172 protein-coding genes, 6 pseudogenes and 1 riboswitch (1 of these 179 cut by a window edge) are annotated in these 230,686 nt (G+C 71.0%); of the genes and pseudogenes, 91 read left to right on the top strand and 87 right to left on the bottom strand.

The genetic code is table 11. The annotated features are described in order from the left end of the window. Window positions 1-252 precede the first annotated feature (252 nt). The 14 genes from RCR19_RS06540 (at window position 253) to RCR19_RS06475 (ending at window position 16,404) form a co-directional block, all read left to right on the top strand. On the top strand, window positions 253-2,364 hold the full coding sequence (locus RCR19_RS06540; protein ID WP_331264237.1) for a glycoside hydrolase family 27 protein: 2,112 nt from the start codon (window positions 253-255) through the stop codon (window positions 2,362-2,364). A 365-nt stretch (window positions 2,365-2,729) separates the two neighbouring features. Then, on the top strand, window positions 2,730-4,022 hold the full coding sequence (locus RCR19_RS06535) for an ABC transporter substrate-binding protein (RefSeq protein ID WP_115976720.1): 1,293 nt from the start codon (window positions 2,730-2,732) through the stop codon (window positions 4,020-4,022). Between the two features lie 2 nt (window positions 4,023-4,024). Continuing rightward, on the top strand, window positions 4,025-4,921 hold the full coding sequence (locus RCR19_RS06530) for a sugar ABC transporter permease (protein WP_331264236.1): 897 nt from the start codon (window positions 4,025-4,027) through the stop codon (window positions 4,919-4,921). Continuing rightward, on the top strand, window positions 4,921-5,835 hold the full coding sequence (locus tag RCR19_RS06525; RefSeq protein WP_331264235.1) for a carbohydrate ABC transporter permease: 915 nt from the start codon (window positions 4,921-4,923) through the stop codon (window positions 5,833-5,835). The genes RCR19_RS06530 and RCR19_RS06525 overlap by 1 nt, the downstream gene beginning before the upstream one ends. Then, window positions 5,832-7,943 carry an alpha-galactosidase gene (locus tag RCR19_RS06520; RefSeq protein WP_331264234.1) on the top strand — a complete coding sequence of 704 codons (2,112 nt, stop codon included), beginning with the start codon at window positions 5,832-5,834 and terminating at the stop codon, window positions 7,941-7,943. Before RCR19_RS06525 ends, RCR19_RS06520 begins: the two co-directional genes overlap by 4 nt. Window positions 7,944-7,999: 56 nt before the next feature. Continuing rightward, entirely contained in the window at window positions 8,000-8,758 is a 759-nt protein-coding gene (locus RCR19_RS06515; RefSeq protein ID WP_331264233.1) for an SDR family oxidoreductase, read from the top strand. Between the two features lie 49 nt (window positions 8,759-8,807). Then, on the top strand, window positions 8,808-9,569 hold the full coding sequence (locus RCR19_RS06510) for an FCD domain-containing protein (RefSeq protein ID WP_331264232.1): 762 nt from the start codon (window positions 8,808-8,810) through the stop codon (window positions 9,567-9,569). Beyond that, window positions 9,566-10,711 (top strand): galactonate dehydratase, encoded by a 1,146-nt coding sequence (gene dgoD / locus RCR19_RS06505; protein ID WP_331264231.1) that lies wholly within the window; start codon window positions 9,566-9,568, stop codon window positions 10,709-10,711. Before RCR19_RS06510 ends, dgoD begins: the two co-directional genes overlap by 4 nt. Next, on the top strand, window positions 10,705-11,502 hold the full coding sequence (locus RCR19_RS06500; protein WP_331264230.1) for a hypothetical protein: 798 nt from the start codon (window positions 10,705-10,707) through the stop codon (window positions 11,500-11,502). Before dgoD ends, RCR19_RS06500 begins: the two co-directional genes overlap by 7 nt. A gap of 26 nt (window positions 11,503-11,528) precedes the next feature. After that, a complete protein-coding gene (locus tag RCR19_RS06495) occupies window positions 11,529-12,164 on the top strand; it encodes a bifunctional 4-hydroxy-2-oxoglutarate aldolase/2-dehydro-3-deoxy-phosphogluconate aldolase (protein WP_331264229.1) in 636 nt (211 codons plus the stop codon). Continuing rightward, window positions 12,161-13,066, top strand: coding sequence for an SMP-30/gluconolactonase/LRE family protein (locus RCR19_RS06490; RefSeq protein ID WP_331264228.1), 906 nt, complete (start codon window positions 12,161-12,163; stop codon window positions 13,064-13,066). Before RCR19_RS06495 ends, RCR19_RS06490 begins: the two co-directional genes overlap by 4 nt. 10 nt (window positions 13,067-13,076) lie before the next feature. Then, window positions 13,077-14,054: a sugar kinase gene (locus RCR19_RS06485; protein WP_331264227.1), complete on the top strand. Its 978-nt coding sequence runs from the start codon at window positions 13,077-13,079 to the stop codon at window positions 14,052-14,054. A 305-nt stretch (window positions 14,055-14,359) separates the two neighbouring features. Then, entirely contained in the window at window positions 14,360-15,715 is a 1,356-nt protein-coding gene (locus tag RCR19_RS06480; RefSeq protein ID WP_331264226.1) for an FAD-dependent oxidoreductase, read from the top strand. A gap of 344 nt (window positions 15,716-16,059) precedes the next feature. Further along, window positions 16,060-16,404 (top strand): hypothetical protein, encoded by a 345-nt coding sequence (locus RCR19_RS06475; protein WP_331264225.1) that lies wholly within the window; start codon window positions 16,060-16,062, stop codon window positions 16,402-16,404. Between the two features lie 90 nt (window positions 16,405-16,494). On the opposite strand, the gene RCR19_RS06470 is transcribed toward RCR19_RS06475, so the two are convergent. The 5 genes and pseudogenes from RCR19_RS06470 to RCR19_RS06450 all read right to left on the bottom strand — a co-directional run bounded on the left by RCR19_RS06470 (window position 16,495) and on the right by RCR19_RS06450 (window position 23,086). Next, complete coding sequence (locus RCR19_RS06470; RefSeq protein WP_331264224.1) at window positions 16,495-18,954, bottom strand: SpoIIE family protein phosphatase; 2,460 nt, start codon at window positions 18,952-18,954, stop codon at window positions 16,495-16,497. Window positions 18,955-19,451: 497 nt separating this feature from the next. Continuing rightward, entirely contained in the window at window positions 19,452-20,036 is a 585-nt protein-coding gene (locus RCR19_RS06465) for a hypothetical protein (protein WP_331264223.1), read from the bottom strand. A gap of 185 nt (window positions 20,037-20,221) precedes the next feature. Further along, on the bottom strand, window positions 20,222-20,455 hold the full coding sequence (locus RCR19_RS06460; RefSeq protein ID WP_331264222.1) for a hypothetical protein: 234 nt from the start codon (window positions 20,453-20,455) through the stop codon (window positions 20,222-20,224). Between the two features lie 312 nt (window positions 20,456-20,767). Further along, window positions 20,768-21,649 (bottom strand): annotated as a pseudogene (locus RCR19_RS06455) (sigma-70 family RNA polymerase sigma factor). A 567-nt stretch (window positions 21,650-22,216) separates the two neighbouring features. Next, on the bottom strand, window positions 22,217-23,086 hold the full coding sequence (locus tag RCR19_RS06450; RefSeq protein ID WP_331264221.1) for a sigma factor-like helix-turn-helix DNA-binding protein: 870 nt from the start codon (window positions 23,084-23,086) through the stop codon (window positions 22,217-22,219). A 475-nt stretch (window positions 23,087-23,561) separates the two neighbouring features. Here RCR19_RS06450 and RCR19_RS06445 point away from each other — a divergent pair, with 475 nt between their 5' ends. From RCR19_RS06445 to RCR19_RS06430, 4 genes are all read left to right on the top strand, one after another. Then, complete coding sequence (locus tag RCR19_RS06445) at window positions 23,562-23,852, top strand: WhiB family transcriptional regulator (RefSeq protein ID WP_331264220.1); 291 nt, start codon at window positions 23,562-23,564, stop codon at window positions 23,850-23,852. 249 nt (window positions 23,853-24,101) lie between these two features. Then, entirely contained in the window at window positions 24,102-25,727 is a 1,626-nt protein-coding gene (locus RCR19_RS06440; protein WP_331264219.1) for a cytochrome bc complex cytochrome b subunit, read from the top strand. Window positions 25,728-25,893: 166 nt separating this feature from the next. Continuing rightward, window positions 25,894-26,841 (top strand): alpha/beta hydrolase, encoded by a 948-nt coding sequence (locus RCR19_RS06435; protein ID WP_331264218.1) that lies wholly within the window; start codon window positions 25,894-25,896, stop codon window positions 26,839-26,841. 187 nt (window positions 26,842-27,028) lie between these two features. Continuing rightward, entirely contained in the window at window positions 27,029-27,871 is an 843-nt protein-coding gene (locus tag RCR19_RS06430; protein ID WP_331264217.1) for an alpha/beta hydrolase, read from the top strand. Between the two features lie 684 nt (window positions 27,872-28,555). On the opposite strand, the gene RCR19_RS06425 is transcribed toward RCR19_RS06430, so the two are convergent. The 5 genes from RCR19_RS06425 to aceE form a co-directional block, all read right to left on the bottom strand. Beyond that, window positions 28,556-29,152 carry a YceI family protein gene (locus tag RCR19_RS06425; protein ID WP_331264216.1) on the bottom strand — a complete coding sequence of 199 codons (597 nt, stop codon included), beginning with the start codon at window positions 29,150-29,152 and terminating at the stop codon, window positions 28,556-28,558. Window positions 29,153-29,492: 340 nt separating this feature from the next. Continuing rightward, the gene (locus tag RCR19_RS06420) at window positions 29,493-31,193 is read right to left on the bottom strand and encodes an FAD-dependent oxidoreductase (RefSeq protein WP_331269360.1); all 1,701 of its coding nucleotides are present in this window, start codon (window positions 31,191-31,193) and stop codon (window positions 29,493-29,495) included. Between the two features lie 387 nt (window positions 31,194-31,580). Then, window positions 31,581-32,003, bottom strand: a complete 423-nt coding sequence (locus tag RCR19_RS06410; RefSeq protein WP_331264215.1) for an OsmC family protein — start codon at window positions 32,001-32,003, stop codon at window positions 31,581-31,583. Window positions 32,004-32,369: 366 nt separating this feature from the next. After that, window positions 32,370-33,266 (bottom strand): RNA polymerase sigma-70 factor, encoded by an 897-nt coding sequence (locus RCR19_RS06405; RefSeq protein WP_331264214.1) that lies wholly within the window; start codon window positions 33,264-33,266, stop codon window positions 32,370-32,372. Window positions 33,267-33,619: 353 nt separating this feature from the next. Beyond that, entirely contained in the window at window positions 33,620-36,307 is a 2,688-nt protein-coding gene (aceE, locus tag RCR19_RS06400) for a pyruvate dehydrogenase (acetyl-transferring), homodimeric type (protein WP_331264213.1), read from the bottom strand. Window positions 36,308-36,736: 429 nt separating this feature from the next. Here aceE and RCR19_RS06395 point away from each other — a divergent pair, with 429 nt between their 5' ends. Then, window positions 36,737-37,180: a cupin domain-containing protein gene (locus RCR19_RS06395; RefSeq protein ID WP_331264212.1), complete on the top strand. Its 444-nt coding sequence runs from the start codon at window positions 36,737-36,739 to the stop codon at window positions 37,178-37,180. 114 nt (window positions 37,181-37,294) lie between these two features. On the opposite strand, the gene RCR19_RS06390 is transcribed toward RCR19_RS06395, so the two are convergent. After that, window positions 37,295-37,786 (bottom strand): cupin domain-containing protein, encoded by a 492-nt coding sequence (locus RCR19_RS06390; RefSeq protein WP_331264211.1) that lies wholly within the window; start codon window positions 37,784-37,786, stop codon window positions 37,295-37,297. Window positions 37,787-37,978: 192 nt separating this feature from the next. Then, window positions 37,979-38,824 (bottom strand): alpha/beta hydrolase, encoded by an 846-nt coding sequence (locus RCR19_RS06385; RefSeq protein ID WP_331264210.1) that lies wholly within the window; start codon window positions 38,822-38,824, stop codon window positions 37,979-37,981. A 626-nt stretch (window positions 38,825-39,450) separates the two neighbouring features. Then, window positions 39,451-39,593, top strand: a riboswitch (cobalamin riboswitch). Window positions 39,594-39,628: 35 nt separating this feature from the next. On the opposite strand from RCR19_RS06385, the gene RCR19_RS06380 reads away from it, so the two are divergent. Both RCR19_RS06380 and RCR19_RS06375 read left to right on the top strand, forming a co-directional pair. Further along, window positions 39,629-39,850, top strand: coding sequence for a CbtB-domain containing protein (locus RCR19_RS06380; protein ID WP_331264209.1), 222 nt, complete (start codon window positions 39,629-39,631; stop codon window positions 39,848-39,850). 21 nt (window positions 39,851-39,871) lie between these two features. Beyond that, window positions 39,872-40,624 (top strand): CbtA family protein, encoded by a 753-nt coding sequence (locus RCR19_RS06375; RefSeq protein WP_331264208.1) that lies wholly within the window; start codon window positions 39,872-39,874, stop codon window positions 40,622-40,624. A gap of 223 nt (window positions 40,625-40,847) precedes the next feature. Here the strand turns inward: RCR19_RS06375 and RCR19_RS06370 are convergent, their stop codons facing one another. From RCR19_RS06370 to RCR19_RS06340, 7 genes are all read right to left on the bottom strand, one after another. Then, window positions 40,848-41,429 carry a histidine phosphatase family protein gene (locus RCR19_RS06370; RefSeq protein WP_331264207.1) on the bottom strand — a complete coding sequence of 194 codons (582 nt, stop codon included), beginning with the start codon at window positions 41,427-41,429 and terminating at the stop codon, window positions 40,848-40,850. 192 nt (window positions 41,430-41,621) lie between these two features. After that, window positions 41,622-42,023 carry a PPOX class F420-dependent oxidoreductase gene (locus tag RCR19_RS06365; protein WP_331264206.1) on the bottom strand — a complete coding sequence of 134 codons (402 nt, stop codon included), beginning with the start codon at window positions 42,021-42,023 and terminating at the stop codon, window positions 41,622-41,624. Window positions 42,024-42,157: 134 nt separating this feature from the next. After that, the gene (locus RCR19_RS06360) at window positions 42,158-42,967 is read right to left on the bottom strand and encodes a serine/threonine protein kinase (RefSeq protein ID WP_331264205.1); all 810 of its coding nucleotides are present in this window, start codon (window positions 42,965-42,967) and stop codon (window positions 42,158-42,160) included. 115 nt (window positions 42,968-43,082) lie between these two features. Further along, window positions 43,083-43,940, bottom strand: a complete 858-nt coding sequence (locus RCR19_RS06355) for an alpha/beta hydrolase (RefSeq protein WP_331264204.1) — start codon at window positions 43,938-43,940, stop codon at window positions 43,083-43,085. A gap of 242 nt (window positions 43,941-44,182) precedes the next feature. Continuing rightward, the gene (locus RCR19_RS06350; RefSeq protein ID WP_331264203.1) at window positions 44,183-44,848 is read right to left on the bottom strand and encodes a response regulator transcription factor; all 666 of its coding nucleotides are present in this window, start codon (window positions 44,846-44,848) and stop codon (window positions 44,183-44,185) included. After that, complete coding sequence (locus RCR19_RS06345) at window positions 44,845-46,083, bottom strand: histidine kinase (RefSeq protein ID WP_331264202.1); 1,239 nt, start codon at window positions 46,081-46,083, stop codon at window positions 44,845-44,847. The genes RCR19_RS06350 and RCR19_RS06345 overlap by 4 nt, the downstream gene beginning before the upstream one ends. Window positions 46,084-46,137: 54 nt before the next feature. Continuing rightward, window positions 46,138-48,243 carry an MMPL family transporter gene (locus tag RCR19_RS06340; protein ID WP_331264201.1) on the bottom strand — a complete coding sequence of 702 codons (2,106 nt, stop codon included), beginning with the start codon at window positions 48,241-48,243 and terminating at the stop codon, window positions 46,138-46,140. A 322-nt stretch (window positions 48,244-48,565) separates the two neighbouring features. Here RCR19_RS06340 and RCR19_RS06335 point away from each other — a divergent pair, with 322 nt between their 5' ends. After that, complete coding sequence (locus tag RCR19_RS06335) at window positions 48,566-49,786, top strand: cytochrome P450 (protein ID WP_331264200.1); 1,221 nt, start codon at window positions 48,566-48,568, stop codon at window positions 49,784-49,786. A 69-nt stretch (window positions 49,787-49,855) separates the two neighbouring features. Here RCR19_RS06335 and RCR19_RS06330 read toward each other — a convergent pair whose 3' ends face one another. Further along, complete coding sequence (locus tag RCR19_RS06330; protein ID WP_331264199.1) at window positions 49,856-51,058, bottom strand: cytochrome P450; 1,203 nt, start codon at window positions 51,056-51,058, stop codon at window positions 49,856-49,858. 413 nt (window positions 51,059-51,471) lie between these two features. Between RCR19_RS06330 and RCR19_RS06325 the strand changes: the two genes are divergently transcribed. The 7 genes from RCR19_RS06325 to RCR19_RS06295 all read left to right on the top strand — a co-directional run bounded on the left by RCR19_RS06325 (window position 51,472) and on the right by RCR19_RS06295 (window position 56,374). Then, on the top strand, window positions 51,472-51,810 hold the full coding sequence (locus RCR19_RS06325; protein WP_331264198.1) for a hypothetical protein: 339 nt from the start codon (window positions 51,472-51,474) through the stop codon (window positions 51,808-51,810). Between the two features lie 158 nt (window positions 51,811-51,968). Next, the gene (locus RCR19_RS06320) at window positions 51,969-52,658 is read left to right on the top strand and encodes a hemerythrin domain-containing protein (RefSeq protein WP_331264197.1); all 690 of its coding nucleotides are present in this window, start codon (window positions 51,969-51,971) and stop codon (window positions 52,656-52,658) included. After that, window positions 52,658-53,290, top strand: a complete 633-nt coding sequence (locus RCR19_RS06315) for a TetR/AcrR family transcriptional regulator (RefSeq protein ID WP_331264196.1) — start codon at window positions 52,658-52,660, stop codon at window positions 53,288-53,290. The genes RCR19_RS06320 and RCR19_RS06315 overlap by 1 nt, the downstream gene beginning before the upstream one ends. A gap of 34 nt (window positions 53,291-53,324) precedes the next feature. After that, window positions 53,325-53,837, top strand: a complete 513-nt coding sequence (locus RCR19_RS06310; protein WP_331264195.1) for an SRPBCC family protein — start codon at window positions 53,325-53,327, stop codon at window positions 53,835-53,837. Window positions 53,838-54,142: 305 nt separating this feature from the next. After that, window positions 54,143-54,370, top strand: coding sequence for a hypothetical protein (locus RCR19_RS06305; protein WP_331264194.1), 228 nt, complete (start codon window positions 54,143-54,145; stop codon window positions 54,368-54,370). Between the two features lie 396 nt (window positions 54,371-54,766). Next, complete coding sequence (locus RCR19_RS06300) at window positions 54,767-55,636, top strand: alpha/beta fold hydrolase (protein WP_331264193.1); 870 nt, start codon at window positions 54,767-54,769, stop codon at window positions 55,634-55,636. A gap of 27 nt (window positions 55,637-55,663) precedes the next feature. Beyond that, window positions 55,664-56,374 carry an alpha/beta hydrolase gene (locus tag RCR19_RS06295; RefSeq protein WP_331264192.1) on the top strand — a complete coding sequence of 237 codons (711 nt, stop codon included), beginning with the start codon at window positions 55,664-55,666 and terminating at the stop codon, window positions 56,372-56,374. A gap of 78 nt (window positions 56,375-56,452) precedes the next feature. Here the strand turns inward: RCR19_RS06295 and RCR19_RS06290 are convergent, their stop codons facing one another. The 8 genes from RCR19_RS06290 to RCR19_RS06255 form a co-directional block, all read right to left on the bottom strand. After that, window positions 56,453-57,829 carry a phosphomannomutase/phosphoglucomutase gene (locus RCR19_RS06290; protein ID WP_331264191.1) on the bottom strand — a complete coding sequence of 459 codons (1,377 nt, stop codon included), beginning with the start codon at window positions 57,827-57,829 and terminating at the stop codon, window positions 56,453-56,455. Then, window positions 57,826-59,532: a glycoside hydrolase family 13 protein gene (locus RCR19_RS06285; RefSeq protein WP_331264190.1), complete on the bottom strand. Its 1,707-nt coding sequence runs from the start codon at window positions 59,530-59,532 to the stop codon at window positions 57,826-57,828. The genes RCR19_RS06290 and RCR19_RS06285 overlap by 4 nt, the downstream gene beginning before the upstream one ends. Next, window positions 59,529-60,749, bottom strand: coding sequence for a Gfo/Idh/MocA family oxidoreductase (locus RCR19_RS06280; RefSeq protein WP_331264189.1), 1,221 nt, complete (start codon window positions 60,747-60,749; stop codon window positions 59,529-59,531). The genes RCR19_RS06285 and RCR19_RS06280 overlap by 4 nt, the downstream gene beginning before the upstream one ends. Next, window positions 60,746-61,819 carry a glycosidase gene (locus RCR19_RS06275; protein ID WP_331264188.1) on the bottom strand — a complete coding sequence of 358 codons (1,074 nt, stop codon included), beginning with the start codon at window positions 61,817-61,819 and terminating at the stop codon, window positions 60,746-60,748. Before RCR19_RS06275 ends, RCR19_RS06280 begins: the two co-directional genes overlap by 4 nt. 6 nt (window positions 61,820-61,825) lie before the next feature. Beyond that, on the bottom strand, window positions 61,826-62,719 hold the full coding sequence (locus RCR19_RS06270) for a carbohydrate ABC transporter permease (RefSeq protein ID WP_220291179.1): 894 nt from the start codon (window positions 62,717-62,719) through the stop codon (window positions 61,826-61,828). Between the two features lies 1 nt (window position 62,720). Next, window positions 62,721-63,677, bottom strand: coding sequence for a sugar ABC transporter permease (locus RCR19_RS06265; RefSeq protein WP_331264187.1), 957 nt, complete (start codon window positions 63,675-63,677; stop codon window positions 62,721-62,723). Window positions 63,678-63,686: 9 nt separating this feature from the next. Then, on the bottom strand, window positions 63,687-64,958 hold the full coding sequence (locus RCR19_RS06260) for an extracellular solute-binding protein (protein ID WP_331264186.1): 1,272 nt from the start codon (window positions 64,956-64,958) through the stop codon (window positions 63,687-63,689). A 112-nt stretch (window positions 64,959-65,070) separates the two neighbouring features. Continuing rightward, the gene (locus tag RCR19_RS06255) at window positions 65,071-66,099 is read right to left on the bottom strand and encodes a LacI family DNA-binding transcriptional regulator (protein WP_331264185.1); all 1,029 of its coding nucleotides are present in this window, start codon (window positions 66,097-66,099) and stop codon (window positions 65,071-65,073) included. A gap of 721 nt (window positions 66,100-66,820) precedes the next feature. Here RCR19_RS06255 and RCR19_RS06250 point away from each other — a divergent pair. From RCR19_RS06250 to RCR19_RS06235, 4 genes are all read left to right on the top strand, one after another. Beyond that, a complete protein-coding gene (locus RCR19_RS06250) occupies window positions 66,821-68,122 on the top strand; it encodes an epoxide hydrolase (protein WP_331264184.1) in 1,302 nt (433 codons plus the stop codon). Window positions 68,123-68,269: 147 nt separating this feature from the next. Then, complete coding sequence (locus tag RCR19_RS06245) at window positions 68,270-68,947, top strand: hypothetical protein (RefSeq protein WP_331264183.1); 678 nt, start codon at window positions 68,270-68,272, stop codon at window positions 68,945-68,947. Next, window positions 68,944-70,167, top strand: coding sequence for a nucleotidyl transferase AbiEii/AbiGii toxin family protein (locus RCR19_RS06240; protein ID WP_331264182.1), 1,224 nt, complete (start codon window positions 68,944-68,946; stop codon window positions 70,165-70,167). Before RCR19_RS06245 ends, RCR19_RS06240 begins: the two co-directional genes overlap by 4 nt. Continuing rightward, window positions 70,160-71,455: a nucleotidyl transferase AbiEii/AbiGii toxin family protein gene (locus RCR19_RS06235; protein ID WP_331264181.1), complete on the top strand. Its 1,296-nt coding sequence runs from the start codon at window positions 70,160-70,162 to the stop codon at window positions 71,453-71,455. The genes RCR19_RS06240 and RCR19_RS06235 overlap by 8 nt, the downstream gene beginning before the upstream one ends. Before the next feature lie 71 nt (window positions 71,456-71,526). Here the strand turns inward: RCR19_RS06235 and RCR19_RS06230 are convergent. Then, window positions 71,527-71,673 (bottom strand): annotated as a pseudogene (locus tag RCR19_RS06230) (phospholipase domain-containing protein); the annotation flags it as partial. Between the two features lie 421 nt (window positions 71,674-72,094). Between RCR19_RS06230 and RCR19_RS06225 the strand changes: the two are divergent. The 6 genes from RCR19_RS06225 (at window position 72,095) to RCR19_RS06200 (ending at window position 79,733) form a co-directional block, all read left to right on the top strand. Next, on the top strand, window positions 72,095-72,634 hold the full coding sequence (locus RCR19_RS06225) for an HPP family protein (RefSeq protein ID WP_331264180.1): 540 nt from the start codon (window positions 72,095-72,097) through the stop codon (window positions 72,632-72,634). A 488-nt stretch (window positions 72,635-73,122) separates the two neighbouring features. Then, window positions 73,123-74,886 carry a hypothetical protein gene (locus RCR19_RS06220; RefSeq protein ID WP_331264179.1) on the top strand — a complete coding sequence of 588 codons (1,764 nt, stop codon included), beginning with the start codon at window positions 73,123-73,125 and terminating at the stop codon, window positions 74,884-74,886. A 30-nt stretch (window positions 74,887-74,916) separates the two neighbouring features. Further along, entirely contained in the window at window positions 74,917-76,887 is a 1,971-nt protein-coding gene (locus tag RCR19_RS06215) for a phospholipase C, phosphocholine-specific (protein ID WP_331264178.1), read from the top strand. Between the two features lie 114 nt (window positions 76,888-77,001). Further along, window positions 77,002-77,784 (top strand): GntR family transcriptional regulator, encoded by a 783-nt coding sequence (locus RCR19_RS06210; protein ID WP_331264177.1) that lies wholly within the window; start codon window positions 77,002-77,004, stop codon window positions 77,782-77,784. After that, window positions 77,781-78,287, top strand: a complete 507-nt coding sequence (locus RCR19_RS06205) for a hypothetical protein (RefSeq protein WP_331264176.1) — start codon at window positions 77,781-77,783, stop codon at window positions 78,285-78,287. Before RCR19_RS06210 ends, RCR19_RS06205 begins: the two co-directional genes overlap by 4 nt. An 84-nt stretch (window positions 78,288-78,371) precedes the next feature. Next, window positions 78,372-79,733, top strand: coding sequence for a Fic family protein (locus tag RCR19_RS06200; RefSeq protein WP_331264175.1), 1,362 nt, complete (start codon window positions 78,372-78,374; stop codon window positions 79,731-79,733). Window positions 79,734-79,746: 13 nt separating this feature from the next. Here RCR19_RS06200 and RCR19_RS06195 read toward each other — a convergent pair whose 3' ends face one another. Beyond that, on the bottom strand, window positions 79,747-81,372 hold the full coding sequence (locus RCR19_RS06195) for a TauD/TfdA family dioxygenase (protein WP_331264174.1): 1,626 nt from the start codon (window positions 81,370-81,372) through the stop codon (window positions 79,747-79,749). 232 nt (window positions 81,373-81,604) lie between these two features. On the opposite strand from RCR19_RS06195, the pseudogene RCR19_RS06190 reads away from it, so the two are divergent. Then, a pseudogene (locus tag RCR19_RS06190) lies at window positions 81,605-81,805 on the top strand (peptidase M20); the annotation flags it as partial. Window positions 81,806-81,947: 142 nt separating this feature from the next. Here RCR19_RS06190 and RCR19_RS06185 read toward each other — a convergent pair. Then, window positions 81,948-82,874 (bottom strand): LysR family transcriptional regulator, encoded by a 927-nt coding sequence (locus RCR19_RS06185; protein ID WP_331269359.1) that lies wholly within the window; start codon window positions 82,872-82,874, stop codon window positions 81,948-81,950. 127 nt (window positions 82,875-83,001) lie between these two features. Further along, window positions 83,002-85,292: pseudogene (locus RCR19_RS06180) on the bottom strand (FdhF/YdeP family oxidoreductase). A gap of 725 nt (window positions 85,293-86,017) precedes the next feature. Here RCR19_RS06180 and RCR19_RS06175 point away from each other — a divergent pair. Continuing rightward, entirely contained in the window at window positions 86,018-87,802 is a 1,785-nt protein-coding gene (locus RCR19_RS06175) for an FUSC family protein (protein WP_331264173.1), read from the top strand. Window positions 87,803-87,861: 59 nt separating this feature from the next. Here RCR19_RS06175 and RCR19_RS06170 read toward each other — a convergent pair whose 3' ends face one another. Continuing rightward, window positions 87,862-90,174 carry an FdhF/YdeP family oxidoreductase gene (locus tag RCR19_RS06170; protein WP_331264172.1) on the bottom strand — a complete coding sequence of 771 codons (2,313 nt, stop codon included), beginning with the start codon at window positions 90,172-90,174 and terminating at the stop codon, window positions 87,862-87,864. A gap of 170 nt (window positions 90,175-90,344) precedes the next feature. Then, window positions 90,345-90,971 carry a DUF1345 domain-containing protein gene (locus tag RCR19_RS06165; RefSeq protein WP_331264171.1) on the bottom strand — a complete coding sequence of 209 codons (627 nt, stop codon included), beginning with the start codon at window positions 90,969-90,971 and terminating at the stop codon, window positions 90,345-90,347. Between the two features lie 579 nt (window positions 90,972-91,550). Between RCR19_RS06165 and RCR19_RS06160 the strand changes: the two genes are divergently transcribed. Beyond that, window positions 91,551-94,892: a lectin gene (locus tag RCR19_RS06160; protein ID WP_331264170.1), complete on the top strand. Its 3,342-nt coding sequence runs from the start codon at window positions 91,551-91,553 to the stop codon at window positions 94,890-94,892. Between the two features lie 146 nt (window positions 94,893-95,038). Here the strand turns inward: RCR19_RS06160 and RCR19_RS06155 are convergent, their stop codons facing one another. From RCR19_RS06155 to eccD, 11 genes are all read right to left on the bottom strand, one after another. Beyond that, window positions 95,039-96,253: an RICIN domain-containing protein gene (locus RCR19_RS06155; RefSeq protein WP_331264169.1), complete on the bottom strand. Its 1,215-nt coding sequence runs from the start codon at window positions 96,251-96,253 to the stop codon at window positions 95,039-95,041. Between the two features lie 88 nt (window positions 96,254-96,341). After that, the gene (locus RCR19_RS06150) at window positions 96,342-97,046 is read right to left on the bottom strand and encodes a type VII secretion system-associated protein (RefSeq protein ID WP_331264168.1); all 705 of its coding nucleotides are present in this window, start codon (window positions 97,044-97,046) and stop codon (window positions 96,342-96,344) included. Between the two features lie 173 nt (window positions 97,047-97,219). Next, the gene (locus RCR19_RS06145; protein ID WP_331264167.1) at window positions 97,220-113,527 is read right to left on the bottom strand and encodes a hypothetical protein; all 16,308 of its coding nucleotides are present in this window, start codon (window positions 113,525-113,527) and stop codon (window positions 97,220-97,222) included. Between the two features lie 6 nt (window positions 113,528-113,533). Further along, window positions 113,534-113,887, bottom strand: coding sequence for a hypothetical protein (locus RCR19_RS06140; protein WP_059128591.1), 354 nt, complete (start codon window positions 113,885-113,887; stop codon window positions 113,534-113,536). Next, entirely contained in the window at window positions 113,880-114,392 is a 513-nt protein-coding gene (locus tag RCR19_RS06135) for a YbaB/EbfC family nucleoid-associated protein (RefSeq protein ID WP_331264166.1), read from the bottom strand. Before RCR19_RS06135 ends, RCR19_RS06140 begins: the two co-directional genes overlap by 8 nt. After that, window positions 114,389-116,989 carry an AAWKG family protein gene (locus RCR19_RS06130; RefSeq protein ID WP_331264165.1) on the bottom strand — a complete coding sequence of 867 codons (2,601 nt, stop codon included), beginning with the start codon at window positions 116,987-116,989 and terminating at the stop codon, window positions 114,389-114,391. The genes RCR19_RS06135 and RCR19_RS06130 overlap by 4 nt, the downstream gene beginning before the upstream one ends. A 63-nt stretch (window positions 116,990-117,052) precedes the next feature. Further along, a complete protein-coding gene (locus tag RCR19_RS06125) occupies window positions 117,053-117,505 on the bottom strand; it encodes a type VII secretion system-associated protein (RefSeq protein ID WP_331264164.1) in 453 nt (150 codons plus the stop codon). Window positions 117,506-117,602: 97 nt separating this feature from the next. Continuing rightward, window positions 117,603-117,926, bottom strand: a complete 324-nt coding sequence (locus RCR19_RS06120) for a WXG100 family type VII secretion target (protein ID WP_059128587.1) — start codon at window positions 117,924-117,926, stop codon at window positions 117,603-117,605. 49 nt (window positions 117,927-117,975) lie between these two features. Further along, complete coding sequence (locus tag RCR19_RS06115; protein ID WP_059128586.1) at window positions 117,976-118,317, bottom strand: hypothetical protein; 342 nt, start codon at window positions 118,315-118,317, stop codon at window positions 117,976-117,978. Window positions 118,318-118,432: 115 nt separating this feature from the next. After that, entirely contained in the window at window positions 118,433-120,013 is a 1,581-nt protein-coding gene (gene eccB / locus RCR19_RS06110; protein ID WP_331264163.1) for a type VII secretion protein EccB, read from the bottom strand. 30 nt (window positions 120,014-120,043) lie between these two features. Next, entirely contained in the window at window positions 120,044-121,444 is a 1,401-nt protein-coding gene (gene eccD / locus RCR19_RS06105) for a type VII secretion integral membrane protein EccD (RefSeq protein WP_331264162.1), read from the bottom strand. A gap of 225 nt (window positions 121,445-121,669) precedes the next feature. On the opposite strand from eccD, the gene eccCa reads away from it, so the two are divergent. After that, window positions 121,670-125,590, top strand: coding sequence for a type VII secretion protein EccCa (eccCa, locus tag RCR19_RS06100; protein WP_331269358.1), 3,921 nt, complete (start codon window positions 121,670-121,672; stop codon window positions 125,588-125,590). A gap of 304 nt (window positions 125,591-125,894) precedes the next feature. On the opposite strand, the gene RCR19_RS06095 is transcribed toward eccCa, so the two are convergent. Then, the gene (locus tag RCR19_RS06095; RefSeq protein ID WP_331264161.1) at window positions 125,895-127,085 is read right to left on the bottom strand and encodes a S8 family serine peptidase; all 1,191 of its coding nucleotides are present in this window, start codon (window positions 127,083-127,085) and stop codon (window positions 125,895-125,897) included. A gap of 202 nt (window positions 127,086-127,287) precedes the next feature. Here RCR19_RS06095 and RCR19_RS06090 point away from each other — a divergent pair, with 202 nt between their 5' ends. Both RCR19_RS06090 and RCR19_RS06085 read left to right on the top strand, forming a co-directional pair. After that, window positions 127,288-128,085: an SAM-dependent methyltransferase gene (locus RCR19_RS06090; protein WP_331264160.1), complete on the top strand. Its 798-nt coding sequence runs from the start codon at window positions 127,288-127,290 to the stop codon at window positions 128,083-128,085. A gap of 111 nt (window positions 128,086-128,196) precedes the next feature. Then, complete coding sequence (locus RCR19_RS06085) at window positions 128,197-128,745, top strand: YciI family protein (protein WP_331264159.1); 549 nt, start codon at window positions 128,197-128,199, stop codon at window positions 128,743-128,745. 70 nt (window positions 128,746-128,815) lie between these two features. On the opposite strand, the gene RCR19_RS06080 is transcribed toward RCR19_RS06085, so the two are convergent. Beyond that, on the bottom strand, window positions 128,816-132,136 hold the full coding sequence (locus RCR19_RS06080) for a right-handed parallel beta-helix repeat-containing protein (protein ID WP_331264158.1): 3,321 nt from the start codon (window positions 132,134-132,136) through the stop codon (window positions 128,816-128,818). A gap of 313 nt (window positions 132,137-132,449) precedes the next feature. Here RCR19_RS06080 and RCR19_RS06075 point away from each other — a divergent pair, with 313 nt between their 5' ends. The 8 genes from RCR19_RS06075 to RCR19_RS06040 all read left to right on the top strand — a co-directional run bounded on the left by RCR19_RS06075 (window position 132,450) and on the right by RCR19_RS06040 (window position 142,810). Further along, window positions 132,450-133,715, top strand: coding sequence for a serine hydrolase domain-containing protein (locus tag RCR19_RS06075; protein WP_331264157.1), 1,266 nt, complete (start codon window positions 132,450-132,452; stop codon window positions 133,713-133,715). A gap of 422 nt (window positions 133,716-134,137) precedes the next feature. After that, complete coding sequence (gene fusA, locus RCR19_RS06070; protein WP_331264156.1) at window positions 134,138-136,231, top strand: elongation factor G; 2,094 nt, start codon at window positions 134,138-134,140, stop codon at window positions 136,229-136,231. 222 nt (window positions 136,232-136,453) lie between these two features. After that, window positions 136,454-136,960, top strand: a complete 507-nt coding sequence (locus tag RCR19_RS06065) for an SH3 domain-containing protein (protein WP_059128578.1) — start codon at window positions 136,454-136,456, stop codon at window positions 136,958-136,960. Window positions 136,961-137,185: 225 nt separating this feature from the next. Beyond that, the gene (locus RCR19_RS06060) at window positions 137,186-137,992 is read left to right on the top strand and encodes a DUF2690 domain-containing protein (protein ID WP_331264155.1); all 807 of its coding nucleotides are present in this window, start codon (window positions 137,186-137,188) and stop codon (window positions 137,990-137,992) included. A gap of 196 nt (window positions 137,993-138,188) precedes the next feature. After that, entirely contained in the window at window positions 138,189-138,848 is a 660-nt protein-coding gene (locus tag RCR19_RS06055; protein WP_331264154.1) for a hypothetical protein, read from the top strand. Between the two features lie 284 nt (window positions 138,849-139,132). Continuing rightward, window positions 139,133-140,884: a phosphatidylglycerol lysyltransferase domain-containing protein gene (locus RCR19_RS06050; RefSeq protein ID WP_331269357.1), complete on the top strand. Its 1,752-nt coding sequence runs from the start codon at window positions 139,133-139,135 to the stop codon at window positions 140,882-140,884. 127 nt (window positions 140,885-141,011) lie between these two features. Further along, window positions 141,012-142,028 carry a permease gene (locus tag RCR19_RS06045; RefSeq protein ID WP_331264153.1) on the top strand — a complete coding sequence of 339 codons (1,017 nt, stop codon included), beginning with the start codon at window positions 141,012-141,014 and terminating at the stop codon, window positions 142,026-142,028. Next, window positions 142,025-142,810 (top strand): TIGR03943 family protein, encoded by a 786-nt coding sequence (locus RCR19_RS06040; protein WP_331264152.1) that lies wholly within the window; start codon window positions 142,025-142,027, stop codon window positions 142,808-142,810. The genes RCR19_RS06045 and RCR19_RS06040 overlap by 4 nt, the downstream gene beginning before the upstream one ends. Before the next feature lie 45 nt (window positions 142,811-142,855). On the opposite strand, the gene RCR19_RS06035 is transcribed toward RCR19_RS06040, so the two are convergent. Next, complete coding sequence (locus RCR19_RS06035) at window positions 142,856-143,434, bottom strand: helix-turn-helix domain-containing protein (protein ID WP_331264151.1); 579 nt, start codon at window positions 143,432-143,434, stop codon at window positions 142,856-142,858. A gap of 309 nt (window positions 143,435-143,743) precedes the next feature. On the opposite strand from RCR19_RS06035, the gene RCR19_RS06030 reads away from it, so the two are divergent. Beyond that, window positions 143,744-145,195: an MFS transporter gene (locus RCR19_RS06030; protein ID WP_331264150.1), complete on the top strand. Its 1,452-nt coding sequence runs from the start codon at window positions 143,744-143,746 to the stop codon at window positions 145,193-145,195. A gap of 341 nt (window positions 145,196-145,536) precedes the next feature. Here the strand turns inward: RCR19_RS06030 and RCR19_RS06025 are convergent, their stop codons facing one another. The 4 genes from RCR19_RS06025 to RCR19_RS06010 all read right to left on the bottom strand — a co-directional run bounded on the left by RCR19_RS06025 (window position 145,537) and on the right by RCR19_RS06010 (window position 148,683). Further along, window positions 145,537-146,286 carry an MBL fold metallo-hydrolase gene (locus RCR19_RS06025; RefSeq protein ID WP_331264149.1) on the bottom strand — a complete coding sequence of 250 codons (750 nt, stop codon included), beginning with the start codon at window positions 146,284-146,286 and terminating at the stop codon, window positions 145,537-145,539. Between the two features lie 141 nt (window positions 146,287-146,427). Then, a complete protein-coding gene (ligD, locus tag RCR19_RS06020) occupies window positions 146,428-147,468 on the bottom strand; it encodes a non-homologous end-joining DNA ligase (RefSeq protein WP_331264148.1) in 1,041 nt (346 codons plus the stop codon). Continuing rightward, complete coding sequence (locus tag RCR19_RS06015) at window positions 147,465-148,079, bottom strand: DNA polymerase ligase N-terminal domain-containing protein (protein ID WP_331264147.1); 615 nt, start codon at window positions 148,077-148,079, stop codon at window positions 147,465-147,467. Before RCR19_RS06015 ends, ligD begins: the two co-directional genes overlap by 4 nt. Window positions 148,080-148,197: 118 nt before the next feature. After that, a complete protein-coding gene (locus tag RCR19_RS06010; protein WP_331264146.1) occupies window positions 148,198-148,683 on the bottom strand; it encodes a MarR family transcriptional regulator in 486 nt (161 codons plus the stop codon). Window positions 148,684-148,801: 118 nt separating this feature from the next. Here RCR19_RS06010 and RCR19_RS06005 point away from each other — a divergent pair, with 118 nt between their 5' ends. Both RCR19_RS06005 and RCR19_RS06000 read left to right on the top strand, forming a co-directional pair. After that, window positions 148,802-149,362: an NAD(P)H-dependent oxidoreductase gene (locus RCR19_RS06005; protein ID WP_331264145.1), complete on the top strand. Its 561-nt coding sequence runs from the start codon at window positions 148,802-148,804 to the stop codon at window positions 149,360-149,362. A 296-nt stretch (window positions 149,363-149,658) separates the two neighbouring features. Next, on the top strand, window positions 149,659-150,114 hold the full coding sequence (locus tag RCR19_RS06000) for an RpiB/LacA/LacB family sugar-phosphate isomerase (RefSeq protein ID WP_331264144.1): 456 nt from the start codon (window positions 149,659-149,661) through the stop codon (window positions 150,112-150,114). 79 nt (window positions 150,115-150,193) lie between these two features. On the opposite strand, the gene RCR19_RS05995 is transcribed toward RCR19_RS06000, so the two are convergent. Further along, complete coding sequence (locus RCR19_RS05995) at window positions 150,194-150,976, bottom strand: CDP-alcohol phosphatidyltransferase family protein (protein ID WP_331264143.1); 783 nt, start codon at window positions 150,974-150,976, stop codon at window positions 150,194-150,196. Window positions 150,977-151,083: 107 nt separating this feature from the next. Here RCR19_RS05995 and RCR19_RS05990 point away from each other — a divergent pair, with 107 nt between their 5' ends. The 5 genes and pseudogenes from RCR19_RS05990 to RCR19_RS05970 all read left to right on the top strand — a co-directional run. Further along, on the top strand, window positions 151,084-152,064 hold the full coding sequence (locus RCR19_RS05990; protein WP_331264142.1) for an NAD(P)-binding protein: 981 nt from the start codon (window positions 151,084-151,086) through the stop codon (window positions 152,062-152,064). 163 nt (window positions 152,065-152,227) lie between these two features. Continuing rightward, on the top strand, window positions 152,228-152,626 hold the full coding sequence (locus RCR19_RS05985) for a 6-carboxytetrahydropterin synthase (protein ID WP_331264141.1): 399 nt from the start codon (window positions 152,228-152,230) through the stop codon (window positions 152,624-152,626). Beyond that, a complete protein-coding gene (locus RCR19_RS05980; RefSeq protein ID WP_331264140.1) occupies window positions 152,623-153,837 on the top strand; it encodes a glycosyltransferase family 4 protein in 1,215 nt (404 codons plus the stop codon). The genes RCR19_RS05985 and RCR19_RS05980 overlap by 4 nt, the downstream gene beginning before the upstream one ends. A gap of 2 nt (window positions 153,838-153,839) precedes the next feature. Continuing rightward, complete coding sequence (locus RCR19_RS05975; RefSeq protein ID WP_331264139.1) at window positions 153,840-154,769, top strand: class I SAM-dependent methyltransferase; 930 nt, start codon at window positions 153,840-153,842, stop codon at window positions 154,767-154,769. After that, window positions 154,766-155,791 (top strand): annotated as a pseudogene (locus tag RCR19_RS05970) (lysylphosphatidylglycerol synthase transmembrane domain-containing protein); the annotation flags it as partial. The gene RCR19_RS05975 and the pseudogene RCR19_RS05970, both read left to right, overlap by 4 nt. 362 nt (window positions 155,792-156,153) lie before the next feature. Here RCR19_RS05970 and RCR19_RS05965 read toward each other — a convergent pair. After that, complete coding sequence (locus tag RCR19_RS05965; RefSeq protein ID WP_331264138.1) at window positions 156,154-156,957, bottom strand: creatininase family protein; 804 nt, start codon at window positions 156,955-156,957, stop codon at window positions 156,154-156,156. Window positions 156,958-157,068: 111 nt separating this feature from the next. Here RCR19_RS05965 and ribA point away from each other — a divergent pair, with 111 nt between their 5' ends. Further along, a complete protein-coding gene (ribA, locus tag RCR19_RS05960) occupies window positions 157,069-157,755 on the top strand; it encodes a GTP cyclohydrolase II (protein WP_331264137.1) in 687 nt (228 codons plus the stop codon). 101 nt (window positions 157,756-157,856) lie between these two features. On the opposite strand, the gene RCR19_RS05955 is transcribed toward ribA, so the two are convergent. The 3 genes from RCR19_RS05955 to RCR19_RS05945 form a co-directional block, all read right to left on the bottom strand. Beyond that, window positions 157,857-159,083, bottom strand: coding sequence for a serine hydrolase domain-containing protein (locus RCR19_RS05955; RefSeq protein ID WP_331264136.1), 1,227 nt, complete (start codon window positions 159,081-159,083; stop codon window positions 157,857-157,859). Window positions 159,084-159,147: 64 nt separating this feature from the next. Then, window positions 159,148-160,521: an MFS transporter gene (locus RCR19_RS05950; protein WP_331264135.1), complete on the bottom strand. Its 1,374-nt coding sequence runs from the start codon at window positions 160,519-160,521 to the stop codon at window positions 159,148-159,150. Continuing rightward, entirely contained in the window at window positions 160,518-161,096 is a 579-nt protein-coding gene (locus RCR19_RS05945) for a TetR/AcrR family transcriptional regulator (RefSeq protein WP_331264134.1), read from the bottom strand. The genes RCR19_RS05950 and RCR19_RS05945 overlap by 4 nt, the downstream gene beginning before the upstream one ends. A gap of 76 nt (window positions 161,097-161,172) precedes the next feature. On the opposite strand from RCR19_RS05945, the gene RCR19_RS05940 reads away from it, so the two are divergent. After that, window positions 161,173-161,622, top strand: coding sequence for a PPOX class F420-dependent oxidoreductase (locus RCR19_RS05940; protein WP_331264133.1), 450 nt, complete (start codon window positions 161,173-161,175; stop codon window positions 161,620-161,622). Here RCR19_RS05940 and RCR19_RS05935 read toward each other — a convergent pair. Next, window positions 161,619-162,491: an NAD(P)-dependent oxidoreductase gene (locus tag RCR19_RS05935; RefSeq protein ID WP_331264132.1), complete on the bottom strand. Its 873-nt coding sequence runs from the start codon at window positions 162,489-162,491 to the stop codon at window positions 161,619-161,621. The two genes, RCR19_RS05940 and RCR19_RS05935, sit on opposite strands and share 4 nt — an antisense overlap. Before the next feature lie 111 nt (window positions 162,492-162,602). On the opposite strand from RCR19_RS05935, the gene RCR19_RS05930 reads away from it, so the two are divergent. From RCR19_RS05930 to RCR19_RS05920, 3 genes are all read left to right on the top strand, one after another. Then, window positions 162,603-163,208 carry a TetR/AcrR family transcriptional regulator gene (locus RCR19_RS05930; protein WP_331264131.1) on the top strand — a complete coding sequence of 202 codons (606 nt, stop codon included), beginning with the start codon at window positions 162,603-162,605 and terminating at the stop codon, window positions 163,206-163,208. Window positions 163,209-163,323: 115 nt separating this feature from the next. Beyond that, window positions 163,324-163,734 (top strand): VOC family protein, encoded by a 411-nt coding sequence (locus RCR19_RS05925; protein WP_331264130.1) that lies wholly within the window; start codon window positions 163,324-163,326, stop codon window positions 163,732-163,734. Between the two features lie 50 nt (window positions 163,735-163,784). Next, window positions 163,785-164,135 (top strand): VOC family protein, encoded by a 351-nt coding sequence (locus RCR19_RS05920; RefSeq protein ID WP_331264129.1) that lies wholly within the window; start codon window positions 163,785-163,787, stop codon window positions 164,133-164,135. A 64-nt stretch (window positions 164,136-164,199) separates the two neighbouring features. Here the strand turns inward: RCR19_RS05920 and RCR19_RS05915 are convergent, their stop codons facing one another. After that, entirely contained in the window at window positions 164,200-165,645 is a 1,446-nt protein-coding gene (locus RCR19_RS05915) for a glycosyltransferase family 4 protein (RefSeq protein ID WP_331264128.1), read from the bottom strand. A gap of 368 nt (window positions 165,646-166,013) precedes the next feature. Between RCR19_RS05915 and RCR19_RS05910 the strand changes: the two genes are divergently transcribed. Then, complete coding sequence (locus RCR19_RS05910) at window positions 166,014-166,667, top strand: methyltransferase domain-containing protein (protein ID WP_331264127.1); 654 nt, start codon at window positions 166,014-166,016, stop codon at window positions 166,665-166,667. Window positions 166,668-166,678: 11 nt separating this feature from the next. Here RCR19_RS05910 and RCR19_RS05905 read toward each other — a convergent pair whose 3' ends face one another. The 8 genes from RCR19_RS05905 to tkt form a co-directional block, all read right to left on the bottom strand. Then, on the bottom strand, window positions 166,679-167,344 hold the full coding sequence (locus RCR19_RS05905) for a TetR/AcrR family transcriptional regulator (RefSeq protein WP_331264126.1): 666 nt from the start codon (window positions 167,342-167,344) through the stop codon (window positions 166,679-166,681). A 207-nt stretch (window positions 167,345-167,551) separates the two neighbouring features. Next, window positions 167,552-168,178 (bottom strand): histidine phosphatase family protein, encoded by a 627-nt coding sequence (locus tag RCR19_RS05900; protein ID WP_331264125.1) that lies wholly within the window; start codon window positions 168,176-168,178, stop codon window positions 167,552-167,554. A gap of 9 nt (window positions 168,179-168,187) precedes the next feature. Beyond that, entirely contained in the window at window positions 168,188-169,066 is an 879-nt protein-coding gene (gene gnd / locus RCR19_RS05895; protein WP_331264124.1) for a phosphogluconate dehydrogenase (NAD(+)-dependent, decarboxylating), read from the bottom strand. 6 nt (window positions 169,067-169,072) lie between these two features. Next, the gene (gene pgi / locus RCR19_RS05890) at window positions 169,073-170,719 is read right to left on the bottom strand and encodes a glucose-6-phosphate isomerase (RefSeq protein ID WP_331264123.1); all 1,647 of its coding nucleotides are present in this window, start codon (window positions 170,717-170,719) and stop codon (window positions 169,073-169,075) included. Beyond that, window positions 170,712-171,650: a glucose-6-phosphate dehydrogenase assembly protein OpcA gene (opcA, locus tag RCR19_RS05885; protein ID WP_059131854.1), complete on the bottom strand. Its 939-nt coding sequence runs from the start codon at window positions 171,648-171,650 to the stop codon at window positions 170,712-170,714. The genes pgi and opcA overlap by 8 nt, the downstream gene beginning before the upstream one ends. Then, complete coding sequence (zwf, locus tag RCR19_RS05880; protein WP_331264122.1) at window positions 171,647-173,299, bottom strand: glucose-6-phosphate dehydrogenase; 1,653 nt, start codon at window positions 173,297-173,299, stop codon at window positions 171,647-171,649. Before zwf ends, opcA begins: the two co-directional genes overlap by 4 nt. After that, window positions 173,296-174,441, bottom strand: a complete 1,146-nt coding sequence (gene tal / locus RCR19_RS05875) for a transaldolase (RefSeq protein ID WP_331264121.1) — start codon at window positions 174,439-174,441, stop codon at window positions 173,296-173,298. The genes zwf and tal overlap by 4 nt, the downstream gene beginning before the upstream one ends. Window positions 174,442-174,460: 19 nt before the next feature. Next, a complete protein-coding gene (tkt, locus tag RCR19_RS05870) occupies window positions 174,461-176,536 on the bottom strand; it encodes a transketolase (RefSeq protein ID WP_331264120.1) in 2,076 nt (691 codons plus the stop codon). 146 nt (window positions 176,537-176,682) lie between these two features. Here tkt and RCR19_RS05865 point away from each other — a divergent pair, with 146 nt between their 5' ends. Then, on the top strand, window positions 176,683-177,570 hold the full coding sequence (locus RCR19_RS05865; protein ID WP_331264119.1) for an AraC family transcriptional regulator: 888 nt from the start codon (window positions 176,683-176,685) through the stop codon (window positions 177,568-177,570). 77 nt (window positions 177,571-177,647) lie between these two features. Here the strand turns inward: RCR19_RS05865 and RCR19_RS05860 are convergent, their stop codons facing one another. Genes RCR19_RS05860 through RCR19_RS05835 form a run of 6 tightly spaced genes read right to left on the bottom strand, consistent with a single transcriptional unit; the run spans window position 177,648 to window position 186,708 of the window. Continuing rightward, on the bottom strand, window positions 177,648-179,498 hold the full coding sequence (locus tag RCR19_RS05860) for a LamG-like jellyroll fold domain-containing protein (protein WP_331264118.1): 1,851 nt from the start codon (window positions 179,496-179,498) through the stop codon (window positions 177,648-177,650). Window positions 179,499-179,558: 60 nt separating this feature from the next. Further along, the gene (locus tag RCR19_RS05855; protein WP_331264117.1) at window positions 179,559-182,483 is read right to left on the bottom strand and encodes a glycoside hydrolase family 2 TIM barrel-domain containing protein; all 2,925 of its coding nucleotides are present in this window, start codon (window positions 182,481-182,483) and stop codon (window positions 179,559-179,561) included. Further along, the gene (locus RCR19_RS05850; protein WP_331264116.1) at window positions 182,483-183,346 is read right to left on the bottom strand and encodes a carbohydrate ABC transporter permease; all 864 of its coding nucleotides are present in this window, start codon (window positions 183,344-183,346) and stop codon (window positions 182,483-182,485) included. The genes RCR19_RS05855 and RCR19_RS05850 overlap by 1 nt, the downstream gene beginning before the upstream one ends. A gap of 14 nt (window positions 183,347-183,360) precedes the next feature. Next, window positions 183,361-184,323, bottom strand: coding sequence for a sugar ABC transporter permease (locus RCR19_RS05845; RefSeq protein ID WP_331264115.1), 963 nt, complete (start codon window positions 184,321-184,323; stop codon window positions 183,361-183,363). Continuing rightward, window positions 184,323-185,609, bottom strand: coding sequence for an extracellular solute-binding protein (locus RCR19_RS05840; RefSeq protein ID WP_331264114.1), 1,287 nt, complete (start codon window positions 185,607-185,609; stop codon window positions 184,323-184,325). The genes RCR19_RS05845 and RCR19_RS05840 overlap by 1 nt, the downstream gene beginning before the upstream one ends. 49 nt (window positions 185,610-185,658) lie before the next feature. Then, window positions 185,659-186,708, bottom strand: a complete 1,050-nt coding sequence (locus RCR19_RS05835; protein WP_331264113.1) for a carbohydrate kinase family protein — start codon at window positions 186,706-186,708, stop codon at window positions 185,659-185,661. Between the two features lie 128 nt (window positions 186,709-186,836). Between RCR19_RS05835 and RCR19_RS05830 the strand changes: the two genes are divergently transcribed. From RCR19_RS05830 to RCR19_RS05815, 4 genes are read left to right on the top strand one after another with little or no spacing between them, the layout of a single operon-like run. Then, on the top strand, window positions 186,837-187,601 hold the full coding sequence (locus RCR19_RS05830; RefSeq protein ID WP_331264112.1) for a DeoR/GlpR family DNA-binding transcription regulator: 765 nt from the start codon (window positions 186,837-186,839) through the stop codon (window positions 187,599-187,601). Continuing rightward, window positions 187,598-188,938, top strand: a complete 1,341-nt coding sequence (locus RCR19_RS05825) for a 6-phospho-beta-glucosidase (RefSeq protein WP_331264111.1) — start codon at window positions 187,598-187,600, stop codon at window positions 188,936-188,938. The genes RCR19_RS05830 and RCR19_RS05825 overlap by 4 nt, the downstream gene beginning before the upstream one ends. Window positions 188,939-188,974: 36 nt before the next feature. Further along, the gene (locus RCR19_RS05820; protein ID WP_331264110.1) at window positions 188,975-192,028 is read left to right on the top strand and encodes a glycoside hydrolase family 38 C-terminal domain-containing protein; all 3,054 of its coding nucleotides are present in this window, start codon (window positions 188,975-188,977) and stop codon (window positions 192,026-192,028) included. A gap of 3 nt (window positions 192,029-192,031) precedes the next feature. Next, entirely contained in the window at window positions 192,032-193,282 is a 1,251-nt protein-coding gene (locus tag RCR19_RS05815) for an alpha-L-fucosidase (RefSeq protein WP_331264109.1), read from the top strand. A 55-nt stretch (window positions 193,283-193,337) separates the two neighbouring features. Here the strand turns inward: RCR19_RS05815 and RCR19_RS05810 are convergent, their stop codons facing one another. Together RCR19_RS05810 and RCR19_RS05805 are read right to left on the bottom strand one after the other, a co-directional pair. Beyond that, window positions 193,338-195,023 carry a carbohydrate binding domain-containing protein gene (locus RCR19_RS05810; protein ID WP_331264108.1) on the bottom strand — a complete coding sequence of 562 codons (1,686 nt, stop codon included), beginning with the start codon at window positions 195,021-195,023 and terminating at the stop codon, window positions 193,338-193,340. A gap of 208 nt (window positions 195,024-195,231) precedes the next feature. Further along, window positions 195,232-196,359: an ATP-grasp domain-containing protein gene (locus RCR19_RS05805; protein WP_331264107.1), complete on the bottom strand. Its 1,128-nt coding sequence runs from the start codon at window positions 196,357-196,359 to the stop codon at window positions 195,232-195,234. Between the two features lie 332 nt (window positions 196,360-196,691). Here RCR19_RS05805 and RCR19_RS05800 point away from each other — a divergent pair, with 332 nt between their 5' ends. Both RCR19_RS05800 and RCR19_RS05795 read left to right on the top strand, forming a co-directional pair. Continuing rightward, window positions 196,692-197,600, top strand: a complete 909-nt coding sequence (locus RCR19_RS05800; protein ID WP_331264106.1) for a metallophosphoesterase — start codon at window positions 196,692-196,694, stop codon at window positions 197,598-197,600. Further along, window positions 197,545-198,228 carry a 4'-phosphopantetheinyl transferase superfamily protein gene (locus tag RCR19_RS05795; protein ID WP_331264105.1) on the top strand — a complete coding sequence of 228 codons (684 nt, stop codon included), beginning with the start codon at window positions 197,545-197,547 and terminating at the stop codon, window positions 198,226-198,228. Before RCR19_RS05800 ends, RCR19_RS05795 begins: the two co-directional genes overlap by 56 nt. Window position 198,229: 1 nt before the next feature. Here RCR19_RS05795 and RCR19_RS05790 read toward each other — a convergent pair whose 3' ends face one another. From RCR19_RS05790 to RCR19_RS05770, 5 genes are all read right to left on the bottom strand, one after another. Beyond that, window positions 198,230-198,454 carry a hypothetical protein gene (locus tag RCR19_RS05790; protein WP_331264104.1) on the bottom strand — a complete coding sequence of 75 codons (225 nt, stop codon included), beginning with the start codon at window positions 198,452-198,454 and terminating at the stop codon, window positions 198,230-198,232. A gap of 308 nt (window positions 198,455-198,762) precedes the next feature. After that, window positions 198,763-200,250: an FAD-dependent monooxygenase gene (locus RCR19_RS05785; protein WP_331264103.1), complete on the bottom strand. Its 1,488-nt coding sequence runs from the start codon at window positions 200,248-200,250 to the stop codon at window positions 198,763-198,765. Further along, window positions 200,234-201,442 (bottom strand): MAB_1171c family putative transporter, encoded by a 1,209-nt coding sequence (locus tag RCR19_RS05780; protein ID WP_331264102.1) that lies wholly within the window; start codon window positions 201,440-201,442, stop codon window positions 200,234-200,236. The genes RCR19_RS05785 and RCR19_RS05780 overlap by 17 nt, the downstream gene beginning before the upstream one ends. A 20-nt stretch (window positions 201,443-201,462) precedes the next feature. Continuing rightward, window positions 201,463-201,993, bottom strand: a complete 531-nt coding sequence (locus RCR19_RS05775) for a hypothetical protein (protein ID WP_059131833.1) — start codon at window positions 201,991-201,993, stop codon at window positions 201,463-201,465. A 32-nt stretch (window positions 201,994-202,025) separates the two neighbouring features. After that, complete coding sequence (locus tag RCR19_RS05770) at window positions 202,026-202,682, bottom strand: helix-turn-helix transcriptional regulator (protein ID WP_059131832.1); 657 nt, start codon at window positions 202,680-202,682, stop codon at window positions 202,026-202,028. A gap of 221 nt (window positions 202,683-202,903) precedes the next feature. Between RCR19_RS05770 and RCR19_RS05765 the strand changes: the two genes are divergently transcribed. Then, entirely contained in the window at window positions 202,904-203,572 is a 669-nt protein-coding gene (locus RCR19_RS05765) for a hypothetical protein (RefSeq protein WP_331264101.1), read from the top strand. 125 nt (window positions 203,573-203,697) lie between these two features. Here the strand turns inward: RCR19_RS05765 and RCR19_RS05760 are convergent, their stop codons facing one another. Then, on the bottom strand, window positions 203,698-204,453 hold the full coding sequence (locus RCR19_RS05760; RefSeq protein ID WP_331264100.1) for a cache domain-containing protein: 756 nt from the start codon (window positions 204,451-204,453) through the stop codon (window positions 203,698-203,700). 38 nt (window positions 204,454-204,491) lie between these two features. After that, complete coding sequence (locus RCR19_RS05755) at window positions 204,492-205,238, bottom strand: GntR family transcriptional regulator (RefSeq protein WP_331264099.1); 747 nt, start codon at window positions 205,236-205,238, stop codon at window positions 204,492-204,494. A 104-nt stretch (window positions 205,239-205,342) separates the two neighbouring features. Between RCR19_RS05755 and RCR19_RS05750 the strand changes: the two genes are divergently transcribed. Genes RCR19_RS05750 through RCR19_RS05735 form a run of 4 tightly spaced genes read left to right on the top strand, consistent with a single transcriptional unit; the run spans window position 205,343 to window position 209,353 of the window. Then, entirely contained in the window at window positions 205,343-206,380 is a 1,038-nt protein-coding gene (locus tag RCR19_RS05750; protein WP_331264098.1) for an ABC transporter ATP-binding protein, read from the top strand. Between the two features lie 30 nt (window positions 206,381-206,410). Then, window positions 206,411-207,622 (top strand): ABC transporter substrate-binding protein, encoded by a 1,212-nt coding sequence (locus tag RCR19_RS05745; RefSeq protein ID WP_331264097.1) that lies wholly within the window; start codon window positions 206,411-206,413, stop codon window positions 207,620-207,622. Between the two features lie 9 nt (window positions 207,623-207,631). Beyond that, window positions 207,632-208,522 carry an ABC transporter permease gene (locus RCR19_RS05740; RefSeq protein ID WP_059131828.1) on the top strand — a complete coding sequence of 297 codons (891 nt, stop codon included), beginning with the start codon at window positions 207,632-207,634 and terminating at the stop codon, window positions 208,520-208,522. A 15-nt stretch (window positions 208,523-208,537) separates the two neighbouring features. After that, entirely contained in the window at window positions 208,538-209,353 is an 816-nt protein-coding gene (locus RCR19_RS05735; protein ID WP_331264096.1) for an ABC transporter permease, read from the top strand. A gap of 58 nt (window positions 209,354-209,411) precedes the next feature. Here RCR19_RS05735 and RCR19_RS05730 read toward each other — a convergent pair whose 3' ends face one another. Together RCR19_RS05730 and RCR19_RS05725 are read right to left on the bottom strand one after the other, a co-directional pair. Continuing rightward, window positions 209,412-210,992 carry an IS1182 family transposase gene (locus RCR19_RS05730; RefSeq protein WP_331269356.1) on the bottom strand — a complete coding sequence of 527 codons (1,581 nt, stop codon included), beginning with the start codon at window positions 210,990-210,992 and terminating at the stop codon, window positions 209,412-209,414. Window positions 210,993-211,164: 172 nt separating this feature from the next. Next, window positions 211,165-212,442, bottom strand: coding sequence for an IS701 family transposase (locus tag RCR19_RS05725; protein WP_331264095.1), 1,278 nt, complete (start codon window positions 212,440-212,442; stop codon window positions 211,165-211,167). A 366-nt stretch (window positions 212,443-212,808) separates the two neighbouring features. On the opposite strand from RCR19_RS05725, the gene RCR19_RS05720 reads away from it, so the two are divergent. The 8 genes from RCR19_RS05720 to RCR19_RS05685 all read left to right on the top strand — a co-directional run bounded on the left by RCR19_RS05720 (window position 212,809) and on the right by RCR19_RS05685 (window position 223,064). Next, a complete protein-coding gene (locus RCR19_RS05720) occupies window positions 212,809-213,807 on the top strand; it encodes a LacI family DNA-binding transcriptional regulator (protein WP_331264094.1) in 999 nt (332 codons plus the stop codon). A gap of 110 nt (window positions 213,808-213,917) precedes the next feature. Next, entirely contained in the window at window positions 213,918-215,264 is a 1,347-nt protein-coding gene (locus RCR19_RS05715) for an extracellular solute-binding protein (RefSeq protein WP_331264093.1), read from the top strand. Window positions 215,265-215,269: 5 nt separating this feature from the next. Beyond that, entirely contained in the window at window positions 215,270-216,226 is a 957-nt protein-coding gene (locus RCR19_RS05710) for a sugar ABC transporter permease (protein ID WP_331264092.1), read from the top strand. After that, window positions 216,223-217,098 carry a carbohydrate ABC transporter permease gene (locus RCR19_RS05705; protein WP_331264091.1) on the top strand — a complete coding sequence of 292 codons (876 nt, stop codon included), beginning with the start codon at window positions 216,223-216,225 and terminating at the stop codon, window positions 217,096-217,098. The genes RCR19_RS05710 and RCR19_RS05705 overlap by 4 nt, the downstream gene beginning before the upstream one ends. A gap of 36 nt (window positions 217,099-217,134) precedes the next feature. Further along, on the top strand, window positions 217,135-218,742 hold the full coding sequence (locus RCR19_RS05700; protein WP_331264090.1) for a glycoside hydrolase family 13 protein: 1,608 nt from the start codon (window positions 217,135-217,137) through the stop codon (window positions 218,740-218,742). 59 nt (window positions 218,743-218,801) lie between these two features. Continuing rightward, window positions 218,802-220,979, top strand: coding sequence for a discoidin domain-containing protein (locus RCR19_RS05695; RefSeq protein ID WP_331264089.1), 2,178 nt, complete (start codon window positions 218,802-218,804; stop codon window positions 220,977-220,979). A gap of 200 nt (window positions 220,980-221,179) precedes the next feature. Beyond that, window positions 221,180-222,340: a HoxN/HupN/NixA family nickel/cobalt transporter gene (locus RCR19_RS05690; RefSeq protein ID WP_331264088.1), complete on the top strand. Its 1,161-nt coding sequence runs from the start codon at window positions 221,180-221,182 to the stop codon at window positions 222,338-222,340. Window positions 222,341-222,422: 82 nt separating this feature from the next. Next, window positions 222,423-223,064 (top strand): superoxide dismutase, encoded by a 642-nt coding sequence (locus tag RCR19_RS05685; RefSeq protein WP_331264087.1) that lies wholly within the window; start codon window positions 222,423-222,425, stop codon window positions 223,062-223,064. Window positions 223,065-223,101: 37 nt separating this feature from the next. On the opposite strand, the pseudogene RCR19_RS05680 reads toward RCR19_RS05685, so the two are convergent. Then, a pseudogene (locus RCR19_RS05680) lies at window positions 223,102-223,585 on the bottom strand (SidA/IucD/PvdA family monooxygenase); the annotation flags it as partial. 420 nt (window positions 223,586-224,005) lie between these two features. Here RCR19_RS05680 and RCR19_RS05675 point away from each other — a divergent pair. From RCR19_RS05675 to RCR19_RS05665, 3 genes are all read left to right on the top strand, one after another. After that, window positions 224,006-224,665 (top strand): hypothetical protein, encoded by a 660-nt coding sequence (locus RCR19_RS05675; protein ID WP_331264086.1) that lies wholly within the window; start codon window positions 224,006-224,008, stop codon window positions 224,663-224,665. Window positions 224,666-225,496: 831 nt separating this feature from the next. Next, complete coding sequence (locus tag RCR19_RS05670; RefSeq protein ID WP_331264085.1) at window positions 225,497-227,548, top strand: phospholipase C, phosphocholine-specific; 2,052 nt, start codon at window positions 225,497-225,499, stop codon at window positions 227,546-227,548. A gap of 85 nt (window positions 227,549-227,633) precedes the next feature. Next, a complete protein-coding gene (locus RCR19_RS05665; RefSeq protein WP_220291029.1) occupies window positions 227,634-228,461 on the top strand; it encodes a phospholipid scramblase-related protein in 828 nt (275 codons plus the stop codon). Between the two features lie 67 nt (window positions 228,462-228,528). On the opposite strand, the gene RCR19_RS05660 is transcribed toward RCR19_RS05665, so the two are convergent. Then, entirely contained in the window at window positions 228,529-229,521 is a 993-nt protein-coding gene (locus RCR19_RS05660) for a DMT family transporter (RefSeq protein ID WP_331264084.1), read from the bottom strand. After that, window positions 229,518-230,345: a phosphatase PAP2 family protein gene (locus tag RCR19_RS05655; RefSeq protein WP_331264083.1), complete on the bottom strand. Its 828-nt coding sequence runs from the start codon at window positions 230,343-230,345 to the stop codon at window positions 229,518-229,520. The genes RCR19_RS05660 and RCR19_RS05655 overlap by 4 nt, the downstream gene beginning before the upstream one ends. Before the next feature lie 203 nt (window positions 230,346-230,548). Between RCR19_RS05655 and RCR19_RS05650 the strand changes: the two genes are divergently transcribed. Beyond that, a protein-coding gene (locus RCR19_RS05650) for a TetR/AcrR family transcriptional regulator (protein WP_059131812.1) crosses the window boundary here: on the top strand, window positions 230,549-230,686 show its 5' portion. The gene runs 477 nt beyond the window's last position; only the first 138 of its 615 coding nucleotides appear in the window; it begins with the start codon at window positions 230,549-230,551; the stop codon falls past the right edge of the window.

Raw genomic sequence — 230,686 nt, 5'->3', positions numbered from 1 at the left:
AGGCAGGTCGTACGGCGGCTTCGGCGTGCCCACGCCCGGGTCAGGGCATCGCCGTGGCCTGGGGAACCCTCGGCGACGAAGGGGGTACGTCACTTTGAGATCCCGTTTTTAAGTTAATTAGCAATTAATATTGACAGGCTTGAGGGCTCTGGGCACAGTTTCCGCCGTGGCACCGGCGCCCGGGATGAACGGAGCGGGGTGTCTCGCACCCCCAACTCTCGGGAGACTTCAGTGGCTTCGCATCGTGCAGGCATGGCGCGCGTGCGGCGGACCGCGGCGGTGCTCGGCGCAGCGGTACTGGTCGGGTCGGCCGTTCCCGCGGCGCACGCCGCGGACGACCAGGGCGCGCCGCAGTTCTACGACAGCGGCCTGGCCCCCACGCCGTACATGGGATGGAACACCTACTACGGGCTCGGCGCCCCGACCGAGGACCAGGTCAAGAAGGTCGCCGACTACCTCGTCAGCAGCGGGCTGCGCGACAGTGGCTACAACATCGTGTGGCTGGACGGCGGTTGGCAGGCCGACCAGCCTCGCGATCCGCAGACGGGCCGGCTCGTGGCCAACCCCACGCGCTTCCCCTCCGGCATACCCGCGCTGGTGGACTACCTCCACAAGCGCGGCCTGAAGGCCGGCATCTACACCGACGCGGGTGAGTACGACGGCGGCAAGTGGTGCGGCCTTGGCAGCCGCGGCCACTACGACGAGGACGCCCGCCAGTTCGCCGGGTGGAAGGTCGACGCCATCAAGGTCGACTTCCTCTGCGGCATCGGCGCGGGGCTCGACCCGGGCCCGGCCTTCAAGCAGTTCAGCGATGCCGTCGCCAAGACCGGCCGCAAGATGCTGCTCAACCTGTGCAACCCGCTCACCGACGACTGGGGCATGCCGCACACCCCCGAGCAGGACGCGCACAACGCCTTCGTCTACGGGCCCACCACCGCCGACTCCTGGCGGACAGGCACCGACCTCGCCTGGGGCAGCCCCACCGCGGGGGAGTGGCCGAACATCCTGCGCAGCATGGACGCCAACGCCTGGCACCCCGAAGCCCAGGGTCCCGGGCACTGGAACGACCCGGACTACCTCATCCCGATGCGCAAGCTCGCCGAGGGCGGCTACGAGCTGACGGAGGAGGAGTCCATCACGCAGTTCGTGATGTGGGCCGAGATGGCCTCGCCGCTGGTCATCGGCAGTGACCCGCGCACGCTGCCGGAGTCCATGCTCGACACACTGCGCAACCCCGAGATCCTCGCCGTCGACCAGGACCCGCTGGGCATCCAGGGTGCCCGTGTGGCCACCGACTCCGTCGGCGACGTCTACAGCAAGGTGCTCCAGGGCGCGGGCAAGCGGGCGGTCGTCCTGCTCAACCGGTCCGACCAGGCGCAGGACCGCACCGTGAACTTCGCCGACGCGGGTCTGACGGGCAAGGTCTCCGTCCGTGACCTGCGGGCCCGCATCTCGCGCGGCACGTTCTCCGGCTCGTACACGGTGCACGTCCCCGCGCACGGCACCGCCTTCCTCAAGCTGACCGGCACCGACGAGGCCCCCGGTGCGCAGCTGCCCGGCCGCTCCTCGGCGAGTCCGGCGCTGGTGCGCGAGGGTGACACCCTGACCGCCTTCACCCGTGGCACGGACGGGTCGCTGCGGGCGCAGACCGCGCGCGGCGGTGACTGGTCCAAGTCCCGTACCACCGGACTGGGCGGCCCTACGCACGGCCGCTTCCTCGGCCAGCCCGCCGCGTACGCCTCGTCGGGCGGACGGATCGACGTCTTCGTGCGCGGCACCGACGACGCCGCCTACCGGCGCGTGTTCACGAACGGGCACTGGGGTCGCTGGCAGAGCCTGGGCGGCAGGTTGACGGACGCGCCGACCGCCGCGTTCGCCGGTCCTGACGACTGGACGCTCTTCGCCCGTGGCGCGGACGGCAAGCTGTGGTCGCGCGGCCCGGCCTCCGGCTGGACCTCGCAGGGCGCCCCGCAGGACAAGGCGTTCTACGGCCGTCCGTCGGGCGTCGTGGACGACGCCGGCCGGCTGCACGTGGCCGTCCGCACCTCGGACGACTCCGTATGGACGCGGACCCGCGACGCCGCCGGCACCTGGTCGGACTGGACGGCTCTCGGCGGCACGATCAGCGGCAGCCCGACGCTCGTGGTCTCCGGGGACACGGTGCACCTGTACGCCCGTGCCGGTGACTACACGCTCTGGCAGCGCGGCTGGACGGCGTCCGGCGACTGGGCCGGCTGGAGCAAGGTCGACCAGTTCGTCAGCGGTGCCTTCGACGGCGCGCTCGGTGCCGTGGCCGGGCCGGACGGCGGCGTGCTGGCCGCCTTCCGCGGAGTGGACGGGCGCGTCCACCAGACCGGGCTCTGAGCTCGGCGCCCAACCGCTCCACCCTGTTCCACCCGCGTCAACCCGTTCCACCCTGTTCCACCGGCGTCGACCTGCTCCACCCCGTTCCACCGGCGTCGACCCGCATCCCGCAAGACCGCATGACTGCACCACCGCAAGACCGCATGACCGCACCACCGCAAAACCGCTCGACCCGGCATCGCCCGGCAGTGACAGGTGTGCCTCGGGGTCTTCTCCGGCCCCGGAGGCACACCTCTCCAGAAAATAAATTAGTAATTAATCTTGACGGCCCCCTGACCACTGCGCCAGGCTGTGCCTGCCGCGCCCGGAGCCGGGCCGTCAGGGGGCCTCAAGCTCCGTTCCGTGGGCACCAAGGGAGTGCACAGATGACCGCCTTCAACGCCACCCGCCGCAGATTCCTCATAGGAACGGGCGCAGTCGGCGCCGGCGCGCTGCTCAGCAGCTGCGTCACCCAGAGCCCGTCCGCCTCCGGAGGAAAGTCCGGCGGTCCCGTGACCCTGCAGTCCAACCTCTCCTCGCCGCAGGCCAAGACCGCGATGGAGCAGATCGTCGCCGCCTTCGGCAAGCGCGGCGACACCAAGGCGCAGCTCAACACCGTCGCGTCGGAGACTTTCCGCACGCAGCTGCCGACCTACCTCACGTCGGCCAACCCGCCGGACGCCTACACCTGGTACCCCGGTTCCGTCGCCGAGTCGTACGCGAAGAAGGACCTGCTCCTCGAGCTCGACGACATCTGGACGAAGCCCGAGCTCGCCGGCTACTCCGACGCGCTCAAGAAGCTGTGCACCTCGGCCTCCAGCGGCAAGAAGGTCTTCGTGCCCACCAGCTACTACTGGTGGGGCATGTTCTACCGCAAGTCCAACTTCGCGAAGTGGGGCGTGCAGGAGCCCAAGACCTGGGACGAGTTCCTCGACCTGTGCGACAAGCTCAAGAGCAAGGGCGTCGCCCCGATCGGCCTCGGCGCGGGCGGCGACACCCCGTGGGTCGCCTCCGCATGGTTCGACTACCTCAACATTCGCGTCAACGGTGCCACGTACCACCGCGAACTCCTCGCCGGGAAGCACCGGTTCGACGACCCCGAGGTCCGCAAGGTCTTCGACAAGTGGGACGAGGCCCGCCCCTACTTCGACCCCAACGGCACGGCGATCCCCTTCCAGGACGCCACCACCGCCCTCCTCCAGGGTCGTACGGGCATGATGCTCATCGGTACCTTCTTCGCGGACGCCGCGCCCAAGGACGCACTGGGCGACCTGGACTTCTTCCAGTTCCCCATCATCGACCCCAAGGTGCCGGTCGCCGAGGAGGCGCCCACCGACGGCTACTTCGCCAGCGCCCGCACCAAGCGCGCCGACGGCGTCAAGGAGTTGCTGCGCTACCTGGCCACCGCCGAGTCGCAGGAGCTGTACATCAAGAGCTCCTCGGGCACCGTGCTGCCCACCCACCCCGACGCCAAGGACGCCGGCACCCCGCTGGTCGCCAAGGGCCGCAAGCTCGTCGAGAGCGCCGCGGAGATCACCCAGTTCTTCAACCGCGACTCCAGCGACGCGCTCCAGCCGACCGCCGACACGGCGCTGGTGCACTACCTGGCCAAGCCCAAGGAGATCGGCTCGATCCTCACCACGTGGCAGCGCAGCGCACAGAAGATCTGGAGCCAGTGACAATGGCGCTGATCGGCTCCACGCGACGGTCCAGGGCCACGCGGGTGCCCCCCGTGGTCCTGGCCTTCGTTCTCATCCCGCTGCTCGCCGAGGCGTTCTGGGTCTTCTGGCCGGCGCTCCAGGGCTTCTACCTCTCCCTGACGTCCTGGGACGGCCTGGCCGCCCCGAAGTTCGTCGGCCTCGGCAACTACAGCGAGATGGTGCACGACGCGGTCTTCCGCACCGCCGCGATCAACACGGTGCTGTGGCTGCTGCTCTTCGGCGGACTCTCCGCCGCACTCGGGCTCGGTGCCGCGATGCTGCTCCAGAAGGAGCGGCGCGGCATCGGGTTCTACCGGGCGGCGTTGTTCCTGCCGGTGGTCTTCTCACTGGTCGCGACCGCGCTGGTGTGGCAGGCCATGTACCAGCCGGACGGCCTGATCAACAACGTGCTGGAGGCCGTGGGTCTCGGCGGCTGGAAGCACGCCTGGCTCGCCGACCAGGACACCGCCTTCTACGCGGTGATCGTGCCGGCGCTGTGGCGCCAGGTCGGCTATGTGATGGTGCTGTACCTGGCCGGCCTCAAGGGCATCGACCCCGCCCTCTACGAGGCGGCCAAGGTCGACGGCGCCTCCCGTTGGCAGCAGTTCCGATTCGTCACACTGCCGCAGCTGCGCAGCGTCAACGCGGTCGTCCTGTCGGTGATCGTCATCGACTCGCTGCGCTCGTTCGACGTGGTGTGGGCGCTCACCCGCGGCGGCCCCTACCACTCCTCCGAACTGCTGAGCACCTACATGTACTCCACCGCGTTCCAGTCCCTGCGGCTGGGATACGGCTCCGCACTCGCCGTCGTCATCTTCGTGCTGGCGTTCGGCGTCATCGTGAGCTACCTCGTGCGCGCCTTCCGGGAGGCCGACTGATGACCGCCACCCACGCCACCGCGCACAGCGAGGACACCGAGAGCAAGGCCGGCCCCGCCGAGGTCGTGGCACCCCGCCGCTCCTGGCTGCACAGCCGCAAGCTGCGCACCACCGGCTTCCACCTCACCGCGAGCCTGCTGTCCGCACTGTGGCTGCTGCCGATCGTCCTCGTGCTCATCACCAGCACCCGGACGTTCGACGACATCGCCGCGCACGGAGTGGGCAGCTGGCCGCACTCGTTCACCTTCGACAGCTTCCGCCAGGCGTGGGTGGACGGCGGCCAGCAGCGCGCTCTCATCAACAGCATGCTGGTCACCATCCCCACCGTGGCACTGTCGCTCGGCCTCGCCTCCATGGCGGCCTTCGCGCTCAGCCGCTACGACATGCCCTTCAGGCGTGTCCTGCTGCTGCTCATGCTGGGCGGCAACCTGCTGCCCCCGCAGATCCTGCTGATCCCGGTTTCCAAGCTGAGCGAAGTGCTCGGCATCTACGACCAGTTGTACGCCCTGATCGGGGTGCAGGTCGGCTTCGGTGTCGGCTTCTACGTCTTCGTCCTGCACGGCTTCATGCGGTCGATCCCCGGTGAGATCCAGCAGGCCGCGGTCATCGACGGCGCGGGCCCGTGGCAGATCTACTGGCGGATCATCCTCCCGCTGGCCCGCCCGGCGCTGGCCGCGCTGACCGCCCTGTCGTTCACCTGGATCTTCAACGACCTGCTGTGGGCCATCACGGTGCTGCGCACCGACACCCAGATGCCCATCACCGCCTCGCTGATCGGACTGCAGGGCCAGTACGTGTCCATGTGGAACGTCATCGCGGCCGGTTCGGTGATCGCCGCCGCCCCGACGGTGGCCGTCTTCCTCCGCTTCCAGCGCCACTTCGTGGCCGGACTGAACCTCGGAGCCGTGAAGTGACCGCGCACGACCGGTGGCTGCTGCGCACCGACACCACCACCTACGCCGTCGCCCTCGGGGGCGACGGACGCTGGGCCGAACTCGCCGCCTGGGGGCCGCACGGCGCCGAGGACGGACCGTCGCCCATGGAGTGGTCGCGCCGCACCCACTTCATCACCCCCGCCGACGCCGCGCCGGCCGAGTACATCCCGTACGGGCTGCGGCCGTTCACCGGTGCCGACCTGGTCGCCGCCCGCCCCGGCGGCGACCGCGGCAGCTGGTGGCGGTTCACCGGTGCCACGCAGGACGGCGACCGTGCGCTGCGCCTGGAGTTCGCCGACGACCTCCTCGGGCTGCACACCACCCTGTGCTACGAAACGGTGGCCGGTACCGACGTCGTCCTGCGCTGGACGGAGCTCACCTGCACCGGTGACGACGAGGTGCGCCTGGAACGCTTCGACTCCGCCGCGGTCAACGTGCCCGTCCAGGGCGGTGCACGGCTGACGTATCTGGCGGGCCAGTGGTCGCAGGAGTTCCAGCTCAAGGACGTGGAACTGGAGCGCGGCCGGTTCGAGATGGAGAGCACCCAGGGTTCGGCGGGTCACGCCTACCACCCCTGGCTCGCGATCCAGGACGCCGCCGCCCCGGCCGAGGGAGCCACCCCCACCTACGGCATCGCGCTGGAGTGGTCCGGCAACTGGCGGATCACCGCCGATGCCGAGCCCGGCGGCGCGGTGCGCGTGCGGGCCGGCCGCGTGCCCCACGAAGGGGCCGTCCTGCTGGCCCCCGGCGCCACGCTTGTCACGCCCCGTCTGGCCTGCGCCTTCAGCCCGGACGGTCTCGACGGCCTGGCCCGCGTCTGGCACCGCTACGAGCGGCACCTGACCGGCGAGCGCATCGACCGGCCGCGCAAGGTCCTCTACAACTCCTGGGAGGCCACCGGCTTCGACGTCGACGCCGAAGACCAGCTGGAGCTCGCCAAGGTCGCCGCCGAGCTCGGCGCCGAACTCTTCGTCGTCGACGACGGCTGGTTCACCGGGCGCCCCGACGACACCGGCGGCCTCGGCGACTGGGACCCGGACCCGGCCGAATTCCCCGGCGGATTCGACCGGTTCATCGAGGACGTCCGCGCTCTCGGCATGGACTTCGGGCTGTGGGTCGAACCCGAGGGCATCAGCCCCCGCTCGAAGCTCTACGCCGAACACCCCGAGTGGGTCTACCGGATCGACGGCCGCCCGGCCACGCTCGTGCGCAACCAGCTCCTGCTCGACCTCGGCCGTGAGGACGTCCAGGACTTCGTCATCGCCACCCTCGACCGGTTGCTCGGCTCGCACGCCATCGGCTACCTCAAGTGGGACATGAACCGGCCGCCCACCGAACGCGGCCGCCCGGGCCACCCGGCGGGCCCCGACGCGGAGCGGCAGGACCTCGACGCCGCGCACGTCGCCGGCTACCTCCGCGTCCTGGACCATCTGCGCACGGCCCACCCGCACGTCACGGTCGAGGGCTGCGCCGGCGGCGGCGCGCGCGTCGAGCACGCCACCATCGCCCGCACCGACGTGGTGTGGCCCAGCGACAACACCGCGCCCATGGACCGGCTGCGCACCCAGTACGGCTACCTCCACGCGCACGCCCCGCACACCATGAGTTCCTGGGTCACCGACGCCCCCGGCGTCTTCGACCCCCGGCCGCGCTCGCTGGCCTTCCGCTTCGTCAACTCCATGGCGGGCGTACTGGGAATCGGCGCCGACATCCGCCACTGGACACCGGAGCAGCGCGCCGAGGCCGCGCGGTGGATCGCCCGCTACAAGGAGATCCGGGACGTGGTCCACCACGGCGATGTCCGTCTGCTGGGCAGCCCCGCCGACCCGACGTGCGGTGTCCAGTTCGAGGAAACGGGCGGCGACCGTGTGGTGGTGACGGCATGGAACACCGGCCCGCTGGACGGTGCGCCCCTCCTGCCTGGACGGCCCGCCCGGCTGCGGTTGCGGGACCTCGCCCCGGACGCCGTCTACACCGACACCGTGACCGGCACCCGTTACAGCGGCGCGTATCTGATCCATACGGGGCTGCCGTTCGCGTGGACCGCCCAGCACGACGCGGAGTTGACCGTTCTGGCCCGTCAGTGACGACAGCGGAAGAATCTGCACCCCACCGGCCTCTCGAACAGGAGAAGATCCACCCCATGAATCCAGCCGCCCGCTTCACCAACCGCGTCGCCGTGGTCACGGGCGCCGCGTCGGGCATCGGCGCGGCCTCCGCGGCACGCCTCGCCGCTGAGGGCGCGGCCGTCGTCCTCGTCGACATCGCCGCCGAGCGCGGCGAGGAGACCGCCGAGCGGCTGCGCAAGGACGGGGCCCGCGCCCTCTTCGTCGCCGCCGACGTGGCGAGCGAGGACGACTGGCAGCGGGTGATCACCACCGCGCACGGCTTCGGGCCCGTGGGCGTCCTGGTCAGCAACGCGTACACGGTGGTCGTCGCACCGGCCCACGAGACCAGCCTGGCCTCCTGGGAGCGGCAGCTCTCGGTCAACCTCACCGGTGCCTTCCTCGGCGTCAGGGCCGCACTGCCGGATCTGCGCGAGCACGGCGGGGCCGTGGTGCTCGTCTCCTCCGTGCACGCCCACCGGGGCATCCCCGGCCACCCGGCGTACGCGGCCAGCAAGGGCGCACTGCTGTCGCTGTGCGGTCAACTCGCCGTCGAGTACGGCCCGGACGTCCGCGTCAACGCGGTGCTGCCGGGACCGATCCTGACCGCCGCCTGGGACCGTGTCCCGGAGGCCGACCGCGAATCGAGCGTCGCCGAGACCGCGGCCCGCCGCTTCGGCACCCCCGAGGAGGTCGCCGCCGCCGTCGCCTTCCTCGCCGCCGAAGAAGCCTCGTACATCACCGGATCGAGCCTGCTCGTGGACGGCGGCTGGAGCGTCACCAAGGCCTCGGCCTGACGGGACCGGACGCACCGGCCACCGACCGAACAGCAAGAAAGGCAAACACATGACGCCATACGCGCGCCGCGGAGTGCACGGCCAGACCGTGGAGACCCTCGCTCGCCGGGTGCTCAGCGGCGAGATCCCCGAGGGAGCGACGCTCGACATGGCGGCTCTGCAGAGCGAGCTGGACGTCAGCCTGACGGCCCTGCGCGAATCGCTCAAGGTGCTCGCGGCCAAGGGCATGGTCGACGCCCGGCAGAAGCGCGGCACCTTCGTCCGGCCCCGCTCGGACTGGAACCTGCTCGACGCCGACGTGCTGCGCTGGCAGTTCTCCGAGAGCAGCGGCACCGGCGCCGACCTGGCGCTGCTGCGCAACCTCGGCGAGGTCCGCGGCATCATCGAACCCGCCGCCGTGCGGCTCGCCGCCGCCCGCCGCACCGACGAGGACCTGGAGGCCCTGGCGGCGGCACTGACCGCCATGGGCGAGGTGAGCGGCGCCAACCACGCCGTCGAGGCCGACCTCGCCTTCCACCGGGCGCTCCTCGCGGCCACCCACAACGAACTGCTGGAACGCATGGAGATGGTCATCGAGTCGGGCCTCGCCCAGCGCGACCAGCTCGTGCACAGCGCCCCGCACAGCGAGGACCCGGTCCCCAGCCACCGCGCCGTCCTCGACGCCGTGCGCGACCGGGACCCGGACGCCGCGGAACGCGCCATGCGCGCCCTGCTCGACCAGGCGACGCGCGATCTCGACAAGGTCAGCGGCCCGAACGCGCCCGAGGGCGCGGACGGTTCACCCGAGCAGAAGGACGGCCAGGCACAGTGAAGATCGCGCGCGTCGAGACCTTTCTCATCCCGCCCCGCTGGCTGTTCTGCCGCATCGAGACGGACGACGGCGTCGTCGGCTGGGGCGAGCCGGTGGTGGAGGGCAGGGCCGAGGTGGTCCGGTCGGCCGTCGAGGTGCTGTCGGAGTACCTGGTGGGCCAGGACCCCTTGCGTATCCAGGACCACTGGCAGGTGCTGAGCAAGGGCGGCTTCTACCGGGGCGGCCCGGTCCTGTCCAGCGCCGTCGCCGGCATCGACCAGGCACTGTGGGACATCGCGGGCCGCGCCCTCGGGGTGCCGGTGCACACCCTGCTCGGCGGGCCGGTCCGCGACACGGTACGGGTGTACGCCTGGGTCGGCGGCGACGAGCCCCAGCGGCTCAAGGAGGAGGTCACCGCCCAGGTCGAAGCCGGGTTCACCGCCGTCAAGATGAACGCCGCCGGGCGCACCCCGCCGATCGGCAGCCCAGCCGACACGGCCGCCGTCGTCGAGCGGGTGGCGGCCGCCCGGGAGGCCCTCGGCCCGCACCGGGACGTCGCCGTCGACTTCCACGGTCGCTTCGCCGCCGCCAACGCGCGCCGGGTGCTGCACGAGATAGCCCCGCTGCACCCGCTGTTCGTGGAGGAGCCCGTCCTGCCCGACCAGGCGCATCTGCTGCCCGGCCTGGTCTCCGCCTCGCCCGTGCCGCTCGCCACCGGTGAACGGCTCTACGGGCGTGCCGACTTCCTGCCCGCACTGACCGCGGGCGTCGCGGTCGCCCAGCCGGACCTGTCGCACGCCGGCGGCATATCGGAGGTCACCCGGATCGCCTCGCTGGCGGAGACCTTCGGGGCCCATCTGGCGCCGCACTGCCCGCTCGGCCCCATCGCGCTCGCCGCCAGCCTCCAGGTCGCCTTCGCCACACCCAACTTCCTGATCCAGGAGCAGAGCCGGGGCATCCACTACAACAAGGACGCCGATCTGCTGTCCTACCTGGTCGACACCGAGCCCTTCCGCTTCGTCGACGGCCAGGCGCACCGCACCGCACTGCCCGGACTCGGCGTCACCGTCGACGAGGACGCGGTGCGGGCCGCCGACCGGTCCGGCCACGCCTGGCGCAACCCCGTCTGGCGCCACGCCGACGGCTCCTTCGCCGAATGGTGAGCGGCACGCCGCTGCCCGTCCGCGTCCTCACCGACGCGGACCACGGCGGGCGTTGGACATCGCTCACCGCCGGCGGCCGTGAGTGGCTGTGGCACCGCGACGAGCCCCGTCGCGGTGCGGTCCGGCCCGGCGACCCCTTCGCCGACGCCGGGGGGCTGGAGGAGTGCGTGCCCACCGTGCGCGGACTGCCCGACCACGGCGACGCCTGGTCGCGGCCCTGGCGCAGGGCGGGTCAGGAGGACGTCGTGGAGTGCCCCGACTTCCGCCTGACCCGGCGCATCCGCGAGCGGGAGAACGCGGTCGTCGCCGACTACACACTCGCCGCAGAGCCCGGGTACCGGTTCGTGTGGGCCGCCCACGCCCTGCTCGCCCTCTCCGAGGCCGCTCGGATCGGCGCTGTGGGACCGGCGGTGACCCGGCTCTACCCGGACGAGGGCGACCGCTGGACCGCCGGGGTCTGGCCCGCCGTCGACGGCGTACCCCTCGACCGGCTCGGCCCCGACGACGGGAGCGCCGTGGGAGCGGTCGTGCTCACCCCCCGGGTGGCCGTGCACGACGGCGCCGATACGCTGCATCTGTCCGTCGAGGCCGACGGCCAGCCGGTCGCCGTCGCCCTCTGGCGCAACCTCGGCGGCTTCCCCCAGGACGCGCCCTACCGTTCGATCGGCGTCGAGCCGATGCTCGGCCGCGTCTTCGACCGTGCCGCGGCCGACGACGGGGACACCGCCGTCGTACCGCCGGCCGGTGAGGTCGCCTGGCGGCTCACCGTCACCGCGACCCGCCGACCCTGAACCCCCGTCACCAGAAGGGATGCCGGATGAACCTGCTCGCCGCGCTGCGCGCGCACCGGCTGCTCGCCATCGTCCGCGGCAGTGATCCGGACGCCGCGCTGAACACCGTGCTCACCCTCGCCGAGGAGGGCGTCACCCTCGTCGAGGTCTCCCTCTCCGGGCGCGACGCGCTCGACGTCATCGCGCGGGCCCGTGCCGCGCTCGGCCCCGACGCGACGCTCGGCGCGGGAACCGTGCTCAGCTCCGACGACGCCCGCGCCGCCCACAAGGCGGGCGCCGCGTTCCTCGTCACGCCGGCGGTCAGCGACGGCATCGCCACCGGGCGGGAACTCGGACTGCCCGTGCTCGCCGGTGTGATGACCCCCACCGACATCCTCCAGGCACAGCGGCTCGGTGCGGACGCCTTCAAGCTGTTCCCGGCGGGCAGCGCCGGGGGCCCCGGCTATCTCAAGGACCTGCGCGGCCCCTTCCCGGACCTGCCGTTCGTGCCCGTCGGGGGAGTGGACGCGATCGCGGCCGCCGACTACCTGCGTGAGGGAGCCACGGCCGTCGGCGTCGGATCGCCCCTGGTCGGCGACGCCGCCGCGGGCGGCGACCTCACCGCCCTGCGCGAGCGCGCCCGCGCGTTCCTGGACGTCGTACGCTCGGAGGTCCGCCCGTGACGACCCCCGTGGTCCTCGGGACCGACCGCCTGGAACTGGGCGAGGGCATCCGCTGGACGGACGGCCGCACCGTGCTGACCGACATCCTCAGCGGCCGGCTGCTCGCCCTGCCCGACGAGCCCGACGCACCCCTGGTCCCGATCACTCGAGTGCCCTGCCCCCTGGGCGCCGTGGCACCGGTGGAGGGGCGCCCCGGCCACTGGGTCGCGGCTGCGGGCACCGGCATCTGCCGTATCGACCCCGAGGGCCGCGTCGACTGGATCGCGCGCCCCGAGGACGACGCATCCGTGGCGATGCGCATGAACGACGGAGTCGCCGACCCGCACGGGCGTTTCTGGGCCGGCAGCATGGCGTACGAGGGCACCGCGGACGCGGGCTCCCTCTACCGCCTGGACCGCGACGGCAGCGTCACCCGTGTCCTGCGGGACGTCACGATCCCCAACGGCCCGGCCTTCAGCACCGACGGCACCCTCATGTACCTCGCCGACAGCGCCCGCGGCGTCATCCGCCGCTACCCGGTCGATCCGGTGAGCGGCGACCCGGGCGCTCCCGAAACCTTCGTCACCGTCGAGTCCGGCAGCCCCGACGGCATGACCACCGACGTCGAGGGCGGCCTGTGGACCGCCGTCTGGGGTACCGGGCAGGTCCACCGCTACCGCCCCGACGGCACCCTCGACCGCATCGTCGAACTGCCCGCGGGTCAGCCCGCGGGGGTATGCCTGGGCGGCCCCGACGGCCGTACGCTGCTGGTCACCAGTGCGCTCATCGGCCTGACCGATCCCGGACCCCTCGACGGCGCGGTGTTCGCGGTCCGGGTGGACGTCCCCGGCGTCCCGGCCGCCCCCTACCGCCCGGCGGTCCCCGCCGCCGCGCAGCCGACGGACCGCGCCGACACACACTAGGAAACCCATCATGAGCACCCACCGGCCACTGCGTCAGGGCCCCGTGGTCTGTGTCGGCGAGACCATGGCCGCCCTCGCCCCCGACCCGCTCGGGCCGTTGGACGGCGCCGACCTGCTCCGCGTCGACGTCGCGGGCGCCGAGTCGAACGTCGCCCTCTACCTCGCCGACCACGGCATCCCCGCCCGCTGGGTCTCCGCGGTCGGCGACGACCCCTTCGGCCGCCGCGTCCGTGCCCGGATCGCCGCGGGCGGCGTCGACGTGAGCGGCGTACGCGTCGACCCCGAACGACCCACCGGACTGCTGCTCAAGGACCCGGGCGCGCAGGGCACCCGGGTTCACTACCACCGCGCCGGATCGGCCGCTTCGGCCCTCACCCCCGATGTGCTCGACGACCCGGCGTTCGCGGACGCGGCGCTCGTGCACCTCAGCGGGATCACCCCCGCCCTGTCGTCCGGCTGCCGGGCCCTGGTCGAACGGGCGCTGCGTCCCGACCGCCCCTGGCCGGTCAGCTTCGACGTCAACCACCGCCCCGCCCTGTGGCACGGCCGCTCCGCAGCGGACGTGCTGCGTCCGCTCGCGGACCTCGCCGACATCGTGCTGGTGGGCCTCGACGAGGCCCAGGCTCTGTGGGGCGAGGGGATCGCCGACGCCGAGGACGTGCGCGACCTCCTGTCCGGCCCGCGCGTCCTCGTCGTGAAGGACGGGGACCGTGCCGCCACCGCCTTCGTCGGGGACGCCGTCCACAGCGTGCCCGCCCTGAAGGTGCGCGTCGCCGAACCGGTGGGCGCGGGCGACGCGTTCGCGGCCGGATTCCTCAGCGGACTGCTGCGGCGGCTGCCCGTGGACGGCGCGCTGCGTCTCGGTCATCTGACCGCGGCCTCGGCCCTGGGAGTGGCCGCCGACCACGGACCGCTGCCGGACCCGGCCCTCCTGTCGGCGCTCCTGGACGCCGACGAGGAGACCTGGCGGGCCGCCGTGATCGACTGACCCCGTTCGCAGGGGCCGGCGTTCGCACATGCCGGTTCGCCGCCGGGAACACCCCGCCGACGTCGCACCACACGGCGTTCCCCGGCCGACGAACGGCTCGTCTGCGCCCGGCGCGGGTGCAGTTCGCCCGCGCCGGGCGAGATCGTATCGGCCACCCGGACGTGCGGCCGCACCTCGGGAAGGCCGACGCCCGAGCGGGCGCCGCACCTGCGCAGCGACCCGGTGAGGTTTTTCACCGTCTCCGCGTGTCACACCACCCCGAGCCGCCCTGTCTAAAGGGTGTCGAACAACGAACAGAGGACAGCATGCGTGAGATTCTGATCGTCGGTGGCGGCTACGCGGGCTTCTACACCGCATGGCGCCTCGAGAAGAAGCTGCGTGCGGGTGAGGCGCGGGTCACTGTCGTCGACCCGCGCCCCTACATGACCTACCAGCCGTTCCTGCCCGAGGTGACCGCGGGCTCGGTCGAGGCACGCCATGCCGCCGTGTCATTGCGGCGGCACCTGCGCAGGACCCGGCTGATCGCGGGGAGTGTGACCGAGATCCGCAACGCGGACCGGACCGCCACCGTCCGCCCCGTCAACGGCCCCGACCAGCAACTGCGTTACGACACCCTGGTGGTCACCGCCGGCGCCGTGACCCGTACTTTCCCCATCCCCGGGCTGTCGCAGCAGGCGATCGGGCTGAAGCACGTGGAAGAGGCGGTGGCCATCCGCGACCGGCTGATGACCGCGTTCGACCAGGCCGCGACGCTGCCGCCCGGTGCGGAACGCCGGCGGCTGCTCACCGTCACCTTCGTGGGCGGTGGGTTCTCCGGTGTCGAGGGCTTCGGTGAGCTGCTGTCGCTGGCGACCGCGATGCTCAAGTCCTATCCGGAACTGGGCATGGACGACCTCTCCTTCCATCTGGTCGAGGCCCGGGGCCGCATCCTGCCCGAGGTGGGCGACGAGCCCGGTGCCTGGGTGGTGCGTTCCCTGGAGAGCCGTGGCGCCCATGTGCACCTGAAGACGCAACTGGTCTCCGCCGAGGACGGGCACGTCGTGCTCTCCGACGGAACGGAGTTCGACTCGGAACTGATCGTCTGGACCGCCGGCAACGCCTCGAACCCCGTTGTCCAGAACCACACGGACCTGCCGGTCGACGAGCGCGGTCTGCTCGTGGTCCGGGCCGATCTCCGAGTGGGCACCGTCAGTGATCCCGTACCTCAGGTGTGGGCGGCCGGGGACGACGCGGCCGTTCCCGACCTGGCGTCGAGCGTGCCCGGGGCGCACACGGTGCCGAATGCGCAGCACGCCGTGCGGCAGGGCAAGCGACTCGCCAAGAACATCGTGGCCGACCTGCGCGGGGGCAGGGTGCGGGACTACCGCCACAGCAGTCTGGGAGTGGTGGCGACGCTGGGTCTGGGACGGGGCATCTTCCAGTACAAGGGCCTGGTCATCAAGGGACTTCCCGCCTGGCTGATGCACCGGGGCTACCACGTCCTGGCCGTTCCCTCGTGGGAGCGCAAGGCCCGCGTCCTCGCCGTCTGGCTCACCGCGGCCGCGTTCGGCCGGGATCTCGTCTCGCTCGCCTCGGTGCAGCACCCGCGCGACGCGTTCGTCGCCAGGGGAATTCCGCAGCGCACCGGCGAGAACCGCGAGAGCGATCCCACCGCCGCCTGAGCACGCCGGGTATCCGGTCGCCTCGGAGCCGAGCGGTACCGCCTGTGTGCGGTGCCGGCATGAGCGTGCGCGGTTCGCCCCCGTGGTGAGCGGCGGCGAGCGGTCGGACCATGCCTGTGCCCGCCCGGTGGGGTCTGTGGAGTCACCCCGGGCGGGCCGAGGCGCACCGCTGTTGCCGCCCGGCGCGCCCTGGCGCCGTCCCGACCGCCCGGGACACGGCTGTCGACGGTGGGGTGCGGACGCCACCGACCTCGGACCCCGTGTCCTTCGCGCATCCCTGATCTTCCGCCTGCCCCGCTCCGGTACCACCGGGCAGGGGCTCCCCGTCCCCACTGGAGCACACCATGGACGCGAGTGAGGAGGCCGCACGCGGCCTGAGCGACATCGAGAACTTCCTGTACAGGGAGGCCCATCTGCAGGCGGCACAGCGGCGCGTGGCGGAATTCACCGCGCGGATGCCCGATCTGACCCGGGAGCAGACGGGCGACATCGAGCGGTGGTACGTCGAGGAGCAGACCTATGTGGCGCACATGGTGACCCGGCACATCGCCGACAGCATCACCGCGGCGGAAGCGCGCTACCGCACCCGCCTGATGCGCCGGCGCAGGGGAACGCTGGCCGCGACGACGCTGCTGACCGCGGTCATGATGGGCCTGTGCGTCGCAGTCGTCCTGGGCATGAGCGTCTGACCGGCTCCCGGGAGCCCGGCCGGCCGTGGACCGGTCTTCGGACCGGGGTGTGTGCCCGTGCGTACCGCCGGGTGCCTCCGCCCCGCGGGCTCATGCGTGCGATGGCGCCAGGTCCGCTTCGGCCCAGACGACCTTGCCGTCCGACACGGAACGGGTGCCCCATCTGCGGGACAGCTGGGCGATCAGGAAGAGTCCTCGGCCGTTCTCGTCGGTGGCCTGTGCGTGCCGCATGCGCGGGGCGGAGACATTGGTGTCGAACACCTCGCAGGTCAGGACCTGGTGCTGGATCAGACGCAGTCCGATCGGGCCCGTGCTGTGGCGCAGGGCGTTGGTGACCAGTTCGCTCACGATCAGGGTCGTGGGGTCCTCGAGGTTTTCCAGACCCCACTCGGTGAGCTGGTGGGCCGCCATGTGGCGGGCGCTGCGGACGGCGGTCTGGTCGCTCGGGAGCGTCCAGGAGGCGACCCGGTCCGGGTCGAGCGAGCGGGTCCGCACCAGGAGCAGCGTGATGTCGTCGGACGGTGCCTGACCCGGGCAGGTCTCCGTCGCGCGGGTGCAGAGTTCTTCCAGGGAGTGGCTCGGCCGTGTCAGCGCGGTGGCCAGCCGGTGCATCCCCATCTCGATGTCGTGGTCGCGCGACTCGATCAGGCCGTCGGTGTACAGAGCGAGCAGACTTCCCTCGGGGAGTTCCATCTCCACGGCTTCGTAGGGGATTCCCAGCCCGATGCCGAGCGGGGTTCCGCTGGGAAGGTCGGGGAAGACGACCCGGCCCTGCGGATCGACGATCGCCGGCGGCGGATGCCCGGCCCGCGCCATGCTGCACGTCCGGGTGACCGGGTCGTAGACGGCGTACAGACAGGTGGCGCCCTCGACCGTGAAGGTCTGGTCCGGGTCGTCGGCGTCCTCCTCGGCCAGCCGCTGGACCGTGTCGTCGAGGTGGGCGAGCAACTCGTCGGGGGGCAGTTCCATGTCGGCGAGCGTCTGCACCGCGGTCCGGAGCCGGCCCATGGTCGCGGCGGCGTTGATGCCGTGTCCGACCACGTCGCCGACGACGAGGGCGACCCGGGCGCCGGACAGCGGGATCACATCGAACCAGTCGCCGCCGACGCCGCTGTCGATGTCGGCGGGCAGATAGCGCGAGGCCGCCTCCACCGCCGTGCCGCCCCGCAACCGATGCGGCAGGAGGTTGCGTTGGAGCGCGAGCGCCGCGGTGTGTTCGCGTGTGAACTGGCGGGCGTTGTCCAACGACAGCGCGGCGCGGCCGACGAGTTCCTCGGCCAGGTGCAGATCGACCTCCTGGAAGGGCACCGGGTCCTTGGCACGGATGAACAACGCCATGCCCAGCAGGGCGCGCCGAGCCCGGATGGGCACGATCATCAGCGAGTGCATGCCGTGGTCCTGGATCATCTGGGCCCGGACCGGGTCCTCGTCGATCCAGGTGCCCGGAGCGGTGTTCAGTATCGGCTCCAGATGGGACTGCCCGGTGCGCACGACGTCGGCGAAGGGCGAGCCGGGCGGAACGGGGACGGGCTCCCCGCGCACCCATGGCGATTCGGGCACCCCGTGGTGGATCGAGGCGAGACCCGCGCGCCGGAAGGCGGGAAGGCGGCCGTCGACGGGGCCGCTGCGGGCCGGGGGCCCCTCGCCGAACGGGATCGACTGCTCGAGGTCGACGACGACGTAGTCGGCGAGCAGCGGCACGGCGAGTTCGGCCAGTTCCTGGCTGATCTGCATGACGTCGAGGGAGGCGCCGAGCCGCGTACTGGCCTCGGTCAGGACGGCGAGACGCTCCCGCGCCTGCCGGCTCTCGGTGACATCGATGCTGATGGTGCACACTCCCAGTGCCTCGCCGTGGGCTCCCTGGAGACAGAAGCACGAGGCGGCCATGGAGTGCTCCCGGCGTGGACTCGACGCCAGCCACATCCGGTACTCGTGGAGCCTGGTGGTGCCGCTCTCCAGTACCTGGCGCATCGCCGTCTCGAGTGCCTCCGCCTTGAAACCGGGCAGCGCCTCGGGGAATCGACGACCGAGCCGCCGTTCGGCGCAGATGCCGTCATGGCTCTCCATCGTGTCGTTCACCCAGACGCACCGCAGACGTGCGTCACGGACGACGATGCCGATCGGTGCCCGGGTGAGCTGCGACTCCCGCATCCTGCTCCCGGCTTCCGAGGAGTCCGGAGCGAACGTGCCGACGTCGGTCACGGACACGAGCCACTGGATCGTCCGGTCCCGCCCCCGCAGCATCGAGACCCGCAGGACGACGTTCAGCAGGTGGCCGTCCCGGTGGTGAACCGTGGTCGTGCCCGACCAGCCGTCGTGCGCGGCACACTGCTCGAGGAACGACGATGCCGTCGGCGCCTTCTCGGAGCACGGCAGCAGGAGCGCCGCGGACCGGCCCACCGCCTCGCAGGCGGAGTAGCCGAGCAGCCGCTCGGCGGCCTCCGTCCAGGCGACCACCGTCCCCGTCCTGTCGCACATGGCGACCGCCGACTCGGACGGCACGCGTGTGTTCTGCCGATTACTGATGGTTACCTGCTCGGTGTCGATCATCAAACTGCTGCCCTCAGGTATGTGGCGGAGCGGCGATATCGGCAATTCGTGCCCGATCTCCGTGCTCGGTGACGGAGTCGGATGGGGCACATATACGACCCGATTTGCGCCTATTGGCTCCCTGACCGAGCGGCGCCCGGGTCTGTGACAGACGTCGTCCGCCGCGCTCGATGCGGAGGCGTTCGGTCCATGCCGCCGGGGGCGCGGTCGGCGACCGGAGAAGGCGAGCTGCGGCTCCGGGCCGCCGGACTGATCCGGTTCACGGGCAGACGGAAGCCGGTCCTGCGGAGCATCCGCGGCTTCGGCGCCCGGGCGGACTCAGGAGGACCGAGCCGGACCAAGGTGCTGACGGTGATCGGTCACCGGTGACAAGGTTCTGTGGGGCGGACAGGCGATTGCCCGGCAGGACGGTCGGCAGCCGCCGACTCGTCCGGTGGTAGGGGGCACGCCGCTCCTGGACCCGGTTCCGCACGGTCCGGGAGTTCGGCGCCTGCGCCCTAGGGACGCTTGGCGCGGTAGAGTCCCCGTCCCGCCCGCTGGATGCGGGAGGTACCGACAAGGCGATCGAGGGTGCTGCGGACGGCGTTGATGCTTCCGCTGTCGGTGTCGCGGCCCAGCGCCGCGGCCACGTCACGGGCGCGCACGTCGGAGTCGCCGACGGTGGCGAAGTACTCCATGATCTGCTCGGTGAGCATGCCGTACTTCTTCTGCGCGTCCGTCTCGGCGCCGACGGAAACGGTGTGGTCCTCGTCCTTGCCGCTCTCGGTCCGCTGCGCCCGGGGGGCTGAAGTACCGCCGGCTACCCCCGACTTGGGAGAGGTCGCGCCCTTCTGCGGGACGGCGGGGATCGAAGCCGACCGGGCAACGGCGGCACCGCCGCCGGTGGAGGTCTTCGCGGCGGCTGGGTCGACCATCACGGCCTGCAGGGCGCCAAGAGCCCGCTGCACCGAGCCGAGATGCGCGACGACCGCGGCCAGTTCCCTTTCCAGCGCCTGCTTCTGGATCTGCAGGCGGGCCAGATCCTCCTGCAGGCTCTCGGCGGTGATCTCGATGTCGTGTGCCGCGCGGGTTACGGAGACCATGTGTTCCTCTCATCCTCAGCCCTTCCTGCCGCGCCTCGGCTCGCCTGCTGCGCCGCCCGGCCTGGACGCGGGAACGGGTCCACTCGACATCATATGCAGTGCGGCACTCGGATCGGAGAGGGATGAAGGGCCCACGGTTTCACAAAATACTCACCCGGCCCGGGATGCTGGGTGTGGTTCGGTATTCATCCGAACGTTGTCACACCCATGATTGCCACTGTTCTGCTGGCCTCGGAAGAGGCCGATGACGTGGAACGCGGCTGTCGCAGCGCATCGGAGATCGTCGCGATGCGTGCGTCGACGGTGTCGATCGCCTCCGGCAGCATGCGCAGGCGCCCTTCGAGCAGCGCGGCCTCGGCCGCCAGGGAGACACCGGTGGCAGCGGGATCGGAGTGCCCGTCGGGGAGATGCGGCGTCATACGGTCTTCCGGCCTGCGGACGGTGCCAAGCGACGGCTCGGCCCTGAAGCCCGCGCCACCGGGGAGGCGGAGGCCGTCGACACATGGACGCATCGGCGATCCCTGGCTCTTGAGCTCATACGTACCCCCTTCCTCACCGCGAGGGTTCGTGCGGGCGGCCGCACGAGTCGCGGTCCGCATCGACCGGACAGCCGGGGGAGCTGTGACAGACGACGTGGGAGTGACGTGGATGTCCTGCCGCCCGTCCGTCACGTCCGCGATCGCCTGCGGCCGAGGGGCGCCGGAGCGGTGCACCGGCTCTGCCCGCCGCGGTCACCCACCGTCCGCCACGGGGTCGGGCGCGGTGGTGAAGCGGGAGCGCGAATCGAGGAACGCGGCGATCTTCCGGGGGTTCCACACCCACATGACCTTGTGGACAACCTCCTTCGAGGCGGTCATCGTAAGGATGGTGTTCGGCACACCGTCGCGGTGGAGCAGCACCCCCGAGCGGCCGTTGACCTCGATCGCCACCGGCTCGGCACCGCGCCAGAAACTCCGAGTGGCCGTGGACAGGCCGGCCACACGTGCCCGGCCGCCGCGAACCGGTTTGCGTGCGGTACCCCGGATTCAGTTCCCCTCGGGCAGACTGACGGCGTCCGGGGCGAGAAGGGCTTCCAGGGCGGCGACGTCCCCCGACTGCGCCGCTGAGACGAAGGCGTCCAGGAGGCGTCGGTGCTCGGCCGTGTCCACGCTCTCCCGCTGTTCGGCCGTCAGATGCTTGCGGGCCCGACTCACTATCTTCCGCACGTTGACCACGCTGAGCTGAAGGATGGCGGCGATCTCGGGATAGGTGTAGTCGAACGCCTCGCGGAGTATGTACGCGGCGCGTTCGGTCGGGGTCAGCCTCTCCAGCACGAGCAGCAGAGCCAGTTCCAGCGCCTCCGCCCGCTGGGCGCCCACCTCCGGGTCCGAACTCGTGTCGATGGGCTCGGGCAGCCACGGCCCGATGTAGGTCTCCCGGCGCACACGTGCGGACTGCGCGACGTTGATGGCCAAGCGGGTCGTGGTGCTCGAAAGGAAGGCCACCGGGCTCACCACCGCCGACCGGTCCGTCCGCTGCCAGCGAAGCCAGACTTCCTGCACCACGTCCTCGGCCTCCACCACGCTGCCGAGCACCCGGTAGGCGATTCCGAACAGGCGCGGCCGGTGCTGCACGAAGACGGAGACGGCCTTCGAGAGGGTGCAGGAGCCGGGGGCCGGCTCCGGACGGGTGAGGCCACTCTCCCCGTTCTCTCTGTCGCAACCGTCGCAACCGCCGGAAGTCGGGATCACGCCGGGACCGCGTTCAGGCGGGCGGCAACGACATGCGTGCCTCGGACATTCGTGCCAGGGCCGATGTGCCGACGGGCGAAGGGTGTTGCCCGGCGCGTCACCGCGGCGCGTGGGCAGTGGGCACTGCGAGTCACGGCTGCTCCCATAGCAATGTGTTCCGGTGACCGGGAACCGTCCCGGCGGGGTGTAGGCGCCGGGGCGGAAGGCATCTCCGGCTGCTGTCGGTGGAGGCAGCCGTTGTGCGTGCACACCGTGTCTACGCAGATCACAGCTTGACCGTTTGATCGAGCATGTTTCTGAGCAAAGCTGCCCTCATACGAGTAGTAATGGGTGCAAATCCGCAACCGGAGCCGTGGAAACGTTCCCAACAGTGTCATTAGAACATTGGCATTTTCTCGGCCGGTGAGTGGGTGCGCCGGACGAGAGCCGGTCCCCTCCGTGACGACACCTTTACGTACGGTTCCAGGAGTGCAGCTTGTCGGGGTTGAGGACGATCCAGACCTGTGCGACCAGGTGATCGGCGATGTCGAAGGTGATGACGGCGGCGACCTGGTGGTCGTAGCGGGCGACGAGGCCGGTGCGGCCGTTGACGGAGTGGGTCGACAAGGTCGTGCGCGAGCGTCGCGCCAGGAGGGTCAGCAGGCTGTCGGCGACCTGCCGGCCGCCCCTGACCGGCCTGCTCGAGGCCCGGACCTTGCCCCCACCGTCGAAGGAGGCCGTGGCGTCCGGGGACAGCAGTGCCGCGAGCAGTTCGGCGTCCCGGCTCATACAGGCCTGGCGGATGGCGCGGACGAGGATGTCGTGCTCCTTGGGCGTCGTGGGCCGTGCACGCTGTATCCGGAGGTAGCGCCGCGCCCGGTCGGCGAGTTCGGCGCACTCCGACTCCGTGCGCCCCACGATGTCGGCGACCGTGTCGGGACTCATCCCGAAGACGTCGTTGAGCACGAACGCCGCTCGCGCGGTCGGCGGCAGGGAGTCCAGCGCGTCCAGTACGACCGAACCGACCTCCTCCGGCGGGGCCGGAGGAGGGTCGGTCGCCCGGGGCCCGTCAGGAGGGCACCCGGGGAATGCCCCGTCGTCCGCCCACTCGGGCAGGACGAGCCGGTTCAGACAGATCCCCCCGGCGGTCTTCGCGAGCCAGGACCTGGGGGCGGTGATCCCCTTGCGTGCCGCGTCCGACAGCAGGTACCAGCGACGATAGGTCTCGTCGACGACGCTCTCCGCCTCGCTGGGGCTCCCCAGCATCCAGTAGGCGACATCCAGCAGATGCCGACGCTCCTCGAGCAGCTCCGCGATCGGCGCGATGTCAGCGTGGTCCATACGGCATCCCCCTTGCAGGCTTCACTCGACGCAGTCGGACGTGTCCACCCCGTCGACGGTCGGCAAGGCATCAGTGACACGGGCGTTGCGGTGCTGCGCCGCCCGTGCACGCCCAGGTGTCCTGGACGGGGTCGCAGCCGCGGACGGCCGAGTCCCCCGCACGACACCACCTCCCGAATTCATTCCGCTCGAACTGTTAGACCGGGTACGCGCGGCGCTTGTGACATGGGTCTTTGCAGCACGATCACAGGTAATGCGGGCACCGGCCCTGTTGTTCGGCCGCCGGCCCCGCGGTGCCGTCGCGGAGCGCACAGGACTTCACGGCGTGCTCGCTGCAACTCCACCGCGTGTCACACATGTGACGGTCGCCCGGTCTCCTATGGCGGCCCCAGGCACCGTTTCGCAGAGATGAGTCAACCCATGATCAAGATCGGAACCCGTCGCCCGACGACGCTCCCGGAAGGTTCCCGTTCCGGTGGCCGCTGAACGAGGTGACTACGCCGCGTACTGGCGCGAACGCGCGGCCTGCCTGCGTGAGGACCCCGATCTGTTCTTCCCCGTGGGAAACGGCGGCCTGACGCCTGCCCGCATCGACGAGGCCAAGGCCGTGTGCGGTCGCTGCCCTGTTGTGGAGCAGTGCCTCGAACTGGCCCTGAAGTCGGGGCAGGCGGACGGCGTCTGGGGCGGGACCACGGAGAGCGAACGCCGCTCGATGAGCCGGCGTGCCGCACGCCCGGGCAGCGACGCGGTCACCCCAGCGGCATGAAGGACCACACGACGCCACCGTGCCGGCGGGACGAGACGGTGCCCGCACCCGCAGTTCCGAGGAGGAGCCGTGGCCGAGACCGGCCCGGCAGACATCACCGGGGGCACGAGCGCTCCGGAAGTCGCCCTCGGGTCCGAAAACGATGACGGCCGATTCAATGAAGGAGATCCGTGCCGAGGAATTTCCGCGCTGAAAATCGACGGGATCGAACGCATTCTTTCTGGACGATCTATGAATGGTGGCCGGATCATGGGTGACACGAGTCGGGGAAGTGAAGGCGAAGTGCGCCGGGGTGACAGGGGCGAAAGGGTTGCCGAATGGGCGGACAGCCGCCTCGGGGTGTACGGCGCGGTCAGAGCGAGGGCGCGCAGAGCCTTCCCCGACCACTGGTCGTTCCTGCTGGGGGAGATCTGTCTCTACAGCTTCGTCGTCATCGTCGTCACGGGCGTGTATCTGACCCTCTATTTCCATCCCTCGATGAATCAGGTGCAGTACCACGGAAGTTATGTGCCGCTGCAGGGTCAGATGGTCTCGGAGGCGTTCGATTCGACCATGCACATATCCTTCGACGTCCGCGGCGGACTGCTGATCCGGCAGGCTCATCACTGGGCGGCGCTGGTATTCGTCGCCGCACTGCTGACCCACATGATGCGGGTGTTCTTCACCGGTGCCTTCCGCAAGCCCCGTGAACTCAACTGGGTCCTCGGATTCCTGCTGCTCGTCCTCGCGATGTTCGGCGGACTGACGGGATACGACCTTCCGGACGACCTTCTCTCCGGGACCGGACTCGCCGTCGTGAACGGAACGATCCTGTCCGTCCCGATCGTCGGGACCTACCTCTCGATGTACCTCTTCGGGGGCGAGTTCCCGGGGAACGATCTGGTGGCGCGATTCAACACGATCCACGTACTGCTCATCCCGGCCCTCATGGTCGGCCTGCTCGCCGCCCATCTGATCCTGGCCCTCCGCCACAGGCACACGCAGTATCCGGGTCCGGGACGCACCGAGAGGAATGTCGTCGGCCTGCCGCTCAAGGTGTACGCCGTGAAGTCCGCGGGTTACTTCTTCCTGGTCACGGGCTGCATCCTCGTGATGGCCGCGGTCGCGCAGATCAACCCCGTCTGGCTGTACGGCCCCTACCGGGCCGACCAGGTCTCGGCGGGCTCCCAGCCGGACTGGTACATGGGTGTGGCGGACGGACTGCTGCGGGTCATGCCCGGCTGGGAAGTCGCCTTCCGGGGGCACACCCTGGCACTGGACAACCTGATGCCGCTGCTGGTGGGCGTCGGTCTCTTCCTCGCCCTTGGTCTGTACCCGTTCCTCGAGGCCTGGGTGACCGACGACGACCGCGACCACCACATCCTCGACCGGCCCCGCAACCGTCCGGTGCGAACAGCGCTCGGTGTCGCCTGGATCAGTTTCTACCTGGTGGCCCTGATCGGTGCGGCGAACGACATCATCGCCACACACTTCGAGGTCTCGGTCGAATCGGTGACGTGGGCGGTCCGCATCGGCCCCTTCGTCGTGCCCGGCACGGCCTTCGCGATCACGAAACGCGTGGCGCTCGGCCTCCAGCGCGAGGACCGCGACCAGGTGCTGCACGGTCGTGAGACGGGCATCATCAAGCGCTTGCCGGACGGTGAGTTCATCGAGGTGCACGCACCGCTCGGCCCGGAACGGCTGCACGTCCTCACACAGCACGAGCAGTACCGCCCGATCGGGCCCGGCCCTTCGGACGGCGCGGGCGGTCCGAGGTCCGGACGCGGCGTCGCCCGACGCCTGCGTGCCAGGCTCAGCCGGGACTTCTACGGCGGGGACGCGCAGATCGCCAAGCCCACCGAGGCGGAGTACAAGGAGATCACCGGCGGGCATTGACGCGGCTCCGAGAGCACTGCGGCGCCGCGCCGTGCTCTCGGCACGGCCGCCGTGTGATGGGGACATGGTGTCTCCTGCGCCGCTTCCCATGGTTGTCACACCTTCCAGCGATGCACGGTCATAAGGGTGAAAGCACACAAAAGGCATACCGAATCGAGGAGTTGAGTTGGCCAAGCCCGTGCTCGAGCCTGCGGCGCAGGAACTCGCGGACGCGACGGCCAACCCGCCCCACCTGTACGAGCTCGGTCCGGAGGGGGCTCGCAAGGTCCTGGACGACCTGCAGGCGGCACCGGTGGAGAAGCCGGAGGCGGAGGAGAAGTGGATCACGGTGTCCGCCGCGGTGGGCGATGTGCCGGTACGCATCGTCAAGCCCGTGGGCGGCAAGGACATGCTGCCGGTCGTCCTCTACATGCACGGCGGGGGCTGGGTGATCGGCAACTCCGGCACGCATGACCGTCCGGTGCGGGAGCTGGCCGTCGGGGTGAACGCCGCCGTCGTGTTCGTCGAGTACGACCGTTCACCGGAGGCCAAGTACCCCGTCGCCATCGAGCAGGCATACGCGACTGCGCGATGGATCACCACCAACGGCGGCGAGGAAGGCCTGGACGCCTCCCGCCTGGCCGTCGCCGGCGACTCCGTCGGGGGCAACATGACCGCGGCACTGACCCACATGGCCAAGCAGCGCGGTGATGTGACCTTCCTTCACCAGTCGTTGTACTACCCCGTCACCGACGCCGCCCAGGACACCGCGAGCTACCGGGAGTTCGCGGACGGCCCCTACCTCACGGCCAAGGCCATGGCCTGGTTCTGGGACTGCTACACCACCGACCCCGGCCAACGGGCGGAGATCACCGCCTCGCCGCTGCGGGCGACCCCGGAGGACCTGGCGGGGCTGCCGCCCGCGCTTGTCATCGTCGACGACAACGACGTGCTGCGGGACGAGGGTGAGGCGTATGCCCGCAAGCTCATCCGCGCCGGCGTTCCCACCACGAGCGTCCGTGTCAACGGCACCCTGCACGACTTCATGATGCTCAACCCCCTCAGGTCCACGAAGGCGGCGACCGGGGTCGAGCAGGCCGTCCGCGCCCTGCGCACCGCTCTGGCCGACGACTGAGGCCCCACGCGTCTCGGTCCCGGCACGTGAACCACCCGCTGCCGAAGCCGTCCCACCCTTCGGCGGCGGGTGGTTGCGCCCCGCCGACTTCGCCCGTCTCCGCAAGACGTGCCAGAGCGTCCTGTCGTACTCGCCGTCTCCCGCCTGTGCGGACACGGCCGACACCCCTGTCCCGAGAGGACTCCTGATGAATCTTCGTTCGCTCTGCGGACGTCTCCGCGGGCCGCTGTCGATCATGGCCACCACAACGGTCGCCGCGGCGCTCCTGGCCGCGTCGATCGGTCCGGCGAGCGCCGGCAGGCCCTCGGCGCCGCCGCAGCGCAAGCCGACGGTGGTACTCGTCCACGGTGCGTTCGCCGACTCCACCAGTTGGAACGGTGTCGTCGAGAAGCTGCGGCGCGAGGGATATCCGGTGGTGGCCGCGGCCAACCCGCTGCGCGGGCTCAGCAGCGACGCCGCCTACCTCAAGCACCTCCTGGCGAGCATCGACGGCCCGGTCGTACTCGCCGGGCATTCCTACGGCGGACCGGTCATCACCGATGCCGCCCACGGCGCCGGCAACGTCAAGGCGCTCGTCTACGTGGCCGCGTTCATTCCCGACAAGGGGGAGAGTACGCCGTCCCTCTCGGAGAAGTTCCCGGGCAGCACCCCGGGCAGCGCTCTGCGTCCGGTTCCCGTCGCCCTGCCCGACGGGTCCGAGGAAACCGACTACTACATCGACCAGGCCGGGTTCCACCGCCAGTTCGCCGCGGACGTCCCGAGGAACACCGCCGACCTCATGGCGGTCACCCAGCGTCCGGTGACGGCGTCCGCGCTGGCGGAGGGCGCCTCCGAGCCCGCCCGGCAGACCGTTCCGTCCTGGGCGTTGGTGGCCACCGAGGATCTCGACATCCCCGTGCGGACGCAGATCTTCATGGCCGAACGGGCCGGGTCGCACATCACGGAAGTACGGGCCTCCCACGCCGTGAGCGTCTCCCACCCCGACGCCGTCGCCGACATCATCGAGAAGGCGGCGCGGACGGTCGGCTGACCGGCGGATGCGCAGGGCGGGGCGGCAGGGTGCCGCCCCGCCCGACCGGGAGGGAAGACGGCTGCGCACCGAACGGAGGGCCGGCCGACCGTACACCTGCGCCGGTCAAGGCCGGGAGGGCGGCACAGCGGAGGTCAGGCTGCGGCGGCCGATCGCATCACACACGATCCGCTGGACCTCGACGCGGTCGGCCACGGCCCGGAATCCGCCACGAGCCACCCGTTGGGGATCACCGAGGGCACGCCGGACTGCCAGCTGCACCGCCTGATGCGTGCCGACGGCCTCAGCGACGACGTAGTAGAGCCACAAGGGCCGGCCGTCGGCGTGGAACTGCAACCCCACCAACCACGTGTCGCGCCCCGTGACACGGGGGCCACGAAGCACACGCGCACTGTCCGAGGGATCACGTTCGGTGCCGACGGACGAGCCGGCCTCCGGAGCCGTCCCGGCGGCCCTTACGGCGACAGCGGATGAGCCCTGCACGAAATGCCTGTCTTCCTGGAGCAACATGGTGCTTCATCTCCATTCCGCCTCGGGCCATCACGTCGGTGACGCGGCCGGCCGTCCAGATGCGTTGGGCTGGAGCGGTTCCTCCTTATGCACACTTGACTGAATGGCACCCCGTTCTGTGACATGGCACACCCTCGACGGCAGGACACGGACGCCACGGGGGCGGCTCGCGGTTCAGGCGGATTCCGCCCGGCGCACCTGTACGGCGCAGACTGCGAGGGTCAGCCGCACTTCGTCGCCGGTCGGCGAACCGCCGGTCGCCGGGGCCGGGCCCGCGCCGAGTCCCCGGTCGGAACCGTGCACGACGGTCGTGCCCACGAAGCCGACGCGGTCCTCGCCGTGGACGTCCCGGCTCGCCCGGCCGCGCTCGATGTCGATGTGGACGGGCAGTTCCAGGCCCTTGATCTGGAGGCGTCCCGCCACGCGGTACCGCTCGTCGCCCGCGTCACGGATCCCGGTGGAACGGAAAGTCATGAGCGGGAACGTCGCCGAGTCGAGACAGTCCGGGCCGGTGCTGTGCGTGTCCTGTTCCGGTGAGCCCGTGTCGAGGCTGCCGGTCTGGACACTGAGGTGGATCTCCGACCGGGTGGGACGGGACCCGTCCAGCTTCAGGATCCCCTCGAAGGCGGTGAACCTCCCGTGCACGCAAGCGATTGCGGCGTGCCGGACGGAGAACCCGATCGTGCTGCGGACCGGGTCGATGATGTAGATGCCGGTCGGACCTTCAGCACGGCCGGTGGGGAGAACAGTGACTTCCCTGCGACGGAACATGATGAGCGGGTTCTTTCGTGGGCGCTGTCGGATGTGCCACGCATGGCGTCACGCGGCGTGGGCGCGGCCGGAGCGAGGAATGCCGCCAAGTGCCGCCAGCTGTGCGTGCCGACGCCGCGAGATGTGAGGCGGGAACGGCAACGGCCCGCCGGGCTCGGAAGGCCGAGCGGTGTTCGCCCGACGGAGGTGCCCCGAGGCGGGCGTGACGGGGTGGCCCCTGCCGAGGGCAGGGGCCACCGGGCTTCCTGCTGCCGTCGTACGGTCCGGAAGGGTGTCGCTGATCAAAACGGCTGTACCGCCGGTCGAGAGGTGTCCCGTGGGACCGGAAGTGCCTACCGGGCTATTCCGCGAGCTTTCCGTCCGTCGAGACCTCTTCCATAAGGGTGGTGATCTCTTCCGGGATGGGGGGAATGCTTTCGCGGGTGACGCCGGTCGTGGGGGACCACACGAGATTGACCTGCAGAGCGGGGTCCATGTCGGGGTGGTCGCTGCGGTTGTGGCAGCCGCGGGTCTCGCGACGCTCGAGGGCCGCCTCCAGGGTGGCCCGAGCCGCCAGGGCGGCGGACTTGAGGTCGAAGGCGTGGGCGAGGTCCTGGTAGCCGGCGATGTCCGGGTGGACACCGACGTCCTCCATCCTCTTCTCGATCGTGGCGAGCTCGTCCAGCCCGGTGCGCAGACCCTGTTCGTCGCGTACGACACCGGCGTGCTCGGTCATGGTGTTGCGTATCGCGCGCTGCAGGGCGCGGACGTTCTCCCGCCCGTCGGCGGCGAGGAGGTCGTCGATCTCCGCGCGGGCCTCCGCCACCGCCGTGGCCGACCGCGGCTGGGCGGTCAGGGACTGCGAGTAGGCGGCGGCCGCCCGGCCGGTGAGGCGGCCGAAGACAAGCAGTTCGATGAGGCTGTTGCCGCCGAGCCGGTTGGCGCCGTGCAGGCCGCTCGAGGCCTCACCGATGGCGTAGAGGCCGCGTACGTTGGTGCTGTGGTCCTCGGGGCGCACCCAGACGCCGCCCATGGAGTAGTGCGCGGTGGGGGCGATCTCGATCGGATCGCGGGTGATGTCCAGCATCTGCAGGTCCAGCAGGGTCTGGTAGACCCGGGGGAGCCGGTTCATGATCGTCTGCCGGGGCAGGTGGGAGACGTCGAGCCATACGCCGCCCTTGTCGGTGCCGCGGCCCTCCTTGATCTCGGTGTAGGAGGCCAGGGCCACGCGGTCGCGGGTGGACAGTTCCATGCGGGCGGGGTCGTAGCGCGTCATGAAGCGTTCCCCGAGGGCGTTGCGCAGAATGCCGCCCTCGCCGCGGGCGGCCTCGCTCACCAGGGTGCCGGCCGCGTTCTCCGGCTCGATGATCCCGGACGGGTGGAACTGGACGAGTTCGGGGTCGCGCAGGCGGGCGCCGGCCTCCACGGCCAGACGGAAGGAGTCGCCGGTGTTCTCGTCGCGGCGCGAGGAGGTGCGTCGCCAGATCCGGGTGTGGCCGCCCGCGGCGAGAACGACCGCGTCGGCATGGATCAGGTATCGGGTTCCGTGGGTGAGATCGAAGCCGTACGCACCGAACACGGCTCCGTCGTGCACCAGAAGCCGGGTGATGTAGACACCGTCGAGTACGGGGATGTCCAGCTGCTGCGCGCGCCCGATGAGGGTGCGCTGGATCTCCAGGCCCGTGTAGTCGCCGGCGAAGGCGGTGCGCCGGAACTTGTGCGCGCCGAAGAAGCGCTGGGAGATCCGGCCGTCGGGCTCCCTGGCGAAGTTCATGCCGTAGCGTTCCAGGTCGTCGATGCCCCGCGCGGCGCCCTGTGTGACGATCTGCACGGTGCGGGGGTCGGCCAGCAGGTAGCTCTCCTTCAGGGTGTCGGCCGCGTGCTGCTGCCAGCTGTCCTCGGGGTCCATGGTGGCCAGCGCCGCGTTGATCCCCCCTGCCGCCAGGGCCGTGTGGGCGTCGTCCTTGGGGCGCTTGCCGACGGCGAGGACGTCGACACCGGCCTCGGCCAGCTCGATCGCCGCGCGCAACCCGGCACCCCCGGTGCCGATCACCAGCACCATGGTGGAAAGACGTCGTTCGGTGATTGCCACGGTCCGCTCCGATCGTTGTGGTTGTCACTGACTAGGACAAAGCTGTCCCGGCATCTGTGACACCTTGTGTCGGCGACAGGCCCGTGACGTGCTGCCGCGGCTCTCGGGCGGGGGGCGGGAAACGGTGCGTGTCCCCTTCGCTTCCGTCCGTGCCGGGTCCTCCCGGCTGGACACGCTCCAGGGGAGAGGCCAGGAGTGTCACAACATGACCTACGTCCTCGCACAGCCTGTGTCGACGTCCAGGACAGAACCTGCCTCGTCGAATGCCCGGTGGACCGCATCCACGAGGGCAACCGGACGCTTTGCGGCAGCCCCTCCGTGACGCACCGCACATCTCAACGGGCGGTGCGGGCAGGCTCATTGCGGCTGTGGCCGGCTGCGGACGGTCCCCGGCCTCGCCGCGACCGTGGGCACGGTGACGACTCGGGCCTCACGGGTCAGCAGACGTTGCACAGGACAGCGAGCCGCCACGGCCAGCAGCTGCTGGATCTGGAGGGCGTCCAGTTCGCCGGTCAGACGGATGTGCCTGACGATCTGCCCCTGTGGATCGAACTGTGCCGTCACATCAACACGGTCGAGCAGCCAGCCGTGCCGGTCGGCGGCCGCGCGGACGGCCGTGGAGGTGCACGATCCCAGCGCGGCGAGGAGCAGTTCCACGGGCGTGGGATCCGTGTCCTCGCCGGCCGGGTCGTGCGCGCCCGCGGTCAGCGTATGAGAACCGATCTCGATGGAGCCGGCGAGCGGCCGGCCTTCACTCACTGACACGAGGCGTGCGTTCATCGATCTTCCTCTCGGGCGGCCACACCACTGTGCGGCTCGTGATCAACTGGGGCGGTGAGGTGTGACGGGATGCGTGGTGCTCGTCCCGTCTCCGCTAAGACAGCGAGGATCTTCCGGATGTGACAGGGAAGCTGTCACACGGCGAAGCGCTGACCGGTCGTACGGAGCCATGCGCGACGGACCCCGGATCATCCGCATCCGGCCCGAGGACATCGAGTGTCGCCGCCGTGCACCGCGGGTGATCCCCGCCCGCCCTGCGGGGCCCGTACCAGAGTGCCGCTCGACCCGCCCGTGACGCTGTGTACAGGGTCGGAGCAGACGGTGACGATGCGCCGCGCAGGGGCGACGGCGGTGGGAAGGGGCGCCTCAGCCCTTCAGCGAGGCGACATAGGGAGCGAGCTTCGACGGACTCAGCACCCACATGAGGCGTTCGATGCCTCGTTCCGAGGCGTCGAGGGACAGCAGGGCCACCGCCTCGCCGTCGTCCATGACCAGGGCGGCCGGCCGGCCGTTGGCCTCGACCCAGCGAATCTCCCGCTGAGGCCAGAAACGCGGGGCGAAGGCGACGAGGTACTTGGACACGTGCGGACGCCCGACGACCGGAATCCTGCTCGCGCCGCGCATCCCTCCACCGTCGGAGTAGCTGATCACATCCGCGGTGAGCAGCTGCTCGAGGGCCGACAGATCACCCGTCTGCGCAGCGCTGAGGAACACCTCCAGCAGCCGCCGGTGTGCGGTGGAGCTGACGGGCTCCTTGCGTTCCGCCGACAGATGCTTCCGGGCGCGGCTCACCAACTGGCGCGTGTTGGCCTCGCTCGTCTCCAGCATGTCCGCGATCTGCTTGTACGGGTAGTTGAAGGCTTCCCTGAGCACGTAGGCGGCGCGCTCCACGGGGTTCAGCTTCTCCAGCAGGTGGAGAACCGCGAGGTCGAGTGCCTCGGCCCGTTCGGCGCCCAACTGCGGATCCATGCTGGTGTCGACCGGCTCCGGAAGCCACGGCCCGACGTACGATTCGCGCCGCGTCCTTGCGGACTGGGCGGAGTTGAGCGCCAGACGCGTGGTGATCGTGGACAGGAAGGCCGCCGGCTCGTGGACGTCGGAGCGGTCCGCTTTCTGCCACCGCACCCACGCCTCCTGGACGATGTCCTCGGCTTCCACCACACTGCCGAGCACGCGGTACGCGATACCGAAGAGCCGGGGACGCGCTGCCATGAAATCCTTCGTCGCCTGTTCGAGGGTGCCTGCATCATCACCGGCGCGCATACGTCTCCTCCAGCTGTGCAGCACCATGTTACAAGCCGTCACAGCGGCACGCGCGGCGTCCCCACGGGTGCCCCCGCCAGGGCCGTAGCGGCAGGAGGAGGCGGCGGACAGCCCACTGTCTCCGCACGACAGTGTGGTCCGCTTCAACGATCGACCGCCCTCCCCGGCGAGGCCGGGCGGCCGGCGTCGACGGTACCGGCGACGCCCGGGTACGACCGTCGGTCTTCGGTGCGGACAGAACCGCGGGCCGCGCCGAATGCGGTGCGGCCCGCGGGTTAAGCGGTGCCGTCAGGGCTGGTCGGTTGAGCAGATCGCCGGCGGACTCCGCCGCCTCCGGCAGGTCGGCACGGTGTTCACCCCCGCCAGCCGTAGCGCTCGCGTGCCTCGACCACCGTCCGCGGGTCGACGGCGCCGGCCCGGGCCGACCGGTCCAGCGCCGCGACGACGATCGACTCGGCGTCCACGCGGAAATAGCGGCGCACGGCATCGCGGGTGTCGGAGAGGCCGAAACCGTCCGTTCCCAGTGACGAGTAGTCCTGCTCGACCCACTGGCTGATCTGATCGGGTACCTGCCGCATCCAGTCGCTGACCGCCAGTACGGGCCCTGGCGCGCCGGACAGCGCCGCCGTCACATACGGGGTGCGCTCCTCACCGCGCAGCCGTGCCCGGTCGGCCTCCAGCGCGTCCCGGCGCAGTTCGGTCCAGGAGGTCACGGACCAGACGTCCGCCCGGACTCCCCACTGGGACCCGAGCAACTCCTGGGCCTTGAGCGCCCAGTGGATGGCCGTGCCCGAGGCGAGCAACTGGATCCGAGGCCCCGGGCCCTGGCGCTCGGCCTCCTTGAACCGGTAGATGCCCCGCAGGACGCCCTCCTCGATCGAGGGCCCGGTGGGCATGGCCGGCTGCCGCTTGGGCTCGTTGTAGACCGTCAGGTAGTAGAAGATGTCCTCGGGCCGATCGCCGTACATCCGGCGCAGCCCCTCCTTGACGATCACCGCGATCTCGTAGGCGAAGGCCGGGTCGTAGCTCACGGCGGCGGGGTTCGTGGACGCCAGCAGGTGCGAGTGTCCGTCGGCGTGCTGGAGTCCCTCGCCGGTCATCGTGGTGCGGCCGGCCGTGGCCCCGATCGCGAACCCGCGGCCCATCTGGTCGGCCAGGGCCCAGAACTGATCCCCCGTCCGCTGGAACCCGAACATGGCGTAGAAGATGTAGAACGGGATCATGGGTTCGCCGTGTGTGGCGTACGACGTCGCCGCGGCCGTGAACTCGGCCAGTGACCCGGCTTCGGTGATGCCTTCGTCGATGAGCTGGCCGTCCTCGGCCTCTCTGTAGTGCAGCAGCTGATCGGCGTCGACAGGCTCGTAGGTCTGGCCTCCGGGGGAGTAGATCCCGGCCGTCGGGAACAGGGACTCCATACCGAAGGTACGTGCTTCGTCGGGGACGATGGGCACCCAGCGCCGCCCCGTTCCCTCGACGCGCATCAGGTCCTTGACCAGCCGGACGAGCGCCATGGTGGTGGCCACCTCCTGCTTGCCGAAGCCCTTGTGCAGGGCCTCGAAGGGGCCGGACGGCGGTTGCTGGAGCGGTTTGGCCACCACCTTGCGTATCGGGGCCGGACCACCCAGGGCGGAGCGGCGGTCGCGGAGGTACTGCACCTCCTCCGAGTTCTCACCGGGGTGCCAGAACGGCACGAGATCACCGGCGAGCGCACTGTCCGGGATGGGCAGGTCCAGTGTGTCGCGCATCCGGCGGAACTGGGCCGTCGTCAGCTTCTTCATCTGGTGGTTGGCGTTGCGGGACTCGAAGTCCGAACCCAGCGTGTGCCCCTTCACCGTCTGGGCGAGGACGACGGTCGGCGCACCCTTGTGCTCGACGGCGGCCCGGTAGGCGGCGTAGACCTTGAGCGGTTCGTGACCGCCGCGGGAGTTCTCGAACAGATCGGTGAGCTGGGCGTCGCTCAGCCCCGCGGCGATCCCGGACAGGGCGTCGCCGGTGAAGAAGTGCTTCCGTATGTAGGCGGCGTCCCGTGCCGCGTAGGTCTGGAGCTGGGCGTCGGGCACCTCACCGAGACGGCGGACGAGCGATCCGTCGGTGTCCTGCCGCAGTACTCCGTCCCACGCCTCGCCCCACAGAGTCTTCACCACATGCCAGCCCGCACCCCGGAACCGGGCCTCGAGCTCCTGCACGATCTTGGAGTTCGACCGGACGGGACCGTCCAGCCGCTGGAGGTTGCAGTTGACGACGAAGGTGAGGTTGTCGAGGCCCTCGCGTGCCGCGAGTTGGAGCGCGGCCGTCGACTCGGGCTCGTCCGCCTCGCCGTCACCGAGGAAGGCCCACACATGCGAACCGGAGGTGTCCTTGATGCCCCTGCTGTGCAGGTAGCGGTTGAACCGGGCCTGGTAGACGGCGGCGAGCGGGCCCAGCCCCATGGACACGGTGGGGAACTCCCACAGCCACGGCAGGCGGCGCGGATGCGGGTACGACGGCAGACCGTGACCGCCGGCCTCGCGCCGGAAGCCGTCCAACCGGTCCTCGTGCAGCCGTCCCTCCAGGAACACCCGCGCATAGATGCCGGGCGAGGCGTGGCCCTGCAGGAACAGCTGATCCCCTGAACCGTCCTGGTCCTTGCCGCGGAAGAAGTGGTTGAACCCGATCTCGTAGAGCCAGGCCGCCGACGCGTAGGTCGAGATGTGACCGCCCAGACCCAGCCGGGAGCCGCGGGTGACCATGGCGGCCGCGTTCCACCGGTTCAGCGCGGTGATACGGGACTCCATCCCGATGTCGCCGGGAAAGACCGGCTGGGACGAGGCGGGGATGGTGTTGATGTAGTCGGAGGACAGAAGCCCGGGCAGCGTCACCCCGGATGCGGCGGCGTACTCGTGCACACGCCGCAGCAGATACACGGCGCGCTCGTGCCCCGCATGCCTCATGACGGCGTCGAGTGAGGCCCGCCATTCCTCCGTCTCCTCGGCATCACGGTCGGGCAGCTGGTCGAGTTCACTCGTCGCGGAGGAATCTGTGGGCCGAGCCGGAACACTCATTGCTGTCTTCCTGTCGAAGTGTGGAGGGGCGGACGGTGGGCACGGCCGTCCCCGCGGTCGGCACGAAGGACGGCGGATGCGGGAGGCCGCCCCGCATCCGCGCGCCGCGGTGCCCGCGCGGACCGCTGAGCCGGCGCTCGTCGGCTCCGGCGCCTGCGCCCGGGTCTTGGTGAGGGCGGATCCGGCCGCGCGCACTGAATAGGACAGACCGCACGTCCTTGTTGTGACACCGAGCGCGGTCGCCCCACGCCCCGGCCGGGACGCAGGAGGCCGTGACCGCCGGACGTAGACACGACGGGGAAGGTCCGATCGGTCTCGAACGTACGGACGGCGTCACCGCCGAGCGGGGGATCTTGGCGGCTCGGCCTCACCGCCTGCCCGTGAACGGACATGCATAGGTGCAGGGAAACAACATGGAGGTGCAACACGGTGTCAAGCAACGACTCGACGGGTGCGGCGGGCGCCAGGCCGCGATCCGAAGTGTGGAAGACGGCGGTGACGACGCTGCAGGACGTGAAGCCGCCCTTCATCCCCGAGAACGCCTCGGGCATGACCATCCTGGTCGAATGGCCTCCTGGTGACCCGGGCACCCCCGCGCACCGCCACTCGGGGCCGGCCTTCGGATACGTGCTCGAAGGCGAGATGCGCTTCGAGCTGGAAGGTGAGCCGGAACGTGTGGTCGGGACCGGTGAGACCTTCTGGGAACCGGGCGGCGACGTCATCCACTACCAGGACGGCAATGCCCGAACGGACGCGCGATGCCGGTTCGTCGTGACCATGCTGTGTGCGCCGGGCCAGCCGATGCTGACGGTGGTCGACGAGGAGGAACTGGCACAGCGCGCCCATCTGCGGGCGCCCCGGTCCGCACACTGATCTGCGCTGCTCCGCCCGGGCAGGCGGCCCGCGACCGACACGGCCCGGCTCGGTGGCAGGGCACACCCGCGCCCTGCCACGGAGCCGGGGGACATCGGCGTGTCGACCCGCCGGTCACTCGACGAAGTACGAGTCGTGCTCGGCGAAGAACCTGGCGCGCTCCTCGTCCGTGGCATGAGCCATCTCCGCGAGCCCTTCGAAGTACTTCTCACGCGGCGCCCCCGGCGTGAAGAGGAGAAGCATGTCCGCAGGGGCGTCGGAGTCGTTTCGGAAAGCATGCAGCCCGCCCTGCGGTACATGCAGGAAGTCGCCCTGCAGCGCGTCGACCCACTCGGCGCCGTTGAACAGCCGCACGGTGCCGTCGAGGATGAAAAAGGACTCCGAGATCGTCCGGTGGAAGTGGGTCTTGGGGCCACCCGACCTCGCACTCATCTCGACCCGATACAGTCCGAACTCACCTCGCGTGGTGGTCGTGGTCGCGAGGTAGTGAATGGCGTCCTTGCCGGCGGTTCCGACATTCGGCGGAGTACTCACCGGTCGGAAATTCGCGTTGATCTCGCCGTCATCTCCCGTGTACCACACCCGCTCGGGGTACGACATGCACATCATCCCTTCCCTGTCTCGGTGCGCCGCGACGCGCTGACGGGACCGGCGCGGACCACTGCCGCGGCCGCCGTGGGCAGGCCACCCCAGGGCCTGCCCACGACGTGTCCCCACAAGGGAGACCGGACGGCCCGCACATGTGTGACACGTCGACGACCACGAACCCGGCCACGGCGGGTCGCTGCGGGTGCCGGTTCAGGAGGGAGACCGCAGGAACGCGACCACCGCCGTCGCGAACTCCTCCGGCTGCTCGATGTGCCCCAGGTGCCCGGTTTCGTCCAGGACAACGAGCTCCGCTCCGGGGACCGCCTCGTGGATCATCCGCGCCCAGCGCCGGCCGCAGATGAAGTCCGCCTCTCCGACCAGGACCAGGGTGCGCGCCGCGATACCGGGCAACTCCTCCCGGACGTCGAAGGGCGGGCCCTCCCCCGCCGAGGGCGCGGCGTACATGCGCAGCGTCCCGCGGGCCGGGGCGAACTCCTTCTCACGTCCCCAGTAGTCGAAGAAGTACGTGGGAGTGATGGTGCGCAGCACCGCTGTCGCGCCTTCGTCGGACAGCAGGTCCAGCCGCGCGGTGAGCCCGGCGACATAGGTGGCCACCTCGGGATGCCCGGCCGCGTGACGCCGGGCGAACCGCTCCATGTCGGCGACCGCGGCCGACCAGAACTCTTCGCCCGTCACCGGGGAGGTGTCGTAGAGAATCAAGGAGGCGACCCGCGCCGGATGGTCGAGCGCATACCGCTGGGCGACGAACCCGCCGTGCGAGTGGCCGAGCAGGGCGACCTCGGGCAGCGCGAGGTGCTCGATCACCGCGTGCAGGAATTGGGTGTACGTGGCCAGGTTGTACGCACGCGGGTCGGGCAGCCGACCGGACGCGCCGGTGCCGACGGGCTCGATGTGGACCATGGTCAGGTGCCGCTCGAGCAGGGGCATGCGCAGATAGTCCCAACCGATGCCGGGCCCGCCGGAATGGGCGACGCACACGGGCCCCGTGCCGGCGACGTGGTAGCGCTGCTCGATGAGGGAGGACCCGTACCGCACCGCCACCGTGTGCGTGCCGGGACTCAGCGGCGATCCGGGGTCCGCCGCGGGGGAGGGAAGAGGATCAGGCTCAGACGAAAGGTTCACAGTCACCAGATAGTGTGCCAATGATCGTCCATACTCAAGACATTGTGAATTCTGTCATCGCATCGATGCGGACCGCCACAGGAAGCGGTCATGCTGCTGCCACCTCGTCCAAATGGTCTGCGCTGTACGGTAGTTGTCGTGTCTGTATCGGACGCCGCGACGCAGTGCATCGCTCGTGCATGACACTGTTTGCGCTGCCCATGCGGGCTCGGAACAGTGGATGGTCAAACGTTTGCTATGCTGCTCACAGCGTTCCGGGGGCCGATGGACACTCCCCCGTGACCGGTGCCCGGAACGCACCACCTGCGATGTGAGCCGGCAGGTGCAGCGCCCGGGCGCCACACGATCCCCCGATGGGTGGCGCCCGGGACCACGCCGTCCGGCCGCGGCCCAGGAGCCCGCCCACCGCGAGAGACCGTCGGCCCACGTGCGCGGGTGGGCCGTCGGGGAAGTTCCGTCACGGCTGCCCCGGGCGCCACGGAATCGTCCGCCGCGCGTGGAGAGGAAGATCACGCCAGGTGGATGCGGTCTTGGCCATGCCCGTGTCACGCGGTACGGTCTGTCCGATATCGACGACGGTACGACGGAAGCCGGTGGGAATCCGGCACGGTCGCGCCACTGTATTCCGGGAGCCCCTGGGCGCCCGGTGAGTCAGACCCGTGGCCGTCGTCCTGTGCACCACCGAGATGGGACGCGAACTCCCAGAGGAGGCCTGCCATGGCGCAGTCCGTCGCCCAGCCGACAGCCACCAACCCCGTCGTTCCCGCCACGCTGCCGCTGAAGGCGATAGCTCCCTGGGCGGTGTTCTTCGGCATCCTGATGCTGATCCTGCTCTACTTCGTCGGCGCCGAGCAGGGCGCCACCTCCGTGTTCAACGGCACGGACGTCCACGAGTGGGTGCACGACGCCCGCCACCTGCTCGGCTTCCCCTGCCACTGACGCGAGGGACGTCGCACCCCCATGAACTCCGCAACCGTAAGAAACCTTCTCGTGCGGGGCATGCTCGCCGGCCTGGCCGCCGGTGTGCTCGCCCTCGTCGTCGCCTATTTCCTCGGTGAGCCGAACGTGGACAGTGCGATCGGCTTCGAGGACGCCCACTCCCATGAGCACGAGATGGAAGTCGTCTCCCGCTCCCTGCAGTCCACCGCCGGTCTCGCCACCGGTGTCCTGGTCTACGGGGTGGCCTTCGGCGGCATCGCGGCGCTCGCCTTCTGCTTCGCGCTGGGCCGTGTCGGCCGCTTCAGCCCCCGGGCGACCGCCCTGCTGCTGTCCGGTTGTGCGCTGCTCGCCGTGTACGTCGTTCCGTTCCTGAAGTACCCGGCGAACCCGCCGTCGGTCGGCGACCCCGACACCATCGGCAAGCGGACCACCCTGTACTTCCTGATGATGGTGCTCAGCGTGCTCCTCGCGGTCGGCGCCACCATCCTCGGCAAGCGGCTCTCACCCTCGCTGGGCACGTGGTACGCCACCGTCGTGGCGGTGGCCGCGTTCGCCGTCGCGATCGGCCTGGCGTACGCCTTCCTGCCGGTCATCAACGAGGTGCCCAGGGACTTCCCGGCCACGCTGCTGTGGCGGTTCCGGCTCTCCGCACTGGCCATGCAGATCGTCCTCTGGGGCGGATTCGGCCTGGTCTTCGGCGAGTTGGCCCAGCGGTTGCTGAACCCGAAGCCCGCGGCGGCCACGTCGGGGCGGGCGGTTCCGGCCGCTCACTGACACCGCCGGAAAACACGACAGGGCCCTGCGGAGTGGAACCTTCCCGGGGCCTTTTCGTGTTGCCCGGACACCGGCGCGCATCGCCTCACCTTCGGCGGCCACGAGGCGGTCCGCCTCGCCCCGGAGGGGCGGCCGACCGCGGCCTCGCCCAAATGCAGTGGGTGTTGCCTTTCGGGAGGCGCCTCGTTGTCGAGGTGCTCCCGGTGACGCCCGCGTCAATCGCCTAGTCCGCGTGCGGCCCCGCCGGTGGACGGCCCAGCCGCAGGTTCCAGCGTCCGGCCCGGCCACTGAGTTCGGTCACCGTCAGCGGGGGGACGTCGAGGCGCCAGAACGCCGTCGGCGGCAGGTCCAGTGCCCGTACGACGGCCGCGCGTACGACCTCCGGCTCGACCACGGCGAGCGTACGGCCGTCCGTCTCCGGGGCGGTGGCCAGCCAACGGCCGATCCGTCCGCACAAGTCCTGCACCGACTCCCCCCCGTGGGGCGCGGAGGCGGGGTCGGTGAGCCAGCGGCCCACCGCCTCCGACTCCTCGGCCGCCAGTTCGTCGAGGGTGCGGCCTCGCCAGCGACCCGCATCGAGACCGCCCAACTCCGGTGTCACCACGCCGTCCAGGCCCAGCGCAGCAGCCGTCTCCCGGCAGCGCACGCCGGGCGAGACGAGCACACGGACCGCCGGGGGCAGCGAGCCCGCCGCCGAGCGGGCCTGTTCCGCCCCGCCGTCGTCGATCGAGCAGCCGTCGTCGAAGCGGGCCTGCCGCAACGATGCGCTCACGGCGGGGGAGATGAAGAACAATCGGCTGGTCACACTCGCTCCTGCTGCTGTGATCGGGTGCGGGACTCTACCGGGTACGGCCCGTACACGGACCGGAGAAGGTCGCTCCCGGGGCCGGCCGAAGGGGGACCGGCCGGTGCGAGGCAGGGGACCGTTCCGCCGGACGGACGGCCCACACATCACCCGGTCTACCGCGCACCGCACGCGTTGCCGGTGACGGCACGGTCAGCCGCGAGGGCTGCTGATCCGCTCGGGCCGGATCACATAGATCACCCGGACCTGGTCGCGGCCGCCGAACCAGGGGTAGGGCCCGCCGAGGTACTTCTGCGCCAGCGACTCGATGTGTTCGGATGCCCCGTCGGTCGTCACACGCACCACACGGCCGCGGATCTGGATGTAGGAGGCCGGCTCGGCGGGGTCCGCGACAGCGATGGCGACCCGCGGATCGCGCGCGATGTTCCGGGTCTTCTGATGCGTCTCGACACTGTTGATCAGGACGTGTTCGCCATCGGTGTCGACCCATGTCTGAGTGAGCTGGGGCGAGCCGTCGGGCATGGTCGTGGCGATGTAGCAGGTGATGGGGCGGCGCAGCAGCGCCACCACGTCCTCGCCGAGGGCTGCGGGCACGGGGTCCTCCGGAGTCGGTTCAGTACATGCAGGGGCCACGCTAACGACGGCGGGAGACGCGGCCCTCCCCGGGCCCGGCATCGTGGGTGCCCGCACCGAGGCAGCGACTCCCGCCCCCGGCTCGGGCCCAGGGCTCAGACCACCGACCGCCAGGCGTCGGCGAGGGCGCGGACGGACGGGAACCGGTCCCGGGGAACGCGTGCGGTGGCCGTCCTGACCACCTCCAACTGCTCAGGCGTCCCACGCCAGTGCTCTTCGTCGTCCCCGGCGTCCAGCAGGAGGCGCAGCGCCCGGCCCAGGCTGAACACGGTGGTACGGAGGTCGATCCGCGCTCCGCGCACGGACTCCTCCGGCGCCATGTAGCGTGTCGACCCCGGCAGCCGGTCCGCGTCCAGGACGAACGGCCCCTGCCGGTACTCGTCCAGGTCGCACAGCACCATGCGATGCTCGTCGAAGTCGTACAGCATGCAGCCGTCGTAGAAGTCGACCGCGACGAATCCGGCCGCCTCCACGGCGAGATGGGCGTCGAGGACGGCGTCGAGAGCGGCATGAACACGGGGGAGCGGAAGCGCTCTGAAGCGCGCCATCGGACGTCCGGGAGCCGCGCGACCCCCGTGGCGCGAGCGGGTCGGATGGTAGAGGACTTCCCCGGCCGTCCACGGGTGGACGAGCGCCGCGCCGTTGTCGGTGGTGAAGGAGTGCACCAGCGGGACGACGGCCGGGTGCGAGACGCTGTGGTGCAGCGCCACCGCACGCCGCAGGGACGAAAGACCCTCGGGGGTCGTGGCGGTCTTCACGAACCAACGCCGCCCGTCGGCCAGTAGCCCGTACGACACGCAGCCCGAGTCCTGTTCGTCGAACGTCCGGAACACGGTGCCCAACCGGTCGAGGAGGGCGGCGGGTTCCGCCGCGTGCGTGACGTTGTGAAAGGGATGCGTCGTCATCTCGTGCATCATGTCGGTCAGGTGCCCCGAGCAGGAGGCCGCGGCACCCGCACGCGTATCGCCTCCACCGGCCGCACCTCCTCGGACAGCGGCGCACGATGGCACACGGCCGGCCTCACTTCACGGCGCTGAGGGCCGATTCGATGACCTTGGCGACCGGCTCCGGGTCGGAGATGAGAGTGAGGTGCGAGCCGCCCTGGAACGTGGTGACCTTCGAGCCGGCCCGCCGGGCCATCCTCATCTCCGATTCGGGTGTGATGATCCGGTCCCCGCTGCTGATGAAGTACCAGGAGGGGATGGTCTTCCATGCCGCGTACTTGGAGGGGATGCTGAACGCCGCGCTCGAGGCGGCTCGTTGCGAGGCCCAGAGATCCGTGGCCTGCTGCACCGGCAGGCTGTTGGCGAAGCTCTTGAGGAAGACGTCCCTCTTGAGATAGAGATCGGCGGCTCCGGCCGGGGCGTCGGCGTAGGGCACCGAGTCGAACAGCTTGCTCGCCGGTGCGTTGAGGGCGGATGTGGAACCGCTCAGCGACCCGGTGGTCTCCCCGACGGCGGGAGCGGCGGCGTCGACGTAGACGAGCGCCTTCACATTCCCGCTCTGGGCCGCGGCGTTGGTGATCACCGAGCCGCCGTAGGAATGGCCCACCAGGACGACGGGGCCGGGAATGCTCCGCAGAAAGCCGGCGACCGTGCGCGCGTCACTGGTCAGACCCAGCAGCGGGTTGGCGATGGAGCGGACGGCGTATCCCTTGGCCCGGAGAATCCGGACCTCGCCGCTCCAGCTCGATGTGTCCGCCCAGGCGCCGTGCACCAGCACCACGGTGGGCTTGCTGCTCTTCGCCGCCGGCGCAGCGGTGAGCTGCGCGGCGGCCCCGGTGCCGCCGCCGATCGTCAGGGCGGTGCCGGTGAGAGCGGCCGTGGATGCGCACACTGCGATGCGGCGCAGGCGTCGTCGTGATCCGAAGGCATGCATGGGCAGCGCCTCTCCTCAGGTCTTCTGCTCCACCTCGGCGCACTCGCGCGAGCACGCGCCGGGATCGGCAGGCGTCGTAGCGCATTCCGCGGCCGGGATTCGCATCGGCCCCTGCCGCGACACTAAGTGCGCGACGGCGCGGAAGGCTCTCTGTGATGGGCCGGGCGGGTGACGTCCCGGGCATGACGCGCAGGCGCCCTGGATCACGTCCGCGCCGGTCACGCCCTGCGAAGCAGGCCGACTCACCTACCGGCCCCCGGCGTCACCAGCCCCGATTCGTACGCCACGATGACCAGCTGCGCCCGGTCCCGCGCCCTCAGCTTCCCCATGATCCGGCTGACATGGGTCTTGGCCGTCAGCGGGCTCAGACCCAGGGACTCGGCGATCTCGGTGTTGTTCAGGCCGCGTGCGACCAGAGTGAGCACCTCGCGTTCACGGTCGGACAGGCATTCGGGTCCACCCGTGGTGGGTGCGACGGGACTGCGGCGGAAGCGGGCGATCAGCCGGGCCGTCGGCCCCGGCGACAGCAGTGCCTCACCGGCCACCACGGTGCGGACGGCGTCGAGGAGTTCGGCGGGCCTGGTGTCCTTCACCAGGAAGCCGGAGGCACCGGCGCGCAGCGCCTCCACGATGTTCTCGTCGGTGTCGTAGGTGGTGAGGACGAGCACCTTCACCCCGGCCAGATCCTCGTCGGCGGCGATCAGCCGGGTCGCCTCGATGCCGTCCAGGTCGGGCATGCGGATGTCCATCACGACCACGTCGGCGCGTGCCTCGCGGGCCAGCTGCACCGCCTGCCTGCCCGTGCCCGCCTGTCCGACGACCTCCATGTCGCGGGCCGACTCGACCAGCATGGCGAACGCCGCGCGGACCAGGGTCTGATCGTCAGCGAGCAGCACGCGGATGCTCATCCGGCCCCTTCCCCGGTGGTGGCGGTGATCATGAGAGGCAGGACGGCGGCCACCTCGAAACCACCCTGCGTCCGTGGCCCGGCGTCGATGGTGCCGCCCACGCTGCGGGCTCGCTCCCGCATGCCGACGAGCCCGTAGCCGGGGACTCCACCGGGGCTGGGGCCGGTGCCGTCGTCGGTCACGGACAGGTGCAGGGCGCCGTCCTTCTCGTGGAGGTCGACACGTACGACAGGTTCCGGTCCGGCGTGCCGAACCACATTGGTCAGCGCCTCCTGCACGATGCGGTACGCGGCGGCACCCACCGCGGGCGGGACCTCGCGGATCCGGACGGTCTGCCGGACGCGGGCGCCGGCGAGCCGAGCCGCGCCCACGAGGTCGGTGACGCCGTCGACGCCGGGCAGCGGCCCGCGCGCCTCGCCCTCCGCGCCCTGCTCACGCAGCACATCGAGGGTGGTGCGCAGTTCACCGCGCGCCGTGCGGCAGGTCCCGGCGATGTCCTCCAGTGCCCGGGCGATCGCCGCGCGGTCGAGTCGCTCGGGATCGGCGGCCAGCACATGGACGGCCACGGAGGTCTGCACCCCGATCAGGGTGATGCTGTGCGCCAGCAGGTCGTGCAGATCACGCGCGATCCGCACCCGCTCCTCGGCGACACGCCGGCGCGCCTCCTCCTCACGGGTGCGTTCGGCGCGCTCCGCGCGTTCGACGATCGAGGCGACGTACTGGCGGTAGTAGCGGACGTCGACGCCGAAGAAGAGCACCGCGATCACCCAGCCGGAGACGCGCAGGAGCCCGAGCGCCTGATGGGCGTTCACGGTGAGCATCACGCTCACCACGATCCCGAGGACGGCGGTGCCCGTCAGGATCGTGCGCAGGGGACGGCCGGTGACGGCGACCGTGTACAGGGCGACGAACGAGGCGGGGAGCGGCGCCCCGTGGTTGTTGTCCAGCGCGTGGTACGGCGCGACCAGCGCCACCACCGCCGCCAGCACCAGCAGTGGACGGCGCCGCCGCCACACGATCGGCACGTGCGCGGCGAGCAGCAGCGTCCAGCCGAGCGCGTCGGGGTGGCGGGCCTGGTCGGTGAGCAGGCCGAGGCACACGGCCGAGAGGGCGAGTGCCACGGCGAGCAGCGCGTCGTTGCGCACGCCGTGCGGTGCGGTCCTCGGGTCCCGGTTGAGCGCGGCGATGATGCGCTCGCCCCGGCGGGGCCGTACCGATGTCGTGTTTGCCTGCACGGGCTCATCCTCCGCCACGGGGGTGCCCCTCCGGGAGGGAGGGGCACCGGTCGGTCAGTGCGAGGAGGCGGTCACGGGTTGCGGCTCCTTCGGCGGAGCCGGCCGCTCGGGCTCGCGCGAGAGCCGGCCAGGCCACCACACCCTCCGCCGCAGCAGCATGCTCGCCGTCGTCACCAGGAAGGTACGGACAAGGAACGTGTCGAGGAGTACGCCGACCGCGATCACGAAGCCCAGTTCGACCAGGCCCACCAGCGGCAGCGTGGTGAGGACGGCGAACGTCGCCGCCAGGACGACGCCCGCGGAGGCGATGACCCCTCCGGTCGTGCGCAGGGCCGTGAGCGCCGCCGTCTGCGGCGCGGCCCCCGCCAGGGACTCCTCGCGCATGCGGTGCATCAGGAAGATGCCGTAGTCGACGCCGAGGGCGACCAGGAAGACGAAGGAGAGCAGACCCAGCCCCGGATCCGTCCCCTCGAAGCCCAGCAGGGGGTGGAAGACCAGCCCGCCGATGCCGAGCGCCGCGCCCCACACCGCGACCACCGCGACGAGCAGCATCAGCGGTGCCACGAGGCTGCGCAACAGCCCCACGAGGATGACGAACACGGCGGCGAGGACGAGCGGTACGACGACCCGGCGGTCCCGGGCCTGGCTGTCGGCGAGGTCGAGCTGCTGCGCGCTGGGGCCGCCGACATAGGCGCCGTAGGACCGGTCGAGGCCGGCGCGCAGCGCCTCGATCGTGCGGGTCTCACCGGGTGTCTCGGGGGCGGCGTCGGCGTGGACGGAGATCTCGGTCCAGCCACCGCCGCTGCGACCCGCCGCGGCGTCGGCGATCCCGTCCGTCGAACGGACCTTGTCCAGCACGGCCGAGGCGCGGTCGGCCGGGGCGACGACGGTGATCGGCTGACTGCTGCGCTGGGGGTAGGCACGGGCCAGTGTCTCCATGGCGGAGATCGACTCGGGCTTCTCGGTGAAGGAGTCCGCCTGCCTGAGGCTTCCGGGCAGATTGAGAGCGCCCAGGGCGAGGGCGCCGAGCAGCACGGCGCCGCCGACCAGCACGACGAGGGGGCGGCGTGCCGTCAGGGAGCCCACAGCGGTGAACAACGAACGGCGGGACTGCGGTTCGCTGCCGAAGGCGGGGATCAGGGGCCAGAAGACACGGCGCCCGAGCAGGACGAGCAGCGCGGGCAGCAACGTGGTCATCGCGACGAGTGCCGACAGGACACCCACCATGGCGACGGGCCCCATGCCGCTGCTGCTGTTGAGGTCGGCGGCGAGCAGACACAGCAGCCCCGCCGCCACGGTGCCGGAGGAGGCGAGGATCGCCGGGCCGCAGCCGCGGAGCGCCGCACGCATGGCGTCGTACGGCCGCTCGTGGCGGCGCAGTTCCTCGCGGTAGCGGGAGATGAGCAGCAGCGCGTAGTCGGTACCCGCACCCAGCACGAGGACGGTCATCACCCCGCCGCTCTGACCGCTGATGGTGATGTCGAAAGCCTCGTGGAGGCCGTACGCGCCGGCCATCGCCATGCCCGCGGCGGCCCCGGCGACGCCCAGCGGCACCAGCCACAGGAACGGGCTGCGGTAGATGAGGATCAGCAGCACGGTGACAACACCGAGCGTCGCGTACAGCAGGGTGCCGTCGAGCGAACCGAACACCTTGCTCATGTCGGTGGTGAGGGCCCCGGGCCCGCCGACCTCGACGCTGAGTCCGTCGGTGTCGCGCGCGACCTCGCGGACGCCGTCCACGAAGGCGTTGCGCGCGTCCTCGTCCTGGCCGGGCCGAGTGCTGGACACCGCGTACATCACGGTGCCGCCGTCCTGGGACCCGATCGGCTTCGGCCGGCCCGTCAGTTCGTATGTCGTCCCGATCTCGGACACCTGGTCGGCGGCCCGTTGCCGGTCGGCCGCGGTGAGCCCGCCGTCGCGGTGGTAGACGAGGACGAGATCGGTCGACTCGCCGCCCGGCAACGCGTTCTGGACACGGGCCACCCGGGTCGAGTCCGCGCCGGCGGGCAGATAGTCGACGGCCCCGTTCTGCTGCGCTCCGGAGAACTTCCCCGCGAACGGCCCGGCCAGCAGGAAGAGGACCACCCACAGCCCGAGCACCACCCATGGCACGGCTCGTGGCCGTCGTCCGCCCCGCTTCGTGATCGCTGCCGCCCCCATGTCTCGGGCTCCCTCCGCCGTGGTTTCCGGGTGTGTTCCCAGACTTCCGGTGGCCGGACGGCAAGTCGTCGCGCCTGAGGCCGAGTCGAGGGGTACTGCGTGGGGCGGTGTGCGGCCGCCGCTACTCCCCGGGGAGTACCGCGACGCGAGCACCGCCCCGGCCGGTGGGCACCGTGTTCGCCGGCTCCTTCGGTGCCGGCCTCGCCCGACCGCCCGGCGCCCTGTTTGGCCGGATCGGCCGCTGCTTCGAGGCACCTCGGGGGGATACGTTTGCACCCGCAGACCGGATCGGCGTTTCGCCCACCAGAAGGACGGACTGCACGTGGCAGATGCGAAGGACTTATGGGGTGCCGGTGATCTGGTGGACCTCGCCGGTCTCGGCCATGACTTCACCCGCGATCCGTACCCGGTCTACGCGGCGCTGCGCGCCAAGGGGCCGGTGCATCGGGTGCGGATACCCGAGGGCGCGGACGCATGGCTCGTGGTGGGGCACGAGGCGGGGCGCGCCGCGCTGGCGGATCCGACCCTGTCAAAGGAATGGTCCCAAGCCTCCCCGGACCTCGGTGTGTCGAACATCGCCGCCGGCCGGCACATGCTGAACTCCGATCCGCCGCACCACACCCGACTGCGCAAACTGGTCGCCAAGGAGTTCACCCCTGCCCGGGTGCGGGCCCTCGAGCCACGGGTGCAGAGCATCACCGACGGGCTTCTGGACGCCGCGCTCGCGCGCCCCGGCGGGCGGGCCGATCTGGTCGAAGCGCTGTCGTTCCCGCTGCCCATAGCCGTCATCTGCGAGCTCATCGGCGTTCCGTCACTGGATCGAGAGGCGTTCCGCCGCTGGTCCAACACCGCCCTGACGTCCCGGGACGCGGATGAACGAATGGCCATGGCGGCCGCGGCGAGCGAGTACCTCGCCGGCTTGATCGCCCGCAAACAGCAGGACCCGCAGGGCGACCTGCTCAGCGCGCTGATCCGGGTCACGGACGAGGACGGCGACCGACTGTCGGCCGGTGAACTGCTGGGCACCGTCTGGCTGCTCCTGGTCGCCGGGCACGAGACGACCGTCAATCTCGTCTCCAACGGTGTCCTGGCCCTGCTGACCCACACCGGGCAACTCGCGGCCCTGCGCGCCGAGCCCGCACTGCTCGAGAACGCGGTCGAGGAGATGCTGCGCTACGACGGGCCGGTGGAGACCCCGACCTACCGTTTCACCACCACCGCGGTCGAGATCGGCGGCACGGTGATACCGGGCGGCGGGGAACTGGTGCTTGTGGCTCTGGCCGACGCCGACCGTGATCCGGCGCGCTTCCCCGGCGGCGAGCGCTTCGACATACGGCGTGACGCGCGAGGACACCTGGCCTTCGGACACGGCCTCCACTACTGCCTGGGTGCGCCACTGGCACGACTGGAGGGGCGGATCGCGATCGGCACCCTGCTGCGGCGCTGTCCCGGCCTCGCGCTCGACGCCGATCCCGCCACCATCACCTGGCGGGGCGGCATGCTCATCAGGGGACCGGAGCGGCTGCCGGTCCGGTTGCGCTGACCCGGGGCGCGGGGGCGTGGCTCGAGGCGTCCCGTGGGCCCGCTCAGTTCGGCGCAGTGCGGCGGTGATTCAGTCCGTGAGCCCCTCGATCGCTACGGGAAGGTGGCGGGGGCCGCGCAGCACGGCGTTGGCGCGGTACGGCGGGGGGTCCTCGAGCAGCCGGGACATCTTGACCCGGCGGAACAGTTCGGGCACCGCCAGATACAGTTCGATGCGGGCGAGAGGGGCGCCGAAGCAGTAGTGGATGCCGGTGTAGAAGCCCAGATGCTCGTTGTCCTCTCGGTCGGGAACGAACCGGTCGGGGTCCCTGAAGCGTTGGGGGTCGCGATTGGCCGCGGCGAGCATGAGCCAGACCGGCGAGCCCTTGGGGATCGTCGTGTCGGCGACGTCGATGTCCGCCAGGGCGGTGGTCCACGGGACGAACTGGACGGGGGGCTCGTACCGCAGCACTTCCTCGATGAGCGGGACGGCCAGGTCCGGGTCCTTCCGGAACCGGTCGAGGACGTCGGGGCGGCGCAGCAGGGTGAGGGTCGTGTTGGTGATCGCGTTGACGGTGGTCTCGTGGCCGGCGACCAGCAGCAGTACCGCGGTGGCCTCCAGGTCTTCCGGTGTCATGTCGGGGGCGAGCGCGCTGAGTATCCCGGGGCCGGGGTGGCGGCGTTTGGTCTCGATCAGGTCGGACAGATAGGCGCCGAGGTCCTGGCGCGCCTGCTGCCCCTTTTTCCGCCCCTCCTCGCCGGCCTGCGGATCCAGTGACGATGCCAGGGCATCGGCCCAGCCGTGGAAGCGCGGTTCGTCCTCACGCGGCACGCCGAGGACCTTGCAGATGGCGGTGACGGGAAGGGGGTAGGCGAAGTCGTCGACGATGTCGACCTGGTCCTTGCCCTCGAAGGAGTCGAGCAGTTGGGTGACGACCTCGGCCAGTTCTCCGCGCAGGTCGTCGAGGAATCTGGGGCTGTGCGGGGGGCCGAAGGGCCGGTTGATGGTGTTGCGCAGCCGGTCGTGGAGCGGCGGGTCGGTGAAGATGAAGCTCGGCGGCAGGCCCGTCTCCTCCGCTTCCGCGGTGCGGGCGAGGCCCGGCGGACGGTTGCGGGTGTCGTTGCTCAGCCGCGGGTCGTTGGCGAGGCTCCGCACCTCGTGGTAGGTGCTGACCAGGTAGGTGCCGTCGTCCTCCCGCCTGACCGGTGTCTTGCGCAGTTCCGCGTAGAGCGGGTACGGATCGGCTCGATTGGCGTAGTCGGTGATCTGCGCGGAGATGGTGCCGGACGTCATGGCGTCTCCTCTGGGCTCCGGCGGCACAGGGCCGGCGATCAGGGCATGACGGAACGAACGCGACACGCCGTCCGCTCGGGCTGGGATCGGTCAGGCCTCACCAGGAGCCCGCTGCCCGCGTACACCGCGGTGGCCGCGGGCTCCGGGCCCGCGGCGCCCGGTCCATATGATCAACCGGCATGCCTCCTCTTCAGCATCGCCCCCTCCGGAACGGGTCCGCAAGGCGAGCCCGGGACGGTCCCCTCCACCACACGCCTGCTCGATGAAGACAGTCGTCCTCCGTGTGCCCAGCGGGTCGCCTGCCATGGCGGCCGGACCGTACCCGGGACATTCGGGATCTCCCGGCGTCCGCCCGGATCTGGTCGACTGATCGCCGACGGGAACCCTCGGCGAAGCAAAGGACCGGCGACTCCGTGAACACACCTGACTTCATCGACTGCTGTCGCACTCCCGAACTGGGCGTCGTGCGCACCTTGTACGAGTCGCACCACGACATGGAGTCGCTGCAGCGGTGCGCCTCCTGCGGAACGTACTGGTTCCACCGCTTCCACGAGCGCATCGACTGGACGAGCGGCGACGACGACCTGACGTCCTGGTTCACCGCGCTGACCGACGAAGAGGGGGCGAGGCTACGGATCATGACGGAGGGCCGGAACGAGGATCTGTCCTTCCTGACCACACGCCCGAGCTGGATGGACGACAACGACGGTGTCCGTCGCGTCGACGGTGCGCCCGACCATCCGTGGTCCTGAACCGTGGACCGGCCGGCGCCCTTCCCGGTCTGCCTCGGGGCCCGCCGCGCGGCTCCTGGGTGGATCGACGGTGTCCACCCAGATTTCAACGGAACGGGCTTGTAGAGAAAGCAGGGTCGTTCTAGTCTCGATCTCGAGGCAACCAGGGGGAGGGCGAGATGGGAACGGATTCGAGCCGTGCGGACACGCGGATGATGGGGATCGTGCACCGTGCGCTGTGCCGCGACCTGGACCGTGCCCGTACGGTGCTGACCGCCGAGCCGTATCCGGAGCACCCGCGGGCGCGCGCACTGGGCGAGCACGTCGTGTGGCTGATGGAGGTTCTGCATGCGCACCACACCGGCGAGGACGAGGGCCTGTGGCCGCTGGTCCGTGAGCGTGACCCGGCGGCGGTGCCGCTCCTGGACTCGCTGGACGCCGACCACCGCCGGATCGAGCCGGCGGCCGAGGCGCTGACGGTCGCCGCCCGGCGGTACGCGGGATCGGCCACCGGCGAGTCGCGGGTCGAACTCCTCGCGGCACTCGACGCGTTGACGATCGTGCTCGTACCGCACCTGGAGCGCGAGGTGGAGCAGGGCATGCCGGTCGTGGCGGCGAACCTCTCCCGGGCCGACTGGCACGCCTGGGACCAGAAGTACAACGTGAAGCCCAAGTCCTTCGGGCAGTTGGGGATGGAGGGGCACTGGCTGCTCGACGGCCTGGACCCCGAGGGGCACCGGATCGTGGTCCACCTCGTGCCGCCGCTGCCGCGGTTCGTCCTGCTGCACGGCTTCGCCCGGGCCTACCGCCGCCGGGTGGCTGCCTGGTGGCGACCGCAGGTCCCGGCACAGAGCGCCGTGGAGCGCTGATGGCGGCGGAGCAGGCGCCCCGGGCGCGACGTCAGTACCGCTCACCGCGTCGCGAACAGCAGGCCGGGGAGACACGGGCCGCGGTGCTCGCCGCGGCCGTGCGGCTGTTCGCGGAGCGCGGCTGGGCGGCGACCGGGATGCGGGACGTCGCCCGCGAGGCGGGTGTCTCGGTCGAGACGGTGTACACGGGATTCCGGTCGAAGAGCGATCTGCTGATGGCGGCCCTGGACGTCGCCGTGGTCGGCGACGCGGAGCCGGAGGCGCTGGCGGAGCGGCCCGAGTTCGCCCTGCTCGGCTCCGGGACCCGACAGGAGCGGATCGCGGCGGCCGCCCGGCTGGTCACCGCCATCCACGAGCGGACCGCGGGTGTGCATCTCGCACTCCGTGAGGCGGCCGCCTCGAACGGCGATCTGGCCCAGAGGCTGCGTGAGAACCAGCAGCGCAGGCGGATCAGCATCGAGCAGGGCATGACCCGGGTGGCGGGGCGCGAGGTGACCCGTGAGGAGCGCGACGGGGCGTGGGCGGTCCTCGGCGTGGAGGTCTACCACCTGCTCACCGGCATCTCGGGCTGGACACCGCAGCAGTACGAGGAGTGGGCGGCCGGAGTCATCGACCGGCTGCTCGGCACATGACACCGATGGACGCGGGCTCGAGGGGGAGTACAGGGTGGGCGGTATCGAAGTGAGCCGGAGCGTGGCCCGGACATGCCGGACGGAGGTGATCGTCGACGCGTCGGTCGAGGCCGTCTGGCGTGTCGTCGAGGACGTCACCCGGACCAGTGAGTGGAGTCATGAATGCCACCGGGTCGTCTGGCTGCGCGGGGCGACCGCGGCGGCGCCCGGAGTGCGGTTCCGCGGGTACAACCGGGCCGGCCGGCTGCGGTGGAGCCGGTCCTGCGAGATCATCGCGCTCGAGACCCCGCACCTGATCACGTGGCGCACCGTCCCGACCCCGCTGTTCCCCGACAGCACGGACTGGACCATCGCTCTGGAGCCCGTCGGCACCGGGACACGGGTGGTGCAGACCTACCGGACGAGAAGCACACCGCGCTGGTTCCGTTGGGTCGTGGGGCGGCTCGTCAGCACCCATGTCGACCGCAGCGGCGCGCTCACCGAGGACCTGCGGCGGCTCGGGGCGATCGCCGCCCGGGACCCGCAGGGCGCTGTGACGCGACACTGAATGCGCGTGTCGTGCTGACCGGGGGGCAGCACGACACGGAGTCGAGGGCGGCTCGGCCACGATGCGGGAGCATCGTGGCCGAGCCGCCCATGTCGGCGTCGACGTGACCTTTTCCGGCGGCCGATGGACGGTTCAATGGCCGCCCGGCACGGCCGGGGCGCCGTTGCCGGTGGCGTCGGACCCGCCACACCGGTTCGGCGCTCTGCGCCCACTGCCGCAGGTGCGCCGACCCGGCCGAGTGGGCGCGCAGTCCCGAAGAGGACCGGCCGCGCGGGAGCCGGGATCGCACGGCCGCCCTGCCGCCCGTGCCGACCGCAGCGGCGCGAGCCGTCGCCGAACTGTATGAACGCAGCGGCGAGTTCGTCCGCGCACGGGAACGTCACGAGGTCGCCGAGCACTTCGAGGACCGCAAGAACCTCGTCACCCGTCTCGACGTCGAGATCCTGCTCGTGACGACCACCCGCACCATTGAGGAAGGGCGCGGAAAGCGCCAACTGCCCTCGGACTTGGGGAACCAGCAGCCCGCCCGGTGACCGTTCGCGAGTCGTCGCGGGTACGGCGTCGCCGGCGAGTCCGGCAGCGACCGGGCCCGGGTCCTCTCACCCCAATGGTGCCTTGGGACCCACGGCCCGGTCGCCGATATTCGGGCACGGGGCGAGGGTTTGCCGCCCCCTGGTGATCCGCCGGCGAACGAAGGCACCGCATGGGTCCTGGTTTCGGTCCTCCCCCGAAGAGGGCGGTGGCCCGGGACGGATCGATCCGCTGTGGACCCGGCAGGAATCCGTGTCGCCCGCGAGTGCGGCGATGGGCCCGCCTCGTGGAACCGCGGGCCTGCGGCGCCGATGTTCTCCTAACCATCTAAGTGGGGTTGACAGGTTAAGGCCCGTCCGCTTGAATCTAACCATCAAAAGCGACTCAAGGGGTTACTCATGGCGACTGTTCACCACCGGTACGCGACCGTGCGGGGCCGGCAGATCTTCTACCGGGAGGCAGGGCCGCACGATGCGCCCGCCGTCGTTCTGCTGCACGGCTTCCCGACCAGCTCGTTCATGTTCCGCAACCTCATCCCGATCCTGGGCGAGCGGTACCACGTGATCGCGCCGGACCACCTCGGCTTCGGCCTGTCAGACGCGCCGAGCGCCGATGAATTCGACTACACCTTCGACGCTCTGACCGACCTGACCAAGGGGCTGCTCGACCACCTCGGCATCCGCCGCTACGCCATGTACGTCCAGGACTACGGCGCGCCCATCGGCTGGCGTCTGGCGATGAACGACCCGGATGCGGTCACGGCCGTCGTCACCCAGAACGGCAACGGCTACGACGAGGGGTTCGTCGAGGGGTTCTGGAAGACGGTCCGCGACTACCAGCGCGAGCAGACCCCGCAGACGGAGGCGGCGATCCGCAGCGCGCTCACCCTCGACGTCACCAGGTGGCAGTACCTGACGGGCGTCGCCGACGAGAGTGTCGTCAGCCCCGACACATGGCACCACGACTATCAGTTGCTCTCACGACCCGGCAACGACGAGATCCAGCTCAAGCTGTTCCGCGACTACGCCACGAACCCGCCGCTGTATCCGGACCTCCACGCCTATCTGCGGGAGCACCGGCCCCCGCTGCTCGCGGTATGGGGGAGGAACGACCCCATCTTCGGCCCCGCGGGAGCCGAGGCATTCGCCCAGGACGTGCCGGACGCCGAGATCCACCTCCTGGAGGGAGGCCACTTCCTCCTGGAGAGCGCACTCGACGAGGCGGCCGCGCTCATCACCGACTTCCTGGTCCGGAACCTCAAGGCCTGAAAACAAGCAAAGACGGAAAGGACGGACATGAACGGCGATTCGCCCACTGCGCGCAGAACCCCCGTCGTGCTGGTCCACGGCGCGTGGGCCGACGGGTCGAGCTGGGGACCGGTGATCCGGCGGCTGCGGGACGAAGGCGTGGACGCCTGCGCCGCTCCGCTGCCGCTGACGTCCCTCGGCGACGACATCGCCGCGCTCGAGCGGTTCGTGCGCAGAGCCGACGGACCGGCCCTCGTGGTAGGGCACGCCTACGCGGGAGCCGTGATCGGCTCGCTGCCGGCCGACCTGGTGAGGGGACTGGTCTACGTCGCCGCACTGGCTCCCGACGAGGGCGAGACCGTGGCCGACGTGTTCTACCGCGGGACGCCCCACCCGAAAGCCCCGCACCTCGCTCCGGACTCCGACGGGTTCGTCTGGCTTCCGGACGACGCGTTCGCCGAGGCGTTCGCGCAGAACGCCTCCCGCGAGGAGCAGTATGTGCTGAGTTCCGTGCAGAGGCCCATCGCCGCCGCGGCCATCGGCACCGCCGTGGGAAGGCCCGCGTGGAAGGACCGTCCGGCCTGGTACTTCCTCGCGGAGGAGGACCGCATGATCACGGCGGAGACCCAGCGCTACATGGCGGAACGAATGAACGCGACGGTCAGGCATGCGCCCACCGACCACATGCCGCTGGTCACCGCGCCTGACCTGGTGACCGGCCTGATCGTCGAGGCGCTCAAGGGGACACGCCCCGCCTGAGAGCCGGCGACGAGGGCGTGAGCCCGCCGCCGTACCGGCTCCCCCCTCCTCGACAGGGCCGTAGGGCCCCGGTCACGCTCAGGCCCGCACGATCGCCAGCACCTCGTCCCGCAGCCGGGCCATAGTGTCCGCGTCGCGGGCCTCCACATTGAGCCGCAGCAGGGGCTCGGTGTTGGAGGGCCGCAGGTTGAACCACCAGTCGGCGGTACTGATCGTCAGGCCGTCGAGTTCGTCGGCCCTCGCTCCGTCCCGGTCGGCGAAGGCCTCGCGGACCGCGGCGACGGTGTGCTGCTGATCGTCGACCACGCTGTTGATCTCGCCGGACGCCGCATAACGCTGGTACTGGGCGACCAGCGAGGACAGCGGGCCGTGCGCCGTGCCGAGGGCGGCGACGACGTGCAGGGCCGCCAGCATGCCCGTGTCGGCGGACCAGAAGTCGCGGAAGTAGTAGTGCGCGGAGTGCTCGCCGCCGAACAACGCTCCGGTGCGGGCCATTTCGGCCTTGATGAAGGAGTGCCCGACACGGGTGCGCACCGGAGTGCCCCCGTGTTCGCGCACCACCTCGGGCACCGCCCGTGAGGTGATCAGATTGTGGATGACGGTGCTTCCCGGGTGGTCGGTCAGCAGCCGGGCCGCGATCAGGGCGGTCACGGTGGACGGCGGGACGGCCTCGCCGCGTTCGTCCACGACAAAACAGCGGTCGGCGTCACCGTCGAAGGCCAGGCCCATGTCGGCCCCGGTCTCGCGCACCCGGTGCCGGAGGTCGACGATGTTCTTCGGGTCCAGTGGGTTGGCCTCGTGGTGGGGGAAGGTGCCGTCCAGTTCGAAGTACATCGGGACGACCTCCACCGGCAGGTCGCGGAAGACGGCGGGGGTGGTGAGGCCCGCCATTCCGTTGCCCGCGTCCACCACGATCTTCAACGGGCGGACGGCGGACAGGTCCACCAGTCCCAGGAGATGGGCTGCGTAGTCGCCGAGCATGTCCCGGGAGGTGATGGAGCCGTGCGCGCGCCCGCTCCCGGGCAGCCCTCCGTCGGCCGACCAACGCTCCACAAGGGCGCGGATCTCCCGCAGACCGGTGTCCTGGCCGACCGGTGCCGCGCCCGCCCGGCACAGCTTGATGCCGTTGTAGCGGGCAGGATTGTGGCTCGCGGTGAACATCGCACCGGGGCGCTGCAGTGCGCCGCTGGCGAAGTACAGCCCGTCGGTCGAGCAGAGGCCGATCCCGGTCACGTCGGCGCCGCGCCCGGCCGCGCCCTCGGCGAAGGCGCGTGCCAGGCCGGGGGAACTGGGGCGCATGTCGTGCCCGGTGACGATCGCCTCCGCGCCGGTCGTCTCGACGAAGGCCGCCCCGAACAGCCGGGCGAGGTCCTCGTCGAGCTGATCGGGAACGGTTCCGCGGATGTCGTAGGCCTTCACCAGGCCCGAGAGGTCGACGCCGGTTGTGTCACTCACTGGTCGTGCTCCTTGTGCTTCAGCCATACGGCCGTGTCCTGTGGGATGCGGCGGCCTTCGAGCGGTGCGCTGGAGAGCAGCACCTCGGCGCGGTCGTCCAGCCTCAGCGGCTGTGCGCCGAAGTTCACCACGCAACGCAGCCCCGCGCCGCGCTCGAAGGCGAACCACGCGCCGCTGTCGGGGCCCTCCGGCTTCAGTGCCGCGCCCGAGGCCGGGTGGTCGCGCCGCAGCCGCAGCGCCCTGCGGTACAGCGCCAGCATGGAACCGCGGTCGTTCTCCTGCGCCGCAGCGGTCAGTTCCGCCCAGTCCTCGGGCTGGGGGAACCAGCAGTCCCCGGGAGCGGCGGTGCTGAAGCCGTACGGCGGGACCCCGCCCTCCCAGGGCAAGGGCACCCGGGCCCCGTCCCGGCCGCGTTCCCGGTGGCCGGAGCGCTCCCACAGAGGGTCACGCAGCCGGTCGTCGGGGAGTTCGGCCTGCGGCAGCCCGAGTTCCTCCCCCTGGTAGACGTACGCCGCGCCGGGCAGTGCGAGCATCAGCAGCGCCGCGGCACGCGCCCGGCGCTCGCCGACCGGGCCGCCGCCGTAGCGCGAGACCGGACGGACCGCGTCATGGCTGGAGAGCACCCAGGTGACCGGCGCCCCCACCGCCTGCATGGCGGCGGCGGACCGCTCGATCACGTCGCGCATCGCCGTACCGTCCCACGGGCACTCCAGGAAGGCGAAGTTGAAGGTCTGCTGCATCTCGCCGGGGCTGACGTAGCGAGCCAGCCGGTCGGGTTCGAAGATGCCGGCCTCCGCCACCATCACGCGTTCGCCGGGCGGTACGGCGCCGGCGGGCGCGGGGTGGGTGTCGAGCAGTGTGCGCCACGTCCTGAAGAGCGGGTGCAGCTCCTCCTGGTCGTAGTAGGGCATCAGATGGTTGCGATGGATGTCCTGGTGCTGGCCGGGACCCGCGTCGGGCAGGCCCTGCGCCTTGAACAGGGTGTGGGCGACATCGACCCGGAAGCCGTCCACGCCGCGGTCCAGCCAGTGCCTCAGGATCCGTTCGAAGTCCGCGAGGACCTCGCCGTCACGCCAGTTCAGGTCCGGCTGCTCGGGCGCGTGCAGATGCAGGTACCACTCGCCGGGAGACCCGCCGGGTTCGCGGATCCTGGTCCAGGCGGGACCACCGAACGCGGACTGCCAGTCGTTCGGGGGTAGTTGACCGTCCGCGCCGAGACCGGGCCGGAAGACGTATCGCTCCCTGGCGCGCGAGCCCGTCCCGGCGGCGACCGCCTCGCGGAACCAGGGGTGCCGGTCGGAGGTGTGGTTGGGAACCAGGTCGACCAGCACCTTGATGCCCAGCTCATGAGCCCGCTCCACCAGGGCGTCGAAGTCCGCCGGTGTTCCGAGGTCGGGCGCCACCCCGGTGTGGTCCGCGATGTCGTAGCCGCCGTCCGCGAGCGGCGACGGATAGAACGGGGTGACCCACACGGCGTCGACCCCGAGTCGGCGCAGATGCCCGAGTCGCGCCGCGGCACCGGCCAGGTCCCCGATGCCGTCCCCGTCGCTGTCGGCGAAGGATCTCGGATAGATCTGATAGCAGACGGCATCGCGCCACCACGGGGCGGCACGGTCCGGCCCACCCGACCCGCCGACGGCGGGCCGGGTGAGGTCCCGGCCCGCAACGGGACCGACCGCACCGGAGGTCGGGACCGTGGTCATGCCGATGCCCCCACGAAGGTGCCGGAGGGCACGGTCACCGGCAGGGTGCGACCGCTCTCCGCCGACCGGGTCGCGGCCTCGGCCACGGCGACCGCCGTGAGACCGGCGCGGGCGTCGGCCACCGGAGTGCCGCCGTGCGCCGCGCAGTGCAGCAGGTCGGTCATGGCCGCCCGCACGCTCTCGGCGTAGACGTGCGGTTTGCGCTCCTCGCCGCCCAGGTCGATCACGACGTCGACCCGATGCGGGACGACGCGCCGCACGCCCCGGCCGAGGGCCGGGCGGTCCGAGCCGGCGTCACGCTGCACGGACACTGTGATCCGCTCGCCTCCGTGCGGACGCAGCCCGGGGACCGCGAGCAACTCGTCGGCCCGCTCCGGCAGTTGCGCCCAGCGGGCGGCGCCCGCCTCATCGGTCCAGGCAGTGACCGTCGCGAAGGTGGGGATCCAGCCGGTGACCCGGGCCTCGGCGAAGCCGTAGTCCAGACGCATCAACTGCCGCTCGGCGCGATGGGCGTGGGTGAAGGAGTGGGTGTGGGTCGCCACGCTCCCGCCGGGATGGCTCGCGGTGGCCACCACGATGTCCACCGGACCGCCGTCCCGCCGCACCTCGGTGCCGTGGACCGCAACCGGGTCGCTGCCCATCAGGGCGGCCGCGGCGTCGAAGAAGTGCACACCGTGCTCGATGTGGATGCCACCACTGTGCGCCGGGTCCCAGAACCAATGGTCCGGGCCGAGATCCTCGTCGGAGGCGTCGTTCTCGAACAGGAACCGGCGCAACGGGTCCAGCAACCCCTCCTCGCCCAGCCGTTGGAGCAGCCGCAGGATCGGGTTGTAGCGCAGCACATGGTCGACCGCGAACACACCGGGTGCACGGCTCGCCTCCTCGGCGACACGTGCGGCGGCCTCGAGGGTGACGGCGACCGGCTTCTCGCAGAACACATGCCTGCCCGCGCGCAGAGCGGTCACGGCACCGTCCGCGTGGGCGGCCGGCGGGGTGGCGAGGACCACCACGTCGACCTCCGGGATCCCCACCACCTCCTCGACGGACGCGGCGACGTGCGCGCCGTGGCGCTCCGCCAGCACGCGGGCGCGCTCCCCGTCGGGGTCGGCACAGGCAACGACCCGCAGACCGGGGATGTCGCGCACCGCGTCCAGCACATACGCGCCGAAGCCGCCGCAGCCGACCAGCGCAAGACCCACGTCGGGGACGACGGTCATTCGGCCCGGTCCAGGCGGGCCACGCCGATGTGCGCGTCGGCCATGCCGTAGAAGACGTACCGCACGCCGTCGATCTCCTCGATGGCGGTCGGGAAGACCACGTTCGGCACAGTGCCGGAACGCTCCTCCTCGGTCTCGGGGGCCATCAGCGGCTCGGTGGTACGCGAGAGCACCCGGGCCGGGTCGGCGGGGTCGAGGATCATCGCACCGGCCGCGTAGTGGACCGTCTGCACCTGGGCGAACGGATCCTCGATGGTGCCGGAGACACCGTGGTGGATGAGCAGCCAGCCCTCCTCGACACGGATCGGAGCCGGGCCGGCACCGATCTTGAGCTCCTCCCAGGGGTGCTCGGACAGCGCGACCAGGCGGTGGTGGCGCGGCCGGGTCAGTGCCCGGATGTCCTGCTTGACCTCGGCGACGGGGACGTAGGAGATCCAGATGCCGGGGCGCTCGTCGGTCACACCGGCGGGCAGGTGCACACCCTCACCGGGGCGGAACCAGCCGAGGTCCCACATCGGGCGGTGCAGCATCGCGAAGTACATCTCACCGTCCGGGCCCGGCACGGGCTCGGGGAAGTGCACGACGTCCTTGTTCGGGAAGAGGTTGAGGTCGGTGTCCAGGTCGGGCTGGTACTCGAACTGGATGGGGCCCAGACGCTCCCAGTGCACCAGGTCCTCGGAGACGGCGAGCGCCGGCTTGGGGCCGAGCGGGCCGTACGCCACGTACGACATCACATGCCGTCCGAGGTCCTCGATCCAGGTGGTGCGGGGGTCCTCCACACCGGCGTTGTTCTTGCCGCGCTCCCAGCCCTCGTCCGGGGCGAGGACCACACCGCGGCGCTCCACCCCGGTGGGCACACCGTCCTCGACGGTCACCTCCGCGAGGCCGACCCGGGACACGTTGCCTTCCGAGACCAGCCGCGGCAGCAGGTGGAGCCTGCCGTCGGGGGTGCGGCCGGAGGCGGGGTTGAGCACACCCTCCACCTCGTCGGAGTGGCCGGGCAGTGGGGACATCACGACGCCGACCCGGGTGAGGCGGTAGGGGATGGGGGTGGTGGTGCTGTGGGACACGGGTGTTCAGCCCTTCGTTGCTGAGTCGATGTCGGTGGAGGTGAAGCGGCGCTGGAAGACGATGTAGAGCGCCACCGCGGGGGCCGCGAGCACGCACGCCCCGGCGAGGATGGCGCCGAACGGATTGGCGGCGGCCGAGGCGACGGTGCTGATGTAGTTGGCCAGGGAGACGGCCAGCGGCTGCATGTCCTGCCGCTTGGTGACGAGGAACGGCCAGAGGAATTCGTTCCAGGGCCCGGTGAAGCTGAGCAGCACCACCGAGAGCAGGGCCGGCTTGCACAGCGGCAGCGCGATGCGGAACAGGATCTGCAGTTCGCCGGCCCCGTCCATGCGCGCCGCCTCGAACATCGCGGGCGGCAGCTGCAGGAAGAACTGCCGGAAGATGAAGACGGCGGTGGTGTTGATCGCGAAGGGCAGGATCATGCCCAGATACGAGTCGGCAAGGCCGTAGTCGCGAACGATCAGCACATACAGGGGGATCATCAGCAGCTGGAAGGGGATGACCTGCACCAGCAGCACCAGGGCGAAGGTGGTGCCCCGGCCCCGGAACTGCAGCCGCGCGAGCGCGTATCCGGCGAGTAGTCCGAAGACCGTGGTGCAGACGATCACACCGCCGGTGAAGATCCCGGAGTTCACCAGCGAACGCCCCAGCGAGATGGCCGAGTTGATCGCGGCGTAGTTGTGCAGGCTCAGGTTCCCCGGATCGGGGAACGCTCCGCTCGGGCTCGAGTCGGGCTCCTTCTGCAAGGAGCCGATGACCATGTAGTAGAAGGGGAAGAGGAAGGCGAACGCCCCGACGAGCAGTGCCAGCTTCGACCACAGCGACCTGGACGCGGATCCCGTGGCGCGCGCCGTGCGCCGGTGCTTCCTCGTGTCCGAGGGTGTGACGTCTGCGGCCATCTCAGTCCCTCTCCAGGAATCGGCGGTAGACGAGCGAAATGGCCGTGATCAGTACGACGAGGATCACACCGATGGCGGCGGCCTCATCGGGGTGCCCCTGCTGGAGACCCCGCTGGTACATGAGCAGCACGGGTGAGGTCGTCGCTCCGTCCGGTCCGCCACCGCTGGTGAGCAGATAGGGCTCGGTGAACAGGTTGGCTCCGGTGATTGTGGCGAGGACCAGGACCAGCAGCGTGGCGGGACGCACGGCGGGCACCGTGATCGACCGGAACGTCCGGAACCGGCCCGCGCCGTCCAGGGCCGCCGACTCGTACAACTCGTTCGGTACGTTCTGCAGCGCCGAGAGATACAGCACCACGAAGAAGCCCAGCTGCTTCCAGGCGACGAAGACCGCCACGACCGGCATCGCCAGATGGGAGTTCACCAGCCACGAGGGGTCCGGAGCCAGTGGGCCGAGAGCCTGGTTGACCAGGCCGTTGGAGTTGAACAGGAAGATCCACACACCTACGACCGCCACACTGGCCGTGATGTAGGGGATGTAGTAGGCCGTCCGGAAGAAGGAACGGAACGGCAGCTTCTTGTTCAGTGCACTGGCGAGGACCAGTGAACCCACCACCGTCAGCGGCACGTTGATGACGAGGAAGACGGCGATGTTGAGGAAGGAGCGCCAGACGGCGGGGTCGGTCAGGACCGTGGTGTAGTTCTCCAGCCCGACGAAGGGCCGGTCGACCGACACGCCCGGGGCCGCGAAGAAGTAGTCGTGGAAGGACATCCACACGGCGAAGCCGAGCGGATAGACGAAGATCGCGGCCAGGTACAGCACGTACGGGGAGACGAACAGCATCCCGATGGGCTGGTGCCCGCCGAGCCGCAGTCGCCACGATCGGCCCGTGGTCGTCCTCCCGCGCCCGGGCGCGGTGCGCCCGGGGCCGTGGGTGTCATGAGTGGTGGAGGTCATGGCAGCGCGTCACTGGTTCTCTGCCAGCTTGTCGACCTTGCCCGCGGCATCCTTGAAGGTGCTCGTGAGGTCGCCCTTGCCGAAGATGACGGACTTGGTGTACGCGTCGCGGAAGGTCTGCCAGATCTCGACCGAGTTCGGCACGTTCGGCGCCTCGATGGTCTGCTCCGCCTGCTGCGCGAAGGCCTCGTAGTCCTTGTGGGACGCGAAGTACGACGGGTAGGCCGACGCCAGCGCCTGGCGCATCGGCATCTGGCCGGTCGCCTCCAGGAGCTTGCCGTCCTGCTCCTTGCCGGTGGCGAACTTCATGACGTCCCAGGCGGTCGCCCGGTTCTTGCACGAGGAGTACATGCCGATGGACTTCTCGTCGCTGAAGGTCCCCTTGCCGGCCGCGCCGTCGGCGGTCGGCACCGGCACGGCACCCCACTTGACCTTGTCGCCGTAGACGGAGACCGCCCAGGGACCGACGGTGGCCATCGCAGCCTTGCTCTCGGCGAAGGCGTCGCCGTTGAAGGTCTCCTTGGGGGCGAGGCCCTCGGAGTACATGGTCTTCCACATCTCGGCCGACTTGATGCCCTCGGGCGAGGCGAACTGTGCCTTGCCGCCCTCGACGAGCTGCTTGCCGGTCCCTGCCGCGAACAGCGGGTAGAAGTCGAACCAGGACTGGTAGAACTCCGAGGTCGGCGCGGGCCAGATGGCGGCCTTGGCGACCCCGCTGTGCACGAGCTTGCGCGAGGTGTCCAGGAAGTCCTGGTAGGACGTCAGCTTGGGGTGCTCCGGGTCCAGTCCGGCCTTCTTGAAGAGCTCCTTGTTGTAGAAGATCATCACCGGGTTGCTCTTCCACGGCAGCTGGTAGAACTTGCCGTCCGGCGAGGCGTACTGCGCGAGCCGGTCGCCGACACGGGACTGCAGGTACTGCTTGCCGTCGGGGAAGTCGTCCAGCGCGACCAGGCCACCCTGCTTCTGGAAGCCGGGCACCGCCGCCGGAGCGGTGTTGAGCACCAGGCACGGCGCGTTACCGGCGGTGATCGCCGCGCCGATGACCTCCTCGGAGCTCTTGCCGGCGGGGATCTCCTGCGCGCTCACCTTCTCCTTGGGGTGGGCGGCGTTCCAGGCCGCCACCATGCTCTTGCCCCACGCGACTTCCTGCGCGTTGTTGGAGTACCAGATGGTGATGGGGCCACGGGAGTCGTTCGCCGCGGCACCGGAGTCCGATCCGCCGCCGCACGCGGTCAGGGCGAGCGCCGCTGCCGGCAGCAGGGCGAGGAGGGCCTTCTTCATTGGAGGTTCCGTTTCTCACTGGGGGTGGTCAGCCGGCGGGTACGACGTCGCTGAGCGTCGCCGGCCGCCTTCCGGGAGGGGGGAGGGGTCTGGGGGCCGCCGTCACGGGCGGTCATCGGCTTCCACGGACGGGAACGGGGCCGGTCGAGCCGCGTATGACCAGCGTGGCCGGGTCCAACTCGACGTCGGCCGTGGTCCCGTGCTCGATCATTTCGACCAGTGCCTGGGCCGCGGCCCGGCCCCAAAGGACCGGGTTGGCACGGCAGGTCGTCAGCGTCGGACTGGTCCAGGAGGCCAGCGGCACGTCGTCGAAGCCCACCACCGAGAGGTCGTGGGGCAGTCGCAGGCCGGCGTCCTGGGCGACCGCCATACCGGCGGTGGCCGACAGGTCGTTCCCGTAGACGATCGCGGTCGGGGGAGTGGGGAGGTCCAGCAGTGCCCGGGTCGCGCGCGCCCCGCCCTCGGCCGTGAACCCTCCGGGCAGAGACGTCCCGCGGGGCAGGCCCGCTTCGGCGAGTGCGTCCGCCCATGCCTGGCGGCGGCGCCGTGCGTGCACGAACTCCTCGGGACCGGCCACGTAGGCGATGTCGCGATGGCCCAGCTCCACGAGGTGGCGTACGGCGTCGCGGACCACCGGACGGTCGTCGAGGTTCACCGTCGGCAGGTCCTTGTCCGACTCGATGCCGCCGACCGCGATCGCGGGCAGGCCGAGTTCCGCCACCAGGTCGGGCCGCGGATCGTCGAGGCGCAGGTCGGTAAGGAAGACTCCGTCGACCCTTCGGTCGGCGGCGAGTCTGCGGTAGGTCTCCATTTCGGCGCCGGGGCGGCTCATCTGCAGCATCAGCCCGTCACCCGTCTCGGAGATCACCGACTCGATACCGGCCATGAACGCCGGGTAGAACGGGTCGGTGCCGATGAGCTCCGGCTCGCGGGCCAGGACCAGACCGACGGCACGTGCACGGCCCGTGGACAGTGCTCTCGCGCTGCGACTCGGGGTCCATCCCAGCTTCTCGGCCGCGGACCGGACCCGTTCCTGGGTGGCGAGTGCCACACCGGGACGGTTGTTGAGGACGAAGGAGACGGTCGCTCGCGACACCCCGGCCAGCTCGGCGACATCCGCGATCGTGGGACGACGGGCCATGGGTGACCTCCGGTTTCTGCCAGCTGGGCAAGCGACGACATATGGCCGGTTCGTATCGCCGCAAGGGCATCCGGGACCACGCCTGGACGGCGCCGCCTACAGAGCAGGGCAGGACATGCCCCTGGCCACTCCACCGTTGCAGGCGAGTGCGACCGGGACTTGAACCGGTTTAAAAGGCGGTCATAGCTTCGGCTCCACCCCCCGTTAAGTCAAGAGCCCATATTTATAAACCAACTTGGTCACTATTTGTCAGGTAATGCCCTTTATGGACGATCTATGCCACGATCCATCCCGGAGTCTCGCCCCGTGCGTCGATGACTCGAAGAGGCGACGGTGATTGCCGGCATCCGGAGGTGGCCGAAATGGTGCGGTGGTGTGTCGGCCTGGTGTCTCGATGTGTGCGCGGACGTCCGGGGTGGGCTTCCGCTCCCGAGGGGCGTGTCGGACGGGACCGGCTCGGTGCCCGCGCGCGCGGCTTCCGGATTCGCGGCTGCGTTCGAGTTGCGGGTTAACGGAAGGCTACATATCGTAACGTGCAGTAACGGTGATCCCGATGTGGGCGTCGGCAGCTCAGTGCCGGCGGTCCCGGCTCGGATCCGGGTGACGGCCCCCCGGGCCGGAGGAGTTTCTCTGCCGGATTTCTGCTGTCGCCGATGAGGAATGCGAGCTCGTCGAGGGCTCCTTCTCGAAAAGATCTTGGAACATCTCGAGGAGATCTGCCATGTCCGAGACATCCCAGCGGCGCTCTCGCCGAGAGTTCATTTCCCTCTCGGCCGCCGCGATGACCGTGGCAACCACCGGGGCCTTCGGCCCGGCCTCCGCAACACCGGCAGCGACAAGCGGAAGCGCTCGAGAAAGCGCACGCATCCGACCCTTCCGTATCCATGTCGAGGAGCGTGAGCTGGCCGAACTCCGCCGGCGCATCGCCGCGACACGCTGGCCCGACCGCGAGACCGTCCACGATCGGTCCCAGGGTGTGCAGTTGGCGACGATGCAAGAACTGGCTCACTACTGGGGAACGGCCTACAACTGGCGCACGATCGAGGCGAAGCTGAATTCCCTGCCGCAGTTCATGACCAGGATCGACGGGCTGGACATTCACTTCCTCCACATCCGCTCCCGCCACGCGAACGCTCTGCCGATGATCCTGACCCACGGCTGGCCGGGCTCGATCCTCGAATTCCTGAAGGTGATCGACCCGCTCACCAACCCCACGGCCCACGGCGGACGCGCGCAGGACGCCTTCCATCTCGTCATACCCTCCATGCCGGGCTACGGCTTCTCGGAAAGGCCGACGACCACGGGATGGAACCCCGCACGCATCGCGCGCGCCTGGGCCGTACTGATGGAGCGACTGGGATACAAGCACTTTGTCTCCCAGGGCGGCGACTGGGGCGCGGTGGTCTCGGACAAGATGGCGGTCCAGAAACCCCCGGGACTGCTCGGCATCCACGTCAACTTCCCCGCGACCGTCCCCCCGGACATCGCCCAGAAACTCGAATGCGGCTACCCGGCTCCGGCCGGCCTGTCCGCCGACGAGAAAGCGGCGTACGACAAGCTTGCCGACTTCTACAAAACGGGCTCGGGCTATTCGGCCATGATGGTCACCCGCCCACAGACCGTCGGCTACGGACTGACGGACTCGCCGGCCGGACTGGCCGCCTGGATATACGACAAGTTCGCAGCGTGGACCGACAGCGGCGGCCATCCGGACCGGGTGCTCACCAAGGACGAGATGCTCGACGACATCACGCTCTACTGGGTCACGAACACCGCGGTGTCCTCCGCCCGCCTCTACTGGGAGAACAACGCCAACAACTTCGACGCCGTGTCGGTGTCCGTCCCGGCCGCGGTCTCGGTGTTCCCGGGCGAGATCTACCAGGCGCCGCGGAGTTGGACCGAGCGCAGCTATCACAAGCTGATCTACTTCAACAAGGCACCCAGAGGCGGCCACTTCGCGGCCTGGGAAGTCCCGGAGATCTTCTCCGACGAACTGCGGGCGGCGTTCAGGTCACTGCGCTGACACGCGTTTCCCGGTGGGTGCCGACCCGCGGCGTCGAAGCTGATGCCGCGGGTCCCGCGCATCGCGGCACACGATCACCCGCACCCCCGGCACGCTGCGGCGGCCTGCGTCCGGCGTTGTCCGAGGGGAGCGGTACGGTCGGCGCTCGTGAACGAACAGCGGGGCGGCGACGGCGCGGTGAGACAGTTCGCGGGGGAGTTCGAGACCCATCTGACGGTCCGGGCGCAGAACCGTGGGGAAGGGGACGACCCGATACGTCTCTGGGCGGAACACCACGGAATCAAGTACACGCGCATCGTTCTCGACCGGGGACGAACACCGGACCAGCCCATGCTGACCTGTCCGGGGCGCGGGCATCTGGCCGGGCAGCTGGCGACGGCACGGCAATGGTCGCAACGGCTGCAGGACGACGGGTTCCGAGTCGTACGGCTGAAGATCGAGGCCGCGCCGTGGAACGCCGACGTCCCGGAGACGGATGACGAGGCCGCGGACCTCCCCGGCCACTGCTACTTCGAGCACCACGCCAAACTGGTCCTGTCCAGCGAGTCCCAGGTGGCCGCGGTGCGGGCGCTGGCAGCGCCGCACTCGGCACACGTCTCCCGCAACGCCCGCCGGACGTCGGCCCACGGCAGGCACGAGCGCTTCGTCACCCAGCGGTGCCGGGGCGTCGGCCGGGAGGAGGCGGGCCGACGCCTCGACGTACTCCTCCGTGTGCTGACGGCGGCCGGGTACGAGGCGGTGGAGGTGGAGAAGGAGTTCGTCGTGTACGACGACAACCCCGCCGTGGACGCCGGCTGGATCAAGGGCGAGCCGAGGCTCGTATGACGGCACCGGAACCACCCGGCGCACCCGTCCCTCCGCCGGGCGGTGAGGGCGACCTCCCGTCGGCTGTGGAACCGGGCCGGCGCGGTGTCGACGCGCACGATGCCGTGGAGCGCGAGCCGGGGTCCGCCGAGGTCCGGGGACGCAACGGCATCGACCGCCGAGCGGCCCATCGTGCGGCCCTGGACCATGTACTCGCCCTTGTCGCCGACGCTCCCTGGAGCGGAACCCTCGTGCTGCGGGGAAGCATGGTCGTGCAGGCGTGGCTGGGGGACGCGGCGCGTGAACCGGCTGACCTCGACTGGGTCGTCCTGGAGAACGCCGTCGGGATCGATCCACTGGACCCGTATCCGTACATCGACGGCGCCGACACGGTGCAGCAGTGGCCTGAGGCCGCGGACGGCGCGGCACGCTACGAGATGTGGACCTACGAGGAGTTCGACACAGGGGGGCAGCGGCCGGCGCTGCCTCCGGAGGGTCTGCACTGGCTGCACGAGCAGGAGGCCGCCGATGCCGGCCCTCCCTACCTGGACCTGCTCGACCGCGTGGAGCGGTGTCCCGAGGCGGCCCCGGGGTTGCTCCTCGCCGCGAACAGGGCGCGAGTGGACGGAACCTGGACGTACACGGAATACGACACGCCAGGGGTGCGACTGATCGTCCCATGGCACACCGAAGGCCTGCCGCCCGGCGAAGTGCGGCTCGACTTCGCCCGGGACGAGGTGCTTCCCGAGTCCCCGGTATGGACACTGGTACCGCGCGGTGACGGGGGCAGGCCCACGGCGGTGCGAACGGCGAGCCGCGAACTGTCGCTCGCCTGGAAGGTGCTGTGGCTGTACTCCGACAGCCGTGACGGCCGTACGGCACGGGGCAAGGACCTGTACGACGCGGTGCTCCTCGCGGAGGCGGAGGGAGCGTGGCTCTCACCGCGTCTGCTCCGCAGGGTCTTCGGTCGCGCCTGGGACACGGAAGCCGACGGTTTCGACCCGGCCACGGTGGCCCGTTGGAAGGTGGACTGGGCCGAGTTCCAGGAAGGGCACCCGTGGGTGACGGGATCTGGGGAGGACTGGCTCCACCGACTGGGCCGAGCGTTGGGAACGATATTCACGGAGCAGCGGCCCGCGCCCACCACCGGACGCACCGGTGGCACTGCTCAGGTACGCGGTGCGCAACGGCGATGCCGCGATCGAAGACGGTCGCGCGGGAGGGGTGTGTGTGATGACTGACTCCTGGGAGGGGTTCGTACGGCGGGGTCGCGCGATGCCTAGAGTCCCGCCGGACGACGAGGACCGGGCGCGCTTCGACCTGCCTACGACGCTGCGTCCCGTCAAGGACGAGCGCGCCGTGCAGCGGCCGGTCTTCGACCCTGCGCTCAAGCAGTACTCCAACGCCTACCGGGCCTCGGACCCCCGGTTCACGGACCCTGACGTCGAACAGGCCTGGCATACGGCTCGCCTCGCCGCGATCGAGTTGGTGCTCTCGGCGATCTCCAGCTCCCCGTGGGCGGCCTCGCTCGTGCTGCGTGGCAGCGTGCTGCTCCGTGCCTGGTTCGGGGATGCCGCACGAGAACCGGGCGACCTCGACTTCGTCGTCGCACCCGCGTCGTGGCGGATCGAGGAGGAGCGGACCGATGCCATGCTCGAGGGTGTGGCCCGGGCCGCCGAGAGGGCGGCGCAGCACGGTGACGGAGCGGTACGGATCGACGCGGCGGAAGCGGTCAGCGACGACATCTGGACGTACGACCGGGTCCCCGGACGGCGCCTGGTGCTGCCGTGGAGCTGCGACGGGTTGCCCGGCGGCGTCGTACAACTCGACTTCGTCTTCAACGAGCATCTCCCCGTCGACCCCGAACCGGCCCTGCTCCCCTCGGCGTCGGGTGACCCGCAAGCGGTGCTGAGCGCCGCCACGGCCGAGTTGTCACTGGCCTGGAAACTCATGTGGCTGGTGAGCGACATGCATCCGCAGGGCAAGGACCTCTATGACGCCGTTCTGCTGGCCGAACACACGTCGTTGCGTTACGAACTGCTGCGGGACGTCTTCCTGGACGCGGAGCCGTCCGACGGGTGCCACCCGGTGGGGCGGCGTGAGATCGCCGGGCTCAAGGCCTATGTCGAGTGGGAACATTTCATCGCCGAATACCCCGATGTCACCGAGAGTGCGGCCGACTTCATCGACCGCCTGGTCGCCGCGCTCGCACCGACGTTCCAAAGCGTCGAGGCGGTGGGGCTCGGGGAAGACGAGTACGCCCGCCACGTGTGGTGGTTGGAGCCCCGCATCCGGGAGTACCGGGAACTGCTGAAGCGGACGAGCATGCGCGCCGTGCAGGAGAAGATGCACGCGGCCCGTCTCCCGTTGCTCACGGCCGTCGTCGTCACGCGGGAACTCCTCGGTTCCGATCGCCACAGCGTGCAGGACGCACGTTCCGTCGTGTTCGACGACCCCTCCTGGCACCGGTTGGTCGAGTCGCATCGGGGCGGCGGCGGTTGGCTCGACGGACAACTCGATCGGCTGTAGAAGGCGGTGACTGTGCGTCCCGCGGCGCGGCGCCTCGGTCCGCACCCCTCGTCGGGGTGCGGACCGCCGGCTCAGCCGGTGACGCTCGGGGCACCCGTCTCGAGGTGGCCGACGAAGCGGCGGGAGAAGGTGGTGTCGGAACTGACCGTGACCGTGAAGTCGTACCAACCGCCCTTGTAGGCGACGGCGTTGAAGTAGTCGTCCACGAAGTTCCCGGCGGTCGCCTGGTAGCACACCGCAGCCAACGTCCCGCAGCTTCTCGTCGAGGCTCAGCCGCTCGCCGGCGGCTTTCAGAGGTGGCGGCCTGCGGTGTCCGCCGAGGGCAGCGGCACGCGTCGGCCGCCGACGCCTGGCAGTGCCGGACGGCCTCATGGTCCCCATTCGATAAAGGCGCTCAATCGGGCGATAAGCGGGCGGTCTTGGACAGGCGTCGGCTCGCGAGGTCACGATGCTGGGCGTGATCCCCGACTTCACGGGCGACGAGCCGCCGTGGCCGGAAGCGGGGACCGTTCCGAGGAGTTCCCGTGCCGATGCCGAACGCCCAGGTCCAGTCCTCGCCCGGCGGTCCGGAGAGGCCGCACTGCTCCGAGGCCGTCGCCTCCACGTCCGGGCCGGAACGTCGTATACAGGGCATATGACGTGCCCCGGACGCAGGAAGCCGTGGACGCCCCGCCCCGCCCGACGAAGCGCTCTCCGGTCAGCCGGTGGATCCCCGTCGCATCGCGACTGCCTCCGCGCACCGTCGCCGCCGCCCTCACCACATCGGCCGGATTGGCCGTGCTGGTGGCCCTGGGGGCGCTCATGCACCAGACGGTGCTCGTGCCGCCGCTCGCGGCCACGATGGCGATCGTGACCGCGACCCCCGAATCGCCACTCGCGCAGCCCCGACACATCATCGGCGGCCACATGCTGTCGTGCCTCGTCTGCTTCGCCGTGCTCACCCTTGGATGGCACGGCCCTTGGGCCGCCGTGGTGGCCTGCGGTGTCGCCTGCGGACTTGTGCTGCTCCTCGGAGCGGCCCATCCGCCGGCCATGGCGACCGCAGTCATGATCATGCTCACCGAACCACGCGCCACCCGCTTCGTACCCCTGCTGGCCGCCGGAGCCGCGCTGCTCGTCGCGGTGCAGATGGTCTCCGCCCGTCTGCGGCGTGAGGTCTATCCCGTTTTCTGGTGGTGAGCCGGCGCGGTCGTGAACGCGTCGAGCGGGTGACGAGCACGCAATTCGCGTGCCGCTCGACCGGCGTGGCGGTGGCGGCGCTCCGCGGCCTGCCCGGTCAGGACGACGTGGCCGGTTCCGATGGCCGTGCTCGACGCATCCGCGGGTGTGCCGCTGTGCACAGCGTCGCGCGGGTCCTTCCGGGGTGCGTGGCGGGGTGTGCTCGCCCGAGTGCGCGGCCGGGGAGAAGTCGCCCATGTTGTGCCCCGAGGGTGCTTCAGGGTGAGTTGCCACCGGACATCGCTGTTCAGATGGGGTGCCAGGGGTGAGCAGGGGCTGTTCGCCCGGACACAGGATCTTCAGATTTCCGTCTGTTTCCCGGTCGGCGGCAACCCGTCGTTCACGGGCCCGTCGCCGTGGGACGGCTTGCTGGGAGCGAAGTTATATAGACAACTTTGCTCGCCCGGGTGCCGCCGAGACGGTACCCGGGGCGGAGAGGACCCAACACCATGCCACCCCTCTCACAGGTCGCCGCGTCCGGGAGCAGCATCACGATCGGCTCCACGACGCCCCCGCAACGCGGCGACAAGTTGACCTTCACATGGTCGACGGACGCCCCCGACCCGAAGAACTGGATCGGCGTCTACGACGGTGACCGGCTGCCCGGCAGCGGCGGCGGTTCCCTTGTCTGGACGTACGTCTCCGGCACTTCGGGGCAGACGACCCTCGACACCTCAGGACTGAGCGGCGGCCCCTACACCGCCTATCTGCTGGCCAAGGACGGTTACGGCGTCCTCGCCAAGACCGAGCCGTTCACCTTCGAAGGCGCCCCCACGGGCGACTCGCTCGAGCTGAAGACCACCGCCCCGTTCGAGGGCGACAAGCTCTCCTTCCACTGGACGACCGACGCACCCGACGCGAAGAACTGGGTCGGCGTCTACGACGGCAGCCGGGTGCCCGGGAACGGCGCCTCCCTCGCCTGGGAGTACACCCCCGGCGCCTCCGGCGACATCACGATCGACACCTCGGGGCTGAGCGGCGGGCCGTACACCGCCTACCTGCTGGCCAAGGACGGCTACGGCATTCTGGCCCGCACCACCCCGTTCAGCTTCGCGGTCCGTCCCGTGATCCCGCGTCCGCACGCGGTGGTGGACGCCCTCACCACCGACCCGCAGACCGCGGGCGCGTCCTTCTCCGTGCGGCTGGGCGGCCTGTGGATCAGGCCCGAGGGCAATGCCGCCGGCAGCGCGACCTTCAAACGTGTCGCGGGCGATCCGTGGTTGTCGGTGGCAGCGGACGGCACGGTCAGCGGCAAGGCCCCGGGCTTCGCGCCGCGGACCCCCGGCCGGCTGGTGGCCGCCGTCACCGACAGCGCCGTGGGCAGCGACACCGTCACCGTCCAGGTGCCGGTACGCGCCTCCCGGGACCGGCTCCGGCTCAAGGTCGCCACGCTGAACCTCTGGGACGCGGGCACCCATGTCGACGGCTTCCTGGAGAAGCAGCTCAGGCTCGTGCTCACCCAGGGACTGGACGCCGTCGCGGTCCAGGAATGCGGTGCCGACGGTGCCACGAAGCTCGCCGGCGCGCTCGGTTGGCAGGTCCACCAGGCCGGTGGCCTCGGCATCGTCAGCCGCTACCCGCTCTTTGGCCTCGTCGCGCCCACCGCGGGGCTCCCGGCCGCCGCCGCGACGCTGCACCTGCCCGGCGACACCACGGTGCGCCTGTGGACCGCCCAGCTGGACGAGGCCGACTACGGCCCGTACGCGCTGCTGGCGGGCCGGACGGGCGCGCAGGTGGAGGCCGCGGAGCGGGGGACTACGCGCTATCGGCAGACGCAGGCCCTGGTGGCCGCGATGCGGGCGGACATCGCCTCCCGCAACCCCGTCGTACTGGCAGCCGGTCTCGCCTCGCCGTCGCACCACGACTGGACGAACCGTACGGCTTCCGCGCACGGAGGCGTCGGGCGCGTCCGCTGGCCCGTCACCGAGGCTCTGGAACAGGCCGGTCTCGTCGACGCGTTCCGCGACGCCCGGTCCAACCCGGTGAAGGCGCCGGGCATCACCTGGTCCCCCGTCAGACCGCAGCGCGAGGACGGCGGCAAGGAACCCCAGGACCGGATCGACCAGATCCAGTACGCGGGGCGGCTGAAGGTGCTGGAGGCGCACAGCCTGTTCACCGGCTGGCCCCGGCCGGTGCCGGACACCTCCGCCAACGGCTGGCCCTCGGACCACGCGGCCGCCGTCGCCACCTTCTCCCTGTCCGCCCGCGGCTGACCCCCGAACGACCTGAAGGACCTTGCACCCATGACCGAGATCAGCCGCCGCACCTTCATAGGCACCACCGCAGCCGGAGCCGCCGTCGCGGCCGGACTCCCCGGCACGGCGGAGGCCGCGGGTCGCGACCCCCGGCACGGCAGCATCACCGACGTCAAGCACGTCGTCATCCTGATGCAGGAGAACCGCAGCTTCGACCACTACTTCGGCACCCTCAGCGGTGTACGCGGGTTCGGCGACCGCCAGGCGACCGCGCTCGCAGGCGGCGACACGGTGTTCCGCCAGCCCGACCGCGGACGCAAGGAGGGCTACCTGCTGCCCTTCCGCATGGACACCACGAAGTACAACGCGCAGAACGCGGGCGGCCTCCCGCACGACTGGGACAGCGGCCACAGCGCCGTCAACGGCGGCGCCATGGACAAGTGGGTCTCCGCCAAGGGCGAGCGCACGATGGGGTACTTCACCCGCGAGGACATCCCCTACCAGTACGCCCTGGCCGACTCCTTCACCCTCTGCGACGGCTACTTCTGCTCGCTGAACGGCCCCACCGACCCCAACCGCCTCTACCTGTGGACCGGCACCGCCGGCCCCGGCGTCGACGGCACCACCGGCCCCTGGACCGACAACACGCCGGTCACCGGCAACCCGGTCGCGGACTGGACGACCTACGCCGAACGCCTGGAGCAGGCCGGAATCAGCTGGCGCGTCTACCACAACCCCGATGGCTCGGACGACCGCAACGGCGACTACGACGACAACGCGCTGTCGTACTTCAAGCAGTTCCACGAGTTCCCCAAGGACGACCCGCGCTACGTCAACGCCATGACGAAGTTCGACCTCACGGCGTTCGACAAGCACTGCAAGGACGGCACCCTGCCGACTGTCTCCTGGCTGGTGGCGCCCTACCTGTTCTGCGAACACCCCGCGGCCAGCCCCGACTACGGCGCCCACTGGGTCAACACCGCGCTGCAGTCGCTGTTCTCCAACCCCGACGTGTGGAAGCACACCGTCTTCCTCCTCATGTACGACGAGAACGACGGCTACTTCGACCACGTCATCCCGCCGTTCCCCGAGCCGGGCACCAAGGACGAGTTCGCGAACGGCAAGGCCATCGGCCTGGGCAGCCGGGTGCCGCTGTGGGTCGTGTCGCCGTGGTCCCGCGGCGGCTGGGTCAACTCCCAGGTCTTCGACCACACGTCGGTGCTGCGGTTCCTCGAGCAGGTGACCGGCGTGAAGGAGCCCAACATCTCCGACTGGCGGCGCACCGTCTGCGGTGACCTGACCAGCTGCTTCGACTTCACCAAGCCCGACTACAGCATCCCGGTGCTCCCGGACACGGTCGCGCTCATGGCGAAGGCGGACGCCGGCAACTCCCTGCCGGGCGTGAAGCTCCCCACGGAGCAGTCCATGCCGGGGCAGGAGGAGGGTGCGCGCCCGCACCGCCCGCTGCCCTACCTGCCCTGGGCGGACCTGAAGGCCGACCGCGCCACGGGCAAGGTCACCTGCACGCTCACCAACGACGGCAGCGTCGGCTACCACTTCACCGTGCTGCCGAACGTCGCCCTGCCCTTCACCGGTACGCCGTTCACGGTCCCGGCGCGTTCGTCGCGCACCTACGTCTGGGACGCGGCGGCCACCGACGGCCGCTACGACTTCTCCGTGTACGGCGCCGACGGGTTCGTCCGCCGGTTCTCCGGCACCCTCGTCCGCGAAGGCCAGGACGATGTCGCGGTGCCGACGGTCACGGCGGCCCTTCGGCGCTCCGGGCGGCCGGCGGACGCGGCGGTGGAGTTCGACCTCCGCAACGACGGCGGTTCCGACGTGGCCTTCACGCTCACGCCGAACGACTTCGTCGGCAAGGAGCAGACCGTCTGGGTGAAGGCGGGCGACCACACCCGGGTGACGTGGCGTACCGACGAGGGACGCTACGACGTCACCGTGACGGCGGGCACGGGGACCCGCTTCCTTCAGCGGTACGCGGGAACCGTCCACTCCCTGTGAGGCGCGCCGGCGGGGGTTCGGGGCGGGCCGCGGCCCGCCCCGAACCCCCGCCGGGTAGGGTCGGGAGCCGGCCGCACGGACGGCCCGCACGACACGAGCAGTCCAGGAGAGACGGTGGGGCAGGAGCAGGGCACACCGGACAGCGACCTTCGTTACCGCAAGGTCGCCGCCGAACTCCGCGAGGCCATCATCGCGGGTGAGTACGCCATCGGCGCGAAGCTTCCCCCGGAGGGGACGCTCGCCGAGCGCTACGGCGTCTCCCGGGGCACGATCCGGCACGCGCTGGCCGTGCTGCGTTCGGACGGACTGGTCACCTCCCGGCGCGGCACACGGCGCACGGTGCTCGGCGGGCCCCGGGCGCAGAGCTTCTCGGAACTGCTGAGCTTCACCAACTGGGCGCGCTCCACCGGCCAGACGCCGGGCGGACGGGTGGACCGTGTGGTGCGCCGACCCGCCGAGCCCGTCGAGGCCGACCAACTGGGCCTGGAGGAAGGGGCGGAGGTGTATCTGGTGCTGCGGCTGCGGACGCTGTCCGGAGAGCCGGTCATGGTCGAGCGGTCGCTCTATCCGGCCCGGGTCGGCGCATTGGTGGCCGAACTGCCGCCGGACACCGTCTCGCACACGGAGGCCCTGGTCGCGCACGGCGTGCTCTTCACCGACGCCGACCACACGATCGACCTCGCGTGGGCCGACGCCGACGACGCCCGGCTGCTGGACTGCCCGCCGGGTCAGGTCCTGCTGCGCGAGCGCCGCCGCACCACGGATCCGGAGGGAGTCCCGGTGGAGTGGTCCGAGGACCGCTATCTGCCCGGCACCATCTCCTTCACGGTCCACAACTCCGTCGCCACGTCCACCTTGGGCCGGCGCCACAGGCCGGGTACGGGGACGGCCCGATGACCGCGGATCTCGAAGCCGTCCTGGCCGCCTTGGCCGCTCGCCTCGGTGCCGACGCCGGTGACCCCTCCGACGAGCACGACCGATGGGCCGTGTACCGCGAGGCCCTGGACGACCCCGCGCATCTGCCGGATCTGTTCGACGTCGTGGCCCTCGAGCCCCTCGACAGCATCTCCCTCGGCATCGTCCTGCACCTACTCGGCAGTCTCCCGCCCTCCGAGCGTCCGTCCTGGATCGACCGGCTGGGTACCGACCGCAGTCGGGCCTACGCCACACGCCGCGCGCGGGAAGTCGCCGTGCTCCAGGGCGACTCGGTGACCGCGCTGCTCGACGACCCGTCCGTCCAGGACTCCTGGTCGGACTGGCTCCAGTTGGGCCTCGCGGACTCCTCGGACGAACCCGCGGTGCTCCACCGCCTCGCCACCGAGGGACGCACGAAGCGCGTCCGCCGGCTTGCGTCCGAACGGATCCGCACGATCGAACGCCACGGTCCCGGCGCGTCCTGAGGACGGTTCGGTGGGTCCTTGTCGGCCGCGTCCCGGCGTAAATCCGGTTGAACTGCGGTGGGGTGGGCGTGGCAGGCTGCCGCGGTGGAGTTCGAGGTGCACCCCTGGCGGCTGAGCTGGGCCGAGGTCGACCCTGCGCGTCACCCCTTCGACAGCGCGTCGGCGGCGCAGGTGGTGCGCTCGCTCGGTCCCGGCCGGCGGGTGCCGCGCCGCCCCGACCTTCCCGTCGTCGATCCCGCGATGAGTGCCTGGAGTCGGCAGTCGGGCCGGGTGTGGGCCGACGCCATGTCCTGCGCCCTCGCACGGCATTACGGCCGATGGGTCATGGGGTGGTGCTGGGCGCACGACGAAGGGCACTTCGACGGTGGGCCGGTCGGCAGCTGGTGCTGCCCGCTGCACTCGATCACCACCTCGGAGGAGACGCTGGTCCGCGTCGTCGCGGGGCTGTGCGAATGGCGCTCGTGGCTCGAGGATCTCGCGGGGTGGTTCGAGGCGTATCCGCTGGACCTGAAGGCGGTCGAGGACCAGCGGATCCTGTGGGAGCGCGCCGCCCGGAACCTGATCCTGCAGGTCGTCGACCGCACGGGTTGCGGCAGCGGCTGGCAGGGGCACTGCCGTCAGGTGCTCACCTGGTTCCTCAGCCGCTGGGACGTCGCACCCGACGTCGCACGGGAACTGGTCGACGAGGCGATCGGCGGACGGTTCGAGAGCTGGACCGCGCCCGACATCGTACTGGTCGACGACGTGGCCGAGCAGTTGGCGCTGTCCGTGCAGCCGGACGACACCGCGCCCGCGCCCGGGCCGCCGGAGGACCACTTGGAACGCTGGCTCGCGGTGCGCGAGGCCGTGCCGTGGCAGGAGTGCCCGGACGGTGGCGGCGACGGACCGGTGACCCCGTCGCGGGACGGCGCGGCGGAGGACATCCGTGCCTTCGACGGCGCCCTGGACGCCGCCCGTGCGGACGGCCTGCTGGCCGCACTCGACCTCATGCGGGCCGACGCGGCGCGCGGCGCGCCCCTCGACGTCGAGCTGCTCCGGGGCTGGCAGCGGCACGTACTGGGCACGGCGCAGCCGCCCGGGTTCCGCGTCTCACCCGCCTTCGCCAAGGGCGGCCGGGAACGCTACGGCATCGGGCCGGACAGCCGCGATCGGCTCGATGCCTGTCTGGCCGAGAGTGCGGCGGAGGGCGGGCGGCCCCTCCCGCTGACCGCCCGCGCCGCACGTGCCTACCTCGACGTCTGCTTCTTCCATCCCTTCGACGACGGCAACGCCCGGTCCGCCTTCCTCGCCTTCCTGTTCGTCCTCGCCCGCGAGGGCGTCGCGCTGAACGGCGTCGGCCTGGTGCGCCGCATCCGCTTCCGGGCGGACGAACCGAAGGACGCGCTCACCCTCGCCCGGTACGCCGCCTGCCACCTCACCGAGACCCGCGGCCTCGCCTCCCGCTAGGGTCTGTCCGGCCCTAGCCGCGCGCCAGCGCCGCAAGCAGCGGAAGGAAGTGTTCGAACGGGGGTGTGTCGGCGTTCGGGTCCTTCGCCTCCTCGTCCCAGCGGCGGACGGCGACCGCGTCGGCGGCGCCGGGCAGCGCGGCGAACTCGGCCGCCTGCTCGGGAGTCATCACACCGCCCTGGACCTTCAGCGTGTACTTCGACGCCTCGGACAGCTGGTCGTAGTAGTCCGGCTCCACCGCGCACAGATAGCGCTTGGCGGCGACGTGCAGCCGCACCGGCTCGGTGACCTCGGGTCCGAACCAGCGGCCCAGCAGGTCGGCGCCGGTGTGGCTGTGCCGGTTGTCGGTGCCGGCCATCAGCTCCAGACCGGTGACGACCTCGCCGTCGACATGTCCGAGGTCGTGCAGCAGGGCGGCGGCCACCAGGTGCGGCGGGGCACCGGCGGCCTCCGCCCTGGCCCCCGCCTGCAGCATGTGCTGGGCCATGGTGACGGGCTCGCCCAGGTACTCCGCCGTTCCCGCCCCGGCGAACATCTCGACCAGTGGCTCGAGGGTGTCCGCGCGGCGCAGTACCGCCAGCGTGCCGGCCAGCCCGTCCAGGTCGGCGTAGCAGCCCTGGAGGTGGCGGGCCCCGTCCTGGGCGAACGCCGTGCGGGCGTGCAGCAGCCGGGTGTTGTCGAAGACCAGGCAGTCGCCCGGGGTGAGGCGCAGGTCGAGCTGGAGCTCCGGGCGGAGCAGCAGTTCGGCGAAGGTGCGGTAGGCCGCGTAGAAGTGCTCCAGCTCTTCGGCGGGCAGCCTCAGGGTGCTGATCGAACGGTTGTTGAACCGCACCTCGCGCACCCGGCCCAGCGAGTCGGTGCCGATCAGCGGGCGGTCTGCGCGCAGTTCCGTCCCCGCGTCGCGGAAGACGAAGGGGGCGGGCGTGCGGGTGAGCACCTCGAACGCCTCGGGGTCCTCGCGGCGCAGCATCGCGGCCGCAGCGAAGCCGTCGACGAGACCGGAGTCGCCGCCGTCCGCGTCGTTGACCAGGCAGTGCAGCAGCTGAAGCGTCGGCACCGGGTCGCGGTACGGGTTGTCGGTGTGCGGGGTGATGGCGACCGAGGTGAAGGCGAGGTTGTTCGGGTCGGGTTCGACGCGCACGTCGAAGAGCTTCCCGTAGTTGGTCTCGCGGACGTAGCCGAAGGTCTCCGCGACCTCGAGCACCTGCTCCTCGCGCTGCGGCACCGCGCGCAGCAGCATGAAGCCCAGCCGGAGCACGGACTCCAGCATCCGCGCCCGCACGCCGGGCTTGTCGAGGTAGTCCGCCCAGTCGGCCGCGGGCAGCCGTCCCGCGATGTCGCGGGCCGTCCACAGTTCCTTGCCGTGCTCGGTGCGCAGATCACCGTGGTCGGTGCGGCCGGGGCGGTTGGCGGCCAGCCAGGCCACCGGGTACACGGAGCGGTGCCCGTCGGGCTCCCAGACGACCTCGACGGTACCCGCGGCGGCGCCCGCCGAGCCCACCCGCAGCCCGGTGGGCAGGGCGGTGATTTGGAACAGCTTCTGTCCGGAGCGGGGATCGCGGCACTCGGCACAGGGGCAGTTGTCGCGGAGCCACATCGCCGGCAGATCGCCGATCGGGAAGGTGGGCAGGGCGGACACGTTCACTCCTCGGAAAAAGTTGTATAGCCAACTTCTGCGACGGTCACAGGCTCACACGTCGGGAAGGTGACCGGAAAGTGGCGATGCGGCGAACCCCGCTCTCGCGGGGGCGTGCGGGAGCCGGCGCCGACGGCCGGACACGGACATTGAAGGCGCCGTCGCCCGGCCCCTAGCATCCGGAGATGCCGAGCCTTCCGCAGTGGACAGCACACAGCGACGGGAGCAACCCCCCATGACCACAGCAGGGTTCACCGCCGAGGATGCCCCCGCGCTGGCGCAGGTCGACGAGGCCGCCGTCGTCCGGACGCTGCTTGAACTGATCGCGATCCCGAGCGTGACCGGGACCGCGGCCGAGGCCGAGATCCAGCACGACCTGGCCGGGCGGCTGGGACGACTCGGACTCGACGTGGATCTGTGGTCCATGGATCTCCCGGGCTGCGCGCCCACGCCGGCGCGCCGGCGCCCCGGCGCCGTCGGTCATGGCGGCAGGCCGGGGGCATACGCCCGTACCGACGCCCGCCCCATACGCGGTTGACGCGGTCCCCGCGGGAACGTGTCCCTGCGCGAGTCGGCCGCTACCGGGCTCCGGAGTCCCCGGGAAGGCGCTCCAGCGCGGCGGCGACGTCGGTGTGGCGGGCGATGTCCGCGAGGGCACGGGCCATGACCGATCCCGGCTCCCGGGTGGTGACCACCAGACCGACCGGCACGGAACGGGCCGGCTCGACCATCGGCACCGCGCGCATCCCCTGCGGGACGCCGAAGACATGCAGCCATGTGTGCGGCACGATGCTCGCCCACAGGCCCGTCCTGACATGGGCGAACAGGGTGGCCACGGAATCGGTCTCCAGCCGGGGCGAGGGCCGCAGCCCGGCCTCCGCGAACACCCCGTCCAGGACCTTGCGCCCCTGCATGGCCTCGGTCAGCAGGCACAGCGGGAGCCTCGAGGCGTCCGCCCAGGTGGCCGTCGAACGGGCGCCGCCGTCGGCGGCGGTGGTCAGCAGCACATACCGCTCCTCGTACATCGGCACCGCCTGGAAATGCTCCGAGAGGCCGTTGTGCAGATATGTGATGCCGGCGTCGATCTCGAAGTTCTGCAACTGCCGGAGAATCTCATCCGACTGCAGGTCCGCTATCACCTCCACGCTCACCAGTGGGTGTGCCGCGCAGAACGGGCCGGTCAGCAGTGAGACGGCGCCGGACGCGGTGGGCACCGAGCCGATCCGCATCCGGCCGCTCAGCCCGGTGCGCAGGGCGCCGACCTCGTTCTTGAGGGCGTCACGGTCCGCGAGGATCCGCTGCGCCCACACCACGATGCGTTCGCCCTCGGGTGTGAGGCCCTCGTACTTCCGGCCGCGGCGGACCAGCGGCACGTCCAGTTCTTCCTCCAGCTTTCTGACGGCCTCGGAGAGAGCGGGCTGGGAGACGAAACAGGCCTGCGCGGCGCGGGCGAAGTGACGCTCGCGCGAGAGGGCGACCAGGTACTCGAGTTGGCGGAACAGCACCTCATGGATGTACCCGACGGCAGGACCGAACGCCAAACACGGCCCGCGTCCCGTCGTGCCGCGCTTCGTCGGCCACGGCCGACGAAGCGCGGCGAGCACGGGACGCGGGCCGTGTTTGGCGTCCCTGTCAGGCGGGTGTGCGTGCCGCTTCCAGACGGACCACCACACCCTTGGACGTGGGGCAGTTGCTGATGTCGGCGACGCTGTCCAGCGGGACCAGCACGTTGGTCTCGGGGTAGTAGGACGCGGCTGAACCGGGGCTGGTGGGGTACCCGACGACCCGGAAGTTCTCCGCCCGGCGTTCCGTCCCGTCGTGCCAGACGCTCACCAGGTCCACCTCGTCGCGGTCGGCGATGCCGAGGGCCTCGAGGTCGCCGGGGTTGACGAGCACGACCCGGCGGGCGTTGTGTATGCCGCGGTACCGGTCGTTCGGGGCGTACGGCACGGTGTTCCACTGGTCGTGCGAGCGCAGGGTCTGCAGCAGCAGATGTCCCTCGGGGACGTGCGGCATGGTGAACTCGTTGCAGGTGAAGACCGCCTTGCCGCCGGAGTGCGGAAGACGCGCTCGTTCACCGGGTTGGGCAGCTTGAAGCCACCGGGCCGCGCCACCCGGCTGTTGAAGTCCTCGAAGCCCGGTACGACACGGGAGATCCGGTCGCGGATCGTGCCGTAGTCCGCCTCGAAGTCCTCCCAGGGGATGGAGGGTTCGTCCCCCAGCGTGCGGCGCGCCAGCCGGCTGACGATCGCCACCTCGCTCAGCAGGTGCGGTGAGGCCGGTGGCAGCTTCCCCCGGGAGGCGTGCACCTCGCTCATCGAGTCCTCGACGGTGATGAACTGCTCACCCGTGGCCTGGACGTCCCGGTCGCTGCGGCCCAGCGTGGGGAGGATCAGGGCGGTGTCGCCGCAGACCGTGTGCGAGCGGTTGAGCTTGGTGGAGACATGCGCGGTCAGCCGGCACCCGCGCATCGCCGCCTCGGTGACCGCACTGTCGGGAGTGGCCCGTACGAAGTTCCCCGCGACGCCGACGAAGACCTTGGCGCTGCCGTCGCGCATGGCACGGATGCCGTTCACCGAGTCGAGGCCGTGCCGGGTGGGCGGGGTGAAGCCGAACTCGCGCTCCAGGGCGTCCAGGAACCCCTGCGGCATCCGCTCCCACACCCCCATGGTGCGGTCCCCCTGGACGTTGCTGTGGCCGCGCACCGGGCACACTCCGGCGCCGGGCCTGCCGATATTGCCCCGCAGCATCAGGAAGTTGACGATCTCACGGATGGTGGGAACCCCGTGCTTGTGCTGGGTCAGCCCCATCGCCCAGCACACGATGATCTTCTTGCTCCGCAGGACGCTCGCGTGCACACGCTCGATCTCCTCGCGGGACAGCCCGGTCGCCGTCAGCACATCGTCCCAGGAGGTCTTCTCGGCCTGTGCGGCGAAGTCCTCGAAGCCGGTGGTGCTTCTCCTGATGAAGGAGTGGTCGAGCACGGTGCCCGGCGCGGCCTCCTCGGCGTCCAGCAAAAGCCGGTTGAGGGCCTGGAACAGGGCGAGGTCGCCGCCGGCGCGGATGTGCAGGAACTGGTCGGCGATGGGCGTGCCGCGGCCGATCACGCCGCGTACCCGCTGCGGGTGCTTGAAGCGCATCAACCCGGCCTCGGGCAGCGTGTTCACCGCCACCACCCGGCCGCCGTTGCGTTTGGTCTCCTCCAGCGCCGACAGCATCCGCGGGTGGTTGGTTCCCGGGTTCTGTCCCACGACGAAGACCAGGTCGGCGTCGTGGATGTCGTCCAGCGAGACACTGCCCTTGCCGATGCCCAGCGTCTCCTGCAGCGCGGACCCGCTCGACTCGTGGCACATGTTGGAGCAGTCCGGCAGATTGTTGGTCCCGAACGCGCGGGCGAAGAGCTGGAGGAGGAAGGCGGCCTCGTTGTTCAGCCGGCCGGATACGTAGAACAGGGCCTCGTCGGGGGAGTCCAGTCCGCTCAGCTCCCCGGCGAGCAGACCGATCGCCTCGTCCCAGCCGATCGGCTCGTAGTGGGTCGCGCCGGGTCGCTTCACCATCGGCTCGGTCAGCCGGCCCTGCTGGTTGAGCCAGTAGTCGGACATGCCGCCCAGCTCGGCGATCGAGTGCTCGCGGAAGAAGTCGCGGGTCACGCGCCGTGAGGTGGCCTCGTCGTTGATGTGCTTGGCGCCGTTCTCGCAGTACTCGTTCATATGGCGCTTGCCCGGTGCGGGCTCGGGCCAGGCGCAGCCGGGGCAGTCGATGCCCTTGGCCTGATTGACGTTCAGCAGCGTCAGCGCGGTGCGCCGCACGGACGTCTGGCCGAGGGAGTACTCCAGGGCGTGCGTCACCGCGGGCAGACCCGTCGCCCAGGTCTTGGGCGAGGTGACCGACAGATCGTCGCTGGGGTCCTCGATGCTGCTCATGATCCGGGCTGCCTCTTTCCACGCTGGGCCACCGGCCGGGCCGTGCGCATCCGGCGCGTGTGCGTGCGCGTCCGAGGCCACCACCGCGCCGCGGCGGCCGTTCTCCCCTTTTCGCCGAACCGGGAAAACGCGCCGGACGTACGGGCCATGGACGTGCGTATTCACGTGCGCCGTCTGCGCATATCCGACTCCCACTGCGAGAGCAGCTTCCGCCGGTACCCGGCCGGAAGTCAAAGAGGGCTCTTCGATGATCCGATCGGCGCCGCTTATCACGGTGGCGGTCTTCTCATCGGGACGGCGACGGAACGGAACGGGGCCGGGTGGCGGGGGAATGCGCGGCGCGTGCCTGTTCGGGAGCGGCCGGACGGATTTAGCCGGGCGGTCCTGCGGCCGCCGACGAACGGGCCGGCGGGACGAGCGCACCTCCTGACAGGAGCCGCCGATCGCACGACAGGTAATTCCTTTTCGGCCGGCATGGTAAATTCCTGGACGGTGGTCGAGGGGCGAACAATTCCGTCCGGGTGGTTCGGGAAAATGGCGCCGATTCCCTGTTCCGGCATTTTTCGGAAGCCCGGCCATGGATATCGACGACATTGGCAGGCGCGATCCGCGCCGTACGCCCCACGCCCGAACTGATCCGAGCCGCCGCCCAGCACCAACGGCCGCCTGCGTGGCCGGCGGACGATGAACAGTCCACCATCGAAAGCAAGTGATATACCCCGATCATGCCCCGTTTGCAGCTTTCACACCTCCTTGTGACCGGGAGCGCTCGGCGGCGTGCGGCGGCCGACCTGGCGCGCGTACTGACCCCGCGCGGCGCGCTCTTCCTGCACAAAGTGGACGGGGCGTTCACCTGCGCAGTGCACGCCGCACTCGCCATGGCACTGCCGGCGATGCCGTTGGTGCTGACCGGGCGGGCCGAGCAAGCCGTCTACGCCATGCTCGGCGCCTTCACCACCACGTTCGGGCACAACCTGCCCTACCCGCGGCGCGCCAGGGTCCTCGCACTGGCCGGGGTGGCCATGACCGTGTGCGTGGGCGGTGGCTCGCTGCTCGCCGCGTGGGCCCATCCCCGGGAAGGGGGAGGCGGCGCCGTCGTGGTGGTCGCGGCCACGGCCGTGGTCGCCGGTGCGGCGAAGTTCGCCTGTGACGCCGTGCGACAGAGCGGGCTCGGCGCGGTGCTGCTGCTCTTCTCGTTCGCCGTGGCGGCCAACGCGTCGCCCGTCTTCGACGATGTCCTCCCGCAGACCGCGCTGGCCGCGGTGGGAGCCGCCGTGGCGTGGGCGCTGGCCATGTCGGGCCGGCTCGTACAGCCGGACCGGCCGCAACGCCTCGCCGTGGCCGCGGCCCTGCGGCAGCTCGCCGGGCTGCTGGAGTCCGGTGGTGTGCGGCACGGGGGCGGACCGGCCCGGAACCGGGCCACCGCCGCCGTACTCCAGGCATATGTGTCCCTCGGACTTCTGCCGCCCACCGGCGCCGGGCAAGGTGCCCGCGGCGGTGTGTGCGCGCGCCTGACCGACCTCTCCTGGTCGTTGCTGATCGGCTCCGTGCGCCGGTCGCCCGACGACCACGCCGACCTGGCGCGGCACCTGCGCCGACAGGTCCGGCTTCTGACGGACCGGCACCGCCGGGTCCCCCCACTCCTGCCGGAGCTGCCGGTGCCCGTCGCGGCCGCCCGGACCGGAGCCGCCGAGGACGCGACGGGCACCGCACCGGAACCGATCGACCCCGCCGCCGGCCGTGCCGCCGAGACACGTGCCGCCGAACTGCTGGTGGGGCGGCGCCAGGGACGGCCGAGCCATGTCTCGGTCCTGGTGGTACCCGCACTGCGGATCGTCCTCGGGACCGGGCTGGCGGGCGGACTGGCCGTGGCCCTGCACCTCGGGCACGGCTACTGGGCGGCGATCTCCGCCGCGGCGGTGCTGCACTCCATCAACGTCCGCACCGCGGCGCAACGCGCCGTTCAGCGCACGGTGGGCACGGTGGCCGGGCTGGTCGTCGCCCTGGCCGTACTGGCCCTGCGGCCGGACGCGGCAACGCTCGTCCTCGTGATCGTCCTTCTGGAGTTCCTGCTGGAGTACGTCGTGTCCCGCAACTACGGTCTCGGCGTCGTCTTCCTCACGCCGCTGGCACTGCTCCTGACCGAACTGGCGGTACCCTCGGCTCCCGGGACCCTCATCCTGGACAGGGCGGTCGGCAGCATTCTGGGGATCGCCATCGGGCTGCTCTGCGGACTCCTGGTGGTCCACGACCGCGCCGCGGTCCGGGCCGAGCATGCGCTGACCGCCTGCACGGAGGCGGCCGAGCATGCGGAGCAGGCGCTGGACGAGCGCTCGGCGCAGGCGTTCCCGTTCGTACAGACGCATCTGGCCGTGGCCGTCGTGGAACTGCGCGAGGCCGACGACGCCGCGGCGGGGGAGCTGTGGTCGGCGGAGATCGATCCCGCCGAACTCGCCGCCGCGGAGCAGCGTGCCTATCTGCTGCTCGAACGGCTCGCCCGGGGGCGGTGACGCCGCGGTGCGCCCCGGCCGCCCCCGCGCCCGGCTCGATTCTTCGGCCGCCTCCTCGCTCAGGTGGCGGGGGTGATGGTGACCTTGACGTGCTTCATGATCGGTTGGTCGCTCTGGGTGCTGTGGTCGGCGAGCGCGCACAGCACGTTCATCTCGGGCATGTACCCGGCCGCGCAACCCCGGGGGATGTCGTAGGGGATGGCGAGGTAGCCGCTCAGGGAACGGGTGCTGCCGTCCCTGGCCGTGCTGGTGATGTCGACGGGACCGAGATCGGCGATTCCCCGTTCGCGCATGTCGCCCCGGTTCATGAAGACGAGCGTGCGGAGGTTCTTGATGCCGCGGTAGCGGTCGTTGTCGGAGTAGATGGTGGTGTTCCACTGGTCGTGGGACCGCATGGTGCCGAGCGCCAGGGTGCCGGGGGCGGGGACGACGTCGCGCAGACGGGCCGCGGAGAACTCGGCGGCGCCCGAAGCGGTGAGGAAGACCAGCTCACGAGCGGGCTGCTTGATGCGGAAGCCGAGGGGCAGGCGCACACGGCGGTTGAAGTCCTCGAAGCCGTCCAGGACTTGGGCCATGGTGTCGCGGATCCGGTCGTAGTCCTCGACGTACCACTCCCACGGAGTGGAACTGGCGGGCAGGGCGGCCCGGGCCATGCCCGCGACGATCGCCGGCTCGGACAGCAGATGCGGCGAGGCGGGGCGCTTCATACCGATGGACAGGTGCACCATGCTCATCGAGTCCTCGACGGACGTGCTCTGGATGCCCTTGCGCTGATGGTCCTTCTCCGTGCGGGCGAGGCACGGCAGGATGAGTGCCTGACGTCCGTGCACGAGATGACTGCGGTTCAGCTTGGTGCTCACCTGCACGGTCAGGTCGCAGTTGCGCAGCGCCGCCCAGGTGACCGGGGTGTCGGGCGCGGCCATGGCGAAGTTGCCGCCCATACCCACGAACACCTTCACATCGCCGCGTAGCATCGCCTGGATGGTGCCGACGGTGTCCAGGCCGTGCTCACGCGGCGGATCGATCCGGCAGACCTCGGCCAGCCGGTCCAGGAACTCCGCAGTGGGCCGGTGGTCGATGCCGCAGGTCCGGTTGCCCTGGACGTTGCTGTGCCCGCGCACGGGGGAGGGACCCGCCCCCTCCCGCCCCAGGTTGCCGCGCAGCAGAAGCAGATTGACGATCTCCCGGACGGTGTCGACACCGTGCTCGTGCTGGGTGAGGCCCAGACACCAGCTGAAGATGCTGCGATCGGCGTCGTTGTAGATGCGTGCCGCCTTCAGGATGTCGGCGCGGCTGATCCCGGACTGGCGCTCGAGCTCCGCCCAGGGCGTCTCCTCGCACAGCGCCCGGTACTCGTCGAAGCCGGAGGTGTGGCGGTCGACGAACTCCTGGTCCAGGGCCTTGGGGTCCGTCTTGGACTCCTCCAGGACCGCCTTGGCCATGCCGCGCAGAAGCGCCATGTCACCGCCGATGCGCGGCTGGAGATTCAGCGTGCTGGTCCGGGTCGTTTTGAAGAGTGCCATGTCCAGGAAGTCGTGGGGGACGATGGTGCGGGTGGCGGCAGCCTCGACCAGTGGATTGATGTGCACGATCTGGGCGCCGCGATGGTAGGCCTCGGCGAGGGCGGTGAGCATCCGGGGCGCGTTGGAGGCGGCGTTGACCCCCAGGATGAACAGGGCGTCGGCGTTCTCCCAGTCCTTGAGGTCGACGGTCCCCTTGCCGGTACCCAGGGATGCCTGCAGTGCGCGGCCACTGGCCTCGTGACACATGTTGGAGCAGTCGGGCAGGTTGTTCGTGCCCAGCTCGCGGGCCATCAACTGGTAAAGGAACGTGGCCTCGTTGCCGAGCCGGCCCGAGGTGTAGAAGGAGGCCCGGCCGGGGTCGTCCAGCCCGCGCAGGGCACTGCCGATCAGCTCGAAGGCGTCCTTCCACCGGGTCGGGACATAGTGGTCCGTCTCCGGGTCGTACATCATCGGCTCGGTCAGCCGGCCCTGGTCCTCCAGCGCGTAGTCGCTCCACCGGGACAACTCGGTCACCGAGTGCGCGGCGAAGAACTCGCGCCCGACACGCTTGGGTGTCATCTCCCAGGTGACGTGCTTGATCCCGTTCTCGCAGATGTCCAGCTTCAGGCCTTTGGTGTCGTCCGGCCATGCGCATCCGGGGCAGTCGAAACCCGTGTTCTCGTGGTTCATCCGCATGATCGCCCGCGGCCCGTCCAGCAGCGCGTGCTCGCGCACGAGGACACGGCTCACGCTCTTGGCCGCGCCCCAGCCCGCCGCCGGATGGTGGTACGGGTGGAACTCCGGGCCTTCCGTGGGGACCGGCCCCACTGAGGGCTCCGGCTCTTCCCACTCGTCCTTGTCGGTGCTCAAGGCTCTCCACCCTTTCGGCCATTCGGTTATACGAGGGCAACCGGGGCCTTTCGGCAGGCTATGCCGGATGATCAGGGCCCGCCACTCGATCGGGGAGCGCCGGGTGACGGAGGGTGAGCGGCAGCGATCGGCCGGCCGGGACGGGGTGTCGACGGCGTGCGGCGTCCGCGTCAGTGGGTGACGATTCCTGCGACGAGGTTGATGGCCGTGGCGAGAATGCTGGTGCCGAAGACGTAGGACAGGAGGCAGTGGCGCAGCACCATCGCACGGATGGCCGAGCTCGACACACCGGTGTCCGAGACCTGATAGGTCATGCCGAGGTTGTAGCTGAAGTAGAGAAAGTCCCGGTACGCCGGCGGCCGCTCGGAGTTGAAGTCGATCCCGCCCGCCGACTCCGGATAGTAGAGATACGCGTAGCGGGTGGCGTACATCAGGTGCAGTGCCGCCCAGGCCATGAACACACCGCCGAGCGCCGTCGCGGCATGGGCGGGGTCCGAGCTGCCGAGGAGCAGCACCACGATGCCGACCAGCCCGCACACGGCGGCCGCGACCACGGCGAGCTCCTCGGCGACGGGCCGCAGGTCCTCGCGCCGGGCATGGCCGCGAGTCGCTGCGGCATCCATCGGCCACAGGACGAGCCAGCCCGCCACCACGAAGAACGCCTCCGTCACGGCGATGCCCGTCAGGACACCCAGCGGGGCGTCGGTCGGCACACCGACGGCGGCACCGGCCACCACTCCGACGACCACGGCGCCGGTGAGCCGGGGAATGGCCGAGACCGGCAAGCACGTGCTCATACGTCCCGACCGTAGCGGCTTTGCCGCCCTCGGCACCCGGACGCCGAAGCAGTCGGCGTAGCGGACGGCGCGCAGAGGGTGATCCCGGCCCGAAGACGCCGGACGCCCACGCACGGTGACGCGCCGGGCGGGGCACCGGTACGCCATCGGTGAGTTGCCCGTCCGGCGTCCTGGCGATCGTGACCCCGAGTTGGTCGGGTGTGAACGCCCTTCGTCCGAGTGCGCCGGTACGGAGCGTTGCCGGGCGCCGGCCCGGACTTTCGCGCCACCCCTCTGTGAGCCCGGCGGACCGGGTGCGGCGGAGGGCGTGGGGCACCCGTAGCGGCTGACGGTCCGTCATCTCGCTTTACGTCCGGCAGTGCACCCCAGGTGGCACGAGTGGCTGAATCGGTTTGCCTTAACCGGGCGTTGACTTGGTTGACACAGGGTCACCCGAGGCGTTGGATCGGTGTCCGCATGCGCTGGCAACGTTGTCAGGGTGGTCCGTCCGCCTGGTCTGACAACGATGTCAAGCATGTGGTGCGGAAACGCACCTGCACGTCATCCGTGAGGTCACAACCCCCGCCGTGGAGGCACGTGATGGCAAAGCCCAGGTCCCCGCGACCGCTCAGATTCCGCAGCCGCATCCGCAGACGTCTCGCCGCCGTGTCCGTACTGGCCATGGCCGTCCTGCCGCTCCAGGCGCTCGGCGCCGTGTCCGCCTCGGCCGCTCCCGCCTTCGTGGGGGATCCGGCGTCGTTGGTCAACCCGCTCATCGGTACGTCGGGCGAGGTCGACACCTTCCCCGGGCCCGACATGCCCTTCGGCATGATGCAGTGGGGGCCGGACACCACTCCGCACCGCGCGCTGGGCGGAGGTTACGAGTACAACGACTCCAAGATCTCCGGCTTCAGCCTCACCCATATGTCCGGGCCCGGCTGTTCGGCGGGTGGCGACGTGCCCTTGCTGCCCCTCACCGGCTCCCTCTCGGGCGACCTGGGTGGCACGAGCGTGGGATTCAGCCACGACAACGAGCACGCCGCCCTCGGCTACTACGGCGTGAAGGACGACAACGGCGTCTCCACGGAGCTGACCACCACCACCCGCGCCGGTCTGGGCCGGTTCACCTTCCCCGGTGGCGACGACTCGCACCTGCTGCTCAAGCTGAGTGGCGGAGCCACGCAGATCGACGGCACCCGTGCCCAGGTGGTGAACGACCACGAGATCATCGGTGCGGTCCAGAGCGGCCACTTCTGCGGTGCCGCCAACACCTACACGATCCATTTCGACATCAAGTTCGACCACCCCTTCACCGGCAGCGGGACCTGGACCGGCTCGACGGTCAACCCCGACGCCAAGGCGCTGCGACTGGGGCGCCCCGAGCAGACGCTGAGCAAGCGTTCGTCGGACGAGCTGGCAGAGCGGCACTTCACCGTGCCGGCCGCCCCCTCCCCGAGCGTGCACGGCGGTGCGGGCAAGCAGGGCGGTACGCAGTCCAGCCCGCCGGTCACCGGCGCCAACGGCATGTACCTCACCTTCGACACCACCGGCGCGCGGACCGTGACGGCCGCCGTCGGCATCTCGTACACCTCCGACGCCAACGCCCGTGCCAACCTCACCAAGGAGGTCAAGGGCTGGGACTTCGACGGGATGCGCGCCGCCAACCACGCCGCGTGGAACGCGGTGTTCGACCGGGTGCGGATCGCGGGCGGTACCCGTGACCAGCAGACGCAGTTCTACACCGCGCTCTACCACGCGCTGCTCCACCCGAACGTCTTCTCCGACGACAACGGCCAGTACATGGGGATGGACGACCAGGTCCACACGGTGGCCAAGGGGCAGCAGGCGCAGTACGCCAACTACTCCGGCTGGGACACCTACCGGTCGCAGACCCAGCTGATGGCGATGGTCGAGCCGAAGGTCACGGGTGACGTCGTCACCTCGATGCTCAACGGCTACGACCAGACCGGGCTGCTGCCGAAGTGGGCGCAGAACAACGGCGAGAGCTATGTGATGGTCGGCGACCCGGCGGACGGCATCATCGCGGGCGCCCGCGCCTTCGGGGCGCAGAACTTCGACGTGTCGCACGCCCTGGACGCGATGGTCCACGAGGCGACCAAGCCCAACAACGACCGGCCGGGCCAGTCCCTGCGGGACACCAAGGGCTATCTGCCGATCGACGGCGCCGACTGGGGCTGCTGCAACTTCTACGGCCCGGTCTCGACGCAACTGGAGTACGACAGCGCGGACTACGCCATCGCGGCACTCGCCAAGTCGCTGGGCAGGAACGACGTCTACACCACGTTCGCGAGCCGTGCGCAGGACTGGCAGAACGTCTTCAACCCGCAGACCGGCTACCTCCAGGCGAAGAAGGCCGACGGGGAGTGGGCGACCGGCTTCGCGCCGGGCACGTCCAACGGCTTCGTCGAGGGCACCTCGGCGCAGTACACGCCGATGGTTCCGTTCAACCTCAAGGCGCTCATCGCGGCCCGCGGCGGCGCGCAGGCGTGGAGTTCCTACCTCGACAGCCTGCTGGGCGACATCGCTGACCCGTCGGCGACCGACGCCAATCTGAGCAATGAGCCGAGTCTGGAGATCCCCTGGGAGTACGACTACGTCGGACAGCCCTGGAAGACCCAGCAGGCGGTGCGCGAGGCACAGCAGAAGCTGTACTTCAACGCGCCCGTCGGCTCGTTCGGCAACGACGACCTGGGGGCGATGAGCTCCTGGTACGTCTGGTCGGAGCTGGGCATGTACCCGCAGACGCCGGGCACGGACGTGCTCGCGTTGGGCAGCCCGGTCTTCACCCGGGCCCAGGTGACGCTGCCGAGCGGGCGCACGTTGAACATCGACGCGCCGCAGGCCGCGTCCGACGCGCCGTACGTGCAGTCGCTGACGGTGAACGGAAAGGCGTGGAACAAGGCCTGGACGACCTTCGGCGCACTGAAGAACGGCGGCACTCTCGACTACACGCTGGGCACGCAGGCCAACACCGGATGGGCCGCGGCCGACGGCTCGGCACCGCCGTCGGACTCCACCGGCCAGCGGGACGTGCTCGCCTCGGCCGGTCCCTCCGGCGTCGGCCTGGTCCTGTCGCCCGACGGCACCGGCACGGGGACGCTCGACGTCTCGAACATCGGCAGCCGTGCCCAGACGGTGCACTGGACCGCCCAGGCGCCCTCGGGCGTGAGCCTTCCGGCCTCGTCGGGCTCGTTCGACGTCGGCGCCGACGGCACCGCTCAGCAGCAGATCAAGGTGACCGCGGGCGGCACCGAGGGGGTCTACCCGGTGCTCTTCTCGCTCACCGACGGCACCGGAACGAGCCTTGGCACGGTGGCGCTGCGCGTGGTGGTGGCCCGACCGGGCGAACTGTGGCCGTACTACACGACGCAGGGGGTCTATCCGGACGGCACCCGTTTCACCGGCGGCTTCGACGGCGGTGGATGGGCGTACTCGAAGGACGCGCTGGCGGCCGCGGGTGTCGACGGCGGTGGGCAGAGCACCGCGGACGGGATCACGTACACCTGGCCCGCCTTCGGCAGCGGCAAGGACGACGAGATCGAGCTCGCCGGCCAGAGCATTCCGCTCGCCGGGCCTAGCGGAGCCTCCTGGCTCGGCCTGCTCGGTGCGGCCACCAACGCCCCGTCGACCGGCTCCTCGAGCCGGGTGACCGTGACCTACGAGGACGGCACCACGTCGACCGGGACCGCGGTCTTCTCCGACTGGACGCTCAACGCGGGAGGCAGCAAGCCGGTTTCCCAGGACACCACGGTGGTCTCCATGCCGTACCGCGTCACCGGTTCCGGAGGCCAGGACTCGGTGACGACGTACGTCTTCGCCACCAGGATCCCGGTCGACCCGGCCAAGAAGATCGCCTCGGTCGGACTCGCGGCGGCGGACGACGGCACGAACCACGTCTTCGCCGTCGGCTTCGGCGGCTGACGCGCCGTAGGGCGCCGCACGCCGTTCGACCGACAGTGTGAGGGGGTTCCGCCCCGGTCCTCAGGACCGGGGCGGAACCTTCGGCTTTTCGAGGCGCGGCGGCCGGACCCCGGCCCGGGCGTTGCAAGCCCGGCGACCGGTGACCGTCAGCCGCTGCTCCACTTCTGGTTGTCCTGGCCGTTGCAGGACCACAGCTGGAGTCGGGTGCCGTTGCCCGTGCCCTCGTCCTTCACGTCCACGCACTTGTCGGCCTGGGGGTTCACCAGGTCGTGGGCGGAATTGAGGCGGAACTGCTGAGCGGGGTTGCCGCTGCAGTTCGCGAGCTGGATCACCGCGCCGTTGGCGCTGGAACCCCAGGCCACGTCCATGCACTTGCCCATGGCGCGCACCGTTCCGTCCGACATGAACTGCCATTTCATACGGGCGGTTCCACCGCAGTCCCAGATGTCCAGGGGCGTGCCGTCGTTGCCCCGGCCGCCGGACACGTCGATACAGCGGCCGGAGGCGTGGCTCCAGATCGAGACACCGGCGACGGCGGGGGAACCTCCCGAGGAGCCGGAGGAACCCGAGGACCCGGTGGACGTCTTCTGGCCGGTCGACGTCGTGCCCTTGGTCGTGGACTTCTTGCCGCCGGACGAGGACGACGAGGCATGGTGTTCCGACGTTCCGGACGAGGGCTTCGTACCGGCGGCCGAGTCGCCCGCACCACCGGAACCGCCGCTCGTACCGGATCCCTTGATGTGCTTTCCGGGCTTCGCGGCGGGAGATCCGCTGAGCGAGCCGCCGGGAGAGGGGGACGCCGAGTCGAATGCGCCGGGAACGCCGCCACCCGGTTGTTCGCCTCCGAGGACGGTGCCGGGCGCGGCACCGGTCCGGGCGGTCCGGTCCTTGCCGCCGTCGCCGCCGGTCGTCACCAGGAACGGAACGGACACCAGCAGTGTGCCGACGATGGCGGCCGCCGCCAGCAGGCTCTTGTGGGGCCGCCCGGGCGCGACGGCGGTCGCCGTCTCGGCGGCCGTGGCGCCGGACGCCTCCTCCTCCGTGGCCTCGGCGGTGGCGGTGGCCTGCTCCTCCTCGGACCTGGTCTCCTCGGCCTCGGCGGTGCCGGCAGCGGTTTCCTTGCTGCCGGGCTCCGGCTCGCCGCCCTCGTCGGACCCGGCCGGTGCCGACTCCGGCGTCTGCGCCGTCTTTTGCGCCGATTCCGCCTCCGCCGCCCGGGCCTCCGCCTCCGCCGCCCGGGCCTCCGGCTCCGGCTCGGTCCGGGCCTCGGCGGTCGCGGTGGCCGCGGCGGTCTGCTGGGGTTCCTCGGTCTCGGCCTGCGTCGGCTCGTTCGGGGAACTGGGGCGCTGGGAGGCCGTCATGGCGTCCTTCCGGTGAAGACGGTGGTGTGGGAGGTGGTGGGCGGTACGACGTGACCCACGGGCGGGTGCGGCGGGTCGAGCGTGCTGATCATCGCGCAGCCGGCTGCGGCGTCGGCCCCGGGATCCCCGAAGCGGCTTGCGGGGCGCCCGATGCGAGCGCCGCGAGGAGCGTCTCCGTCTCGATCACCATGCTGACGGCGCCGGTCGGATTGAGGTACAGCCGATGCCCGCGCGGCAACCGGCCGACGAGATCGGCGACCCGCAGGGTCTCGGAGGCGAGCAGACCGGCCGCCCGCAGATGTCCGGGGGAGGTGAAGACCGGGATCACCGCGTCGCCGTCCGGAGTGCGCGCGGCGAGCGGTTCGCCTGCGGGCCCGAGCAGCACCGAGACCTCCGCGGCCGCCAGCAGCCGGGGGACCTCGTCGACCGGGCCGTATCCGGTGGAGGCCCGCTGCACCGCCTCGTCCACATCGTCGGTCGGCTCCGGCCAGCCGAGCGCCGTGGGCGAGGGACGGTAGTCCTCGTTGGCGCGCCACTCCTCGATCTCGCCGTTCATCCCGGAGCGCCACTCCCCGATCAAGGCCCAGCCGGGCGGGGGGTCCTCGCCGCGCCAGGCGGGATCGACCATGCCGAGCCAGTGATCGGGCGCGAGCAGGGCCGCCTCCCGTACCTCAGCGGGTATCTCGGGCGACGGCGAGGCCGTGACCGGTGGCTCCGGTGTTCGGCCGTCCGCCGCTCGCCCGGATGCCGCGTCGTCCGGGGACGAGGGCCGCGGCGCTGGGCTGTCGCTCACTGCGTTGACTCCTTCATGGTCGGGCGGGACGGGGCCGGACCAGGGCCGGAGCCGGTCGCCGGTCGCACCGGCCGTGCGGTGTCCCCCTCCGAAATGGTGCTCCTGATACATAAGTTGTGGAGGTGAACACCATATGGCCAGTGGTGTCACCCAGGAACCGGGCCACTGAAGCCTCACCCGGGCCCCTCTCCGGCCTGCCGCGGCTCAGGCTCCCGGCCGAGCAGATAGCGCACGATCCGGTCGAGGTCCTCCTGGTCGAAGCCCTTGAACTTGTTCCGGAGGTCATCGGGCTTCCCGATACGGTTCGGGGCGCCGTACACCCACGGCGGCCGCTTCAGATCGGGCTTGCCGTTGCGCTCGCCGGACGCCGGGCGGAGGCCGACCAGGTACTTGCCCGAGCGGGTCGGCGGTGCCTGCACGAGAAGCCGCTCATAGCCGGGGGCAAGACCGCCCGCCTCGGTGAGCAGGGAGTTCTGCGCGGCGTGCCACTTCTGCATCCGTTCGCCGCCTTCGCTGCCGGGTTCCTCCATGTACCGGACTGTGTGGCCGGCCAGGGCCAGGGCCTCCAGATTGCCGCTGCGGAAGCCGAGATGGCGGGTGGAGCGACTGCTGCGGCGCAGGTACTCGTACAGCCGCATCTGACCGATGCGGGTGTGTCCGCCCCACGCGGCCCGCTCGCTCGCCTCGCCCTTGGCCCAGAACGCGGTGAGGTCGTGCACGTCGAGCCCGTGCGCACGGAACTCCGTCTCCATCGCGGGGTACTTCGTCGCGTGCGCCGGGTCGGCGTAGGCGTCGCCGGCGATGATGACGAGCGGACCCCCCTCGGCCGTGCGCGACTCCTCCCGCAGCCGGGTCAGGATCTGCCGGACACCCGAGTAGCCGGTGTCGTGCTCGACGTGGACATCGCCCTTCTTGCCGCTGAACCGCGACCACAGGATGACGGTGTCCCGCTCCGGGGACGGTTCGATGTGCCGCTCGGCCAGCCACTCCCGGGCCGCGGCGCGGTCCTCGGCCGGGAAGCCCTCGTCGTCCAGCCGCCATGCGGCGCGCACCTTGCGCCGGACCTCCACGGTGAAGTGCCTGCCGATCCAGGTCGTCCCGGAGCCCACCGGGATCACGAGGTTCTTCCTCTCACCGCCGGTGAGCCTGCGGCCGATGACGTCGGCGGCCTTGGTTTCGGCCGCCTTCGCCGGCTTTTCGCCCTCGGCGAGCCGCACCAGGTGTACCCGCTCCTCGGGAATGCCGCCGGTCAGGTAGAAGTCGTGGATGTCCGGGCCCTTGTCCTGTTGCGCCCGGTCGGCGATACCGGTGATCACCGCGACATGGAGGTTCTCGTCCGCGATGAGTGCGGCCGCGATGCCGAACTGGTCGCCGGTGGCGTATCCGGGCTGCCAGAGCAGCCGCTTCGGCTCCGTGCCGGTGTCCTCCAGCCGCTTGCCCAGAGCCGCCGCCAACTCGGGGTCCAGTTCCGGTCTGCGCAACACCAGGCGGGCCCGGTCCAGTTCGCCGAGCCCGGCCTCCCGGAGCGGGATGGCGTGGGCGAGCTGGAAGGCGACCCGTGCGGCGCCGTCGTGCCCGAGATCCGCCACGTCCTCGTGGGTGACCTCGGTGCCCAGGAGAGCGGGGGCGCTCAGCCGTTCCCTGAAGGCGTCGGTGAGGTCCGCCTCCGTGATGTCGCCGTTCTCGGTGAGGGGGCTGCTGCTCGGCTCCTCGTGCACGTCTGCGTCGCGCGGAGTCCCGTCGACCACCGGCGCCACCGTGGTTCTCGGGAGGGCCGCCAGATACTCCGTACCGCGCCGGTACAGCGTCACCGTGCGGTCCGGCTGCGCCTGGGGCGGGACATGGGTCTCGGCGCGGCCGTCCTCGGAGACGACGGTGATACGGACCCGGTGGGCGACGGCCGCCACCTCGACCGCGGTGCGGGAGGTCGCGTCGTCCCAGCGGCGAGCTGTGTGGAGCTGAGTGCGGATCAGCGCACGTTCTTGACGTGGTGTCAGTTCCAGGTCGTCGGGCAGCCTCCCGCCGGAGCGCCGGAACTCCTCGGTCCGCGCCGCGTCGAGGGCGACCCCGGCGCGCTCCAACTCGTCGTGGGTGAAGGGCGCATCACGATCCAGTACGGCCGACGGCGGCAGCGGGGAGCCGCCGACCAGGGCGACCGGGTCGCTCTCGCGCTTCGGGCGGACGGCAGCCGTGAGCGCGGACCAGAAGCCGTTGCCGTCCCCCGACGGTTCCATGAGGTCGTGGACGGTGCCGTCCGGAGCCGTCAGTGTGGCCCCGTCGCGGCCGGTGCCGTGCTGCCAGGCGCCGGTCTCCGCGGTGGTCCAGGGCGCCTTGGCGTGGGCGGGGCGCCGCGGCCCGTCGTCGACCATCGCTCTTTGCCGGTCCCGGGGCAGGGCCGCGGGCAGTGCGGGCTCCCGCGCCGGTTCGCCGTCGGGGACCGCGTACCGATAGTGACGGTCCTTCAGGTGAAGGACGACACGCGGGAGTTTCTCGTCCTTCCCGGCCCCGGGTGGAGTGAAGTCAAGGAAGCCGCCGTCTGCCCGGATCACCGTCACCCGGACCCCGAAGGACCGGGCCGCCAGGGCCGGAAGCAGGTCGGCGGCGCCGTGGTCCCAGCCGGCGTCGTCCGCGCTGTCGCCGCCGCGGCGCACCTGGGCCGCGGCGAGTGCACCGCGCTGTGCCTCGGGCAGTTCCGCGTGCAGGGGCATGTGGCCGGTGTCGTCGAACTCCTGCTGTTCGGGTCCCACCGGTACGAACGCGACCTCGGCGGCGGCCAGTTCGGCCGTGCTGAAGGTGTCCCGGGTGTCCGGGGAGACGAAGGCGAGCAGGTCCGCGTTGCCCGGGTCGTCGAGGCCTGCGGCCAGCCGGGCGCGGAGTCCGGTCACGAGATGCTGCCGGTCCGCCGCCGCTGCAAGGTCACCGAGCAGATCCGGGTCGGCCTGGTGGAGTCCCTCCGCCAGTGCATGGTGGAAGGCGTCACCGTCGGCGGGCACATCGTGCAGCGTGTACGTGGCACCGGTCGGTGAGGTCAGCGTCGCCGGGGCGTCACCGGTGCCCTTGGTCTCGGTGTAACGCTCCTGTGCCGGGGCGGACTTCGCGGGCGACTTGTCCAGCACCACGGCCGGCGGTTCGGTCAGACCGGCCCGCCGTTCCGGCTCGCCGGGACCGTGGGGCTCGGCGGGCAGCCGGTGCCAGCGGGTGAGCCGGTCCGTGGCGGCCCGGACCCGGTGGAAGTCCTCGGCCGCCGACTCCGCCTTGCCGAGCTCGGTGTTCATGGCCTGGTGCGTGGCGCGCAGTTCGCGTCGGATCGCCTTCAGTGCGGCGGCCGTCTCGTGTACCTCCCGCCGCTCCGCCTCGGCGGGGCGTGGCCCGGAGCCCCGCTCCTCCCCGCGGACACGGTCCGCCTCGAGCGCCGCGGCGAGCCGGAGCTTGGCGGCGGTCAGCTCACGCCTTCCGGCGCCGAGACGCTCGCGCAGTTCCGACATCGCCCTGCGGTGCTGCCAGTACTTCTTGTCCGCGCCCACCCATGTGTCGCTCGCCCGGGTGACCTTGGACCAGGCGTCCGCGACCTGGGGCGGGAAGGTCTCGTCCGAGACGAGGCCCAGCTCACGGGCGACGTCCTCGCGGACCCAGGCGATCACCTGGGTCTCGGCCTCCACCGCCTGGGGGCGGGGCTTGACGTAACCGAAGGGGCCCAGGTGCTCTCCGAGCCAGGCGCCGGGCCGGCTGTCCTTGAAGCTGCGCTCCACGTCCGCGACACCGAGCCAACTCGTCGGTATCGCGAACAGGAAGGCGCGGCCGGTCTTCGGTTTGAGCGTGATCTGCGCACCCTCGGCGCTGCCAAGCCTGGCGGCGTCGGCCTCGGCGGCCGTGGCGTCGGAACCCGCGACGGCCGGGACCGCCGTGCCCGCCACACCGGTGGCCAGCAGCGGTCCGCCGCCCAGCGCGGGATCGTGCGCGCCGCTTCGGGCCACGGAACTGTCGCTTCCGGTGGTGTCCCGTTCGGCGCTCTCCATCGTGGCGTCCGGGGCCACCGCCAGCAGCCGGGCCCCGGCGAGGTCCGGCCGCGAGTAGAGCCGGTACTCGCCCTGGGCGCCCCCGACGAAGCTGTCCTCGGTCAGCCCCGCCACCTGGAATCCGTCGTCGGTGGTGGTGTCGGCGAAGAAGGCTGCCAGGGAGGCGTTGCTCGTGCCGTCGTGCAGCGCCAGCGCCGATGCGGTGCCCGGCCTGGTCAGCGGGGTGCGGCGGGCCCTGCCGACGGCCTGCTCCAGATCGGCGCCGGACAGCTTGCGCCGCTTGCCGGCTCCGGGGCCGGCCGAGGCGCCGTACGCCCTGGCGATGGCGAGGTCCCCGGCGGCCTGCAGACCGGTCAGGCCCACGATCCGGCGAACGTCGAACCCGATCGGCGGCTTCCGGAACGGGCGGCTGGTGCCGTCCGGATGAGGGGTCGCCCGCCACGCCTCGACGGCCTTCCCCAAGCCCTGCGAGGTGGTGCCGCCCAGTGCCGAGACGGTGACCGTCTTCGGCGGTGCGGCCGGCTCCGGCTCCGGTGGCGCCAGGGGATCCGGTGCCGCTCCGTCCGCCGGTGCGGCGGCCGGGACGCTGAGGCTCAACGGCAGCTGCTCGCGCATCCTGCCGACCGCGCCCTCGGCATGGACGGTACGGCCGCCGCCCAGATCCAGGGTGAGCCGCAGGGTGTAGCGGGTGAGATATTCGGCGTAGGGCTCGTTGGCGTAGAAGATCGAGGACCGCCAGCGGGTCGTGGAGCGTGCGGTCGTGGTCTGCTGGGTGCTCGACCCCAGCTCGCCGTAGGTCGGTCCGGCGGCCCGGGCGACGGGGTCGCCGGTGCGCACCGCCTCGCCGACGCTCATGCCCACGGCCTTGGTGCCGCTGCTGCTCACGGCGTCCTCGGTGGTCTCGGTGGCGTGCCGGCCGTCCTTGAGGACCGCACTGTGGCCGAGGCCGTCGAACTCCGGCTCCGCCGCGACCAGTTCCACCTTGAGGGCGGCGGTGCGCCCGCCGACGCGGATGCTGCGCCACCCGGGCCCGCCGATGCGGGTGCGTGCCGCGGCGCCGGTGGAGGTCAGCTGTTCCCGCAGGGCGCGTACGGCCCGCGGGGTGACGAGGGAGTGCACGCGGTCGCGGCTGGCGTCGTCGACGCCCAGTTCGCGCAGCTTGCCGTCGAAGTCGGCGAGCACCGCGGTGGTGTCCAGGGAGTTCACCGGGTACGAGCCGAAGGGGTGGTCGCGCAGCCACTTGGGCTGGCTCCAGGCCTGCGCGGCGTACCGGGGGACCTCTCCCAGCCGGTCCCTGAGCAGACCCAGCCGGTGGGCGGCCTTCTCCGACAGATGGCCGAGCCAGTCCCCGGAGAAGGTCAGCCGGCGTCCCGCCCAGTGGGCCCGCGTCCAGGTGGCCAGGGAGTGCAGCGGGGACAGCAGCCCGTCGGCCCGCACCGAGCCGGCGACGTCGTGCTCGGTGTCGCCTGCCACGAGGACCTTGTGGCTCTCGTCGACGGGGTTGATGTCGGCGGTGACGGTGCGGTTCACGCTGTGCGTCACCGCGCGCAGCCGTCCCCGGCGGCCGACGAGCCCGTAGGAACCGGCGATCGAGGGCCCGGTGGGATGGGTGTGGAGGAAAGCGGCGCTGCCGACGACCGTGAAGCTCTGGGTGGTGGTGACGGCGCCGGAGGCCTGGAGGTCGCTGCCGAGCGTCTGCTCCGTCTCTATCCTGGCCGGCTTGGAGACGACCCGCGGACGGACCACACGCATACGGTGCACGAGTGTGCCGAGCCGATTGAGGTAGGGCCCCTTCCCGAACAGACCGGTGATCCGCGAACCGGCCGGCCCCGAGGCCTGGTCGAAGTCGGCCGTCAGATACTGCGCCTGGAACGGCCGCAGCATGGCGTCATGGGCGGGGGCGCCGGTCTCCCCGAAGTGCCAGGAACCGCCCGAGGCGTCACGCATGACGTCCTCCGCGGCCCTGGTGAGTTCGCCGTGGGCGCCCACGCTGAGCGGATAGTGCGGCAGGTCCCCGAACGGGTTCGGGCCGTGCTCCCGGCCGGCGCCCCGCACGTCTCCCGTCGCGAGGGCCTTGGCCCGGGCCGGGTCCATCTGCTCGACCTCGACCGGCGCCGGGGTTTCGGCTCCCGCGTGCGGATCGGTGGCGGGGGTGTGCTCGGCGGGCACGGCGAGGAGCACCCGGCCGGTCACCGCGTTGCCCGCGGTGCCGCCGACGAGTGGGCTCTCCTGCTCACGCCGTACGAAATGGTGTGTGCCGAGGACGCCGAGGGAGGCGACGCCGCGCCACAGGTTGCGGAAGCGCCAGTAGCCGCCGCTGACCGCGGACAACTCCAGCCGATAGCTGTGCAGATGGGACGGCGAGGCGCCGATGCTCAGCGATTCGTACGAGACGGTGGCGCCGTAGCCGGTCCTGCGGCCCGTCTGCCGGCCCCAGCGCGGACCCGCCTGGAGCGTGCCGGTGTTGGGGGGCAGGCCGATGACGTCCTTGGCGGAGTCCCGCATCGACACGGAGACGTCCACCCCGGCCTCGTAACCGCGCACGACGTTCTGCTGTCCGTCCAGGCGCTCGGTGCCCGGGGCACTGCCGCGCACGATGAGGTCGTTCTGGGTTCCCTCGTAGCGCCGGTCCGTCAGCCGGCCGTCGATCCAGATCCAGCGGTAGGACCGGGTGAAGCGGCCGGGTACGACCAGCCCGATCCGCAGGCCGGTGGTGACGAGCGTCTCGAGATGGCCCGCCATGCTGTGGTGGGACAGCGTGTTGATGACGTTCAGGGTGTTCTGGAGCGCCATCCGGTAGTGCTCGGCGTCACGCCAGCGGGGATCGGACGGATCGCCGAACTCCTCCAGCGGCGCGACCATTCCGGGGTACGCGCGGGCCGCCGCCCGGACGACCTGATCGGTGAAGGAGTCCAGCAGGGTGCGCTCGGGTCCCTCGGCCCCGTCCCTGCGGGTCAGGGCACCGTCGTCGTGGGTGAACGCCTCGGGGCGGCTCATCCCGAGGACCGCCGGGTCCTCCTTGGTCAGATAGACCGGGGCGTGCGGCGCGTTGTGGTGGCGCTTGCGCAGGGTGGTGCCGTCGTCCCAGCCCGCATGACGGCGCGCCTCGGTGCGCGTCATCCGGTCGAGGCTCCAGGTGGTGAACGGCGTGGGCTCCGGGTCCCCGGTCATGCGGACATAGACCGTCTTGCGGACCAGATACAGGTCGGTGGGGACCTTCTTGGCCTGACCGACGATCTTGCGGCTGCCGGTGCCGCCGAAGACTCCGGTGTGCGTCGTGGTGCGCGCGTACCGTCCGGCGAGCCCTGCCATGGCCCGCAACCCGGCACGCATGCCGAAGAAGTCGGCGAAGGTGGCGCTCGGACCGACGGCCGCGTTGATCTCCTGGCTGTACGACTTGCCCAGCGAGCGTTCGTTCCTGACCGCCCGCTGGATGGTGTTGCGCATCTCCGCGGCGGCTGACTCGGTGAGCAGCCGCGCCTCGCCGGGCACCACCCGCTCGACCACGAAGGCGCCCACGGGGGAGCGTTGCGGGTCGTCGCCGACCAACTGGCGTGTGGTCACCTTGTCCCGGGCGAGGCGGTCGGCCATCCGGTGGAAGTTCTCCGTCGTGAAGAACCCCGCGATCTCGTCGTAGGCGGCGGTGCCCGGTTCGGCACCCGCCCGCCTCAGCGCCCAGTCGCGCATCTTCTTGACCGGTCCGTAGCCCTCGGTGTGCACCAGGCGGTAGTCGGACCACGGTCCGAGTGTCATGGTGCGGGGCACGCGCCCCGCCCGGGACGGTGAGGTCTCCCCGTCCGACAGCCGGACGGACAGTCCGTTGCGCACGCCGAAGGTGAAGTGGCTCTCGCCGGTGAAGAACGCCCGCGGCAGCCCGCTGCGCGCGACGCCGGAGCGCGGGCCGACCACCTGCACCTCGTACTGGACGTCGTCCAGGTGCAGATGGGACCCGTCGCCCGTCCGCGTCTCGACCTGGCTGAGGGTCTGCTCCTGCATGCCGTAGTCGTACGAGCGGTGGTAACCCAGGGCGCCACCGACGCGGCCGTAGGCGGCGAGCGCCCCGCCCGTGGGCGGTCCGATGGCGAAACTCGGGGCGATCCGCACCGAAGTGCTCAGGTTCTTGCCCGCGCCGGTGGTGACCTGACTGCGCTGGACCCCGTCGAACTTGAACGGAGCGCCGTGACCGTCCGTGAACCGTTCCCAGTTGCCGTGCGGCCGGGTGGTGACCCGCAGCACCCGCACCCGGCCCCGGGCGTCCCGGAACGGCGGGGACTCGTAGCCGTCGCCGTGGAAGGCCCAGGGGGTCTCCCGCAGTGCCCGCTCCAGATCGGCCAGGGCCTCGCCCGCGCCGGGATCGGCCGACTCGTCGAGTCCGGTCCGCGCGCCGATCTCGCGTGCGACCTGGTCGGTGCCGCGCAGGGTGACCCGGGCCTGTCCGTAACTGCCCGCGGCCGTGCCGTCCTCGCCGTCGCCCGTCAGATGGGCAGGGAGCCGGCTGCCGTCGCCGAAGACCACCGGGCGGCCGTCCCGGGGCGGCGGCAGCAGCGAGCGGTCGAGCCGGGGCGGACGGTGGGTGTCGAGCTCGGTGTCGATACGGAAGAAGGCGGGCTTGGGCTTGTCCGGCTTGCTCTCGCCCGGCTCGGGCCGCTGCGGTCCGGTTCCGTCCGGCTTCGCCCCGGGCCGGTTCTGCGCCGGTGAGGACGTAGGGGGCTGCCCCGCCGTGCCGTCCTTGGTGCCGGTCGCGAAGTGCACCTTCTTCTTCGGCGGTGACGAGGACGGCCCGCCGGGAGCCGCGGCGGGCGCGACGGCCGAGTAGTGGTCCCGGCCGTTGTAGTGGACGTACACCGGTCCGGTGGCGCCCTCGGCCAGGTGGTGGTCCTGGCGTCCGTCCTGGACCACGACCACGTCGAGCCCGATGCTCCGCGCGACCGCGGGCAGCGCGCGGTCGAAGAACGGCGTCGCCCACAGCCGTACGTCACGGATCGCCCGCTCCACCAGGCCGGCGGTCGTGGTGCCGGTGATCTCGGCGAGGTCCGGGGCCGTCCGCGCCCAGCGCGGATAAGCGGTCTGCAGCAGGCGCCGCCAATGGTCCTGCGGCGTCTCGTCGCCGGCGCGCAGACCGGCCAGGAGCCGTGTGCGCAGAAGGTCGGCGTGGTGCTGGTCGGCGAGCCGGTGCCGGTCCTGCCGGGGCGCGCCGTCCACCCAGGCCTGCTGTTCAGGGGTGAGGGCGGGCAGCGGTACTCCGCCCAGTACGTGCCGCAGCGTGACGGTGTCCAGGTCGCCCACGAGGACGTCCAGCGGATCCATCCGCATGGGCTCCTCGTCCCGCAGTTCGGAGTCGGCGAACCAGTCCGCCGCATGGTCGCGCAGCCGGCGCACGGTCATGTTCCGTACCTCGGAGGCCGGTTGCTGCCGGGCGGCACTCGCCAGCACCGAGGTGAAGAAGCAGTCGCCGTCGCCCGCCACGTTCAGCACGTCGAGCCGGGGCCGGCCGCCGGCCGCGGGGAGCTGCCGGGCCACCGTGCGGACCGCGGTCGCCTCGGGTGATCCCTTCGCGCCACCGTCGGGCAGGGCGTCCGTGGCCGGTGTGCTCTCGCCCGGTGGACCTGGCGGGGACGGGGAGGCGCCGGGGACGGAGGACAGGGACAGCCGGTGCAGTGGCGCGGCGGGGTCGGTGTCGTGGGCCCTGCCCGCCTCGGTCAGCACGATCCTGTACTGCTCCGCGTCCGGTGCCGCGGTGTCGGGCAGACCGAGCAGGTCGCGGGTGATCCGGCGCAGCAGGCCGGGTGTCATCCTGCCGTCGGTGTGTCCGGCGGCGGCGCCGTCCGCGCCCGGGTTCCAGCGAAGCGTGTCCAGCGCCGCGAGGTCGCGCAGCAGCGCACGGTGCTCGGCGGAGCCCTCGATGCCGGTGCCGAGGGTGCCGCGCAGCGTCCGGATCAGCTGGAGGGTGCGGTTGCGGGCCCAGGGGTCCGCGGCCTCCGGGCCGTCGTGCAGTCCCGCGTGCCGCGCCAGGTCGTCCAGGGCGTCACCCGACGGCTCGGGGGTGAAGGCCGTCCAGGCGCCCGGCGCGCCGTCCGGGTCCAGATAGAGGATCGGCCGTATCTGCCCCTTGCTGTCCACGGCCGTACCGGCCTCGGTGGTGGGGGCGTGGACCACGCGGCCGGTCAGATTGGCCACGTGCTGGGCGACGGACAGCCCGCCGTGCTCCGGCGGCCGGCCGGTGGAGCACGAGTACAGCACGATCGGCCGGTCCTTGGGTCCGAGGTCCCCGCGTTCCAGATACCGGGCCAGTTCCCGGCCCGTGACCTGCACGGTGGTCCCGTCCGCAAGGGCGAGGGTGACCCGGGTCGGCGTGCCGTGTCCGGCGAAGAAGGTGGCCCCGCCCTCCCGCCACGGCAGGGCGTGCGGCGAACCCACGAGGACGGCACGGTCGCTGCGATGGTCGGAGTAGGTGCCGCCCGCGAACACGGTGGGCATGCGCTGTTCGCGCCGGGCCCAGTCCCCCGGTGTGTAGGAGGCCTGGCCCACCCGCCGTCCGTCGCTCCCCGTGAGCGTGATCCGGCGCAGCGAGGAGTCGGCCACGGTGCGGTCGTCGAGGGTGCGGACGGAGGACGTACGGACGGCGGGGACGGGGGCCGGGGAGTGCGCGGGGGTGACGGGACGGGTCACCAGACGGGCGGGCGGAACGGAACGGCCGCCGGTGCCCCTGCCCTCGGTGAGCACGCCGGACGTGGGGTGCGCGCTGCTCCCCGCCGTTCCCGTGGAGGCCGCCGGGCCCTGGCCCGCCAGGGCCGACGTGGCACGGTCAAGGCCGCTGATCCAGTCGTCGAACGGCTTGTTGACGAAGACTTCCAGCATCTGCGACGTCAGCCTCTGCCGCTCCGCCATGGCCTGCCTCGCGGCCGTCGACATGTGCTGCTGGGCGGCCGCGGCCATCATGCCGGCGTAGTTCCCCACGAGCTCCCGGTGGAGGTTTCGCCGCCCCTCGACGAGGCCCGTCGCGAGTCGCTCCAGGGCCGCGAGGTCGGTGACCTGCTCCAGTTGCCTGATCTCGTCGGATATATGGCTCTGGACGCGGCTGACGACCTGTTGCATCGCCGTCGCCTCCGTACCGGAGGGCCTTGTGCGCGCGAGGTCGTCACGGCGTACGTTCAGGAGCGAACCCGGGTCGTCCCGCTCCGCCCGGGCCTTGGCCAGATGAAGCCCGGCGACCGTCCGGGGGTGCGGTGCCGCGCCCTCGTCCCGCAGCAGCTCCGTCCAGTTCTTCGCCGGGTTGTGGATGAACTCGTTCACCAACTGCTGAGCGAGATCACGCACCTTGACGGCGGCCTCGCGCTGCTCCCTGGAGGCATTCCCGCCGATGACGCTCGCCTGGCCGATCAGGCTCTCGAGCTGATCGCGCAGCGAGGCGCGCTGTGCCTTGAACTGGTCCGCGAGGTCACGCAGGGACTCGAAGTCCCTGACACGCCCGAGCGCCGCCACCTCGCGGTCGACATGCGCGTCCACGGCGTCGAACAGGTTGGCCAGCAGCTGCGGGTCGCCGCCCACCGGGCCCACGTCGAGGATCTTCCTGCGCAGCTGCTGCAGTGGCCAGTTGTGCTGCTCGCGTTCGCTGCGCACCATCGCCTGGTAGAACCGCACGGTGTGCTCGAGCTCCCGGCCGGGGCCGAGGACCAGCGGACGTCTGCGGAACTGCCCGAAGGAGATGGAGTCCTTCGCCGTGGCACTGGTGTGGTTCTCCTGGCTGAGGACCTCCCAGCCGTTCGGACCGTGCCACAGCATGTTCGCGACCTCGAAGAGCCGGTCGCCGCCCTCCGCGTGGTCGCCGCCGTAGTACTCGTCGTGGCCGAACCAGTCGGTCGGCCGTATGTCGCGCCGGAAGCCGACGGTGTGGTGGAAGTTCGACTCCGGCGACTGGTAGTGCCATACGGTGAAGCGGTCGGGTGCCGCATGGCCCGACACCGCGAACGCACAGCCGTTCATGGCCGGCGTCACCACCAGCCCGGGACCGGAGCCGTCGCGTGGATCGCGGGGTACAGAGGTGTGCCCGACGCTGCGCTCGGGGTCGGATGTGCCTCCCGTGAGATAGGGAGCGAAGGCGGCCTCCACATAGCCGTGTTCCGCACGGAGCGGAGGCAGCGCGTCCGCGGGCAGACCGAAGGGCCTGACGTCCGCGTAGTGGTGCGCGTACCACTCGACCGCCGGTGCCAGCACATACACGGGCCGCCCGCCGGGGTCCGTGCGCTTGTCCTCGACCAGTACGAACCGGTGCTGGTCCAGGGCCGGGTCGGCCAGGGCCCTGACGAACGCACGACGGGCGTTCGGGTCGAGCGCAGGGGCGTGCAGCGCCAGACCCTCGTCGAGGTCCATGGACAGGACGTTCGCCCCCAGGAAGTCCGCCGGGGCCGCCGTCAGCGACTGCTCGGCGGTGAGGTCCCCGCCGGTCGCGGCAGGCCGGGAGGCGAGGGAGGGAGCCGAGTGGTCGGACGTGTCCTGATGCGCGGTGCTGCCGCCGCCGCTCTCGACGAGGACGCCCGTGGTGGGCTCGGAGGAGTCGGGCGGATCGGTGCGGCCTCCCGTGGTGGGCTCGGAGGAGCCCAGCAGATCGGTGAAGTCGCCGAAGTCCTCGTCGGAGTCGTCGGAGGAGCCGAGCAGATCGGTGAAGTCGCCGAAGTCCTCGTCGGAATCCTCGGAATCGTCGGGAAGGCGGGAATCTCCGGGGCCGTCCGAGGCCGCCGACACGGTGGACACGGGGGACGGCCCCTGTGTCCGCGTCGGACCGGTGCCGACGGTGACGTTGGCCGGGGCGGGCGGGATGACCGACTCCGTACGGACCGGGCTCGGCGGCGCGCTCTGCTGCTCCGGGGCAGGTGCCGGAGCGTGGGCGGAGACCGTCGGCAAGGGGTCCGGCCGGCCGGAGGCGGCGTCGGTCTGCGCCCCGGAGAAGGCGATCCTCAGCGCCTGGAGCACCTGATCGTTGCGCGGGTCCCGGGCCTGCGCCGCCAGATTCCGGAAGTAGGTGTGGAGCGGGGCGCCTTCGGTCACGGAGTCCCTGATCGCGTCCGCCACGGCCCGCGTCTGCTCCGGCGTCGGACCCACCGAGAGCGTGCGGGTGGCGTCCCGCACGGTCCTCTCGTGACCGGCGTGCAACTCGTCCACCACGTCCCGCAGTTGCTTGTGCTGGTCCGTGGTGAGGACGAGTTCGGCCGGATCCCGCATCTGCCGTTTGACCTTCGCGAGATCGTGCGAGTCGAAGTCCACCATCCGCTGGACGGTGTCGCCGTTCCCGAGGATGCCGGTGATCCGCTCCTTCGGCAGGGCGTCGGTCAGCCGCAGCATCTCGTCCTGGGTCAGCAGCCGTCCCCCGTCCTGGGAGGGGAGCGCGCCCAGCACCGAGCGTGCGGTATGAGTCCTCTCGAGGTCGTCCCAGCCCGGGGCGCTCTCCAAGCGGGCACCCCACTCGCTCTTGCGCACGATCGCCTCGGTGACGTCCTGGAGCCGGTCGGCGGCCTCGGGATCGTGACGGTCGTACGGCGTGTGATGGGTCAGCACGGAGAAGAACGGGCGCCCGAGAAGCTGTGCCAGGTTGCTGGTGTTGGCACCCTCCAGGACGGCGGGCAGGGTGCCGAGCCGGTACACCTGCCGGAACACGTCCTGCGGCAGCTTGCCGCCGTTGACGATCAGGACCTGGCCCGGACCGAGGGCGGCGATACGGTCCGCCAGGTCTTCGGTGTCGAGGTCGGCGTGATCCAGCCAGTCGGCGGTGTGGCGCGGAGCGAACGGCACGGTGGCGTCGCCGAAGGTGATCACCACCGTAGGCCTGCCGAGGCCGGCCGCATGCGCTCCGGACGCCAGCGTGTTCACGGCGGAGGCACGGCCGGAGGCGGCCACGTTGTGCAGGCCGTAGACGGGCATCAGATCGGCCCGGCTCTTCAGGACCGCGTCCACCACGGCCCGCAGACCCTCACCGCGCGCGCCGCCGACCTGGTCGGTGATCAGGCTGTCCAGCTCGGGCCCGGTCGGCTTCGGCACATGGAAGCGGTACAGGGCGCCGCCGGGGATCGGCGGGGTGCCGGTTCCGTCGTCCTCCAGGTCATGGACCGTGACCTGTCCCCCCGCACCCGGGCGGCTGTAGAGCAGCCGGTGCGACTGGCCCCAGGCGTACGGTTTGAGGACGATCGCGCGGTCCGCGCCGACGAAGTCGAGGAACTCCTTGGCGGTTTTCGGGTCCGGGTCGAGACGGTCGCTCGCGGCCACCAGGACCAGGGAGTCCTTGAGGTTCGCGGCCTGGACTCCGGACCCCGACGTGCCCGACCCGAACGTGCCCGTCCGCCAGTCGATCCGCTGGTTCATGGCGTCCGGCACCAGCAACTGGAGCCGGTCCTGGACGCTTTCCGGGGCTACGACCGTGATGCGCCCGTCGTAGCCCAGCTCGTGCAGCGAGTCCATCAGCATGGTGGCCGCAGCCTGGTGGCCGAAGTTCGCGGCGTCGTCCACCACCACCGTCACCCCGGGCAGCGAGGCCAGCTGCTCGTGCACGGCCCTGCGCAGGTCCAGTTCCGCCGGCGAGGGCATCTCTCCGCCGCGGTGGGCCGCGATCTCGTCGAGCAGCTGCTGTTGGGACGCGTGCGAAGTGTCGGGCGTGGTGATCAGCCGCCGCCAGGCGTCGTGTTCGGCGGGGGTGGTGTTGCCGGCGGCCGGTGCTGCCGACGGGTGCACGGTCGGCGCGGGCGGAGCCGTCAAGGACGGGGGCGGGCCCACGGTGGACGCCGGAGTGACCGGGGGCGCCGGGTCGACCGCGGGCGCCGGGGTGACCGTCGTGTCCCCCCGGTCGTCCGCTGCCTCGGTGGTGTCCGGGGGGGTGGAGGCCCCGTCGGAGGACGTCGTACGCGGTCCGTGCGAAGCGGACGAGGGGTGCGGGGACGCCGAGCCCGTGCTGCCGGGTGCGTGGTCGACGGCCGGCCGGTCGACGTGCGTCGTGGGGCTGTGCGGGGCGGTGGTGTCGCCGCTCTCGGTGAGGACGCCGGTGGTGGGGCTCTCGTCGCCGCCGTGATGGGTCCCTTCGGTGCCGTCGCCCTGGTCGGAACTGGCCTGCTGGTGCTCGTCGGTCCGCTCGTCCCCGTGTGTGTCGCCGCGGTCCACCTGGCTGGTACGACCGCCCGAGCCGGGAGTGTTCCCCGTGCCGACCGTGCCGGTGTGCACGGGCGGCGGTGTGAAAGCGGAGTCCTCGGCGGAGCCGGAGCGGGTCCCGGAAAGCGAGCTCGTACGGGTGCCGGAGCCGGATCCCGGGAGCGGGGCACCACCCGTGGACAGGGGCACCGAGGACCCGGGGCCGTTCCCGGACGTGCCCGGGGTCCCTCCTGCATGGTCTTCGGAACCACCACGGGTACCGTCGGCTCCGCCGTCCGACGCGTCGTTCGACGTGGGCGTGTTCGGGCCGAAGGTGTTCCTGATCCAGTTCCCGGAGCCCGCGGCTCCCGCGCTGAGCGTGTTCTCGACCTTGCCGCTGATGCCCGCGCCGAGGAAGGTGTCCCAACTGGTCGACCAGTTCCCCGTGAACAGGCCGCTGCCGAGGAACTCGGCGGCGGCCTCCGAACCCCCCTCCACGACGAAGTCGCGACCGTCCCGGCCGAGGTCCCGCGCCACCTTGTCCGGCGAGAAGTGGGAGTTCTTGCCGCCGAGGTCACGGACGTCGTTCTTGCCGACCTTCGAGACCACGTCGTTGGCGAAGTCCTTGTCGAAGCCCTTCCCGAAGGGGTTGTTCTTGAAGAACTTGCTGATGACATTCCCGACGTTCGAGAACGCGCCGTGGAAGATCGAGGCGAAGGCGCCGAAGGCGCCGTCCTGCGCGATCTGGGCCCAGTCGAAGCCCTTGGGACGGCGCCCCTCCGGTCCTGCGACCATCATGGCGAGCCGGACCGCGAAGGTCATGAACGCCTCTTCGAACGCCTCGCTCAGGGTGGGCATCAGATGCGTCCGCTTGAGCAGCGTGTCCATGACAGTGAGGATCACCACGCGGCTGCGGGCCCTGGCGACGGCCGCGTCACCGGCGGAGGAGCCGCCGCTGAAGATGGACATCACCAGGATGATGGCGAGTTCGATGAGCAGCCGGATCAGCTCGGCGATGATCTGCCACTTCGACTCGGTGATGTTCATCGACGTCTGGACGCGCCCCTGCGCGATCTCGTCCAGTTGGTCGGCGAACTCCTTGAGGTAGTTCGTTCCGCCGTCGTTGACGAACAGGTTCATCGCCCGCACGTAGTCGTTCCCGACCCGGGGCGGCAGCGCCCTGCCCGTGCCGACGACGGACTGCTTGATGATGTCGGACAGTTCCAGGACACGCTTGCCGAGCCGCTTGTACGGCAGATGGCTGGCGTAGGCCTGGTCCTCGTTCGCCTGGAGCAGGCGTTCGCCGATCAGGACGAACAGCAGGTTGTTGAGCTGGGGCGAAGCCTCGATCGCCATGGAGGCTCAGTGCCTTCCACCCGTGGTGTTCCCCCGGCCGGACGACTCGTGGATGGCGTCGAGGTTCCCGCCCTGGGTGGTGAGGATGTTCTTCAGGTTGGCCGTCGTGCCGTCGGCGACGGAGACGACGGCATCGGCCAGTGCCTGCCCGGTGTCGCTCGTGCTCTCGCGCTCCTTGTGCTCCTGCGGGACGACCTCCTTGGCGAAGCTGTCACTGGTGCCCGGCCAGTCCCGGGTCAGGTTCACCTCGTTCACGAAGTCCCTCATCATCTCCCGGGCGATGGAGCTGATCTGGTCGATCTGCCGTACCCCGCCCTGGATGCGGGCAGGGTCGGCGAAGTAGGAGTTCTCGTCAGCCATGGTTCGCCTCGTCCTCCGCGTCCTCGTCGATCTCGTCCCGCAGCCGGCGGTCGCCGCCGCGGCCCGTGGCGGTCTCCGGCTCCTCCAGCACCCCGGGCCCGAAGATCCGCGCCCAGTCGACGTCGACCCCCGTGAGCTCCGGCACCGTGGTGCTGGGTTGGGTGAAGGGCTTGAACGTCTCCATCACACGGCGGGACATCTGCGTACGGGCCTGCCCGGCGGACTCCAGCACGCTGGCGGCGAGTTCGGCCGCGGCCATGGTGCGGTACTTGCCGTCCAGGAACCTCAGTCCGGTCAGCTCGCCCTGCGGGCCGACGGTGACCTCCACCGCACGGTCCCGGGACCGCACGGTGACCGTCGCATTCCGCAGTTCCTCCTCCGCGCGCGCCACGCCGGCCTGCACGGTCTCCAACTCGGCCATCGCCTCGGCCAGGCGCTGCTGCACCGACAGGGGCTCGGCCGGCTCCCTGCGGCCGGCGCCCCCCGCGTCCCGCGTCCCCGTCATCGGCCGATCACCGCCGGGGCGCCGCCCTCGTCGGTGCCCCAGACGTCCTCGTCCTCGGGCACCCAGCTGGACCGCTCGCGGTCACCGCTCTCGGTGGACTGGGCCCCCTGACCCGCCGGGGAACCGCCGCCGCCCATCGGGTAGTACGGCGAACTGGTGGTCGGGGTCGAGCCGCGGGTCAGGACCATCTCCCGCTCCTCCTCTTCCCCGCCCGACGCCGCCCGGGAGAGGGTCGGGCGGCGCAGCGAGGCGCCACCGGTCTCGTCCAGCACCTTGCGGACACGCTCGTTGTTCGACTGGTTGCCGGCGCCGCCCATCCCGCCGAGACCACCCGGGTTGAGCGGGGTGCCGCCGGTGGGCGGGGCGGCGGCGCCGCCCGCGTTGAGGGCCGATCCGCCCGGTGCGCCGAGGGCGCCGCCGGTGAAGGGGGTGCTGTCGTAGTCCTCGAAGGCCAGGTCGTCACCGTGGAGACCGTCGAGGCCCGAGTTCAGGGACCCCGAGTTCAAGGACCCCGAGTCGAGGGACCCGGAGTGCAGGGACGCGGAGTCGAGGGATCCCGGGTTCAGGCCGCCGGAGTGCAGGGACGACGGAGCGTTGAGACCGTCGAGCCCGTTGAGGCCGCCCGTGGAGTGCAAGTCCGTGAGATGGGAGAGGTCGTCGGCGCCCGAGCCGAGGCCCGCGTTGAGGTCGGTCGTGGTCACCGAGCCGTCGGGATGGGTGGTGGTCGCCGCGCCGGTGGCCGGGTCGACCGTGGTGCTCGTCCCGTCCGGGAACTTCGTGGTGAGCGTGCCGTCGGCGTTCAGCGTCGTCGTCGAGCCGTCCGGGTTGGTGAAACTGTCGCCGGCGTTGAGCCGGGAGGTGGTGACCTTGCCGCCGGGAGACGTGGTGGTCATCGTGCCGGTCGCCGGGTTGAACGTGGTGCTGCTGCCGTCCGGATAGTCCGTGGTCAGCGTGCCGTCGGCATTGAGTCGCGTGGTGGCGCCGCCCGGGTTGGTGAGGGGGTTCCCACCGTCGTTGAGGCCGAGGTGGTTGAGCGGGTTGTTCAGCAGGGGGTTCGGGCCCCCGGGATCGCCGTTGAGGGGCAGCCCCGAGCCGGGCGGCCCGTTGAGGTTGGAGCTCAGACTGTGGAGGTTGTTCCCGAGGTCACCCAGGCTGTTGTTGAGCCCGTTGGTGAAGTTGCCCAGGCCGTTGTTCAGCCCGTCGCCTATGTTCCCGAGCCCGTTGTTGAGGTTGTTGCCGAGGTTGTTGAGGTTGTCTCCGAGGTTGTTGAGACCCTCGTTGAGGTTCTGCTGGTTGTTGTTCAGGATGTCGTTGAGGTTCTGCTGATTCTGGTTGAGCTGGTCCTGGTTGAGCTGGTTCTGCTCCTGCTGGTAGGACTCCGACAGGGACGTGGTGTCCTTGGTCTTCAGCGGGTCCTCGAACTCGGTCCCCGCGTCGATCCAGTTGCCGTTGAGCGTCGACAGGGACTGAGTGGCGACCGGCACCAACTGCTGGTTGACATAGTTGTTCCAGCGCGTGACCGCGGCCTCGCCGAGCTTCTTCCAGGACTGGATGTCGTTGAGGTTGCCGTAGACCGGGTGGTTCTCCAGGAACCCCGCCCGCGTCGAGTAGCTGGTGACCGTCGTCTCGCCGCCGTAGGAGGTGGTCTCGTCGATGTAGGGCACGTTGTTGGTCAGCACCCACGAGGACAGGTCGTCCAGGAGTTCCAGCACCGACCGGTGCGGATCGTGCTCCCGGGAGTTCGCCCATGTGGTCCAGGCGTTCTGCAGGTTGGTGATCTCCGTGACCAGCTGCTGCTGGGCCATCGCCAGGGTGTCGCCGAACTTCGACTTGGGGGAGACGCCGTTCACCGTGGTGTGGGCGGAGTGGTAGTCGGCACCGCCGAGCTGTTCCACATAACTGTCGTAGTTCTTGCGCAGCTGATGGACCAGGTGCCAGAAGACGCCCGCCGCCTGGCCCTTCCACGACGCCTGCTCGCTGCCGAGCGAGGTCTCCCACTGCTCGAGTATCTTCGCGTGGTCGATGAAGAACTTGGCCGCACGGTCGAAGGCGAGAGCGGTCCGCTCGAACGAGTTCAGATCCACCGCCTCGGCGTCCGCCACCGGCAGCCCGGAGTACGCGAACCCGCGGGTCGTGTGGTCCGCGAGCAGCTTGTCGAGCGCGGCCTTGGCGCCACTGACGTACTGCGACATGGGCCCCGAGTCCCACTGGTCGCCGTAGTGGCCGGTGAACGCGCCGCCCGAGGTCATCTCACCTGCGTCAAGCAGCCGCGCCCTGCTGTTGGAGTCGACCGGCACGCCGATCAGGACGATCCTCGCCCGGTGCATCTCGACGCCGCTGTGGGCCCCGTCCCCGCCCGCGGTGTAGAAGACGAGGTCGTAGTCCTCGCCGTCGTGCTTCATCCAGCCGCTGATGGCCGAGTAGTCCTCGGCGGTCACCGCCCTGACGCCCATGGACTGGATGTCCATGCGGAAGAGCGGGATGCCCTCCTTGCTCTTGAGCTTGTCGAACAGCGTCTTCCGGCTGGGCATGGGGAAGCCGGTGTAGAGGGTGACGGCCTTGCCCCAGTAGTCGTCGGCGTCGTTGGTGGCTGGCATCGCTCGAGGCTCCGCGGAGGTGGGGGGACGGTGGGCGGGCGCCGCCCGGCAGAGGCCGGGTGGCTAGTTTGTGTTGCTCTGCGAACCACCCGTGTCGCTCAGGTCGCTGTCGACGTCGGAGAAGATGTCGAGCAGTTTCTCCCCGTCGATCGACGTCAGGCTGCTGCCCTGGGTCTTCAGCAGCGTCCTGATGGTTTCCCGTACGTCGGAGTCGATGTCCTTGAAGAGGGTCCGCTGCGCCGCGAAGATGTCGTCGACGGACTGGGCCTCGTCCTTCACCTTGGAGATCAGGCTGGCGCCGTGCACGTCGTCGGTGCCGGCCATGAGCCCGATGGCCAGGAAGGGGTTCTCCTGGAGGGTGTCGGGCGTGTTGCGACCGTCCAGGAGGCTCTTGAGCGCCTGTGCGCCCGCGGGATCGTCCTTGCGGATCTGCTCCAGCGCGGTGATGAAATCGGCCACGTCCCCGTCGAGGAACGCCTGGAGTCCCCGGGAATCCAGATGTGTCAGGTCCGCCATGGCATCCTCCTGCTCTGCGTGCTGCTGATGTGCCGGGTCCGCCGTCGCGACGCTGCGGCCGGACGGCGAACGGCGGGGTGTCGGAACGTGGGGTGGCTCAGCGGCCGATCTGGACCTCGGACCACATCTGCGACAGCGAGTTCTCGCTGTACTTGTAGTTGCCGGAGATGTCCGTCAGGAGGCTCGCGTGCGAGTTCAGCAGCTGCTCCATGTTCTTGACCGCCTGGTCCCAGGCCGCCTGCTTCTGCGTGTAGACCTCGGCGTCCGAGCCGTACCAGGTCTTCTTCAGCTCGCTCAGTTCCGCCTCGAGCGAGGACAGCGTGGTCGCGATGGCCCTGGTCTGCTGGACCATGTCGTCGGCCGCGTTCTCCATGTGGCGGTAGTCGACGTAGATGTAGCCGTCGGTCAGGTTGTCGGACATGGGGGGTCTCGTCTCGGTCGTCGGTGCAGGGACGTGGTTCGGGGCCGGGTCAGGACCCGGTCAGCTGGTGGAAGACCGCGTCGGAGGAGTTGTACGCCTGGTTGATCGCGTCGTTGGAGGAGCCCTGCGTCTTGCCGTGCTCCACCAGGCTCGTGTTGAGCTTGTCGACCATGTCTTCCAGGTTCCGCAGGATGACGTTGACCTGTTCGTCCCACTGCTGCAGGAGCTGTCCGTACTGGCCGCCGTCGCTGCCCTGGTAACCGCTGGACAGGGTGGCGCGGGTGCCGTCCACGTCCTGCCGCGACTTCATGATTCCGGAGAAGGCCGACTCCAGAGCCTGGATGCCGTTCCGGGTGGCCTGTTCGCTTGACTGCTGGCCATCGCCTGCCATGGTTCGCCTTTCCGTCGAACGAATGATCTGCTTCTGGTGAGATTAGAGTTGCTTCAGGTAGTGGAGCAACGCGCCGCGAAAATGTGTTCCTTGCGCATGTCGTTGTTCAACTTCCTTAACGTCCCGGCAATGTGGCGGTCAGAGAACCCCCGGCCGTAGTGCCGAGTCCACCGAGCGCCGCGCCGAGGCGACCGCCCGGCGTCTCGCCGGGGCGATCACCGCCCGGCGCGCAGCCCGGCGGTGTGGTCACCGCGCCGGTCCCGCCGACGGCCGCCTGCTGACTGAGGTCCGGGCCCGAGGGCAGCATCGACAGCAGGGGCGAGGGCAGCGCCTCCACATCACCCTGCGCGTACCCGAGGGACTGCAGCGCCGCCGCCGTCGGCACGCGGTACTTCACCCCGTTGTCCGCGACCAGGTACGTCGTGTCGCCGACCGTCGCGCCGTTCCCGCCGAGCGCCCGTACCAGCACACCGTGGCCCGGACGTACGACGGTGGCGTCCACCCGCACACAGGCCGCCGTCACCTGCTGGGAGTCCGCCTGGACGACCGGGGCGAGCGAGCCCGCGGGCACCAGCACCGTGGTGACCCGGGTACCGCCGTCACCGGGCTGCACCCTGGCACAGGCCGACGAGCCCTCCGGCACGTCGACCGCGCGCGGCGGGGAGTCCGGGAGGCCCGCCGAGGCAGGGGAGCGCCCCTCGCTGCCCGGCGCGGCGTGCTCCTTGAGCGCCGCCGCACCGATGACGGCGGACGTGGGCGCCGCCCCGCCGTAGGCCTCCTTGCGGGTGGCCGGGTCACCGAGCACGAGCGCGGCACCGGTGTCGGTCAGCGGCACCAGGCCCTCGCTGCGCAGCAGGTAGTACTGGGAGTCGGAGCCGGGCACCCGCACCTGGAACACCTGGCCCACCTTGCTCTCCCGGCCGCCCAGCGACGGCCCCGAGGAGCCGCGGCCGGGCACCGCGGGCGCTGCCAGGTCGGGTCCGGAGACCAGGGCGTCGAGGAAGGCCGCGGACACCGGGCGCGGGGTCACCGATCCGTAGCCGAGGGACACGGCGGCGCCCGACGTCTTGTCGAGCCGCAGCCGGCTGCCCCGCCACACCAGGTACGTCGCCCTGTCGGGCCCCGTCACCACGATGCCCCGGTCCGCGCCCACCCCGGTGCCGTCCGTGGGGGCGCCGGCGACCAGCGTGGTCAGCGCGGCCGTGCCCGTGCCCGCCGTGCTGTCCACGGTGGCGACGACCGAACAGACCTGCCAGGGGCCGCCGTCCAGGTCACCTGCCTCCGGTACGGAGTCCGGGGCACCCGGGATGCCGACGGGTGCGCCGACCGGGGTGTCGCGCAGCGAGGCGGTGCGCACATCGGTCGTCTTGAGGTCGGAGCCGCCGATCAGCAGTGCCGAGGCATAGTTGCGGACCGGCCTGAGGCGGCCGTCCACGTACAGGAACCGGCCCCCGGTCTCCTTGTTGACGATGAGACTGTTCGACGTGCGCCAGGAGTCGTTGCCCCCGGGGTTGATCAGCCCGTAGACCACGGCGGCCGCCGAGATCACCACGGCGATGACGGTGCCGATGACAACGCCGCGTGTGGTGCGCCCGAGTGGGCTCTCCGGGGCGTCCGGGTCGGCCAGCAACATGCCGGAGGTCAGCCGGCTCATGACGAAGGCGTGCGCCTGCACCTGGTCGCGCTTGGACTGCATGGTGCCTCTCGATCCCCTCTGGTCCGCCGGTCAGCCGTTGATCGCGCGCAGGGCGCCGAAGACGCCGAGCACCCACAGCGTCAGCGGCAACAGGCCGATCGCCAGCAGGGAATGGAACAGTTCGGCGGCGCGGCCCCAGTACGGTGCCATGCGCCGGCCAGGGATCGTCCAGGACGCGATCGCCAGTACGGCGGCGAGGGCGAGCAGCCCCGCGACGAGGGTGGGCCGCTCGGCGGCGTCCAGTGTGGCGGCGGTCTGAACGGCCAGCAGGAACACGCCCCAGGCGCCCGGTACCACCAGCGTGAGCCGCTGCCCGGCGTTGACCATGCCCCGCCCGTGCAGCAGCAGAAGCAGCGACAGGGCGAGCGCGGTGAGCGCCTCGGGCAGGCTGGGCCGCCGGGCGAGCGCGACCAGGCAGCCCGCGCAGACGACACCGGTCGCCCCGTACAGCGCGGTCATCCAGCCGCTCGCCAGTTCCGTGCGGGTGGCGACGTCCGAGCCGCGGTAGGGCTCGATGCCCTCCTGGAGCTGCTGGGGGCTCGTCGGCAGCGCGGGCATCCGCATGCCCGACAGCCGGAAGGACAGGGCCGGCACAAAACCGCCGAAGAGCACGACGACCGCCGCGACCGCCGCCGCGGCCGCGTCGACGGACAGATCCAGCACGCTCATCAGGACGCCCGCGACCGCGGCGGCGACCGCCACCACGGCACCGGCGAGGAAGAACGGGGTGTACACCGCCACCGCCGCCAGGGCGAGCACCGCGCCACCGGCTCCCGCGGCGCCCGCGGCCAGCAGCCGGGCGCCGAGCACATGGTGGGCGTCGGGGCCCGCTATCTCGCCGCCCGGCAGCAGCCAGCCGGCCAGCGCCAGGCTGGGTGCGGCCAGGAACCCGAGCGTCGCCCCGCCCGCCGCGTCGCCCACCGCGCGCCCGGCGGAGGCGGCACCGGCGAGCAGCAGCAGACCGGCCACACCAGCCGTGACGGCCCGGGCCGCGGCCGGGCCGGCGGGCCAGGCCAGGACCCCCAGGCCGGTCAGTACGGTGACGACGACCAGGGCGCGCAGCAGACGGCGGCTCGACTCGGTGCTCCAGCCGTGCAACGTGTCCCTGGTGACACCGGCGATGCCGTCGACCAGATCGTCCAGACGCACCTCGGGCAGTGCCTCGGTGTGCGGGCGCAGATGGAGGACCTCGCCGTCCTTGAGGTCCAGGGTCTCCAGTGTGCCCTCCTCGTCCAGCGGGCGGCCGCCGGGGCGTTGCAGCACCCAGCCGCCGTGGTCGAGGCCGCTCTCCTCCAGTTCCTCGCCCGCGTACTGCAGCAGGATCGGAAGGAGATCGGCGACGGGGACGTCGGCGGGCACCGCGAGGTCGAGCACTTTGGCGGGGGCACGGACGGTGAGGCGGCACAGACCGGCCACCGAGCTGTCAGTCATGAAAGGGGGCCACGCTTCCCGGGAGGCATCCGAGACGACTTGGACGTACGTGTGTTGCCCATGCAGACTACTGGGGCCGCCGTGGTGGCTGTGAACTGCCCGGGGGTCATCCGCTGGTCGCCTGCCCGATCGGGCACACCGTCCGCACGCGGCATCGCCGTTTAAGGAGCCGGTTCGTTGAGCGTTGTCCTGTTCCGCCGTCCCGCCCGCCGCCGCGGGCCTCAGATGCCGCAGGGAGAGCTGAACCTCCAGGAGCCACCCACGCTTCCGGAGACGGTGCCGGACAACGCGGCCGTGTGGACCTATCTGCCCATGGCGATGATGTCCGTCTCCATGATGCTGATCTTCGTCAGGCCCGGCGCCTCGGCCAGCGTCTTCACCTACATGGCGCTCGGCATGATGGTGCTGGCCGCGGGGGCCATGATGGTCGGGCAGGTGATGCGCAAGGGGAGCGACCGCAAACAGCGGCTGCGTGGCGAACGGCGTGACTATTTGCGCTACTTGTCCCAGACCCGCCGCAAAGTTCATCGGGCCGTGATCGAACAGCAACACGCGCTGGCCTGGCGCCACCCCGCACCGACGGCCCTGCGCTCGATGGTGCGCACCACCCGGCTGTGGGAGCGCCGACCCAAGGACGACGACTTCGCCGAGGTCCGTATCGCCGTGGGCGACCAGCAGTTGGGGATGCGGCTGACCCCCTTGTCCACCAAGCCGGTGGAGGACCTCGACCCGCTCTCGGCGCATGCGCTGCGTCGGTTCGTACGGGCCTACAGCACCGTCCCGGACCAGCCGATCGCGCTCTACCTGCGGTCCTGGGCCCGGGTGCTGCTGCGCGGCGACGATAAGGCCGTACGGTCCGCGGTGCGCGCCGCGCTGTGCCAACTGGCGCTCTTCCACCCGCCGGAGGAACTGTGGATCGCGCTGTGTGTCGCGGACGAGCGGCGGGCGGAGTGGGAGTGGGTCAAGTGGCTGCCGCACAATCTGCATCCGCAGGAGCAGGACGGTGCAGGACCCGCCCGTATGGTGGCGTCGGCCTTCAACGACCTGGAGGACCTGCTCGGTGCGGAGTTCACCGAACGTCCCGTCTTCGACCCCGACGCGCTGCCGGGCCGTGACGAGCCGTTCACCGTGATCGTGGTGGACGGTGTCACCGTGCCCGCGGGGCATCGACTGGACGGACCCGGATTCCGCAACACCGTCGTCGTCGACCTCTCGGGCGCCCTGCGCTGGCGTCCGGGCCGCACCACGCTGCGGCTCGACGTACGGTCCGACTCGCTGCGCCTCGTGCGCACCGACAGCAGCCGCAAGGAGCAGACCACGACGCTGGGCCGGCCCGACGGGGTCGGACCCAAGGGTGCCGAGGCACTGGCCAGGATGCTGGCGCCGTACCGGATGAGCCTGACCGCCGAGACCGCGGAGCCGCTGGCCACGGACGTGGAACTGACCACCCTGCTGGGCATCCCCGACCTGCACCGCCACGATCCGGAGACGCTGTGGCGGCGCAGCACCGGCGCGGCCCGGCTGCGTGTGCCGGTCGCCGTCGGTGCCGACGGCGCGCCCGTCGAACTGGACATCAAGGAGTCCGCGCAGGGCGGTATGGGCCCTCACGGCATGCTGATCGGGGCGACCGGCTCCGGCAAGAGCGAGCTGCTGCGCACCCTGGTGCTCGGCCTCGCCCTCACCAACTCCTCCGAGACCCTCAACTTCGTCCTGGTCGACTTCAAGGGCGGCGCGACCTTCCTCGGCCTGGACGAACTCCCGCACACCTCGGCGGTGATCACCAACCTGGCGGACGAGGTCGCCCTCGTGGAGCGCATGCAGGACGCCCTGCACGGTGAGCTGATACGTCGTCAGGAGCTGCTGCGGGCGGCGGGCAACTACACCTCGGCGCTGGAGTACGAGAAGGCGCGGGCGGCCGGGGCCGCGCTCGACCCGCTGCCGAGCCTGTTCGTGGTCGTCGACGAGTTCAGCGAACTGCTCGCCGCGCACCGCGAGTTCATGGACCTGTTCGTCATGATCGGCCGTCTCGGACGGTCCCTCGGAGTGCATCTGCTGCTGGCCTCGCAGCGCCTGGACGAGGGGCGCATGCACCAGCTGGAGAGCCATCTGTCGTACCGCATCGGCCTGCGCACCTTCTCGGCGATGGAGAGCCGTGGTGTGCTCGGTGTGCCGGACGCCTACCAGCTGCCCTCGCAGCCCGGCTCGGGCTTCCTGAAGAGTGGTGTCGAGGCGCTCACCCGGTTCCGGGCCGCCTATGTCTCCGGGGCCTATCGCCGCAGGCGGGGCGCCGCAGCCCAGGCGCGGGTGGCCAGTCAGGTGGTGCCGTGGACGGCCGGCTGGGTCGTTCCGCGCACCCCCGCCCAACTGCCCGATCCGGAACCCTCGGCGGACGAGGCCGACGAGAGCGGCCCCTCGCTGCTGTCGGTCGCCCTGGACCGGCTGCGTGCCTCCGGACCTCCGGCCCATGAGGTGTGGCTGCCGCCGCTGGACCTGCCGCCCACCCTGGGCGCGCTGCTGCCCGGCCTCACCCCGGACGCCGAACGCGGACTGACCTCGCAGCGGTGGCCGGGAACCGGGCGGCTGCGGGTACCGGTCGGCCTGGTGGACATGCCGTTCGAGCAGCGACGCGACCCGCTCGTCGTGGACCTCGCGGGCAGCGGCGGCCACATCGGCGTCGCGGGTGGCTCGCAGAGCGGCAAGTCGACCGTGCTGCGTACGCTGATCGCCGCGCTCGCGCTCACCCACACCCCGCTCGAGGTGCAGTTCTACTGCCTCGACTTCGGCGGCGGAACGCTCTCCGCGCTCGCCGGACTGCCGCATGTCGGCGGGGTCGCGGCCCGGTTGGACAGCGAACGGATCACCCGTACGGTGGCCGAGGTCACCGCGGTGCTCAACCACCGCGAGCAGTTCTTCCTCGACCACAACATCGACTCGATGGCGACCTACCGCAGGCGCCGGGCGGCCGGCGAGTTCCCCGACGAACCGCACGGTGACGTCTTCCTCGTGGTGGACGGCTGGTCCACGGTCCGCCAGGACTTCGACACCCTCGTCCCCACCCTCAACCAGATCGCCGCGCGCGGCCTGAACTACGGCATCCACCTGGTCGTCGCCGCAGCCCGCTGGATGGAGCTGTCCGCCCAGGTGCGCGACCAGATCGCCACCCGGCTCGAACTGCGGCTCGGCGACACGATGGACTCGGTGGTCGACGTACGCAAGGCCGCCACCGTGCCGCGCACACCGGGCCGCGGTCTGACGACCGACACCAAGCTGCACTTCCTGTCCGCCCTGCCGCGCATCGACGGCAAGGACAGCGCCGAGGACCTCACCGACGGGGTGGCCCAGCTCGTGGAGAGCGTGGCCAAGGCGTGGCAAGGGCCCGCCGCCCCGCCGGTGCGGATGCTGCCGCACCGGCTCCCGGTCGCCGAACTGCCGACGCCGGAGGTGGTGGAGGGGCTGCGGATCCCGCTCGGCCTCGACGAGGAGACGCTGTCCCCGGTGTGGCACGACTTCAGCCGTACTCCGCACCTTATGGCCATCGGTGACACCGAGAGCGGCAAGACCAACCTGCTGCGGGTGGTCGCCGAATCCATCACGACCCGCTACACCCCGGCCGAGGCCCGCATTCTGGTCGTTGACTACCGGCGCGAGCTGGTCGAGGCGGTGCCGGAGGAGTACCGCCTCGGCCACGCCGTCTCGGTCGACGGTCTGCGCGAGCTGGTGGGCGGTTCGGCGCGGGCCATCAAGACGCGGCTGCCCGGTCCCGACATCACCCCGGCCCGGATGCGGCAGGCGGACTGGTGGACGGGCCCGCGGCTGTTCGTCCTCGTCGACGACTACGACATGGTCGGCGGCAGCAACGCCTTCGACCATCCCTTCGCGCCGCTCTTCGACCATCTGGCCCTGGGCCACGAGGTGGGGCTCCATCTGGTGGTCGTCCGCTCGGCCACGGGCGCGGGCCGTGGCCTGAACGACCAGCTGCTGCGCCGGCTCGACGAGGTCAACACCCCCGGGCTGCTGATGTCCTGCCCGCCGTCGGAGGGCTATGTCTTCGGCACCATCAAGCCGCGCAACCTGCCGCCGGGTCGAGCGCAGCACATCACCCGCCGCAAGCCGACCCTGATCCAGACGGCCCTTGTGGGGGAGTGACCCCGAGGGCCCCGAACGGCCACGGCCGTCGGGGCCCTCCACCGCGGACGCCGGCCGTCCGCCGTACGGGGCGGCCTGCCGCGGGACGTTTCCACGGTGGGCCGGGCTGCTCAGGCGGTGGTTCGCCGGTGGTTGTGCCGGGGCGGCGGGCTGTCGCGGGTCGGATGCCGGTCGGGGTTCGGCGGCGGGAATGGCCGCCGCGGCCCGTGCGACCCGTAGGAACCAGTCCTGCGCGAGCCGCCGTGAGCGGAAGTTTCGCCGGGCCGCCCACGGTTGTGGGCGTGCCGCGCGGTCCGGGGTGGGGTCAGCGGCGGGCCGGGCGCCAGTTGCGGGCCCGGCCGCGCGGAATGACGACCGAGGCCCAGACGACCAGCAGGACGACTCCCGCTCCCGCCGCCGCGAGCACGACCGCACGGTGGGTCGCGCGTTCACCGGCCGCGTCGGAGTGGAGACGGACCGCCGGGGCCGGATGGGCCCGTGCGGCCCCGGCGGCCGGCTCCCGCACGGAGGTGAGGGCCGCGTAGGGGTCGAGGCGCGGCACGTCCGCCGGATAGGCCGTGGCCGTCAACTGCCGGGCGACCTGTGCCGCCGTGAGGTCGGGATGGGCGGCACGGACGATCGCCGCAGTACCGGCGACGTAGGCCGCGGCGAGCGACGCACCGGAGCCGATGAAGTGTCCCGTCCCCTTGGGGCCGGGGCCCACGACTCCGTCGCCCGGCGCGGCGAGGTCGGCGGAGCGAGGGGTGTAGGCGCCGTCGGGGCGCTTGCCGGCGACGTCGACGTCGAGCACGGACAGCACGCCCTGCTGGGCGGCCGGCCAGTAGTCCTGGGGCGGCGGTGCGGAGGAGGAGGCGGCGGTCGTGGGCGCGTCGGGCACCGCGGCGGCCACGATCAGGGCGTCCCGGTGGGCGGCATGACGCACGGCCGAGGTCAGGGCGTCGGAGCCCTGCACGAGGGCGGGGGACACCTCGACGATCCGGGCCCCGGCGTCCACCGCGGCACGGATGCCCGCCGCCACACCGGCGGCGGTGGCGACACCGTGCTCGTCCGTGCCCCGGACGCCGAGGACGCGTGCCCCCTGGGCCACCCCCGCGAAACGCACACCCTTCGCCGGGGCGGAGGCGATGATCCCGGCGACGAAACTGCCGTGCCCCACGCAGTCCACGCCCGCGCCGCCGACCGCCGTGACACGGCCCTTCAGGGTCGGTGCCTGCTGCGAGACCCCGGTGTCGACGACCGCGACCGTCACGCCCGCACCGCTTCCCCGCTGCCGGACGCCGGACAGGCCCAGGGAGTGCTGTTCCCACGGCACCGCGGAGGCCACCGCGCTCGACGCACCAGCGCAGGCGGCGCCGTCGGAGAGCCGCGACTTCAGCACCGGCAGCCTTACGGTGGTGCCCGCCGCGAAGGCCACGGGGGATGTCGTCCCCAGTGCCGTCACCGTTGTGAGGACCAGCGGTATCAGCGCTCGCAGGGAGCGGGGGAGGCGACGCATGGCACGCATACTAGAGCGTGTCGTGGAAGCCCTCGGCTCCGCGGACCCCTCGTAGGCCGCCGCTGTTCGGCACCCGGCGGATCGCCGCGCCGTCCCCTCCGCCATCGCGACCCAACTCCGCTCGTGCAAGCGGGAGTTGCTGTGGAAGGCTGTCGTCGGCCGTACACGGGCGGGGCCGTGGGGCCGTCGAGAGGAGCATGGTGTGGGACAGGACGGCTTGCGCACGGACGAGATCGACACGAGCAGGGCGCACCCCGCGCGGATCTACGACTATCTGCTGGGCGGCAAGGACCACTTCGAAGTGGACCGTCAGGCCGGCGAGGCACTCGTCGCCGCCGCACCCGAGGTCCGGGCCGGCCTGCGGGCCAACCGCTCCTTCCTGCAGCGCGCCGTCCGCCATGTGACCGGAACAGGGGTCCGCCAGATCCTCGACATCGGGTGCGGACTGCCCACCTCACCCGATGTCCACGAGATCGCCCTGCGGCCGGCACCGGACGTGCGCGTCGTCCACGTCGACAACGATCCCATCGTGAAGGCACAGGGAGACGCGTTGCTCAGCCGCTCGGGGGCGACCGGGATCGTGCTCGCCGACCTGCGCGACCCCCTGGCCGTCGTGGGCCACCCCGAGGTCCGCCGGGTCATCGACTTCGACGAGCCGGTCGCCCTGCTTCTCGGGGCCGTACTGCACTTCATCACGGACGCCGAGAACCCCGCGCAGATCGTCGCCACCCTGCGCGACGCGCTCCCGGCCGGAAGTTTCCTGGTGCTCTCCCACGCCACGGACGACTTCGCCGACCGCACCAAGGCGCAGTCGGTCTACAACGGGGCCACGGCCACCCTGAACCTGAGGTCCCGCGTCGAGGTCGAGCGGTTCTTCGCCGGTTTCGACCTGCTCGAGCCGGGCCTGGCCCAGATCCCGTTCTGGCGCCCGGACGGCCCGCCGCCGGCAGGGTCCGAGGTGATCGGCTTCTACGGGGGCGTGGGCCGCAGGACCGGCTGAACCGCCGTTCGCCGCCCCGCGGGTCACGGGCCCGCCCGCGGGGACAAGGTCCGGGAGGGGCGCGTGAGGAGCGGGTTGTGACCGCTCGGCGGATCGGGACAGTCTGTGCGCATGGAGTTCTTCTGCTATCACCGCGACCGGCCCGGTTCCGTCGCGCTGCGCGACGAGCTGCTGGAAGAGCACTGGTCCTACATGGACCGGTTCGCCGCCCAGTTGATCGCTCGCGGCCCCACCTTCGCCGACGACGGTGAGACGCCCACCGGGAGCGTGCACATCGTCGACCTGCCCGATCCCGCGGCCGCGCGTGCGTTCGCCTTCGACGAGCCCAACCACCAGGCCGGTGTGTACCGGGACGTGCTGTTGCGCCGGTGGCGCAACCTGCTGGGTCGCACCATGTGGGACTTCCCCGGTGGGCGCACCGGCGGCGACCGCTACCTGGTGCTCGGTCTCGGCTCGGGTCCGGCCGCCGATCTCGACGTACCCTCCGACCGGGACGGGCTGGTCGCGTACGGTCCCCTGCTGTCCGACGACGCCGCCACCTGGCTGGGCACGGCGGTGCTGCTCCGGGCCCCGGACCCGGACACGGCACGTGCCGTCCTCACCCCGGAGCACTACGCCGGCATCGAGGTCCACGAATGGGAGTTCGGCGGACGGAGGTGACGGGTCGGGACGTACCGGGCCGACGGTGCCGGGCCCACGACGGCCCGGCACCGCAGCCGGACACCGTCCGTCACACGACGGGCTCCTGCCGGGGCACGTCGCCGGGCACCAGCAGACGCAGGTCCTCGATGCCCGGCGCTGCCATCGTGCTCAGCCTGCCGGCCTGACGGGTCATCATGCTCTCCAGGACCTGGCGGGCGAGCCGCGCGTTGCCGAACGAGCGGTCACGCGGCAGCGAGTCGAAGTACTTGCGCAGCACCTGGCCCGTGCCCGGCCCGCATTCGTATCCCACCGAGGTGGCGTGCTGGCGCACGATGGTCACCAGCTCGTCCGAGGAGTAGTCCGGGAACTCCACCCGCCGCGAGAAGCGGGACGACAGACCGGGGTTGGAGGACAGGAAGCGCTCCATCTCCTCCGTGTAGCCGGCGACGATCACCACGACCTCGTCGCGGTGGTCCTCCATGAGCTTGAGCAGCGTGTCCACCGCCTCCCGCCCGAAGTCGGAGCCCGCGGACGGCCCCGACGGCGTCAGGGTGTAGGCCTCGTCGACGAACAGCACACCGCCCAGGGCGCGTTCGAAGACCTCGCGGGTGAGCTGCGCGGTGTGACCGATGTACCGGCCCACCAGGTCCGCACGGGACACCTCTACCAGCTGTCCGCGCGGCAGTACGCCCAGGGAGACGAGGAGTTCGCCGTAGAGCCGTGCGACGGTGGTCTTGCCCGTGCCGGGCGGCCCGGTGAAGACCAGGTGGTGGCTGATGCGCGGCACCGGAAGCCCAGCGGCCTCGCGCTGGCGCGCGGTGGACAGCAGGTTGACCAGGTCGGTGACGTCCCGCTTGACGGCGGCCAGGCCCACGAGGTCGCCCAGCCGGGCCAGCGGGTCGCTCTCCTGCCCCGCGGCGGACTCGCCCGACACGGCCGCGGCGACCTCCTCACCGAGGTCCTCCGCCACGAGCAGCGTCAGGTCCCGTTCGCCGACGTCCGACAGCGACGCCAGCCGGAACGCCTGCCGGTCCACCATCTCCTCGAACACCTGCCGGGCCGCCCGGCCGTTGCCGAACGTGGCGTCCTTCGGCATGCGCTCGAAGTGCAGCGCGAGCGCCTTGCGCGCGGTGTCGTCCAGCTCGTACTGGTGGCGGGCGCACATGCTCTCCACGATCGCCACCAGCTCCGGCACCGCGTAGTTCTCGAACTCGACGGTGCGCGAGAAACGCGACGCAAGACCGGGGTTGGAGGCAAGGAACGCCTCCATCTCGGCGGAATACCCCGCCGCCACCACGACGATGTCCTCGCGGTGGTCCTCCATCAGCTTCAGCAGCGTGTCCACGGCCTCCCGGCCGAAGTCGGCGCCCGAACTGCGTCCGTCGGACAGCAGGGTGTAGGCCTCGTCGATGAAGAGCACGCCGCCGAGCGCCTTGGTGAAGGTCTCGGTGGTCTTGATCGCGGTGCCGCCCACGATCTGGGCGACCAGGTCGGCACGGGAGACCTCGACCAGATGTCCCGAGCGCAGTGCGCCCAGTTCGGCGAGGATGGTGCCGTACAGGCGTGCGACGGTCGTCTTACCGGTGCCGGGCGGCCCGGCGAAGACGAGGTGGCGGCTCATCGGCGGCGCGGACATGCCGAGCCGGGCCCGGCGCTGGGCGAGCTGGGTGAGATTGACGAGTGTGCGGACCTGGTGCTTGACGTTCTCCAGGCCGATGAGGCCGTCGAGCGCCGCCAGCGGCCCGTCCTCGCGGGTGAGCCCCGCGTCGCCGTCGCCGCCGGACGCCGGGTCGGTGCCCTCGGCGTCACCGAGCCCCCAGGCGTCCCGCTTGCCGTTCCCGCTGCTGGTCAGCCCCTCGACGGCGAGCCGGTCTCCGGGCCTGGCCTGGACCAGGCCGCCTCCGGCGTTGTCGCGGGCGGTGCAGTTGACGACGGACACCGGTGAGGTGCTCTCGATCCGGTAACCGTCCTTGGCGCTCGCGGCCACCTCGCAGGCGTTCAACGAGGCCCGCCCCCCGTCGGCGACGAGGACGCCGTGACCGGTGCTCCCGCTCACCTTCACCCGGGTGGCGGTGACCTCTCCGTCCTCCTGCACGGTGATCCCCGCCTCGGCGGGCGCACGCACCTCGCAGTCCCGGACCGTCATGATGCCGCCGGCGCCGATCGACAGACCGCCCGCGGACGGCGAATCGACGCTGCCGCCACCGACGTAGACGTTGCCGTCGCCCTCGGACCTGATGCCCGCGCCGCCCGGCCGTTCGATCTCGCAGTCCTCCAGCCGCCCCCGGCCGTCCTTCACGACCTCGACGCCGTGGCCGCCCGGCGCGCTGATGCGGGCACGGCGCAGCAGCGGATTGGCCCCGGTGCGTATGGAGACACCCGCCCCGGCCGCGTCGAGGATCTCCATCCGGTCCAGTTCGGCCGCCGAGTCCTCCTCCAGCAGCACGGCCGTCTCCGCGCAGTCGCGGATCGTCAGCCCGACCAGGACGGGGGAGGCCGATCCCGTCACCCGCAGCGCCGGCGCCTGCGCCGCGTCCAGCCAGCAGTCCTCGAAGGTGCCCCTCGAACGCTCGGTGACCAGCAGCCCGTGGCTCTTGGTGCGGGCCGTGCGGCAGCGGCGCAGCAGCGGATCGGTGCCAGCGCCCAGCACCACGCCGGGTCCGGAGGTGCCGGTGACCCGCACGTCGTCGAGCGTCGTACGGGACTGGCTGGTCAGGTGTACGCCGGTGCTCGTGTCGTGGACGACCGTGCGCAGCACCCGGGTGGTGCTGCGGTCCTCCAGCGCGATGGCCGGCTTGTCGGTGGAGGAGATGTCGCACTCCTCGACTGAGCCCTGGGCCTCGCCGTTGGCGAGCACACCGTTGCCGCGGGCGTCGCGGATGGTGCAGCCGCGCACGGTGATCCGGCCGTTCTCGCCGATCACCACGCCGGATGTGCCGAGGTGTTCGATGGTGCAGGACTCGATGGAGCTGTCCACGGCCGAGGTCGCGACGACCCCGGCGCCCCCCGGATTGCTGATCCGGCAGTCCCGCAGGGCCAGCGAGCCGCTGCCCCGGGCCAGCAGCGCGGCCCAGGCGGTGCCGCTGACCTCGCAGCCGTCCATCGCGACCTGTCCGCGCGGGACGTCGATGACCGGCAGTTCGTCGTCCCGGCCCCGGATCACGAGGTCGGTGAGCATCACGGCGTCCGCCTTCAGCACCACCGCGCTGCCCCTGCGGGGGGCTATCTCGACCGTGCCGCGAGACTGTTCGGCGACGATGGTGACCGGGGTGGTGATCGTCAGGTTCTCCGCGTAGGTACCGGGGAAAACGCTGATGACGGCTCCGCTGCGCGCCCTCGCCAGGGCCTCACCGATCGTCCGATAGCCGCCCGGCCGCTCGTGGCCGACCGTCAGTACCTGGCGTGACAAGCGTGAACCTCCTGTAGACGGCACCGGCGTCCACGGGACCGGGATGCCCGGCGGTGCCTGGCGTGAGCGGCACCATCATGCCGGGCGACAGGAGCGCCCGGCCACACCAGGCCGGTCGCACCGCGCAATCCGCCCGGCTCGGTACACGCGGCGGCCCGTTCCGCCCGCCCTGCCTCACGGCCGCTTTCCGCCGCGTCCCCCACCTGGCGGAACCCGCCGCGGGCCGCACCGCCACCCGACATATGCTGATTTCGAACCTCGGGGGTCGTGACCTACGGCAGGCCGTGCTCCGCGGCCCGGTTGGAGTCAGCCCATGACGCATTCGCGTGGACGGCTGCGCAGGGCGGCCGCGACGGTCGCCACGGCAGGGACGCTCCTGCTGCCGCTCGTCGCCGCTGCCACTTTCGGTATGCCGGAGCCGGACACCAACGCCGTCACCGTCGCCCTGCCGCACCTACCGCCCGACGCCACGCCGTTGGCGACTCAGGACGTACGGGACCTCACCCCCGACGTGCGGCGGCAACTCGACGCGGCCGTGCGCCGGGTCATGCGGGAGGCGGATGTGCCGGGGGTGACCGTGGGGCTGTGGATGGGCGACAAGGGCAAATACGTGCGGTCGTTCGGGGTCGCGGACAAGGCCGACGGGAAGCAGATGTCCCGGAACCTCGACATGCGGATCGGCAGTGAGACCAAGACGTTCACCGTGACGGCCCTGCTCCAGCTCGTCGACCTGGGCAGGGCCGGCCTGGACGATCCCATCGGGAAGTACGTCGACGGCGTGCCGAACGGGGAGAGGATCACCCTGCGCGACCTGGCCGGGATGCGCAGCGGGCTGTTCAACTACTCCGAGGACGACGACTTCTACCGGGCACTGACGTCCGATCCGCGGCGTTCCTTCACACCGCGGCAACTGCTGGACTACTCCTTCGGGCACCCCGTGCAGTTCTCGCCGGGGGAGAAGTTCGACTACTGCAACACCAACCTCGTCCTGCTCGGTCTGGTCGTCGAGAAGGTCAGCGGTGAGCGGCTCGGGGACTTCATCGAGAAGTACGTCCTCGCCCCGGCCGGGCTGGACCACACGTCGTTCCCGTCCGACGCGGCGTTCCCGGCCCAGCATGCGCAGGGGTACACGAACCAGACCGCGAGCGGGAAGACCGAGGACGCCACCGACTGGAACCCCTCCTGGGGCTGGGCGGCCGGAGCGATGATCTCCGATCTGCACGATCTGAGCGTGTGGGCGCGCACGGTGGCCACGGGCACGCTCCCGAACGGCGGCCCGCTGATCAGCCCCGCCCTGCAGAAACAGCGTCTGACCACGCCCCCGACGGCGATCCGCGGCGCGGGGTACGGACTCGGCATCTTCAACGTACGGGGCTGGCTCGGGCACAACGGATCACTGCCGGGCTACGAGTCCCTGACGGTGTACCTCCCGTCGGCTCGGGCGACGCTCGTGATCCTGCTCAACACCGATGTCGACCATGACGGTCAGGAGCCCAGCACGCTGTTCGGCGAAGCCGTCACGAGGATCGCCACGCCGGGGCACGTCTTCGACCTGCGCGCACAGCCCGCGGCCCGGTGACGGACGACGGGCCGGTCGCGGGCAAGCAGTTCGGGGACCGTGCGGGCTGCGTCCTGCCTTCGGGCCTGGAAGAAAATCCGGTGCCTGCCTCCCGGCCCGCTTCCTACACTCGTCACACATCGCGCGCCGCCACGTCCGTTCGGCGCGACTCGTGACGAGTGAGGGGAGCCGGCCGTGCGTGAGCGCACCACCGTCGTCGTCCCCCCGTCGCGGTCCGAGGTGATTCAGGTGTCCCGGAAGGTCCGGTGCCGGCTGCGCGGCCGGGACCGGATGCCCGTGACGAACGGCTGACGTCCCGCGCCCCACTGCCCGAGCACGCCGGGCCGGGCGTGGCCGTCGCGTCTCGAACCGCCTCCGCGCCGGGCCCGTTCGCCCGGGAATCGCGCCGCCCTGTTCGGAATCACCCTGAAAGGCCACGGGCCGTGCGTACCGACCTGCACCGTCATCCCACCAGTCCGCTCACCGCCGTTCGCAATCTGGGCATCCTGGCCCACGTCGACGCCGGCAAGACCACCGTCACCGAGCGGATCCTGTATGTCACCGGGACCACCCACAAACGCGGGGAGGTCCATGACGGCACGACCGTCACCGACTTCGACCCCCAGGAGCGCGATCGTGGGATCACCATCTTCGCCGCGGCGGCCAGTTGTGCCTGGGACGGCCACCGGATCAACCTGATCGACACCCCGGGCCATGTCGACTTCGCCGACGAGGTCGAGCGTTCGCTGCGCGTCCTGGACGGAGCGATCGCGGTGTTCGACGCGGTCGCGGGCGTCGAGCCGCAGAGCGAGTCGGTGTGGCGGCAGGCCGACCGCCACGGGGTGCCGCGGATCGCCTTCGTCAACAAGCTGGACCGTGTGGGTGCCGATCTCGACGCGGCGGTGGAGTCGATCCGGCGGCGGCTGCATCCCGCCCCGCTGGTGGTGCAGATGCCGATCGGCGCGGAGGGGGACTTCACCGGTGTGGTGGACCTGCTGCGCATGCGGTCGCTGATCTGGGCGGACGGTATCGACTCGGCCGAGGAGGGGCCGATACCGACCACCCTGCGTGAGGAGGCGCTGCGGCGTCGCAGACTGCTGGAGGAGGCCGTGGCCGAACTGCACCCCTCGGCGCTGGAGGAGTTCTGCGCCGCGTCGGCGCTCGGCGAGCGGACGCTCGCCCGTGCGCTGCGCGACCTCACACGCACGGGCGACGGCCTGGTGGTGCTGTGCGGCTCCGCCTACCGCAACCGCGGTGTCGAGCCGCTGCTGGACGCCGTCGTGGCCTATCTGCCCTCGCCCCTGGACGTGCCCGCGGTGCGCGGTGGCGCGGACGGTGCGGAGCAGGAGCGGGCGGCCGATCCGGCGGCGCCGTTCGCGGCGCTGGCGTTCAAGGTGCAGGCGGGCGCCACGGGCCGGCTGACGTATCTGCGTGTCTATTCGGGCACGTTGAGGAAGGGGGAGACGGTGCTGGACGCGGGAGCCGGGCGTACCGAGCGCGTCGCGCGGATCCTGCGGGTGCGGGCCGACCGCCATACGGAACTGGAGCTGGCCGTGGCCGGGGACATCGTCGCGGTGGTCGGGCCGAAGGCGACCCGTCCCGGATCGACGCTGTGCGCACCGGGGGCACCGCTCGTCCTCGAAGCGCCCACGGTCGCCGAACCGGTGGTCTCGGTCGCGCTCGAGGCCCGCAGGAGCGCCGACGCCGGCAGGCTGGGTCCGGCACTGGCGCGACTGGTCGAGGAGGACCCCTCACTGGCTCTGCGGGCCGACCCGGAGACCGGTCAGACGGTGCTGTCCGGCATGGGTGAACTGCACCTGGAGGTGGCGGTGGAGAGGATCCGCCGCGACCACGGCCTCGATCCCGCCGTCGGCCGGCCGCGGGTGACGTACCGGGAGACCGTGGCCCGCGGCGTCACCGGGCTGGTGTACCGGCACGTCAAACAGGACGGCGGCGCGGGTCAGTTCGCCCATGTCGTCCTCGACGTGGAGCCGTTGCCGCCCGCGGGCGACGGTGACGCCGCGACCGGTTTCGTGTTCCGCTCGGCCGTCGTCGGCGGCCGGGTGCCGCAGGAGTACGTACGGGCCGTGGAGGCCGGTTGCCGGGACGCCCTGGCCGAGGGGCCGCTCGGCGGTCATCGGGTGACCGGGCTGCGCGTCGTGCTGACGAACGGCGCGATCCATCCGAAGGACTCCTCGGAGACTGCGTTCCGCTCGGCCGGGCGGCTCGGCCTGCGGGCGGCGCTGCGGGCCTGCGCGATGCTCCTGCTGGAGCCCGTGGCCGAGGTCACGGTGACGGTGCCCGACGACGCCGTCGGCGGGGTGCTGGGCGATCTGGCGGCACGCCGTGGCAGGGTCACGGGTTCCACGGCGCGGTCCGGCGGCACGGTGGTCACCGCCACCGTGCCGCTGGCCGAACTGTTCGGCTACGCGACCCGGTTGCGCAGCCGTACCCAGGGCCGCGGGTCCTTCACCGCCCGGCCGGCCGGTCATGTCCCGGCTCCGGGCGCGGCGTCCGACGGGACGGCGCTCCGGTAGGGGCCGGCGACGGCCCCGCCCCGAGCGGGCGGGGCCGTCCGTGCACCCGGTGTCCCGCGCCGCACGGGACGGGAGTCCGCAGGTCAGGGCGTCCGTCCCGTCCCACGGGACGTTCCTCGCGTCCCCTGGAACGGTGGAACGGAATTCCCGGGCGTCGGCGCGGACACGCTGGGCGACGTGAGATCACGCCTCGTGATCGGCACTGTCAGTACGGAGGTTTCCATGATTCGTCGGACACTGCAGGGCGGCCTGGTGGCCGCGGTCGCGATGTTCGCGCTCGTGCCCACGGCGGCCGTTGCCGCCGAGGGCGACCACGCCGGCCCGGCATCGGTCGTCGCGACGGTCCCGCACCGCCCGCACACGCTGCTCCCGGTCCCCGCCCGGCACACTCCCGTCCGTCACCGCGCGCACCGGTTCACGCGGCACCACCACCACTACGTCAGGCACACGCGCCGCGTCCACCACGTCACGGGGGCGGCGTACCACCACCGCGCCCGTCGGGTCGTGGGCCGGGTCGCCACACAGCACAGGTCGCTGAACGTCCGCTCCGGCCCCGGACTCGGCTACCGCGTGATCAGCCACCGCCGGGCCCAGGGCCGGGTGTTGCTGGTCTGCAAGAAGCACGGCTCCTACGTCTTCGGGAACCGGCGCTGGTACAGGCTCGCGGGCAACAGGGGATACGTCTCCGCCCACTACGTCCGTCCACGGAGCGCCGTGCGCTGGTGCTGAAGCCCCACCCTCACTCCCTCCAGAAGAGCAGCCCGCCCGGACACCTCCGTGTGTCCGGGCGGGCCGTCGGTGCGTCCCGGTCCCGTCGGCTCACCCTCCTCATACCGCCCCCGATGTGTGACGGCCCCTCAAACAAGGGAACACATCCCCACAACGTGGGCGAACCGCCCAAAGTGGAATCGGCGTTGAGGGAAAGGTCATGCGACAGTCCCAAGGATCGAGACCGTGAAGGCAGGCGCAGCACGGACGGAGGCGCCCCATGGGCCCGCGGCCGCCCCGCTCGCACCGATGGGCGGACCGTTCGTGACGGAGCTGCGCGATCTGAAGGAGAGCACCGGTCTCAGTCTCGCGGCCCTGGCCGCGCGTACCCCGTACAGCAAATCGGCTTGGCACCGCTATCTCAACGGTGCCCAGCGGCCCCCGCGTTCGGCCGTGGAGGCGCTGGCGCGGCTCGCGGGCGTCGACCCCACGCCCGTTCTGGGCCTGTGGGAGGCTTCCGATGCCCCGCCGGCCGTGGACGCACCCTTGCGCACCGGGCCCGCCCCGTCGCGCCGCGTCCGTCTGCGGCGGCTGCCGCTGTCGGCGCTCGCCCTGATCGTCACCATCGCCGCCGTGGCCGTCACCCTGGTGACCTCCCACCGCTCCGGGGCGCCGGGCGCACGGTCGGTGGCGGCCTCCCACCGGTGCCGGGGCAGCTCCTGCCAGGGCCAGTTGCCCGACGTCGCCGCCTGTGACCGGGACGCCCAGACCAAGAGCACCGTCCGGGCCGCCTCCTACGCGGTACGGCTCGAGTACTCGCCGTCCTGCGGAACGGCCTGGGCCGAGGTCGTGGCGCGGAAGTCGGCGGACCGCGTGATCTCCGTGCGCTCGGGGCGCGACGTGCTCTCCGCGGCGTACCCGGGCGACGGCTCCGGCGGCACGGCGAGTCCCATGCTGGCCGCTGCATCACCCGAAGGTGTGGAGGCGTGTGCCGAGGTGGACGGCAAACTGGCCTGTACCGGCCTCGGTGCCCTGTCCGGCGGTGATCGATGAGCGGGTGATCGTACTGGACATGCGCACACGCCGTGCCCGTGTCGCCGCTTTCCCCCTGACGGTTGTCCTACATGTTGTAGGGTTTGGCCCGTCCGTCGGCCGGTCGGCATCGGCCGGCACCCAGTCACCGATCGGGGGATCTGTGCAGGAGTCCGACGAGCCGTCACCAACCGACGGTCCGATCTACGAACGGCTGGTGGATCGGGCCCTCGACCTTCCGCTGGTCGCGCACGCGATCGACGCCGGGGGCGCGGGTCCGTCGCGCGCGGCACTGCGGGCGCGGGCACTTCAGGTGGGCGACCGGCTCGCCGCCGCCGCACCCGAGGAATACGCCCGTTATCTCGCGCTGCGGGCCGCCGTCCTCGCCCGTGGCGGACGGAGGCACGGCGAGGGCGGCCGGTCCGGAGGCGGGTTGCTCCCCGTCCTCGCGGTACTGGTGCCCAGTCTCGGGGCCGCTGCCACCGGCGTGTTCCTGCTGTGCGGGTTCGGCCTGCGCGCCTTTGCCGTACGCCCCCACATCGGCGACGGCCTGGTGATGGCCGGGGTGATCGCCGCCGCCGTGACGGCGGGTGCGGCTCTGGGGGACCTCGCCTGGATCCTGGCGACCCGGTCGCGGGGCCGCTGCGGACAGGGCGGGGACGGTCGCGCGGACGGCGATCCAGAGGTGCGCTCGGCCCGCGCGGACTGGGAGCATGCCGTGCTGGAGCGGGGAGTGGTCCCGTTCCTGCTGGGGCAGCTCGATCCCGGGCGCGCCGATTGCCGGGGTGCAGGAGGCGATCGCGTCGAGGCGCGGCACGCGGACGGCGGGCCCGTGGACCGGGAGCGCGCCGTGGGTGCGGAGGAGAGAGCCCAGTAGCGGTGCCGGGGTGCCGCGTGGGCCGGTCCCGGCCGGAGCAGCCGTTCTTGCCTGACTCCTACCGTGGGCGGGGTCACGACCACCCCTACGGCATGTAGGGTCGAAGTGATGTCCGAGACGGCCGGCCGAGGGCAGACCGTCCCCGCACATGTGTCCTCTTCCGTCCCCGCCGGTCGCTCCGGCCCCCGTCAAGGTGAGTCATCGCGGTGCCCGCACAGCAATCGACACTGATCCCCCGGCAGCAGGCCCTGCACCACCGGGGTTCGGAGGGGGAACGCACGCCCCTGCACGCCCGGCTGCGCCCCGGGGCCGCCGCCGCCACGGTCTGGTACCTGAGGCTGCAGGCCGTGCTGAACATCGTGGCGGTTCTCTCACTGCCCTTCCGTGAAGAGGTGCACGAACACAACGTCGGCCGGTTCTTCACCCCGTACCTGGCCACCGCCGGACTGGTGTCCGCTGCCCTCGCGCTGTTCCTCGCCGTGGTCATGCGGCGCCGCAAGCGCGCCGCATGGATCTTCAACATGCTGCTGGCCGGTCCGCTGTTCGCGCTCTACGTCCTCGCCCTGACCCAGGGCGCCTATCGGCAGCACGTCTTCAACTGGATCTCGACGTTGCTCACCGGCGTGTTCGTGGCGGCCCTGCTGCTCGGCCGCAAGGAGTTCCGGGCCGTGGGCGACCGCTCCAATCCCAAGCTCGCGCTCGTCGTGGGCGCCTGTGGCGTCCTGGTCAGCGGAGGCATCGGCACCTTGTTGGTGGACGCCACCAACAGGGTGCCCGGCGCCTCACCGACCGACAAGATCGCGTACACGCTGCTGCGCGGGGTCAGCGTCGGCCCGCTCGCCGACCGCATCGACACCGTGGACGCGCCGCGCTGGGTGGACATCATCATCAACGTCCTGATGGCAGCCACCTTCCTTCTCGTCCTGTACGCCTGCTTCCGCGCTCCCCGCGGCCGGGAACTGCTCGGCGAGCAGGACGAGCAGCGGCTGCGGGCCCTCCTCGCGCGACACGGCGAACGCGACTCCCTCGGATACTTCGCGCTGCGCCGCGACAAGGCCGTCATCTGGTCCCCGAGCGGAAAGGCCGCCATCACCTACCGCGTCGTCGGCGGCGTCACCCTGGCCTCCGGTGACCCGATCGGCGACCCCGAGGCATGGCCCGGCGCCATCGACGAGTGGCTGGAGGAGGCCCGCCGGCACGCATGGACCCCCGCCGTGATGGGCGCGGGGGAGGAGGCCGGGACGATCTACGCCCGGCACGGCCTCGACGCGCTCGAACTCGGTGACGAGGCCATCGTGGAGGTCGCCGACTTCAGCCTGGAGGGACGCGCGATGCGGGTCGTGCGCCAGGCGCACAACCGTGTGGGCCGGGCCGGATACACGGTGCGGATCCGCCGCCACGGCGACATCCCCGAGGCCGAGATGGCCCTGCTGATCGAGAAGGCCGACCACTGGCGGGAGGGAGGCGGCGAGCGCGGCTTCTCCATGGCGCTCGGCCGCCTCGGCGACCCCGCCGACGAGGGCTGCGTGATGCTCGAGTGCCGCGACAGCGAGGGAGAGCCCCGGGCCCTGCTCAGCTTTGTTCCCTGGGGGGAACGCGGCCTCTCCCTCGACCTGATGCGGCGCGACCGCCAGTGCGAGAACGGCCTGATGGAGTTCATGGTCATCGAGCTTCTGCTGCGTGCCCGGGAACTCGGCCTCGAGCGGGTCTCGCTCAACTTCGCCATGTTCCGAGCGGTGTTCGAACGCGGCTCCCGCCTGGGCGCGGGTCCCGTGCTGCGGTTGTGGCGCTCGGTGCTGACCTTCTTCTCCCGCTGGTGGCAGATCGAGTCGCTCTACCGCGCGAACGCCAAGTACCGCCCCGTGTGGGAGCCGCGCTTCCTGCTGTTCGAGAAGAGCGGCGACATCCCGCGCATCGGGATCGCCAGCGCCCGGGCCGAGGGCTTCCTGACGGTGCCGAGCCTGCCGCCCCTCGGGCGGCGCCACCGGCGTGACGCCCAGGGGCAGCCGCGAGCGGCGCACGGGAAGGGTTCCTGACCGGGTGGGCGGAGGGTCATCGAGCGGCAAAGTCCCGGGCCCGCGGTGAGACGCGGCGCCCGGGCCCGCGTACAGCAGGGGAGGGGGAAGCCCCCCGCGCCGCCCCCCACCCGGAGGTACCCCGCCCGTGACGATCGTCAAAGCACCCCCGGCGCCGGTCGGCCGGCAGCACGGCGAGGAGCCTCCGCAGCAGGGTTGGCAGTTCACCTCCACCCACGGCCTGGTACTCCTGCTGCTCCTGCTGGTCGTCGGACAGGGCCCGATCCGGCGGGCGCTGTCCACGCCGGTGATGCAGAGCTGGATGACCGTGTTCCTCGCGGTGGTGGTACAGGCGCTGCCCTTCCTCGTGCTCGGTGTCCTGCTGTCGGCGGCCCTCGCGGTGTTCGTCCCGCCCTCGTTCTTCGCCCGCGCCCTGCCGAAGCGGCCCGGCCTCGCGGTACCGGTCGCGGGGGTCGCCGGGGCGGTCCTGCCCGGCTGCGAGTGCGCCTCGGTGCCCGTCGCCGGGGCTCTGGTGCGCCGGGGTGTGGCGCCCTCGGCGGCGCTCGCATTCCTGCTGTCCGCGCCCGCGATCAACCCGATCGTGCTGACCGCCACGGCCGTCGCGTTCCCGCGCAATCCGGAGATGGTGCTCGGCCGCTTCGTGGCGAGCCTGCTCGTCGCGTGTGCCATGGGCTGGCTGTGGCAGCGACTCGGCCGCACGGACTGGCTGCGGCCGCCGGCGCGCGCCACCTACGAGGGCGACGGCAAGGGTGCGGCGTTCTGGGGGTCGGTACGCCATGACGTGATGCACGCCGGGGGCTTCCTGGTCGTGGGCGCCATGGCCGCGGCCACCCTCAAGGCCGTCGCCCCGGAGAGCTGGCTGCGTACGGCGGCCGGCAACCCGGCGGTGGCCGTCCTCGCGCTCTCGGTGCTCGCCGTGCTGCTGTCGATCTGCTCGGAGGCGGACGCGTTCGTCGCCGCGTCGCTGTCGCAGTTCTCGCTCACCGCACGGCTGGCGTTCCTGGTGGTCGGACCGATGATCGACCTGAAGCTGTTCGCGATGCAGGCCGGCACCTTCGGCCGCTCGTTCGCGCTGCGCTTCGCCCCCGCCACCTTCGTACTGGCGATCCTGATGTCGGTCCTGGTCGGGGCGGTGCTGCTGTGAACCGCCAGGCACAAGCGGCCGTCCTGTTCCTGGTCGGCGGGGCGATGCTGCACGCCGGCACCACCAGCCTGTACCTGCGTTACGTCAAGGCAGGGCTTCAGCCGCTGCTGCTCGCGGCCGGCGCCGTCCTGATCGTGGCGGCCGCGGCCACCGCCTGGTACGAACTGCGCCGGGCGCGGGAGGCCCGGCGGCGTGCGGAGACCGAGTCCGACGCCGGGCACGGCGACGTTCAGGACGGGCACGACGGGCACGAAGACGACGGGGGCCACGGTCATCGCGAGCCCCGGATCTCCTGGCTTCTGGTGCTGCCCCTGTTCGCCCTCATCCTGGTCGCGCCGCCCGCGCTCGGCTCCTACAGCGCCCTGCGCAGCGGCACGGCCCTCCAGCCGCCGCTCGCCTATCCGGCCCTGCCGTCCGGTGATCCCGTGAGCCTCAGCCTGGTGGACTACGCGGGGCGCGCGGCGTACGGGCACGGGCGTTCCCTGGGCGGACGTACCGTCGAGGTCACGGGGTTCGTCGCCCTCGACCGCGGTGGCACGCCCTACCTGGTCCGCATGGCCCTCAACTGCTGTGCGGCCGACGCCCAGCCGGTGAAGATCGGACTGTCCGGAAAGCTGCCGCCCGTGCTGCAGCCCGACTCCTGGCTCGAGGTCACCGGCACCTACAGCGGCAAGCGCGCCGAGGACCCGGTCAACGGGGGGATCATCCCCTTCATCGACGTCACCGCCGCCCGGCCGGTGCCGACTCCGAAGGACCCCTACGACGAGAGCTGGAACCAATAGGGGGCGGGCCCGCCCTCGGGTGCGGCGGCCGGGTGCGGCCCCGGGTCAGCCGTCGGCCCGCACCCCGTCAAGGGCCACGTTCAGCACCCGGTCCCGCTGGGCGTCGTCCAGGAAGTTGGTCGCCGTGATCCCGGCGACCATGCGCAGCAGGTCGTCGAGGTTGATGTCGGTACGGGCCCGGCCGGCCTTCTGCGCCCGCTCGAACAGCGGGCCGCCCGCCTGGTACATGGACTCCCGGCAGGCCAGGAAGATCTCCGACTCGTCGTCCATCGCCTGCCGGATGGCCCGCTTGGTCACCGTGTAGTCCACGAAGCGGCGCAGCCAGGAGGTGAGTGCCTCCCACGGATCCAGCTCCGCGACGTCCCGGGCCACCCGGCACAGGTCGTTCACCTCGTCCGCGTACACGCTCTCGAAGAGATGGCGGCGGGTCGGGAAGTTCCGGTAGAGGGTGCCGATGCCGACCCCGGCCCGGCGGGCGATGTCCTCCAGAGAGGCGTCCGCGCCGCTCTCCGCGAAGATCTCGCGCGCGGCCGCGATCAGCGCGTCGTAATTGCGGGCGGCGTCCTTCCGGTGCGGGCGCTGGGACGCGACCAACTGGCTGACGGGGAACGGCTGAACCGTCACTGCTGCCTCCCTGGCCGGAACTGAGGTTGAAGCGGAGGTTTGCCTCCGGTACAGTGGAGGCGTACCTCCACTTTAGCAGTCGGGGTGTGCCCGTCATGGACGCGTGGGGCCACACGCGCCGTCGACGGCCTCGTACCCCCTTTTCCCTTCCCCGAGACGGGCCCGCGGTCCGCGCCGCCCGTCCACCAGCCAGCTTCGCGACCGGTCCCTCCGTGGCCGTCGGCGTGCTCCGTGCTGTCCGCAGCGCGCACGCGTCCGTACGACCGCGGCCGGGCGACGTCGGCCGCACCCTGTTCGGAGAGGCTCTCGATGCCCCGCAAGTCCACCCGCCTCACCTTCGCGGTCCTAGCGACCGGTGCAGGCGTGTTCTCCATGCTGCAGTCACTGATCGCGCCGGCCCTGCCGACCGTCCAGCACGCGCTGCACACCTCACAGTCCACCGCGACCTGGGTGATGACCGCCTACCTGCTGTCCGCCTCGGTCTTCACACCGATCCTCGGCCGGGTGGGCGACCTCGTCGGAAGGAAGCGCACCCTCGTCGCCGTCCTGCTCACCGTGCTGGCCGGCTGTGTTCTCGCCGCGCTCGCGCCGAACATCGGCGTGCTGATCATCGCCCGCGCGATCCAGGGCGCCGGCGGCGCGCTGTTCCCGCTCTCCTTCGGCATCATCCGGGACGAGTTCGCACCGTCGCAGGTGAGCGGCAGCATCAGCAACCTGTCCGCGGTGATCGCCGCCGGTGGTGGTGTCGGCATCGTGGCGGCCGGTCCCATCGTGTCCGCACTCGACTACCGCTGGCTGTTCTGGATCCCGGTCCTGGTCGTCGCGATCACCACGCTGATCGCGTTCCGCTACGTCCCCGAGTCGCCCCGCCGGGCCGAGGGCCGGGTCAACTGGCTCGGTGCCGTGCTGCTCTCGGCGTGGCTGGTGGCCCTGCTGCTGCCGCTCAGCCAGGCGACCCAGTGGGGCTGGGGTTCGGCCCGGGTGATCGGTCTGTTCGTCGCCGGGGTGGTGTTCTTCGCGCTGTGGCTGCTGGCCGAGGCCCGCTCCCGTTCCCCGCTGATCGACCTGAAGGTGATGCGGCTTCCGGCCGTGTGGACCACCAACACCGCCGCCCTGCTGTTCGGCGCGGGAATGTATTCGATCTGGTCCTTCCTGCCGGGATTCGTGCAGACGCCCCGCGCGGCGGGTTACGGCTTCGGTGCGTCCGTCACCGCCTCCGGGCTGCTGATGCTGCCGATGCTGGTCGCCATGTTCCTCTCGGGTGTCCTCACCGGTCGTCTGGAGCCGGTGGTGGGAGCCAAGGTGCTGCTCACCGCCGGTGCCGCCTTCGGGGCTCTCGCCTGCGCCATCCTTACCTTCTGGCACGACGAGCAGTGGCAGGTGGCCCTCGTCTCGGGCGTGTTCGGGTTCGGGATCGGACTGGCCTTCGCCTCCATGGCCAACCTGATCGTCGGCAGCGTCCCTGCCGAGCAGACCGGCGCGGCGACCGGGATGAACGCCAACATCCGGACGATCGGCGGCTCGATAGGCGCCGCGGTCACCAGCCTCCTGGTCACGGGCCGGCTCCAGCCCTCGGGCCTGCCCTACGCCTCCGGCTACACGCACGGCTTCGGTCTGCTGGCCCTGCTCTGCCTCGCCGCCGCGCTGGCCGCGCTCCTCGTCCCGGCCCGGCGCACGGGGCGGGCGACGGGAGCGCCTCGGGCGTCGGCTGTCCAGTCCGGGGCGCGGCCCGAGGCCGCCGTCCGAGGTGCGCGGCGCTGAGATGCCCGCCGTCACGGAGGGCCGGTGGAGCGTGTTCGGCCGGCGCGTCCCACGGCGCGCCGGCCGGAGGACCCCGGCCCTGGGAGGGGCCGGGGCTCCGGGCCGGGACGACGCGGGGCGGCGTCCGCCCCGCGGCCCCGGGGGCGCGTCCGGCCCGCCGCGCCGGCGGTTCCGGCCAGGACCCTTGTGACGATTCCCGCCGGACCCGCGACGTCCGGCACCGCACCTCGCCGCGTGCCCGGGCGCGCCCGGGCACGCCCGGTACGAGGGCGACCCTCCGCCTTGCGGCGCACGGCACCCGACGCCGCGGCCCGATCCGGCGCGCAGGGTCGGCGCAGACCCTAGGCGGCCAGTTCGCGCGCGTGTTCCACCGCGACTGTGACGGTGCTGCGCAGCACCGGGCCGTGTCCGGGGAGGAGAACGTCGGCGTCGAGTTCTTCGAGGACGGTCAGGGAGTCGAGGGCACGGGCCCGGTCGCGGTGGAACATCCGGGGGAGCAGTTGTGCGCCGCGCCGGCGGGACGTCGGATGACCGCTGACCAGTGCGTCACCCGTGATCAGGATGCCGGCGTCGGGCAGGTGGTAGGCGCAGTGCCCGTCGGTGTGCCCCGGGGTGAGGACCGGAAGCGGACGGCCGGGCAGGTCCAGCCTGCCCTCGGTCGGGAACGCCTGCGGCTCGACGACGGGGATGTGCTCCGTACCGCCCGCGCGAAGGGCGTGGACGGCCCAGGGGAGGACGCCCGGGCGCCAGCCGTTGGCCAGGACCTGGCCGACCGAGACCTGATGCAGGAACTCCCGCCGGGCGTGGGGCAGTTCCGCCCGGTGCATCAGGACGGGTGTCCCGTGGGTGCGGCGCAGGTACTCGGCCGCGCCCAAGTGGTCGTTGTGCGCGTGGGTGACGAGCACCGCCGTCACGGCCTGCGGGGCGACACCCACCGCGGCGAGCGACGCGAGGAGACGTTCCCGGTCCCTGGGGTAGCCGGTGTCCACGAGGGCGGCGGTGTCGCCGTCCTTGACGATCACCCAGTTGGTACTGCTCCCCGGCACCAGGTACACATCGGAGCCGACCTCGACGATGCCGTCGTTGAGCATGGATCACCGGTATTTCTTGAGGGCCCCTGAGGGGCGGATCTTTCTCGGCACGCGCTGCCGGCACCCTTGGCGGTGGCGTCGGGCCCATACTCTCGCAACCGTGTGGAGCGCCCGTCCGGACCCCCGGCGCCGCGCCGCCCGTCACGCGGGCACGTGCCGCACGGGGTGTTCGCGGACGACCTCGCTCGCACTCTTGTCGTCCCGCAGTCCCAGGAAGCGCGGATGGCGCAGCATGCCGTCCTTGGTCCACTCCGTGAACCCGATCTGCGCGACCAGTTCGGGCCGCACCCAGTGTGTGTTCCGCTCGCGCACCGGATCGGCGAAGGGCGAGGCGGTGGCGGCCAGCGCGTCGAGCCAGGCGCGGAGGCGGAGCAGGGTGTGCCGGTCGAATCCGGTGCCGACCTTGCCCGCGTAGCGGAGCCGGCCGCCCTCGTGGTGGCCGAGCAGCAGGGCGCCGAACCCGACTCGGCTGCCGGCCGGTTCGGTGAAGCCGCCGACGACGAACTCCTGGCCCAGCGAGCACTTGAGCTTGAGCCAGTCCGCCGAGCGGCGCGGCTGGTACGTGCTCGCCGCCCGTTTGGCGATCAGTCCCTCCCAGCCGCGGTCGCAGGCCTCGGCGAGCAGTTCCGCCCCGCCCTTGTTGCGGTGGGTGGTCAGCCGCAGCGGGGACCGGTAGGCAAGGGCCCGGCGCAGCAGCGACTTCCGGGTGCGCACGGGCAGCCGGCGGGTGTCCGCCTCCTCCAGGCGCAGCAGGTCGAAGAGGTAGTACGTCACACCGACCCCGCTCGCCTCGATGTCCCGGCGCCGGGTCAGCCCCATGCGCCGCTGGAGCCGGGAGAAGTCGGTGCGGCCGCCCGAGAACGCGACGATCTCGCCGTCGGCGGTGAAGTCCGCGCAGTCCTGGGCGGCGAGTTCCTCGACGATCTCCGGATAGGTGTCGTTCAGACGGCGTCCCGATCGGGACAGCAGTACGACCCGGCCGGCCTCACGCACCACCAGCGCACGGACGCCGTCCAGCTTCCGCTCGAAGATCCACTCGGTGCCGTCGGAGAAGTCCCGCCGGTCGCTCAACGTGGCGAGCATGGGCCCCGCCGCGAGTTCCACCCCGGGTCGCGCCGCGCCGAGGAGCCGGCGCTCACCTGCGGGCAGCGTGTCCAGGAGAGTCTCCGCGGGACGGCTCACCGCCCGCCGCCGTGCCCGGCGACCTGGGCGAGAGTGCGTCCGGTCCGCACCGAGCGGGCGCGGTGGGGATCGGGCGTACCGTGCTTCCCGGCCCCGGCGTGCCCGGTCTTCACAAGCAGCCAGGCCTCCTCGCCGTCACTTCCCTGTCCGCCGCGGAAGCGGGTGAGGGCGTAGTCGCCGTGGAGCTTGGTCCCGTTCAGCCGGAACGTCGCGTGCCCGTGTCCGAGAGCCTCCTCGAAGGGGACGGGCCGGCCGCGGCGGTCATGGCTCAGTGGCCGGTAGGTGCCCCGGTCCCAGACGATCACGGTGCCGCCGCCGTACTCGCCACGCGGGATGACGCCCTCGAAGTCCTCGTACTCCAGCGGGTGGTCCTCGGTGGGTACGGCGAGCCGTTTGTCGCCGGGGTCGCCGGACGGACCCTTGGGCACGGACCAGGACTTCAGTACGTCTCCGACCTGGAGCCGGAAGTCGAAGTGCAAAGTGCTCGCGTCGTGGATCTGCACCACGAAGCGGGGCTCCTCGCCGGGAGAGGCGTCCTTGCCGCGCGGCTCGCCCGTCCTGCCGAAGTCCCGTTTGCCGCGGTACTCCCGCAGCCGATCGCCGCCGCCCACGTCCGGCTCCCTTCCGCCGACCGCCCCGAAGCGGTCGCGCCCGCCTTCCGCGGGCCGAGTACCCCTTCGGCCGTGATGACACCCGGTGCGCCGGGCGGCGGGTGCGGTGCCGCGCGGATCAGGCCCCGGGGTCGCAGGGCGGTCCGGAGGCGGTGGCGATGCGGCGCAGCGCGGACGTGAGGTGGGCGAGGTCGTGGCCGCCGAGATGGTCCAGGATGTGCCGCCGCACGCTGACCAGATGGGTCGGCCACGCCCTCTCGAGCCGTTCGAGTCCCGAGTCGGTCAGGACCGCGTTCCAGCCGCGTCCGTCCTCGTCGCACTTGGCGCGCTGGATCAGCCCCTGTTTCTCGAGGCGGTTCACCACTCGGGTCATCCCGCTGAGCGAGAGGTTGCACGCCGCGGCGAGTTCACTCATCCGCAGATGCCTGCCCGGGGCCTCGGACAGATGCATGAGGGTCGTGTACTCGGACAGGGCGATCCCGGCGTCGCGCGTCATGTCGGTGTCGACCACCCGCGGCAGCGCCATCATCACCCGGCCCAGCTCACGCACGAACTCCTCCTCGGTCGGGCTGAGGGGCGGCAGACGGCGTTCCTTGGACGGCATACCGCCGATTCTATCTCCTTGACAAGTCAAGAATGTCCCGCATCTACTTGACTCTGCAAGTTTTTTTACTTGACGAGGCAATGAAATGTTCGCATTCAGGAAACGCAGAGGTACGACCATGACCAAGATCGGCATCATCCTCGGCAGCACTCGCCCGGGCCGCAACGGAGAGGCCGTCGCCCGCTGGGTCCACGAGATCGCCGCCCAGCGCACCGACGCCGAGTTCGAGCTGGTCGACCTGGTCGACTACAAGCTGCCGCTGCTCGACGAGGCCTACCCGCCCTCGATGGGCCAGTACGCCCAGCCGCACACCCACGCCTGGGCCGAGAAGATCGCGTCCCTCGACGGCTTCGTGATCGTCACCCCCGAGTACAACCGCTCCGTGCCCGGTGCGCTGAAGAACGCCCTCGACTTCCTCTACGCCGAGTGGAACAACAAGGCGGTCGGCTTCGTGAGCTACGGCGGCAACGGCGGCACCCGCGCGGTGGAGCACCTGCGTGGCATCGCCGGTGAGCTGCAGATGGCCGACGTGCGCAGCCAGGTCGCCCTCTCGATGTTCACCGACTTCGAGAACTTCAGCACCTTCAAGCCGCTCGACGTCCAGCGCGACACCCTGGTCACGACCCTCGACCAGGTCATCGCCTGGAGCTCGGCGCTGGCTCCGCTGCGCGCCAGCTGACGCCGGCACCCGGAGCGACGCCCACAACCGGTCCCGTACCGGTGGACACGCGAGCTCCCGCATCCACGGGGTGCGGGAGCTCGCCGCGGTCCGAGGGCGCGAGGCGCCCGCCGCGGAAGCGCCGCTCTCGAGGGCAGGCCGTCGCGCTGACGACCGGGGTGGCGCTGGGCCCGGTGACAAGGAGGTCCTTCCCGCGAAGTCCCCGGTCGGGCCCTCGCGGCGCAGGGCTTTCACCCTCGGGACCCGTCCCCGAAGGCCCTGCGGCGTGCTGATGAAGAGCGGGTAACCTCCGCGGCATGCGGATCTCGGTTTCCTCGGACATGGACGAGCCCGTGGCGCGCGGCCTCGTCGCGGAGCTGCGTGAGCGCGGGCACGAGGTGCTCACCCACGGCGCGTTGCGCCCCGGGGACGACCCTCAGTGGGCGGCATGCTCGCAGGCCGCGGCCCGCGACGTCGCCGACGGCAGGTCGGACCAGGCGGTCGTGTGCTGCTGGACCGGCACCGGAGCGTCGATCGCCGCGAACAAGGTGCCGGGAGTGCGCGCGGCCCTGTGCACCGACGCCTACACGGCGGACGGAGCGCGCCGCTGGAACGACGCCAATGTGCTGGCGCTGAGCCTGCGTCTGACATCCGGGCCGCTGCTGAAGGAGATCCTCGACGCCTGGTTCGGCGCCGAGCCGAGCCAGGACGGCGTCGACCGCGAGAACGTGGCCCGAGTGAGCCGGCTGGATCACGGGCGTCCGGCCCGGTAGGGGAGCACGTTCAGCGTCGGGCACCCACAGGGCGGCACCGGGTCGGCCCGCGGTCGGTGCGGGCCGGGTGCGGCGCCGCTCAGCTCCCCACCAGCTCCGCGACCGGCTTCAGCGTCTCCTCACGGGCGGGCCGCTCCGCGCCGAGCCCCACGTTCCGCACGCTCCACAGCCACAGCACGTCACGCCCGAAGGACCAGACCAGGGACGCCAGTGCGACGGCGACGACGGCGACGTTCGCCACCTCGGGCAGCAGGGACGAGGCGGCCACCAGCAGGGCGATCCCCTGGAGCGCCGCGACGGTCTTGCGGGCCATGCTCGACGGCAGCTCTCCGTTCAGCCACGGCAGCACCCGGGCCACCGCGACGAACGCGTACCGCATCCCGCCGATCAGCAGCACCCACGGCCCGAGCGACATAGACACATACACGCTCAGCACGAGGATCAGGAACGCGTCGACCTCCATGTCGAAGCGGGCGCCGAGCGCGGAGGAGGTTCCCGTACGGCGGGCGACCTTGCCGTCCACACCGTCCAGGATGAGCGCCACCGCCGTCAGTCCCACGAAGACCGTCACCGGCGGCGAGCTCTCGAACGAGTCCGCGACCAGCGCCGTGACGCCGCCGACCAATATGGACCTGCCGAGCGTCACCCGGTTGGCAGGCCCGAAGGAGCGCAGCCGGGATCGCAGCACGGCGCGCGTGAGAACGGCCCAGGTGGCGAGCGCGAAGGCCAGGCCCGTCAGCCATCCGGCCGGACCCAGGCCGATCGCCGTGCCCAGCAGGGCCAGCAACAGCACCTGCACGCCCGCTCCCACGGTCGTCTCCTGCTGCAACAGCCTCGCGTCGTATGTGTGGTTCAGGGCCACCGCTCACCCTCCGGCCATGTGACAGATTCGATCTTCGCGCGTACGTTGTGCGCGACTTCTCGTAGCTGCGTACGTGGAGAATCGGCCGATCGTTCAGGAGAACGCACATGGACCTCACAGCTCGCGCCTTCTGGCTGCGCTCGCCGGGGCTCGGGGAGGTGCGGGACGTGGAGCTGCCGAAGCCCGGTGACGGCGAAGTGCTCGTGCGCGCGCTGTACTCGGGTGTAAGCCGCGGCACCGAGACCCTCGTCTTCCGCGGTGGCGTCCCCGAGAGCCAGCACGCCGTGATGCGCGCGCCCTTCCAGGAGGGCGACTTCCCGGCACCCGTGAAGTACGGGTATCTGAGTGTCGGACGGGTGGAGCACGGGCCTGCCGAGCTGGCCGGGCGAACCGTGTTCTGCCTGTACCCGCATCAGAGCCGGTACGTCGTCCCGGCCTCGGCGGTCACCGTCGTACCCGACACCGTGCCGGCCGGCCGCGCCATCCTCGCCGGCACCGTCGAGACCGCGGTCAACGCGGTGTGGGACGCCGGCCCCCAGATCGGGGACCGCATCGCGGTGGTCGGCGGCGGCATGGTCGGGTGCTCGGTCGCCGCCCTGCTCAGCCGGCACCCCGGCGTCCGCGTCCAGCTCGTCGACGCCGATCCCCGGCGCGCCGACACGGCCCGCGCGCTCGGCGTCGACTTCGCCCTGCCCGAGCACGCCCTCGGGGAGTGCGACCTCGTCGTGCACGCGAGCGCGAGCGAACAGGGCCTCCTACGGTCCCTGGAACTGCTCGCGCCCGAGGGCACGGTGATCGAGCTGAGCTGGTACGGCGACCGGCGGGTCACCCTGCCACTGGGCGAGGCCTTCCACTCGCGCCGTCTCACTGTCCGCAGCAGCCAGGTCGGCACCGTCTCGCCGCGGGCCCGTGCCGGACGCGGTTACGGCGACCGGCTCGCCCTCGCCCTCGAGCTGCTTGCCGAACCCGCGTTTGACGCGCTCATCACCGGCGAGTCCGCCTTCGACGACCTCCCCGAGGTGCTGTCCCGCCTCACACGTGGTGAGCTCGAAGGGTTGTGCCATCGAGTTCGGTACACCGCCGGCTGAGCCCGGTCGTCCGAGTTGCCCGGACTCGGCGGAAACTCCCGACGAAGCCCCGAGGAACTTCGAAACAAGGAGAACGAGCACCTGAACAACGTGCAGGGGTCAGCCGTACTACACGGCATGCCCCGGCAGGGGATCAGACGCACCGCACCTGGAGGGTCGTCCGTTGTTCAGCATCACCGTCCGCGATCACCTGATGATCGCCCACAGCTTCCGCGGCGAGGTCTTCGGCCCCGCGCAGCGCCTGCACGGGGCGACGTTCCTCGTGGACGCCGCTTTCCGCCGCGCCGAGCTGGACGACGACAACATCGTCGTCGACATCGGACTGGCCACGCAGGAACTCGGCGCCGTGGTGAGCGAGCTCAACTACCGCAATCTCGACGACGAGCCGGACTTCGCCCACACCAACACCTCGACGGAGTTCCTGGCCAAGGTGATCGCCGACCGCCTCGCCGAGCGCGTCCACAAGGGGGCGCTGGGCGAGAGCGCCCGTGACATCGCGCGCATCACCGTCACCCTGCACGAGTCGCACATCGCCTGGGCGAGTTACGAGCGTGAGCAGTGACCGACACGACCCTCGACCAGACCTCCCCGGGCGCGTCCGGCCCGGCGTCCCAGCCCCGGCTGAGCTACGTTCCCGTGCAGAACGCGGCCCTGAGGAACGCGGACATCATCCCCATGTCACTGCGCAGTGTGCACTTCGTCGTGCCGGGCGGCGTGGACGACCCGGCCGCTCCGAGCGGCGGCAACGCCTACGACCGCCGGATCCGCCTCGACCTGCCCGGCTTCGGCTGGCGGGTCACCCAGCACGCCGTCGAGGGCTCGTGGCCCCGCCCGGACGCGGCCGCCCGGGAGGAACTGGCCCGCACGCTTCGGCAACTGCCCGACGGTGCCGTCGTCCTGCTCGACGGCCTGGTCGCCTGCGGCGTGCCCGAGATCGTGGTGCCGCAGACCGAACGCCTGCGCATGGTCGTCCTCGTGCACCTGCCGCTCGGCGACGAGACGGGCCTCGACCGGCGGACCGCCGCCGAACTGGACGCCCGGGAACGCGCCACCCTTCGCGCGGTACCCTCCGTTGTCGCCACGAGCGACTGGGCCGTACGCCGGCTCGTCGCGCACCACGGGCTCGCCCCCGAGCGCGTCCATGTCGCCGCCCCCGGCGCCGACATCGGGCCCCTGGCGCCCGGCACCGACGGCGTCTCCCGACTGCTGTGCGTGGCCGCCGTCACCCCGCGCAAGGGGCAGCACCGGCTGATCGAGGCGCTCGCCACGGTCACCGACCTGCCGTGGACCTGCTCCCTGGTCGGCGGACTCGGCCACGACCCCCAGTACGTGGCACGCCTGCGCGCCCTCATCGACGAGCACGGCCTCGGCGACCGGCTGCACCTGGCGGGCCCTCAGACCGGGGCCGAACTCGACGCCAGTTACGCCGCCGCCGATCTGATGGTCCTCACCTCGTACGCCGAGACGTACGGCATGGCGGTCACCGAGGCGCTGGCCCGTGGTATCCCGGTCCTCGCGACCGACGTCGGGGGCCTGCCCGAAGCGGTCGGGCGTGCTCCCGACGGGGGAGTGCCCGGCATTCTCGTACCGCCGGAGGACCCCGCGGCGCTCGCCGCGGAACTGCGCGGCTGGTTCGGCGAGGCGGACGTGCGGCGGCGGCTCAAGGCCGCGGCGCGCGGCCGCCGCGCGGCGCTGGACGGCTGGGCCACCACCGCCCGCAGCCTCGCAGGCGTGCTCGCGCGGCTGCCCCGCGAGCCCCGGAGGGCGGCATGACCATGAGCACGACTCCCGGCGGTCCCCAGCTGCCCTCGGCGTCCTTCGGCGTCCCGCAGACCGAACCCGACCCCGCGTCCGGCGGCCCGGATGAGTTCGAGGTGCCCCGATACGCCCCGCAGTGGCTCCAGTTGCGCGAGCCGGCCGACGCCGCGGCGCGCGCCCATGATCTGCTGGATCCCCTGCGGATCCGGCTCGCGAACCGACCCGGGCGCGCCACCGGTCTGGTGGTGCACGACCTGGGCTGCGGTACCGGATCGATGGGCCGCTGGCTCGCCCCGCGCATCGACGGCGCCCAGCACTGGGTCCTGCACGACCGCGACCCCTACCTCCTCCACTTCGCCACGGTGGGCGCACCCCGGGCGGCCGCCGACGGCAGCCGGGTGACCGTCACCACGCAGCGCGGTGACATCGGACGGCTCACTCCCGACGCCCTCACCGGCGCCTCGCTGGTGACCGCCTCCGCGCTGCTCGACGTCCTCACCGCCGAGGAGATCGACACGCTCGCCGCCGCCGTCGTGGGTGCCGGCTGTCCGGCGCTGCTGACCCTGTCGGTCGTCGGCAGCGTGGAACTCACCCCCGGGCACCCGATGGACCGGGAGATCGCCGACGCGTTCAACGCGCACCAGCGCCGCGGCGACCTGCTCGGCCCCGACGCGGTCGAGGTGGCCCGTGAGGTCTTCGAGCGGCTGGGAGCGAGTGTGCTGACACGGCCGAGCCCCTGGCGGCTCGGTGCCGGGCAGTCCGAACTGACGCGGGAGTGGCTGCGCGGCTGGGTCGGCGCCGCCGTGGAGCAGCGGCCGGACCTCGAGGCCCGAGCCGATACGTATCTGCGGGACCGGTCGGCCGCGGCCGCGTCGGGCGAACTGCGCGTGACGGTGCAGCACAGCGACATGCTCGTCCTGCCGCGGCCCACGGGAGGGGCGGGATGACGCCTCGGACCATCGCCCCGGTGGAGGCGGCGGAGGGGGCACGACAGGCCGCGGTCACCGCGGTTCTGCCCTCGGATGTCCACCCTGTGACGTCCGGGCCCGGAAAGGCGCGGGGCGCGGCACCCGCCTTCGCCCCGGCCCCGTCGCGCGTACCCGTCGCGGGCCCGGCGACGGACGTGGCGCCGCCCGCACGCCGTGGTGTGCTCCGGGCTCTGCGCCCGCACCTGGGCACGGTCGCCGGGGCCGTCATCCTCGGTGTGCTGCTGTGGCGGCTCGGTACCGGGGTGTTCCTCGACGGGCTGCGGCGCATCGACGGCCCCACACTGCTCGCCGGGCTCGGGATCGGCGTGCTCACGACCGTGTTCAGCGCCTGGCGCTGGTGCCGTGTCGCCCGCGCGCTCGACATCCGGCTGCCGCTCGGCGCAGCCGTCGCCGACTACTACCGCGCGCTGTTCCTCAACGCGGCGCTCCCGGGCGGTGTGCTCGGCGACGTGCACCGCGCCGTGCGGCACGGGCAGAGCGCCGGTGACGTCGGACGCGGCGTCCGTGCCGTCGTCCTGGAGCGGACCGCGGGACAGGTGGCGCTCGTCGCCGTCGGTGTGCCGGTCCTGCTGACGCTGCCCTCGCCGGTGCTCGTCCAGGCCCGCCATCTCGCGGGCCTGCTCGTACTCGCCGCCGTCGGCGCCCTTGCGGTCGTGGCGGCCGTACGGATGGGCCGGGCGCCCCGCCCCCCGCGGCGGCGCCGCGCGCTCGGCGCCGCCCTCGGCGAGGCACGGAACGCCCTGCTGACGCGCGGTAGTTGGCCGGCTGTCCTGACCTCGTCCGTCGTCGTGCTGGCCGGTCATCTGCTGATGTTCTGGGTGGCGGCGCGGGTCGCCGGATCGCAGGCATCCCCGGTCACGCTGCTGCCGCTGGCCCTGCTCGCGCTCATCGCCATGGGGCTTCCGCTGAACGTCGGTGGCTGGGGCCCTCGGGAGGGTGTAACGGCCTGGGCCTTCGGCGCGGCCGGGCTGGGTGCGGAGACGGGTCTGACCGTCGCGGTGGTGTACGGCGTCCTCAGCTTCGTCGCGAGCCTGCCGGGCATCCCGGTGCTGCTCGCCCGGTCGTACGCGGGCCTGCGGAGCCCCCGGACCGGGACGGCACCGGAGCCCGCCGACGGCAGCGGGCGGACCGCGGCGCCGGCCGGCGAGCCCGTCGTCCCCACGGGTGGTGAGCACGCCGACGGCGGCTCGCACGCTCTTGCCGCGGGTGGGGAAGAGGCACCCGCGGCGGGGACGGGGACGGGCGGCACGGAGCGTACCCCCCACGCGCTCCGTGCCCCCGTGCCGTACCTCCCCTACCCTCGTTCGCCTCCCGCGTCGCGGGCGGAGCTGCTGATCGAGCGTCAGGAGGCGTGCCCCGGCGTGGAGTCGGCCGAATCCGGGGCGCCGCCGTCGGCCTCGTCCGAGGCGACCAGGGAGAAACACGCCTCGAAGGAGTCGCTGAGGGCGGCGAGCAACCGCTTCCCCTTGTCCGCCGAGGCGAGTGAAGGGCGCCCGATGACGCCGGACTCGGTATAGGCCGACATACCGAGGGTAAGCAGATGCCTACGGTCGTCGGCGATGAAATCGGTGGACTCGTAACCGGGCCTGACCAATTCGGGATGGCAGTGCAGAAGAATGGAGGTCTCGATTTCCCCGGCATGCATGTCGCTGAGCAGCGAAGTGCGCACACCGGCCCGATCACGGGCCTCGTCCCAGTCCTCCGGGGCCGGGAAAAGCGCCATCCGAACACCGCTGCCCACGGATTCCTGGACGACATTGCCGAGGACGTAGTTCCCGCCGTGGCCGTTGACCAGTACCAGGGCCTCGACGCCCGAGCGACGGAGCGATTCGGCGATGTCCCGCACCACCGCGTGGAGAGTGACGGAGGAGATGCTCACGGTTCCCGGCCAGGCCGCGTGTTCGTGGGAGCAGGAGATCGTCACCGGAGGAAGGAGGTGAACCGGATGCGCTGCGGCGATCTCACGGGCGATCGCGCAGGCCACCAGCGTGTCGGTGGCCAGGGGAAGGCAGGGGCCGTGCTGTTCGAAACTGCCCACGGGCAGAACGGCGACCTGGCGGCCCGGACCGGCCGCCCGCGTCCGAACGTCCTGCGAGGTGTCCGAGGGCAACACCCCGGTGGTGTGCACGGGCGGCGGTCCGGGCACGGCCGCGTCTCCCGTCGGCGACGACCCAGCAGTGTCCGCAGTTCCCGAACCGCTCATTTTTTCACGGCCTTTCGTCTCGTACCGCCTGCGCTTACCAGATAGGAACAGATCATGACAGACATTGACGGCGTGCTCGGCGGGAATGCCCACCCCTCGGGAGTCACCCGAATCGCCAACGCCCCCACCGGGGTCACCCGAGTCGTGAACGCCCCCCTGCCCACCAAATACGGTGATTTCCAGGCCGTCGGCTATCTCGATCACGACCGCGGCGAGGAACAAGTGGCGCTGGTGTACGGCGATATCGAGGAGAAGGGGATGCTGGTCCGCCTCCACTCGGAGTGCCTGACCGGGGACGCCTTCGGGTCGACGCACTGCGAGTGCGGTCCCCAACTCTCCACCGCTCTGCGGGAGATCGTCGCCGAGGGCCGGGGCATCGTCGTCTATCTGCGCGGCCACGAGGGCCGCGGCATCGGCCTGCTCGGGAAGTTGCGCGCGATGAAGCTCCAGTCCGAGGGCCTGGACACGGTGGAGGCGAACCTCGCCCTGGGCCTGCCGGTGGATGCGCGCGACTACCGGGTGGCGGCCGAGATCCTCCACGATCTCGGGGTGCGGTCGGTGCGTCTGCTCTCCAACAACCCGCGCAAGCGAGAGGCGTTGCTGCGGCACGGCATCAAGGTCGACAAGCAGGTGTCGCTGCTGATACCGCCGTGCGAGAACAACATCACCTACCTGCGCACCAAGCGGGAGCGGCTCGACCACTACCTGCCGCACCTGGACGCGGTGGTGCACTCGTCGTGAGCGGGCACGCGGCGGCCGTCCGGCGCCGGCCGCCGCGCCCGCATCCCGGGGGTCCCCGGCGCACGGTGCGTCACGGCCGGACGGCCGCGGCCGTGCGGGCGTCAGCCGGTCAGGGCCTCGTGCACGAGCCGCTTCAGCTCCGGGTAGACGGAGTGCGAGCCCGTCGGTCTGAGCTGGGTCAGGAACTGCACGGTCAGATCGTTGCGAGGGTCCACCCAGAAGGTCGTGGTGGCCACCCCGCTCCAGCCGAACGTGCCGAGTGCCTCGGGGGACCTGGTCAGTTCGGGTTCCGTGACGACGGACACCCCGAGGCCGAAGCCGAGGCCCGCCTTGCCGGGGTCGCGGTGACCGCGGCTGCCGTAGGTGAGCATGTCGGCGTCGCCGGGAAGGTGGTTCGAGGTCATCGTGGCGACCGTCTCGGAACTCAGCAGACGGACGCCGTCCAGTTCGCCGCCGCGACGGAGGAACTCCATGAAGCGGTGGTAGTCGTGCGCCGTCGCCACCATGCCGCCGCTGCCGGACAGGAAGCGGGGTCGGCCGCGCAGGGGCAGTCCCGGGATCGGTGCGATGCCACCGTCCTCGGTCTCGCCGTACAGCTCCGCGAGCCGCGGCGTCTGTGCCCCGGTGACGCACAGGCCGGCGTCCGTCATGCCGAGCGGGGCGAAGATCCGTTCGGCGAAGAAGTCGTCCAGGTCCCGGCCCGCCACCACCTCGACGAGCCGCCCGAGCACGTTCGTCGCCACGGAGTAGTTCCACTGCGTGCCCGGTTCGAACTGAAGCGGCAGTCGCGCGTACACCTCGCACGTCTCCGCCAGGGTCGCGCCGGATACCACCGACGTCTCGATGCCCGCCTCCCGGTACAGGGCGTCGACGGGGTGCGAGTGGTAGAAGCCGAAGGTCAGCCCCGCCGTGTGGGTGAGCAGGTGGCGAACCAGGATCGGTCCTTCGGCGGGCCGGGTCCGTACCGCCGCGCCGGATCCCCCGACGTAGACCCGCGGACGGGCGAAGGCCGGGAGGACGTCGGCGACGGGCGTGTCCAGCCCGAAGCGGCCCTCCTCCATGAGGATCAGCGCGGCGACCGAGGTGACCGGCTTGGTCATCGAGTACATCCGCCACAAGGTGTCGGTCTCGACCGGAAGCCCGGCCCGGACGTCGCGATACCCGTACGTGGTGAGGTGGGCCGTGCGGCCGTGCCGGGAGACGGCCACGAGAAAGCCGGGCAGCCGTCCGTCGTCGACCTCATGGGCGAAGTGCTGGTCCAGACGGGCCAGCGCCTTCGGGTCCAGACCCACGTCCTCCGGCTCCGCCTCTTGCCGCAGGTGTCCCATCGTTCTCCTCCGGTCTCCCCCGGGTGCTGTACCGGGACTTCCGGTTCCAACATTTCATGGTCGGCTACCCGGCCGCGGGCGATCCCTCTCCGGTGCCCACCGGGGTTTCGGACCGGCCGGGCAGTCGCAGGGCCGGTGGCACGCCGAGCAGGGACACACAGGCGAGGGCCGCGAGGGTGGGCCCGGACGCCGCGTTCGTGCACGTCATCAGCGTGCCGGCAACGGCGACGCCCACCGTGGGCCCGATGTTCAGCGCGGTCTGCTGCAGACCGCCGGCCACCCCGGCCGAGGTGACGGACGCCTCTCGTACGACCACCGCCGTCGCCGTCACCATCACCGTGCCGAATCCGGCACCCACGAGCAGGAATCCCATTCCCGTCCAGAGGGCCGGCAATGCCTGCGAGAGCCGGGACAGAAGGAGTACGCCCACGCCCAGGAGCGCCGCCGCGGTCCCGGCGGTGCGGCGCGGACCGCAGCGGCGCATGAGGACGGCCGCCGTGGGCGCCGCCAGCACCATCGCCACGGGTCCCGGCAGGGCTCGCAGCGCGGTCCGCAACGGGTCGAGGCCCAACTCGTCCTGCAGGACGTAACTGCTGACGAACATCGCTCCCAGCATCGCCGCCGACGCGGCCACGAGCAGCGCGAGCGCGGGGCCCACCCCCGGCCGGCCGAGGACGTCCGGGGGCAGCAGCGGGCCCGTGGTGCGCCGTTCGTGCCGTACGAACATCAAGGCGGCCACCGCGCTGCCGAGCAGGGCCGGGGCGGACATCACGGGCCGGCCGGAGTCCGCGCCCGCGGTGAGCGCGTACACGAGGCACATCAGGGCCGTCGCGAGCAGAGCGGCGCCCAGGAGGTCCAGTGGCGGGCGGGACGAGGGCCGTTGCTCCGGGGCGCGGGCGCATCCGACGAGCACGCCCATGACCAGAGCAGGGGCGACATTGAGGAAGAAGACGGCCCGCCACCCGAACGGGGCGACCAGAGCGCCGCCGACCAGGGGACCCGCCGCGGCCGCCAGGGCGATCGCGCCGGTGCGCAGCGCGATCGGCATGCTCAGACGCTCCGGCGGATATGCGGCCCGCAGCATGCCGAGCGTCGCCGGTTGCAGCAGGGCGCCGAAGGCCCCCTGGAGCGCACGCAGTCCGATCACCCAGCCGATGTCCGGCGCCACCGCGATCCCGGCCGACGCCGCGCCGAAGCCGAGCATGCCGAGGGCGAACATGCGCCGGTGGCCGTGGCGGTCCCCGAGCCGGCCGGCGAACACCAACAGGCTCGACACCGCGATGAGATAGCCGGTGCTCGTCCACTGCACCTGCGTCAAAGAAGCGTGCAGATCCCGTTGCAGGGTGGGCTGCGCGACGGTGAGCACCGTGCCGTCGAGGGCGACGACGACGGCGCCGACGACGCTTGCCGCGAGCGTGGTGGCGCGCTGGGCCCTCACCGGCCGCCCGGCCCGAGGTGTGCCTCCAGGGCGGTCCGGAGCAGCGGCACGACGTCGTCGGCCCCCGTGGCGAGCGGGAGACTGCCCCAGGTCCACAACTGTGCGATGCCGTGCAGATTGGCCAGCAGGGAGCCCGCGACGAGCGCCGCGTCGGCGTCCGGCCGCGCTCGGCCCACCAGGTCCACCAGCAGGGAGAACAGCGGGAGACTGGTCTCGCGCAGCCCCAGATGGCCGCTCTCCAGCAGGTCGTGACGGAACATCAGCTCGTGCATCCCGCGGTGGGTGAGCGCGAAGTCCAGATAGACGCGGCCGAGGGCGGCGAGCTGTTCCCTGGGGCTCGCCGCGCCGTCGCCCCTCACCTCGGCCGCCCGGCCCGCGAGGTCGGTGAAGCCACGGCGGGCGATGGCCGACAGCAGCTCCAGATGGGTGGGGAAGTAGCGGCGGGGGGCGCCGTGCGAGACCCCCGCCCGCCGGGCGATCTCCCGCAGGGTCAGTGCCTGGACGCCCTCGGTGCTGACCAGGTCGACACCGACATCGATCAGCCGGGCCCGCAGGCCCGTCTCCGGATCAGCCATAGACACTGTCTACCAGACGCTGATAGACAGTGTCTACGTGGGAATGCGGGACTCGGCCGCGTGAGTTGTTCGGGGTATGACTCAGGACGCCACCCAGAACGCGCTGCTCGCACTGCTCGCCGAGAGCCACGGCGGGGTGCTGGTCACCCTCAAACGCGACGGCCGGCCCCAGTTGTCGAACGTGACCCACACCTACGATCCGAAGGACCGTGTCATCCGTGTCTCGCTGACGGACGACCGCGCCAAGACCCGCAACCTGCGCCGGGACCCGCGGGCCTCGTACCACGTGACCAGCGGCGACCGATGGGCCTACACGGTCGCCGAGGGCACGGCCGACCTCACGCCGGTCGCCCAGGACCCCTACGACGAGACGGTCGAGGAACTCGTCCGGCTCTACCGGGACGTCGCGGGCGAGCATCCGGACTGGGACGACTACCGCGCCGCCATGGTCCACGACCGCCGTCTGGTGCTGAAGCTGCGCGTGGAGCGCGCGTACGGCATCCCCGAGGGAGGCAACGAGGGCTAGCCCGCGGTGCGGGCCTCGATCGCCCGCAGGACGGCCACCATGTCCTCACCGCCGTGCCCCAGTGTCACGGTCTCCTCGAACAGGGCGTGGCAGACGTCCAGCAGCGGCGAGGCCACGCCCGTCGTGCGGGCGGTCTCGGCGATCAGCCGGTTGTTCTTCAGGACGTCGTGGACCGCCGCCTGCACCGCGAAGTCGCGCGCGTGCAGCTTGGGGGCCTTCATCCTGGAGACGCCGCTGGCCATCGGGCCGGCGTCCAGCACGTCCAGGAACAGGCGCCGGTCCAGGCCGTTGCGGTCCGCGAAGTGATAGGCCTCCGAGAGCCCGGTCACCAGCGTGATCAGAAACAGATTGACCGAGAGCTTCATCAGCAGGGCGCTCGGGGCGGGGCCGCAGACGAAGGTCTCGCGGCACAGCGGGGCGAGCAATGGCCGTACGAGGTCCACCGCGGCGTCGTCCCCGGCGAGCATCGCCACCAACTGCCCGTTCTCCGCGGGCACCCGGGAACCGGAGACCGGCGCCTCGACGTACCGCCCGCCGGCCGCTCGGACCTCCGCCTCCAGGCCGCGGGAGTAGCCCGGAGAGGTCGTCCCCATGTGGACGACGACGCGTCCGGCCACCCGGGCCGCGAAGCCGGCGGTGCCGCGGCCCAGGGTGGCGTCGATCGCGTGGTCGTCCGCCAGCATGAGGATCACGACATCGGCCTTGGCGAAGACCTCGGCCGGGTCCGTCGCCGTCTCTGCCCCTGCCGCGCGCAGCGGCTCGGTGCGGGCCGCCGTGCGGTTCCAGACGATCAGTGGTGTGCCGGAGCGGACCAGCCGGAGAGCCATGGGCTGCCCCATGACCCCGAGACCGATGAAGCCGACGTGCACGATGGACCGCCCTCCATGGAGGTGCCGCTATGACAGCCGTCATAGTAGCGAGTCCTATGACGGCGGTCATAGGGTGGGGCGAATGAGCCGCGGTGAGTCGGGAGGTCGGCGATGGCGGTATCCGAGCGGGGCCCGCGCGAGCGGATGGTCTTCAGCGCGGCCCAGTTGATCCGGCGCGACGGCGTCACCGCGACCGGAATGCGCGAGGTGGCCGCGCACGCGGGCGCCCCGCGCGGCTCGCTTCAGCACTACTTCCCGGGTGGCAAGGAGCAACTCGTCAACGAGGCGGTGGCCTGGGCCGGCCGGTACGCGGCCGGGCGTGTGGCGCGCTTCCTCGCGGCACTGTCCGAACCCACGCCGAGCGGGCTGTTCGCCGAGATGGTACGGCAGTGGACGGACGAGTACCGGGCGTCCGGGTTCGAGGGAGGCTGCCCGGTCGCCGCGGCGACCGTGGACTGTGCGCAGTCCACGGACTCCACCCGGGGGGCCGCCGCGGACGCGTTCGCGCGCTGGACGCGCCCGGTGGGCGAGGCGCTGACGGTCATGGGGGTCCCGGCGGAGCGGGCCGAGTCGCTCGCCACGCTCATGATCAGCGCACTGGAGGGCGCCTTGCTGATCGCCCGTACCGAACGCGACGAGCGCGCCCTGACGACCGTGGCACGGGAACTCGGGCCACTGCTCGACGCCGGTGTGCAACGGCCGTCGCCGGGCGGCTGATGAGGTCCTAGGCCCCGAGACGCAGGGCGGACGCCCGATGGTCCGGTGATCAACCCCCTCCTAGGCTGCCGAACGGGCCCGTTCCCCGTTCGTCCCGTCCAGAAGGAGATCCCCCATGCCTGTCGGCGGTCACCGTCACATCAGGATCGCCCGTCCCTCCAAGGACCTGGCAGCGGCCGAACGCTTCTGGGTCGCGGGGTTCGGGCTGTCGGTGGTGTACCGCGCCCAAGGCGGCACGGATCCGGGCGAGCACGACCTGCTGATGGTCGGCAGGCCGGAGGCCTCCTGGCATCTCGAACTCGTCCACGAGGCGGCCCGTCCCGTCATGCCCCGTCCCACGGAGGAGGACCTTCTCGTCGTGTACCTCGACGAGCCGGTGCCGGAGGAGCTGGTGGCGCGGCTGGAGGAGCACGGCGGCAAGCGCGTCCTCTCGCCGAACCCGTACTGGAACGAATGGGGCGTCACGATCGAGGACCCGGACGGCTATCGACTGGTGCTGTGCCGGCGGTCCTGGTCCAACGCCTGAGCACGGCGCGCCGTACCGGGGCGTCCCGTGGTTGCCGCTAGCCTCCGCACGTGATCAATGGGGCGCACATGGTGATCTACTCCCGCGACGCCGAGGCCGACCGGCTCTTCTTCCGCGACGTCCTCGGCTGGGCGCACGTCGACGCCGGGCACGGCTGGCTCGTCTTCAAGGCCCCGCCGGCCGAGGTCGCCTTCCATCCGGCCGAGGGCGAGCCCGAGCATCAACTGATGCTGATGTGCGACGACCTCGACACCACGATGTCCGAACTCGCCTCGAAAGGAGTCGAGTTCACACGCGGGGTGAGCGAGGCGCGCTGGGGCCGGGTCACCGGTGTCCGGCTTCCGGGAGGGAGCGACATCGGTCTGTACGAGCCGCTCCACCCTGTGGCGCACAGTCTTTGACCCCCGCGTGCTCACGGACGAGCACGTGCACCGCGCGCGGACGCCGGACGCATGGCCGGACGGGTCACAGGCATCCGAGCGCGCGGTAGGTGTCACGGGTCGTGGCGGCGACCCGCGCCCAGGTGCGCTCGCGGGTGACGAGCGCCCGGCCGGCGGCTCCCCAGGCGTCCCGCGTCCTTGGGTCCTCGAGCAGCAGTTCGAGCGCCTCTGCCCAGGCCAGAGGGGATTTCGACGGTATTAGTCGTCCATTCACCCCGGATTCGACCAGTTCTCGCATGGCCGGGACATCACTCGCTACGACGGGGAGACCGCTCGCCATCGCCTCGACCGGCTCGAGAGGGGTCACCAGATGGCAGACGCGCTCGTCGGTGCGCGGCACCGCGAAGACATCGAGCACGGCGTGGTGGTTCCGCACCTGCTGGAGCGGAACCCGGCCGGTGAACAGGGCCGTTCCGTCCCCGAGGCCGAGCCGCCCGGCAAGCTCCTGGAGCGCACGCCGCTCCGGACCGTCGCCGACCACCAGCAGCCGCAACGGCACACCCCGGCGGCGCAGTTCGGCACCGGCCTCCAACAGTGTGCCGATGCCCTCGTGACGGGTCAGGCCGCCGACCGTGCCGATGACGTACTCCTCGGGGCCGATGCCGAGGCGGGCGCGCAGGGGGCCGCCGTCCGGCAGCGGCTCCAGGAAGAGCGGATCGACGGCGTGCGGCACGACGTGCACCCGCTCCTTGGGCACCCCGCGCGAGACGATCTCCTCCTTCATGGCCTCGCCCGGTGTCAGCACCGCATCGGACTCACGCATGCAGTACGTCTCCAACTCGCGGCGTGCGCGGTACGCCGCGTCGCCGCGGGAGCGCCCGCGCGCCTCGGCGAGCCAGCTCTCCTCGCGGAACACGCGCACCTCGTAGACCACGGGAAGGCCGTACGTCTCACGCAGGGCCAGCGCCACCCGGCCGTCGCCGTGATCGCCGGACGCGTGCAGCACCGAGGGGCGCACCCGCTCGACGAGCCGCGCGGCCAGCTCCGTGTTGCGCGCCAGCACCGGTCCGGGGCCGTACGGCAGCCATCTCGGCAGCAGCCGGTGCTGGGGCACGCCCTCGAGCAGGTGCAGCGGCCGGGCGTCGAACACCCCCTGTGTCACCGGGAAGCCGATCCGCGTCACCACGTGGGGATCCAGCCCCGCCGCGGACTGGGCGCGAGTCAGTTCCTGGGTGCGCAGGGCCGGGGCCTCCTGCTCATGCGGCACCCCGCGAACGACCAGGTGCAGCACCCGCCCGCGCACGGGCAGAATCGCACGCCCGGGGGGAGCGGGTACGCGTGCGGGACAGGACTCGTCCGACATCCCGGTCGGCGCGGCCAGGAGACGGGCCTCCAGCGGCCGCAGCGCGCGGCGGACGGGGGCGGGCAGCAGGCGTACGGCGAGCAGGGCCGCCCGCAACGGGTTGTGCCGCAACTCGGCCCAGGCCACCGAAACGGCAAGGGTGAGTGCGCGCACCGGGCGACGGGACATGGCATCAGGCTAGATCGCCCCGGTGACGACGAGGCAACATGGGTCGGCGTCCACCCGGATGGCGGGCGCGGGGGGCCGGCCCCGACGCATCCGCGCGACCGGCGCACGACAGGCGCACCGGCATCCGCTCCCCAAGACGGGCGCACAGGACGGCGCTCGGCACCGCATCACGACGGACGCGGGCGTCACGTATCGGGTTCGGAGTGCGGGACGGCTGTACATCTCGGTGGGTGCACGGCGGTCCCAGGCGGCGGAGCCGGTCCTTCGCACACCGAGCCCCCGCTGCCGCCGTCTCCGACCGGGTACGCCGCGTTGACGGGACCGATCCCGGGGCGTCACCGCCGTCATCCTCCGTCGGCTGGAGCACCATGACCGAGAGCACGCAGGAATGCATCCGCCCCTACGGGGACGCCCGCCACCGCGCGCAGGACGACCCCGCGGCCGGCGGCCGGACAACCGGATTCGACCGGTCGGGCGGCGAACTCTTCCGCGCCCTGCGACTGGGCCGGCTCCTCGCCGTCATCGGCGCTCCGGCCGGCCCCCGCACACCGCTCTCGGTACTGGACGCGGGCTGCGGCAGGGGCTGGTTCGCGCGTGCACTGGCCCGGGGTGGCCACCGGGTCGACGCCTTCGACGTCAGTTCCGCGGCCGTCGCGCAGGCCCGTGGCGAAGGCGGCGGCCCGCGTTACGCCGTCGCCGAACTCAGTGGCTGGCGCAGCCCCCGGCCCTACGACGTGGTGCTCTGCCTCGACGTCCTCTTCCACGTCCTCGACGAGGATGCCTGGGCTGCGGCGCTGTGCAACCTCGCCTCGCTGGTGCGGCCGGGCGGCCGACTGATCGTCACCGACGCGGACCTGGGGGAGCGGGCCGTACGCGGCGACGGTCTTGTGTACCGGCCCGCCGCCGCGTACCGCGCGGCCCTCGAGCCGCTCGGTCTGCGGCACCGCCACTTCCTCCCTTACGGATTCCGGGAGAACACCGTCGGCTTCCATGTCTTCACGAGGGTCCGCCGGCACCCCTGACCGGCCGGTGTTCAGACCCGCGCGCGGTCCGCCGTCAGATAGGCGACGACCATGTCGCCGAGCATCCTGCGATAGTGCTCGCGCCGGCCGGCGGCCACCAGGTCACGGCCGAACAGCGCCCCGAACGCATGCCGGTTGGCGACCCGGAAGAAGCAGAACGAGCTGATCAGCGCGTGCAGGTCGACCGCGTCGACGTCGGCCGTGAACAGCCCCGACTCCCGGCCGGCCGCGAGTATGCGGCCGGTCACCTCCAGGGCCGGCGAGCCGATGCTGTCCAGTTTCTCGGACGCGGCGATGCGCTCGGCACCGCGGATGTTCTCCATGCTGACCAGACGGACGCAGTCGGGGTGCGCCTCGTGATGGTCGAACGTGACCTCGGCGAGCCGGCGGACGGCGGCGACGGGGTCCAGATGCTCGACGTCCAGCTCCTGCTCGACTCGGCGGACGACTCCGTAGGCCCGCTCCAGGACGGCCGTGAACAACTGCTCCTTGCCCCCGAAGCAGTAATAGATCATCCGCTTGGTGGTGCGGGTCAGGGCGGTTATTCGGTCGACCCGCGCCCCGTCGTACCCGGCGCGCGCGAACTCCCGTGTCGCGACGTCCAGGATCTCGGCCTTGGTGCGGGCGGCGTCGCGGACACGGGCGCGCGGTGGTGCCGGTTCGTCGACGCTGCTCATCGGGTTCCTCCGGACGAAGGACGGGCCGCCGCACGGCGTGTCGGCTGCCGGCGATTGTAGAAGCCCGGTCCTGCGGCGCTCCTGGGAAGGACCCGGTGTGCCGACCGGCGGCTTCGGGCCTGGGGCCAGGACGCCGGCGGCCGGGGAGCGAGAGGCGAAGGCCGGTCCGTCCCCGTGGACCCGTGGACGAACCGGCCTCGTTGCTTCCTACTTCGACGCAGAGAGCGCCCGGTGGGGGGTCTCGGTGCTGCCCGCTGCGTTCCATTCCGCGATCACGGGCCAGTCGTGCTCGGTGGACAGCCGGCTGACCGTCCCCGTCCGGAGCTGGAACAGCCGTCCCTCGGCGGCCCCGAGGCCGAGGTGCCGGGCGGTGAGGACGCGCAGGAAGTGGCCGTGGGCCACGAGGATCACGTCGCCTTCGGCGAGCGCTGGTGCGATACGGGCCAGTACCCGGTCGGCCCGTGCCGCCACCTCGTCCGGCGACTCGCCGGGGTGTCCGGGCGGACCCGGCGGCACCCCGTCCGTCCACAGCCGCCAGTCGGGTCTGGTGCGATGGATGTCGACGGTGGTGATTCCCTCGTAGCCGCCGTAGTCCCACTCGTGCAGATCGGGCTCGGTCGCGGCGCCGGACAGGCCCGCGAGTTCCGCGGTGCGTACCGCCCGGTGCAGAGGGCTGGTGAGAGTGAGTGCGAAGGTGCGTCCGGCGAGCTGGGTGGCGAGGGACTTGGCCTGTTCCTCGCCACCCTGTGTGAGCGGCAGATCGGTCCAGCTGGTGTGCTTGCCCGAAGCGCTCCACTCGGTTTCGCCGTGGCGGACCAGCAGGAGGTCGCCCACGGTGGTCACCTACTCGGCGGACTCGACCGCGTGGCCGCCGAACTGGTTGCGCAGCGCCGCGATCATCTTCATCTGGGGCGAGTCGTCCTGGCGGGAGGCGAACCGGGCGAACAGCGAGGCGGTGATGGCCGGCAGGGGCACGGCGTTGTTGATGGCCGCCTCGATCGTCCACCGGCCCTCGCCGGAGTCCTCGGCGTATCCGCGGAGCTTGTCGAGGTGCTCGTCCTGGTCGAGGGCGTTGACCGCGAGGTCGAGCAGCCACGAGCGGATGACGGTGCCCTCCTGCCAGGAGCGGAAGACCTCGCGGACGTTCTCCACGGACTTGACCTTCTCCAGCAGTTCCCAGCCCTCGGCGTAGGCCTGCATCATCGCGTACTCGATGCCGTTGTGGACCATCTTGGAGAAGTGTCCGGCGCCGACCCGGCCGGCGTGGACGTATCCATAGGGTCCTTCGGGCTTGAGCGCCTCGAAGATGGGCTGGAGGCGTTCGATGTGCTCCTTGTCGCCTCCGACCATCAGGGCGTAGCCGTTCTGCAGGCCCCAGACGCCGCCGGAGACGCCCGCGTCGACGAAGCCGATGCCCTTGATGCCGAGTTCGGCGGCGTGCTTCTCGTCGTCGGTCCAGCGGGAGTTGCCGCCGTCGACGACGGTGTCGCCGGGGGTGAGCAGCTCCTTGAGCTCGTCGATGACGGCCTGGGTGGCAGCGCCTGCCGGGACCATCACCCACACCACGCGGGGCGCCTCGAGCTTCTCGACCAGTTCGGTGAGGTGCTTGACGTCGGAGACCTCGGGGTTGCGGTCGTAGCCGACGACGGTGTGGCCCGCGCGGCGGATCCGCTCGCGCATGTTGCCGCCCATCTTGCCAAGGCCGATGAGTCCGATCTGCATGTCAGTTCACTTCTTCCTGAGCTCGCGGTACTTGGCGACGAGGGCTTGGGTGGAGGTGTCGAGGCCGGGGACGTCCGCGCCTTCGGTCAGCGCGGGTTCGACGCGCTTGGCGAGGACCTTGCCCAGTTCCACGCCCCACTGGTCGAAGGAGTCGATGTTCCAGATCGCGCCCTGTACGAACACCTTGTGCTCGTACAGCGCCACCAGCTGGCCCAGCACCGAAGGAGTCAGCTCCGGGGCGAGGATCGTGGTCGTCGGATGGTCGCCGCGGAAGGTCTTGTGCGGCACCAGTTCCTGCGCCACCCCCTCGGCCCGTACCTCGTCCGCCGTCTTGCCGAAAGCCAGTGCCTGGGTCTGCGCGAAGAAGTTCGCCATCAGCAGATCGTGCTGGGCCTTCAACGACTCGCTCAACTCCCCCACCGGGCGGGCGAAACCGACGAAGTCCGCCGGAATCAGCTCGGTACCCTGGTGGATCAGCTGGTAGTAGGCGTGCTGGCCATTGGTCCCCGGCGTACCCCACACCACCGGACCGGTCTGCCATGCGACCGGCATCCCCTGGCGGTCCACCGACTTGCCGTTGGACTCCATGTCCAGCTGCTGCAGATACGCGGTGAACTTCGACAGGTAATGCGAATAGGGCAGCACCGCGTGCGACTGGGCACCATGGAAATTGCCGTACCAGACACCCAGAAGCCCCAGCAGCAACGGCACATTCGACTCCGCCGGCGCGGTGCGGAAGTGCTCGTCGACGGTGTGGAAACCGTCCAGCATCTCCCGGAACCGGTCCGGGCCGACGGCGATCATCAACGACAGGCCGATCGCCGAGTCGTACGAGTACCGGCCGCCGACCCAGTCCCAGAACTCGAACATGTTGTCCGGGTCGATACCGAACTCGGTGACCTTCTCCGCGTTCGTCGACAACGCCACGAAGTGCTTGGCCACCGCCTCCTGACCGGCACCCAGCCCGGACAGCAGCCACTGACGCGCAGACGTCGCGTTGGTGATCGTCTCGATCGTGGTGAACGTCTTGGACGCGATGATGAACAGCGTCTCCGCCGGATCCAGGTCCCGCGTCGCCTCGTGCAGGTCCGCACCGTCCACATTGGACACGAACCGGACCGTGGACGACCGGTCCGTGAACGCACGCAACGCCTCGTACGCCATGGCCGGACCGAGATCCGATCCACCGATGCCGATGTTGACCACGTTCTTGATCCGCTTGCCGGTGTGGCCCGTCCACTCCCCGGAGCGCACCCGGTCGGCGAAGCCGCTCATCTTGTCCAGGACCGCGTGGACCTTCGGCACCACGTTCTCGCCGTCGACCTCGATCACGGCGTCCCGCGGCGCACGCAACGCGGTGTGCAGCACCGCCCGGTCCTCGGTGACGTTGATCTTCTCCCCGCGGAACATCGCGTCCCGCAGCCCGAAGACGTCCCGCGCCGCGGCCAGTTCCCGCAGCAGCCGCAACGTCTCGTCGGTGACCAGCTGCTTGGAGTAGTCCACCGACAGATCGCCGACCCGAAGGGTGTAGCCGCCGCCCCGGCCGGGATCCGCCGCGAACAACTCGCGCAGTCCCACTCCGTCCAGTTCCTCGCGGTGCTTGGCCAGCGCGGTCCACTCGGGCAGCTGGTTGGGCCTCGTACGGTCAGCCACGGCCCTTCCCCTCCTTCTTCACACCATTGCCGCGCAGGGCGATGGCGTACATCTCGTCCGCGTCCAGGCGGCGAAGCTCCTCGGCGATGAGTTCCGAGGTCGGGCGCACCTTGAGCGCCAGGGTGCGCGGCGGCTGGCCCGGCAGGGTGAGCGTGGCCAGCGGGCCCTCGGGGCGGTCGATGACGATCTCGCCCCTCGCGGTGCCCAGCCGGACGGCCGTGACGACCGGCCCACCGCTGACCACCCGCTCCACGGGCACATGGAGCCGGGCCTGCAGCCAGCGGGCCAGCAACTCGGCGCTCGGGTTCTCCGCTTCGCTCTCCACAGCCGCCGAGGTCACCTTCGTGCGTGCCTGGTCGAGCGCCGCGGCGAGCATCGACCGCCAGGGCGTCAGACGGGTCCAGGCCAGATCGGTGTCTCCGGGCGCGTACGAGGCCACTCGCGTCTCCAGCGCCGCCAGCGGCGCCTCGACGGCGTACAGATCGGTGATCCGGCGCTGGGCCAGTGCACCGAGCGGGTCCTTGGAGGGGTTGTCCGGGGCGTCGACCGGCCACCACACCACCACGGGTGCGTCCGGCAGCAGCAGCGGCAGGACGACCGAGTCGGCGTGGTCGGACACCTCGCCGTACAGCCGCAGCACCACCGTCTCCCCGGTGCCCGCGTCCGCGCCCACCCGGACCTCGGCGTCCAGGTGCGGGCGCGTGCGGTCGCGCAGGGTGCGGGCGTGCCGCTTGATGACGACCAGGGTGCGCGACGGATGCTCGTGGGAGGCCTCCTCGGCCGCCCTGAGCGAGTCGTACGCGTTCTCCTCGTCCGTCACGATGATCATGGTGAGGACCATGCCCACGGCGGGGGTGCCAAGGGCCCGGCGGCCCTGCACCAGCGCCTTGTTGATCTTGCTTGACGTAGTGTCGGTGAGGTCGATCTTCATGGCCTGCGCCAGCTCCGTCCGTCTCGTGCGAGCATCTCGTCGGCTTCCTCGGGACCCCAGGTGCCCGCGGGGTACTGCGCGGGCTTGCCGTGCGTGGCCCAGTACTCCTCGATCGGATCGAGGATCTTCCAGGACTCCTCCACTTCCTCGGTACGGGGGAAGAGGTTGGCGTCACCCAGCAGTACGTCCAGGATCAGTCGTTCGTAGGCCTCCGGGCTGGACTCGGTGAACGACTCGCCGTAAGCGAAGTCCATCGAGACGTCCCGGATCTCCATCGAGGTTCCCGGCACCTTCGAGCCGAAGCGGACGGTCATTCCCTCGTCCGGCTGCACCCGGATGACGATCGCGTTCTCACCGAGTTCCTCGGTGGCCGTGGAGTCGAACGGGGAGTGCGGCGCCCGCTGGAAGACCACCGCGATCTCGGTGACCCGCCGGCCGAGGCGCTTGCCGGCGCGCAGGTAGAAGGGGACACCCGCCCAGCGGCGGTTGTCGATCTCCAGCTTGACGGCAGCGTAGGTGTCCGTGGTGGACCCGGCGTCGATGCCGTCCTCGTCGAGGTAGCCGATCACCTTCTCGCCGCCCTGCCAGCCGGCCGCGTACTGACCGGGCACGGTGTGCAGCCCGAGGTCCTCCGGAAGCCGCACCGACTTCAGGACCTTGAGCTTCTCCGTGACCAGCGCCTCGGCGTCGAAGGCGATGGGCTCCTCCATGGCCGTGAGGGCCATCAGCTGGAGCAGGTGGTTCTGGATGACGTCGCGGGCGGCGCCGATGCCGTCGTAGTAACCGGCCCGGCCGCCGATGCCGATGTCCTCGGCCATGGTGATCTGCACATGGTCGACGTAGGACCGGTTCCAGATCGGCTCGTACATCTGGTTGGCGAAGCGCAGCGCCAGGATGTTCTGGACCGTCTCCTTGCCCAGGTAGTGGTCGATGCGGAAGACCTGGTCCGGTTCGAACACGTCGTGCACGATCCGGTTGAGCTCACGGGCGCTCGTCAGGTCGCGGCCGAACGGCTTCTCGATGACGGCGCGCCGCCAGGAGCCCTCCGGTGCGTCCGCGAGTCCGTGCTTCTTGAGCTGCTGGACGACCTGCGGGAAGAACTTCGGCGGGACGGAGAGGTAGAACGCGTAGTTGCCGCTCGTGCCCTGGGACGTGTTCAACTCCTCGATGGCCTCCCGCAGTTGCTCGAAGGCCGCGTCGTCGTCGAAGGTGCCGGGGACGAACCGCATCCCCTCGGCGAGCTGCTGCCACACCTCCTCGCGGAACGGCGTCCTGGCGTGCTCCTTGACCGCGTCGTGCACCACCTGTGCGAAGTCCTGGTCGGCCCAGTCGCGGCGGGCGAATCCGACGAGCGAGAAGCCCGGCGGCAGCAGACCGCGGTTGGCCAGGTCGTACACGGCCGGCATCAGCTTCTTGCGGGACAGATCGCCCGTGACACCGAAGATGACCAGGCCGGACGGCCCCGCGATACGGGGCAGCCGCCGGTCGCGTTCGTCATGGAGCGGGTTGTCCCAGTCGTCGACCGGGAGCTCGGCCGCTGCGGCGGCCGGCTGTGCGCCGGCTGCCGCCTCGGGCGCCCCGGCCTGCGGTTCCGCGGTCGCGGGCCGTGCGCTCCCGGCGTGCGTCCCCTTGGACTTGCCCTTGCTCATTCCCCGTCAACTCCCTTGTTCCTGAGAGACGTTGCCACTGCTTCCAGCAGGTCGACCCAGGCCGTCTCGAACTTCGCGACGCCCTCGTTCTCGAGCTGCTTCACGACCTCGTCGTAGGAGATGCCGAGCCTCTCCACGGCGTCGAGGTCCGCACGTGCCTGCACATAGCCGCCGGTCACCGCGTCGCCCCGGATGTCGCCGTGGTCGGCGGTGGCGTCGAGCGTGGCTTCGGGCATGGTGTTGACCGTGCCCGGAGCGACCAGTTCGTCGACGTACAGGGTGTCCTTGTACGCCGGGTCCTTCACGCCGGTCGAGGCCCACAACGGACGCTGCTCGTTGGCTCCGGCGCGGGCCAGGGCGAGCCAGCGCTCACCCGCGAAGACCTCTTCGTACGCCTCGTAGGCGAGCCGCGCGTTCGCCAGTGCCGCCCTGCCCTTGAGTCCGAGTGCCTCGTCCGTGCCGAGCTTCGTCAGGCGCTTGTCGATCTCGGAGTCGACGCGGGAGACGAAGAAGGAGGCGACGGAGTGGATGGTGGACAGGTCGAGACCGGCGGCGTTCGCCTTCTCCAGACCGGCGAGATACGCGTCCATCACCTGGCGGTAGCGCTCCAGCGAGAAGATCAGCGTCACGTTGACACTGATACCCCGTCCGATCACCTCGGTGATGGCCGGGAGGCCGGCGTCGGTGGCCGGGATCTTGATCATCACGTTGGGGCGGTCGACGAGCCAGGCGAGCTGCTTGGCCTCGGCCACCGTCGCCCTGGTCCGATGGGCGAGCCGCGGGTCGACCTCGATGGAGACCCGGCCGTCCCGGCCGTGCGTGGCCTCGTGGACGGGCCGCAGGATGTCCGCGGCGTCGCGGACGTCCGCGGTGGTCATCATGCGCACGGCCTCGTCGACCGTCACGCCCCGGGCGGCCAGATCGGCCAGCTGCTCCTCGTAACCCTCTCCCGAGCCGATGGCGGCCTGGAAGATGGACGGGTTGGTGGTGACGCCCACCACGTGCTTCGCCGCGACGAGTTCGGCCAGGTTGCCGGACGCGATCCGCTTGCGGGAGAGGTCGTCCAGCCAGATCGACACGCCTGCGTCGGACAGGCGCTTCAACGGCTCCGCTGCTGCGGTTGCTTCGGTCACTGTGATCATCTTCTTTCTGGCGATCGGATCAACCGCGGACGGCGGCGAGGGATTCCCGGGCCGCGGCGGCCACGTTCTCGGCGGTGAAGCCGTACTCGGCGAACAGGGTCTTGGCGTCGGCGGAGGCGCCGAAGTGCTCCAGGGAGATGATGCGTCCACTCTCACCGACGTACCGGTACCAGGTCAGGGCGATGCCCGCCTCCACCGCCACGCGGGCCTTCACGGACGGCGGAAGGACCCGCTCGCGGTAGTCGGCGGGCTGCTCCTGGAACCACTCGACGGACGGCATCGACACCACGCGGGTACCCACACCCTCGGCCTCCAGCCGCTCCCGGGCGCCGACGGCGAGCTGCACCTCGGAGCCGGTGGCGAGGAGGATGACGTCCGGGACCTCGGTCGAGGACTCCCGAAGGATGTAACCGCCCTTCGCGGCCTCGGGGTTGGGGGTGTAGGTCGGCAGGCCCTGGCGGGTCAGCGCGAGACCGTGCGGGGCGGGGTTCGTCGAGTGCCGCTTGAGGATCTCGCGCCAGGCGATGGCTGTCTCGTTGGCGTCGGCCGGGCGGACCATGTTCAGGCCCGGGATGGCGCGCAGCGAGGCCAGGTGCTCGACCGGTTGGTGGGTGGGGCCGTCCTCGCCCAGACCGATCGAGTCATGGGTCCACACATAGGTGACGGGGAGCTGCATGAGGGCCGACAGGCGGACCGCGTTGCGCATGTAGTCGGAGAACACCAGGAAGGTGCCGCCGTAGACACGGGTGTTGCCGTGCAGGGCGATGCCGTTCATCTCCGCGGCCATGGAGTGCTCGCGGATGCCGAAGTGGATCGTGCGTCCGTACGGGTCCGCCTCCGGGAGCGGGTTGCCCTTCGGCAGGAAGGAGCTGTTCTTGTCGATGGTGGTGTTGTTCGAGCCGGCCAGGTCGGCGGAGCCGCCCCACAGCTCGGGGACGACCGCCCCCAGGGCCTGCAGCACCTTGCCGGAGGCGGCACGCGTGGCGACGGACGCGCCCTCCTCGAAGACCGGCAGTGCGTCCTCCCAGCCCTCGGGCAGCTGACCGGCGACGACGCGGTCGAACAGCTCGGCGCGCTCGGGCTGGGCGGCACGCCACTCGGCGATGCGCTTGTCCCAGGCGGCGTGCGCCTCGGTGCCGCGGTCGAGGGCCGTGCGGGTGTGGGCCAGGACCTCGTCGGCGACCTCGAAGGTCTGCTCGGGGTCGAAGCCGAGGACGCGCTTGGTGGCCGCGACCTCGTCCGTGCCGAGGGCGGACCCGTGGGAGGCCTCGGTGTTCTGCGCGTTCGGGGCCGGCCAGGCGATGATCGTGCGCATCGCGATGATCGAGGGTCGCCCGGTCTCGTCCTGTGCGGTCCTGAGCGCGGCGTACAGGGCGTGTACGTCGATGTCGCCGTTCTCGCCGGGTTCGATGCGCTGGACGTGCCAGCCGTAGGCCTCGTAGCGCTTGAGCACGTCCTCGGAGAAGGCCGTCGCGGTGTCGCCCTCGATGGAGATGTGGTTGTCGTCGTAGAGGAAGACGAGGTTGCCGAGCTTCTGGTGGCCGGCGAGCGAGGACGCCTCGGCGGAGATGCCCTCCTGGAGGTCGCCGTCGGAGACGATCGCCCAGATCATGTGATCGAAGGGAGAGGTGCCCTCGGGGGCGTCCGGGTCGAAGAGGCCGCGCTCGTAGCGGGCGGCCATGGCCATGCCGACCGCGTTGGCGACGCCCTGGCCGAGCGGTCCCGTGGTGGTCTCCACGCCCGCGGTGTGCCCGTACTCGGGGTGCCCCGGGGTCTTCGAGCCGTGGGTGCGGAACGCCTTCAGGTCATCGAGTTCCAGCTCGTATCCGGACAGGAAGAGCTGTGTGTACAGGGTCAGTGAGGTGTGGCCGGGGGAGAGGACGAAACGGTCGCGGCCGGTCCACTCGGGGTCGGCCGGATCGTGCCGCATCACCTTCTGAAAGATCGTGTAGGCGGCCGGGGCCAGGCTCATCGCGGTGCCCGGGTGTCCGTTGCCGACCTTCTGCACCGCGTCGGCGGCCAGGATGCGGGCGGTGTCGACGGCCCGCCGGTCGAGATCGGTCCAGTCGAATCCATCGGGGCTCTGCGCACTCATCTTCAAGAAGTCCTCACTGCGTGGCAAATCGCTGACAGAACGCGTTCAAACCTAAAAGTCTGACTTTTGCAGTGGAAGGTGCCCCTGTGTCAGCCTTCGGTGAAAGTGGGACATCGGCAGCGCGATCGAGGCGGCACGAGAAGGACATGGTGGACAGAACCACGCAAGACGGTGACGGGATCAGAACGTACCCCTTCCCGGTCGACCAGAGCGTCTGCGGTGTCGGTATGCAGGTGGCCTCCATGGACCCCGGGCGGCCCTGGCACCGGGCCGCGCCGGTCGACCGCGTCCACCGGATCGACTTCCATGTGGTGATGCTCTTCACCGGCGGCCCCGTGACGCACATGGTGGATTTCGCCGAGTACCGGATGAACGCCGGCGACCTCCTGTGGATCCGCCCCGGACAGGTCCACCGCTTCTCCCGGGCGAGCGAGTACCACGGCATCGTGCTCACCATGCAGCCCGGATTCCTGCCGCGCGCCACCGTGGAGGCGGCAGGTCTGTACCGCTACGAACTGCCGCCCCTGCTGCACCCCGGCCCGGCCCAGCTCGACGGGCTCCGGTCGGCCCTCGCCCAGCTGCGGCGCGAGTACGAGGACACCAGCACGCTGCCCCTGAGTCTGCACACGTCGGTGCTGCGCCACTCCCTGACCGCGTTCCTGCTGCGTCTCGCGCATCTCGCGGCCAGCTCCGCGAAGGCGGCCCAGGAGCAGGCCGACACGACCTTCACCCGCTTCCGGGACGAGGTGGAGAAGGGGTTCGCCACCAACCACAGCGTCAGCGCGTACGCCGACGGCCTCGGATACTCCCGGCGCACCCTCGTCCGCGCGGTGCGTGCCGCCACCGGTGAGACGCCCAAGGGTTTCATAGACAAGCGCGTGATCCTGGAGGCCAAACGCCTCCTCGCGCACACGGAGCTGCCCATCGGGCGGGTCGGTGCCGCCGTGGGGTTCGCCGACGCGGCGAACTTCTCCAAGTTCTTCCACCAGCACACGGACACGACCCCGGCCGCGTTCCGCGCGGAGCTGAGATGAGCGGAGCCGGGACGAGCGGGCCGGCGACCCGGGGTGGGCGCCCGGCCCACCCCGGCCTGCTCCGTCAGTGACCGAAGTCAGTGGTTCATGAACTGGGACACGGGCAGGGCGCGGTCGACGATGCGCACATCGCCGAGCCATCCGTGGTGGATCTGGTCGATCCTGCCCGCGTACTCGTATCCGCCGAGCAGCCACGGCAGGCCGAGCGAGGTGAGCCCGACGGAGCGGGCCGTGGGGTTGCGGACGACGGGGCAGCCCTGGACGTACATCGTCGTGTGGTTTCCGTCGTTGACGACCGCCACGTGCCACCAGGTCTCCCGCGCGGTCTCGTGACCCCAGTTGGTGGCGATGCCCTCCTGGTTGAGGGGGCGCACGGCCCACTGCGGGCCGGGGCCGTCGGACAGCGAAAGGGTGGCGATCGGCTCGTCCGGGTCGTCCTGCGTCTTGCCCGCTGCGCCGCCCGTGCCCGAGCGGCTGACGAGGCCTGCCCACGCGTTGTGGGACGCGTCCCAGTCCGCGGGCACCTTGTAGAAGGCCTCGACGGTGTAACCGCGTGCGAACGTGGTCGAGTTGAGCGGGGCGCTGTCGACCGTGCGCAGATAGGCGCCGCGCAGCGGGGACTTGTATCCCTGGAAGCGCAGACTGCCGTGTCCCGGCTGATCCGGGTGATGGTCCGACGACCAGTTCAGGGTGCCGTCCTGGACCTTGACGACGGTCAGGTCGTTGCCGCGGCCGGACAGGTCGCGGACCGTGCCGTCCACGGAGGCGCCGTCCGCGTGCCCGTCGAAGCGCCAGTACGCGACCGTACCGCGGACGAGCATCTCGGACGTGGGCCGAGCGGGGCGGGCTGGAACCGGAGCGAAGCCGGAGAAGCGCCGCTCGAAGTCGATCGCGACGGAGAACCGGTCCTCGGGGCCGGTCAGTTCCATCTCCTGCCGCTCCAGTTCGTTGAGCCCCCGGGCCGCCCTGCCGAGGATCCACGGGGAGATCGTCTCCACGTCGATCGTGTTGCGGTCCAGGTCGAAGCGGTAGAGGCGGATCATCGCCGCGCCACCGTAGTAGCGGTTCTGATAGTTCGTCAGGTGAAGGTGCACGTCGTTGCCCGCGGAGTTCCTCCGGGTGGCGCGCGCGGCGGGCCAGAAGTGGCCGTTCAGGGTGAGGAAGATCTGGTCGTGGTCCGCGATCAGCTGGTCCCACAGCTGCTGCCCGTACGACGACAGCGCGTCGTCCCCGTAGACCAGTTCGTGCGTGGTGAGGACGACCGGTGTCCTCGGGTGCTGCGCGATCACGTTCTTCGCCCAGGCGAAGCCCTGTGCCGACAGCCTCCAGTCCAGGGCGAGCACAAGCCATTCCCGGCCGGCCGCCCGGAACAGGTGAAAGGTGTTGTAGCCGTCCGGAGAGGAGCCCCCGAAGGTGGGCCCGCCCTTGAAGCGCTGCGGGCCGAAGGCGTCCAGATACGGTGTGCGGCCGCGCTGGTCGTCACCGGACGAACGGATGTCGTGGTTGCCGGCGAGCACGCTGTATCCGACCCCGTGGCGGTCGAGGAGCCGGAACGCCTCGCTCGCCGCGTCGAACTCGGCCGCGGCGCCGTTCTCCGTGAGGTCTCCCAGATGCGACAGGAAGACGATGTTCTCGTCCCGGCCGTGCTCCAGGAGGTAGCGCAGCGAGGCCTCGATGGGCGCCGGGTCGATGCTGGGCCCGTCGAAGAGGTACTGGGTGTCCGGCATCACGACGAGCGTGAAGCGCCGGCTGTCGGGGTCGGGCCGCAGGCGGCCGGCCGTCGCCGCGGGCGCCGCCTCGGCGGTGGCCGGCAGTGCGACTCCGGCGGTCGCGGCGGCGCCGAGCAGCGCGGTCGCGCGCAGGAAGCTGCGTCTTCCGGCGCCGGCCTGCGCGGCCTCGCTCTGGGTGTGGTCATGCGAAGTACACACGTGTGCTCCGTGAGAGGTGACAGAGGAGGGGAAGCGCGGGGGGTGCGGGAAGGGCTGGGGTCAGAGACTGCGCAGCGTCCAGCTCCAGCGGTGGACGCCCGGGGGGACGAGATACGGGGACGAGGTGTCGGGACCGCAGGAGGCCGTGCCCAGCCCGCGGTGTGCGGCATCGATGTGCACCACGCAGCCGGAGCGGGGCTTCAGCTCGTCGTGGTGTGCGGCACCGGTCAGATCCTCGGCGCGGTAGCGGGTCACGGAGACCTGGCGCGGCTCGTCCAGGACCACGCCGAGACCGGTGGCGTCCGGCCCGCTCAGGGTGAAGTGGCGTACACCGTGCCGGCCACCGCTCTCCTGCGGACGCAGATAGGGGGTGAACAGCTCGTCGACGGGGACGCGGTGGTGGCCCACGGGCGCGCCCGCGCTGCGGTCGGGATACGACTCCCAGGGTCCCTGCCCGAACCACTCCAGCAGGTCGAGCCCCGCCACCGTCTCGAAGACCGAGCCGACCCGGGCCACGTCGTCGAACTCCTCCGGCAGCTCGGCCTGTTCGTCGACCAGGATGCCGCTCTCGACCGGGGTGAACACCTGGCGGTGGCGGACGACGCCGACCGTGCCGGCGTACTCCGCCAGCACCGTCACCCGTGATGCGTCACGCTGGACGGAGACGACCTTGCGTACGAGCGCGTCGAGCCCCCAGGCCCGCCAGCGCGGCGCGAGGCCGCCCAGCTCGTCGTTGTCGGTCGGTGCCCGCCACAGCGACAGTGTGGGGGCGGCGATCAGCAGCGGATGGACGAGCAGTCCCTCCGCGTCGACCTGAACCGGCCGGTCCGCCGCCGGCTCGGCAACGGTCCTCGGGGCCAGCCGCAACCGCACCTGGGGCGCGCACACCTCGGTACCGGGCGGCGCCCACGGCAGATCCTCCGCCGTACTCACGCGGAGCGTGAGCCAGGCCTCGCCCCCGTCCCGCGGCAGCTCGAACGGCAGCGGGACCGCCGCCGTCTCGCCGGGCCGCAGATCGGGCAGAACGGCAGGAGCGCTCAGGGTGCGGCCGTCGGCGAGCGCCAGCTCCCACCGGCCCGTCAGCCAGTCCAGGCCCCGGAAGTGCTGGTGGTTGCGCAGGACGATGCCCTCGTGCTTGTAGCACTCCACCCGTAGCGGCGCCGCGATCTCCCGGTGCTCGTACATCACCGGTTTGGGCGTGCGGTCGGGGAAGACCACGCCGTCCGCGATGAACGCGCCGTCGTGCACCGTCTCGCCGAAGTCGCCGCCGTACGCCCAGCGATGGCCGGGCGCGGCGACACCGTTGCCATGCAGGCCGGCGCCCGCGCGCCCGGCCGGTCTTCCGTCGCTCACCCGCTGGAGAATGCCGTGGTCCCAGAACTCCCAGATGAAGCCGCCCTGAAGACCCGGGGTGGCCTCGATGGCGGCCCAGTGGTCGGCCAGGGTCCCGTTGCTGTTTCCCATGGCGTGCGAGTACTCGCACTGGATGAGCGGCTTGGTCTGCTTGCCGGACAGGGCGTGCGCGACGCAGTCCTCGATCGGCGCGTACATGGGGCACGCGATGTCGGAGGCGAGGCCCGGGTCGGCCCAGTCGAGCTTCGCGGCGCCCTCGTACTGGAGGGGCCGGGTCGGATCGTGCCGGCGCAGCCAGCCGGCCGCCGCGTCGTGGTTCGCGCCGTAGTCGGACTCGTTGCCCAGCGACCAGACGATGATCGACGGATGATTCTTGTCCCGCAGCACCATCCGCGAGACACGGTCCACGAAGGCGTTCAGATAGCGGGGGTCGTCGGCGATCTCGTGGGCGTGGTCGTGGGACTCGATGTCCGCCTCGTCGACGACGTAGAGGCCGAGCTCGTCCGCGAGGTCGTAGAGCACCGGGTCGTTCGGGTAGTGGGCGGTGCGGATCGCGTTGAAGCCGAAGCGCTTGAGCACGACCAGATCGGCGCGCATGTCGTCGTAGGTCACCGTCCGGCCGGTGAGCGGATGGAAGTCGTGCCGGTTGACGCCCCGGATGAACACGCGCTCGCCGTTGACGAGCAGGTCCCGGCCGACGATCTCGACGTCGCGGAAGCCGACACGATGGTGCGAGGTGTCGGCGACCGTGCCGTCGGCACGGTGGAGCCGGACGGTCAATTCGTACAGTTCGGGCGTCTCGGCAGTCCAGGTGCGCACCTCGGGCACGGTGGTGAGCAGACGTGCCTCGCCGAGGAACGCCGAGACACGCTCGTCCTCGGCGTTGGCGCGGTCGAAGTCCTCGTCCTGGGTGAGCGTCCGGCCGTCCACCTCGCCGCTGATGTACCAGCCCTCGGGCAGCGCGCCCGCGGCGTGCCGTACCCGGCAGTCGACCCGCAGCTCCCCGCTCCGCCGCGCCCGCACGGTCACGTCCGCCAGGTGCAGCGGATCCGTCGTGTACAGCAGCACCGACCGGGTGATCCCGCCGTGCCACCACTGGTCCTGGTCCTCGAGGTGCGTGGCGTCCGACCACTTCACCACCGTCAGGCGCAGGGTGCTCCGCTCGCCGGGGCGCAGTACGCCGGAAAGGTCGAACTCGGCGGCCAGATGGGAGTCCTTGGAGACGCCCACGGGCCGTCCGTCCACATGCACCAGCAGCACGCTCTCGGCGGCCCCGACCTGGAGCACGATCCGCCGGCCCGCCCACGCGGCGGGTATCCGCACGTCACGCTCGTACACGCCGGTCGGGTCGGCGGCGGGCACGGCGGGCGGGAACGTGTCGAACGGCATGCGGACGTTGGTGTACTGCGGCAGGTCCCAGGTGTCCTGGAGGGTCCAGGCGCCGGGGACGTGCTGGGACGCCCAGTCGCCGGTCACGGGGGAGTCCGGTGCGGGCAGCAGCTGGAAGCGCCACCGGCCGTCCAGCGGCATCGCTCCCGAACGGCGGTCGACCGCGCACATGGGCAGCCGCCCCCAGGAGGTCACCTCGGGCGACTCCCAGGGGCGCAGCGCGATCAGGGGATCGCGGGTCATCAGCGGATGGCCCCCTTGCCCAGGTCGGCGATGATCTGCCGGGCGCCGATCGCGAACACGATCAGCAGCGGGACCAGGGCGAGAAGCGCACCGGTCATCACCATCCCGTAGTCGGTGGTGCCATGGGTGCCGTTGAGCTGGGACAGGGCGACCTGAAGCGTCACGTTGTCCGGGTTGGTGAGGGCGATCAGAGGCCAGGCGTAGTCGTTCCACTGGCCCATGAAGGTGAAGATGCCGAGGAAGGCCAGGCCCGGACGGACGACCGGGAGTGCCACGTGCCAGTACTGGCGCAGGAAGTTCGCGCCGTCGATGCGCGAGGCGTCGAGCAGTTCGTCGTGGATGGCGCCCTTCATGTACTGGCGCATCCAGAAGATGCCGAAGGCGTTGGCCGCGGCCGGGACGATCAGCGAGGTCATCGTGCCGATCCAGCCGAGCTTGGCCATGATCACGAACTGCGGGATGGCGGCCAGCTGCGCCGGCACCATGAAGATGACCATCAAAGTGGCGAACAGCACCCTGCGGCCCGGGAACTCGAACTTGGCGAAGACGAAGGCCGCCAGCGAGTCGAAGAACAGGACCAGGACGGTCACCGAGCCCGCCACCAGCAGGGAGTTGAACATCGAGCCGAAGAAGTCGATGTTGTCGAAGAGATGGCGGACGTTCTCGAGGAAGTGGGGCCCCGGCAGGAGCTTGGGCGGATACGAGAAGATCTCCGACGACGTGTGCGTCGACATGATCACGGCCCAGTAGAACGGGAAGGCCGACAGCAGCAGTCCGATCACAAGGACCGCGTGGAGTGCGATGCCGCGGCTCCGGGTGCCCCGGATGGCCTTCGGTCGCCGTGCGCTGTGGATGGATGCCATGGTGACCGGACTCCCTAGTCTTCGCCCCGGCGCTGCACCAGACGCCAGTTGATGATCGAGAAGAGGATGACGACGAGGAAGATGCCCCACGCCACGGCTGCGCCGTAGCCGAAGTCGTTGTTGTCGAAGGTCTGCTGGAAGAAGTAGAGGACCATCGTGCGGCCGGCGTGTCCGGGCCCGCCCGAGAAGGTCGACTCGTTCGCCGTGTTCTGCAGCAGCACCTGCGGTTCGGAGAAGCTCTGCAGACCGGTGACGGTCGAGATGACGAGCACGAACAGCAGGACGGGGCGCATCAGCGGCAGCGTGACCCGGAAGAACGTCTGCACGGGCCCCGCACCGTCCATGCGCGCCGCCTCGTACAGCTCGCCCGGGATGGTCTGCAGACCCGCTAGGAAGATGATCGCGTTGTAGCCGGTCCACTGCCAGGTCATCAGGGTCGCGATGGCGATCTTGATGCCCCACGGTGTGTTCAGCCAGGCCACCTGGTCCAGGCCGACCGCCTGCAACAGGGCGTTGACGAGGCCGAAGTTGGTGGAGAACACCGAGCCGAAGACGATCGCGATCGCCACCACCGAGGTGACGTTCGGCAGGAAGTAGGCGAAGCGGTAGACGTTCTTGAACCGGACCGCCGAGTTGAGCATCACGGCCGTCACCATGGCCAGGAAGATCATCGGGAAGGTGGCCAGCGCCCAGATGAGGACGGTGTTGCCGACCGAGCTCCAGAAGTCGCTGTCGCCGAGCAGGTACTGATACTGGGACAGGCCCGCCCACTCCATGGAGCCGAGGCCGTCCCAGCGGTGCAGGGAGACGTAGAGCGAGAAGCCGACGGGGACCAGTCCGAAGGCGAGGAAGAGGAGGTAGAAGGGGGAGATGGCGGCGTAGAGGTGCCAGTACTTCCGGAAGCCCTTCCTCGGCTGCGTGACGGGCGTGTCCGCCACGGCCGCCGGGGGCCTGTCCAGTGCGGGGACGGTGGCCATCAGTGGCTCACCCCCAGGTGCTCCGCTATTCGCCGGCATTTGCTCATGGCGTCGCTCCAGGCCTTCTTCGGGTCCTTGCCGAGGACGCCGACGTTCTTGATCTCATCTTTGATGGGCTGCCCGAGCGCCACGTCGTACGGGCTGTTGTAGGCGACCGCGATCTTCTGTGCGGCGGGCCCGAAGACGTCCATCGTGACCTGCCCGCCGAAGAACGGGTCGGGCTCGCGCAGTTGCCCGAGGCCGTACGAGGCGGGCGTGGAGGGGAAGAGCCCCGCGTCGACGAAGCCCTGGGCCTGGTTGGCGGGGTCGAGAAGCCAGGTGATGATCTCGAAGGCCCGCTCGGGCTCCCGGCAGGCCTTGGTGATCGACAGGAACGAGCCGCCGTTGTTCGAGGGCCGCACGGGCATGTCGGCCACCCGCCATCTGCCCTTGGTCTTCGGTACGCCGCTCTTGAGGTCGTTGGTGGCCCAGGAGGCGCCGAGCTGGCTCGGCAGCTTTCCGTCCTGAACGGCCGACAACTGGTCCGGGGTGCCGGTGACGAGGTCCGAGACGATCCCCCGCCGCTTCGCCTCCACGGCCAGGTCCCAGGCGGTGCGCACATGCTGCTGGTCGCCGATGAAGTGGCGGTCCTTGTCCACGTAGCGCTTGCTGCCCTGCTGCACCGCGTTCTCGAAGACCACGTTGACGTCGCTGAGCAGGTAGGTCCCCGGGATCCTCTTCCTGAGTCGCTCACCCGCCCCGAAGAACTTCTCCCAGGTGTTCAACTCCTTGGAGACGTCGTCCGGTTCGTAGGGAAGTCCCGCCTTCTGGAAGACGGCGTACTGGTAGAAGTGCGCGACGGGACCGCAGTCGATCGGGAAGCCGACCATCGTGCCGTCGTCGGCGATGCCCTGGTCCCATTTCCACGGCAGGTACTGGCTTCGGTACTTCTCCGCGCCCAGTGTCCGCAGGTCCACGAACTGGTCGGCGTTGGGCAGATAGGACGCCATGTCCTCGCCCTTGAGCCCCGCGATGTCCGGGACATGGGCACGGCCGGCCATCGTGGTGATCAGCTTGGACCGGTAGTAGCCGCCGATCTTGATGGCCTGCAGGTCGACCGAGCCGCCGTAGCGCGCCCTGGCCTTGTCGAGGACCGTGTCGCCGAGGCCCCCGTCCCAGTACCACAGGACCATGTTCCGGCCGGTCGAACCGGTCGGAACGGCACAGCCGGACGCCAGGCCGCCGAGCGCCGTGGCGGCCGTACCGGCCAGGCCCGCGCGCAGCAGGCCTCTTCGTGAGAGCGGCACTGCTCCCACCGCCTTTCGGGTCTGTTCGGGTGTCGCATACGAGGGGGTGTCAGTGCCGCCGCGCGGGATCGGGCGGCGTGACGGGTGCGTGGTGGACGGGTGGGCCCGGGTCGGCCGGCAGGCGGTCGGTGAGGAATCCGTACGCCTCCCGAAGAGCGGGGTCGGTCAGCGAGCGCCACCACCGGTCGACGCCGTACCAGCCGGGCGCGGCCAGGGCGCCGCCGTGATGCCGTACGGACAGACCGGCGGCGAGTGACGCGAACCGCAGCCGCTCCTCCAGCGGCCAGCCGCCGAGGGAGGCCGCGACGAAGCTCGCGCCGAAGACGTCGCCGGCCCCGGTGGGGTCCAGCACGTCGATGTCGAGGGCGGGCACGTCCGCGTACTCGCCCGTCGTCTGGTCCACCGCGACCGCGCCGGCGCCGCCGCGGGTGACGACGGCGACCGGCACCAGATCGGCGAGCGCGCCGAGCGCCGCGACCGCGCTGTCGGTGCGCGTGTACGCCATGGCCTCGGTCTCGTTGGGCAGGAACGCGTGGCACAGGGAGAGTTGGCCGAGCAGTTCGGGGGACCACTGCCGGGTGGGGTCCCAGCCGACGTCCGCGTAGATCTGCGTGCCGTTCGCGGCCGCCTTGGCCAGCCAGCCGCGCGGCTCCGCCTCCAGGTGGACCAGGGCGGTGCGTGCCTGAGGCACCTCGCCCATGAGTTCGTCCTGCGAGTACGGGGGCTCCTGGCCGTGGGTGACCAGTGCGCGATCGTGCACGGCCAAGGCGCCGCCGGTCGGGGGAAGCGCGAGCGAGACGGTGACGGGGGTGGGCCAGTCCCGCGCCGTTCGGGAGAGCGAGAGGTCGATCCCCTCCTGGCCGGCGAGGACGTCCCGGCAGTACGCGCCGTAGAAGTCGTCGCCGATGACCGTGGCGAGCGAGGTCCTCAGACCGAAACGCGCGGCCGCGACGGCGAGGTTCGCGATCCCGCCGGGGCTGCTGCCCATGCCCTCGGTCCAGATCTCCTCGCCGGGGGCCGGGGGGCCGCCCAGTCCGGTGAGGACGAGGTCGTAGAAGAGCAGCCCGGTCAGCAGCACATCGGGCCGGTCGTCGTGCACACGAACGTCCTCTCGTCAGAACTGTTCAAATTCGGTGCACGGAATCGTGCGCCTCTCGTCGACATTGGTCAATAGTCGAGCAGAACTGAGCATAGAAATGATTGAAGATGACGAGTAGTGTTCGCGGCGTGCTGGCAGAACGACGACACCAACTCATCCTGCGGGCCCTGCGCTCCGGTGGCCCCGCGGCCGTGACCGATCTCTCCGAGCAACTGGGCGTGAGCCCCGCGACGATCAGACGCGACCTGGTCAAGCTGGAGGACGACGGGCTGCTGACGCGGGTGCACGGAGGCGCGGTGGTCGACGAGGGCGACCAGCCCTTCGCCGAGGTCGCCGAAGTGCGCGTGTCCGAGAAGGACTCCATAGCGGTCAGGGCGGCCGCGATGGTCCGGGACGGCGAGTCCGTGCTCCTCGACATCGGCACCACCGCCTTCCGGCTGGCCCGGCAGCTGCACGGACGGCGGCTGACCGTGATCACCAGCAACCTGGTGGTCTACGAGGAGCTGGCCGACGACGAGGGCATCGAACTGGTACTGCTCGGCGGCATGGTCCGCCGCGAGTACCGCTCCCTGGTCGGTTTCCTCACCGAGGACAACCTGCGCCAGCTGCACGCCGACTGGCTCTTCCTCGGCACGAGCGGGGTACGGCCGGGTGGGCAGGTGATGGACACGACGGTCGTCGAGGTACCGGTCAAGCGCGCCATGATCAAGTCGAGCGACAGGATCGTGCTGCTCGCGGACGCGGCCAAGTTCCCGGGTACGGGCATGGCGAAGGTCTGCGACGCCGGGGACCTGGACGCGGTGGTGACGAACGCGCCGGTCGAGCCGGCGACGCGGTCCTCCCTGGACGAGGCGGGCGTCGAGCTGATCGTGGCGGGAAAGGTGCAAGCGTGAAACTGACGATTCTGGGCGGCGGGGGATTCCGGGTGCCGCTCGTGTACGGGGCGCTTCTCGGGGACCGTGCCGACGGCCGTGTCACCCGTGTCGTGCTGCACGACCTCGATGCGGAGCGGCTGTCGGCCGTGTCCCGGGTGCTGGCGGAACAGGCCGCGGATGTGCCGGACGCCCCCGAGGTGACCGCCACCACCGATCTCGACGACGCGCTGCGCGGCGCGGACTTCGTCTTCTCCGCGATCCGGGTCGGCGGACTTCAGGGACGCGCCGACGACGAGCGGGTGGCGCTCGCGGAGGGCGTCCTCGGCCAGGAGACGGTCGGCGCGGGCGGCATCGCGTACGGCCTGCGGACGGTGCCCGTCGCCGTCGACATCGCGCGGCGGGTGGCCCGGCTGGCTCCCGACGCCTGGGTCATCAACTTCACCAACCCGGCGGGCATGGTCACCGAGGCGATGTCCCGCCACCTGGGCGACCGTGTCATCGGCATCTGTGACTCCCCGGTCGGCCTCGGCCGCCGTATCGCCCGCGTACTCGGCGTCGCGAATCCGGGCGAGGCCTTCATCGACTACGTCGGGCTCAACCACCTGGGGTGGGTGCGCGGCCTGCGCGTCGCCGGACGCGACGAACTGCCGCGGCTGCTCGCCGACCCGGCGCTGCTCGGCTCGTTCGAGGAGGGCAAGCTGTTCGGCCCGGACTGGCTGCAGTCCCTTGGCGCGATCCCGAACGAGTATCTGCACTACTACTACTTCAACCGCGAGGCCGTGCGCGCCTACCGCGAGGCCGAGAAGACCCGCGGCGCCTTCCTGCGCGACCAGCAGGCGCGCTTCTACGAGGACGTGAAGGACCCGGCCGCCTCGGCCCTGCGGACCTGGGACCGCACACGCGCCGAGCGCGAGGCCACCTACATGGCGGAGAACCGGCAGACGGCGGGCGCGGGCGAGCGCGACGCCGACGACCTTTCCGGCGGCTACGAGAAGGTGGCCCTCGCGCTGATGCGGGCCATCGCCCGCGACGAGCGTACGACGCTGATCCTCAACGTGCGCAACCGCGGCACCCTCTCCGTACTGGACGCCGACGCGGTCATCGAGGTCCCCTGCCTGGTGGACGCCAACGGCGCGCACCCGGTCGCGGTCGACCCGCTCCCCGGCCACGCGACGGGACTCGTCTGCGCGGTCAAGGCGGTCGAGCGCGAGGTTCTCGCCGCCGCCGAGTCCGGTTCCCGCGCGACCGCGGTCAAGGCGTTCGCGTTCCATCCGCTCGTCGACTCCGTCAACGTGGCCCGCCGGCTGGTCGACGGGTACACGTCGGTCCACCCCGGCCTGGCCTATCTCGGCTGAGCGCTTCCGTACCCTCCCTTCCCCTGGAGACTCTTCATGCACGACGAACGCCGTCGGATCGAGGAGCGCGTCGAGCGCGTCCACAACCAGCGCATCAAGCCCGCGATCTACGCAGCCTCCGTGCCGCTCGACGTGGCGGCATGGCAGGCGCCGGGCGAGCCGGTCCCCTTCACCGAGGCCGCGGCCGCCCCGTACGCCCCCTTCACGATGGACACCCCCTGGGGTCCGCCCTGGGGCACCACCTGGTTCCGGATGAGCGGCCGGGTGCCCGAGAACTGGGCGGGCAAGCGGGTCGAGGCGGTCATCGACCTCGGCTTCGTGGGCGACTGGCCGGGTAACCAGGCCGAGGCCCTCGTCCACCTGACCGACGGGACGCCGCTGAAGGCCGTCAACCCGCTCAACCAGTACGTTCCGATCGCCGACCCGGCGTTGGGCGGCGAGGAGATCCTCTACCTCGTCGAGGCCGCCTCCAACCCGGACATCCTCGCAGGCGGCTTCGCGCGCCCGACCCCGCTCGGCGATGTGCTCACGGCCGGCGACAAGCCGCTCTACACCTTCAGGCGCGCCGACGTGGCCGTCCTGGACGAGGACGTGTGGCACCTCGACCTGGACCTCCAGGTGCTGCGCGAGCTGATGGCGGAGCTCGGCGAGCACGACCCGCGGCGGCACGAGATCCTGCACGCGCTCGACCGGGCGATGGACGCCCTCGACCTCGACGACGTCTCCGGCTCCGCGTCCGCCGTCCGCGCGGTGCTCGGGCCGGTGCTGTCCAGGCCCGCACACGCCAGCGCCCATGTCGTCTCCGGCGTCGGCCACGCGCACATCGACTCGGCCTGGCTGTGGCCGATCCGGGAGACCAAGCGCAAGACCGCCCGCACCTTCTCGAACGTCACCTCGCTCGCCGACGAGTACGAGGAGTTCGTCTTCGCCTGCTCGCAGGCCCAGCAGTACGAGTGGGTCCGCGACAACTACCCGCGGGTGTGGGCCCGTATCCAGGAGTCCGTGAAGAAGGGCCAGTGGGCCCCGGTCGGCGGCATGTGGGTCGAGGCCGACGGGAACCTGCCCGGCGGCGAGGCGATGGCCCGCCAGCTCGTCCACGGCAAGCGGTTCTTCATCGAGCATTTCGGCGTCGAGACCAAGGGCGTCTGGCTGCCGGACTCCTTCGGCTACACGGCCGCCTACCCGCAGCTCGCCAAGCTCGCCGGCAACGAGTGGTTCCTCACCCAGAAGATCTCCTGGAACCAGACCAACAAGTTCCCCCACCACACCTTCTGGTGGGAGGGCATCGACGGGACCCGTGTCTTCACGCACTTCCCGCCGGTCGACACCTACAACGCCTGCTTCAGCGGCGAGGAGATGGCCCGCGCGGTACGCAACTACCAGGAGAAGGGAAGCGCCACACGCTCCCTTGCGCCCTTCGGCTGGGGTGACGGCGGTGGCGGCCCCACCCGCGAGATCATGGAACGCGCCCGGCGGCTGAAGGACCTCGAGGGGTCCGCGAAGGTCGTCGTCGAACACCCCGACGCCTTCTTCGAGGCCGCGCGGGAGGAGTATCCCGACGCTCCGGTGTGGGTCGGCGAGCTGTATCTCGAGCTGCACCGCGCCACGTACACCACCCAGGCCCGCACCAAGCAGGGCAACCGCCGCTCCGAGCACCTGCTGCGCGAGGCCGAGCTGTGGGCGACCACGGCGGCGCTGCACGCGCCGGACTGGTCCTACCCGTACGAGAGGCTCGACCGGCTGTGGAAGACGGTCCTGCTGCACCAGTTCCACGACATCCTTCCCGGGTCGTCGATCGCCTGGGTCCACCGCGAGGCCGAGGCCGAGTACGCGCGCGTGGCGGCGGAGCTGGAGGAGCTGACGGCCGAGGCGGTCGCCGCGCTGGGCGGCGGCGGGCCCCGGGTCTTCAACACGAGCCCGTACCCCCGTGCCGAGGTGATCCGCACTCCCGAGGGCGGGACGGCGTACGTGGAGGTCCCGGCGGGCGCAAGCGCGCCTCTCACCGGCGGCTCGGCCCCCGCGGCCGTGACGGCCGGCGAGAACGTCCTCGACAACGGCCTGGTCCGGGTCGAGGTGGCCGAGGACGGGACCCTGTCCTCCGTCCGTGACCTGCGCGCCGACCGTGAAGTGCTCGCCGACCCGGGCAACCTGCTCCGGCTGCACACGGACCTGCCCAACTACTGGGACGCCTGGGACATCGACAAGCACTACCGCAACCGGTACACGGACCTGCTGGAAGCGGACTCGGTGACGGTGGTCGAGAACGACCCGCTCCTCGGCGCGATCCGTGTCGAGCGGACCTTCGGCACGGGCTCGAGGATCACACAGACGATCACCCTGCGCGCCGGCAGCCCGCGCGTCGACTTCGAGACCGAGATCGACTGGCACGAGACCGAGAAGATCCTCAAGGCGGCCTTCCCGGTGGACATCCGCGCGGCCCATTCCTCGGCGGAGATCCAGTTCGGCCACATCCAGCGGCCCACCCACACCAACACCACCTGGGAGGCGGCCCGTTTCGAGGTCTCGGGCCACCGCTGGGTGCACATCGGCGAGCCCGGCTACGGCGTGGCGGTCATCAACGACTCCACATACGGCCACGACGTCACCCGCACGGTCCGTGACGACGGCGGTACGACGACCACGGTACGCCTCAGCCTGGTGCGCGCCCCGCGCGTTCCGGACCCGGAGGCCGACCAGGGCAGGCACCGCTTCACGTACTCGCTCCTGCCGGGCGCGAGCATCGAGGACGCGGTGGCCGAGGGGTACGCCCTCAACCTGCCCCTGCGGGTCGCGGACTCGGCGGGCGCGCCGGAACCGGTCGTCTCCGTGGACGGCGACGGCGTGACCGTCGAGGCGGTGAAGCTCGCCGACGACGCATCCGGCGATGTGGTGGTGCGGTTGTACGAGTCCCGGGGCGGCCGGGCGCAGGGTGTGCTGCGCACCGGTTTCGCGCTCGCCGGAGCCCGGGTCACCGATCTGCTCGAGCGACCGCTGGAGGACGCCGAACGGGACGCCGACGGCGGTGTCCGCGTCGTGCTGCGGCCCTTCCAGATCCTGACGCTGCGGCTCGAGCGCGCCGGGGTGAGCTGACCTGTGCCCATGCAACCCTGGTTCACCGACGCCAAGTTGGGGATCTTCATCCACTGGGGGATATACGCCGTCGACGGCGTCCAGGAGTCCTGGTCGTTCTACGACGACGTCGTCCCCTACGAGCAGTACATGTCCCAGCTGGACCGCTTCACGGCCTCGCGCTACGACCCCCGCGCCTGGGCGGCGTTGTTCGCCCGGGCGGGAGCCAGGTACGCAGTGCTCACCAGCCGGCACCACGACGGTGTCGCCCTGTGGGACAGCGCGTACGGGGGCCTCGGCGTCGGCCGCGATCTGATCGCCGGTTATGCCGAAGCCCTGCGGGAGCAGGATCTCAGGGTCGGCCTGTACTACTCGCACTCCGACTGGAGCCACCCCGACTACGCCTCGACACGCAAGCCGGGGCGTCCACCCGAGCTGGAGGACAACCGGTACTCCGAGGCAGCGGAGGAGGACGAGGACCTGGACGCCTGGGAGCGGTTCATCGCCTACCGCGACGGACAGGTCCGTGAGCTCACGAGCCGCTACCGGCCCGACCTGATGTGGTTCGACGGAGAATGGGAGCGCAGCGCGGAGCAGTGGCGCATCCCCGAGCTCGCCGCGCTGATCCGCGCCGAGGTGCCGCGGGTCGTCCTCAACGCCCGGATGCTCGGCGAGGGGGACTACGCGACACCCGAGCAGGGCGCTCCCGTCGTGCCGCCGGAGGGCCCCTGGGAGCTGTGCCTGACGATCAACGACTCCTGGGGTCACCAGCATCACGACCGCAACCACAAGTCCGTCGACCAGCTGATCCGGTACTTCACCGAGACCATCGGCGGCGGTGGCAACCTGCTGCTCAGTGTCGGCCCCCGGGAGGACGGCACGATCCCGGACGAGCAGGCCCGGCCGCTCGAAGGACTGGGCGACTGGATCCGCAGGCACGAGGACGCCGTGTACGGGACGCTGCGGGGGCTGCCCGCCGGGCACCACTACGGCCCGAGCACCCTCTCGGCGGACCGCCGGACGCTGTATCTGATGCTTTTCGACGCCCCGCGCGCGGAGATCAATGTGCGCGGGCTGCTCGGCTCGGTGCGCAGGGTCAGCGTGCTCGGCAGCGGCACCGAACTGGCCCACCGGGTCACCGGTGGACTGCACGAGACCCCCGGGGTGCTGTGGATCGAGCCGCCGTCCACGGCCGACCTGGACCCGCACGCCACGGTGCTCGCCGTGGAGCTGGACGGCGAGCTGGAGCTGTACCGCGGTTCGGGCCGCCTCTGAGGCGAGGACGACGTGGGGGGGGTGCCCGCACCGGGCACCCCCCCCACGCCGGTGCTCAGCCGGTGAATCCGGCCGTGATGGACGTGAACTGCCAGTTGCTCTGGCTGATGCCCGAGCAGTTGCTGACCACGCCGCCGCCCGGGCAGGGCCGGTCGCGGTTGACGGCCCAGAAGGCCAGCCGGGCGATGTGGTGCCCGTTCGCCCAGTCGCGGATCTGGGTCCAGATCGCCGGGGTGGTGTTCTCCTGCTGGTCGGACAGGCCGTTCATGCCGGAGATGCCGATGTGCGAGTAGGCCGTGGCGTCGTCCCAGCCGAAGGTCGACTTCAGCTTGGCCTTCAGACCCTCGGCCGCGTTCACCGTGTTGCCGTACATGTCGGAGCCGCCGCCGAAGTCGAACGGCATGATGGTGAAGACGTCGATGTCGGCGTTCAGCGACTTCGCCTGCTCGATCAGACGGTTGCCGTAGTACGACGGACCGGTCGTCGAGGTGCCGAACGTGACGATGGTCTTCAGGCCCGGGTTGTTGGCCTTGACGGTCTTCAGGGCTGTCAGGATCCTGGCCTGGACGGCCTCGTTCTCGAACTCGTCGGTGTTCTCGATGTCCATGTCGATTGCCTTGAGGCTGTAGGCGTCGATCACCCTCTGCAGGGCCCCGGCGAGCGCGCTCGCGGAGGAGCAGTTGGCGCCGAGCTTGCTGCCCTGCCAGCCGCCGAACGAGGGGACGATGTCACCGCCGGCGGAGCGGATCTGGTTGATGGCCGTCTGGTCGACGCCGCCCGTCAGCGGGCGGTTGCCGTCCCAGGCGGGGTTGCAGCCGCCCGAGTCGAGCATGAACGCCATCGTGAACCACTTGACGCCGGTCGCGCTCATCACCGTGCTCGGGCTCGGCGGATCGCCCCAGCCTTCGAACAGATACGGTGCCGCCTGTTTGAAGCCGGAGCCGCCACCGCTGCCCGCGTTCGTCGTGACGGCCACCGCGTTGGAGGCCGCCGAGACGTTGCCGGCCGCGTCGCGGGCCTTGACGGTGAAGGTGTAGGAGGTGCCGGCGGAGAGTCCGCTGACCGTGGCCGAGGTGCCCGAGACGGTCAGGACCTGGTTCGAGCCGCTGTAGACGTCGTACCCCGTCACCCCGACGTTGTCCGAGGAGGCCGACCACGACAGGGACACGCTGGAGGAGGTCTTGCCCGTGGAGGTGAGGCCGGTGGGCGCGGTCGGGGCCTGGGTGTCCGAGCCCCCGCCGCCACCGGGTCCGTCCAGGCTGATGTCGTCGGCGTAGTACGTGCCCTGCGCGTACCAGCCGTGGACATAGATCGTGGCGCTGGTCTGCGAGGCGCCGGTGGTGAAGGAGACGGAGAGCCGGCTGTAGGCCGACGGCGAGGAAGTCCAGGTCGAGGCACCGCCGTTCACGCCGAGGTAGACATAACTGCCGCGGACCCATCCGCTGAGCGAGTACGTCGTGTTCGGCTGGACCGCGACGGTCTGGCTGCACTGGGCGTTGTCACTCGAACTCACCGCGCCCGCAAGGGCCTTGGAGCCCGCTTGGACGGGGCTGGAGACGACGGAGCCCAGGTTTCCGGTGCAGGACCAGGGTGAGAGGCCGCCGGACTCGAAGCCCGGGTTGGACAGGATGTTGGCCGCCTGGGCGGTTCCGGGGAGGGCGACCGCGCCGGCCAGGGCCAGCGCGGCGGAACCGACGAGTGCGAAGAAGGCACGTCTGGAACGTTGGAGGAGTGTGCGCACGCGATCTCCCTGAAGGTGATGGGGGGTTCGGGAGTGCAGGAGAGTGCAGTAGGGTGCGCAACCAAGTTGGTATGGACCAATCCCACTGTCAAGGGTGTCGGTGCGGATTGGTCCAGACCGGTGCGGGGTGCCCGCGCGACGGCGGGCCGCCGGGCCGCGCCGCCGTGGGGGCGCGGCGGCCATGGGCGGTCCGCATCCGGGGGACGCGCTACAGGGGCAGCGCCTGCGCGGCGTCGACCTCGACCGCGCCGACCGGGGCCGTCGGCAACACGGGTGTCTGCTCCGGCTCGTCCGCCCTCTGCTGCGGCACCGAGGGGGCGCGCAGGGGGCGGGGACCCGACACCACCGTGTAGTCCGTCCCCAGGAAGGGCGGCACCACCTCTCCCGGGTCCTCGCCGAGAGCCAACCGCACTGCCGCCCACGGGGCGTTGACACCGCACAGCGACAGCTGGTGGAGTCCGCCCGCCGGGCGTGTGTTGACGTCCAGCAGTACCGGCTCGTCGCCGTACATCCGGAACTGGATGTTGGACAGATGGTGCAGCCCGAAGCCCTCCGCCAGCCGCCTGGCCGGCTCCAGCCACTGCTCGTGGAGCGTGAAGCCCCGGCGGCGGCCCATCTTGGTGCGGCCCACCGCCATCCGGATGCGGTTGTCGGGGCCGGTCAGGCAGTCCACCGACACCTCCGGCTCCTCCAGACGCGGCATCACCAGCCAGTCGACCGGCTCGGCGGCCTCGCGCACCGCCTGGACGACCAGATCCAGCGGGACATACGCGCTCGGGAACCCGCTGAGGTGCACGAGCGAGAAGGGTGCGCGACTGATGACGCGGAAGCCCACGCCTCCCGCGCCCGCCGCCGGCTTGAAGCACGCCCGATGCCCGCCCGCCTCCAACTCCTCCACGGCGGAAAGCAGTTGCTCCTCGTCGCGGACCCGCCACCAGGGCGGAACCGGTACCCCGATCGACTCGGCGGCCTGGTACGCCGTCGCCTTGTCCTGGAAGACCGCCACCGCCTCCACGGGCGGTGCCAGCAGAGCCGTGCCGAGCGCCTCGAACTCGGCGCGGTGGGCGACGATCGCGTCCTGGTGCAGACGGGGCACGAACACGTCGATACCGCGGCGTATGCACTGGTCTAGGGCGTACTCGACGTATCCGGCCGGGGACAGGCCCTCGGGCTCGAGGTCGGCGGTGTCCGCCGCGGCGAGGATGGGGGAGTCGGGGTCGCCGTGCGTGGCGTGGATCTCGACGGCCCGGTCGCCGGGATTTCGCCGCAGCTGATCCATGAAGAACACGTTCTCCGCGTACGTGCGGTTGAGCCAGACGCGTACGCGAGAGACCATGCAGGCCGCCTTTCAGGGTGTGCGGGCACGGCGGAGCAGGCCGTGCCCGGCCAGGGGTCGAGGGAGGGGTACACCGAACCGCCGTACGCGGAAAGGCGTCCGAGGCGAGTGTGTTGGGGCGATCATAGGCCCTTCGGACCCCCTCCCCGCTACGCGTGTGTTACGGATTTCCCCAGCCGTTCGCCGCGGCGACAGGAAGGGTTCCGGGCGGCACGTGTGCACCGGCTGCAGGCTGTTTCCCGAGGCAGTCGGGTACCTGTCGCGGGTCGCCCTTGTCCCTCGGCGGCCCCCTGTGTTCTCGTGTTCCCATTCGGTGCTCGAAAGGGGCGAGGGTGGAGCCGACGGACGGCCGTGGACAGCTGCTCGCCATCAGTGATCTGCACATCGGGTATCCCGAGAACCGGGCCCTCGTCGAGCGTATGCACCCCACCTCGGGTGAGGACTGGCTGCTGGTGGCCGGTGATGTGGCCGAGACCGTCGCCGATGTCCGCTGGGCCCTCGAACTGCTCGCCGGCCGCTTCCGCAAGGTGATCTGGGCGCCGGGCAACCACGAACTGTGGACCCACAAGAACGACTCCCTGACCCTGCGCGGAGTGGAGCGGTACGACCATCTCGTCGCCGTCTGCCGGGAACTGGGCGTGATCACCCCCGAAGACCCCTACCCGGTCTGGGAAGGGCCGGGCGGCCCGGTGGCCGTCGCACCGCTCTTCCTGCTCTACGACTACTCGTTCCTGCCGCAGGGCTGCACGACCAAGGAGCAGGGACTCGAATACGCGCACGGCACCGGGATCGTGTGCACCGACGAGTTCCTGCTGCACCCCGATCCCTACCCGAGCCGGGAGGCGTGGTGCCGAGCCCGGGTCGCCGAGACCGAGCGCAGGCTCGAGGAGATCCCCGGCGACCTCTCCACGGTGCTGGTGAACCACTACCCGCTGGACCGGCACCCCACGGACGTCCTGCGCTATCCCGAGTTCGCCATGTGGTGCGGCACCGACCTCACCTCCGACTGGCATCGGCGCTTCCGGGTCGCCTGCATGGTGTACGGCCATCTCCACATCCCGCGGACCACCCACCACGAGGGCGTCCGTTTCGAAGAGGTGTCGGTCGGCTATCCGCGTGAATGGGGCCCCCGCCCGGAGCCGCCCGGGAGGCTGCGTCGCATTCTGCCGATGGAGGTTCGAGAAGGTGTTCGAGGATCTGCTTCCGGGATCGGTCGTGGTGGTGGAGGCCTTCGACGGTGACACCGTCGCAGACGGTGCGGTCCTCCACCCCGAGGAAGAGGCGGTCGTCGCCCGCGCCGTCGACAAGCGGCGACGGGAGTTCACGGCCGTCCGGGCCTGCGCGCGGCACGCCATGGAGAAGCTCGGCGTGCCGCCCCAGCCCGTTCTGCCCGGCGAGCGCGGCGCGCCGCGCTGGCCGGACGGTCTGATCGGCAGCATGACCCACTGCGACGGCTACTGCGCCGCCGCGCTCGCCCGGGCCGGAGAACTGGTCTCGCTGGGCATCGACGCCGAGCCCCACGACCGGCTGCCCGAGGGCGTGCTGGACGTGACGACACTGCCCGCGGAGCGGACGCGGCTGAGGGAGCTCGCCCGCAGCCGTCCGTCCGTCCACTGGGACCGGCTGCTGTTCAGCGCGAAGGAGTCCGTCTACAAGGCGTGGTTCCCGCTGACGGGGTTGTGGCTCGACTTCCTGGAGGCCGACATAGAGATCGATCCGGGCGACGCCTCGGACGTCTGCGGCAGCTTCCGGGCGCGGCTGCTGGTCCCGGGACCGGTGGTCGACGGCCGTCGCGTCGAGGCCTTCGACGGCCGCTGGACCACGCGTCACGGCCTCGCCGCGACTGCCGTCGTCGTGCCCCGCGCGTGATTCACGGCGGACACCAGTCGCCGAGCAGCCGGAAGAACTCCTCCTCCGTGCCCATGAGCCCGGCCGCGGCGAGCGCCCGGTCCACCTCGGCGAGGGCGGCGGTCGGGACCACAGGTGGTCGGCGCGGGTCCGGCGGTCCGTCGAAAGCGGCTCGTACGGTGTGAAGGAGGCGCAGATAGGCCTGCACGGCGGCGCGTTCACGGTCTGTCAGTACGGCGGTGGGCATCGGTCGGCTCTCCCCGGGTCGGCCGGGCGACGGTCGTCGCGCGGCGGCATCTGCACGGCTCACGCCTCCCCGGCCGAGCGGACGGTCGCCGCGCGTACCGGGTGGCGCACCTCCAGCTTGCCGTCCGCCACTGACAATCCCGTTTCCGCGGCGGTGGGTTCGCCCGCTCGGCGGGGGTGAAACCGCTCGCCGGCTGCGCCCCGCGTTCCGTGCCGGGGCACCCGCGGACCCCGGGGCCGGCGCCCGCTCGCCCACCTGACCGTGCGTCAGGACGTGACTCGGGCGAGCGGGCGCGCGGGGCCGTGCGGTCAGGGACGGCCGGTCGCGTCGGCGGTGCGGGCACCGTCGTCGGGTGCGGAGGGTTCTGCCGGCCGCTCACCGCTCGGCGCACCCGTGACCGCGGCCCACTCGGCCGGGGTGAGCGGCGGTTCGGTCAGCCGCGGACGGCGCGGGCCGCGCAGTACGGCGATCGCCACCGCCGGTCGCAGCAGCTCTCCCACGGGTTTGGACAGGGTGATCACGTCGAAGAACGCGCGGGCCACCAGAGGGCGTCCGGTCGCGGTGAGCATCAGTCGATTGACGTACGCGCCCAGGAGGCGGTTCGCGAGGCTCGGGGACTTGCCGAGCGCATCCGGATAGTGGATGTCGGTGCTGGTCGCGAACTCCCAGGCGGTCGCCACCGGACGGGCCACCGCCCGCTGCGCACGCCGCGCCAGCCCCGGCGCCGTCAGCCCGTGCACGGCCAGCAGTTCACTCAGTGCCAGCGCGCCCTGGGCTGCCACGGACAGCCCGTGTCCGTACACCGGGTTGTACGTGGCCACCGAGTCGCCGAGCACGAGGAACCCCTCCGGCCAGCCCTTGATCCGCTCGTAGAACCGCCGGCGGTTGACCGTGCTGCGGGTGACGGCCGGATCCGACAGCGGCTCCGCGTGGGCGATCAGCTCGCCCACCACCGGATGCCGGACGCTCTCGCGGGCGAACGTCTCGAACTCCTCCGCGGACGACGGCGGTTCCCCGCCACGGGTGCCGGAGAGCGTCACCAGCCACCGTCCGCCCTCGATGGGCTCGATGGTCGTGGTCCGGCCGGGCACCGGAATCGTCGCATCCGACTGGACGTTGACCAGTGGGAAGTCCTCGGTGCCTGGCGGCGCACGGAAGATCCGGCTGGAGTAGACGAGTCCGGAGTCCACCTCCTCCAGTGGCGCCTCGGGTACGCCGAGCGCCTCCAGCCAGAGCGAGGCCCGGGAACCGCGCCCGGACGCGTCCACGACCAGGTCGGCCGCGAGTACGCGCTCCTCGCCGTCGGCCGTCCGCATGCGCACGCCCGTCACCCGCGACGCATCGCCTTCGAGCGACAGCAGTTCGGTCCGTTGCAGCACGGTCACGCGGTCGTTCTTGGCGATGCGCTCACGGACGACCCAGTCGAGCAGGTCACGGCTGCACGCGATCATGAACTGCATCTCCGGCCAGCGCCGGAACCAGCCTCGCGGCTGCATCGACACGAGCCCGGTCGGCAGGGGGATGCGCCGCGCGCCCGCCGCCAGCCAGGCGTCGGTCACCCCCGGCAGCAGGTCCTCCATGGCCCGGGCTCCCCCGGACCAGATCACGTGCACATGCCGGGCTTGCGGCAGTCCCCTGCGCGGCTCGGGGCCCTCGGGCAGCACGTCCCGCTCGACGACGGTGACGTCGGCGTACGAGCTCAGTGCCGCGGCGGCCAGCATGCCGGCCATGCCGCCGCCGACGACGACGGCTCTACGGGGTGCTGCACCCGTGGTGGTGCTAGCGGGTTCGCTCATGGAAGTCGCTTCCTGGCCTGGTCCCGGCCGGCTCCCGGGCGGCCGCGACGACGAGTGAGTGACGCAGAGCGATCGACATCCGAACGAGGTCCCGGGGGCCCTCGGGGGATGCGGCGAGGGCGTTGGCCGCCCCTGCCGAACTGATCACCGTGCCGTCCGGATCGGCGGCCCTCGCCCGCACCGCGACCGCCACCATCGCCGCGTCGGCCTCGGCCTGCGCCTGGGCGGGGTCGGAGCCCGCGGCCACGGCGGCGTCGTAGGCGCGCGAGCGCACCCCGGTGTCGAAGTAGGGGTACAGGCCGAGCATGCCGTCGTGAATGTCGGACTCCCGCTGTGTCACCTGCAACGCGACAGGCGACCACCACGCGATCCGCACCCCGCGTTCCGCGTGGGCGGAGACCGGTCGCAGCTCACGCCACAGCGGTCCGAGCCGGCGGTAGGTCGACCACGAGTTCCAGCTGTCGCCGACGCGCCGGCAGGCCAGCGGGAGGCAGAAGCCCACCGCGCTGATCTGAGCCCCGGCGGAGGCCAGTACAGGTGCCGCGTCGCTGCTCAGATAGTCCAGGTCATGACCGTTCCAGCGGGCGACGACGGCAGTGAACTTGGTCGTCAGATAGGCCAGGTTGAACAGATAGCCGATCACGATGATCAGCAGTCCGGCGCGCAGCCAGCCGCGCACCTGGAGGGCCCAGCGGCCGCACATGAAGTTCATCGCCACTCCGGCGACGGTGAGCGCCACCAGATAGAGCACGATCATCTCCCGCATGTACGGGGCGCGGGCGTAGTACGTGTCGAAGTCGACCAGCCGCTCCACCGGCGCGTCACCGAGCAGGAACAGCGTGATCAGGGCGACCACCACGACGCCGTACCCGGCGACGATCCGCCGTGTGGTGCGGCGGGTCTCCTCGGGAGGGCCGCCACGCCAGTTGACGACGAGCACCAGACAGGAGGCGCTGAACGCGCTCAGCAGGCAGTACACCAAGGGCGCGGAGACGTTGGTGATGCCCGTGACGTCATTGACCTTCGCGATCGTCGGCGGCGCCGCGAAGAAGAACACGAGGCCGGCCAGCGAGAGCAGCGCGCACACCGCCCGCAGCAGCGGGTCGCGCCAGGAGCGGATGAGCGCGGGCGCCTTGACGGTGAGCGCCACGCCCATCGCGGCGGCCGGTATGTAGTAACTGGACCCGTCCATGGTCTTGTTGTCTTCGTCCCTCAGCCCTGCGGTCCGCGATACCCCAGGGACGCCTCGATCCGCCCGGCGAGGCCGTCGCGCTGGACGGGGCCGCGCAGCGACGAACCGGCCAGCCATGTGCGGCACTTGCTGGCCAGCAGCAGTCCGAAGCTCTCGGCATCCTTCTCGTCGGTGACGTCGAAGTGCGTACGGGCGGCGACCTTCAGGACGGTCGCCTGCAGGTCCGCGGTGTCGCTCAGCAGCCGCGCGGCCACCACGGCGCCATCGACGTGGTGGCCGTGGTGACCGGCGTTCATGTGCCACAACTCGTGTCCGAGAATCACCAGTTGATGGTCCGGGGCGGTGCGCTCCTCGACGACGACGAGGTCCTGGTCGGCCATGTCGAGCCAGAGCCCGCTGGCCGTGCCCGGCGGGAAGGCCGCGGTGCGGAACTGGACGGGACGGCCGCGGCGTCTGCTCATGCCGTCGCACAGCGCGGCGTAGAGGTCGGCCGGCTGCGCCGGCGCCGGGAGCGAGAGCTCCGTGACCAACTCGCCGCACAGGCGGCGCATTTCCCTTCCGATGCCCACAGTTCTCCCCCGGATCAGGACTCGGGCCGCTTGACGCTCTCCAGGAGCATGTCCAGCCACTCCGCGACCTTGTCCCGATGCTGGTCGGTGGGCAGCTGGGCCGCCCGCCAGGCGATGCCGCGGACGCCGTGGTCCTGGAGCAGCTGCTCCAAAGGGTCCTCGGTGGCGGCGGCCGCCTCACGCTCACGGTCCGCGAGTTGCTGGAGGAGCTCCTGTTCGCAGCGCTGCAGGGTGTTCACGAGCGCCTCCGGGTCCTCGGCCGAGAGAAACCCGGCATGCACCTTGAAGAAACGCTGAATGGCGTCGCAGTGCTCCATGGTGGGGCGCCGGTCGCCGTTGATGAGCGCGCCGGCCTGCTGGCGCGACATCCCCGCTCCGTCGGCGATCTCCTGCTGGGTGTACTTGCGTCCATTGGGTTTGAGCCGGGTGCGCCGCAGCAGGTCCAGCCGCTGGAGGAACCGCGCCTGGAGATCGGGCTCCCCGGCGGGAACCCCGCCGAGCAGGGCCTTCACCACCGGCTCGGCCACGCCGGACGCGGCCGACAGGCGGGGGACGTCGAAGACCTCCGCGTGCGGCACGCCCAGCCGGTCGGCGAGGGCGGTGACACGGGCGACGACGGCCGGCAGCAGACCCGTCGCCGTGGCGCCCGGAACCTCGAAGCCATCCGTCACCGACAGGTCTCCTACGTCTCGCTCACATCGTCGTCTTGGTGGTCCGGAACCATCCGGAGGTTAGCCGTTTTCTCGAACTCACATCCAGGTCTCGCCACAACTGTGGCGAGATTCGGCCGTCAACAGACGCCAAATGCCACGATAGTTGACACGGATGGACTCGGGGCACCAGGATCGGGGCGCCGCGTGAAGGGCGCAAGGGCAAGAGGGGTGACCTCCCGATGGCGTATCAGGCAGGAGGGCAGCGGTCGCAGCCGCGGCCCGTCCCCGAGAGTCCACGAGCACGGGCGTATCTGCAGGACTACGCCACGCTCCTGGAAGCCGTCCCCTTCCCGTCGGTCGTCTTCGACCACCGCTGGGACGTCGTTCTCGCCAACACCGCGTTCGAGGCACTCTTCCGAGCGGTGGCACCGCATCCGACGGCCATGCCGGGCGACAACTTCCTGCGTTTCGTGCTGTTCCACCCGGACGCGGGCACGGTCCTCGGTGAGCACGAGTCGAGTTGGTGCCTGCCGATGCTGGCGCATTTCGCCGCAGCGGTGGAGCGGCACGGCCATGACCACCAACTCCAGGCCATCCGCCGTGACATCGCCCAGGACCCGATCATGGAGGCCGCCTACCGGCAGGGGCTGCCGCACTGGATCCGCGCGGTCGGGCCGGAGGCGGTGGAGCACGACGGAGCGGTGCGTCCGCTGCTGCACCCCGACCCGCGGTGGGGCAGGGACTGCCGGGTGGTGGGGGAGACCCCGAAGACCCTTCAGGACATGGGGTACTCACGGTTGACCCTGGTGCTGCGCGAGGCGCGGCGTCCGGTGCCCGCTGCCCCCGGGCCGCGCCGAGCCGGGCGCACCGGGAGCCATCTCAGCGTGGTGCCCTCCTCGCGGGGCTGACTTCCCGGGCCCGTTCACCGGGGCATGCGGACCGTGTGCCGCACTTTCGCGGGGCCCCGGCACCGTCGGCGTTCAGGTCGCCGACGGCGCCGGGGCTCGTTCCCGTCCAGGGGCACGGTCCCGGCTCAGCGGCCCACCACGAGCACGAGGGGAACACCGTCGCACGGGACCAGCCGCAGGTCCCGCCAGCTGCCGGGGCGACCCCGCTCCAGTACGGCGGCGAAGTCGGGGCCCTTGGTGAGCGAACCGGCCAGATGTGCGGTGTCGGCCGACGCGGCCACCCGGCCACGGGCGTTGACCAGATGGGCAGGCTCCGGCAGGCGGCGCAGCAACGGCAGCACGGCCGCCTCGAAGTGCCGCAGGTACACGTCGGCGGCGGCCACCCCCGCGAACCGTCCCGCCATGTGCACGGGCGCCGACAGGGTGAGGCTGTACTCGTCCGAGCAGAGGTAGTCCACGTACGGTCCCGCCACCGCACGCCGCCCGGTGTCCCGGGGCAGCGTGAACCAGTCCCAGTGCGTGTAGTCGGAGTACGCGGAGCGAGCCGGGTCCAGGTCGGGCAGCAGCGGAGTCACGCCGCCGTCCGATCCGGTCTGCCACCACTCCAGCCACGCCGGCACATCGCTCAGCAGACCCGGTGCGGCCACGAACCCCACGCCGGACACCAACTCCTGCCGGGCGAGGCGGGCATGGAGGCCGGGGCGCAGTCCCGCCAGATCCACGGTCGCGGGCCGCCGTCCCTGTCCGGCCACCCTCGCGAGCAGTGCCGCGGCCTCGGCGCCGGTCTGCACGACGGCGTCGAAGACCGTCTCCAGGGCGGAGGCCGTCCGTGCCGTCACGTCCGTCTCGGGCGGGGCGACCGTACCGGGGCTCCTGCGCATCGGCGCCCTCCCGCGCACATGGACCGGAAGCCGGCGCGTTACAGGGTGAGGCGCAGCGCGATGAGCCGTGCCGTCGATTCCTGGACGCACCGCTCGGCCAGCTCCCTGGCCGAATCGTGGGCCCCATCCTGCACGGCGGAGATTACGGAGCGGTGACGGTCCGCCACCTCTTCGCGATAGGCGTCGTCGCCGAGGACGAGGCACAGCAGAGACCCGACCTCCGTCTGGAGAGCCACCTGCTCCCGGGTGAGCCGGGCGGACTGCGCGGCGGCGGCCAGCTCCACATGGAACCGGCCGTACACCCGGCTGCGTGCCGCGGCGTCCCCGGCCCTCGCGAACTCCTCCAGGGTCCTGCGCAGTTGCTGGAGGTCGTCCGGCTCGGTGCGCTGGGCCGCGAGCCGGGCGGCGGCGCCGGACACGGCCGCCCAGTGGTCCCCAAGGTCCCGCAGCTCCTCCGTGCCCCAGCCCGCCAGCCGCGCCCTGATCCGCTCCTCGGCGGGGTCGGCGGGCAGCGAGACGAAGCTGCCGCCGCCGCGTCCGCGCCGGGTGGTGACGAGCCCCTGCTGCCGCAGCGCCATGAGCGCCTCCCGCAGGGTCACGGTGGACACGCCCAGCTGTCCCGCCAGCTCGCTCTCGCCGGGCAGTTGTTCCCCGTCGGCGAGCAGGCCGAGCTCGATGGCGTCGCCGAGCCGGCGGACGACCGTCTCGACGCGCGCCCGGGTGTCCACCGGAGTGAACACGGCTCTCCGGGCTCCGTCGCCTCTGTTGTGCTTCACGGTCACCACCTTGTGCGTTGACTCAACCTTTACCTTAAGGGGGGCTTGAGCTTTGAACTATGACTTCATATCTTTACACTCAATGTAAGAGAGCACCAGAAAGGTTCCCGTCCATGGAGGGAAGCGCGATCCGGCTGCAAGGACTCCGCAAGGAGTTCGGCGACACCACCGCCGTGGCCGGGGTGGATCTGGAGATATCCGACGGCGAGTTCTTCTCGATGCTCGGTCCGTCCGGCTCCGGCAAGACCACCGTCCTGCGCATGATCGCGGGCTTCGAGAGCCCCACCTCCGGGACCATCCGACTCGCAGGCCAGGAGGTCACCGGACTCGCGCCGTTCGAGCGCGATGTGCACACCGTCTTCCAGGACTACGCGCTCTTCCCGCACATGACCGTGGAGCAGAACGTCGCGTACGGCCTGAAGGTGCGCAAGGTGCCCAAGGCGGAGCGGCTCCAGCGGGCCCGCGAGGCACTCGCCGACGTGCGTCTCGAAGGGTTCGGCAAGCGGCGGCCCGGTCAGCTCTCCGGCGGCCAGCGGCAGCGGGTCGCACTCGCCCGAGCCCTCGTCGGCCGCCCCCGTCTGCTGCTGCTCGACGAGCCGCTCGGCGCGCTCGACCTGAAGCTGCGCGAGCAGATGCAGGTCGAACTCAAGGCGCTCCAGCGCGAGGTCGGGATCACCTTCGTGTTCGTCACCCACGACCAGGAGGAGGCCCTGACGATGAGCGACCGCATCGCCGTCTTCAACCAGGGCCGTATCGAGCAGGTCGGCACGCCCGCCGAGATCTACGAGCGTCCCGCGACCGCGTTCGTCGCCTCCTTCGTGGGCACCTCGAACCTGCTCCGGGGCGAGGCGGCCGAACGGGTCACCGGCACGGCCGGCACATACAGCATCAGGCCCGAGAAGATCCGGGTCCTCAAGGAGTCCGCCATCGCGGACGAGCCGGAGCACTCCACCGCCACCGGCACCGTCGCCGAAGTGGTCTACGTGGGAGACGTCACCCGTTTCCTCGTCGACCTCGACGCGGGCGGCCGCCTCACCGCGCTCCAGCAGAACCTGGAGACCTCCTCCGAGGATGTCGCGGCCTACCGGGGCGCCCGGGTGCGCCTCCAGTGGCACCGCCGCCACGCCGTGCAGGTCCCCGCCGACCGCTGACCCCGCTCCACGCCACCCCCACCGTCACGTATGGAGAACGTCGTGCGTCTCACTCCCACCCTCAAGGCCGTGGCCGCAGCCGCGGTGCTGATCGCGGCCACCGCCTGCGGCTCGTCCGACTCGGGCGGCTCCTCCTCGTCCACGGGCCTCAATCCGCCGGACCTGAAGGCGCCTTCCAAGCTCGGCAAGACCGAGGGGCAGGTCAACCTGATCGCCTGGGCCGGCTATGTCGAGGACGGCTCCAACGACCCCAAGGTCGACTGGGTCAGCGACTTCGAGAAGCAAACCGGATGTCAGGTCCACTCCAAGGTCGCCGCCAGCTCCGACGAGATGGTCAAGCTGATGAAGACCGGCGAGTACGACGCCGTCTCCGCCTCCGGTGACGCCTCCCTTCGGCTGATCGCCTCCGGTGACGCGGCGCCGGTGAACACCGACCTCGTACCGAACTACAAGGACGTCTTCGGCGACCTGAAGCTGCAGGCCTGGAACTCCGTGGGCGGCAAGGCGTACGGCATCCCGCACGGCCGTGGCGCCAACCTGCTCATGTACAACACCGACAAGGTCAAACCCGCGCCGACCTCCTGGTCCGCTGTCTTCGACGACGCGGCGAAGTACAAGGGCCATGTCACGGCGTACGACTCGCCGATCTACATCGCCGACGCGGCGCTGTATCTGAAGGCGACCAAGCCCGAGTTGAAGATCAAGGACCCGTACGCGCTGGACCAGAAGCAGTTCGACGCGGCGGTCGATCTGCTGAAGAAGCAGAACGCGAACGTGGGCGAGTACTGGAGCGACTACCTCAAGGAGATCTCCGCCTTCAAGAGCGGCGACTCCGTGATCGGCACCACCTGGCAGGTCATCGCCAACCTCACGCAGGGCGAGGGCGCCAAGGTGAAGGCGTTCGTGCCCAAGGAGGGGGCGACCGGCTGGTCCGACACCTGGATGCTCTCCGCCAAGGCCAAGCACCCCAACTGCGGCTACAAGTGGATGGACTGGATCATCTCGCCGAAGGTCAACGCCCAGGTCGCCGAGTACTTCGGTGAGGCCCCGTCCAACGCCAAGGCGTGCGACGAGACCAGCGACAAGAGCTTCTGCACCACCTTCCACGCCGGCGACACGGCCTACTGGAAGAACGTCGCCTTCTGGAACACGCCGATCGAGCAGTGCCTCGACGGCCGTACGGACGTCAAGTGCGTCCCGTACGCGAAGTGGGTCCAGGCCTGGACCGAGATCAAGGGCTGAGGCACCACGATGACCGCCACCCTGCCTGCCGCCGGACGGTCCCCCGTCCGGCGGCTCGCCGGGCTGCTGCACCGCCGCCCGCGGCTGCGGCTGTCCCTGCTGCTGACCGCTCCGCTGCTGTGGCTGGCCGTGCTGTATCTCGGCTCGCTGGCCATCCTGTTCATCTCGGCGTTCTGGACGACGAACTCCTTCACCTCCGAGGTGGTGAAGGTCTGGTCGACGGACAACTTCCACGAGCTGTTCACCACGCCCGTCTTCCGCCAGGTCATCCTGCGCAGCGTCGGCGTGGCCCTGGCCGTCACCGTCCTGTGCGCGGTGATCGCCTTCCCGGTGGCCTTCTACACCGCGCGGGTCGCCCGGCCCAGGTGGCGGCCCTGGCTGGTGGTCGCCATCCTCACGCCGCTGTGGGCGAGTTACCTGGTGAAGGTGTACGCGTGGCGGCTGATCCTGTCCGAGGGCGGGCTGGCCGACTGGATGCTGAAGCCGCTGGGCCTCGACGGTCCGGGCTTCGGACTCCCGGCCACGGTCATGACGCTCACATACCTCTGGCTGCCGTACATGATCCTGCCGATCCACACGGCGCTCGAGCAGCTGCCCGCGGGCCTGATGGACGCGTCGGCCGATCTGGGGGCACGGCCCGGGCGCACCTTCCGCTCGGTCGTGCTGCCGATGGTGCTGCCCTCGGTCGCCGCCGGCTCGGTCTTCACCTTCTCCCTCAGTCTCGGCGACTACATCACGGTCCAGATCGTCGGCGGCAAGACCCAGCTGATCGGCAACCTCGTGTACTCCAACATCGAGCTCAACCTGCCCATGGCCGCTGCCCTGGGCACGGTTCCGGTGGTGGTCATCGTGCTGTACCTGCTGGCGATGCGCCGCACCGGCGCGCTCAGCAGCCTCTAGAAGAGGTCCCTCGTCATGCAACTGTCCCGCCCCGCGCGTATCGCGCTGCGCATCGCCGCCGGAATAGGCTTCGCGGTCATCTACGTTCCGCTCGCGCTCGTCCTGGTCAACTCCTTCAACCCCGACCGCAGCGCGAGTTGGCCGCCACCCGGCTGGACCGCCCACTGGTGGTCGGTGGCCTGGGAGAACGCCGGGGCCCGCAACGCGCTGTGGGTCTCGGTGAAGGCGGGCCTCGGGGCCACGGCGATCGCGCTGGTGCTCGGCACGCTGATCGCGTTCGCGGTGGCCAGGCACCGCTTCTTCGGGCGCGACGCGCTCTCCTTCGTCGTCGTGCTGCCGATCGCACTGCCCGGCATCGTCACCGGCATCGCGCTCAACTCGGCCTTCGGTACGGTGCTGGAGCCGCTCGGCGTCGGCCTCGGGCTGTTCACCGTGATCGTCGGACATGCGACGTTCTGCATCGTCGTCGTGTTCAACAACGTGGTCGCGCGGCTGCGCCGGACCTCCGGCACGTACGAGGAGGCGGCGATGGATCTGGGCGCCGACTCGTTCCGCGCCTTCGTCGACGTCACCTTCCCGCTGGTGCGTTCGGCACTGTTCGCCGGTGCGCTGCTGGCCTTCGCGCTGTCCTTCGACGAGATCGTGGTGACGACGTTCACGGCCGGACCCGGCATCGAGACCCTCCCGATCTGGATCTTCAACAACATGACCAGGCCGCAGCAGGCCCCGGTCGTGAACGTGGTGGCGGCGGTGCTCGTGCTGCTGTCGGTGATCCCGATCTACATCGCCCAGCGCCTGTCGGCGGACACGGCGACGGAGAGCCGGATCTAGAAGACTCATGAAGATCTTGGTGGGGCTGTCTGGTTTCTGGGCCGGGTGGCCCCTTGGTCTATGCGGTGGCGGGGTTGATCGTCCAGGTGTTGCCTGTGCGGGTGAGTCCGAGGTTGATCAGTCGGCGGAGGTTGAGGGCGGCGGCTCGGGTGTGGAGCCAGGTGTCGTTGGCGATGGTGCCGCGGTAGCGGAGTCTGCGGTTGCCGTGGTGGACGAGCCAGGCGACGGCGCGTTCGACCGGTGGTCTCCAGCGGCGGTAGTCGGCTTGCCAGGCAGGGTCGGCGGTGGCCTGGCGGCGGGCGGCCGCGAGCAGGTCGTGGTGGGGACGGATGGTCAGGATGCGGCCGGCCTTGGCTTTGGTGCACCGCTCACGTAGGGGACATCCGGTGCACAGGTTCCCGAAGGCAGCCTTGCGCTGGTTGTTCTGCCCGCCGGGGTCCGACAGGGGGACGGTGTGTCCAGCGGGGCAGCTCACCGTGGCGGCGGCGGTGTCGATACGGAAGTCGTCCAGGGTGAAACCGCCGGGGACGGCAGGCCGTAGCGGGGCGGGTTTGAAAAACAGCCGGTGGCCTGCTGCTTCGAGGGCCTGGCGGGCCTCGCCGGTGGAGTAGGCGGTGTCGCCGAAGGCGTCCACCGGCCCGTCTTCCTCGGCGAGCAGGTCCACGCCGACGGTGGCCTCGTGGTGCTCGGGCCCGACACCGGGGGTGAGGGTCACAGCGGTGTATAACGCGGTCTCCGGCTCGATGGCCAGGTGGGCTTTGTATCCGTCCTGCTGGTGGGTGCGTGTCTTGTGGATGTGCCGGGCTTCGCCATCGACGGTGGAGACCATCCGGTCGTAGGCGGTGCCCCGAGTGATGCGCCAGCGCCCGTCACGGCCGTCGGAGTCCTCGGCGGGTTCGACGTCCTGTCCGGCGACCAGGGCCAGCAGGCCCACCGCGTTCGCAGCCTTCTCACCGAGCTGCTGGTCAGGCAGGTGGCCCAGCAGCCTGAGCGCGTCACCGACGAGGGAGTCGACGAGGTCGGCGCGGGCCTGCTCATCGTTCCAGGCGATGCGGGGTTTGCCGGGATCGGTGTAGTCGTGCGCGGTGCACTGCACGGCCGCGATCTGGTCGGCGCCGGGAACCTCGCGGATCACCGCGCGGATGGCGGCGATGATCTGGGTGACGGTGTCCTGGGTGGCGACCGCGTCGTCCAGCACGGTGGAGTCCAAAGCCCGCCGGTGCTTGCCCTTGAGGACACCGGTCGCCTTCACCACCTCCCGCACCGCCTCGAAGACCCGATTCGGCCGGGCCGACCGGGAAAGGCGGCGGCGGAAGTAGGCCAGCAGCGACGGATCGAACGCCATGTCGTGCAGGCCGAGTCCGCAGGCGGCCTTCCACCGCAGGTCGCACCGCAGTTCCTGGACCGTCTCGAAGTCCGACAGCCCGTGCAGGGCCTGCAGCGTGACCGCCGAGGCCAGGATCTGCGGCGGCATGCTGGGCCGTCCGTTCCCCGAGGGGTACATGTCCGCGAACATCTCCGCCGGGAACAGCGCACCGCGGTCCTCGGCCAGGAACGCGAACACACTCCCTACCGGGATCAACTCCCGGCAGGTCTCCCACACATCCGGCCCGACCGTCTCCCCGACCCATTCCCCCATCACCACACAACGAGTCTGGCCCCACCGCTCACACGGTGGGGCCAGAACCCCAAGATCTTCATGAGTCTTCTAGTAGGACTCCGTTAGGTTGCTTTGGATCTTGGGTTCTGGCTGGTGGTGGATGTTGTGGGCAGGGGGCGGTGGCAGGTGGTGCAGGTGCCGGCCCAACAGTTCAGCAGGTCCTGGAGGGTGTCGAGGATCTGGTAGAGGGTGAGTCCGCTGTATCGGCTTTTGGGGCCAGGCGCTGTTCGGTGAGGAATGCGTGGGCGGCGGTGACCAGGGTGACGTGGTGATGCCACCCGGCCCAGGAGCGGCCTTCGAAGTGGTCCAGGCCGAGGCCGTGCTTGAGTTCCCGGTAGTCATGCTCGATCCGCCAGCGGATCTTCGCCAGGCGGACCAGCTCAGTCGGCGGGGTGTCTGCGGGCAGGTTGGACAGCCAGTAGTCGGTGGGTGCTTCGGCTCCGGCGGGCCATTCGACCAGCAACGTGACCTCGGACAGGACACCGTCCCAGGAGCCGTCCCCCGCGGTGGCGGCGGCCTGGGCGAGGCGTCGGGCTCTGACCCCGGCCGGCCGCACCCGCAACGCCAGGAAGTGCGAGCGCATCGGTCCGCGGGAGCCTTCACGCCAGGTCACCTCGGTGAAAGCCTGCCGTCCATAGCCGGCGGCGAGCGCGGCCACCGAAGACGGCTTGTCGCGGTAGCGGGGTTGCGGCTTGCGGCCGTTGCCGGACCAGGTGGGGGCAGCGGGCACTGCATCATGCGGGTGGGCGGTCACATCCGAGCGGATCGCCACTACGTAGCCGATGCTCCGACGCTCCAGCCCGTCGCGGAAGTCGGCGTTCTGCCCGTAGCCGGCGTCGGCCACCACCACCGGTGGGACAAGGCCCCATCCGGCCAGCTCATCGAGGACGTCCAGGGCCAGACGCCACTTCTCCCGGTGCCCGATCTCATCAGGAATCCCCGTCTTGCGCCGACGGAGGGCATCGGCTGCCCACTCCTCGGGCACGAAGAGGCGCCACTGCAGCGGACATGACGCGGTGTCGGAGACCGCGTGCACGCTCACCGTGACCTGGCAGTTGGCCTGCTTGCCCAGGGCTCCGCAGTACTGACGCGCGACCGCCACCGACATCTTCCCGTCCTTGGGAAACGACACGTCATCGACCGCCCAGGCATCCGGGCCCACCAGCGGCACCATCCGCTCCGCAATCCGCCGCCGCACCGGCACCGGATCCCACGTCGACTGGTTCACGAACTGCTGCAGGTTTTGCTCGTTGCCATCCGACAGCCGCTCCGCCATCGGCTGGATCGACTTGCGCCGCCCGTCCAGCATCAGCCCCCGCAGATAGCAGTCACCCTTCGCCCGCTGATCCTTGCGCGGCACCGACGCGAACACGTCGGCCACGAACAACGCCAACTTCGCCCGAGCACGGTTCACTTCATGTGCGTCCACACACCTACCGTGCCCCCAAACAGGACCGCGAGACAGACCTAACGGAGTCCTACTAGGGCCTGTCGTTCGGATCATCTCGGCGTCGCGCGAATGGCGCGGTCTCTCCCAGCCGACCCGACCCGAACGACAGACCCTGGGTCCTTTCGTCGGGACCGGATCGGCGAGAAGGACTGCGCCCTTCGGCCGGCCCGCGACGCCGGCATGATCCGGACGAGGGGCCCTCGGGCGGCATGCGGCGCGTCCGCGCCGCGGTCCCTCCCGCCGCCGTTCGCGGCCTCCGGCCGGGGATTTCCGCAGTCGGATCGGCGGACGGCGATTGTCTCCCGAACGCAAGCAGCTTGCATTTCTTGCGCTATTCTTGCGCGCATGACGCGACGACTTGCTGAAGTGGCGAAGAAGGTCGGGGTCAGTGAGGCCACGGTCAGCCGGGTGCTCAACGGCAAGCCCGGTGTCTCCGAGGCCACCCGGCAGTCGGTGCTCTCTGCACTCGACGTACTGGGCTACGAGCGGCCCACGCAGTTGCGCGGGGAGCGGTCCCGGCTCGTCGGGCTCGTCCTCCCGGAGCTGCAGAACCCCATCTTCCCGGCGTTCGCCGAGGTCATCGGGGGCGCGCTGGCGCAACTCGGGCTGACTCCCGTGCTGTGCACCCAGACCAAGGGCGGTGTCTCCGAGGCGGACTACGTGGCGTTGCTGCTGCAACAACAGGTCTCCGGCGTGGTCTTCGCCGGCGGTCTGTACGCACAGGCCGATGCGCCGCACGACCACTACCGGCTGCTCGCCGACCGCAACATCCCGGTGGTGCTGGTCAACGCGGCGATCGAGCACCTGGGCTTCCCCGGCGTCTCCTGCGACGACTCGGTGGCCGTGGAGCAGGCCTGGCGTCACCTCGCCTCGCTGGGGCACGAGCGGATCGGGCTGGTGCTCGGGCCCGGGGACCACGTCCCGTCGGCCCGCAAGCTCGCGGCGGCACGGGCGATCGCCGGGGAACTGCCCGGCGAGTTCGTCGCCCGGACCATCTTCTCCATCGAGGGCGGACACGCTGCGGCGGCCAAGCTCATCGACCGAGGGGTCACCGGGTTCATCTGCGCCAGCGACCCGTTGGCGCTGGGCGTGGTGCGGGCCGCCCGCCGCCGGGGCCTCGACGTCCCGTCGCAGATCTCGGTCGTGGGTTACGACGACTCGGCGCTGATGAACTGCACGGAACCGCCTCTCACCACCGTCCGGCAGCCGATCGAGTCGATGGGCAAGGCCGCCGTGGAGTTGCTGAACGTACAGATCGGGGGCAGCTCCGTCCCGGCGGACGAGCTGCTGTTCGAGCCCGAGCTGGTGGTCAGGGGGTCGACTGCGCAAGCGCCTCGTTACTGAGATCCGGTGTACTGTCAAATAATTTCAGATTCTGCGCGACATCTTGCGGCTTGCTGCTGTCGGTGCTTGAGTGTGCGGCGCCCACCGCTACAGCCCGAAGGGGTCCACCGATGAGAAGCACCGGGATCCGCCGTACCCTCGTCGCGCTCAGCGTCTGTTCGCTCGCCCTCGCCGCGTCCGCATGCGGATCAGACGGCGACTCGGCGAGCGGCAAGACGCGTATCACGGTCAACTGCGAGCCGCCCAAGAGCGCCAAGGTGGACCGCAAGTTCTTCGAGGACGACATCGCGTCCTTCGAGAAGAAGAACACGGACATCGACGTCGTCGCCCATGACGCATTCCCCTGTGAGGACCCCAAGACCTTCGACGCCAAGCTCGCGGGCGGCCAAATGGAGGACGTGTTCTACACGTACTTCACGGACGTCAAGCACGTCGTCGACACCGGGCAGGCGGCCGACATCTCCTCGTACGTCAAGGAGTTGAAGAGCTACGACACCCTGCAGCAGCAGCTGCGGGACATCTACACCGTCGACGGCAAGATCTACGGCATCCCGCGCACCGGCTACTCGATGGGGCTGATCTACAACAAGAAGCTCTTCGCGCAGGCCGGCCTCGACCCCGAGAAGCCCCCGGCCACCTGGGAGGAGGTCCGCGCCGACGCCAAGAAGATAGCCGGGCTCGGCAACGGGACCGTGGGCTACGCCGACTACAGCGCACAGAACCAGGGCGGCTGGCACTTCACGGCCGAGCTGTACTCGCAGGGCGGGGACGTCGTCAGCGCCGACGGCAAGAAGGCCACCGTCGACACCCCCGAGGGCCACGCCGTGCTGCAGAACCTGCACGACATGCGCTGGACCGACAACTCCATGGGCAGCAAGCAGCTCCTCGTCATCAACGACGTGCAGCAGCTGATGGGTTCGGGGAAGCTCGGTATGTACCTCTCCGCCCCGGACAACATCCCGATCCTGGTCAAGGAGAAGGGCGGCAACTACCAGGATCTCGCGATCGCCCCCATGCCCGGAGGCAAGGGCACGCTGATCGGCGGAGACGGCTACATGTTCAACAAAAAGGCCACCCCGGAGCAGATCCGGGCCGGACTGAAGTGGCTCGACCACATGTTCCTCACCCCCGGCAAGGGCTTCCTCGGCGACTACGCGCGCGCCAAGCAGAACAACGCCCCGGTCGGTCTCCCGGAGCCCCGGCTGTTCACCGGCGCCGCCGACGCCAAGGACCAGGAGGTCAAGAAGGCCAACGCCAACGTGCCCGTCGAGAACTACCAGTCCTTCCTCGACGGCAACCAGGCGCTCCAGATGAAGATCGAGCCGCCGAACGCCCAGCAGATCTACTCCGTCCTCGACGGTGCCGTCTCGGCCGTCCTCACCAAGAAGGACGCCGACATCGACCAGCTCCTCAAGGACGCCTCCGGCAAGATCGACGGCATCCTGGCACGGGGCTGACGGCGATGACCAAGACGGCTGCACGGAGGACGGCCTCGGCGGTCCCCGTACACCCGGTACCGGCGCCGCCTCCGGTAGGGGGCCGGAGGCGGCGCCGCCTCGCGGACCAGGCCCGCGCGTACGGCTTCCTCCTCGGCGGGCTGATCTGCTTCGCCCTGTTCTCCTGGTACCCGGCGATCCGCGCGGTCGTGATCGCCTTCCAGAAGTACACGCCGGGCTCCCCGCCCGAGTGGGTCGGCACCGCCAACTTCTCCCGGGTGCTGCACGATCCGGAGTTCGGCGCCGCCTGGCGCAACACCCTCACCTTCACGCTGCTGGCCCTGCTGATCGGTTTCGCGGTCCCCTTCGTCCTGGCCCTCGTCCTGAACGAACTGCGCCACGCCAAGGCGTTCTTCCGGGTCGTGGTCTACCTGCCGGTGATGATTCCGCCGGTGGTCAGCGCCCTGCTGTGGAAGTGGTTCTACGATCCGGGAGCCGGCCTCGCCAACGAGACGCTCCGCTTCCTGCACCTGCCCACCTCGAACTGGACCAACGGAGCCGACACCGCTCTGGTGTCGCTGGTGCTCGTGGCGACCTGGGCCAACATGGGCGGCACCGTCCTGATCTACCTGGCCGCCCTCCAGTCCATCCCGGGCGAGCTGTACGAGGCCGCGGAACTGGACGGCGCGAACCTCCTCCAGCGCATCAGGCACGTGACGATCCCGCAGACCCGGTTCGTCATCCTCATGCTGATGCTGCTGCAGATCATCGCGACGATGCAGGTCTTCACCGAGCCGTTCGTGATCACCGGCGGCGGCCCGGAGAACGCCACGGTCACCGTGCTCTATCTGATCTACAAGTACGCCTTCCTCTACAACGACTTCGGCGGCGCCTGTGCGCTGAGCGTCATGCTGCTGGTGCTGCTCGGCCTCTTCTCCGCCCTCTACCTGCGGCTGACCCGCTCCGGAGAGGAGGGCGCATGAGCACCCGGACCCTGGTGTCGCCGGCCGCCCTGGCCCGCCCGCGCGGCAGGGCGGTGTACTGGACCGTGTTCACCGGCGTCGTCGCGCTGTTCACGCTCGCCTTCCTGTTCCCCGTGTACTGGATGGCGACCGGCGCGATGAAGTCGCCCGACGAGGTGGCCGAGACCCCGCCCACACTGGTCCCACGGCACTGGAACCTGGGCGGCTACACCGACGCCTGGGACCTCATGCAGCTGCCGCAGCATCTGTGGAACACGGTTGTCCAGGCCACGGGCGCCTGGCTGTTCCAGCTGGTGTTCTGCACGGCCGCCGCGTACGCGCTGTCCAAACTGCGGCCCGCCTTCGGCAAGGTGATCCTCGGCGGCATCCTCGCCACCCTGATGGTCCCGGTCCAGGCGCTGGTGGTGCCCAAGTACCTGACGGTGGCGGACCTGCCGTTGCTGCACACCAGCCTGCTGAACGACCCCCTCGCGATCTGGCTGCCCGCGGTCGCCAACGCCTTCAACCTCTACCTGCTCAAACGGTTCTTCGACCAGATCCCGCGGGACGTCCTGGAGGCCGCGGAGATCGACGGCGCCGGCCCGCTGCGCACCCTGTGGTCGATCGTGCTGCCCATGTCGCGACCCGTCCTCGGCGTGGTCTCGATCTTCGCGCTGGTCGCGGTGTGGCAGGACTTCCTGTGGCCCCTGATGGTCTTCTCCGACACCGACAAGCAGCCGATCAGCGTGGCCCTGGTCCAGCTGTCGCAGAACATCCAGCTGACCGTGCTCGTGGCCGCGATGGTGATCGCCAGCATCCCCATGGTCGCGCTGTTCCTCGTCTTCCAGCGGCACATCATCGCCGGAATCAGCGCGGGCAGCACGAAGGGCTGACATCGCCCTCCTCGCCGAGACAGAAAGGCAAGCACAGTGGGACAGCCCACCCCTGCCCGGAAAGACATGGACTGGTGGCGCTCCGCCGTCATCTACCAGGTGTACGTCCGCAGCTTCGCGGACGGCGACGGGGACGGCACCGGAGACCTCGCGGGCGTCCGCGCCAGGCTGCCGTACCTCGCCGAACTCGGCGTGGACGCGCTGTGGTTCAACCCCTGGTACCTGTCACCGATGAAGGACGGCGGCTACGACGTCGCCGACTACCGCGCCATCGACCCCGCCTTCGGCACGCTCGCCGAGGCCGAGAAACTGATCGCCGAGGCGCGGGAGCTGGGCCTGCGCACCATCGTGGACATCGTGCCCAACCACGTGTCCGACCAGCACGCGTGGTTCCAGGCGGCCCTCGCCGCGGGACCCGGCAGCCCGGAGCGTGAACTCTTCCACTTCCGGCGCGGACGCGGCGCGGACGGCGAACTGCCGCCCAACACCTGGCCGTCCCAGTTCGCCGGCTCCACAGAGCCGGTCTGGACCCGGCTGCCCGACGGCGACTGGTATCTGCACCTGTTCACGCCGGAGCAGCCGGACCTCAACTGGGCCCACCCGGCCGTCCGTCAGGAGCACGAGGACATCCTGCGCTTCTGGTTCGAGCGCGGCGTCGCGGGCGTCCGCATCGACTCGGCGGCCCTGCTCGCCAAGGACCCCGCACTGCCGGACTTCGTCGAGGGCCGGGACCCCAACCCTCTCGTGGACCGCGACGAACTCCACGACATCTACCGCTCCTGGCGGGCCGTGGCCGACGACCACGACGGAATCTTCGTGGGCGAGGTGTGGCTGCCGGACGCCGAGCGCTTCGCGCGCTACCTCCGCCCCGACGAACTGCACACGGCCTTCAACTTCTCCTTCCTGTCCTGCCCCTGGGACGCGGCGCGCCTGCGCACGTCGATCGACACGACTCTCGCGGAGCACGCCCCGGTGGGCGCCCCGGCCACCTGGGTGCTGTGCAACCACGACGTGACCCGCACGGTCACCCGCTACGGACGGACGGACACCGGCTTCGACTTCTCCACCAAGGCCTTCGGCACCCCCACCGACCTCGCCCTCGGTACCCGCCGGGCGCGGGCCGCCGCACTGCTGTCGCTGGCCCTGCCCGGCGCGGTCTACGTCTACCAGGGCGAGGAACTGGGGCTGCCCGAGGCGGAGATACCCGTGGACCGCATCCAGGACCCGATGTACTTCCGTTCGGCCGGCGCCGATCCCGGTCGGGACGGCTGCCGGGTCCCGCTGCCCTGGGTCGCGGAGGCGCCGTACGCCGGTTTCGGCTCCCGGGACGAGCCGTGGCTGCCGCAGCCGGCCGACTGGGCGACGTACGCCGCCGACCTCCAGGACCGGGACCCCGGCTCGATGCTCGCCCTTTACCGGGAGGCGATCCGGCTGCGCCCCGTGTTCGGGGACGGTCCGCTGACCTGGCTGCCCGCCCCCCAGGGCGTTCTCGCCTTCACCCGGGCCGACGGTGTGAGCTGTGTGGTGAACCTCGCCGCCACGCCCTTCGACCTCCCCCCGCACAGCCGCGTCCTCATCGCCAGCGGTCCGCTGGACGACCAGGGCCGGCTGCCCAAGGACACGGCGGCCTGGCTGCGCGCCTGAGCCGCTGTGCCGCACCACACCCTGCTATCCCCGTACCCCCACCATGAAGGGATCAGCACATGCACAGCAGCACCCGTAGACATGTCAGGCGCATGCCGGCAATGGGGGCGGCCGTCGCCCTCGCCGCGGGCATGCTCGTCTGCCTCGCTCCGGCGGCCCACGCGGCCGCGGGCGCCACCCTGCCCTTCACCTCCGTCGAAGCGGAGTCGGCGACGACCACCGGTACCAGGATCGGTCCGGACTACACCCAGGGCGCCCTCGCCTCCGAGGCGTCCGGGCGCCAGGCCGTGCGGCTCGGCGCCGGGCAGCGGGTCGAGTTCACCGTGCCGCGGGCGGCCAACGCGGTGAACGTCGCCTACAGCGTCCTCGACGGTCAGTCCGGCACGCTGAACGTCTACGTCAACGGAACGAGGCTGTCCAAGACCCTCGCGGTCACCTCCAAGTACTCCTACGTCGACACCGGGTGGATCCCGGGCTCGAAGACCCACCACTTCTATGACAACGCGCGGCTGTTGCTCGGGCAGAACGTCCAGGCGGGCGACAGGATCGCCTTCGAGTCGACGGGCACGCAGGTCACGGTCGACGTCGCCGACTTCGAACAGGTCGCGGCCGCCGCCACCCAGCCGGCCGGATCGGTGTCCGTCACCTCCAAGGGTGCCGACCCCAGCGGGCAGGGCGACTCCACCCAGGCCTTCCGGGACGCCATCGCCTCGGCCCAGGGGGGAGTGGTCTGGATCCCGCCGGGCGACTACCGGCTGACCTCGTCGCTGGGCGGCGTGCAGAACGTGACACTCCAGGGTGCCGGCAGCTGGCACTCCGTCGTGCACACCTCCCGCTTCATCGACCAGTCCGGCTCGTCCGGGGGAGTCCACATCAAGGACTTCGCGGTCATCGGCGAGGTCACCGAGCGTGTCGACTCCAGCCCCGACAACTTCGTCAACGGCTCGCTCGGACCGAACTCGTCGGTCTCCGGCATGTGGATCCAGCATCTGAAGGTGGGCCTCTGGCTGACCGGCAACAACGACAATCTCGTCGTCGAGAACAACCGCATCCTGGACACCACCGCCGACGGCCTGAACCTCAACGGCAGCGCCAAGGGCGTCCGCGTCCGCAACAACTTCCTGCGCAACCAGGGCGACGACTCGCTCGCCATGTGGTCGCTGTACGCGCCGGACACCAACAGCAGCTTCGAGAACAACACCATCTCCCAGCCGAACCTCGCCAACGGCATCGCGATCTACGGCGGCACCGACATCGCCGTGAGGAACAACCTGATCTCCGACACCAATGCCCTCGGCAGCGGTATCGCGATCTCCAACCAGAAGTTCCTCGACCCCTTCAACCCGCTGGCGGGCACGATCACGGTCGACGGCAACACCCTCGTCCGCACCGGCGCCATGAACCCCAACTGGAACCACCCCATGAGCGCCCTGCGCGTCGACTCCTACGACAGCGCCATCAACGCCACGGTCGCCATCACCAACACGACGATCACCGACAGCCCCTACAGCGCCTTCGAGTTCGTATCGGGCGGCGGGCAGGGCTACCCGGTCCGGAACGTCACCGTGGACGGTGCGACGGTGCGCAACACCGGCACGGTGGTCGTCCAGGCCGAAGCCCAGGGCGCGGCCGTCTTCCGCAATGTGACCGCCTCCGGTGTGGGTTCCGCCGGGATCTACAACTGCCCCTACCCGTCCGGCTCCGGCAGCTTCGCGCTCACCGACGGGGGCGGCAACTCCGGCTGGAACAGCACCTGGTCGGACTGCTCGACCTGGCCCCAGCCCGGTCAGGGCAATCCACCCCAGGACCCGAACCGCAACCTGGCCAAGGGCCGCCCGGCCACCGCGACCGGATCGCAGGACGTCTACACCCCCGGCAAGGCGGTGGACGGGGACGCCAACAGCTACTGGGAGTCCACCAACAACGCCTTCCCGCAGTCCTTGACGGTGGACCTCGGCTCGGCCGAGTCCGTGCGCCGACTGGTGCTGAAGCTGCCGCCGTCCTCGGCGTGGGGCGCCCGCACCCAGACCGTCGCGGTGCTCGGCAGCACCGATGGCTCGAGCTACTCGACGGTGGCGGGCCCGCAGGGCTACCGCTTCGATCCGGCGACCGGCAACACGGCCACGGTCACCCTGCCCGTCGGCACCGATCTGCGCTACCTGAGGCTGACCGTCACTGCCAACACCGGCTGGCCCGCCGGGCAGTTCAGTGAGGTGGAGGCCTACTCGACCTCGTGACCCCCTCGCCCCGCGCTTCGTCGCCCGGGTCCGCGGGGTGGCGAAGCGCGGGGCGATCCGGGTGCGGTTCCTTCGGGAGGCGTTGACCGAAGCCTGGTGCGAGCTTTGCTGCTCTGATGTTGTTGTTGCAACATATACGCAGAAGCCTGGAGGGCGCGACTGAAGACGGTCGATCACCGAGCAGTGAGGCCCGCACCCCCATGACCACGGCTCCTGGTTCCGCTCCCGCCCGCCCGGCCGCAGGGCGGGGCGTCCTGTGGCACCGCGTACGCGCATCGATGACCCGGAGGGAGTGGGTGCGTCTGGGCGGGATGGCCGCCTTCATCGTGGCGTTGCACGTCATCGGCTGGTTCACGCTGGTGGCGATCGTCGCCCCCGAGCACTACAGCCTGGGTACCAAGACCTTCGGCGTGGGCATCGGCATCACCGCCTACACGCTCGGCATGCGGCACGCGTTCGACGCCGACCACATCGCCGCGATCGACAACACGACCCGCAAGCTGATGGGCGAGGGGCAGCGACCGCTGTCGGTCGGCTTCTGGTTCTCCCTCGGGCACTCCAGCGTCGTCTTCGCACTGGCCTTCCTGCTGTCCATGGGTGTGAAGGCGCTGGCCGGGCCGGTCGAGAACGACGGCTCCGAACTGCACGGTGTCACCGGCTGGATCGGTACGACCGTCTCCGGGACCTTCCTGTACGTCATCGCGATCATCAACCTGCTCGTCCTGGCCGGGATCTGGAAGGTCTTCCGGCAGATGCGGTCCGGCGACTTCGACGAGGCCGCGCTGGAGGAGCAGCTCAACAGCCGCGGCTTCATGAACCGTCTGCTGGGCCGGCTGATGAAGTCCATCACCAGGCCCTGGCAGATGTACCCCCTGGGCCTGCTCTTCGGCCTCGGCTTCGACACGGCGACCGAGATCGCGCTCCTCGTGCTCGCCGGGTCCGGCGCCGCGTCCGGGCTGCCCTGGTACGCGATCCTGTGCCTCCCGGTCCTGTTCGCGGCGGGCATGGCGCTCCTCGACACGATCGACGGATCGTTCATGAACTTCGCCTACGGCTGGGCGTTCTCCAAGCCGGTTCGCAAGGTCTACTACAACCTCACCGTCACCGGACTGTCCGTCGCGGTCGCACTGATCATCGGCACCGTCGAACTGCTCGGTCTGATCGCCGACAAGGCGGGTCTGCACGGCGCCTTCTGGGACTGGGTATCGGGCCTGGACCTGAACACCATCGGCTACGTCGTCGTCGGTCTGTTCTTCGCCACCTGGGCCGTCGCCCTGCTGGTGTGGAAGGTCGGCCGTATCGAGGAGAAGTGGACCGCGGGCCTGGCCGGACGCGCCCCGGCCGAGGAAGGCGCCGACTAGGGCCGGCTGCGGCCCGGCGCGAGAATCTTGCTGCTAGCGTGCAGTTGCACATCATTGGCAATAAGGTCGGAGGGCGTTGGGCATGGCGCTGTACACACTCCCGGAACTTCCGTACGACTACGCGGCTCTCGCCCCGGTCATCAGCCCGGAGATCGTGGAGCTGCACCACGACAAGCACCACGCGGCGTACGTGAAGGGTGCCAACGACACGCTGGAGCAGCTCGCACAAGCCCGGGAGGAGGAGGCGTGGGGCTCGATCAACGGCCTGGAGAAGAACCTGGCGTTCCATCTCTCGGGCCACATCCTGCACTCGATCTACTGGCGCAACATGTCCGGTGACGGCGGCGGGGAGCCCCTGGAGAAGGACGGGGTGGGCGAACTCGCGGACGCCGTCGCCGAGTCCTTCGGCTCGTTCGCGGCCTTCAAGGCGCAGCTGTCCAAGGCCGCCGCGACCACCCAGGGCTCGGGCTGGGGTGTGCTGGCGTACGAACCGCTGAGCGGACGCCTGATCGTCGAGCAGGTCTACGACCACCAGGGCAACGTCGGCCAGGGCTCCACCCCTGTCCTGGTCTTCGACGCCTGGGAGCACGCCTTCTATCTGCAGTACCGGAACCAGAAGGTGGACTTCATCGAGGCCATGTGGCAGGTCGTCGACTGGCAGGACGTGGCCAGGCGCTACGCGGCCGCCAAGGAGCGTGGCGACAGCCTGCTCCTCGCGCCCTGACCGCGTAGGCCGGCGGGACGTCCCGCCCGGGCGCGGTTCAGGCCGGCGTCCGCCCCTTCAGCAGGGACCGATGGATCTCCTCGGCCCTGATTGCGGTGGTCGACAGCAGGGTGCTGGTCAGGCCGTGGGTGTGCTCCGTCCCGCCCTGGAGATAGATGCCGGCGGTCACCTCCGGCACCGTCTCCACCCGTGGTCGCGGCCGACCCGCAGCGCGTCCCCGTCGTCCCGTGGCGCCCAGTTCCCTCACGCGCGGGATCAGCCGGCTGTTGTGCCAGACATGTTCGGACAGTTCGATGCCGGGCGGCACGTGCGGTTCCCATCGCCACACTGACGTTGCGGGTGCGGCGTCCGACCGTGCCGCCCGGGATCCCCGGGTCCCGGCTGACCACGTCGAAGTACGCGACGTGGCCGTCCTCGTCGCGCACCGGCTCCACCGCGGTGACCTCGCTGCCGTACGCGACGAGGTGCGCCATGCGGTCGGCGGCCCACTCGAAGTACTGGTGGAACTCGGCGCGCAGCGGGGGCCGGCCTACGGGGCCGCACGGGCTGCGGGGGTGTGTCCGGCATGCGGATGGTGGAGCCGACCGCGCGGCGCGGGCGCGGCGCGGAACGCGGACGGGGAGGCGTGCCGCCCCGTCCCGCGGCCGGGTTCCGGGTGACCGCAGCCGGGCCGCATACAGGAGCCGACGGCGCGGCGACGCCGGACACGGTCGTCGGGACGGCCCATGAGCGAGCGCTCACCGGCCGGGCGACAGCCCCCCGGGCCGGACCCCGGGTAGCCCGCCCGGACCGGCGGACGCGCACCCCGGGCGTCGGTGGGGCACAGTATTGAGGGAGGTTTCGGGACAATTCATCCGTCGATCGCGCGCCCCCACGGCATGCCGCCGGGAGCGAACACCCACCGGGAACGACGAGGAACGTACGGCGCGCCAGGAGGACTCATGCACGAGAAACTGCTGAGCAGGATCGCCGACGAGCTCCTGCGCCTGCGTCACGACTCCTCCCACTCCTCGACCGACAGGACCGCGCCTCCGGGCTTCGGACTGGACCGTGTGCTGGTCAGCGACTTCATCGCCGGTTCGACCGACCGGCAGGAGGAGTCGGAACTCGCCGACCAGGTGGCGCGGCTGGTGCCGTTCCACTGGGTCCTGCCCAACACACTGGCCTCGGCGATGTCGGAGCTGATCGAGCACCTCGGTGGCCAGACGCAGCTGATGCTCTGGCTGGACCGGCACCAGGGTCTGCCGCGGCTCGTGGCGCGGCTGTACGTCCTCATGGGCCTCCTCGACCAGTTCAGCGAGAACACCGCGGTCGTCACCGCGCTCCGGGAGTCCCGGCAGCGGACGCCCTATCCGGCGGGTCTCAGGGACAGCCTGGTGCCGGAGACGGACGACGAGACCCTGGCGGGGATCTCCTTCAAGATCGAGGAGCTGCTCGGCGACGGCCGGCGGAAGGAGGCCGTCGAGCTGGCCCTGGCCACGGCGGCATGGCTGCAGAAGGCGGCACCGCGGGCCGAGGAGCTCGACCCCGACGTCGGCGACCTGGGCGAGTTGATGGGCCATGTCCGCCACGACATCCAGACCGAGGCCGTCAGCGCCTGAGCCGTGCCCACCGGGCCGCCTCGGCGCGGCGGCAGGGCCGGGACGTCCCGAGGAGTGATCGCGGGATCCGGCTCGATGTCCACGACGGTAACGAGATCGCCGTCGTACCGGGCGCCCGGCGTCGTCACCACGTCGTAGGTGCCGAATCCAGCGCTCGTCTCCCCCGCCCGTATCGGGTGCGTATCGGCCGTGACCTTCCGGCCGCATTCCGGGGAGCGCGATCCGATGGACCGCTCCGGCGGCCGGCGAACAGATGTGAGGCGTCGGCCGACCCGTCGTCGCCCCGCGGACACGACCGGACCGCGAAGAGCCGCGCCGGACGGTCGGCGAACTGCCGCTGACCCACATCACCGCTGCGCCGCAGTGCCCGGGGCGCGCTGCGCTCCGCAGCCGCCGCAGTGTCGTTGACCGCCCCCGCGAAACGACATGTGACGACGCATCCGCCGTCGGTGGGGGTCACCCCCGAGGAGCCGGCCCTGACGGACGGTCGAGTGCCCCTCGGCGGACCCGGCGGACCCGGCGGTCCTCGTCCGCGGTCGTGCGAGGCCCCGCCACGGCCTGCGCCGGACGCGTCCACAGGGGTCCCGACGGAGCCCGCGGCGGCAACCTCTCCGGACAAGTCATTGTCATGACAGGCGCGTTCAGCTCTTTGACCTGCGGTGGAGCGCCACTCGACGGCCTGTGCTGCGCACAGGGACACCACTTGTACCGGCGACTTTCACATGCGCGCCATCGAACCCTTCCTTGACGTTTGTTGCCCTTGGAACACTCGCTGCGCACACGTTTCCTCATGTTCCGGCCATCCGCACCACGATGAGAGGTCGTTCAGTCATGCCCGAGGTCAACCGGCGCAGATTCCTCCAACTCGCGGGCGGTACCGCCGCGTTCACCGCGCTCTCCAACAGCATCGAGCGCGCCGCGGCCCTTCCTGCGCACCATCGCTCCGGCACGATCGAGGACGTCGAGCACATCGTCGTCCTGATGCAGGAGAACCGCTCCTTCGACCACTACTTCGGTACGCTCCGAGGTGTGCGCGGCTTCGGCGACCCGCGCCCCGTGACCCTGCCGAACGGCAAGTCGGTCTGGCACCAGTCGGACGGGTCGAAGGACATCCTCCCCTTCCGGCCCGACGCCGACGACCTGGGCCTGGCCTTCATCCAGGACCTCCCGCACGGCTGGAACGACGGCCACGCCGCCTTCAACGGTGGCAAGTACGACAAGTGGGTGCCCGCCAAGTCCTCGACGACGATGGCGTACCTGCAGCGTGAGGACATACCCTTCCACTACGCGCTCGCCGACGCCTTCACCATCTGCGACGCGTACCACTGCTCGTTCATCGGTTCCACCGACCCGAACCGCTACTACATGTGGACGGGTTACACCGGCAACGACGGCAAGGGCGGCGGCCCGGTCCTCGGCAACGACGAGGCGGGTTACGGCTGGACCACCTACCCCGAGCGCCTGGAGAAGGCGGGGGTCTCCTGGAAGATCTACCAGGACGTCGGCGACGGCCTGGACGCGGCCGGCGGCTGGGGCTGGATCGAGGACGCCTACCGGGGCAACTACGGCGACAACTCACTGCTGTACTTCAACCAGTACCGCAACGCCAAGCCGGGCGACCCGCTGTACGACAAGGCCCGTACAGGCACCGACGCCCGCAAGGGCGAGGGCTTCTTCGACCGGCTCAAGGCGGATGTCAAGGGCGGCAAGCTGCCCCAGATCTCCTGGGTCGTCGCCCCCGAGGCCTTCACCGAGCACCCCAACTGGCCCGCGAACTACGGCGCCTGGTACGTCTCCCAGGTCCTCGACGCGCTCACCTCCGACCCGCAGGTGTGGGCCAAGACGGCCCTGTTCATCACGTACGACGAGAACGACGGCTTCTTCGACCACCTGGTCCCGCCGTTCCCGCCGGCCTCCGCCGCGCAGGGCAAGTCCACGGTCGACGCCGGCCCGGACGTCCTCGCGGGCGACGCCTCCCATGTCGCCGGTCCCTACGGACTCGGCCAGCGCGTGCCGATGCTTGTCGTCTCGCCGTGGAGCAAGGGCGGTTACGTCTGCTCCGAGACGTTCGACCACACGTCCGTGATCCGGTTCATGGAGAGCCGTTTCGGCGTCCACGAGCCGAACATCTCGCCCTGGCGGCGTGCCGTCTGCGGTGACCTGACCTCGGCGTTCGACTTCTCGCGCAAGGACACCAAGCCGGTGTCGCTGCCGGCCACGGACGGCTACGAGCCGCCGGACCGCGACCGTCACCCCGACTTCGTGCCCACCCCGCCCGCCGACTCGGTCCTGCCCAAGCAGGAACGCGGACTGCGGCCCGCCCGCCCGCTCGGGTACGCACCCGTCGTGACGGGATCCGCTGACCCCGCCGCCGGAAAGTTCACGCTGACGTTCGCCTCCGGTGCGCACGCGGGTGCCGCGTTCCTCGTCACCTCCGGCAACCGCACCGACGGCCCCTGGACCTACACCACGGCAGCCGGCAAGACGCTGTCGGACACGTGGAACTCCGCGTACTCCGGAGGGTCCTACGACCTGACCGTGCACGGGCCGAACGGCTTCCTGCGCGTCTTCAAGGGCCCCGGCAAGCAGGCGGGTCCCGAGGTCGGCGCGCGGTACATCGGCGACGACATCGAGCTGACCCTTGTGAACAAGGGCTCCCGCACGGTGAAGCTGAAGGTCGGCGACGGTTACGGCGGGAAGGCGAAGACGTTCACGGTGCGCGCCCACGACACCGTGAAGTACACCGTCTCCCTGAAGGCGAGCCGGCGCTGGTACGACCTGACCGTCACGTCCGACGCCGACCCGTCCTTCCTGCGCCGTCTCGCCGGCCACGTCGAGAACGGACAGCCGGGCGTGAGCGATCCCGCGATCGCCGCGAAGTAGACATGGGACCGACGCCGTACGCGCCATGGATCCGGTGTTGCGGGGGGCTCGCCGGTCACCGGTGTGCTCGGGGTACTGTGCCCCGGTGACCACGCAATCGAACACTCCTGCGGGCTGGTACCCGGACCCGCACGGCGCGCCCCGTACCCTGCGGTACTGGGACGGCGCCCAGTGGACCCAGCACACCCAGGCCGAGGGCCAGGGCCAGGTGCCGCAGCAGGCGTACGCACAGCAGCAGGCCGCGGCGCCGGACCCGCGCGTACAGCGTCAGGTGCAGCAGCAGGCCGGAGTCGCCGCGAGCGGCTCCGGCGGCGGCACGCTGTTCACCGAACCGGTGCTGGTCGTGAACCAGAAGGCCAAACTGATCGAGCTGACGAACGAGTACAGCGTCTTCGACCAGAACGGCAACCAGATCGGCTCGGTCACCGAGATCGGGCAGAGCGTGCTGAAGAAGGCCCTGCGCTTCGTCTCCAGTGTGGATCAGTTCCTGACCCACAAGCTGGAGATCCGGGACGCCCACGGGCAGCCGCAGCTGGTGCTGATCCGGCCCGCGAAGTTCCTGAAGTCCCGGGTGGTCGTGGAGCGTCCGGACGGACAGCCCGTCGGTGAGATCGTCCAGCAGAACATGATCGGAAAGATCAATTTCGCGATGATCGCGAACGGCCGGCAGGTCGGCGCGATCAAGGCGGAGAACTGGCGCGCTTGGAACTTCGCGATCGTCGACCACGCGGAGAACGAGGTCGCGCGGATCACGAAGACCTGGGAGGGCCTGGCGAAGACGATGTTCACGACCGCGGACAACTACGTCCTGCAGATCCACTACCAGCTGCCCGAGCCGTTGCTGAGCCTGGTCGTGGCCACTGCGCTCACCGTGGACACGGCGCTGAAGCAGGACTCCCGCGGGTTCGGCTGAGTCTCCCGGACCGCGGCGGACCATCACGGCGGCCGGAGCGTGCACACACGCTCCGGCCGCCGTTCGTCTACATCGCCGGCAGGTGCTCCGGCGGCGTGGGCGCCGGCTGCTTTGGCACCAGGGGGCCTTCGTAGGGCGGCGCCAGGGAATCAAGGGCGAGCACCGCCGCCACCGGATGGTCCTCGTCCGCGGGCGCCACGACGGGCTCGGGCGCCGACCGCGACAGCGCCACTACACCCCACGAGGCGAGCGCAGCGCCGACCAGTGCGAGGAGTATGCCCGCCACCCCGCCCTGGAGGCGTTCGCCCAGCAGGGAGAGGCCGATCACCGCCGCGGCCACGGGGTTGGCGAGGGTCACCAGGGCGAGCGGTCCACCGAGACCGCCCCGGTACGCCGTCTGCGACAGCAGCAGACCGCCCGTCGCGAACGCGGCCACCAGCAGTGCGACCACGACGACCTGCGGGCTGAGCAGCGATCCCGAACGGTCCGTCGCCGCCACCGTCACCGTCTGGGTGAGGGCCGAGGCGACGCCGGAGGCGAAGCCCGACGCGGTCGCGTGCCGAAGCCCGGTACGGGAGCCGGCGGCTGTCCCGCCGACGGGGCGGAGCCGGGAGCCGGGCAGGGTCAGCAGGCCGATCAGGGCGGCGGTGGTGCCCGCCACGGCCAGTGCCTCCGGCGGGCTCAGTATGTCGTCGGGTGCGGGTCCGGACGCCGTCACCAGCAGCGCCGCGAGACCGATCAGAGTCAGCGCGGTGCCCCGCCACTCGACCCTGCTGACCCTGCGGCCCGCGACCCGCGCGCCCAGCGGCACCGCCGCCACCAGCGTCAGCGCGCCCAGCGGCTGGACCAGCGTCAGCGGACCGAACTTGAGGGCGGCGACGTGCAGAAGCGCGGCGGAGGCGTTCAGCACGACCGACCACCACCAGGCGGGGTGCCGCAACAGCCGCAGCACACCGGCGCCGGAGGTGCGGGCCGCGAGCCGCTCCTGGGCGACGGCTGCGGCCGCGTACGCGACGGCGGAGAACAGGGACAGGACGACGGCGAGGACCGTGGCGTTCATCGGCCGGCTCCGACCAGGCCGGGGCCGTCGGCCCTCGTGGGCCCGACCCGTCGCGGCGCCGGCACCGGACGCGGCACCGCTCCGGTCGTTCCCCGCGAGGTCGGCGACGGGGCGTGGACCATGTTCAGCGCGATGCAGAGCAGCACGGCGGCGACGACGGCGTCCAGCCAGTAGTGGTTGGCCGTGCCGACGATCACGACCAGGGTCAGCAGCGGATGCAGCAGCCACAGCCACCGCCAGCGGGACCGGGTCGCCGCGATCAGCCCGATCGCGACCATCAGCGCCCAGCCGAAGTGCAGTGAGGGCATGGCGGCGAACTGGTTGGCCATCGAGTCGGCCGCCGGCTTCGCCCCGTACACGGTCGGCCCGTACGCCTGACCGGTGTCCACCAGATGGGCCACGTCGAGCATCCGCGGAGGGGCGAGCGGAAACGTGAGGTGCAGTGCCAGCGCCGCCCCGGTCAGCAGGGCGAGGATGCGGCGGGCCCACAGGTAGTGCTCGGGGCGCCGCAGATAGAGCCAGGCCAGGAAGATCACGGTGGCCGTGAAGTGGACGGCGACGTAATAGGTGTTCGCGGCACGGACGAGGGTGTCTCCGTGCAGCAGCACGGACTGCACGTCGCTCTCGCCCGGCAGATGGAGGGAGCGCTCCCAGTGCCAGACCCGGTGCGCGTTGTGGAAGGCCTCGGCCGTGTGGCCGTTGGCCAACTGACGGCCGAACTTGTAGACGAGGAAGAGCCCTGCGACCAGCAGGAGCTCGCGGATGAGGGGAGGCCGCCGTATTGCGGCGGCTCCGTCTCTTTCAGGCTCGGTACGGGAATGCATCCCCCGGCCCCTTTGCTGACGGTACGTGCGTGGGGTGGTGCGTGGTGAGCCCAGGAAAGGGTCCACTCGACAGACGAGTGGGTCCTGTCCAAGGCTCATCGATACGCCAGTGTACCGATACGCTCCCGTACCGGTACACTGGCGTATCGATATACTGGTGTGAAGCGGCCCACGGGCCGGGGCCACGACCGAGGAGCCACGTCATGACGTCGCAGGCAGCGGATGCACCGGACACGGTTGCCGCCTCGCGCCGTTCCAAGATCACGCCCGAACGGGAGCGGGAGTTCTTCGACGCCGTTCTCGAGCAGATCCGCAGCTGCGGCTACGAGGCCGTCACCATG

Source organism: Streptomyces sp. WAC07094 (assembly GCF_036320405.1).
Classification (GTDB): Bacteria; Actinomycetota; Actinomycetes; order Streptomycetales; family Streptomycetaceae; genus Streptomyces; species Streptomyces lannensis.
This window is presented reverse-complemented; position numbering and strand designations above follow the sequence as displayed.

Coding starts and splice junctions, on each gene's coding strand:
- RCR19_RS06540 (WP_331264237.1), top strand. CDS start 253: ATGGCGCGCGTGCGGCGGACCGCGGCGGTGCTCGGCGCAGCGGTACTG.
- RCR19_RS06535 (WP_115976720.1), top strand. CDS start 2,730: ATGACCGCCTTCAACGCCACCCGCCGCAGATTCCTCATAGGAACGGGC.
- RCR19_RS06530 (WP_331264236.1), top strand. CDS start 4,025: ATGGCGCTGATCGGCTCCACGCGACGGTCCAGGGCCACGCGGGTGCCC.
- RCR19_RS06525 (WP_331264235.1), top strand. CDS start 4,921: ATGACCGCCACCCACGCCACCGCGCACAGCGAGGACACCGAGAGCAAG.
- RCR19_RS06515 (WP_331264233.1), top strand. CDS start 8,000: ATGAATCCAGCCGCCCGCTTCACCAACCGCGTCGCCGTGGTCACGGGC.
- RCR19_RS06510 (WP_331264232.1), top strand. CDS start 8,808: ATGACGCCATACGCGCGCCGCGGAGTGCACGGCCAGACCGTGGAGACC.
- RCR19_RS06500 (WP_331264230.1), top strand. CDS start 10,705: ATGGTGAGCGGCACGCCGCTGCCCGTCCGCGTCCTCACCGACGCGGAC.
- RCR19_RS06495 (WP_331264229.1), top strand. CDS start 11,529: ATGAACCTGCTCGCCGCGCTGCGCGCGCACCGGCTGCTCGCCATCGTC.
- RCR19_RS06485 (WP_331264227.1), top strand. CDS start 13,077: ATGAGCACCCACCGGCCACTGCGTCAGGGCCCCGTGGTCTGTGTCGGC.
- RCR19_RS06480 (WP_331264226.1), top strand. CDS start 14,360: ATGCGTGAGATTCTGATCGTCGGTGGCGGCTACGCGGGCTTCTACACC.
- RCR19_RS06475 (WP_331264225.1), top strand. CDS start 16,060: ATGGACGCGAGTGAGGAGGCCGCACGCGGCCTGAGCGACATCGAGAAC.
- RCR19_RS06470 (WP_331264224.1), bottom strand. CDS start 18,954: ATGATCGACACCGAGCAGGTAACCATCAGTAATCGGCAGAACACACGC.
- RCR19_RS06465 (WP_331264223.1), bottom strand. CDS start 20,036: ATGGTCTCCGTAACCCGCGCGGCACACGACATCGAGATCACCGCCGAG.
- RCR19_RS06460 (WP_331264222.1), bottom strand. CDS start 20,455: ATGACGCCGCATCTCCCCGACGGGCACTCCGATCCCGCTGCCACCGGT.
- RCR19_RS06450 (WP_331264221.1), bottom strand. CDS start 23,086: ATGGACCACGCTGACATCGCGCCGATCGCGGAGCTGCTCGAGGAGCGT.
- RCR19_RS06440 (WP_331264219.1), top strand. CDS start 24,102: ATGGGTGACACGAGTCGGGGAAGTGAAGGCGAAGTGCGCCGGGGTGAC.
- RCR19_RS06430 (WP_331264217.1), top strand. CDS start 27,029: ATGAATCTTCGTTCGCTCTGCGGACGTCTCCGCGGGCCGCTGTCGATC.
- RCR19_RS06425 (WP_331264216.1), bottom strand. CDS start 29,152: ATGTTCCGTCGCAGGGAAGTCACTGTTCTCCCCACCGGCCGTGCTGAA.
- RCR19_RS06420 (WP_331269360.1), bottom strand. CDS start 31,193: ATGGTGCTGGTGATCGGCACCGGGGGTGCCGGGTTGCGCGCGGCGATC.
- RCR19_RS06410 (WP_331264215.1), bottom strand. CDS start 32,003: ATGAACGCACGCCTCGTGTCAGTGAGTGAAGGCCGGCCGCTCGCCGGC.
- RCR19_RS06405 (WP_331264214.1), bottom strand. CDS start 33,266: ATGCGCGCCGGTGATGATGCAGGCACCCTCGAACAGGCGACGAAGGAT.
- aceE (WP_331264213.1), bottom strand. CDS start 36,307: ATGAGTGTTCCGGCTCGGCCCACAGATTCCTCCGCGACGAGTGAACTC.
- RCR19_RS06390 (WP_331264211.1), bottom strand. CDS start 37,786: ATGTGCATGTCGTACCCCGAGCGGGTGTGGTACACGGGAGATGACGGC.
- RCR19_RS06380 (WP_331264209.1), top strand. CDS start 39,629: ATGGCGCAGTCCGTCGCCCAGCCGACAGCCACCAACCCCGTCGTTCCC.
- RCR19_RS06375 (WP_331264208.1), top strand. CDS start 39,872: ATGAACTCCGCAACCGTAAGAAACCTTCTCGTGCGGGGCATGCTCGCC.
- RCR19_RS06360 (WP_331264205.1), bottom strand. CDS start 42,967: ATGACGACGCATCCCTTTCACAACGTCACGCACGCGGCGGAACCCGCC.
- RCR19_RS06355 (WP_331264204.1), bottom strand. CDS start 43,940: ATGCATGCCTTCGGATCACGACGACGCCTGCGCCGCATCGCAGTGTGC.
- RCR19_RS06350 (WP_331264203.1), bottom strand. CDS start 44,848: ATGAGCATCCGCGTGCTGCTCGCTGACGATCAGACCCTGGTCCGCGCG.
- RCR19_RS06340 (WP_331264201.1), bottom strand. CDS start 48,243: ATGGGGGCGGCAGCGATCACGAAGCGGGGCGGACGACGGCCACGAGCC.
- RCR19_RS06330 (WP_331264199.1), bottom strand. CDS start 51,058: ATGACGTCCGGCACCATCTCCGCGCAGATCACCGACTACGCCAATCGA.
- RCR19_RS06320 (WP_331264197.1), top strand. CDS start 51,969: ATGGGAACGGATTCGAGCCGTGCGGACACGCGGATGATGGGGATCGTG.
- RCR19_RS06315 (WP_331264196.1), top strand. CDS start 52,658: ATGGCGGCGGAGCAGGCGCCCCGGGCGCGACGTCAGTACCGCTCACCG.
- RCR19_RS06300 (WP_331264193.1), top strand. CDS start 54,767: ATGGCGACTGTTCACCACCGGTACGCGACCGTGCGGGGCCGGCAGATC.
- RCR19_RS06295 (WP_331264192.1), top strand. CDS start 55,664: ATGAACGGCGATTCGCCCACTGCGCGCAGAACCCCCGTCGTGCTGGTC.
- RCR19_RS06285 (WP_331264190.1), bottom strand. CDS start 59,532: ATGACCACGGTCCCGACCTCCGGTGCGGTCGGTCCCGTTGCGGGCCGG.
- RCR19_RS06280 (WP_331264189.1), bottom strand. CDS start 60,749: ATGACCGTCGTCCCCGACGTGGGTCTTGCGCTGGTCGGCTGCGGCGGC.
- RCR19_RS06270 (WP_220291179.1), bottom strand. CDS start 62,719: ATGGCCGCAGACGTCACACCCTCGGACACGAGGAAGCACCGGCGCACG.
- RCR19_RS06265 (WP_331264187.1), bottom strand. CDS start 63,677: ATGACCTCCACCACTCATGACACCCACGGCCCCGGGCGCACCGCGCCC.
- RCR19_RS06260 (WP_331264186.1), bottom strand. CDS start 64,958: ATGAAGAAGGCCCTCCTCGCCCTGCTGCCGGCAGCGGCGCTCGCCCTG.
- RCR19_RS06255 (WP_331264185.1), bottom strand. CDS start 66,099: ATGGCCCGTCGTCCCACGATCGCGGATGTCGCCGAGCTGGCCGGGGTG.
- RCR19_RS06250 (WP_331264184.1), top strand. CDS start 66,821: ATGTCCGAGACATCCCAGCGGCGCTCTCGCCGAGAGTTCATTTCCCTC.
- RCR19_RS06240 (WP_331264182.1), top strand. CDS start 68,944: ATGACGGCACCGGAACCACCCGGCGCACCCGTCCCTCCGCCGGGCGGT.
- RCR19_RS06235 (WP_331264181.1), top strand. CDS start 70,160: ATGACTGACTCCTGGGAGGGGTTCGTACGGCGGGGTCGCGCGATGCCT.
- RCR19_RS06220 (WP_331264179.1), top strand. CDS start 73,123: ATGCCACCCCTCTCACAGGTCGCCGCGTCCGGGAGCAGCATCACGATC.
- RCR19_RS06215 (WP_331264178.1), top strand. CDS start 74,917: ATGACCGAGATCAGCCGCCGCACCTTCATAGGCACCACCGCAGCCGGA.
- RCR19_RS06205 (WP_331264176.1), top strand. CDS start 77,781: ATGACCGCGGATCTCGAAGCCGTCCTGGCCGCCTTGGCCGCTCGCCTC.
- RCR19_RS06175 (WP_331264173.1), top strand. CDS start 86,018: ATGCCCCGTTTGCAGCTTTCACACCTCCTTGTGACCGGGAGCGCTCGG.
- RCR19_RS06165 (WP_331264171.1), bottom strand. CDS start 90,971: ATGAGCACGTGCTTGCCGGTCTCGGCCATTCCCCGGCTCACCGGCGCC.
- RCR19_RS06160 (WP_331264170.1), top strand. CDS start 91,551: ATGGCAAAGCCCAGGTCCCCGCGACCGCTCAGATTCCGCAGCCGCATC.
- RCR19_RS06155 (WP_331264169.1), bottom strand. CDS start 96,253: ATGACGGCCTCCCAGCGCCCCAGTTCCCCGAACGAGCCGACGCAGGCC.
- RCR19_RS06145 (WP_331264167.1), bottom strand. CDS start 113,527: ATGGCGATCGAGGCTTCGCCCCAGCTCAACAACCTGCTGTTCGTCCTG.
- RCR19_RS06140 (WP_059128591.1), bottom strand. CDS start 113,887: ATGGCTGACGAGAACTCCTACTTCGCCGACCCTGCCCGCATCCAGGGC.
- RCR19_RS06135 (WP_331264166.1), bottom strand. CDS start 114,392: ATGACGGGGACGCGGGACGCGGGGGGCGCCGGCCGCAGGGAGCCGGCC.
- RCR19_RS06130 (WP_331264165.1), bottom strand. CDS start 116,989: ATGCCAGCCACCAACGACGCCGACGACTACTGGGGCAAGGCCGTCACC.
- RCR19_RS06125 (WP_331264164.1), bottom strand. CDS start 117,505: ATGGCGGACCTGACACATCTGGATTCCCGGGGACTCCAGGCGTTCCTC.
- RCR19_RS06120 (WP_059128587.1), bottom strand. CDS start 117,926: ATGTCCGACAACCTGACCGACGGCTACATCTACGTCGACTACCGCCAC.
- RCR19_RS06115 (WP_059128586.1), bottom strand. CDS start 118,317: ATGGCAGGCGATGGCCAGCAGTCAAGCGAACAGGCCACCCGGAACGGC.
- eccB (WP_331264163.1), bottom strand. CDS start 120,013: ATGCAGTCCAAGCGCGACCAGGTGCAGGCGCACGCCTTCGTCATGAGC.
- eccD (WP_331264162.1), bottom strand. CDS start 121,444: ATGACTGACAGCTCGGTGGCCGGTCTGTGCCGCCTCACCGTCCGTGCC.
- eccCa (WP_331269358.1), top strand. CDS start 121,670: ATGCCGCAGGGAGAGCTGAACCTCCAGGAGCCACCCACGCTTCCGGAG.
- RCR19_RS06095 (WP_331264161.1), bottom strand. CDS start 127,085: ATGCGTCGCCTCCCCCGCTCCCTGCGAGCGCTGATACCGCTGGTCCTC.
- RCR19_RS06085 (WP_331264159.1), top strand. CDS start 128,197: ATGGAGTTCTTCTGCTATCACCGCGACCGGCCCGGTTCCGTCGCGCTG.
- RCR19_RS06075 (WP_331264157.1), top strand. CDS start 132,450: ATGACGCATTCGCGTGGACGGCTGCGCAGGGCGGCCGCGACGGTCGCC.
- RCR19_RS06065 (WP_059128578.1), top strand. CDS start 136,454: ATGATTCGTCGGACACTGCAGGGCGGCCTGGTGGCCGCGGTCGCGATG.
- RCR19_RS06030 (WP_331264150.1), top strand. CDS start 143,744: ATGCCCCGCAAGTCCACCCGCCTCACCTTCGCGGTCCTAGCGACCGGT.
- RCR19_RS06025 (WP_331264149.1), bottom strand. CDS start 146,286: ATGCTCAACGACGGCATCGTCGAGGTCGGCTCCGATGTGTACCTGGTG.
- RCR19_RS06010 (WP_331264146.1), bottom strand. CDS start 148,683: ATGCCGTCCAAGGAACGCCGTCTGCCGCCCCTCAGCCCGACCGAGGAG.
- RCR19_RS06005 (WP_331264145.1), top strand. CDS start 148,802: ATGACCAAGATCGGCATCATCCTCGGCAGCACTCGCCCGGGCCGCAAC.
- RCR19_RS06000 (WP_331264144.1), top strand. CDS start 149,659: ATGCGGATCTCGGTTTCCTCGGACATGGACGAGCCCGTGGCGCGCGGC.
- RCR19_RS05990 (WP_331264142.1), top strand. CDS start 151,084: ATGGACCTCACAGCTCGCGCCTTCTGGCTGCGCTCGCCGGGGCTCGGG.
- RCR19_RS05975 (WP_331264139.1), top strand. CDS start 153,840: ATGAGCACGACTCCCGGCGGTCCCCAGCTGCCCTCGGCGTCCTTCGGC.
- ribA (WP_331264137.1), top strand. CDS start 157,069: ATGACAGACATTGACGGCGTGCTCGGCGGGAATGCCCACCCCTCGGGA.
- RCR19_RS05955 (WP_331264136.1), bottom strand. CDS start 159,083: ATGGGACACCTGCGGCAAGAGGCGGAGCCGGAGGACGTGGGTCTGGAC.
- RCR19_RS05945 (WP_331264134.1), bottom strand. CDS start 161,096: ATGGCTGATCCGGAGACGGGCCTGCGGGCCCGGCTGATCGATGTCGGT.
- RCR19_RS05940 (WP_331264133.1), top strand. CDS start 161,173: ATGACTCAGGACGCCACCCAGAACGCGCTGCTCGCACTGCTCGCCGAG.
- RCR19_RS05930 (WP_331264131.1), top strand. CDS start 162,603: ATGGCGGTATCCGAGCGGGGCCCGCGCGAGCGGATGGTCTTCAGCGCG.
- RCR19_RS05925 (WP_331264130.1), top strand. CDS start 163,324: ATGCCTGTCGGCGGTCACCGTCACATCAGGATCGCCCGTCCCTCCAAG.
- RCR19_RS05915 (WP_331264128.1), bottom strand. CDS start 165,645: ATGTCCCGTCGCCCGGTGCGCGCACTCACCCTTGCCGTTTCGGTGGCC.
- RCR19_RS05910 (WP_331264127.1), top strand. CDS start 166,014: ATGACCGAGAGCACGCAGGAATGCATCCGCCCCTACGGGGACGCCCGC.
- RCR19_RS05905 (WP_331264126.1), bottom strand. CDS start 167,344: ATGAGCAGCGTCGACGAACCGGCACCACCGCGCGCCCGTGTCCGCGAC.
- gnd (WP_331264124.1), bottom strand. CDS start 169,066: ATGCAGATCGGACTCATCGGCCTTGGCAAGATGGGCGGCAACATGCGC.
- opcA (WP_059131854.1), bottom strand. CDS start 171,650: ATGAAGATCGACCTCACCGACACTACGTCAAGCAAGATCAACAAGGCG.
- zwf (WP_331264122.1), bottom strand. CDS start 173,299: ATGAGCAAGGGCAAGTCCAAGGGGACGCACGCCGGGAGCGCACGGCCC.
- tal (WP_331264121.1), bottom strand. CDS start 174,441: ATGATCACAGTGACCGAAGCAACCGCAGCAGCGGAGCCGTTGAAGCGC.
- tkt (WP_331264120.1), bottom strand. CDS start 176,536: ATGAGTGCGCAGAGCCCCGATGGATTCGACTGGACCGATCTCGACCGG.
- RCR19_RS05865 (WP_331264119.1), top strand. CDS start 176,683: ATGGTGGACAGAACCACGCAAGACGGTGACGGGATCAGAACGTACCCC.
- RCR19_RS05855 (WP_331264117.1), bottom strand. CDS start 182,483: ATGACCCGCGATCCCCTGATCGCGCTGCGCCCCTGGGAGTCGCCCGAG.
- RCR19_RS05850 (WP_331264116.1), bottom strand. CDS start 183,346: ATGGCATCCATCCACAGCGCACGGCGACCGAAGGCCATCCGGGGCACC.
- RCR19_RS05845 (WP_331264115.1), bottom strand. CDS start 184,323: ATGGCCACCGTCCCCGCACTGGACAGGCCCCCGGCGGCCGTGGCGGAC.
- RCR19_RS05820 (WP_331264110.1), top strand. CDS start 188,975: ATGCACGACGAACGCCGTCGGATCGAGGAGCGCGTCGAGCGCGTCCAC.
- RCR19_RS05805 (WP_331264107.1), bottom strand. CDS start 196,359: ATGGTCTCTCGCGTACGCGTCTGGCTCAACCGCACGTACGCGGAGAAC.
- RCR19_RS05790 (WP_331264104.1), bottom strand. CDS start 198,454: ATGCCCACCGCCGTACTGACAGACCGTGAACGCGCCGCCGTGCAGGCC.
- RCR19_RS05785 (WP_331264103.1), bottom strand. CDS start 200,250: ATGAGCGAACCCGCTAGCACCACCACGGGTGCAGCACCCCGTAGAGCC.
- RCR19_RS05780 (WP_331264102.1), bottom strand. CDS start 201,442: ATGGACGGGTCCAGTTACTACATACCGGCCGCCGCGATGGGCGTGGCG.
- RCR19_RS05775 (WP_059131833.1), bottom strand. CDS start 201,993: ATGCGCCGCCTGTGCGGCGAGTTGGTCACGGAGCTCTCGCTCCCGGCG.
- RCR19_RS05765 (WP_331264101.1), top strand. CDS start 202,904: ATGGCGTATCAGGCAGGAGGGCAGCGGTCGCAGCCGCGGCCCGTCCCC.
- RCR19_RS05760 (WP_331264100.1), bottom strand. CDS start 204,453: ATGCGCAGGAGCCCCGGTACGGTCGCCCCGCCCGAGACGGACGTGACG.
- RCR19_RS05750 (WP_331264098.1), top strand. CDS start 205,343: ATGGAGGGAAGCGCGATCCGGCTGCAAGGACTCCGCAAGGAGTTCGGC.
- RCR19_RS05745 (WP_331264097.1), top strand. CDS start 206,411: ATGGAGAACGTCGTGCGTCTCACTCCCACCCTCAAGGCCGTGGCCGCA.
- RCR19_RS05740 (WP_059131828.1), top strand. CDS start 207,632: ATGACCGCCACCCTGCCTGCCGCCGGACGGTCCCCCGTCCGGCGGCTC.
- RCR19_RS05735 (WP_331264096.1), top strand. CDS start 208,538: ATGCAACTGTCCCGCCCCGCGCGTATCGCGCTGCGCATCGCCGCCGGA.
- RCR19_RS05730 (WP_331269356.1), bottom strand. CDS start 210,992: ATGGGGGAATGGGTCGGGGAGACGGTCGGGCCGGATGTGTGGGAGACC.
- RCR19_RS05720 (WP_331264094.1), top strand. CDS start 212,809: ATGACGCGACGACTTGCTGAAGTGGCGAAGAAGGTCGGGGTCAGTGAG.
- RCR19_RS05715 (WP_331264093.1), top strand. CDS start 213,918: ATGAGAAGCACCGGGATCCGCCGTACCCTCGTCGCGCTCAGCGTCTGT.
- RCR19_RS05710 (WP_331264092.1), top strand. CDS start 215,270: ATGACCAAGACGGCTGCACGGAGGACGGCCTCGGCGGTCCCCGTACAC.
- RCR19_RS05705 (WP_331264091.1), top strand. CDS start 216,223: ATGAGCACCCGGACCCTGGTGTCGCCGGCCGCCCTGGCCCGCCCGCGC.
- RCR19_RS05695 (WP_331264089.1), top strand. CDS start 218,802: ATGCACAGCAGCACCCGTAGACATGTCAGGCGCATGCCGGCAATGGGG.
- RCR19_RS05690 (WP_331264088.1), top strand. CDS start 221,180: ATGACCACGGCTCCTGGTTCCGCTCCCGCCCGCCCGGCCGCAGGGCGG.
- RCR19_RS05685 (WP_331264087.1), top strand. CDS start 222,423: ATGGCGCTGTACACACTCCCGGAACTTCCGTACGACTACGCGGCTCTC.
- RCR19_RS05675 (WP_331264086.1), top strand. CDS start 224,006: ATGCACGAGAAACTGCTGAGCAGGATCGCCGACGAGCTCCTGCGCCTG.
- RCR19_RS05670 (WP_331264085.1), top strand. CDS start 225,497: ATGCCCGAGGTCAACCGGCGCAGATTCCTCCAACTCGCGGGCGGTACC.
- RCR19_RS05660 (WP_331264084.1), bottom strand. CDS start 229,521: ATGAACGCCACGGTCCTCGCCGTCGTCCTGTCCCTGTTCTCCGCCGTC.
- RCR19_RS05655 (WP_331264083.1), bottom strand. CDS start 230,345: ATGCATTCCCGTACCGAGCCTGAAAGAGACGGAGCCGCCGCAATACGG.